This window comes from Lentisphaera araneosa HTCC2155, from assembly GCF_000170755.1.
GTDB lineage: Bacteria > Verrucomicrobiota > Lentisphaeria > Lentisphaerales > Lentisphaeraceae > Lentisphaera > Lentisphaera araneosa.
Map to the genome: position 1 here is coordinate 1 of NZ_ABCK01000007.1, position 230,686 is coordinate 230,686.

A 230,686-nucleotide genomic window follows, 5' to 3' on the forward strand; every position below is an offset into this window, starting at 1 on the left:
CTTACCCTTAGCATTCTACTTTTCAGCTTTGTCAGTACCGCTGCAGAGCCAGTGAAAATTTGGATTAGTTCAGTTCAAGACAAGCAGTACTATGAAGAGATGGTCAACCGCTATAAAAAGATTGATCCCAGCTTTAATGCCGAAATCTCTGCTTTTGGCTTCATGGAAATGCCCGATAAGCTCAGCGTCGCCATGAAAACGGGTATCGGCACGCCTGATATTGTTCAGTTAGACGAAGTTGTTTACAGCATGTTCTTGCGCGGACCAGCTCCCTTCCTCGATCTCGCTGATCGCGTCAAAAAAGCGGATATCGCAAAAGATTTTCATCCTCAGCGTCTTGCGCTCTTTAGTCAAGACAAAGCGATCTATGGCCTACCTCAGTCCATCAGTGCTTACTTAATTTTCTACCGCAAAGACCTCTTCGAAGAATTTGGTATTTCTGCAAGCGATATTCAAACTTGGGATGACTTCACTACTTTGGGCAAAGACCTCGCAGCTGAAGGTCAAAAATTTCTCCCCTTAGACCCCAGTTACTTCGAAGTTCTGCTTCGTCAGCGTGGTGGCCGCCTCTTCGATGAAAAAGGCAATGCTTTCCCTGACTTTGATCTCGCCGTTGATACACTGCAATTTCTTGCTGACATGCAAAAAAATAAAGTCGCCGTAATGCCCGACCGCGGCACAATTTTTGACCCTGTCTTTTTCTCTGGCGATGTAGAAAACAACGAAGTGCTTGCGATCATTGGTGCCGATTGGTATGGGCTCGATATGATTCAATCCTTTTGTCCCTCACTCGAAGGAAAATGGGGAATTGCGACGCTCCCTAAATGGACTGATAAGAAGACAAAGAAATCTTTCAAATCTGCTACTTTTGCCGGCCAAGGTCTAATGATCTACAAAGGCAGCAAGAACGTCGATAAATCTTGGGGTTTCATGCAATGGGTAATGACCGATAAAGAAGCCAACGTGGCTCGCTTCGTTAATCGCAATAGTTTCCCTGCTTACAAACCCGCATGGTCAGATGCGCGCCTCCTCGCAACTAACTCTTACTTCCCCCACGAATCACTTGGGGCAACAGTACTCAGCGTTTCTACTGATCTTCCCATGATCAACATGAATGCTAAACGTGGCATGTGCGTTTTCCTCATGCGCGAAAAATACTTTGCTTCAGTAATGATGGGTTACCAAACTGCTGAAGAAGCGCTCAAAGAACTCAAAACTATGCTCGACAAAGGCGCTTCAATGGGTGGTAAAGGTCCTGATGATAAGGACCCAAAAGATAAATAAGCTCTAAGCCGAATTGCACAAAGCTCACTCACCTTATAATAGCAGTACAGCCGTACTGCTATTTCCTTTTTTTCTATTCCTGGTTCTCTTTTGGTTGATCCCACTCTGTCAGGGTTTGATGATGAGCCTGACGTCGGATCCCGACATTATTAATCACGAAGCCAGCCCTGAGAAATTTATTGGCTTGAGTCATTACTTTGACCTCATCAAAGATCCCTCTTACCACAAAGCCATTAAAAACACCACCATCTATACCCTGGGTGCCATAGGGATTATCGTTCCCCTCTCCTTTTTTATTGCTCACTTATTGCTGGCCTGCCACAAGTTTTTACGCCCCATTTTCAGCTTCATCCTCATTGTCCCTGGCATCACGCCGCCAATTGTTCTCTCGATTCTTTTCCTGCTCTTTTTTCACGGTGAAAATGGCATTCTCAATCAATTTGTGGCGACGCCTTTTATTGCCCTACTCAAATCGATCAATTCGCCTTGGGCTGAGAGCCTACCCGATTACATCAATTGGCAAAAAGATCCGCGCTTCATCATGTTTGCCCTCATTTTTCAATCTGTGTGGCGTTGGACGGGTTTCATCACCCTCTTCTTCCTCTGCTCTCTGCAGGCCATCCCCAAAAATCTCGAAGAAGCGATTGAACTTGAAGGTGCTAACTTCTTCAAACGACTCATCCATTTACGCATCCCCGCCTGCTCCCACGTCATTCTTTTTGCCATCATTTATTTAATGGTTGATTCAATTGCGATGTTCGCAGGCTCCTATCGCTTACTCGGTGGATCGGGTGGCACTGATGACGCAGGCTTATTGCTGATTTCTTATGTCTATCAAACTGGTTTCACCTTTCAGCAATTCAATCGCGCTGCCGCCATCAGCATGTCGGTTGTACCCTTTTTGGCCTCATTAATTTGGGTGCTTTTTTGGCGCCAGAAAAAGGATGAAGTTCAATGAGTTGGAAGCGCCATAAACTCGCCAAAAGCAATTTGTCTGCCCTCATTTTGACTGGCATTGCTTTGGTCTTTATTTATCCCTTTATTTGGATGTTTTTCTCGAGCTTTAAAACCAATCCAGAAATCTATCAATCGACGCAATTACTGCCTCAGAGCCGAGAATTTATTGAGGCCCGACAGGAACAGATTCAAGATGATTCCAAAGTCAAAAATCGCGCCCAAGCTTTTCGCGAGAAACGCAAAATTAGATCAAAAATCAAAGAACTCGAAGCCCAAGAAGAGCTCACTCTTGAACAAGTCACTTCCCTGCAAGAACTCAAGAAGCAATTAGCTCAACTTGATCGCCCGAGCCCCACTACTGAAGCTCCCACAAAAGCTATTGAGGAGACCGAATCCATGTGGACCAGTCTCAGCAATCTCGATTTCCAATACTTTGATATCTTGCTCAATTCCAATCGCCGTCACCTCGATAAACTAGAAAGCGAAATCGCGCAGGAAAACGACCTCAAGCAAAAAGCTCAGTTACAGGCGGATTATGATCACTTGAAGAAGTATCAATATTTTGACTTTAAAAAAGTTTTCACTAACTCACTCATTATTGCCTTATTGCACTGCTTTGGTGCCGTGGCCCTCAGTGCCTCCGCAGGCTATGTTTTTGCAAAAATTGATTTCAAAGGCAAGAAATTTTTCTTTACTTTAGCCATCTTGGTGATTCTTATCCCGAAACAAGCCCTCATCCTGCCCCTCTTTGAGTGGATCAACTTTATTGGGCTGAGCAACTCCCATGCCGGCATCGTTTTACCTGGCGCACTCAATGCGATTGGACTGCTCTTTTTCACACAAATATGGAAACAAGTTCCCAATGATATGCTTGATATCTGTCGCTTAGAAGGCGCCAGTGAACTGCGCACCTTTATTCACGCCCTACCGCTAATCAGTTCCGCTCTGCTCAGTTTTGCTCTCTTAGATTTCATCATGTCCTGGAACGAACACCTGCTCCCCCTAATCGTACTGCAAAGTCCCGATAAACAGACCCTTCCTCTCGCTCTTAGTCAACTCATGGGGGCGAGCCTCGGCGAGCCTCTCGCAGTCATCATGGCCGGAGCGACTTTCACCATCTTGCCGACCCTCACCCTCTTTGCCCTACTCTACCGCCGCATCAAATCCTCACTCGCGGACCTGCATTTGCATTAGATAATTGGTCAGTTGGCAGGTGGCAGGTGGCAGGTGGCAGGTGGCAGGTGGCAGGTGGCAGTTGTCTTGTCCTGATATAGGTTGTCATCTAAAATAGGAAAAACCTATGAAAGATACAATAAGATATAGTGAATCATTTAAACAAAAAGTGGTAAACGAGATCTCCAAAGGTAAATTTATAAGCTGTGGAGAAGCGAGCCAAGCTTATGGGATATCAGGCTCTTGTACAGTAAGAGCCTGGGTCAAAAAGTATGGTAGAACAGACTTATTACCAAAGGTGATTAAAGTGGAAACAGAAAATGATATTGATGAGATTAAAGCTCTTAAAAAGCATATTGCTGAGTTAGAGAAAACAGTAACCGAACTAGCGATAAGTGATGTTATGAATAAAGCTTACTTTGATATAGCTTGTGATGAGTTCGGCGTATCTGATAAAGAAGCCTTCAAAAAAAAAGTCGGTGTGAAGCGGTCAAAAGAGTCAGATCAATGAATAGCCACTTTACTGTTAAACAACTTTGTAATCACCTCCATATGAGTCGGCAAAATTTCTATAAAAATAAATCTTTAAGCACCAAAAAAGAAGTAGATAGAAAACTTGTGATCGATCTTATTAAAGAACAACGTTGCATTCAATCTGAGCTCGGAATTCGAAAGCTGCAGAATATGTTAGTAGATAACTTCAAAGAGAATTCTATACAGATAGGACGAGATCGCTTATTCGATATAGCTCGCGAAGAACGCCTATTAATCAAAAGAAAGAGGAAGTACTGTCGAACTACTGACTCTAGGCATCGTTTTAAAGTCTACAAAAATCTAATAAAGGATAAGGTGTTAACCGCACCTAACCAGGTGTGGGTTTGTGATATAACCTACATCAGAGTTGCAAAAAGCTTTGTTTATCTAGCGTTAATCACAGATGCCTTCTCTAGAAAAATTATTGCTTATAATGTGGGAGAGAGTTTAGAAGCTGTAGGATGTATCAAAGCATTAAAGATGGCTTTAAAAAGTCTCCCAAAAGGGTCATACCCCATCCATCACTCTGACCGTGGGTCTCAGTACTGCTGTCACGATTACATTGAAATCTTGACGAATAGAAATCTTCCTGTCAGTATGACTGAAGAAAACCATTGCTATGAAAATTCAAAAGCTGAAAGAGTCAACGGAATACTGAAGTATGAATATCATTTACGCGAAACATTTAAGAACTTTAAAGATGCTAAAAAAGCAATTAAGCAGGCTATTTACTTATACAATAATTGTCGCCCTCATACAGCTTTGGAATATTCATTTCCAAGTGTTGTTCATGAAACACAATGTGCATAAATATTAGTCAATTAACATAAACAAAAGTGACAACTATTTTTCAGGACTTGACAGTTATGCTTTAAGTACCAAAGGTACGACATAACACAGCCTAGCTTGTGAGAGCTAGGAAATTTAATTGAAGCAAATATCTGAGTGCCGAAGGTACGGCATAGAGTCCGGCTCATTTTTAATGATAAAGTTTCACCACAGAGGACTCCGAGAACACAGAGTTAATCATATCTATTAATTCACACTTCATTTATTAAGCTATGAATAGAAACTCTTTTGAAATAGAAATAATTATTCTAAAGCAGGGCAAAGCCACTTAGTCGCCTGGTCAAGGATTGGCAAATCCTTGCTGGGAGAGCTCGAGAGGGTCAGCGTCCTTCTCTTATGGGTCGCATCATGCACTCTAATGGTTATTCATATTTATTAATTCACACTTCATTTATTAAGCTATGATTAGAAGCTCTTTTGAAATAGAAATAGTTATTCTATGAGAAAAAAATCCTTAATGGCTTTTTTGTATTCTTGACGCTCGGAGAGGTCGTTGTGACCCGCATTCTTAATAACTTCGACTTGGGGTTTTACTTTTGCGAAAGCCGCAATCAACTTTTGGGAATTTGCCATGGGGATGACTTCGTCATTATAAGCTAAGAGAATCAAGGTGGGAACAGGAAGTACAGGAACTCGATCAATTGACCTATACTTCTCTGTCAGTACCACTGACATGGGGTAAATTGGGAAACGTTTTTGCGCCACACTCTGTATGCTATCATAAGGCGTGATCAGAACCATTTTATCAACGGGTCGCTGACTTGCCAGGTAAACGGCGACTCCCGTACCCAAACTACGCCCCACGAGACTGATGTGATCATATCGAATTTTCAGTTCATCATAGAGCTTAAGAGCATCGGCAAAAATAGCTTTTTGTGATGGTTTTCCCGTACTCGAACCATAACCGCGATATTGCATGAGGTACAAACTGCGATCTTCGCAAAGCTCAGCTATTTGGGGAGCTGAATACACCACATTTTCGCCATTGCCCCCAAAGTAAATAACCGCTTGCGATTGCCCCTCCTCAATTTTTAAAACGGAGATCTTCTCTCCCTCACTTTCCAAAACTAAAACGGGGTACTGATGCTCAATATTTTTCACCGGATAATAAACCAAACTGGTCTGCACGGCATAAAGCACTAAGCCCAAAGCAAGATAGAGCCCCACATAGACTCCCAGCCTTATCTTTATCGCTTTTTTCATTTATCACCACATTTAAACTCAATATCCTGTAAATATAGGTCCTTAATTGACAATTTGGTCTTTTCCTATCAAATATCTTTGCTTATCTTATGTGACATTTGGATCATTTAGGGAGAGATAAAAAATGAAAAAGGAAAATAAAGAACTCATCATCTGTTTGCTGAGTGGAGTCATTTTAGGGGTCTTAGCTTTTTACTTCCAATTCACTCGCTTCATTTTCTCCTACCTTACCATACTCGTGCATGAACTTGGGCACTCAATTTTTGGTTGGCTCTACGGCTACCCCTCTATCCCTGCCTTCGACTTTACTTATGGCGGGGGCGTTGCCGTGCATATGCACAGAAAAATTGAAATAACTTATGTGACCTATGCCATTTTAATTTACGGGATTTTTTATCTGAGAAAAAACCTCATACCACTTATTTGTAACATCGGGTTTCTCATTGTCTTTGCTCTAACTAGTCGCAACGAATGGGCCGATATCATGCGCATCTACATGGGGCACGGTACCGAACTTGTCTTTGCAGCGATTTTCCTCTACCGTGGTTTAACGGGAAGCCAGTCCGTGAACAACATAGAAAGTAGTCTCTATATTGCCTGCGCCTTTTTTATCTTTTCCCAAAACTTGGATTTTGCCCATAGCCTGAGAAATGATGCGGCTTTCCTCGCTAATTATATGCAGGGAAAAGGTGACCTCACCCACGATTTTCACGTTCTCTGCCTCGATCACTTTAATAAAAGTCAAATTAAGGATGTGGCCTTTTTTCACTACTTTGCCACCGGCTTCACAGTATTAATTGGCATTGGTTTTGCAGCCCTACGCGCCTTCCTACTCCAAAGAGAATTTGACGAAGAAGAAGATTAATTTTCCTGCTCAGAGGAATTAACAGTTTCCAGCAGTTGAGCATTTGAGTATATGATTTATCTTGCTTGGTGTCATCTACTTAATGGAGTCAAAAATGAACAACCGTAGAACTTTTATCAAATCAGCTCTCGTCGCCTCAGGTACGGCCCTCTTGGCCTCTTGTGAATCTAGCGAAGAAGTTGAAGATTTATATCAAGACGAAGACCCTTTTTCCTATGCCGAAAGCTCAAGTTTCCTCACCAAACCTGAGAGGGGCTTTGATTACTACAAATTTAATGGTTCTGACTACGACGGACAAAAGCGTAGTGAATCTGCCATGGATAAGCACAAGCCCATCGTCAAAATCTCTGGCAACAAAAAAGAATTCATCGTCAGTTTTGGCAGCAATGGCAAAGAGCACCCCCACAAAAACGGCCATTATTGGACTTGGGTAGAAATTACTGACCGTCTCAATAATGTTCATACGGTCGCTTTCCCAGAGCCCGCGAAATACGACGAATTTTATGGTGACGAAGGAACGGAGTTCAGAGCTTATATTCAGACTCCCGAGCCTCTGCAAGTCGGTTGGATTCGTGTGCGAGCTTGCTGTAAACCCCACGGCGTTTTTGTCAATTACGCAGAAATTGAGGCTTAATGGATAAATTCCGCCCATTACTCTCGGAGAACTCCGATTTCCTATCGGAGGAACCGCTTGGGGAAAGCGTTTTAGAAAAAGATGCTCGCCCCATACGAGTTTGGCAACCCAAACATCCCGTAGTGGTTTTGGGACGTTCGCAAAAAGCTCACAAAGAAATTCATCTCGATAATACCAAGGCCGACGCCATCCCCGTTTTTAAACGCATGGGTGGCGGGGGTTGTGTGGTTCTCGACGAGGGTTGTGCCTGTGTGGCCATTCGCTATGAACGCGAAAAAGAACTCAATATTGACCGTTACCTACGCCATAGCTCCAAAGCGATTCAAGCTTTTCTCTACGAAACTTATGGCTTAGCCACAGAAATTCGCGAAAACTACGACCTCTCCTACCAAGGCAAAAAATTCCTCGGTGCCTCTCTTTATATGCCGCGTGAATGGAGTGTTTATTCCTGTGTTATTTTACTCAAAAATGACTCTATGGAAAAAATCCTTAAGTACCTTACTCCGCCTTCTAAGCAACCGGCTTATCGCGAAGATCGCAAACACGAAGATTTCTTATCTCCCCTCGAAAATCACATCAACTTTAAAATTGATGATTTCATCAATGATTTAGAGACTTTTCTCTACGAAAAAAAATGGTACCTTGGTCCTCAGGACGAAGATTAATTAGGAGCTCAAAATGAAACTTTTATCTTTACTCAGCTTAGTCATACTTTTCTGTTCCTGCCAAACGAACTCCAAGCGTTTACCTGCTGATGTCATTGATAAAAAGATTCCTACCATTGCCGTTTTAGAATTTGCTGATAAGAGTCATTTTCGCTACCGTTGGAACGTAGGCGAAGGCATTCGCGATTCACTCATTGATGAGCTGGTGCAATCCAAGCGCTACAAAGTTCTCACTCGAAAAAATATTGATGCCGTCATTGGCGAGCTCAACATTCAACAAGACAAACTCTTTCGTCCCGAGGGTAAAGTAGCCCGTGGCCGCCTAAAAAATGTGCAATACTTGCTCAAGGGTTCAGTCACCGATTTTGCTCACGTGGCAAAAACCGGCGCCTCGGCTTTCTTTAGTAACTGGGGTTTCTCGGGCAGCACCCACGTTGCCGTGGTTACGGTCACACTTTACATCATCGAGGTCGAGAGTGGCGAGATTATTGCCTCTAAGCAGGTCGAAGGTAAAGCCCATGCGACTTCACTCGACGTGGCAGGTCAATACAAAAACATGAGCTTTGGCAGTGGGTCTTTTTACCGCACACCCTTGGGAAAAGCCTGTAAAGAACTCATGCATCAAGCTCTGCTCGAAATTAATAAAACCATTGCCGATAAGAAGTGGTACCCTCGAGTCATTCGCAACGAAGGTGACACCGTCATTATTTCCGGAGGGGAAAATCGGGCTATTAAACTGGGCGCTGAATACTCCGCCTTTTTTCAAGGCTCTCCCCTCATTGACCCCGAAACAGGTGATATTTTGGGTTACTCCGATAGCCAGCTCATCGGCAGAGTCAGAATCAGCGAAGTCAAAGATAAATTTAGCTACGCAAAAATCATTAGTGGCAGCTTTAAACAAGGCCAAGTTTTACGAGAAGTTATCCCTGAACCGCTCCCCAAAAAGTAGCTAAATCCGCCCATAGGGAGCTTATCCTGTTAATTTTTTAAGAAAATCTCCATTATTATCCCCATAAACGACAATTAGCTCTACTTCACCAACAGCTTTTCGTGTAAAATTTTTGACAAAGAGTAAATTTTGTCAAAACAATAGGACATTATCATGTGTGGGATTGCGGGTTTCCTCAGTAAAGGAGGAATTAGCATTGAAGATCGAGATGCTCTGGGTGAAATGGTCACCCAGCTCGACCACCGTGGTCCCGATGCTAATGGCAAATGGTTTGGTAATCACATGGCTTTGGGCCATACACGACTTTCCATCATTGAATTAAGTCCCGCTGGTGCGCAACCTATGCACAGCGCCTGTGGTCGCTACGTTATTTCATTTAACGGCGAAATTTATAACTCAGAAGAAATTCGGAGTAAGATTACCACACCCTATCCCTATCAAGGCAACTCGGATACCGAGACCATACTCGCCGCCATAAGTTATTGGGGTGTCGAAGAAGCTCTCACACAATTCAATGGCATGTTTGTGGCTGCTGTATGGGATCGCGCTAATGAAGAGCTTAAATTATTTCGTGACCATCTGGGGAAGAAACCCTTATTTTACGCCTTTTCTCATCACCACTTCCTTTTTGCATCTGAGCTCAACAGCCTCAAGAAGGCGCCCAGCTTCAACGCAGAAGTCTCTCAAGATGCGCTTCATATGTATATGCAATTTGGCTATGTACCTGCACCTTATTCGATTTTCAAAAACTGCTACAAACTTCGTCCTGGTCACATTCTCTCTTTTTCACTGAGAAGTTTTACTGTGAAAAATATTAAAGCCTGGTGGGACCTCCACAAAATTGTCGTCAAGGAACCCACAAAATTGAGCTTTGCGGAAAATGTCGAAAAAACCGAAAGCTTGCTCGAAGATAGCATTCGCCTACGACTAAATGCCGATGTGCCAGTTGGAGCCTTTCTCTCTGGAGGAATAGATTCCTCACTCATTTGTGCGATGGCCGCAAAAATTCATCCCCAAGCACTCAAAACCTTCTCCATTGGCTTTGATGAAAGCCAATATAATGAGAGTGCTCAGGCAGAAATCACCGCAAAAGCCATTGGTGCTGACCACACGACCTTTATGGTACAGGCCCAAGATGCCCTCAAACTAATTCCCAAATTACCTCATATTTGTGATGAGCCCTTTGCGGATTCCTCGATTTTGCCCACCACACTCATTTCTCAATTGGCTCGCAAACAAGTCACGGTGGCGATTGGAGGCGATGGCGGTGATGAAATATTCTGCGGTTATGAGCGTTATTTATGGGGCGAAAAAATTCTCGAGATGCGTAAGAAATATCCTAATTTTATCAATAAAGCTATTTGTCATGGTGTTGACTTCCTAAGACCTGCCACACTCAATAAACTAGCTGCGATGGCTTATAAATTTAAGGGCAAAAAAGCACCACATCTCTTTGCCGATAAAGCTGCGAAATTCACGAAAGCACTACGCCAAACAAACTCGCGTAAGCTCTATCGCGAACTGCATTCTCTCTGGTCAAATCCGAATGAAGTTTTGTCCTACGGACAAGATGGTATTCACTTATTTTCAGACTCCGATGAATGGCCCGATTCTCTCAATCCCGTTCGCCAGTACATGTTTGCCGATTTAATGATGTACCTCAGTGATGATATTTTGCAAAAAGCTGACCGTGCTTCCATGTCCACAAGTTTAGAATTACGCTCACCACTAATCGATCATCGTTTAGTGGAACATTCTTGGACCATGAGTATGGATAGCCTCATTGGACCCGAGAAAAACATGAAAAAACGCGTCCTTAAGTCTCTTCTTGGAAGACATCTACCCGATTATAACTTAGAGGCCCCAAAGCAAGGTTTTGCAGTACCCATTGCCGAATGGTTGCGCGGCGACCTCAAAGATTGGGCTCAGGACCTCATTAACGATTCCCATACTTTTGACTTCTTCTATCATAAACAATTGCAAGAGACTTTTCAGCAACACCTCAGCAAACGTGCCAATCATCAGCACAAGCTTTGGGCCGCCCTCATGTTCATTCAATGGCACAAAGATTTAAAGCAGGGTTAAGCCTGTTTTTTAATTTTCTCGGAAATAAATTTGCCGATTAACAATCGGCGCTCCCAGCAAAAATCTGCAAGCGCAGCGGTCTTGCAGGGGAGCGATCTGACAACTCTAGAGTTATCTTCTATTCTCCGAGATTGATATAAGAAATGTATTCCACAATATCTTTAAAGTTTTGATCACTCAAGGGAGTGACAAGTGCGCGCATCGCCTGGCCTTCGATATCTTTTTCGTGATAACCACGGCGCCCTGATTTATAGTTGCGCAATTGAGTTAGCAGGTACCAATCTTCCAAGATCGCTAAGCTGCCCGTATTCGCCTCTTTGAGCCCTTGGGCGGAGTCGCCGTGACAAGCGAGACAATTCTTTTCATAAAGGTCTTTGCCCATTTTTGAATCGCCTTTCACCGTGCGTAAATAATTCCGAGGAGTTCGTCTCGCTAGCAAGGCCACCGCTTGAGTTACGTCTTGCTCATTTAAGTCTTTAATGGCCGTCGCCATCAACTCCCCCTGATAATCGTATCGGTGCGTTCCGCGCTGAGCTAATTTAAACTTCTGTATTTGCCCTAACATGTAAGCTTCGTCTAAACCATCGAGTATGGGGCCACGCTGCATTTCTTTGTTATCGTGACAGACGAGGCAGTGCTGAAGCATTTGCTGAGCTTCGGCACTTGCCAACGGCTTTTGAGCTTCTTGTTGACAAGAACTCAAAGCAAAGAGCAAAAGTATGAGCAATGAAGAGAATGATTTCATGAAAGTCGTTTTCCTTTAAACTCGCTCATGAAAAGCTTTTTAACAAAGAATTAACGCGAGTAACGGAAGGAAAGTCATTAAATAAAAAGCCGTGCTTTGCAAAATAGGGATGGCTTTCGACTTCTTCTTTAAAAGTAGATGCCCTCACTAAGCTACGGTCAATGCCGATGAGCAGCTGACAATTGGGCTTAGTATAGAGTTGGTCGAGGCGACGACGCAATGCCCCCGCATGCCAACGGTGAAAAAGCTCCATGTGCACCGTTTTTGCGTCCTTCGCAAAACTGAGGTCGGGGAAAATCAATTCTTGCTTGCCTTCCTCGCCCATTTCCACAAAGGGAGTGTCTCCGACGATTTGCCAATCTTTTGCTTTGTCCGCAAAAGTTTTATGAAAGAGACGAATTTCTTCGGGTACAAAAGCACTGAAATTTTTATAATGGCTCTTGAGCCCCGCTCGGTGTGTCAGCTTGAGCACCTTATTTTTAAAGCGCGGCAAATCGACTTTAGCTTCAAATTGCCAATTAGCACAATCCACAAAGGCGGGAATGAAATTAGCCAGCTGTAAACCGTATTTGCGAGTGTTTTCAAAAAGGCTTATGGGGCCATCGATGGTGATTTTTAAGGTCCCTTTTTGGGGGCTTTCAATACGTGCGAGTAAGCGAAAAAATTTGAGGTATTTAAAGATCTTGCGCAATTCAGCCGCTTCGACTTTTTTGAGCGTCAGAGCTAAATCTCCGGCAAATAACATGTGGTACTGCACTTGAGCTAAATTATAGCGATGCAAGAGGTCCACTGGACGCATAGCTTTAAACTTGAGCAGCAGGTCACTATGAGGTAAGTCCCCATAAAGATCTTCGTGAACGAGTTCCTGTAATTCATTGGCCACCTGACTTTCAATCTGATCACGAAAGCCTTCAAAATCGTATTTATCTGCTTCTTTTAAGAATTTCGCACTCAAATCAAAAACTTGTTCACGGGCCGAAGCGAAATCGACCTCTAAGCATTGAGTGAACTCGCAGCGATCCAGGCATAGGCGGTTGAGACCACGAGCCATGAGGGGTGTCGAAAAACCATTGATAATAATGGACGATTCTTCTTCGAGTTCCTGACGGTTTTTCCCTTCGCCAAATTGATAAATATTGAGCAGATCCTGCGCAAGATCCAGTAAGCCTTGCTGATCCGTTTTTATCGAATGAGGGTGAATGCGATCTTTGCGACGGGAAAATTTAACGAGATCCTTCGTAAGCACTATGCTGCCTCCTTCTTTCAGATACATTAAATTCACTGGTATTGCGGCTTATGAGTTCATAGAGTACGGCTTGTTTCCCTTGCGATTTTCGCAAAATTCGTCCCAAGCGCTGCACGTGTTCACGCGTACTGCCACTGCCCGAGACTACGATACCCACACTCGCTTCTGGTACATCGACGCCCTCGTTCAAAACTTTTGAAGTCGCTAAAATAGGGTGCTGGCCCGAGCGGAAGCGCTCAAGCATTTTTTTACGTTCTGCGGACTTGGTGTGGTGCGTCAAAACGGGGAGTAAAAAGCGACGACCAATTTCATAAGCCGTATCATTATCTGCGGTAAAAATCAAAATCCTTTCCCCCGCATGATCTTTAAACACTTGCCAGATCTGACGAAATTTAGCTCGCCCACAATTGGCAATTTTTTTCTGGGCATAAAAGGCTTTTAGTGCACGGCGACCCTCATCACTACGGGCGCAGGCCATGATAAAGCGGGCCCAGCCATCGCCATTGGAAAAACTAATGCCACAACGCTTGAGGAAATCTAAATAAATTTGCCGTTCTTCGTGATAGAGAAATTCTTCATCCTCATCTAAATCGAGCTCAACTCGACGGGTCTCATAAGGTGAGAGGATCTCCCCTTTGAGTTCACCAATTTCCATGCGAAAACAAAGTGGGCCAGTCAGGCCGCCATATTCACTGAGCCCCGTGTGAGAGCGTTCGGGTGTGGCAGTCAAACCAAGACGAAAAGGCGCCAAAGACATGATTGCAGCCTGGCGCATGCGGTCTCCTGGCAAATGGTGACATTCATCAAAAATCAACAGTCCAAAACGATCTCCGAGCCACTCCATCATCAACAAGGCTGAATCATAGGTACTAACGGTAATATTTTGCACATCTTTTTCACCTCCACCAAGCATTCCGATTTCGCAAGCAAAGCATTCACTCAAACCGCGTTGCCACTGATGCATGAGGTCAATGGTGGGAACAAGAATGAGGCTTGGGCGTTGGCAATACTGAATGCCCATATAGGCCAAGAAAGATTTACCTGCCCCCGTGGGTAAAACCACCATGCCGCGGCAATTCACCTTTCGCCATGCTTCAAAAGCCTGGCTCTGGTGAGCTCGCGGGCTCATGCCATTTTGCATGGCAAAATTCTGTTTTTGGTAATCTTTAGCTTCATCAAGAAAAGGGATTTTTGCCCGATGCAAAGTCATGACAATTTTTGCGTAGTTCATCGCTAAAGCACGATAAGTCCGCACGCGTTCATCATACGTTAGTAAGCCCTTGAGGAGCTCGCGGTGCTGATCACCGACTCGATCGACTAAAATTGTCCCCGCATCAAAGCTGAGGACAATGGGCTGTTCTTGACTCATTTATTAATCGTTGTCTTCATCCAAAGTAATACGACGACCAAGTCCTTTGACGCTTACTTTTTTTGCGTTGCTGAGGTAGAGTTTGCCACCCTTAATACCCTCTGCGGTCACGTAGGCTGTTACATAGACATTTTTTGAACCATATTCAATGCGCTCAAATTCACCTTGGGGACGATCGCGACGATTTTTGCTCATGGAATCTTTCTTAGATTTCTTACTCTCTGTTCTCCAAGTCTTCATTTTGTCATTGAGGTCACTCCAGTTCGCGAGGTCAACATTGTAGAGAGGAATCTGCATAATGATCTGATCGGAATCAAGCGTCAGCATATAATTACGGCTACTTCCTGTCCCCATGTTTTGTATGTAACCGTTAACTTTAAATTCCTTGCCTTTATACTTCTCAATCTGCGTACGGCTGTAGTTTCTCAGCTTTTGTTGCAAGACATAAGCCGGAACGCCTGCCGTGCCCCACTCAGGAAAAAGGGGTGGCGGAGCATCCGTTATTTTCACCGAATTACCCTCGACTTTATATTCGAGATTGAGGCTTTCGCACATATGTTCGAGAATGTCTCGTACTGATTTATTGGCCAAAGTATAAGTTTCTTTTTCAGGACGAGGTAAAACACTTTTATAAAAAACAGCGCCATTTGTCGCCTTCATTGGCCCTAGGTGAGAAAGGCGAATACCTTCATATTCAAAAGTCACTCCCAACCAATACATCGCGTGTATCATTTCGTTGAGCATGCTAATAGCTGAGACTTCTGAGTAAGCCACGGTCATTTTATGATTCTGCAAAAGCGATTTGAAATCATCTTCTTCAATACCGCCACCTTCGTCATCACTCCCAGAAATACGTCTCATTTCTTCGTCTTCTTTGCGTTGACGCTCGGCTTCAGCTGCTAACTGTGCTGCCTCAACTTCCACATCGTAGATTTCTGGTGATCCTGCAATTTTAAATAAGTGGGCTAAATTTAAATTAAATGCTGATGCACGAGCATCATCCATAATTAGGTGAGTTGACTCGTTAAGCTTGGTGTATTTCTCTGCCATTTGAGCGTAAATATAAAGAAACTCCCGCTTATCTTTATCACCCTCTAATTCAACAGCTCGGTCAGATAAGTTCTTTCCTAAGAACTGGCTCGTATCACGGCCTTTAACCGACTGGGGCTTCCCATATATTAAATTCGTTTTTATATTTTTTGCCACACCTAGGTCGGGGCGCATGAAATGAACAAAGGCGAGGAGGCTCTTTAAATCTGCTGCTTTTGGATCCGTGTTGGCTTTGTGATAAGCGAGTTGCACACTGTAGTGGTAAATTTTTTCTTCTAGTGGAGAACGAAACTTAATTGTCCCTGCACAAATGCTTTGGATAAAAAGCAAAGACATTAATAAGTAAAATATTTTTTTCATAGACTTCCCAGTATTAAATTAAGAGCACAAATATATATCGGGCAGGATAAAATTTCTGTCCCGATTGAATGAGGAGAGGTACAAAAATGTCTATTGACTGCCATGCATACCCTTTGGAACGATTTTTTGGGGCGTTTATTGTGGGACTTATCACTTTTCTTCCCTGGCATTCACTGCCCCTCATGGCTCAAAGCCTCATTCTGCTCAGTAGCCTACTTTTCCTATTTTATAAAAAGCTTTACTCACTAATTTTTTTTGTTTTACTCGGTGCTCTCTGGGCGATTTTGTTTCAAGAACGGGAACCTGAAAAATTTAAGGCAATGGGTGGCTCACTACTGGCTCGAGTCGATGATAGCCAAATCGTTCATGGCCAGACGAAGCGGAGGACCATTGAAATTTCTGTACAGTCATTCACCGGTCATGACCAAACTCAATTGACTGACTTTAAGGCCCTCTTTGAAAAGCCAAGAGAACTGGAAACTCACTTCCATGATCAGATAAGCTGCCAAGGTTCATTAGTCCCCGTAAGTAGTCAGCTCGCTTCCGACCAGGCTTACATCAAGCATTTACACCTCCGGGGTATTTTCTGGAAATTCATTCCTCTATCTGAACAAGATATCAAAATCGCCCCTCAAAAATCTCTGCAAAAAAGCATTCTCAATGGGCGAGATAATTTCTTGGGTCGCTTGGAACGGCAACTCGGCAATGAAAGGAATTATACCATTCTCACCGCCATGCTTTTTGGTCTCAAACAAGAACTCAGTAGTAGCCAAAAAGATACCCTCCGACGATCAGGACTGATGCATATCTTTGCCGTATCTGGTTTACATGTGGGTATCGTTGCCTTTATTCTTTTATGGCTTATGCGACTGCTATTAATTCCCGTATGGTGGAGATTCTCTTTGCTCCCCATCATTCTAATTCCCTACTTAATCATGACGGGTTTACCGGCTTCTGCACTGAGGGCTTGGGTTATGATTAGTATTTGGTCCATTGGACTTTGCTTGAGTAAGAGTAGCATCAGCCTCAATAGCCTTTATGCGGCTGGATTTGTCATCTTACTTTTTGATCCCAACCAAGTCCTACTCGCTGGCTTCCAATTTTCCTTCCTAGTGATTTTTGCTTTGCTCATGAGTCTCAAGCCCTTAGATGAACTCTGCAAAATTCTCGATGAAAAAATTAATTGGGGACAAAGTTTTTCTTATCATCGGCATCACTTAAAAAATAAGATTCTCAAAACTTTTGGCATCACTTTTGTGGCCTACATGAGTTCTTTAGGAATGAATATTTACCTCTCGGCAAATAGTAATCCCTTTTCCCTCTTGGTTAACTTAATTTGTATCTTTTTAGCTGCTCCGCTTATGGCTTGCGCCCTACTTTCGAGTGCCCTTCCCTTTTTAAGTCCTTTACTCAATAGCTTTACGGATTTTTTTGCGGGACTCGCAAATATGAGCTCACAATTTTCGCTTAAGCTAGGAGATTTACCCGGCTTTGTTTGTGCCTTGTATTCTCTCTCTTTTCTAATGATTTTGCGCTTACGCCCCACAGTTAAAACTCAAATGATTTTACTCTCGTCTCTGCTTTTCTCTTTGATCTTATTTTTGCAATGGAATCACGATGATGAGGGGATTATTATCTTTCGGGGCACTGGTCAAGAGCAAGTTTCCCTCGCTATTTTCGAAAAGGATCAAAGTCTCTTAATCAACTGCAGTGATTTTCAGGCGGCGAGTTTCTTTATAAACGAATGTGATAAACGGGGACTTTCGCGCATTGATTTACTCATTTGCGATAATCGCAAAAATTCTTCTTTAGGTTCACTCAGCTTGCTCAATAAGCAAAGGCTCCAAAGCCTCACATTTCTCAACCCACGCTCAACGCCAACTCAATTTCAGCAATACCTTCACCAACAGAGTTTTGAGATGAATTGCCCCCTCTATTTTTCACCACCTCTGCATAGCCCGATTAAAAAAATTGATACGCAAAGTTTTACTTGGGGTTCCTACCAGATTGAGCTCAAAAATTCACATTTAGGGAAAACTGAACTCAGTATTCACCATAAAGATAAGAGTATCAATCGTTCATTAGCCATGGCCAACTACCCTCAAATCGAAGTCATTCCACTGCAATAAAAAAGGCAGATACCTAAGTACCTGCCTTAATTCACTACTGAGTTTGTTGCGATAAAATTATCGCATCTGGCAATAGTTATTTGCGCTTTTCAGCGTAATGGAACATGGCGTCGATACAACGACGTGAACCATCAATATCCTCTTGAGTGAGGTGAATTTCATTATGAGCTTTTGGATTCTTTAGGCATTCCAAAACATTCTCTAGTGTGTTTGCTTTCATGTATTTACATACTGAGCAAGAACCCACAAAATTCTTTTCGGGCATCTCCACTTGAAGGCGAGCCGAGAGGCCACATTCCGTGAGCATGAGAAAATCATCTGCAGCAGATGTTTCCATAAACTTGAGAAGCTGAGCCGTTGAACCCACAAAATCGGAGTGATGTAAAACACCTGGGCTGCACTCGGGGTGGGCCAAAACTTTTACACCATCAAATTCACCACGGATATAATCGATCATATCGGGATCATATTCTTCGTGTACGTAGCAAACGCCATCCCAGAGTTTGATATCTTTTTCAACGCCACGACGCTTCATTTCGTCAATGATGTTGAGTCCCATTAATTTATCGGGAACAAAGAAAATCTTGTCCGTTGGGAGGTCTTCGATAATGTTATAAACATTGCCCGAGGTCACACATACGTCGCACTGAGCTTTCACATCCGCAGTGGTATTTATGTAGCAAACAAAAGTATAATCAGGGTTGTCTTGCTTCAATTTGCGCACGTTAGCACCCGTGATCGAGTCAGCTAAACTACAGCCATTAAGTGCTGCGGGTACATAGACATTTTTCTCGGGGTTGAGGATTTTTGCGGTTTCCGCCATGAATTTCACAGCGACAAAAAGTATGTTATCCGCTCCACTCTCGAGCGCATTGCGGCTGAGTTGGTAGGAATCACCCGTGTAATCGGACACACCATAGACAATCTCTGGATTGACGTAGGAGTGCGCGAGAATCACTGTGTTTGTTTCTTTTTTGAGACGGTTAATCTCATTAATCATTGGAGCGATCTTATCGCAGTACTCTTCTGTGTAGCTGCAGGTAGAACCTGCAACCGTCACATTTTTGAGTTTCTCATGCAGTTGATCTGATGTTATCATTTTACTCTCTTAATAGGGCTTTATATCCCATATTTCTTCTGCGTATTGTTTAATTGTTCGGTCGGATGAAAAGCCGCCCATATTTGCAATGTTGAGAATAGCACGTTTTGCCCAATCGTCTTCCTTAATGAAATCATTAGACACAAGTTCTTGAGCATCAGAATAACTTTCAAAATCCGCCGCCAATTTATAGTGATCACCACCTATGGTGAGTGAATCAACTAATGGACGGAACAGCTCGGGGTCTTCTGGGCAGAAAAAGCCAGAAGAAATCAAGTCGAGTGCATTCGCTAAATGAGAACCGTGTGGCATGTAGTCGTGAGGATTATAACCGTTTTGGTTAAGGTTTGTCACGCCATCAACATCGAGACCAAAAATATAAATATTATCGTCGCCAACAGCGTCTTTAATTTCCACGTTTGCACCATCCAAAGTACCGATAGTTAAAGCACCATTGAGGGCAAACTTCATATTGCCTGTTCCCGAAGCTTCTTTACCTGCAGTAGAGATTTGCTCGGAGAGGTCAGTGGCTGGAACGAGAACTTCTGCCATACTCACGCTGTAGTTGGGAAGGAAAAGGACTTTGAGAAACTTATTCACTTCTGGATCATTGTTGACGATTGCCGAAACTGAGTTCACCATCTTGATGATGAGCTTCGCCATGTAGTAACCCGGAGCCGCTTTACCGGCAACGATAATTGTACGTGGCGTGTAGTGCCCCTTGGGGTTCGCTTTAATCTTCTGATACAAATGAATCGCATGGAGAATATTGAGCAGCTGACGCTTGTATTCGTGAAGGCGTTTCACTTGTATATCAAAGATTGAATTGACATCAAGTTCGTCACCCGTGAGGTCCTTTACGTATTCAGCTAAGCGCGTTTTGTTATTCTTTTTGATTTTAGAAATTTCCTTGCGGAAAACTTTATCTTCTGCAAAAGGAATGAGTTTTTGTAACTCGTCGAGATCAGTGACCCATTTGTCGCCAATTTTGGAAGTGATGAGTTCAGAGAGTTCAGGATTACACTTCCTCAACCAGCGGCGAGGTGTAATACCATTGGTCTTGTTGTTGAATTTTTTTGGATAGAGATCGTAGAAATCTCTGACCAAATCATGCTTCAAAAGTTCTGTGTGCATCGCGGCCACACCATTAACTGAAAAACTACCGACAATCGCGAGGTAAGCCATGCGAACCATTTTCTCGCCACCCTCTTGGATGATCGACATATCGCACTGACGCTCATTATCACCTGGGTATTTTTGCGCCACTTCACGCAAGAAGTGATAGTTGATCTCATAGATGATCTGCATGTGACGTGGAAGTAAGTTTTCGATTAAACCCACGGGCCATTTCTCTAATGCTTCTGCAAGTAAAGTGTGATTTGTGTAGGCAAAAACTTGTCGAGTGATGTTCCAAGCTTCATCCCAAGTGAGGCCTTCGTCATCCATGAGAATACGCATCAGCTCTGGTACGGCAATTGCGGGGTGAGTGTCATTGAGTTGGCAGACGACTTTTTTTGGTAAGTCAGAAATTGGTAAGCCAAGATCTTTGAAGTCCTCAATCATATCGGCAAGTGTTGCCGCTGCAAGAAAGTACTGCTGCTTCAAGCGCAGTTCTTTACCTTCGTAATTATTATCGTTGGGATAAAGAACTTTTGTAATATTTTCTGTGAGCGATTTTTGGATGTTGGCGTTAATGAAGTCGCCTTGGTTGAAATCAGTGAGGTTAAAACCAAAGATCGAACGCGCTGACCAAAGGCGAAGTGTATTGACTGTGCCCATGGAGAATCCTGGAATTGGCGTATCGTAAGGCATCGCAAGAACATCTTCGGTATCCACCCAAGTGCACCATTGCTTACCGTCGTGATCTTTGTAACACTCCACATGTCCGTAAAACTTGATAACGCGCTTGCGTTCCGGGCGAACCACTTCCCAAGGATTACCAAAACGTAACCAGTTATCGGGCTCTTCAACTTGATGACCATGATCGATTTTTTGACGGAAGATCCCATAATCATAACGAATACCTGAACCGAAGCCTGGTAAATCTAAGCTTGCAATTGAGTCGAGGAAACAAGCGGCTAAACGACCCAAACCCCCATTGCCAAGTCCCGCATCCATCTCTTCATCGAGAAGGTCTTCGAGCTCAACACCTAATTCTTTGAGCGCTGTATCGGCCTGATCAAAAAAACCACAGTTAATCAAGCTATTACCTAGCGTACGACCCATGAGAAACTCTAGGGAGATGTAATACATTCTCTTGGGAGCGTCTTTGCTCGCCAATTTTTGATTCGTTGTTTTCCACGCTTCGACCTGAAGGTCACGCACTGTGTAGGCCAAAGCCATGTAAAGGTCGTGCTTATTGCATTCTGACAAATCTTTTGCCAAAGTCATATCCACACGCTTTTGAAAAGCTTCTTTGAACTTTTTGACGGCAGTTTTTGTTACTTTGCTAGCCATAATCAGGTATCCTCAATCTTTTGTGTAATTTTTACCGACTTAAAGATAGAAGACTCTGAAAATAAATTCAAAACTCAGAGGCTTTCCTGTGACACTGAAATGAGTTAATTTATGGTAAAGTTATGGTTGCGCTACACTTTTAATTCACTCTCAAGCTCACTGTAGATCTAGCCAACTTCACGCTGCCTATATACTTAACTTACCCCGATTCAACCTGCTTCACTCTACTCCAGGAAGCATGTCTTTGTAACAACGCATCTAAAACACTGCGATTAAGCTTGGCAAAACTACCAAACTCTCTGATTGCCTCACAGACGAGTTTTAATCGTTTTGAGTAAAGCGCAAAAACCTGAGCGTCACTCTTCGTTTCCATACCTCCATTAAATAGACGGATACAATGAATGATATTTTTTTTGATTCTCTTTCCCAATGAAACTTTTTTCAAAAGGTCTGACCAAGAGGTGAACTGATAATGTTGAGGTGAGCTAACCATTTGTGCTCGAACTGCATTCATCTCGACATACTGCATACATTGAATAAGTACCTTCGTGTCCTTTAATTGAATAGATCTGAAATTATGGTTAAAGAGTTGTCCTCTACGGGCATTATCACCCTGCCGATTATACCAACGAGTGAAACGTTTTTGCACGTTGCCAATGAAATCACTTAAATTATTTAAACGGTTTTTGAATTTGCGGATTTCGCAACTGCGCGCATCTAAAGCGTATTTTCTGCCTCGATATTTTTGCTCTCTTATGGCAACTTCTCTTAGGCTTAAATTAGCTAGAGCATTTTTCTCATGACAAATTATAAAATGAGCATGGGTACTCATTATTGTGTAGCAAAGACACTTGAGTTCATAAATATCTTCGAGCCAAAAAAACAGATCTTTCAATCGGCTCTTATGATTTTCGTCAAAGGCATATTCTTTATTCCCGTAAGTATTATCGGGAACTTTAATAATGATATGATAAAAACTGACTTCACTTTTAGTATCTAAATAACGTTTCATTTGAGGTCTCCTTTCTTCTACGTAAATAAATACTTAAAGCTTTTCAAGCACAAGTTATCTGCATAAAATAACCATATAAATAATTCTTAACCACTTCACTTAAAATATATTACAAAATTTTTATAGTTTTCTGGGAAAATTGAAGAAGTACTTTATAAAGAGGGGGTGTGCTAAAAGTATGGGCCGTTTGAGGCAAGTGAACTTTATAACAATGAAGTGCCTGGCGTTGATGGGCTGTACAGGGTGGATCGCAATACCATTCTTCACCAACGAAGTACTTTATAAAGAGACTTAGAAAGAAGTACTTTATAAAGAGACTTAGAGGTATTGACTCAAGCCGTGATTTTGTGCCAATTGCTTTAAATCTTCGGCTAAGGGTGAGCTAAAAGTATGGGCCGTTTGAGGCAAGTGAACTTTATAACAATGAAGTGCCTGGCGTTGATGGGCTGTACAGGGTGGATCGCAATACCATTCTTCACCTACAAGTGGATGACCTAAATGACTTAGGTGAATGCGGATTTGATGGGTCCGACCTGTAAAGATCTTGACTTTAATGAGACTAAAATCCTTAACACTTCCTATAACTTCAAAATGACTATGAGCAGTTTTGCCTTCGGCATGTATGCCTAAACTGCGAGCATCTACCTTTCCAATACGCCCATGCTCTTCGCATTGCTTCCAGCTGGGAACGCCGTGAACAATTGCCAAATATTGTTTATCCGCTTGCGCTTGCTCTAGCAGTTCTTTGTAATATTTAACGAGTTTCTTTTCCGTGACAAACAAGTTAATACCACTAGTATCCGCATCGAGTTGATGAACGGCCCAAACCATGGCTCCCTGACGCTGTATGAGCCAATATTGGAGACAATCATCATCGTCTAATTTTCTCCCTGTAGACGGGAGGTCATAGGGTTTATTAAGAACTAATAGACCATCTTTTTCATAGATAATACGCTTCTCTAGGTCAGCTATCATTGAAAGGCGCCCGCCCTATTCTTTATTCACCATCCAAGGAGAAAAACCGGCAATGAAGCCAATAAAGCTATCGAGGTGCTGTTCGGGAAAATTGTAATCTTGAGGATTCTTAAGAACTTTGAGAAAACACGCCAACCATACGTCACGGGAATTCATATCAATGGGAAAAGGAAAATGGCGGCGGCGTAACATAGGATTACCATAACGCTGATGATAGAGTGGCGGGCCACCACAAAGTCCCACAAAAAAGCAGGCGGATTTATCTGCGGCTTCCGCTAGCCCCTCTGGATCAGTTGGGAACATGTCTTTAATGGATGAATTCGCAAATTCATCGTAAACATCATGTAAGAGGCGAAACATATTTTCTTCGCCCATGAGTTGATAGATTTCTGGATTGGGAGGGTCGACTTGTGGAGGGCCATTCATAATTTCACCTAGATTTTTTCATTGATATTAATTGATCGAGAAAAAAAGACAAGTCAGCTTTTATGCTTCAAACTATGACGATTACTGGCACATCGTTTTGAACAGTATTTGACTTCTGACCAATTTTTCTCCCATTTTTTACGCCATGTGAAGGGGTGATTACAAACAAGACAAATTTTCTGAGGCAAATCAGCTTTCTTCATTTTTTTTAAACTCTTGAATTAATTTTAATGACTGATCAGGTGAGTTGATATGATTAAGCTGCCAAGATTGAGGCAAATATTGTAAGTACTGTTGTTGCTTAAAACGTGGGTCAATTAGTACTAAAATTCCCTTATCAGATTCAGTGCGAATTAGTCGTCCCGCAGTTTGGATGAGGCGAGTTATACCAGGGATTAAAAAATTATATAGAAATGCATCTAAACCATCATTGGACAGGCAACGATTCAATTGCTCCATTCTAAACGAGGGTTGGGGCATACCTGTACCAATAATCACACATGATTTAAGAGCTTCACCTTTAAAGTCAATACCCTCGGCAAAGACTCCACCTAAAATAGCTAAACCTAATACAGGATTTTTATCATTAAAAAAACCGTTCAAAAATTTTTCTCTTGATTCTTGGGATCTTTCTTGATAAATGCATGGAACCTGATTATACAAAACTTCTTTTGCCATTTCCAAGTATTGATACGAGGGAAAATAAACTATATGTTTTCCGGGATATGCTTTATAGATTTCTAAAATACTTCCACATAAAATTTCTAAACTTGAATGACGATTTAGCCAGCGGGTATCTATATAATCTAAGGCTAGGGTTAGCTGATTTTCTCGTGGAAAAACAGGAGGTAATTTATAAAATTTTGCTTGCTCTAATGCTAGGCACTGCTGAAAGTAGAATTCAGGGCTCAGGGTCGCAGAAAATAGACAGAGTGAATTAAGCTTTTTCCACTTGGAAACTAAATGACGATGAACCTGAGAACAGTAGAGGTGTAACTTCAATTTAGGATTGCGTGACAAGTGGTACTTATCTACATAAAAAATATCTTCTTGAGTACTAAAGTCATAAATTTTTAAGAAGCGATAGAGTTCCTTTAGCTCATTTTGAACTTCGTCTTTACTTTCAAGACCGGGAAGGCTTTGTTGATCATTTTCAAATTCTTGTGCACAAGATTCTAAAAAACTACGTATTAAATCAGGGACAAATTCAAAAGTAGACAAATGCTGCCCCATACTTAATTCATCGAATTTTTTTTGAATTGAAACGATTATTTTACGACATGCTGATTTAGCTTTTTTTGTCTTGAGTAATTTACGAATTTTCTCTAAATACGCCGTATCTAAGCTTACTGAATACATGCTTCTGGCCCTTTCCAAAAGGTTGTGGCCCTCGTCTAAGAGGAGATCAATCTTTGAATTTTCGAAATAATCAAAGCTTACCATAGGGTCAAAAAAATAATTAAAATCTGCAATAATGATTTTCTGCCATGGAATCATTTCGAGTGATAATTGAAAGGGGCACACGTGATATTGTTGAGCAATTTTATTGAGCTCATGCTGATCTAAAAAGCCAATTTCGAGGGCAGCTAAGCGAGCCCTAGGTAAGCGCTCAAAGTAGTCTTTTTTGATTTCTTCCTGAGAACTAGTTGAAACTTTTTCTCTAGCCGAAATTTGGAGACATGAAAAGCTATCTTTGGTAATTTGCTTAAGTGCATCTAAAGCACTTTGTTGAGCCGCGGTTTTTGCTGATAAATAAAGAATTTGTCGAGACTGCTTTTCCCCTAGTGCTTTACTGGCAGGGAATAAGGTACTCAAACTTTTTCCTGTTCCAGTGGGTGCTTCGAACATGAGCAGCTTACCATCGCGGATATTGCGATACACTTCCTTAGCAATACCCCTTTGAGAAGGTCGAAATTCCGCATGGGGAAAAGGTGCAGACTTTAATTCTTCCAAATACGCTTTTTCACACTTTTGATACTTTGAATAAAATTCTAAGTAAATTTTGAGATATTGATTAATATCATTCAAAAGCTCCGCTGAAGAAAAGCTATGAAAGCGTTTATTTTCTGAAGATTCTCCTAAGTGGTAATAATTAACGACTGCGGTAATTTCTTCACGATCTTGCCAAAGCATGTACGCATAAACTTTTGCCTGAGCCAAATCACAGGAGAATTTATGTTGAGGAATATCATGGGTATAAGTTGTTTTAATTTCTTCTAAAGTAAAATTTGCCTGATCAACTAAGTCAGCTCTACCATGAAGTGTGACTAAATAAGATTGGAATTGAAAATCATGCTTCAAAGTTAATTCTTTATCCCAATTTTCAGACCTTAAGGATTGCACGTATTGGTGCCCCTTTATGCCTTCCAAATGCGTAGGAGTTTTCTGATATGTTTGCACTAAGTCACCCTTTCGAGCTGCAAAATCAACCAATTCTCGAACTGAGAGTTTTAACTTACTTCCAGCGGACATTTGCCACTCTCGCTTTAATTTTTTTATCCTCAAAAAAATTTAACCACGTATTTTGATGTTTTTGTAAACGATCGCCAGGCGCTTTAATTTCGATTAACTCGACTCCACCTTGATGTGGAAAATGAATAAGATCTGGAAACCCTTTTTTCTTATTTCTTAGATCCTTAAGTAGCTCTATAAAAATACTTTTTATTTGGTATTGTTCAAAATTCTCGAGTGCTAAGCTAAGATAATCTTTGTTAATCGCACTCCAGTTAACAAAGGGATTGCTCAAACCAAATTTTGATTCGTATACTTTTTCTGCCTGAGCCCATGTAAAAGGCTTTCCCATAATTTCACTAATCATCACTTTGCGATTTTCGCAAAAGTCACTTTCATATAAATCATGAGGACGATGTTGAAAAGGGTGACTAAAGGCCCCAGGTACATTCGCAAATATTACTGGCCAAAAAAACAAGCCAAATAACGCGTTAGCCCATAAGTTTTCGGCATAATAACAATGACCAAATTGTGTGTAGTATTCACATGCGGCACGCTCTACTGATAGCTCAGTTTTATCGAGCTCCAAAAGCTCTGTAGGTGGAATATAATTTTCAACTTTCTGGTAGGTTTTTGACAGGAATTTTGAATTTTTAAATAAAAAAAATTGCGCGAACTCTTTTTCCTGATCGTTTTGCGGACTTCGTAATATTTGTAAACATTTAGATTCCATTTGATCATATTTTTTGAGGGCTGCAAGAACTCTTGCTTGACGTTCTCCTGAACGTATACTGAAGCGATAAATTTTGAGCGCTTGCTCAAAATGCTTATGTCTTTCCAATTGTCGCGCAAACGAAAAATGAAATTTATCCAAGCGTCTTTTCAATACTGTATTAGTGCTTTTTATAATTACATAATTATTGAAAAACTCTAGAGCGTGATCACGATCATAATCAGAAAGGGTGGCGTAAAAATTTAAAAACTCTTCAAGTTCCTGAATAGAATTAATAAAACCATGACTTAGATCATATTTTTCGTATTGGTAGATTCCAAGATCATTTAAAATAAACTCGCTCAAATCTTGATGGAAATTACCAAAATACAGTAAAGAAAACACTTTAAAATCTTTCTGAATTTTAAGAACTTTTTCAGGGATATCAGAAATGGTCAAAAGCAAGGCTTTCTCCAAGTCAACGCGGGCTAATTTAGAATCAAATTCTTCTGGAAAAAGTGTGCTGAGTTCAGTTTTTGAGAAAAGCTTAATTTTTTCTGTGACTGTAGCGTCCCAAGAAATGAAAGCGAAAAGCTCTAATTCCTTTAGGCAATCATTCAAATTTGGTATTTCAGAATAAGAGATTTTATTGGGTCGAAAGCAAGTCCCCTTACGCATTAAAAATCTGACATATAGGGCCTTTGAGTTAGGACTGAGTAATGAGAAGTTATTATAATCATCTAAGTCCTGAGGCCTTAAAATACTTTTATGATTATCGAAGACGTAAGTAATAAGCTGGGTAAAGTTATCCAGGTAATAAAAGTCAGGTAATTGTATACTTTGCATATTACACAATGGGCCAAAGCTAGAAAAAAAAAGTTCTAAACTTTAAAAATCTTTACTGATTTTTGGAATAACTAAATTTCCGAATAATCCCAAACAAACAGTAGCGTGAACAGAAGTGCTAGTTGTTATCAAAGTTTGCTTAATGAGTGTGGCTTATGATAATTATGATTTTTTAAAAAGGTCTCTAAGGTCATCGGCAATTTCGCGGAAGATCTCTGCTTTAGGTGAAGTTTTTCTCCAAAAGAGTGCAATCTCGCGTTTTGGGCTGGGGTCGGAAAATTTCATATACTTAATTTTTGCACTTTCGTCTTGGGCACATTTGGGGATAAGGGTAACACCTAAGCCAGCGGCAACCATGTGTCGCAAAGTCTCGAGGCTGCTAGCACGGAAGTCAAAGTTTTCTCGAGCTTGATTGACGCTACATAACTCAAGCGCCTGGTCGCGAAAGCAGTGGCCTTCATCCAAGAGCATCAGTTCACGCCCTTTTAATGACTGTAAAGAAAGTTCATTGGGGAAGTCTTCTGGATAATTTGCGGGAGTCGCAAAAAGGAATTCTTCTGAAAAAATAAACTCGGAATCCAGTGTGGAGTCTTCATGTGGTAAAGCAATAAAGGCCGCATCTACTTTCCCCTCTTTGAGCATTTTGAGAAGAGTCTCGGTTTTTTCCTCTTTAATGAAAAATTTCATCTCGGGGTAGGACTGATGAAGTTCGTCAATGATTTGTGGGAAGAGATAGGGAGCTAAAGTTGGAAAGGCTCCCAAAATCAATTGACCTTGGTAGGGATCTTTAAACTGACGAGCGCAAGTTTGGAAGTCTTCGACTTGGCGAAGTATTTTTTGCGCACGCTCGAGAAGAACCTCTCCTTCTGGACTCAAAACGACTTGGCGATTTGAACGTTCAAAAAGGCAGACACCGAGCTCTGCTTCCATTTTTTTAATTTGGATGGAGAGCGCGGGCTGACTCACTCCGGCCTGGACCGAGGCCTGGCCGAAGTGTTTTTCTTTTGCGAGGATCGCAAAATATTCTAAATCTTTGAAAGTCATTAAGCTTCATTAAGATTTTTTTGGAGATCTTGCAGAGCGGTTCTCAAGCCCTCTTCCACCACGGGGTGATAGAAAGGAAGTTCGAGAATTTGGTCCACAGTTAATTCCTGTTGAACCACCCAAGAAATGAGGTGTCCAAGGTGTTCTGCCGATGGACCGAAAATTTGCGCACCGCGCAAACGGCGATCACCTTTTTCGGCATAAAGGTGCATGAGACCTTTATTCTTACCCATAACTCGGGATCGCCCCTGCCCTTCAAAACTCACACGACCGATGACTAAATCTTTGAAAGAATTATAGCCCTGACCAATCGAGGCAATCTCTGGCTCAGAGAAAACAATGCCTAAATGCGTGCGACGATGACCGGGGTCAACCGTCGGATAAGTTCCCGCATTTTTGCCCGCAATCTTTCCTTCATCAGAAGCTTCGTGAAGAAGTGGGATATCATCATTTGCGTCACCCGCAATAAAGAAATGGGTGTCGCCACATTGCATGGTTCGCTCATTGTAAATCGGAGTCCCACGACCGTTAACTTGCACGCTAGTGTTTTCCAATTTTAGGCGATCGGTATTGCTCACACGACCCGAGGCTGTGAGAATGAAATCGAAGCTCTCTTCAATTTTGCCCTGCTCTTTATGCTCATAAGAGATTATTGCTTTACCATTTTCTTTGCGTACTGAATGAATTGTTGCCTTGGTATCGGTATAGAATTCTTCTGCGAAAGTCTTGGTGGCATATTCGCGGATCTCAGGATCTTGGATACCGCCTATCGAACCGCTGCGTCCAAAGAGTCGAACATCAGCGCCGAGGCGGCTGAGTGCCTGCCCCAGTTCTAAACCAATGACACCTGGGCCAAAGACCGCAACGCTTTTTGGAATGGATTCAATTTCGAAAATGTGATCACTACTCAAGATAAGATCTTCGGCACCATCGAGAATCGGTACATGACGTGGACGTGACCCCACGGCTAAAACAAATTTATCGGCCGTTAAAATTCGTCCCCCAGAGAGCTTCACGGTATGATCATCAATGAATTCAGCGTATTCACGAATGAGCTCGCCTTCGGGGACATTATCAATACCTTCCATGACAAAGCCAACGAAACGATCTCGTTCGAAACGCACCCGCTCAAGAACCGCTTTATCATTTACCACTGGCTCTTGAGTCTCGATACCGAACATGCGTGCTTTAGTGACGCCGTAGTTGGCATTTGCTGCAGAGATAAGCAATTTACTCGGCATACAGCCGACGCGTGCACAAGTTGTTCCTAAAGGCCCACCGTCAATCATGACGACTTTCTCTGCACCATTAGCTTTAGCAGCTCGACGTGCATTGAGACCCGCTGTTCCGGCTCCGATTATAATTACATCATAGTGACTCATTTTTTTCTCCTCTAAAAACTCCCTGCCTGAGCAGGGAGTCAATAATGTATGACTTATTGATTTAAGTATTTAATTAATTCATCTGCACCGCCAATAAGTTGGCCGTCGATGAAAACTTGTGGTGTTGTGGCATTGCCACTTACAGCTTTAAGCGTGGTGAGACTCATACCGCCCTGCCCTAGTTTGATTTCCTCGTATGGCATTGCTTGATCTTCAAGTACCTGACGAGCTCTTTGGCAGTGGCTGCAACCTGGCTTGGAGATCATGCTCACAAGCTTAGGAAGTTTCGCCTGAGGATTGATGTAATTGAGCATTGTATCTGCATCACTTACTTCGAAGGGATCACCTGGCTTATCTGGCTCGATGAACATTTTTTCGATTACACCATCTTTTACGAGCATGGAGTATCTCCAAGAACGTTTGCCGAAACCGAGGTCATCTTTATCCACGAGCAAACCCATGCCATCTGAGAACTCTCCATTGCCATCGGGAAGGAGCTTAATATTAGCTGAGTCTTGATCAGCTGCCCATGCGTTCATAACGAAAGAGTCGTTAACAGAGAGGCAGTAGATATCGTCGACACCATTGGCTTTCAAAACCGGTGCTAGCTGATTGTAGCGCGGAAGGTGAGTTGATGAACAGGTGGGAGTGAAAGCTCCTGGTAAAGCGAAAACTACCACTGTTTTATTTTTGAAGATTTCACCGGTGCTCAAATCTTTCCAATCATTATTAACACGAGTGCGGAAAGTGACTGAAGGTACGTTTTGTTTTTCTTTGTTGACTAACATCTTTTTTGTTCCTTATGTTTTGTTAAGATGCTTGAATATGCACGGCTTATTGAAAAATATAAAATTTATTAAAACAATCACTATAATAAGTTTTACTTATAATTAAAAACAAATAAAAAGGAGCCCTAAGAGCTCCTTTTTTAAAACTATTTCTTTTTCTTCTTTTTCTTACCCCCACCATCAGGTGCGCCGGGTCCCACTTCAATGGACTCATGGCGTCCTTCATTATATTTAGCGAGGTTAATCATGTAGGCTTGATTACCTGCTTTCGGATCAAAGTCAATACAATGAACGGCAATGGGCATATAGCGAGTGAGCATCATAACTCCCTCGGTAATGCCCTGCCAGTTTTTCACACTATCCCGGGCGGGAGCACCATCAGAGAGAAAATAAATGGAATCAATTCCTGGGAAGAGTAAACTTTGGCGAATCGCGCAAAAGCTACGTGTACCCAAGCTGAGGTCCCAAGCTTTGACTCGAGCTCCACCTTTTCGCAAGTCATCAGTTAGGCCTCTCGTTTCCATAATTTCTACGTCACCGCCAAAGTCCACAATATTGTACTTGGATTTATTAAGGAGTTGTTCCACGGACATAGCCATATTTTCATCTAATGATTCAATTCTTGGACCTCTCATTGAAGCGGAAGTATCGACTACATAACAAAAGCGATCACTATAAATCGGGAGGCTATAGAAGTAACCATTAGGCCCTTCGTTCATTACTTGAACCATGTATTTATTGCGAAAGTCGGCTGATGCTTGCTCGTCTACTTTGAAAGCTTTATTCGACTTGTACCAAGAAAGCCAGTCTTTGTAAGCAGCGCCATGTTGACCACCTGTGATAACACTAATGGCATAATTGAGGTTGATTCTCATGCGCCCTTTTTCTTTTGCCAAACGTTGGATCAAAGCCGGAAGCAATTTCGCATTTGGAACTTCTGCTGAGTAATAACATAAGTGAACGAGTACGGGCCATGGCGCTTTAGCTATTTTTGAATTCACTGTGGATAAACTTTGGGGTGATTTCATTTTCACAATGGCTTTAGCCGCATCAACTTGAACTTTGAGGTCTGGAGCGTTTAAGGCTTGATGTAAAACAGCTGACAGACTTTCATCCATGGTTTCCCCAATCGCTTGGCAAATAAATGACATCGCGGGAGCATCCAATGAAAAAGAAACTGCGCTGGCTGAATTACTCGATCGTTTTTTGAGTGCGACTTTCGCTAAAGTCATCAAGTCTTTCTGATTCAGCTGACCGTCGACACGGGCTTCATAAAATAAACGTGCGGCCTGAGACTCTAAGGATTTGAGTGTAAGTCCATTAATCGTTTCTTTGAGTGAAGAAATTTTGGCATAAGCCGCAGCTTGAATCGCTAAAAATTGGGCTCGAGTATTATTACTATTAAGGAACTTGAGGAGTACTTCTTCATCTATGGCTACTGCAGGTGAGGACTCCCCAGAACTTTTTCCACCTTTTTTACCTTTCTTGCCTCTTTTTTTCTTTTTAGATCCTTTGGCTTCGGGCACAGCTTCGACATTCTCACTAATATTTAAATTGTTTCTTTCAATCAAACTTTCGTGGTATGAAATGGCTGCACTCATGGCCATTGTCGCCACCGACAAAGCAGCTAAATTGGCATCTTGGCTATTGGCTAAGGATGAATTGAGTTCTGAGTTTTTCTTAAGGTGTAAAAGAAAGGCCGCGTTATAGAAGTTTTCTGATGACTTGATATATGAGCCTAATATTTTTTGAGCGGCATCTGTCGATACGGGTTCTTGATCTTTAGCACCTGCGGGATCAACTAAATAAGATACACCCCAAAAGGAAGATGCATCTGCCTTGCTCTTGGCCGCAATTGTCACATCACTTTTGATTTCCTTGGCGGAACTCAATAATTTTGCTGCCTCGATATTTGGACCACTAAGAAGAGCTAGAAATAAACTTGTCGAGAATAAAGATTTATAAAACATAGACGACCTCTGTTTGGATTTTTATTGATCTCACTTTATCACTCCAATAACAATTCTTTAAGTCAAATCTTTGTCGAGGATCATCATCCTGCCCGTATATGGAATGAAATTAATAAAGTTTTAAAGGGTTTAACTCAATTGTATACAAAGTTAAGACAATGAATTAGATTAGTTTTGGAAAAAAGCATTCATTACATAAGTCAATAATTTCATAAGACATTCATTATTGTAAGGGCGCAAATAGCTGACTCACTTTGGCTAAAAACCTGAGACCTTTATGAATATCTTCATAACCACTGATCTTTACTGAATGCTTGATGTCTTCTTCAAAAGTTTTCAGATTTTTTTCGGCAAATTCTTTTGAGTTCACCAAAATACTAATCTCGAAATTAATTCTAAAAGAACGGTTATCTAAGTTCGCCGTTCCGATACTCACTAATTTTTGATCGACAATTAAGACTTTCTTGTGGATCATTCCCTTCTCATAAAAATAAACATTAATACCCTTTCTCGCCAAATACCTGGCGTATTCATGTGCCGATAAGTCTACTAAGTAATTATTATCTGATCGTTTCGGAATAATGAGTCGCACTTGGACTCCTTGTAAATGCGCTGAAATCAGTGCCGATATAATCGCCGCATCTGGAGCAAAAAATGGGCTAACCAAGTCCAATGTACTATTTGCCTGATTGATGAGATTTAAATAATAAAGCAAGCAGGTTTCTTTTTCATCGGCCGGTCCACTTGCAATGGCTAAGGCATCATAGGTATCTGGGTTGTTCTCGTGTTTTGTGAAGTCAAGTTCAGGCAAAGGATCAGTTTTAGCTTTGGCCCACTGATAATCCAAGAGGTAAGTGAACTGCAAAGAAGGTCCCATGGGTCCCTGAATCCTAAGGTGAGCATCTCGCCATGAGTCTGTCTTATACGATTCTGCTATATTCATGCCACCGGTATAAATAATTTGGCTATCGATAATGACGAGTTTGCGATGATTGCGAAAGTTAATCTGCCCTCTTCGCCCAAATTTAGTCGTTCGAAAATAATGAGCCTTTACTCCGGCTTCACGAAGTTTATTCATAAAAGATTTTTTGATATTGAATGAGCCAATGTAATCACAAATTAGATAGACCTCTAAGCCCTGTTTGGCTTTCTTGATAAGCATTTCCTGGAGCTCTTGACCTACTTCATCATTTCTTATGATGTAATATTCTATAAATATACTTTGTGTAGCGGCGTTTAAATCGTCGAAAAGTTTTCTATACTTTTCCTGACCATTATTAATAAGTTCTATCTTATTTCCACTCGTAAAGAAGAATTTAGATATTTTTTCATAAAGACATAATTCATTAATTACCACTTTATGATTGGACATTTTGTCACATGCATTTCGCCATAACTTATCTAATGGCTCCCTGCCCTCTTTGTGCGCAATGACGTAACCACTAAATTTTCTGGAGCCAAATAGTAAATAGATAGGTACCGCTAAAATCGGCATGAGTATTAAACTTAATATCCATGCCGTTTTACCTTGACTGGTACGACCTTTGTATAGTACTTCTATAGCTAATATCGTACCTAGAAAATAGGTCGTTATAAATACGATAATGTGATTAAGGTTTTCGAGCATGTCGTCTTTACTTTTGTGGTGGCCCTACTTTTTTAGCCCATGCCGTTAGAGTAAAATCTAGATAATTAGTGCCATCACCTTTAACCATACCCGTAGGGTTAAATAAGCTCGCAAAAAAGTCATTTGTCGACTTACTCACACCGCCCAAGTTTATGGGACGCCCTTGATAAGCTGTTACTTTGGTATTTAAGGTTTGTACTTCAAACTTATCATATCCTCCACCAGGTTTCTTTACTCGAATCATTGGGACAAGTTCAACTTCTATTATCCCATTTCCGCGATATTTCGGCTTTATGTAAAGTTCAGTTCCTACATTAGTAGTTCCTCTTAAATGCTCGTTGAGTTGTACAGGTTGTCGTGTTCTGTGGTTGATCCATACATATTGACTCATTGATTTTGTATAGTACGCAGTTTCTACTGCCCATAGTTTCGCTGGGTACCCACTCATTGTAGTTAAAGTTATTTTTTGAGTTTCATCTGAGCTCTGTTTATGAACACCACCATCAATTCTAATATCTCTTGGTGTTTTGATATCACCATCTTTAATGATGATGGGGCCAGTATTAATAATAATACCCTTTCTTGCTAAACTCTTGGTATTTTTATAGTTTATTTCTACGTGGATGTTATAAGCTTCTTCCTGACTCTCATTAAGTATCTGAATAACTCGGTTATGCCCCTCTATTTGATCTATAACTAATATTGAATTCATTCGACTTATATAGGTCGCTTTCCCTTTTTGAGTCAAAGAAATATTGATGAGTTCAGAAAGTTCTGCATAATTTGACATTCCTAAGGAATAACGTTTAACTAGTGGTTCGGGTTTTAATTCAATTTTCTTCCCATTTATTTCTGCATACTTCTTAGTTGGGACTTCCATGAGTTCATACTTTAATTTGTATCCCTCAGTTTTATCCTGAGCAATTAAAGTTCCGATCATTAGAGCAAAACAAATAATAGATTTAAACATAATAGCAGCCTGCTTTTACTTTAATTTTTATAGCTATCTTTATTATAGCCTTTTTAGGGAAACGTAAACCATTGGAAATTACTAACTTACGTTTTTAACTATAACAAATCTCTGATTTCCTTTCTAAAGTATAACTTTTTTTTGATGATATGTAACTTTTTTCTGACTTTATTAGTTTAAATATAACTTTTTTTCACTTTCCCTAATTCGTTGATTTCTATGTATTTACGGATCTAGTCATTTGTATTGTGTTTATAGTCAATGTTTTGTAACTATCCAAGAAAAAACTACTATAACTTTTTTCTGACTTCTTTAGGGTAATTGGATCTTTTTGAGTTCAAAATCCATAAAAAGTATAGGATAACTTTTTTCGGATTGTTGCTCATTAAGTGTAGTTGCTTTTAACTATAACTAATATCGGAGTTTTGGGGCTATTCCTGTGTGAAAGCTCTTCAATCCTTGCTTAATATCCACCTTTCAAGAGTGTTTTCTTCTTCAAAGGAACCTACTTCCCGTGTAATGATGAGGAAATCCGCACTTGGTTATATTTTATTGCATGATGAAAATCAGTAAAAAGTTATATTTAAAGAGTATTTAATTAAGCAACTAAATAATTAATGTATTATTTAGTTATATATATAATATTTTCATTATAAATATTTACATATTATTAAATAATTAATGTAAGATTGAAAAAATCAGTAAAAAGTTATAGAAGGATCTTGTTTCTCTTATAAATGAGTATTAGCTTGAATCAATCTTATAAAAAAAGGAGATCGGCGATGATTATATCAGTATTAAATATTAAAGGTGGTGTCGGTAAGACGACTGTGGCAGTCAACTTGGCGTGTAGCATTCAGCAAGCAGGGCAAAAGGTTCTTATAATAGATACGGATAGCCAGGGCTCAGCTCTAGCTTGGCAAGGGCAACGCGAACAGAATGATGTTATGCTCATTAGTCTGCCCAATGCGGTAGTGCTCCGTAAGCAGGCTTTAAAGCTCTCAGAAGAGTACGATACAGTAATTATTGATGGCTCACCAAATGTTGATACTTTAGCAGCCGTTAGCATTGCTTTAAGTGATTTAATTTTATTGCCAGTGGGGCCTTCACCTCTTGACATTTGGGCCAGTAGTAAGATGGTGAGTAAAATCGAAGAGGCTCAAGCAATTAATCCTTCTATTAATGCTGCTTTCTTAGTTAATAAGTTTAATGGAAGAACCTTAATTTCTCAGGAAACTGAAATGGTTTTAAAAGAGTATCCATTAGAGATGATGGACACAAAACTAGGGAGTAGGGTGGCTTATGCTGATACCATGACTCAAGGCTTGAGTGTATTGGAATGGCATGATAAGAAGGCGAAAGAGGAATTGCAGTCACTTCATGAAGAAATAAATCGAAAATGGTTAAGTTTAAAAAAGGTGGTCTAAATGGCTGGATCAAAAAGAAAGCCGCTTTCATTAGCAGGCGTTAGAAGTGAGGAAGAAGTAGATAAAGTTTTGTCTAATCTGAGCAACTCTAAAAGTGAACTAGAAAATATTGTCAACTTGAGTGCCAAGAGCGAAAGTCATAAGAAAGAGCAGAGTAAAGAGCGAGTGACTTTTTATTTATCTTCAGACGTACTAGAAGAACTAGAAAATACTTACGATGAAATCAGGCGATCAATGCCATATAAGTTCAAGACTAAGATCAAGAAGTCCCACTTAGTGGAATTTGCTATGGAACGTTTATTAGAAGATCATAACAAGAATGGGCGTGATAGTTCATTAGGAAGAATGGTCGAGTCGGTTAAGCGCGGCGAGTAAGGGAGTTTAAAAAAACAGCCCCCAAGTAGAGATACTTGGGGGCTGTTTTGGTTTAATGAATAAGTAGTGCCTGACCGAAATGAACCTAAGTCTTTTAAGTATAATAATTTATAAGGAAAATAAGTTGTGAGTTTTTCTAGAAAACAGTATTAAAGCACCCTATAAAACTTTTGTTTAAATGTATAGTACTTCATCATAAACTACTTTTATCCAATAGGATACAGATAAAATAAAAGAACCCAAGGTGTCATATAGCATGCGTAATTTTACAAGTACACAAGCAGAATTAGGAGAAAACCCACTTCTCGGAGTCACGCCAATTGAACAAGTGAGACTCGACACATACTGCCGTGATGAAATAACCAAAACTCTTCGTGGTTTACAAGAAATTTATCGAAACAAAGTTTTACTCAAAGAAATCCAAGATGTTTTGTCTGAATTAGTTCCTAAAGGAACATCCTGGAATGATGGACGTAAAGGAATGGATCTCTGGGTTATTTTTGTTTTAGGCACTTTGCGTTTGAGCTGTAATTGGGATTATGACAAGCTCAAAAGTTGCTATGATTATCATCACAAAATTCGGGAGATCTGTGGAGTTGATCTTTTTTGTGATGTCGACATAGTTACAGGACGCCAAACAATACACGATAACGTTAGCCTTTTTACAAAAGAAATTGCCAATAAAATTAGTAAGCTCGTAGTTGCTTTCAGCCATGAATTACTTTTCCCAGAAGAACGAGAATTACATAGTCGTTGCGATTCTTTTGTTTTTGAAACGAATGTTCATTTCCCCACTGATTTGAATCTATTAAAAGATTCTGTACGCAAAGTATTGAGCATCGGAGGCAAATTGGCTTCATCTTTGAAAATCACTGGCTGGCGTGAAGTAAAAAGCCAGCAAAAGAAATTCCATAGCCTTTATAATAAACTGAGCAAGATGCGTCACTCTAACTCGAAGAAAGAAGAGCGAAAGGAAAAACGTCGCTTAGAAATAGAGGAGATAATTAAGGATTACCTTAGTGTGGCTCGAGCTCATTTACTCAAAGCAAGAACTCTCCAGAATTCTTTAGATGAAGAGTGTCCCAAGCTTCAGTTAAACATGGATTACACGGACTTATTCATTAAGCAAATAAGTCGTAGAGTTCTTAATGGAGAGACTATTTCACCCGATGAAAAGGTGTATTCGATTTTTGAACCTCACACAGAATGGATATGCAAAGGAAAAGCTGGGATTCGTCAGGAACTTGGCGTGAAGGTATGTGTAGTTGAAGATCAGTTTGGCTTTATTCTCGACCATAGGATCATGAAGGGCGAGCAGGATAAAGACGTGGCGGTTGAAATGGTTCGTAAAAGTAAGGAGCTGTACCCTGGGCTGACATCGATGAGTTTTGATAAGGGTTTTTATTCAAAGGTAGATAAGGATGGTCAAAATAATCACTCCCGCATTGAAGCATTAGAGGTAAGAGCTCACCTCCCTGTAAAAGGTCGCCGAAATAAAGCTGCTCAAGAGCGTGAACGTAAGGAGGCCTTTGTCGTCGCTCGCAAACAACACCCCGCAGTTGAATCAGCTATTAACGCTCTTGAAAGTCATGGTTTTGACCGATGCCCTGATAAGGGTACTCCTAATTTCGAACGTTATGCCGCTATGGCGATAAGTGCCAGTAATATCCATCATCTTGGTGCTATCATCATGGCCAGATAAATCAAAGTCCTACGTAGAAAAAGAAAAAGCGCTTAAAGCTCTTCATAATAATAAAAACGCCATTCACGGCGTACTTTCTCCTGCCTTGACTTAGTGAATAAATAGAAAAAAGCCTTTGTTCTGACGCCTAGGCCTTAAAAAAATGATAATACTATGACTGCACGACACGTATAGCCATATTTTGAATTTTTATATTAACTTAAAATCATCAACAAACTCATAAACACTGGGTTTTCGGTCACGCACTAAGTAAATAATTAATTAACAAAGTCAATAATTGTTAACCTAAGTCTTTGAAACGCTGGAGAAAATCTTGGTCAAAGGAACTTGGGTTGGAAACTATAAGGTCGGATTCCCTAAAATTGAGAGAAAAAACGAGGCGGTATATGTCGACTTTTTTTGATGGATTATAGCGAATGCGTACTTTGAGAAGACCTTCTTGAAGTGCTCGAGAAGTGGTGGTTTGTGACCAGCCATAAGAGTGGGCATTTGAAATGAGTTTTTCTTCAATCATATGCACTTGTCGTTTTTTACTATGATAATGATCTGGATCTTTTAGCTTCATAATTTTGTTTTGTTTGTTGAATAAATATAACAAGTCAAAAATTAAAAAGCAAAAAAACTCTTTAAGAACGCGATTTAAGGCTAAGCAGCGACTGTAGGGAAACTAATTGTTTTTTTCGTAACTCAGAGAGAATTTTTAAAAAAAGGCAGGCCGTTGAAGTGGCATCGCCAAGAGCATTATGAGCTTCAAAACTTGGTAGATTATAAAAGTCACAGAGTTCGTTGAGTTGGATGGAAGAGGGGCATGGTTGAAGTGTTTTAACTAGAAGCCGAGTATCTAAATGAGGGTACAAGAAGGGGAGGGGCATGACTGGATTTAAGAAGGATAAGTCAATATCAAAGAAGTGACCGACGGGGATACAGTTTTGACAAAAATCACTGAATTCTTTTAAGACTGCTATTTGATCGGAACCTGTTGAGATTTGTTCGTGATTCAAGCGGTGAATCAGAATCGTCTCATCTCGAAGCTTCTGTTTTTCTTGGAAGATAACACGGTAAAAACTTTCCTGGCTTTGAATGCGTCCTTGGCTAATTTTTACAGCTGCAATTGAAAGTAATTTATCTTGTTTGGGTTTGAGTCCAGTCATTTCGCAATCGATGACGACATAATCCAGTTTGCTCGCATCATGATCCAACATTTCTTCGGGAAAAGAAGCGGAAGCAGGTTTTGTAAAAATGTCTGTTAAAAAACTCACTGAGTCAAACCTGCATTAAAACGCAGTTTAATTTTTAATTGGATATCAGGTATAAGTTTGAATGCGGATTTTAACATATCGCGTTCCAGAGTCGAAAGTTCCTGCGGGTTGATGAAGTTATGGCTGTCTTCGTTTTGTTCTAATAGTTCAATTTGGTGCTGTAAACGGTGGTAGAGGTATAAGCTCCATGCACGCTGGAGGTTTTGGTTTTCCTCATTCGATAAAATCTCTTTTTGATTAAGCTCATCTAATCGACGGGCCGTTGAAGTGGCATCGAGAGAAGATTCGAGTGATAAGATGCGAGCGAATTCCACAATAAAATTCATGACGTATTTAATGTCGAGAGAATTTTTATGTTCGCCGCCTTTGGAGACGATAAAATTATTAAAAAAACCTAGGGGGGCAGATTGTTGGAGATAGTTATGGCTAAGGGCAGAAAAGAGTTTATGAGTACTGGGACATAGGTCAGCTAATAGGTGAGAGCGCAGCTTTTGAGAAAGTTGACCCTTGCCAAAGACGTGGCGAAAATCAAAGAATATTTGCGCATTCAAGAGATTTTCTTTGAAAGGTTTTTCGACCCATCTGCTAAAGTTACTTTTCCAAATTTTGAGAGGCTGGCACCACTGATCATTTTCTGCCATGATACGACCTTTGCAATAGATGTAGCCTGCACTATCGAGTTGACTACAAACAAGGCTCGCAAAATTTTGGAACCAAGAATGAACCTTGGGGTCATCACAATCTTCGTAGATGAGGGCGTTATCTTGATCCCCAGACAGAGTTTGTTCTAGGCGACCTTCGCTTCCTAAAACGAGGAAGTCAAAATCGACGGGAGCTTCACCTGTAGTCTTCAAGGTTTCCTTTATGGTGCACCGCATAATAGCGTCATTAACACGGGAGATGTATTGAACAGTATTGAGGGGAGAATAACCTTGGAGTAATAAATCATTAACGACTTGAGGGAGTTTGTTTTTGATTTCTCGAGTTTCGTTAACAGTTTTGCATTGGCGAATTTTATATATAAAATCAAGTGGAGAGCCACTTTGGACCTGAGGTAAATCAAGAGCAGACAAAACCGCACTCACTTCTCCATCTGAATTAATCCCAGGTAAGTGAGAAAGTCCATGACGCTCCATTTTTAAGAGAGCCTCGAGAACACTGTAATCATCTTGGATAGTTTTGACGTTTTTTGTCATGATATCGGAGGCAAAAGTAGAGGAGGGGGGCTGTCCCGCAGCGATGGAGCGACGAATATCACTATCACTGATGACACCTGTGAGCTTCTGCTCATTCATAACCATACAAAAACCAAAATCTGAATCAGACATAATTTTAGCAACTTCACTTAGGCTATGGTGTTCTTGGCAAAAATTTAAAGGTCGTTTACAAGCCGTCTTCATGCTTACCTGCATAAAGCCTTCTTGATTGCGGTTACCGCGATTTCGCATTTGTGAACAGGAACGGATAAAATTGGCTTCGTTTAGTGGATTGAAGAAGTAATCTTCAATATGACTATGAAGTTTGATTAAATCTACGAAATCACTCTTTGGGATGAAGTAGGCAAAGGTGTCCTCTTTGGATTTTACACTGCGAAGTGAAATCCCTCCGTTGCGCAAGATGCTGAGTGCGCCATAAACTTCATATTCATTGAGGATGTCATGTTCGATTTCTTCATTGCTTTCATAGCTGAGCTCGAAGCCCCCCTGCATAATAAAGTAGGCACCATCTAAAGGGCTGAGGGCTTGTTGAAAAATATGCGTGTTTTTGGGGAAGTAAACTATTTGGGCTTTCTTTGAAATCGCTTGTATATCATCTTCATGCATTCCCTGAAAAGTGGGAACTCGTGAGAAAAATTCAAAGATTTCTTTAAGTTGATTTGAGGGCATGAAGTTAAGCTATTTTAATTGTTAGTTATTAATGAAATTAAGTTTTCTCGAAGCTTTTACAAATGAGGAAGTCCCAAGATGGATTATTGTTGATGTGGTTTTTTATACGGCTGTTTTTGACACGATGAAAAGACAAAGTTCGCTTTCTCTTTCTGTAGTATATATATTGGATAGAATGTGAGACAAGGTTTTTAGATAATGATGTATAAAATATTTTTCTTTTTGGCAATCAGTTTGTCAGTGTTTTCTCAAGGGAACTTGGGTTTAAGCAATGAAGAAAAAGAATGGCTAAAGCAGCATCCCGTTTTGCGCGTAAGTAATGAACTGGATTGGGCTCCGTATGACTTTAATGTTAAGGGAAAGGCTCAAGGTTACAGCGTGGGTTATATTAAACTATTAGCTGAACGCTTGGGTGTGGAAGTTGAATTCATCAGTGGTTATTCCTGGAAACAATTATTGAGGATGAGTCGAGAGAAAAAGATCGACATTATACATCCTATTAGTTATTCAGAAGAAAGAGAAAAGTTTCTCCATTACACACAAGCCTACCTAGAAACAGTGAACACTTTGGCGATTCGTCAAAACGAGACAAAGATTAAAATATTAGGGGATATGAAAGGAAAAACTTTGGCCATGGTCGAAGATTATGTGACCGTTCAGCCTGTTAAAGAAAAATTCCCACAGATCAATTTTATCATGGTTAAAACTGCAAAAGATGGTCTCAGGGCCGTTGCTGCAGGTAAGGCGGATGCTTTTATGGAGGAAGTAAACACCATGGACTATTTAATGCATGCCTATGATATTAAAGGCTTAAAGCTCACAACTCAGTTAGGCTTTCCTGAACAACGTCAAGGGACTCATTATTTAGCCGTACGTAAAGATTGGAAAATTTTAAAAGATATTCTGCAAAAAGCGATGAATAGTATTAGCGAGGAAGATCGCTACTCTTTGCGGCAGCAATGGTTCTTCGGGAAGCGAAAGTCAGAAGAGCTAAAGTTTACCGAAAAAGAAAAAACATGGATAGCTAATACACCAGAAATTATGATAGGAATTGATGAGTCCTGGCATGAGTTCGAAGAAGGAGGAAAAGTATATAAAGGTTTGTCCAGCGATTATTTAGAACTCATTTCTAAAAAGTCAGGCTTACATTTTAGTTTTGTGAGAAACGACTCATGGGAAAAAACGGTTGGCTATTTAAAAGAGGAAAAATTACACGCTTTAGACACGGTAGTAAAAACACCTCAGCAACAACAGTATTTAAGTTTCACCAAACCCTATCTCTCTTTCCCCTTTGTTATTGTGACCGACAAAGAAACGACTTTAATTAGCACTCTTGAGCAAGTAAAAGGTCGTAAAATAACTGTGGTGGGAAATCGCCCTGCACATGAAATTTTGCGTTATAAGCATAGTGACTTAGAGCTAATTTTAGAAGATGATGTGACCACATCTTTAATAAAGGTATCAAGGGGAGAAGCTTTTGCTTTTGTAGGTAATTTGGCGGAAGTATCACGCTGTTTAAAAGATCAGAAATTCTCTGATTTAAAAATTTCGGGTGAAGCTCCTTTTCGTTGTGACTTATCTATTGGAGTGCATCACGACTACCCTGAGTTAGTGAATATTCTCAACAAATCTATCAGTATGATAAGTGATGCAGAACACAAATCTATCAAAGAGCGTTGGGGTCGTGATCATATGGGGCAATCTAGGGAGCATGGCTATTTCTGGAGAGTTTTTCTGGTAAGTGTTTTAGTACTATTTGTCGTGTTTATATGGCTTCGTCGACTGTACACACTTAACAAGCAATTATTAAGCTCTAATAAGCAGTCACAGGAACTTAAAGAAGAAGCTGAAGCGGCGAATACTGCAAAGTCCGAATTTTTGGCAAATATGAGTCATGAAATTCGCACCCCGATGAATGCGATCATTGGTTTAGCGCAGCTGGGCTTGAAGGATAAATCTGGTGAAAAGCACGAAGAGTACCTTTATAAAATTAAGCAGTCCAGTGAGAATCTACTGACTATCATCAATGATATTTTAGATTTTTCTAAGATTGAAGCAGGTAAAATGACCATGGAGAAAATCCCCTTTAAATTGAATGAAGTTTTAGAAAAAGTAGGAGGCACACTGAGAGGTCGCATGACGAATCGTAACGTTGATCTGATTTTTCCTGGCCCCCTTTCCTACAAGTTAGTAGGTGATCCCCTTCGTCTTGAACAGGTTTTGCTCAACTTGTTAGGCAATGCATTAAAGTATACCCGCAAGGGGCATGTGATCTTATCGGTTGATGAGAAAGAACTAAAAGAAGATTCAATTTGTCTTCAGTTTTCAGTGGAAGACACGGGGATTGGTTTAAGTGATACTCAAAGAAATAGACTCTTTCAGCCCTTTGCTCAAGGGGATACATCGACGACGAGAAAATATGGTGGAACGGGTTTAGGCCTGTCAATTTCCAAAAAAATTGTCAAATATATGGGTGGGGAAATCTGGCTCGATAGCATGCCGCATAAGGGCAGTGTTTTTTGTTTTACAGCCAATTTTGAAATCCCATTAGAGGACCGAACTAAAACTCGTGATTTTGGGAAAATGGCGGACAAAAAAGCCGTGTTAATTGAAAGCTCAAAACCTTTACGTGACTCTATTGAGAAGAGTTTGGAAGCGGCTTATATGTCAGTCGATTGCTTTGAATCACCTAGTGAATATTTTGAGGCGAAAAAAGATGAGAAACAATACCAGCTGATGATTTGCCCTTACCGCAACTGTGGCGATGTCTTCGAAAAAATAGGGATTCCGATCATTTATACAGCCCACCCACAGGAAACAATTCACCAATCTTTATCGAGTGATCAGAATATTCTCTTTAAACCGATTTATCCTCAGATCCTTTATTCTTCAATTAAAGAAATGTTAAGTAACAAAAAAATCGAAACCAATATTGTTCGCCACATGGATAAAAAGACTCAGGTCAAGTTCCAAGATATTGACTTACTTCTTGTCGATGATAACAAAATGAATCGCTTTGTCGCTTTAGAAATGTTGGAATGTTTGGACATAGTGACCGATAGCGCTGTGAATGGCCGAGATGCTGTTGAGATGTGTCAGAAGAAAACCTACGACATCATTTTAATGGATATTCAGATGCCAATTATGGATGGCCTAGAAGCCACTAAAAATATTCGAGTTGGGGGCCTTAATAAGGATACTCCCATCATTGCGGTGACCGCAAATGCCTTTGTTGATCAGGGTTACGAGTACTTACACGAAGGAATGAATGATCGTCTCATTAAACCTTTTTATAATGAAGACTTACTCTCGGTTTTGGTGAAATGGTTACCGAAAGAAAAGGTGATTAAGAATAGAGCTAGTGAAGGAGAGGACGAACATAAAAACTTTATAGAGAAGTTTAATTTCAAAAAGATTAATGTGGAAGAGGGGATTCATTACACCAATGATAGTGAAAAGCTTTATGATAAGCTCCTCCATGAATTTGTGAATGAATACAGTGATCTGTTGACGACTTTAAATGAGCTCTATCAAAAGCGCAATTTTGGAGACTTAAGTCGTTTAATTCATACCCTCAAGGGGATATCAGCCGTTATTGGAGCCAAAGACTTAGCTTTTAGTTGCCAAGTTTTGGAAGAGCATATCAAGGCTGATAAATTAGAAGAGTTCCCAAAAGCGCTGAGTCAGTTTACTAAACAATTTACTGATGTGATTGAGGACTTGAGCAATCACGGCTATTTGCCCTAAGCAAAAAAAAGCCCCTCGAAGTGAGGGGCTAAAATCAATCTAATCGAGTTTATTGCTTAATAGAAAGCTTAACTCGTTTTTTATCACCAGAAGTACGATTCTCATCGATTTCAGCAATGATTTCTTTGTCGTTTTTGAAGTAGTCGAGAGCTTTGAAGCAGTCGCCTTCAGTCATTGGTGGTAAGTAAGCATCCTCACCCCATTTCTTCACTTCACGTGAAGAGTTACGACATTCAATCTCTAAGCGAGAGAGCTTCTTCTTTGGTTCAGCTTTCGGAGCCGGCTTTTCAGTAGCTTCAGCTTTCGGCTCAGCTTCAGCTTTCGGCTCAGCTTCAGCTTTCGGAGCGTCTTGCTTAGGAGCAGGCTTTTCAGCTGCTTCAGCTTTTGGTTCAGCCTTAGGGGCGGGTTTCTCAGTAGTTTCAGCTTTTGGCTCAGCTTTAGCTTGAGGAGCACTCTGCTCTTTCTTTTCTTGAGGAGCGGGCTTTTCAGTAGCTTCGTCTTTAGACTCAGCTTTATCCTGAGGGCCGTCTTGCTCACCGTTTTCATTTTTATTATTGCGGCGGTTATTGTTGTTGCGCTTGTTATTGTTGTTGCGCTTATTACGAGGTCCGCGTTCGCGTTCGCCTCTGTCTTCTTCGCCTACACCTTTTACATCGATAACGACGTGAGGGTGCTCACCATCTTCACGTTTAAGAACGAGGTTCATGAGGTGTGTAATACTATTGAGGGCAATACCTCTACGTCCGATAAGGCGACCTGGGTCTTCGGAAGTTACGTTGAGGACAATGTTTTTACCTGTGTACTTGTGAGCAACTTCAGCCTTTTGGCCGAGGAGTGTAATAATAGTTTCAAATACGCGTTTAGATTTTTCGCATTCTTGTGTCTTAGTTTCCATGATTTCTCCTAATCATTTTGCGGCAGCAGCTGGAGCTGGAGTGCCGTCTGTAGTCCGGTTGTTGAGTTTGTATTGAATAAGTGTCATGAGCGACTGGAAGCACCAGTAGAGTGTGAGACCAGCAGGCATGCCGTAACAGAAGAACAGCATCATAATAGGCATAAACATCATGACTTTTTTCTGAGTTTCATCCGCAGAGGAAGGAGTCATTTTCTGCTGAACGAGCATTAATAGAGCCCAGATAATTACTAGGGGTCTAATTGGGACACCAGGAATAAAGCCTAGGGTATCGGGCTGCGATAAGTCCGTTATCCATAGGAATTCTACGTGGCGTAATTCAATGGCACTACGAAGTGCATTAAAAAGGGCGATAAAAATAGGCATTTGTAAGAGCATGGGAAGACAGCCACCAGCGGGGTTGACGCCTTCTTCACGATAGAGGGCCATAACCTTTTGGTTCATGACTTGTGGGTTGTCTTTGTTCTCTTCGCGAATTTCTTTGATGCGAGGGCCGAGTACAGCCATCTTTTTCATTGATTTGTTACTCTTGTTCGTTAAACGCCAGAAAAGCAGTTTAACACTGATAGTAAGTAAAATGATGGCGAGGCCAAAGCTATTGACGAAGCCATTGAAGAAGAAGAGTGCTTTGAGAATCATTTCTGATAAAAACCCCAACCAAGAAACCTTCATGTTCATGAACATGTTGAGCTGCATGATGCCTTTCTTGTCATTACCGAGATTTTCTAAAACGTGAATTTCCTGTGGCCCAGCATAGATATCGAGTACGATTTCTTTGGAAGCACCAGGTGCTAAATCAAAGTCAGAGATTTGACCTTCTGCAAAGAGCAAGTCGTATTTGTCTTGGCTACCGTCTTCATTTTTAGTAGGAGAAATGATCTCTTTCGTTTTGGTTCTTACCGTGGCAAATGAATCTGTGGTATCGGCGATAAAAGCAAAGTACTGATTCTTAACGGCGATCCAATCGTAGCTGTCGTTATCATCAGGATCTGGCGAGTAGACCATGAAAGGGTCTTTAAGAACGCGTCCTTGATCTTGAGCTTCTTCAACTTTATCTTGAATATCGCCATCAATGCTAGTTTTGATGTGAGTTTCAATTTTGCGTTCTTTCTTAAGAATCGTATCAATGGCTTGGTCATTACCAATGGCCTGTTGAGTAAAGAAGCCATGCTCGCCCATTTGAATGGGTTGGATGTAACCGCAGTTGAGGTAGAGGCCACTAACATTTAAAGTTTTATCGGAAGTATTGATAAGCTTGTGGTTTAAAGCGAAGTGATAATCTTCTTCAAGTTCCCAAGTACTTTGAACAGCAAAACTTTGACCTTCAAAAGTGTAGGCGGCTTCAGTAATGAGTTTGTCATTTGACTTTTCTTTGACGCGGAGATCAATGAGTTCCCATTTTTCCGCAACCCCAGAGAGGCTAAAGCTGGGCGTATTTTTGTCACCAATTTTAACGTTTTGATCTTTTGCACTCGTTGTAAAGTACTCATTGAGTTGAGCATCTTTCAGGCCTTGGCCAGGACGAATATTGAGTGTGAAATTTTCACCAACACTCAGCGTGTGTAGGGGAAGTTCAGTATTGAGCTCCTTAGGGAGTTCTTCTTTGATTTCAGTCTTGGCAATTTCTTGCTTGGGCTCAGCAATAGTTTTTTCGTTTGTCGTAGAAGTCGGTGAAACTACATCTGAACTTAGAGCAGTATCCGTATTTTCTTCTACGGGAGCTGCAGCTTGGGGCTCAATACCAAAAAACTTTTGATTGATTTTATCGTTCTCAGTATTGAGAATGAGGTAAAGCGAAAGACCTAGAATAATTAGCCAGGCTAATCCTTTCTTATCCATAAGAGTTATTTCTCTCTTTTTGTCACCTTTTTGTCAGGAACTGGATCATAGTTCGAGCCCTTATAGAAAGGGTGACATTTAAAAATTCTTTTTATCGTCAAGTAAAAGCCGCGTAAAAAACCATGAGTGCTTAATGCTTGACGGGAGTAGTTCGAACAATTGGGATGAAATCTGCAAACGGGAGGGAAAAGGGGAGAAAGGCATTTTTGATAAAGCCACACAATTATCATTGCGAAGCGCGCAGCCAAACTTATTTTCTTCACACTAATTTGCTTTTGTCGATAAGCTTTAAGAGTTCTTCCTGTACTTCGATGGAACTCTTACCCGATAAATGGGCCCGGGAAATGATGACAAACCAGCAATTCGGAAGTTTATCCTGAAGGTGACGATAGGCCTCTCGAATGATTCTCTTAGCTCGGTTTCTCTTTACAGCGTGTTTATGAAACCTTTTACTTACGACAATTCCTAGTCTTCGTTGATCGTCAGGCGCTGGTGCATAGCATAAGATAATGGACTTCCCGCGTATGCTTTCAGCATTTTCTCGCATGTAGCGAAATTCATGTCCTTTTACGAGCCTGTGCGATTTTGGAAAACTTAAGTCAGAACTGAGCGTAACTAAGCTTTTTTTGTGAGAATCTTGAGAGGGTTCAGTCACCTTTCAGGATGCCAAATTAGGCTTGCGTAAGCTTAGCGCGACCCTTGGATCTTCTTCTAGCGATAAGTTTGCGACCACTCTTTGTAGCCATACGAGCGCGGAAACCACACATTCTTTTTCTCTTCAACTTTGAAGGTTGATAAGTTCTTTTCATTTTATTTTCCTTGTTACATTATAATTAAAAGTGTCTAAACCTAACCGGATTTGAACAATAAAAACCATAGGGTCCAGTTAAGCGAGTGCTGAATCTAATGCGATATCGCTATTTCATCAAACTGACTAATTGATTTTTCAAAGTAAAAATTTCCCTGGTCATTTTCATGCGTTCTGTTTTTCTACCATTTTGATTGCCAAGTCTTTAAGTCCTTTGAGATCGACTTTTCCTGAGCCCAAAAGTGGAATTTCATCAATTTGGATGAAGTTTTGCGGACGTGGAATCCAAAGATTCGGCAGGCCGTGACTTCGCAAACTTTCAATGATTTCCGCAATGTCTTTGTCGAGTTCAGTGAACAAGACAATGAGCTTTTCCCCACGCGCTTCATCGGGAACACCCATAACGGCGAGTTGTGATGGATCAGTACTAGCTTCCTGATGAAGTACTTCTTCCACAGCTCCATGGGGAACCATTTCACCAGCGATTTTACTGAAGCGAGACAGACGTCCCTGAAGCTGAATCGAGCCATCGCGATGGATTGATGCAATATCACCCGTTATATACCAACCATTTTTGAGAACGGCATTCGTACGGTCGGGATCTTTGAGGTAGCCCCGCATGGTGCCTGGACTGCGCACTAGAAGTAAACCATCTTCACCATGGGCTAAATCTTCGAGTGTATCGGGGTTAACCGTTTTGATTTGAATACCAGGCAAGGGGCGGCCGACGGAATTATCGCGTAAGTGTTTTTTGCCCAATTCCCAAATTTTTACGGGAGCATTAAAACTCACACCAGGAGCAAGCTCGGTGGCGCCATAAGCCTCTGTGGGTAGGACACCAAATTTTTCAAAGAACTCTTTTGAGGTATTTGCATTAAGTTTTTCAGCACCCACAAGCACGAGGCGGAGTTTACTGAAATCTTCTTTTTTACAACGACGCGTATAATTAGCGAGGAAACTCGGTGTGGCAAAGAGAATTGAGCAAGCATATTTACCCATATTTTCACTAACGGCTTTAGCATCGAGCGGGTTCGCTTGCATAACCGCGGGAGTTCCTTGACTAATAGGTAAGTAGAAAGCGGATAGGTAACCAAAGGCATGGAAGAGGGGCATGTGACCTAAAACCACATCATTTTGATTTAAATCACAGACCATTCCCAAAGAGTCGAGATTAGAACTCACATTGAGGTGAGTCAGTTCAACACCCTTGGGAGTCCCCGTAGAACCACTTGAGAAAAGGATCGTTGCGGTATCATCAATTTTTGCTTTGCAGATTGATCTAGAAGGGCGAGCAATACTGAGTAGGGCTTTGATGACATCGACTTTAGTAATGCTTTTAGCAATATCTTCTAAGTAAACGGGTGTGCAGCTCTCCGGCAACTCAATTTTCATTTTCTTGATGGCGAGCTTGGAAGTGATCACGTGTTGGCAATCAGTTGTTTTTAAGGCATGGGCCAAGCCATCTTTTGAAACAGTTGAGTTGAGGAATACGGGAACGGAATCCTGATAATAAGCAGCAAGAGCAGAACTCACTGCAGCCACTGTATTGGGGAGTAAGATGGACGTGTATTCTTTTTTACCATGAACTTTTTTAATTTTTGCGGAAAGCGCTAAAATTTTAATCAGTAGAGGCAAATTCTTAATAGGGCCCTTGTCGGGGTCAATAAAAATGGAACCAAAGGGATTAAACTTGGCATGATGTAAAAATTTCACTGGGCCAGGGACATTTTCATCTGCGCGTATTTTGTGGTCGATAAACTCGAGTTCTTTGACTTTTTCCCAAAGTTCGAGGGCAGGAATATCGTGAGGAACGACTTCGCCTACGTGTACACTGATTTTAGGAGGGAGCGGACCGACGGTATTTGTGAGGCTGAGTCTTTCGCCACTGCGCAAGCTGAAGGTACTATCCCAAGTGCCTCCCATATAAACGGGAAGAACAGTGGCGTCCTCATTTCCTTTAAGTACGCGCTGGAAACCACTTTTAAATTCATTCATGAAACCAGAACGAGTGAGCACACCCTCGGGGAATAAGCACAAAGCTTTACCATCGGCCAAAGCTTGGCGCCCAGCTTCGAGGGACTGAAGAACTGACTTTCTACCGGTATTTACTGGGAGGAAATCAAACATCTCAAAAAAGGGCTTGAGCAAAGGTTTATAATAATAGGTGGAATCAATCATAAACACGATATTACGTGGAATCGCGGCAGAAAGTAAAAAACCATCAATCCAGGTTGAGTGATTCGGCAATAAGAGTAGGGGACCATCGTGCGGAACATTTTCTAAACCACGCCCTCTGATACGGTAGTTGAGTCGAATGGGACCCAAAACTAGGAGCCTAAGGAAGTTGTTGGAAAGAATAATTGCGGCCGGAATACAGGTTAAAGCGAGTGCTAAGGAGCAAGCCCAAATAACTGAATGAGATGTAAGGTCACCACTGCGCTTCCCAAATTCATAGGTTAACCATGTGGTAAAGAGCATACCGAGAAAAACGAGGATGTTTTCAGCTGCCATAATGCGCATGCGTTCTTTCTCAGGAGTTTCTTCTTGAAGATAAACTTTAATTGGCAAGACGAAAAGTCCACCAAAAAAACCGGCCAATAGAATCCATAGACTTGCGATAGTTGGATTTGAAGTTGAGATAAGTTGGCAGAGAGCAAAGGTCATGCCCATGAGACCCGGAACACAAAGCCCACGGTTCATAGTGGTGTGATTGAGGCGACCAGCCACAAAGCAACCGAGACCAATACCGAAAGTCAAAGGTAATAACATGAGTGAACGCTCGATGTCGCTGAGCATCAAGTCATACTTACCCATAGTGAGAATCGCGAAAACGAGGACAATGCCAATACTATAAAAAATAGTTTCACCAATGGCTGCTGCAAGAAGGCCTTTATCTTGGCGAATCGTTTTCATTGGGCCTGCGAGTTCTTTAATCGGGTTAAGGGAAAAAGGCAGGGTGGGGTTTGCGGCTTCAACAGCTTGAGTTTTGCGAATAAAAAACCAGCCGATAATAGCAAATATGGGGAGAACGAGGAGAGAAGCTTTGTAGGTAACGCAAACGCCGGCAAGAGCCGTACCTAAGATGATTCCGGCAAAGTTGAGAAGCTCGAGTTTACCATTGGCATCTTTGATTTCTTGTTCATTAAAAAGCTGAGGCATAATACTAGCGCGAGCGGGAACAAAAAAAGTTGATTGAACGGCCATGAGGAAAACACAGCTATAGAGTAAGCCACCAAGTAGAGGGCTTGGATTTGACGAATCATAGAGCATAACAGCTACAGAGCCTACGAGCATAATGGGGAGCTCGCAGGCTTTGGCAAAGCCCATGACTTTGTGGCGACAAAAACGATCGCCTGCCCAGCCAGCAAATACAGAGAAGAGGATAAAAGGGACTGTAAAAACAATGGAAATACGCGCGTTTAAAATCAGTTCTTCACTACTATCAGTTATAGACATGGCCATAATCAATATAGAAATGTTCTTAAAAGCATTATCATTGAGTGTGCCGAAGAAGTTAGCGAATGCAACAGGTATCAAGCGGCGTGTTTGGGGTGTCATTGGTTTTTTAGGCTCCGTAATTTTTAGCTGCCTTTAATATATGTATAAGAGTGTTTGCGCCCTAATCAATAATTGGGTCACCCGATATTGATTCTGTCAATACTTGGCTTTCGGGTTTAGGGCTTAGGTAAATTTCGATCCGGCGGTTTTGGGCACGTCCGTCTTTAGTCGTGTTATCTGCAACGGGATGAAACTCACCCATGGCCACAGCTTCGATATCTTTTGAGTTGAGTTGCTGAGTAATGAGTAGTTCTTTCACAACAGAGAGAGCGCGAGCTGCCGAGAGTTCCCAGTTATTTTTATAAAGCCCTTTACCGGATAAAGGAACATTATCGGTATGACCTTCCACTCGAATAATGTGATCTGTGGTTTCACTCAGGGCATCGCTAATTTTATTGAGAACTTCTGTTCCACGATCCCCAAGGTTTGCCGTACCTGATGGGAATAGAATTTTATTTTCCATGCTCAAGCTAATTCGGCCATTGAGTTCCTTGAGCTTGATCTCACGACTAGTGATTTCATTTTGTAGCTCTTCAACCAACTTGCTATGTAGAGTCGACATCTCTTCTTTCTCTTCTTCGACACTTCGTTTAAACTCGTCGAGTGTTTGTTGATGCGCTTCGATTAGGGCTTCTTGTTTTTTGATCTCTTGGTCAAGTGCCTGAGAGAGTTCAATTTGTTCTTTTTCCTTTGTACTAAGGTGATCCTCTAAACCAGACTTTTGTTCGAGCAGTTCAGTACGTTCACTTTCGAGTTGAGCTTTATTTTGTTTGAGCTGATCATTTTCCCAGAGTAACCACCCGGCCGTTCCCAAGAGAGAAACAGTGACAATACTCAAAATCCAGAGGGTTGCCTTCATCTTTTACCGTGTACGCTTTGCTCAATTTCTTGTAGAGCTGAAAAGTCACCACGGAAGCTGCGAGCACAATTGGGACAACGAAAATCAATGAGAGTTTCTTCATTCGTAAATTCTTCGTGAATGAGAGAATTGTTTTCACTACAAAGTGGGCAAGCGAAAATAATTTTCCTCATATTTTTAATATAAGAGAGAATTTTTATTTTTATGACATTCATGCGTTTTATCCCAAATTTCGTTGTAAGTAGCGTACTTTCAAAAAGATGACTAATAATAGACTGATTTTTCTAAATTTAAAGAGGCTTTTTTTGTTATAGAATTGTTAATCTTTTCCTTGCTTTTCACTCGCTCTCGTAGTTCTTTATTAGTGGGAAGTGGCTTCCAACAGGAAAAAGTTTCCCAAACGTAAACTCCAAAGAAGAGGAACCATATAATGGATATTATCGTATCAGGAAAAAACCTCCAGTTAACTGAAGCACTAAAAGACAGCGTAGAGAGTCACCTCTCCAATATGCGCGTTAGCTATCCGAAACTCAACAAGGCCGAAGTTGTCCTTTCCCATGGCCACGGGAAATTCAAAGTGGAAATAGTTCTCCATGGGAACAAAATTAATTTAGATGCCCATGCCGAAACCGATGACATGTATAAATCAATTGCCGATGCCGTCGATCGCCTCGATCGCCAGCTCGAGAAAAAACTCGAAACCTTTCACCACAACCATAAAGGTGAACACCTCGGCAATATTGAAAGACGTCATGAAGAAGAGATTCTAGAAGATATCGACGATTACTAAACTCTTCTAAAACCATGACAATAAGGCGATCCAATTTGGATCGCCTTTTTTATTTGTACGCTATGCAATAATTTCTAATATGATCTTACTCAAGAATGACGAAGTCGTAAATCAGCAGGTAGTGATATAAATAAATGACCGATTAAAGTATAAGATTGAGTAATACATGGATGGAACTGATGTTTAAAAATTTAGATGATTTATTGAAAAGCAAAAATAAGTATGTGCTTTATGAGGCAATTGCAGGTAGCCATGCTTATGGAACCAATCATGCAGGAAGTGACAAAGATATAAAAGGTATATTCATTTTTCCGGCGACGTATTATTTGTTGGAGGTTGATCCCATTAAGCAATTTTCAGATGATAAAAATGATATTGTTTATTACAGTTTAAAAAGATTCATAGAACTTGCATCCAAAGCTAACCCAAATATTATCGAAATGCTATGGATGCCAATGGATTGTGAATTATATAGAAGCCCAATTGTTGAAAAGCTTTTTGCTTCGCGCGAAATGTTTATTACAAAGCAAGCTTATGATTCTCATGTTAACTATGCACGGGCACAAATTAAAAAAGCCAAAGGGAAAAATAAGTGGGTCAATAACCCCCAACCCATAGACACCCCTAAACGGGAGGATTTTTGTTGGTTTATTCCTCTGGAAAGCAATAAACCCTTTCGACCGCAAAGTTTAAAGACCTGCAAGTTAAATCTAAATCACTTTCATGTCAGTGCAGTTGAGCACAGTCAATCACTCTACCGCTTGTATGAATATGGGAACAAAGCCAAAGGCGTTTTTAGAAATGGGGAGTTAGTTTGTGAGTCAATTCCTTTAGAAGATGAAGACCTCTTGTGTAAAGGCTTATTACTTTTTAATGAAGCAGCTTATGAATGTGCTCGCCGAGATCATAAAAATTATTGGGAATGGCGTAGTAAACGAAATGAAACTCGATGGATAGGTCAAGAAGAAGGACTAAGAGATTACGATGCTAAAAACATGCTTCATACGTTTCGTCTACTTTTATCCGGTAAGAATATTCTAGAGAAGGGAGAACCCACGGTCAGGTTTAAGGGTGAGGAATTACGACTCCTTTGTGATATCCGTGACGGTAAATTTCAGTATGACGAACTTATTCAGAAAGTAGAGATCATGCTAGATGAATTAAATAGTAGCTATTTGAACTCAAATCTACCTGAAGAAGTTGATGAATCTAAGCTTAAAGAATTATTACTAAATATTAATGAATTGTGGGAAGTTCGAAATAAATGAAAGAGCATATACAAAAAACTTTGAGTGATCTAGCAGAAAATGAACAAATTAAAATACTTTATGCCTGTGAAAGTGGAAGTCGAGCTTGGGGTTTTGCATCTCCAGATAGCGATTGGGACGTGAGGTTTATTTATGTGAATCAATTAAATTGGTACTTAAATTTAGAAAAGAAATCAGATACTATCGATTTAATGCTTCCCTTGGAATTGGATTTAGGCGGTTGGGATTTACAAAAGGCTCTACGACTTTTTGCCTCATGTAACTTGGCACTTTATGAATGGATAAATAGTCCAAAAACATACCTGATAAACTCTGAATTTCATGTAAAAATTCAATCACTAATTCCGGGTTACTTTAGTGCTATTAAAGGTATGCATCATTATTTAGCAATGGCGAACAAAAACTTTGAATCACATTTAGAAGGTACACAGATTAAAATAAAAAAACTATTTTATATTTTACGTCCTCTTTTAGCATGTGAGTGGATCTCAAACAAAAAAACTATGCCCCCAACAGAATATCAACTTCTCCTCTCTTCTTCAAAACGTTTGTCTAACGATCGCTTAGATGAAGTTTTAAACTTTATGAAAATGAAAGAAACTGCAGCAGAAGGTTTTTTAATAGATCTATCAGAAGAATTGATTCAATGGATCTCCAATGAAATTGACTATTATAAAAATATAGCAAGAGATCTTCCGTCAGCCAAAGAAAAAGACTGGAAGCCGTTAAATCAACTCTTTATAGATTGTGTTAAGTAGGGCACTTAATTATTAGAATCTGCCTTCGTCATAACTGAATACTGCTTCTCCTCTTTATAAAAGAGGGATTTGCAGTAAGTGAGTAAGAAGCAGATGCTCAAGATCGCGATCACTAGGTAAAATGCGAGTGGAAAGATTAAACTCAAAGCGGTAGAACAAATGAGTAATAAGCAAAGAGTTTTCTTTATAGAGCTATCTTGTGGCTTGATTCGCTTGGCCTTGAGCTTCCCCAATTTTAAACGCAAGCGCTTTTTACGCGGGTGACGTTTTTTCTTTTTTAGAAATCCCCAGTTGTGTTTATGTCTATTGACAAAGTAGGGCTTATACCTCATGATTTACCTCCTCGTAATCGGGGGTAAATATAGCTGTTTAAACTTTGAAAATCAAGGCTTTAAACGGCTGCGATCTTTACTAGGAAGCTATCGGGGATAGGAATAACGCGCGGCGGTTTTTGAAAAGTTCCATCATAGAGACAGCATGTGGCAGTATAGTTTCCCGTGAGAACTTTGTCCTCTGAGCCGTCTTTGTTAAGGCGAAACATATCGACTTGATAGACTATTGCGGCAGAGCGAATGCGTTTGATGCTGAGGTCGACACGAATTTCATCTCGAAACTTTACCGGTTGAACAAATTTTACATTCATTTCACTACGAGGCCAACCGCTACCTTCTAAACTTTCATCAAATTCACCTACAACTTCTTCACCTATATGATCAAATAGAGCATATTCAGTTTCTTCGATCCAGTGAAAGTAATTGCTGTGATGAACTATTCCACCGAGGTCAGTTTCATGAAGTCTTACGATATAAGTTTTTGAAAAGGAAGAAGTTTTCATAGAGTTCCTAATTGTGTCATTATTGCATTAATTATTTAAGATTTTTCGGTAGTGCTTTAAAATCAGACACTAAACCGACACATTTCATCATATAGAGAATGTAGTAGGTGACGTCGAGTTCGCGTTTGCGAAAGCCTTGACGAATTGTATTGGGGTAATGATGATGGTTATTATGCCAACCTTCACCCAAAGTAATTAGAGCTAACCAGAAGTTATTTCTACTTTGGTCACGAGTCTCATAGGTTCGAGAACCGTATTTGTGAGCCAATGAATTAATTGTGAAAGTTCCGTGGTATAGAATTAAAGTTGAAATAATAAAACCCCAAACAAAAGCATTGCCCGCAGTGAGACCTAATTCAGGGAAATACATCGAAGAGAGTTTACCGAAAGCAATGATAAGCAAAGCGTAAACAACCGGAGCAAACCAATCAAAGCGATTGAGGAAAACGAGTTCTTTAAATTTCATCCAATCTCGAACATATTTTTTATTGGTGGGGAAGTGTTTTTCCGTTAAGAACCAGCCCATATGACTGTACCAAAAAGATCGCTGTACGGGTGAATGTGCATCGTCTTTTTGGTCGGAAAAGCGATGATGTTGGCGGTGGTGAGATGCCCACCACAAAGGTCCTCGTTGTACTGATGCGCAGCCCAGGAAAGCAAAAATAAATTGGACTGGACGAGATGTTTTAAAAGTTTTATGAGAGAAATAGCGATGATAAAATGCGGTGATTGCAAACATTCTAATGACATAAGAAAAGGCAAGTAGGGCAACACAAGCCCAGCTAAAACTTACCAATAGAGCTGATAAGGCAGCAAAGTGAAGTAAGATGAAGGGAAGGATACGTTTAAAATCTGTTTGGTCGGATGGGTTTTCGACTTGATCCAAAGCATCACTATCTAGCATTGATATGAGTGTTTTTAAGTTCATTATTGCTCCAAGTAATTGGCTAGTTTAAGCCATTTTTCATCTGAGAAACGGCCTTTATCACGATAAATAATTTTACCGTCGTTATCTAATATAAAGATGTAAACAATTTCTTCATCATTTATTTCGAGATGTTTGTTAAATGATTCTTTATCGATATGAATCGTAATCACTTGAGAACGCATTTTTTCTGAGGTAATTCCACCTCTCATTCCACGATGTATCCACCATCGAACAGGGGCGGATAATTTAGAAATAGTGGGTATTTCATAGTAAGATAAGGTTTTTGGGTTTCCATTTACAACTTTTTCAATTTCAACATACCATTCATCTACCCATTCTTGTTGCCAACGCTGATAAGCAACCACGCAAATGGTTTGATCTTTCTCCAAACAATTGGGAAATGTTTGTTCATTTCCTTGGAGGTCTAAGCCACCAACTATTGGAAAATAATCTTTACTACTGGTTTTTACTTCGCTTGTTCCGACTGAGCAAGAAGAAATAAATAAAAGTAAGAGGGCGAATGAAATGAAGCTGGCGATAATTCGTTTTTTCATGAACTTAATTTCCTGTATGAATAAAATGACATGAGAGCTAATACTAATTCTAAAATAAGAAAACTAAGATGGTTACCTTGCAGCCCATGAATTCCAAGACCAATGATTCTGCCTCCTGCAAAGCCCAGTAGTGAAATTAAACATACAAATGCTGCAGCTTTGGCATCGCCTTTAGCGAGTCCGGCAAACACAGCTATGGCAATTGCCAATTCTAAGCCCCCATAAATTGCCATAATTTCAATTGTTGAACTAGCCGTGAGCTCCGTGTAGCCAAGAGATGGTGCAAATTTTTCAGGAGCTAAGAAAAACATGATACCAAAGATGCCATAGAGGATCCCTACAACGAATAAGCTGATTTTAGCTGATTTTTGATTTTTAAACATATAGATATTCCAAATTTTTTTAAAGATATACCACTTTCAAAAAAAAATGAACGTTTTGAACGTTTTTGTTTTGTTTTTTTTGGTTTAGGGCCATAATGTTACTAATGGATACACAACAAAATAGAAGAACACAACGTGAATAAACCCTTGATTAATAAAGTAATATGGATATGTGGAGCTAAGACTGGAATCGGTTTGGCGGTGGCAAAAGAATTAATCCAAAAAGGTGCACGTTTGTGTGTTTCATCTCGTGATGGTCAAGTAGTTAAAGAACTTGAAGGGCGAGTTAAAGCATTAAAATGCGACGTGAAATCGATGGATGATTGGCATCATTGTGCAAAGGAAATTACTGAAGAATTTGGAAAGCTCGATATTTTTATTTACAATGCAGGGGATTGCACATACGTCGATGATGTGGAGATAAAAGCAGAAGATTTTGAAACCATGATGGATATTAATTTTCATGGCATGGTCAGAGCGGCACAAGTTGTTCTTCCCTTACTCAAAAAAAGCCAATCAGCCCAATTTGTGGGTATGGCTAGTTCGGTGGCTTGGTTAGCTTTACCACGAGCCGAAGCCTATGGAGCTTCAAAAGCGGCAGCTCATTATTTTTTAAAAAGCTTAAGACTCGATCTCTCACAATATGGAATTGACGTGAGTATTATTTGCCCAGGATTTGTTAAAACACCCATGACCGACAAGAATGATTTCCCCATGCCTTTTTTGGTAAGTTCTGAAAGAGCCGGACGAGAAATTTGCCAAGGAATTATCAAGCGCAAGCCCGTGATTCACTTTCCCAAACGTTTCACTTATTTAGTTAAATTCATAGCAGCCTTACCTCACTTTTTGGAATTTCGTATTTGCAGGAGTTTTGCCAAATGAAAAAAATTGCCATAATTGGAACGGGAATTTCTGCTCTAACCACCGCCTATAAATTGCATGGTGATTATGAAGTCCATCTCTATGATAAAGCCGATTACATAGGCGGTCATACGAATACAATTCAAGTGCCTGAGGGCGATAAAACCTTGTCGATTGATACAGGATTCATTGTTTTCAATGATTGGACTTATCCAGAATTTATTAAACTCATGGATGAATTAGGTGTCGAATCTCAGTTTAGCGATATGAGTTTTTCAGTTAAATGTGAGGATTCAGGTCTCGAATATAATGGCACGAATACCAACAGTCTTTTTGCTCAAAGGCGCAATATCCTCAATCCCAAATTTTGGAAAATGATCAAGGATATCCTAGACTTTAATAAAGCTGCTTTGCAGTGGCTAGAAAGCGCAGATGAAAGCGATGCCACAAGCCTAGCTGAATTTATACAACCTTATGGAGCCATGTTTAAGGAAAAGTATTTATTTCCGATGACAGCAGCCATTTGGTCTGCTGGAAGAGAGTCAGTAGAAAAATTTCCCTTGCGTTTTTATTTAAATTTTTTCAAAAATCACGGTTTTTTATCTGTAGACGATCGACCCGTTTGGCGAGTCATTAAAGGTGGATCCAATTCATATGTTGAGCCCCTGAGCGCGAGTTTTAAAGAAAATATTCATTTGAATTGCGCAGTTCGCAAAGTTGAACGTTTTGAAGACCGAGTTGAACTCACAAGCGATCAAGGTAAGGAGCTTTTCGATGGTGTGGTTTTTGCTTGCCATAGTGATCAAGCCTTAAAGATTTTGGAGGGTGGCAACTCAAAAGAAGCTGAGATTCTGGGAGCCATTCCCTATGATAAAAATACGGCGATTCTTCATTGGGATGAAAAAGTCTTACCTAAGCGCAAGCTCGCTCATGCAGCGTGGAATTATCACCTAGAAAAAGCTGGGGTAGAGGACCAAGCCAAGCTCACATACAACATGAATATTTTACAATCATTGGATTGTGAAAAGATATATAATGTAAGTTTAAATTATGACAAAATTGAACCTGAAAAGATCATTAAAACTATTCAGTACAGTCACCCTGTTTTTACTTTGAAAGGAGTTGAGGCTCAAATGAGAAAGAAGGAAATTTGTGGTCACAATCGCAGTTTCTTCGCAGGCGCTTATTGGCGTTTTGGTTTTCATGAAGATGGTGTGATGTCCGGTTTAGATGCCGCAGAACGCGTTAGGGAGGTTTTGCCAAAATGACAAAGTTCACAAAATCTGCAATTTATACTGGTTGGGTGAGACATCGGCGTTTCCTACCTGCAAAGCATGAGTTCACTTATAAAGTTTATCTCACATGGATAAATTTAGATGAAGTAAATAAATTGTTTACTAAGGGCCCTTTGCTCTCTCGTAGTAAGTGGCCTTCAATGATTGCCTTTAGGAGAAAGAATTACCTGCGATCATCTAAAGAAGATCTCTTGCAAGCCTGTCGTGCAAAAGTGAGCGAAGATCTTTCCTTTGATTTTGATGGAGAAGTCTGCATTCTGACAAATTTGCAGTATTTCGGTCTCTGTTATAATCCTGTAAGTTTTTATTATTGTTATGGTAAGGATGAAAATCTTAAAGCCATAATTGCCGAAATCAATAATACGCCCTGGAATCAACGTCACTCATATTGCATTGATATGCGAGAAAAGAACTACAAAGATTTTGACAAAGATTTTCATATTTCCCCCTTCATGCCCATGGATATTAATTACCATTGGGCTTTTGGTCCAGCTAAGGAAAAACTAGCTGTCAAAATGCAGAATTTTCATAAAGAAAAACAAATGTTTGATGTGGATATGCAGCTCGAACGCCAAGAATGGTCAACAGCTCGAGTTCTTAAGTATAGTTTACTGTATCCACTCATTCCTCTGAAAGTTATTTGGGGGATTTATTATCAAGCACTGCGTTTGAAAATGAAAAAAGTTCCCTTTTACGATCACCCCAAATTAAGTGCCGATGAGCACAAGGAGCCTAGCCATGGATAATACAAAACTAGCAACGAATAAGAGCCTCTTGGGTAAGCGTTTATCATTACCCGATCAAGTCTGTAAAAATCTTTTCATCAAAGTGCTATCGCAAATCAAACGCGGCCGCTTAGTGATGCATCACGCCGGTGAAAGTCATGAGTTTGGCAAGGCAGGAAGCGACATTGATGCTGAAATTCACATTCATCAGAACTCGGTATTTAGCGATTTTGTCCTCGGTGGAAGTTTGGGTTGTGGAGAATCCTATATTCGAGGAGAATGGACAAGCAATAATTTAACCGAGTTTATTCGCTTATTTGCAGTAAACATGGATGTGGTCGACAAAATTGATGGCTTCCTGCCTCGCCTAATCAACCCTTTCCTTCGTGGTCTGCATTGGTTAAGTCGCAATACACGCAGCGGTTCTCGCAAAAATATCGAAGCTCATTATGATTTGGGGAATGATTTTTTTGAATTGTTCTTGGATGAAACGATGATGTACTCATCTGCGATTTATCCCAAGTCAGACTCAAGCCTCTTCGAAGCACAGCAACATAAACTTAAAGTGATATGCGATAAACTGCAGCTCTCGAATCAAGATCACCTTTTAGAAATTGGTACTGGTTGGGGGGCTTTAGCGATATACGCAGCGGAGCATTACGACTGCAAAGTGACGACAACGACGCTTTCTCAAGAGCAGTATAACAAAGCAGTCGAAAGGGTGAAAGAGAAAAAATTAGAAGATAAAATCACCGTGCTTATGCAGGACTACCGCGACTTAGATGGTCAGTTTGATAAGCTCGTTTCCATTGAAATGATTGAAGCCGTGGGGCATGAGTACTTACCAAATTACTTTGAATCCTGCTCGTCACTACTCAAAGAGGATGGCCTCTTCCTCATGCAAGTCATTACAATTCCAGATCAACGTTATGATTCAGCGCGCAAAGAAGTTGACTTCATCAAGCGTTACATCTTTCCTGGCTCCTGTATTCCCTCAGTTGAACGAGTCATGTCTTGTGTAAAAAGTGAAAGTGATATGCGTTTGTTGGATCATCGCGATTACACGGGTGATTATGAACGCACACTTAATGCTTGGGGCAAAAACCTCCAAGACCATCGATCTCAAATTAAAGATATGGCCGGAGAAGATTTCCTAAGAATGTGGGAAATGTATTTTGCCTATTGTGAAGGTGGATTCTCAGAAAGAGTGATTGGCGTCGCACAAATGGTCTTTGCTAAACCTCACAACAAATCGGAATTAAGATGAAATTATTAAAGTACATTTTCCTTCTTCGAATTTAGATAATTTCGAATTTGGATTATAAATTATAAACTTTAGAAAAAGAAGAAAATTATGAATCAACGACTATTTAGCCCAAAAGAAATTGCTCAATCCCTGGCGGTGAGTGAGGCGAGTATTAAGCGCTGGGTGGATAAAGGCTTGATGAAAGCCGAAAAAACCTCTGGTGGTCATAGAAAAATTTCCTTGCTTTCTCTACAGCAGTACCTCAAAGAAAATAATAAGGTTTTAGTTAACCCAGAAGTAGTGGATTCCGGCATTAGCGCTGTTCGCAAATCAGGGAAAATAGATGAAGCTAAGGATTTATTCTATAAAGCCTTAATTGATTGTGATGGTAAGGTTTTAAGAGCTGTACCATATGATCTATTTTTAGCAGGTATGAATTTAGAATCTATTTTTAAAGATGTCCTTCAAAAGGCACTTATTAAGTGGGAGAAAGCCTATGAGGATGGCAATATTGACGAATTTCAATTCAGAAGATCGGAGCAACGCTTACAAGGAGTTTTCTACTTCTTAGGCGGTCTTTTATCTCTGCCAGATGAATCGGGGAAATACGCATTGGTAGGAGCACTAGTTGGTAGTCAGATTAGTTTTGCTCATATGGAAGAACTTATCTTGCGTGAACAAGGCTGGAAAACTGAATTTCTAGGAGGAGATTTAAATGAAGAGGGCTATTTACGAGCTGTTAAACTCTTAAAACCCAATCATCTAAGTTTAGCTTTGCGTGATCCAAAAAAACAAACTCCTCAACTTATTGATCTTTGTCAAACTGAGCACATCGAAGTTAAGTTTATTTAGATATTATTATCTGGACCAATCTGAGCGACCTAGCCTAGATGAACACTCGAAATTTAGGCACCTATTTCTTAATTTTACTAAAAAATGATCAATACGATAAATTTCTCTTTAATTATGAGGCCTGTACCCTGTTATATCTAAACTGAATCGAAATTTTGGAGTAAGCAGGAGTTCCAAAATGGAATTGAGGGATTAATTTCAGAAAAATTAATAAGGGATTGAAGATGAAGTATTTATTTATATTATTTTTTGCGGCACTGAATTTATTTGCGGCACCAAAGCCAACTATTGAAGTGGGAGCACAAGGCCCCAGCTTTAATTTAAAAGGTCTTGATGGCAAAATGCATACGATTGAAGAATACAAAGATTCCAAGGTGCTTATGCTGGCCTTTACTTGTAACCATTGCCCTTCGGCTCAGGCCTACGAAGAACGCATGGTGAAATTAGCCAATGATTATAAAGATAAGAGTTTTCAGTTAGTCGCTATTTCTTCAGCAGCGCCAAAAGGAGTTCGTATTAATGAATTAGGTTACAGTGTGGAAGATGATAGCTACGAGGCTATGATTATTCGCGCTAAGAAAATGAAGTATAATTTCCCCTACCTCTATGACGGCGATAAACAGGAAGTCTCCAATGCCTATGGCCCTCGAGTTTCGCCCCATTTTTTCATTCTCGACGAAAACCGCAAAGTGCGTTACCAAGGACGTTTTGATAACGACAAGAGTGGTCAAGATATAAAAAGTCACGATGCCATCAATGCGATTGATGCCTTACTCGAAGGCAAAGAACCCCCTGTGGCGAATACGAAAGTGAATGGCTGCAGCACGAAGTGGCTTGAAAAAGAATCAGCTGTAAAAGCTTATAATGAAGCTTGGGAAAAGCAGGAAATTACTCTCGAAGAAATTGACGTGGCAGGAGTTAAAAAGCTCGTAGAAAATAAAACCGACAAGATTCGTATGATCAATGTCTGGGCAACTTGGTGTGGTCCGTGCATGGCGGAATTTCCTGACCTCGTTAAACTCAATCGTCGATTCGAATACCGCAATTTTGAACTTATCACTATCAGTATTGATGATTTAAAACGCAAAGACAAAGCCCTGAAATTTTTACAGAGCGAAAATGCGGGTGTCACTCGTCGCATTTCTAAAGGCCTCAAAAATGAAGGTCGTGCGAGTAACAATTATATTTTTGATGGCAAAGATGCTGATGGTTTAATCAAAGCCTTGGATGTGAAATGGGAAGGCCCGATTCCCTACACCATCATTATCAAACCAGGTGGAGAAGTCATCTATCGTCACCAGAGTGAGATTGATCCTGCGGAAGTACGCGAGCTCATTATCGATACCTTTGGCAAAGGTTTCTAAAGCTGAATACCCAATTTTCCTGAAGTAGGGGAAAGTATCGCCTGGCCGTGACAAACGGCCAGCGCTAAAGCATCGGTTGCATCATCATTAATTTGAGAAACATCCGCTTGCAGAATTCCCGCAATCATAAAAGCAACTTGTTCTTTGGAAGCGTCGCCTGAACCGGTGATTGCTTGCTTGGCACGTTTGGGAGAATATTCCCAAACGGGAAGATCCGTTCCCGCTAAGGCACTCAAAACTGAGCCACGAGCCATGCCGAGAATCATTGCGGTCTTCGCAAATTTAGAATAAAAAGTTCCTTCAATCGAGATGTGATCGGGTTTATAGAGTTCAATCAGTTGAGTGATGGCCACGTGCAGGCGTTTCAAGCAATCGAGCTGACTCAATTTGGCCTTGTTTTTTACAACGCCACAATCAATGGCATTCATACTGCCATTCTCAAAGAGGTCCACAATCCCGTAACCCGTGGAACGAAGCGAGGTATCGATACCTAGAATGCGAATTTTTTTACTCAGGGTGTTATCCTCGGGATGAAATTAAAATCAGCCTCAAATCGAACGTCGACTTGAGGCTGATTAAGCTAGCTTAGCTTTAAGGGTTTTGCAATGAAGATCATCCCGTAGTTGAAAGAATGCTTGAAGTAGATTATCTGCAGAGATTAAGCAAAAGTAGAGTACTTAATTGACTAGTCTCCGGAACCTTTGTTCTCCTCTTCACTTTGCTGTGTATTCTCTTCCTCCTTAAGCCAGACACTTAGACGGCGCCAAATATAGACGAAGTCCATAGGCAGTACAAGGAGGGCAATGAGAGTACACAGAATGGCGAGGGAAGCGAGAATGCCACAGAGGACGATAAACATTGGATCAAGACTGATATCCATTGTTCCTGCCGTATAGAGCCCAACTCCGAGCCCTAAAGCTAAAAACACAATAAAAATTTTATCAATTGTGGCATCGGATAATTTGCTGTAGTACTGCACTTCTTTCACCATAGAGAAGAGGCAAGGAACGAGGAAGACAGAGAGTTGAACTACTAGCATGCCGCCAAAAGAAGGAATGGCCATGGGAACCATGACGTCTGAGCCGCGACCAGTGGAATTCAGTACAGGCAGTAAGGCAAGTAGCGTGGTTGCGGTGGTCATTAAGCAGGGGCGAATACGACGCTGTGCCCCTTGAATAACATCACTTCGTAAAGAATGAATATTATCGTATTTTTCTTTGCCGAACTGATCTTTGAGATAGGTCCCCATGACCACGCCATCATCAGTCGCGATACCAAAGAGGGCCAGAAAGCCAACCCAGACAGCAACCGAGAGATTGATCGCTTTAATACTAAAGAGGTCGCGAAAATTGATTCCCCATAATTCCCCATCTAAAAACCAGCTTTGGCCATAGAGCCAGATAAGGATAAATCCTCCAGCCCAAGCGACAGCTACACCGCTAAAGACCATCATGGTATTGGGGATATTTTTAAAGTGCATAAAGAGTAAGATAAAAATAATAAACATGGCGAGAGGCAGTACCACACGTAGTTTCTTCTCGGCGCGGATCTGATTTTCATATGAACCCGCAAAGTGATATTTTACACCATCGGGTAGAATGAGTTCTCTTGACTTAATGAGACTATTGAGGTACGCCTCAGCACTCTCGACAACGTCGACTTCGGCATAGCCCTTGAGCTTGTCGAAGAGTACGTAACCAGTGAGGAAGGTATCCTCATTTTTGATCACTTGCGGACCGCGCACATAATTAATTTTAGCCAGTTGATTAAGAGGAATCTGCTGTCCATCAGTTCCTGCGACTAAAATATTATCAATTTCCTCTATGCTGTCGCGAAGTTCACGTTGGTAGCGAACCCTCACCGGATAACGTTCGCGGCCTTCTACAGTGCGTGTTAAAGGCTTACCACCAATGGCGACTTCAATCACCTGCTGAACAGAGCTGATATGTAGACCGTAACGTGCAATGGCATCACGATCAATTTTGATTTCCAGATAGGGCTTACCCACAATTCGATCGGCAATCACTGCTGCGGGATTGACCCCGGGCACATTTTTCATGTGCTTTTCCAGTTCGATGCCAAAAGCTTCGATGGTCTCCAGATCTGGCCCGTTAACTTTTATGCCCATGGGAGCACGCATACCGCTTTGAAGCATGACGATACGAGCGGCGATGGGTTGAAGTTTGGGGGCAGAGGTCGTACCGGGGATCTCTCCTGCTTTCACGATTTCATCCCAGATATCTTCGGGCGAGTTGATGCCACTCCAGGTTTCACGATCTTCGTTGTCATCAAGAGTAGGGTCGAGCGGCAAACGCCAGTGTCGGAAGGGCATGCCATCGTCATCAGGAATGAGTTTCCCCAGTTCATCCCGTATGAATTTCCCCTGAACAATATATTTTTTGCCGTCGGTCGCGGGAACTGTATTACCCTCGCTATCGCGCATGAAATCAATTTCAGAGGCATTAAACTTAAAGCGCAGTCTATGACCACCTTCATCGATAAGGTACTCTCCTTTGTAATTGATCACAGTTTCGAACATGGAGATGGGGGCAGGGTCAAGGGGCGTTTCCGCTCGACCTAATTTACCGACGACTTGGTCAATTTCGGGGATCGCTTTAAAGGCAATATCTTGTTTACTCATGGCATCCAGTGCTTCGCCAATAGAAGCGTGTACCATTGTTGTGGGCATGTAGAGGTAGGAGCCTTCATCAAGGGCGGGCATAAACTCTTTTTGCAGTCCTGGGACTTGATGTTTCAAATCGACGTAAAGTTCGGATTTTTTCCATTTTTCGGGCATCCATCCGAAAGTGGTCTCAAAGCCGAGCCAAGCGGAATAGCCACAAATTAGAATGATTCCGATCAGTATAAGGAAGAAGCTTTTGAAAGTCAGAACAAAGCGCAAAGTCCATTTATAGGCATACTGCCATAAGAGGAAAAAGCTGAGCAAAGCTGCAATGGGTAGTCCGACGGCGGCAAAGTTCTTCATTTCACCTGCGGCGGGCCCTAGGGGGAGCCAATGTTGTGAAAGAATCCAACAAATGCCAAGAGCAATTGTGAGGTTAAGGCCCCATGTACTGCATTTCCAAGCACGTCCAAGTAGGACATTTTTTATCTTCATAGGTGCTTTATAGAGTAGTTGAGCTAGAACGGGTGTGATGGTCAGGGCGACAATAACTGCGGCGATGAGTGCAAAAGTTTTTGTGTAGGCTAATGGTTTGAAGAGTTTCCCCTCTGCGCCCTCCATGGTAAATACTGGCAAAAAGCTGACTACAGTAGTCAAAACAGCAGTAAGTACAGCGCCTCCGACTTCACTCGTAGATTCAAAAACGATCTCATACATAGATCGCTTGCGTTCACCTTTTTCTAGGTTACTCAAAATGTTTTCACAAATAATCACCCCCATATCCACAATGGTACCGATAGCGATGGCAATGCCTGAGAGTGCGACGATGTTGGCATCAACACCGAAAACTTTCATGGCAATGAAACAGAGTACCACCGCGAATGGAAGGGTGATCGAGATAATGCCTGAACTACGTAGGTGCATCATCATTACCAAAATGACGATGATGGTGATCAGGATTTCTTCGGTGAGCGCAGTTTCAAGCGTTCCTAGAGTCTCATAAATTAGTCCGGAACGATCATAAAAAGGTACGATGCTAACTTGGCTGAGTTTGAGCCATTCTGGAGGATCTTGACCGCTAGTCAGAAAATTTTTCCAAGAATCTTGATTAAGTTTTCCATCTTCACCATAGGCGTCAAAACCATTTTCAAGTGCAAAGTTTTTAACGGTGTCACTATCGGTTTGAGTGAAGTCGATCACCGCCTTAGAAGGTAGCCCAGGTGAGATCTCTTTTACTTTTTCCTTAATCGCTTTGATCGCTGCCAGTGGATTGTCACCGTAGCGTACCACGGCCACACCGCCGACGGCTTCAGCTCCTTCTTTATCGAGTATGCCACGGCGTAAGGCAGGACCTAGGCTGACAGTTGCAACATCTTTAATCAGAAGAGGTATATTTTCATTGACTTTGACGACGGTTTTTTCGATATCGCTTAGGCTTTTGATAAAGCCCAGTCCTCGGATGACATACTCGACTTTATTGATTTCAATTGTACGAGCACCAACATCAATATTAGACATTTGTACAGATTTAAAAATTTGATCTAGAGTGACTCCATGTGCTCGTAAGGCGTCGGGATTAACATCAATTTGATACTCTTGAACATGACCGCCAACAGACGCGACTTCACTAATGCCCTCAGCACCTAGTAAACCGTAACGTACATACCAGTCTTGGATAGAGCGCAATTCATGTAGGTCCCAGCCACCAGTCGGATTCCCTTCTTTGTCCAGCCCTTCGAGTGTGTACCAGTAAACTTGCCCAAGCGCAGTGGCATCGGGTCCGAGCATGGGCTTGACGCCGTCGGGCAGCGTCCCAGCTGGAAGAGCATTGAGCTTTTCGAGCACACGTGTTCGCGACCAATAGAATTCGGCGTCTTCGTTAAAGATAACGTAGACCGAACTAAAGCCGAACATGGAAAAGCTACGTACAGTTTTGACTTCGGGAACGCCCAATAAAGCCGTGGTGAGTGGATAAGTCACTTGATCTTCCATATCCTGAGGGCTTCGACCTGGCCAACGAGTGAAGACAATCTGCTGATTCTCACCGATGTCGGGAATAGCATCTACAGGAACGGGATCGCGAGGCAGGGCCTCAATTTCCCAATCGAAGGGCGCCACCATGATACCCCAGATCAAACCGGCTGACACCAGTAGGAACACCAGCAGCTTATTGAGTAGGCAGAAACGAATCAATCGGTCAATAAGGCCTAATTTATCCGAATCACTCACTTTTTACTCTCCGAATAAACTTTTTTGATGCTACCGCAGCGGTACATCTGGGAACCCCAATAAGGGTTTTCAACGCGCTCGGCAGTTTGCAGCCAACTGGCGCCTTGATCATCAAAAGCCATGGAGCAGTAGGCTTTGCGCACAGTGGATTTGAAATGGCCTTTTTCAGCAAGCGGTATCATGATTTCAGATAAGATCTTAAAATCCGCACGGGCGCTTTTTAGATCTTTGTGGTGCATGTGGACCAAAGAATCTATTTTCTTGTTCTGTGGCAAGAGAACGCGCAGATTTTTTATTTGAACTTCAACATCATTGGCGGAAGGTAAGTGATCTTTACTCAGTGATTTCTGTATATTGAGGTAAGCCTGTAGCATTTCGGTAGTTGCCGCGTGAGTTTCAGACTTATGCTTTACAGCTTGTTCCACTTCCACTTGATGGGATTTATGCTCCATCTTGTCTTCACTGTTCTTAGGGGGAATATTCTTTTTAATGCTGCCGCAGCGGTACATCTGGGAACCCCAATAAGGGTTCTCAACGCGCTCGGCAGTTTGTAGCCAACTGGCGCCTTGATCATCAAAAGCCATGGAGCAGTAGGCTTTGCGCACAGTGGATTTGAAATGGCCTTTTTCAGCAAGCGGTATCATGATTTCAGATAAGATCTTAAAGTCCGCACGGGCGCCTTTTAGATCTTTGTGGTGCATGTGGGCCAAATAATCTATTTTCTTGTTCTGTGGCAAGAGAACACGCAGATTTTTTGTTTGAACTTCAACATCATTGGCGGAAGGTAACTGATCTTTACTCAGTGATTTCTGTATATTGAGGTAAGCCTGTAAAGCGCGATCTTCTGGAGTCATTAATTCAGAACTTATTTCCTCCTTAGGCGGAGTTTGTTTATGAGCTTCGTGGGCCCTTGTCATTTCAGTTTTTTCACTGTTTGAGTTGATTTGCGGATCATCATTTAAGGAGTTTGACTTATCATCTTCTCCTATGACCTGCTGAATCTCACCACAGCGGTACATACCACTCCCGAAGTAGGGGTTTTCGATTTTGTGAGCTAGCTGTAACCATTGAGCACCTTGATCGTTCAATGCCATGGAGCAAAAAGCGATTCGAATGGTTTGAGTACTGCCAAACTGCTTTGTTAAAAGAATCATCTGCTTTGATAAGGGTTCAAAACGTAAACGTGCAATTTTTAGGCTATCACTATTGCTAATATGATTCATTTTCAGCTTTAGCTGATCTAGGCGTTTGTTTAATAAAAGCGCTACATCCGGACTTAATTTTGATACTTGCAAAGCATTGATGGCTTGCGTTAACTCGGCACGATACTCTTTGATTTGGCTGAAATTATCTTGGCTCAGATCCCGACTAAGAGATAAATAAGCCTTTTGTACAGGATAAAGCTGTTCAAGAGTATCTTGTGGTAATTCAATGGTTTTTAATTCCTCCAACTCTTCTTCTTGACTCATCATGCTGGGCTTCGCCAAAATTTGTAAGGCAGAATCGATTTTAAAAGCTCCATTTGTGACAACTAATTCACCTTCATCTAAGCCTTGCTTAACGATGTAATCTTCCCCTGCTCGGGGTCCAAGGGTAATCACTCGACCTTGGTAGATACCGCGCTTAGTTTGGACATAAACGACGGCGCGTTTACCCGTGATTAACACGGAGGAGGCAGGAATAACAAGAGGGATTTTCCATTCTCTTTTTTGAGTGAAGCCCAGTTCTTCGGCGGGGACCAAATCCATTCCACAAACTGTGCAGGATCCAGGCTTGTCACTGATAACTTCTGGATGCATGGGGCTTATCCATTTCCCGGCTAATGAGCTATCCACCATTTGACCCTTTTGGCTGAGTTCTACACCTACGCTGGCATTGACAAACATGTCTGGCTTGAGCCGCCCGTCACTGTTGTCCACATTCAAACGTACTTTAACCGTACGTGTTTTTGGATTGAGTACAGGATGAATAAAGCTGATCTGTCCTTTGAATAATTCTCCAGGATAAGCTTGAGTTTCAAAGCTAACTGCCTGCGCAAAATGTAACCAGGGTAAATCGCTTTCATAGGCTTCTAGTTCAATCCAAAGCTTACTAAGGTCTGCGATCGAATACACCGGTACGCCCTCTTTAACATATGCCCCTTCCTTAAGATGCTTTTTAATGACCACACCTGCCATGGGTGAGTATTTACTCAAATGCTCAAAGGTGCGCCCGCTGGATTCAATTTCCTGAATTTGTGTAGCGGTCAGTCCCCATAGGCGCAGCTTGTCACGCGACGCTTGAATAGCCAAAGCGGAACTTTCCTGTACGATTGTGATATCCGACTTTTTCATTTCTTCAGCAGATTTGAGTGCCTGTATCAATTCTTCTTGAGCGGTCATCAGTTCTGGGGAATATATCTCAAATAAATGATCGCCTTTTTTAACTTGAACGCCGGTGTAATCAACGAAGAGGCGATCCAAACGTCCGCCAAAACGAGCACTTACTTGCTTAAGGCGAGTTTCATCGAAGCTTACTTTACCAAGCATTTTTACCGTCATAGAAACCCTACGTTTTTCCACAGGTCTAACAGTGATAGCAGCCAGTTTTTCTGCATAGGGACTCAAGCGCAACTCACGTTCCCCCAATTGCTCACCGCCCTTTTTTAGAGGAATAAGTTCCATGCCGCAAATGGGACAGGGGACTTTATCTTTGAGTTTAAATTGTGGGTGCATGGAGCATGTCCAAATAGTTTCTTCTTTTGGTGATGAAAGATCTTCGCTTGACTTGGAAAGTCCTTGTTCTGTACTTGTTTGAGTACTTCGGCCAACTAAAAATGAAATACCAGAGCTAAGCACTATGGCCCCTAAAAATACTCCCGTTAAAATTACTTTTCGTTTCATTGGGCTTCTCCATAAATATTTTCATTTGCGGCGAGTTCTCTTAGCCTTGCATATTGTTTGTAAATTCGTGTTTCAGCCTTTTTCTGCATATGCTCAAAATCCAATTGCTGACGTTGAATATCGATCAATTCTAAAAAGCTGGATTTTCCGTTGCGGTAGGACTGCAGGGTGATCTTTAATGACTGGCTGTTTTTAGGTATTAAAGTATTAGTGTAAAGGCGATAAGTTCGCGCACTATCTTGGAGCTCAAAAAGCGTTGTCGTCAGTGCGCGTTCGAGTTCTCTTCGCTTGCCTATTTTGGAATTTGCGAGGCTTTCGCGATGATTGATAGCTGATTGTTCCAGTGCACTATAGCGTTTTTGGTTGAGGGGTATAGTCATCCCTACAGTCAGCATAATCGGATCTTTTCCATCGTCAGGGTGTGTTGTATCACCACCACTGGTGCGGATATATTTCACACCTACAGAAAAATCAGGGTAATGATCTTTTTTGGCTAAGAGAATTTGGTCCGATGCTGAGTTCAGTTTAAATTCAAAGCTCTTGAGCTCTGGGTTATTCGCATAGATAGCATGAAGAAGTTCTTTTTTGGATTTTAGAGTACTTATCTTGTGAGGTTTTGCAGTAAAAGTGATAGCCGTTCCTGGCGCGAGATTCAGCAATTCATTCATGCGGGATTTAAGGGGCATATAACGCAATTTAAGGTGCGCTATACGATTTTCTATGTGCCCGAGTTCGACTTGTAGCTTAATCAAATCTTTAGAGCTTTGGCCAGTTTTTATAATGTTACGAGCAATGGGTTCAAAGGACAGTAAGAGGCCTTTGTTTTCGCGCGCAATGCGTGAGGCTTCCTGAAGATAATAAAAATCGTAATAGAGCTGTTCCAATTCTTTAAATACTTTTAAAGTTCTGCTTTGCAGATCAGCTTGTGCGGCGCGTGCTTTTTTAGATTGTGTGGAATGTTGTAGATCAAGTCTGCCAAACCAAGGTAGTTTTTGGATGAGATTTACAGCTTGTTTTTGTGGGCCTGTACGGGTTTCTACTTCTTCAAAATAATGTGTAAAACTGACAAAGGGATCGGGGAGGTCACCAGCGGTATTAACCTTCAAAAATTCTGCTTGCCAGTTATTATAAGCAGCTCGGATGGAGGGATTATTTGCTAAAGCTTCTTTTTTTAATTTTAATAGTTGCTCGTCATGCTCAAAACTTAACGGAGCTTGAGCTTCAAGGGAGTTTTTAACCTTCACCTTATCTTGTATTAAAGTGGAGTCAGTTTTTGGCTTTGTTTCAGCGATAAAAGTTGAAAGTAGTACAGTTGTAAATATTAATAACTTCATGATTTTTCTCGAGTTTTAATGAATCAAGATATTGCCTATGACAAAGGTATAGGCACAGAAAAAAACATGAAGGCTCAGTGCGTCTACGCGCAGCAAGCTTCATGCCGTCATGAAGTGAATTAACAGAGGTAAGCGTTGTGTAGAATAAAGAGGGCTTTATTCGAAGAGAGGGCAATAAAAGTATCCCTCGGAGGACTCTTATTATTACCAAGTTTATTTAGTAGATTTGTAGGTAATACGGGTTCATAGAAAGCCACATAAAGCTCTAAATTATCACCTTGAGCTAAGTTGATTTCTACATCACCGGCTGCTACAAAGGGCATGGTAAGTTGATGATCAATCGAGTTACAGCAAATTTCGCTGAGAATTTCACCTGGCTGATTTTCAGTTGTTTCTTCGGATCCGCAACAACTTTTCTTGACTTTAACTTCCAGTTTCTTAGCACAGCAGGATTTTAAAATGTGTAGTGAATTCTGCTTTGCACAGGCATAAAGGGGCACATCACCAAAAGCGAATACCATCGCTAATAGGCCGGTCATAAATACGCCGAGTGCTTTTTTCATTTTATATCCTGATTATTGATTACATAAATCTATTACTTAAAAGGATCTACATCAAGTCGTAGGACAAAGCATACAGATTTTATCACGAAAGTATATGCCGGAATTGCTTGAATAAAACTTGGGGAAGCGAAGTTAAATACAAAAATTAAACCCCCAAAACAAAAGGTCACAGAAAAATCTGTGACCTTTAAGTTTTGACTTGAGCGGTTTTACAATTACACGTAGCTTGGACTGCAGTGTTGATCGCAGTAATTTTGATAATTTTCTCCGAGATAAGTGAGCAGGCTTTTGGCGGGAGCCTTGGGCAAATCGACAACGATCAAGCCATCGAGTGTACCGCCGAAGTGTTCATCTACTGAGAAAGAACAAAATTTGCCTCCAAGTTTCATGTAATGCTTCACGAGGGGAGGGATATCCTTGTTGTCTGGTTCAATATTTTTGATCAGGGCTGATAATTGCTCGGGATTCGAGATATTGAGCATTTTGCAATAGCGGCGAATCTCGCGATTAAACTTGTGAAGTTTAGCTTTTTGTTTTGAACTCACAGACTGATTATCATTCAATAAGAGCTCAGCAATGAGTGCACGGGACACGGCGCTATAATCACTACTTACCGATACGGCACCAATGAGGTAACGGTATTGCGGGTTTCGCATCATGTAGGCGCCGATACCTCTCCACAAGAGAAGCAGAGAATACGGTTTTCTTTGGTAATCGGGACTAACAAAAGAGCGGCCCATTTCCAAACCTTGCTGATACTTATCGTAGAATTCAGGGGAAAAATTATAAAAATTCGAGGTATACATACCTTTGAGTCCGAGCTCATTGAGGCGACCAATGCGGTAGGCACCAACGATTTCATTTTCTTCGCGATTCCAAATGAAGAGTTGTTCATAAGCATCATCATATTTATCTAGGTCGAGTTCTTTGCCTGTCCCTTCATTGGCTCGACGGAAAGTAATTTCTCGTAAACGTCCAATTTCCCGCATCAACTGAGGGATTTTGTCTGATGTACTGCAGTACACATCAAATTCTTTGTAGCTATGGAGCTTTGCCAAGGGGGGTAGGTGACTGATTTCTCTCTTCAAAACTTCTTTGGAAATGGCGTCAATGATTGGAGCCTGATCCGTATCACTCATATCAAAATCTTTCTTTTTGAGCTCAGTATTGAGCAGCAAACTCTGGAGACGTAGAAAGGCAATGCCCTCAAGTTCATTATCAAATGATTTGATTTTAGGTGGATTAATAGCACTGCCAATTTTTACCTTAACTTTGCGATTTTCGCGACTCAATTCGCGGGGGAGTAGTGCGGTGCGCACTAAGGGATGGATCATGCCGAGAGCATTGAACAAGAGACTATTGCGGCCTTTGAAATGCACTGGGACGACATTGGCTTTTGCAATTTTGGCTAAACGGAAAATAGCTGGATTCCATTCATCATCGCTGACGCGGTGGTCTTCATGATGATAATGAGAAACGGCCCCAGCGGGAAAAACCGCGAGTAGGCCACCGTCTTTTAGGTGTTGCAAAGATTCGCGCATGGGGCGATGGTTTTTGTCATTATTTCTGTTAAAAGCATCCACATAAATGCAATCTTGGGAGACGGCATCAATCTGTGATAAAAAGTGATTGGCCATGATTTTGACATCGGGACGCACGTGCTTAATCAGGCGGAGTAAGATGAGACCATCGATGCCACCGAAGGGGTGATTAGCGACGACCAATACAGGGCCAGTTTTGGGGATATTGGCGAGTGATTGATGATCCAAATCAAGTTGAATATTTAGAATATCTAAAGCCTGGTCGATAAACTCTTCACTCGTTGGACTATCTTCGATTTGTTGGTAGACATCGTCTAACTTATTAAATTTCAGTACTTTATTGAGAAGAGGAGCTGAAAGTTCGAAGATCGCTTTATCTTCAAGAAGGTTTTCGATACAGATTTTTTTGCTTTTCATAATAACGCCCACTTTGGTTTTTTGACGCTATTAAGTTAAAGCAAGAAAATGATTCCATGAAATCAATTATATGTGGACTTACTATTGACAAAATCAATAGTAAGCTGAGTGAGCAAAGATGTATTTGGTTTTACTAGGCTAGGTATTCAACGATCTGTTGTAAAGTCCACTCAGGGGCGTCCTCGGGTAGGTCATGACCCGCTGTATCATGTGTTTCCATAGGAGCTTTTAAAGTTTTTGCCAAAATTTTACTGCATTGAGGGCTCACAAAGCGATCTTGAATTGAACTGAGGATAATGAGATCGTCTTGATTGACAATGAGCTCAGGTTTTGCGGCGGCCGCAGCCCGAAGTTGCTTGATAAAACTAAGGGGACGAACAGGTCGTTGCTTTCTGATCTTTTGCCATTTGTTGGCGGTAGCTTCATTTTTACCATTGAGGTTACAGACCACATCCAAAAGCTTCTTTTCTAAAGAGGGGATCAAAGGAAGACTAAGGATAAGCGGATAATATTTAAACTTCATTCGTTGCCAAAAGGGAGAAAGTCCCCCATGGCTCGTGTTAATCAAAAAGAATTTCTTGATCTCACTAGAGAATTGATTTCTATATTGTAGTCCCACCATGGCACCAAATGAGACGCCAATAAAATAACGATTATCCGAATGAGCTAAGTTTTGTATTAATTCATTAAGGTGTTCTGCGTAATCGTCTATTTTTACAGGACTTAAATGCTCATGAAAAATCCCGTTACCTGGAAGATCGAGGCAGTGAACTTCGTCTTCGGAAAAGTGTTTCTCTAAGTGATTCGGTAACACTCCCCAATGACCAGCATCTCGGCAGAGGCCACGGAGAAGAATAAATTGCTTTTTAGCTGTACCACTTACTTCGGGCGAGCTCGAGGATGGTGTGTCGTTCGGTATCATTTTGTGGGATCCATTTTTTAGAACTTATACAGGCTTCCATCAAAAAGCCAATGAGCATAATGTGTCGGCGCAATACTCTTTCGTAACGATGAGCCGACATGGAATTGAAATAGCCTGTCATTGAAAAAAGTTGACGGGGGTTCTTTTTGAGCCATAGCCAACTACCGAGCTCCAGGGTCAAGGGAAGAAAGATTCCTGAATTAGAGCTTTTTTCATGCTCTAATAAGAGGTAATCCCAGAGGTCACCATGGATGAGGTAATGGCGAATTTGTGGTTCAAATTTATAGGCGTGGTAGGGGAAACCTTCTCGCAGTAAGCGGCGCAGTTTGTAGATTTCTACTAGACAGGGAGGCTCGCTTGTCGTATGGGCAAAAGGAAACCAAATGCGGTCGCGGAGCCCAAAGCCCGAATGGAGATCAAGACTAATGGTACACTTACTTTCGAAAGTATGTTTTTTCACAAAGTTAATAAGAGCCTGAGATTCTTTTTCTAAACCATTATTCCCTCTAAACCAAGGGAGGCGAGGGCTATAACTTTGACCACCCCAGAGTTGGTGTTTTTTTAGATCGGGACTATTGAGTGGGGCATTGCGCATAAGGTCGACACGATTAGCGTTGTAACGAGATTTGAGTGCCATTCCTGCAGGGTTGACTATCGGGATGACGACGAAGCGCATTTTACGAAGTAGAGATTTACGTGATTTCGACCATGAACCGAGCGAGAGCCATGACTTGAGAAAGGAGAGCGCCACATGTGTGCCAATCCGTTCGAGACCATGAACTCCAGCAGTCATACAGAATACAGGTGCAGTGGGATCGGGATTGCCTGCCACTAAGCCGTAAATGGGGTACCTGTGATTTTTATGCTCAATTTCATCCAGCACTTCAAGTTTGAAATCAAAGTTTCTGTTTTCGATTAAACCAAGTAAGATGTCCATTTCAGGCAGGGCAATATCCCTGCTAAGCAAATGTTTCATTTTAAACTTTTAAGAAATCTTCAAAGAAGCTAGAACTTTTAGCCTTTTCTTCTGCAGGGGGTTCAAGGGAGCAATGATTTTTTGGGAATAGACATTTGGGTAGGGATGTCTCTGCAAAAAAATCAATTTCTTCCTCCTTAAAGTCCATGTCTTGATGCAAAAGCCTTTTATGAACGGCTTCTGAAGAACAGAGCAAGTTATCAAAAATCCCGTAAAAGGCCCTGAGGTAACGACGTACTTGAGAAAAATAGGGCGTCGGCTTAGATGGGTGGTCAATTCGGGCTAACCAGTCAGTTTGTATATGAAGAGAGACGGGAATTGAGAAGGCCTGTTGCAGGAATAATCCCGCTAGCCCCATGACTTCACCTGTACATATGACTTGATCAAAATCTCCCTCTTTAAAGCTAGTGTGCAACTCAAACCAATCGGGGATGGCAATCTTTTCTGGGACAAGTTCTTCCTGAAGGTCGAGAGTTGTGAGTGAATGAGTGTATTTAATCTTAGGGTCAGTTGGAATGCCTTGTGAACAGATCATGAATTCAATATTAATCGCGGCATTTTCACATCGACTTTTAAGGTCTGACCAAGCCTTGGTGTCCTTATAGTATTCATGTCCATCAATTAGCCAGAGGATTTTGTTATCTTTTTCATAACGACCTAAGTGATGAGCAAATTTGTTGAGGAAATCATGATTGCTATTGAGAGCGCGGGATGCCACCAACTTTGCGCTAGTGAGAATGAGAGAAAAGAGCGCGGGGAAACTGAGCTTATCAAGGGTTTTACCTAAGTTGAAACCTTGATCATTTTTGGTGAAATTCTTAAAGAGATGGCGCAGGTGAAGAGGAACTTCGAATTTCGGGCTCTTAAATTCGCGGCGCTTTTGGAAGTGGGTGATTTCACTTTGAACTCGATCACCGATGAGCTTACTCACTTTAGTGAACATGTTGGGAACAAGCTTGTGCAATTCGTTTTCAAATTTTTCGCGGTCATTACTTTTACTTGCCTGGGAAAGTGCCACAAGTGGGGTGATAAATTGTTTATACTCTTTTGGCGCGGCAAGGCCGAGAAGGAAGCTCGGTTTATGGCCTTGGAGGGCTTTGTGAAAAGTCTTGAGATACTTGGTTGTGTACTTGTGACGTTGGAGTTCTAGAAGTCCATTACCCAATATAAAGCAGGCGGCTTTGTCTTTTAGACTTCCTTTGTGGATAAGCAGGCGAACGAGCCCTGGGTCTTTCATGTTAAGAACAACTTGGCAGAGGTAGTCAAGAAAGGCAATAGTTAATTTTTCTTCATCGGCAATATTGCCATAGGGATGAAAGTTACCTCTCCAGATCGCTTCTAATGCGAGCTCAGATGGTTTGAGCATGCGAGTTCCCGTTATGATATCATCGACATAAAGCGTCGTGCCGCAAGAGCCCGCTAAAATGCCTAGGTGATCATCAGTTCCACCAGAAATACTCTTTTTGTAGGGGTTACGGCAATAGATGTCTGAAGAAATATTATGCTTTTTCTCTAGGGCTTCAATTTTTTCAGGCGTGAGGGATCGAATCCATTCAACTGTTAAGAGGTTTTGCCAAATGTCACGTTGGCCATTGAGCCCCTCGAAACGTTCAAAAATCAGCGCTAACTTTTCATAAGCTTCCATGGGGGGTTCTTTACCTTTGGAGTAAAAGTAGAGAGGATGAGGAAGAATAGTGGGGATTTCGTGTTTGCGGCAGTAAGCGGCGAAGGCAAAGATATTTTTTCTGAGTTCATTGAGTTTTTCTTCTTGAGCAGGAGAAAAACCGTAGGCGAGGACGTGTAAATACAGATTGTACTCTTCAAAAAAGCAGGTGAATTCAGCGCCGGGTAAGACATCGTGGCCTTTTTCGAGCATATCCCAACATGAACGAGCGTTGTTATGATTAGTTATTGTGGTCACGTCTGTCCGATTACGCTTCAAACAGTCAAAGAGTTCCTCGCTCGTAACCCAAGTTTCTCTGAGTTGTAGTAAACGTCCCCACAATTCATCGGGAACATCGCTATTGTAGTCGTGGCAGTGGAGGTCGATTTTGAGCTTGTGCTTGTGCTCTTGGTAGGGGCCGCGGAGGTCGATAAGAGCTTTTTGGTAGTCGAAGTGAAGATTCTTCTTGTACTGTGATTTCATATATGTTCCAAAAATAGGCTGTTTACCATATTTAGAAGGTCTTTATAAAGAACATTTTAATAATTTTTGAAAAATTGGTGAAGATTAAATTACTTATGTTAAGAAGTCCATGATTTTGCCTAAATTTTTGAGGCTTTTGCAATTGCCCAATTCTTTGTCTAGCCCTGTAGAAATACTAAAATGTTCTCCTATATTGCGGGTTCTTAAGATTTTAATAGATAAAAAGTTATATACAGGTTTAATATGCATACTTACAGAAGTCACTCCTGCAACGACTTGCGCAAAGATGACGCTGGGCAAGGAGCCCGCCTCTCTGGTTGGATTCACCGCGTGCGCGATATGGGTGGTATTGTTTTCATTGACTTACGCGATCACTACGGAATTACTCAGGTTGTCATCAACCCCCAAGAAGATTTTCACATGGATGTTCACCACTGGAAACTCGAATCCGTTATTACTGTTACGGGTGACGTTGTTCTCCGCGACGAAGAAACTTTCAATAGCAAAATTCCTACGGGTGAAGTTGAGCTCATTGCCAAAGAATTGAAAATGGAAAGCCTCGTTGAGCACATGCCTTTTAATGTGGCTCTCGAAATGGAAATGCCTGAAGCCATGCGCCTCGAGCACCGTTACCTCGATTTGCGTACTTCGCGTATGCACCATAACATCATCACACGTGCCAAAATTATTGCGAGCCTCCGTCAACGTATGACTGGCCTCGGCTTCAACGAATTCCAGACTCCAATCCTCACGGCAAGTTCGCCAGAGGGTGCACGTGACTTCCTCGTTCCTTCGCGTTTAAATCCGGGTAAATTCTACGCGCTACCTCAGGCGCCTCAGCAGTTCAAGCAATTGCTCATGGTTTCTGGCTTTGATAAGTATTTCCAGATTGCGCCTTGTTTCCGCGACGAAGACGCTCGTGCCGACCGTTCACCTGGTGAGTTCTATCAGTTGGATATGGAAATGTCTTTTGCAACACAAGATGACGTTTTCAAAGTCATCGAAGAAGTGATCATTGGTACTTTCCAAGAGTTCACTCCTTGGACCACAGACGAAAAAGAATTCGTTCGCATCCCTTACAAAGAATCTATGCTTAAATATGGTTCTGATAAACCTGACTTACGTAACCCGATTATTATCAGCGATATATCTCCTGCATTTGTCGATTCTGAGTTCACCGCTTTTGCTTCTGTAGTGAAAAAAGGTGGCGTCGTTCGCGCAATGAAAGTTTCGAATCACGCGGGTGCTTCTCGTAAGTTCCACGACAAAATGATTACTTTTGCTCAGTCGGTTGGCTCAAAAGGTCTCGGTTACCTCATTTTCGAAAATGGTGAGCTCCGTAGCCCCATTGCTAAATTCCTTTCAGAAGAAACAATCAATAGCATCAAAGAAGCTTGCGATGTACAAGATGGTGACGTGGTTTACTTCGTAGCTGACAAAGAAAAGAATGCTTGCCGCATTTGTGCTGCAGTTCGCGATGAATTGGGGCAACGCCTCAATCTCCTCGACGAAAAAGAATTCAAATTCTGCTGGATCGTGGATTATCCGATGTTCGAATACAATGACGAGACTAAGAAAGTTGAGTTCAGTCACAACCCATTCTCTATGCCTCAGGGCGAGATGGAAGCACTCGAAACAATGGATCCACTCGACGTTCTCGCTTGGCAATATGACCTCGTTTGTAATGGTATTGAGCTCTCCTCTGGAGCAGTTCGTAACCACCGTCCTGACATCATGCTCAAAGCTTTCGGAATTGCGGGTTACGCAGCTGAAGAAGTTGAATCGAGTTTCTCTGGTATGATCAATGCTTTCCGCCATGGTGCACCTCCTCACGCAGGTATTGCGCCGGGTGTTGACCGTATGGTTATGCTTATTCTTGGTGAGCCAAGCATTCGCGAAATCATTGCTTTCCCACTCAATGGTTCAGCTCAAGATTTGTTGATGAACGCTCCGTCACCAGTATCGCAAGATCAGCTTAAGGAACTTCACCTCAAGCTCAACTTGCCGAAGCCCAAGCCAAAGATGCAGGGCTAAAAAATGAAAATTGCTATGCTTCTTTCGGGAGGGGTGGATAGCTCCGTGGCTTTACGCCTTCTCAAAGAAGAAGGCGGTCACGAGATCACGGCCTTTTACCTCAAGATTTGGCTTGAAGATGAACTCGCTTTCCTCGGGGAGTGCCCTTGGGAAGAAGACATGCAATACGTGCGTGCAGTCTGTGAGGAACTCGATATTCCTCTGCAGGTTGTGCCACTTCAAAAAGAATACATGGATCGCGTTGTTTCCTACGTTTTGGCTGAGCTCAAACAAGGTAGAACCCCGAGTCCAGATATTCTCTGTAATGAGCGCATCAAATTCGGTGCCTTTTTCGATGCGATTGACGAAACTTACGATAAAGTGGCCACGGGTCACTACGCTCAAGTTCAAGAAAATGAAGAAGGCATTTTTGAATTGCTCCGCGCTCCCGATCCAGTTAAGGATCAAACCTATTTTTTATCTTCTCTAAGTCAGGCTCAGCTCTCACGTGCTTTGTTCCCCATTGGTTCATTGATGAAGAGTCGTGTGCGTGAACTCGCTGAAGAATACGATTTACCCAATAAAGTCCGCAAGGATTCACAGGGGATCTGCTTCCTCGGCAAAATTTCTTATCCCGACTTTGTTCGTTTTCACTTGGGTGAAAAGCAGGGCGATATCATCGAAATTGAAACGGATGAGAAAAAAGGCGAACACAAAGGCGTTTGGTTTCACACCATTGGTCAACGTTCAGGCCTCGGCCTCTCAGGTGGCCCTTGGTACGTGGTTAAAAAAGATTTGGCGACCAACATTGTATATATCTCCCACAAAAATGGTCTGGAAGATCAGCTTCGCGACGAAGTCACTGTCAATACAGTGCACTGGACTTCAGGAAAATTTCCTAAAAATACCAATCTCAAAGTAAAACTCCGTCATGGCCCTCAACTCGTTGAAGCCCGCATCATGGATCTCGGCGAAAGTCGCGTTTTCATTAAGCTCGCTGAAAAAGATAAGGGCATTGCCCCAGGTCAATCCTGCATCTTTTACGACGACCTCATCTGCCTCGGCCGCGGAGTTATAGAAAAATAGAGTGCTGAAAGCACGCCATGATTTAGCCTAGCTCGTGAGAGCTAGAGAATGTAAATAACTGATTATTAGTGAGTTCTGAAGGAACGGCATAGAGTTCGATAAATTAAATCAACATACTCAGGCAGAGCCGCTGTGGCGCGGGGTTTTGATATGTATACAAAACGGCACTTCTCACTACATGTTTAAAAGTAAAATAGTCACGAGCAGAGCTGGTTGAGATGCCGACTAAATAGAGTGCTGAAAGCACGCCATAACTTAGCCTAGTTCGTGAGAACTAGAGTCTGTATATGGCCTATAATTAGCGAGTTCCGAAGGAACGGCATAGAGTTCGATATATTAAATCAAAACACTCAGGCAGAGCCGCTGTGGCGCAGAGTTTGGATATGTATACGAAATGGCACTTTTCTATACATATCCTCATAAGGTGTATACAAAACGGCACTTTTCTATACATATCCTTGTTTATGAATGATAGAGAGTTATTTATTAGAACTCGAAAATATTGTATTATTTAAGCCTTAAGTGTTTAGACTGGGTGATGGTGATTTAGATAAGTGATTATCAATCATAACAACAGGCGATAGTGTCGTGAAATGCACTGAGCCTGATTCTAAATTTTCTATAGGACCTTCTGAAAAATGAAACAATGGCTCACACTCACTTTGATGCTAGCAAGTTTACCTAGCTTTGCCCAAAAACTCGAAAAAACTCTTTATTCTGATCATACGAAAACGCCTTGTCCAGCCGTCATTGCCGCTTCGCCTTATGGTGATGTCTTTGTTGGTGTGGATCAACAGGGTTCTTTAGGCAAAAAAATTAACATGGGGGTGATTAAACGCCTTCGCGATACGAATAATGACGGCGTTGCGGATCAAGTCACAGATTATGTGACGATTGATAACCCGCGTGGGATTGTTTCTATTGGAAACAAATTGATTGTCCTTCACTGTTCTCAAAAGGATGGCAAAGTTTATGGCCAAGATATTACTGTGTTTACGGATGCAGATAATGATGGTGTGGCTGATGGTCCCGGAAAAATTCTCGTCAAAGGCATTGGCAATCCCAAATTTGTCCAAAGTCGTGGTGCGGACCACTGCACAAATAATATTCGCTTAGGTGTTGATGGCTGGCTCTATATTTCTGTAGGGGATTTCGGCTTTGTTGATGCAGAGGGAGCCGATGGCAAGAAGCTCACTTTTTACGGTGGTGGAGTGGCGCGCGTTCGTCCCAATGGTCATGAATTAGAAATGTTTATTCATGGGACGCGAAATGTTTATGATGTGGCCATCGATCCCTTTATGAATGTCTTTGCGAGAGAAAATACCAACGATGGTGTGGGCTGGTGGGTTCGCTTCAGTCACTACATTCAATCGGGAGAATATGGTTATCCCTGCTTGTACAAAAAGTTTATCGAAGACATGGTCCCTGCCTTGGGCATGTATGGTGGCGGTTCTGGTACGGGTGCCCTTTTCCTTCAAGAGCCCTCATGGCCTAAGGAATACAATAATAAGCCTCTCATGGCGGATTGGGGGCGATCAATGATTTTTATTCATGATGTAAAAGCCGATGGACCTTCTTTTACAGATCAACCTAAAGATTTTCTCAAAGTGTCTCAAGTCGCTGACTTGGATGTGGATGCTTCGGGTAGAATGTATGTGGCTGCTTGGGCAGGTGCTGGCTATAAAGGCAATCCCCAAAAAGGTTATGTTGAACGCTATGTGCCCGAGGGCTGGGAATACAAAGCTTTCCCAAATTTAACAAAGGCCTCTAAAGCTGAACTTTTAGCTTTTATAGATTCTGAGAGTTTTACCGCACGTATTTATGCACAGCAAGAAATTTTAGCGCGAAAAGATCAGGCTTACCTCAGTGATTTAAAGCAATTGGCGAAGTCCGCAAAAACACTTGAAGCACGTGTGGCAGCTGTTTATACTTTGGCACAATTAGGCGAAAGTGCGGCTTTTAGTCATTTAGAAGAACTGAGTCAAGATAAAGATCTTCGTGAGCATGCGATTCGCCTCATGGGAGATAGAGAAACCTTTAATCAGAAAGCCGATGTAAAGTTAATCGCTCAGTACTTACAAGATGAGAATCCTCGTGTGCGAATTGCCGCAAGTGTGGCTTTAGGCAGAATCGGCAAGCAGCAAGTTGCCGATCAATTATTGACTTTAGCAAGGCCTCCTCAATCACAAATGAAGAAAGAGAAGAATTTCACTAATTACACGTCTCCCAAAGTGACTTATAAGAATTCTTCAGTGGATATTAAAGTGGATCTTAGTCAATACAGCGTTCTTAATCTCGTTGTTGATAGCCTTGGGAACAATGGTGGTGATCACGCGGCCTGGGTTGACCCAGTTATTGAGCTCAAGAACGGTGAAAAAGTTGATCTCACAAAAGTAAAATGGGAAAAAGCGAAAGGTGGCTGGGGCAAAACTTTAGTGAATAAGGATTGCCGAGGTCAAGAACTTAAAAATTTGAAAAAGGAGTCTATAAAAGGAATTGGGACTCACGCTCAATCGAGTATCGTATACAAGCTTCCTAAGGGAGCGAAGTACTTCACGGCTAAAGGAATGATCAGTTTAGGGGCTCACAAAGAAGCCTCAGTCAAGTTTATCGTGAGTTCAGAAGCGTCAAAAAATTCTAAAAGCTCAAAAAATACTCCGACAGTTTGTTCCACACCTAATCCCAGCATTATTATTCCTCATATGGCTCGCCAAGCCTTAGTGAATCTCCAAGCATATGAAGCCGTCATTAAGGGCTTAAATAGCGCGGACAAGAAGCAACAATCTGCAGCACTCAATACAATGAAGTTCATGCATGATAAACTTATTGTCGATGCCTTGATTGAACGTTTAAGCTCCGCAGATGAAGAACTGAAAATTCAGATCTACAGCGTGCTTATGCGTCTTCAGCAAAAGGATGTGGACTGGGATGGCAGCACTTGGTGGAGTACGCGACCAGATCCGCGCGGCCCCTATTTTGAGCCCACAAGCTGGGAACAATCGAAACGCATTGCAGAAGTGTTGAACAAGTATTTAGCGAGTCATTCGGGCCAAAAACGTCAGGTCATAGAAGCTGAGGTCACAAAAAATCGTTGCAATTTAGATGGCAAAGTACAAAGCACGCAAGATCAGAAGCCGAAAAAAGCTGGTGATGTGAAAGTGGGCAAATCGGCTATCGAAGATGTGGTGATTTACTTATCAAAACATAAAGGCAATAAGAAAAAGGGTAAGGAAATCATCAAAACCGTGGGCTGTATTGCCTGCCATAATATTGCACATGGACAAGTCATCAAAGGTCCTGACCTCACAAAATTAGGAAAAATGAGCAAAGAAGCCTTAGCTGAGTCCATTCTTAAGCCTGGTGCGAGTATCGCAAAGTCTTGGGTGACTATTCAGATGAATGATGGCTCAAGTCATTTGGGGACGCTGGTAAAAAAGGATTCCAAGCAAGTTGTTCTCCATAATATTGCGGGGATCGCAACGAAACTCGATGCAACGAAAATCAAAAAAACTGAACCTGGGCTCAACATGATGTCCTTGCATCTAGTCGATGGGCTAAGCTTACAGCAATTTGCCGATTTAATTGAGTACCTCAAGTCAATGGATTCTAAAAAGTAGCTTTTCTGTACATTTAAGTAGAGATGAGAAAATGAAAAGTTTTAACCACGGAAAATCACAAAAAGACACAGAAGGTTATGCGATCTAAATGGAAAATAAAAAAGTTCATTTATAATTTTAATCATCCCCTATTTTTGTGTTTTTCTGTGCTCTTTAGTGGTTCTTTATCCTGGCATGGTTATAATATTTGCTGAATTTAATTGAGTACCATTAAATCAATGGACTACTAAAAAGTAGATCTTCTGTACACTTAATATGGAGATGAGAAAATGAAAAGTTTTAACCACAGAAAATCACAAAAAGACACAGAAGGTTTTTGTCTCGAAATGGAAAGTGAAAAAGTTCATTTATAATTTTAATCATTCCCTATTTTTGTGTTTTTCTGTGCTCTTTAGTGGTTCCCTAACCTGGAATATTTATAATATTTGCTGAATTTAATTGAGTGCCTTAAGTCAATGGAGTACTAAAAAGTAGATCTTCTGCACACTTAATATGGAGATGAGAAAATGAAAAGTTTTAACCACAGGAAATCACAAAAAGACACAGAAGGTTTTTGTCTCGAAATGTAAGTTGCCTATAGTTTATTCACCGACTGCTTTTGTGTTTTTCTGTGCTCTTTAGTGGTTCCCTAACCTGGAATATTTATAATATTTGCTGAATTTAATTGAGCGCCATTAATTCAATGGACGTCAAGAAAATAGTTTTTCTGTACATTTAAGTAGAGATGAGAAAGTACAATAAATGAAAAGTTTTAACCCCAGAAAATCACAAAAAGACACAGAAGGTTTATGTCTCGAAATGTAAGTTACCTATAGTTTATTGACTGACTATTTCTGTGTTCTTTAGTGGTTCTTTATCCTGGCATGGTTATAATATTTGCTGAATTTAATTGAGTACCATTAAATCAATGGACTACTAAAAAGTAGATCTTCTGTACACTTAATATGGAGATGAGAAAATGAAAAGTTTTAACCACAGAAAATCACAAAAAGACACAGAAGGTTTTTGTCTCGAAATGGAAAGTGAAAAAGTTCATTTATAATTTTAATCATCTCCTATTTTTGTGTTTTTCTGTGCTCTTTAGTGGTTCCTTAATCTTAAATATTTGTTATGAGGGTTTTGATGTTTAATTATAAGGGGAAAGGAGTTTAGAGTATGGAAAAGAAAACATTTTTATTCAAAGAAGAATCGTACTTGATTCAGGGAGCCATTTTTGAGGTGTATAAAGAAATGGGGCCGGGTTTTTTAGAAGCGGTCTATCAAGAATGTCTAGAAAAAGAATTGATGCGTCAAAATATTCCCTATAGTTCACAAACTAGTTTAGAAATTAGATATAAAGACCAAATTTTAATGCAAAAATACAAACCAGATTTCATCTGTTTTGGTCAGATAATTTTAGAACTAAAAGCTGTTCAAGAAATAAATTCTATTCACATAGCTCAGGTGATAAATTATTTGAAAGCAACCGGCTTGGGCTTAGGTTTTATAATCAATTTTGGGCATTATCCCAAAGTGGAAATAAAGCGACTCGTTCTCTAGGTGAGTTTAATCATTTTCTTATAAAGTTGGCTCGAGGACTAAAATAAAAAAGGGCTGAACTCAGGAGTTCAGCCCTTAGAAATACTCTGAGTTTCTTTACTTCAGTTGAGCATTCACAAGTTGCTTGGTTCCGGGGCTGAGAGATTTCTTTTCCCAGAGGTCAGTTTTGCCGAGGCCGGCTTTTACTGTGTAAGTACCTTTAGCGTAAACGGGAGCCGAGAAACTCTTACCTTGAATACGACGCGTGTAGAGGATCTCACCTGTGGCATCTTTGATGACCTGAACAACGGGGTTTTCCACATCAAAATTGATCATGGGCAAGTGACCCGCTGGTTTGCGACCGTCGTTTTCTTCCATCTGGAAAGAAATTGGCCAGCCGGGGAATTGAACTGAGTCACCTTTGCGGACATCGCAAAAACGCGGCCAGCATTCGAAAGTCACTTTGTTATTGGACTTGTTGAAGCGAACGAGTCCGTATCCATCAGCACGTGATGTACGATTTTTCATGAGTTCCGCTTTTGTCGCATACTTGGGGTTAGCATAGGCGAGCATGGTCATTTTATTGCCAAGGCCGTCGAGGTAATCACCCGTCCAAGGAAGGGGGCCATCAATCTTTTCACCACCACCAGCTTGTTCATTTTCTGGCCACCACCAGCGACCATAGACAGTATTAACAAGCGCAGGGTTAGTGAAAGCGTAGGGGCCATCGCGGAAACCTTCGATACCATGTTTAACGGATACACCTAAATGCTGGTCACCACAGAGGTGAGTGGCGACGCCGCGACGGATTTCCGTTAAAGCTTTGTTACGGCCAGTTTGTGGCCATGCATTGGAGTCTAAATCGGCGAGCAGGCGGTTGTCGAGTTTACCATGCTTATGAACCGCCCCCGTAAAGGCTGTTGCAGAAAGCACGGATTTCATTTGAGCACCCGTCCAATCCTGACTCCAGTTATGGAGGAACTTGAGTTGGCGATTACCAAGAAGTTTGAGGCCAGGAAGGTCGACGGCTTTGCGGTCGTAGCTTGGGTCGTTGATGTGATCGGCGCGTGGACCCATTGGCGGGATCGTACCTTTGGGGCCAGTTTTAAATTTACGATCTTCAATAATGGCAAAATCAATACCACCTACATTGAGGTCAGTGTACCAAACGCCAATTCCCTGTTTGATGGGAGTGGGATCGTAGGCGTCGGGAAGATTAAAAGTTTGCTGACGTTCTACCATTTTCACATAGGAGCCTGGGAAGTAATAACCACCAGAATCACCACTCATGGCATCGGCAACTCCACCAGCTTCACCCCAGAAGTTGGCTTGACCAATGTCGTGATCGTCGGGGATCATGACTGTGGGGCGATCTTTCATGATATCGGCAAATTGTACACCAAACTGCAGGAAGGCATAAGTATGTTCTTTGTGATTGTAGCTTTGGTCACCGGCAAAAAAGAGTAAGTCAGGATCGTGAATACTTAAGTTTTTGATGTATTCCGCGCGTTGATAAGGAGTTTCATCATGAGGGGAGTTGCAGGACATGGAAGCCACGACAATCTCTTCTTTATTCTTAGGGTCTTTGCGGAAAGTCCCTTCAAAAGTCGAGAGATCACCGAGTTTGACGCGGTAGTCAACCGTTTTTGAGCTATCCCAGTTTTCGACGCGGAAGTGTGAGCTCCAGCCTGGATAAAGGACATCTTGAGTATCAAGCTTTTTCCACTGACCCTTTTCTTTAATTTCTAAAGTGACGGACGTAGGTTCGTCGGGGAGGAGAGGAAAGCATTGAACTGTGAGCTTAAGTACGCCGTGATCGTGTGCGTAGAAGGCAAAACCAATGGCTTTTGAACGTTCGCGTTCAGCAATAAACTTCTGATGCATATTATTAGCTTTTCTCTCCCACCATTTTCCCGTGGTGAGTCTTTCTAAAACTTTTTCACGTGGCCCATCTCCGAAGGGGAGTGGATCGTAATCAATTTGAGAGGCTTGGAGTGACAGAGTACTCATTAGGCCTAGGCTTAGTCCTAGAAAAGAAGATTTTAAATTCATAGATTTCCCTTGTGTTTACTGTTTTATCTATTAAACGCCGGCCAATTGATGACCTTTACAGAAGATTAAGTAATTAATGCATTCGAATTATAAGGGATGATCTTGTGCGGATAAAATTTTTGATATGGGATTTTTTAAAAAGAAGGAAATGCTTAAGGGAAATGACTGAGTTTTTATTTTTTCGTCAATGAATAATGATGGACGTGAGTTTGATTCAAACTGTAAATTTTCTGGTGAAGACTCTCAAGCTCACGGAGTATTTTTTGCTTATTTTTTTGAGTTATGAGAAAGTTTGCGGCCTTCATTTTATGGTACTTATAAGACTGGGTATGTATTCGACTTTCCACGTGTTTGTCTAAAAAAGCTTTCACAGCTTCTTGATCATTGAGATCAATTGAGTTGTTTTTGTAGAGTCCACTGGTGTAAAAAGTGAAGGCGGCATCTCTCAATTGCAGTTGAAGTTGTCTTCTTTTTTCGTTTAGGCGTGAAACTTCCAAAGCTTGCTGATATTGCGGTGTGTTTTCTTCTAGAGCGAGGTTAACCCCGTCAGCTAAGTCAGAGGCTGAAAATGATGAGATGCTTCTCCCGTCGATACTTAAATTATACTCACCAGGAGTTAAATTTTTGATGATGAGAACTTCTTGATTGAGTTCTTCGGTAAAGGGCACAAGAGCTAGGGCTTTTGCGAAAGCGGGTGTTTGAGGAAAGGGCAGAGATTGAGCTTTGAGACTAAATGAGATCTTCTTTTCACTCAAAGCGAGTTTGCTCAGCGTAGCATTGATGGTGTTAAGAGCTTTGGACTTGTTTATATCCAAAGTAACTTTCGAAACATATTGTGGCAGCTTTTGTGATTTTAGAAATTCATAAGCCATAATAAAGTGCCCAAGTTCTTGTGTGGGATGTACCCTATCTTTACCCACGATAGTGTCGGTGGGATTCTGGGCTTGTACCTGGGCATTGATTTGTAGCATGGACTTATAGAAATCTACATAAGATAAGCTCATGAGTTTTACTGAGCTAAGAATGAATTGACGGCAGTCTGCTAGGGCATCGTTAACACCTATATAGTTATGTGTTGCACCCTGCATGGTTTGATCGTAAATTGATGGCGTGATGAGAATGACTTCACTCCCTAAATCTTGTAGATTCCGTATGATTTTGGGCATTTGTTGACGGTAGCGATCGAGAGCTTTTTGCTTTAACTCCATGGCTTTCGGGTCAGTTTTATTTTTTTCACCATAAAAATGTCTGCCCACATCATTCATGCCGAGCATGATGGTGGTGACTGTCGGCTGTGTAGTGGCTATATCCGTCGAAAAACGATTAAGTGTCCCACGACTCTGACCTCCACTTAAGCCCTTATTGATAACACGAATTTCTCTTTCGGGAAAACGGGTTAGGTAATACAAATAAATATAGGAATGGTAGGAGCCCGCATGAGTAATGCTATCTCCCACAAAGCACACACGGTCCTTGTGCTGAAACTGTTTAACAGCACTAGCATTTAGACCAAAAACTAGAAAAATAACGAGGCAGGAAAAAAGGCTTTCATTTTATAAGATCCATTACAATCATCGGGTTCAATTATGGCAATACAAATTTTAGTATCAGCAATAAAAGCGAAGATGATTAGAGGATGTTACAGCTGCTCGTTATTTTGTTGAAAGCTTAATAGCTCTGCTTTTTAAAGCGCTTATTTTCGTAAGCTTCCCAAGAGTGACTGGCTTTAGATTTTCCTACGTACTCGTATTCGTCGAAAATATCTGGATTCGATCCCATGCGTGGGTCATGAGTTGCTTTGAGTTGCTCGCTCAGTTGTTTCCAAAGCTTTTCTTTGATGGCGGCGTATTCCGGATTTTTTGCCAAATCCTTAATGCAGTCCGAATCTTGGTCAATGCGATAGAGTTCTTCTTGGGAGCGCTTGGCCATGGTCAAGTTATAGTACTTGTCATTGCCTTGTTCATTGAGCGCGAGGATGTTGTCTTTAGTCGGTGAGCTATCGATATTTGTGTAGCCCGTTTCAGGATTGCCTGAGGGGTAACGATCGGGAGCAAAGTTACGAATGTAAAGAAACTTTTCTGTACGAATGGCGCGGACGGGGTAGCCTTTGTCGCCTTCGCGACCGAGGTCGTGGTTTTCGCGACCGACGCAAACGAAGTTGCGTTCGGGGTTAATGTAGCCACTCTTATTGGCATGGAAGATGTCGAGGAAACTTTTGCCACTCATTTCTGCGGGGATCGCAATGCCTGCAGCATCGAGAAAAGTGGGGCCTAAGTCAATATTGCTGACAAAATCTTTTACTACTGCGCCGCCCTTGTGAATTTTGCCCCAGCGAGCAATCATTGGCAGGTTGATATCGTCATCATAGAGTTGTCCCTTGATGCGAGGGAAGGGGGCACCATTATCTGAAAAAGCGACAATTATCGTGTTATCCAATTCACCGATTTCTTCGAGGTGTTGAACAATGAGGCCAAGGTGATGATCGTACCAATTAATTTCCAAGGCATAGTCCAAGAGGTCGTTACGAACGATAGCATTATCAGGGTAGTACTTTGGGACTTTTACTGATTCAGGCTTAAGACCAGATTCGATACCTGAATTTTTGGTATATTTGCGATGGGGCTCTTTCGCACCATACCAGAAACAAAAGGGCTGGCCATCTTTTTTGGCTTTGATGAAATCTTTGAAGTTAGCCGCGTAGTCGGTGTTAGACATGGCTTTGGTAGGAGATTGACTGGTGATTTTATCCCAGGCTTGACCAGCGGGGTTGTGTTCACGAACATTATTGTAGCGTCCTGGTCCCCAGCCCTTGCCAGTATAGCCCACGTGATAACCATTCTCTGCGAGGATATCGGTATAAATTTTTATTTTGGCCGGCCATTGACTCCAGTGAATGGCGGCTTCCTGCATTTGCCAGAAATGACGGCCGCCCAGTGTTGATGCTCGTGAGGGTCCGCATTTGGGGTTGCTCACAAAAGCATTTTCAAAGAGGATGCCTTCCTTGGCCAAGCGATCGAGGTTGGGAGTCTTGACCCAAGTATCGCCAAAGCAGCCCGCATGGGACATATCATCGGCAATGGCAAATAAGATATTGGGGCGTTCTTTTGCTGAGCTCGAAAAAATGAATAAAGCAGTGATTAAAATAAATTTGTACATGGGCCAGTTACCTTTATTAAATATTAGATCTGGGTATGAGATACGTTTATAACCGTTCGTTATTACTCATCCTATACACTCTCTGTACAAAGTTTTCGCAAAAAAGCTAAAATCTTGCGCTGTAGTTGCGAGGGATTTTTTCTCAATTAGAGCAATAAATTATTGCTTCACTTATCCAAAAGATAATAAACCCATGAGAAAAATCATGCACTCTAATGTGTGTATTTTTTAAATGAACACGAAGAATGAATTTTATGTTTTGCTACGAAGATTTTTTCTTTTTGAGGAGTCGAGCTTTATCTGCGCCTTGGAGGCTCCAAGGTGCGATGTAGTCTTCGATGACCTGCTGTTCAGTTTGTGGCAAGTGTTTCTTGAGCTCAAGTTTTTGATTTTTGTACTCTGGATTTTGGGCGAGGTTTTTCCATTCATTTGGGTCGGTTTTGTGAAAGTAGAGTTCTTCGGTGCCATCATGGTAACGAGTGTAGCGCCAATCATCGGAGCGAACGCTATAGTTGCCCCTGCCCCAAGAACTAATCGTGGGGTAAAGTATTTTTTCTTCGACATTTTGTAATTGTGGAATGAGGCTGACGCCATCGACATATTTTGGCGTCTTGATATTTGCGAAGTCCGCAATTGTTTTGTAAATATTGATGAGTGAAACGGCCTGAGTACAATTGGCACTCATTAAATTTGAATTGGGACGGAGATCCTTGATGATAAAAGGAACTCGAGTGGATTCTTCCCATAGAGTGAATTTGCGGAAAGTATTTTTTTCTCCCATGTGGTAGCCATGATCTGACCAGAGGACAATGATGGTGTTATTGGCATACTCACTGTCTTCAAGAGCTTTGATTAGGCGGCCCACATTATAATCTGCCCAAGAAATGCAGGCTAAGTAGGCGCGACGCACATCTTCCCAGGCTTTGTCCTTTTTGAATTGGCGGTCATCGCGAGTTTTTAGAAAATCTTTGGCTTCTTTAGGAACATCTTTGAGGTCGTCATTAAGGATTTCTGGAGCAATGATCACTTCTGGCAGCGCATCAAAAAATGTCTTTGGCGCATTAAAGGGGAGGTGGGGTTTGACGATGCCCACAGCCAAGAAAAAAGGTTTGTCGTGCTTTTGGGATAAAATGTCTATGCCGTAATCGACGAACTGATGATCAAGGTGTTGCTCATAGGGTGATATGGTGGGTCGGAAGGATGACTTATGAGATTTGCCGACTTGGTAGCCAGATCCTTTTGCATAGAGTCTTTTAAAGTTTTTTGGCTCATAATAATCCGTCCATTCTCTAGAATCGTCCTTGGGGCCATGATGAATTTTTCCAGAGCCATAGGTCTTGTAGGAGTTTTCTTTAAGCAAGCGCGGGAGACTGGTGTATTTCTGATGTAAATCTTGGTGTATTTCGTGTTCGTAAAAGGGGTATAATCCCGAGTTAAAGGGTTCAATACCGTACAAGAGCGCATTTCTACTTGGGGAACAGCCAGGGGCGGAACAATGGGCATTGGTAAAGTTGACACCTTCTTTAGCCAAGCTATCCATATTAGGTGTTTGTGCCTGAGGGTGACCACCTAAAAAACCAGTCCAATCATTCATGTCGTCTATGGCAATAAAAAGAATATTAGGTGCTGATTGTGCACTAAGTGAACTAAGAAAGAAAGTACTAAAAAAAATGAGTGTTCTAAATTTCATAAATCGACCTTGGTTTATTTGGCTTCGCTGATTAATAAATTTTTAGCCATGCGTAATGAATACATTTCTGCGGCAAGTTCGCGAGCGGCCTTAATCATTGATGGGTAGGGGGTATCAGTAATACTCAAGAAGCCAATACGGTAATTTTCTCCATCTTTTCTCCCCGTGAGGGCCTGGTCGTATAATTGAAAGTAATGAGCACCCACAAAACGTGGGTCTAATAATGCATGTTTGAGGTAGACTTTAAATTGCTTGGCAGCCTGCTCCAAATTGGGAGATGTGCATAAACCTCCACCCCAGACACCTCTTTCATTGAGTGTTCCAAAGTGAAATTCACCAATGATTATCGGCTTATCCAGGTGTTTTGGTGATTTGATGATGAGAGGAGTGAAGTCGTAACAATTTATACTGATGACATCGGCAAATTTCCCAGAACTTTCAATAGCTAAATGGTTCTCTTTACGATGAATTCTGCTACCTAAATAGAGTTTTTTCGGCGCATGAATTTTCATGAGTTCCGCACAAGTAGAAAAGTATTTTTCCAGGTACCGTCGTCCTAAGTTCAATAAATCTTTTTGGAGATTTTTATTCGGTTTTACTTTGTCGACTTCCAGCTGATCCCAGTTGGTATATTGGCTATTCCAACTTTTGTTTAAATGATCAATAGATTGATATTTTTTTTGCAGTTGAGAGATGGCATCTAGATAAGTTTTTGTAGCTTTATTCGCCCCTAAAACTTTTGAACCAGTACTCAATGATTTAGAACCAAAATCCAATTCATTATCGATAAAAAACCCTAGACACCAAGGGTCGTTAGCTTCCTCTTTAAGCGTGATTAATTTTTCGGAAAGACTTTCGGGAAAGCTCGAGTGAAAGACATCTGGCAAGGCTTTGGGATCTTGGGAAAGTTTTTGACAGCGGTAGTGGACGGCCACAGTATAGGGCGTCTTTTTTAGGCCATAATAATCTTTTGTTGACCAGTTTCCAAAGGTGTTGAGGCCCCATGATTTAAAGCGTTTGTGAAGAATATGGCCATAGTCTTGCTGCCAGTTTTGTCCATATTTTTTCTCGATATTTAATAATCTTGGATTCCACTGATTGCGTTTTAAGCCTTGTTGGCGGTTTAAGTTTTGGGCATTTTTAAAAATTTTATTGAGTTTGGGTTCTTCAGTCACGGAAGAATTGTTGACTCCGGTTATACCAAAGGACCAAAATATGTAGCCCTCTGGATCGATGAACCACCATTTACCTTCATGCTTTTTTACATAAAAATGCCCTCTTGCTTTAAACTGAGGACCACTTAATAAGCCACCAAAGCGACTTAGGTTTTTATTGCCTGTGTGGAGTTTTAAATCCTCAGTTTCAGCTTGTTTCTGAATGCTTAAATGACTTTCTTTTAAGATTTTTTCAGGCCATTGACTTAAGGTGCTTTGACCAAAAATATCTGTGTAAGGACGGTTTTTTACAGCTAGCTCAGAATTCTCTAAGGGCACAAGATCAGTAGCTCCTCGGAATCCAGAGATTTCTAAGTTATGTTGACCAGAATTTGAGTAGGAATAGAGTGTGAGTTTGTCTATTTTGGATGAATCAATTTCACGCCATTTTAAACTGATACTACCATTGGGCAATGATTTTACAGCGCCATATAGCTCAGTGTAATTCGCGGGCCTAGAATCTGATTGAGGCATAAAAATGGCTAAAGTTTGTTTTTGTTGTGGCTCAATGAGCACACCGCCTAAAACTTTTTTCCGCCCTGCGGAGATCTCTCCTCTTATGAGGACGGGATCTAAACCGTGATTGTGAATATCAATGCAAAACCAAAGTTTTTGAGCCAAATCCCAAGTCTGATTTTTAGCGGGAAAAAAGTTGATAGGTAGTTGTTTTTGAGCTGATTTTTTGATCTGCCATAAAGCTTGCTTGTTCCTTGAGATTAGCTCAGTTTCTCCAGAGTGGACAATAGTTTTGTCCTCAAGATAAAGAGGGTTTTTATCTGTAAAAGGGCTGAGAGGGTTAGCGAATAAAAGCCCTGGGATGAGCCAGACTAGGATGAGCATAGTTTTTTTCATATGGGCTTACTTTTTTTGAGTACTGCTTTTCTTTCGAGCAGCCTTTTTTTGCCAAGCCTCCGTATGCAGGAGTCCCAAGAAAATAGGGTCCATTAATTCACTGTCCCATTGTTTACGAACTTTCTCAAGTTCTTTGACTCTTTCAGGGTGCACTGCGGCGATGTTATTTTCTTCACCAATATCTTTTGATAAATTATAGAGCTGTGGTGGGGCATCTTTATAGGGAATGACGAGCTTGAAATCACCTTGGCGAACGACGTAACGAGATTGATCGAATTTGCGAATGAAAATTTGTGCGTGAGGAGCCTGAGTTTTTTCTCCCGTAATAAAGGGGATTAAGTTGACGCCATCTAAAGGTTTGTCCGCATGAGTAGGAGATTGAGCTAAACTTGCGATGGTCGCAAAAATATCTAACGAACTTACGGGGTGATCATAAACTTGTTTGGCTTGTATGGCGGCAGGGTATTGCATGGCAAATGGAACTCGGAAGCCACCTTCCCAAACATCAGATTTTTGTCCTTTTAGGGGGAAGTTATCGGACTTATTTTTGTGTGATGGGCCACCATTATCAGAAAGAAAGAAAACGATGGTATTATCTGCGATATTCGTCTCTTTTAGGCTTTGCATCACTTGACTTACGCCATCATCAACAGCACTCACCATGGCGGCGTAAGTCTTGCGTTTTGGATCCTTGATATGAGGGAATCTGGCGAGATACTTTTCAGTAGCCTGGAGGGGTAAGTGGGGGGCGTTATAAGAAAGAAAAAGAAAAAAGGGTTTTTGGTGATTTCTTTTGATAAAGCTCACGGCTTCATCACTAAATTCTTCGGTGAGGTATTTCGTCGTTTTCACTGGAGTATCATTACGCGTAATCCAGCTTCTGTAGGAATCTAATTCATTTTTCACTTCTTCAGTATGTTGAATAACTAAATCTTCTGGCATGAAGCGATGACCACCCCCTAGATGGCCAAAAAATTCATCAAAGCCACGCTTGTTAGGGCGTAAACTAGGCTCTGCTCCTAAATGCCATTTCCCAATAATGCCACAGTGATAACCTACTTGAGTGAGTGATTCAGCTATGGTCATTTCACTTTTTGGTAGAGCAGAATTTGGGTCTGTGAGATTCCATTGGGGGTTTCGTTCAAAGCCAAAGCGCTGTTGATATCGCCCAGTGATAAAACCGGCGCGGCTTGGGCCACATACGGAATAAGAGGTGTAGCCATTAGTAAACTTGACGCCATTTTGTGCTATGGAATCTATACCTGGAGTCGGTATTTCGGTGCAACCATTAAAGCCGACGTCATTGTAGCCTAAGTCATCGGCCATAATGACGATGAGGTTGGGACGGCTAGCGCAGATGGCGTTGAGTGATATGAGAATAAATATTATGTAGGTGGCTTTCATCTTGTCTCCGAATTGATTTTATAAAAAGAATTCGGCGTTTTGGAATTAATGACAAGAAATGCTGAAATTATTTAATGGAACTTTAAATTATGGCAAAGAGGTGGTTTTGTAGAAGATCATTTTATAATTATAACTAGGAGCGATACTTTTGAATCAAAGTTCAAGCAATAAGCAAGCATTGCCAGAAGCTTGTTTTGATTCAAGTGACCGGATTTTATCACTCTTGGATATGGAAGAAAGTGACGAAGCCATTAGTGAAGAATTATCTGATCAGCCATACATAATTAAAGAAAAAATCGCTTCTGGGGGGCTCAAAAATATCTACCGAGCCTTTAATCAGCAGAGTGCTCGTGACGTGGCCTATGCCGTTTTGCTTGAGGATAAAGAATCGACAGAAAACTTTAGACGATTTAAGCGAGAAGCCAAAATGAGTGCCTTATTGGAGCACGCGAACATCATACCCGTTTATGATGTGCGTGTCGGTGATAAGCCTTATTTTACCATGAAGCTGGTCTTAGGGAAAAATTTGAGTGAATTGATTTTCACGGATCAGGTCGAACTCAGTTTAAATGAATCGCTGCGAATTTTTATTAAGATATGTGATGCGGTTTCATACGCGCATTCTCGGGGAATCATTCATTTGGATTTAAAACCTGATAATATAAAGATCGATGCCCATAAAGAAGTTCTGCTCCATGATTGGGGCTTAGCGAAACGCGTATTTATTCCAGATGGTGACCACAATGATTTGGCCATAGATGAAGTGGATTCAACAGATCAAATTTTAGGTACGCCATCGTACATGGCTCCAGAACAGTTTCGTCCTCATGATAAGCTCACTGACGAAAGAACCGATATTTATTCACTAGGGGGTATTCTCTACAGTTTATTAAGTCGTAAAACCCCCTTCCCACGCAATGACATCAACTTTGAGCGCAGAGCTTCCGCACCCTCAGAAGTCAGTTCGACAAATGCCATTCCAGCTAGTCTAGATGCCGTTTGTTTGAAAGCGATGGAACACGACCCAGAAAAGCGTTATCAATCAGCTGCGGAACTGGCAGATGAAGTCCAACGTTACCTAGATGGTTTTGCGACTAACGCAGAAAACGCAGGATTGGGAACCTTAATAAAACTCATTTTTAGGCGCCATAAGAAAGCCTGTGTGGCGATATCTTTCACAGTTACTTTGGTCGTGCTCATAGTTGCGGGTTTTATTAATAAATTACAAGAATCAAAAGCGGCGACTCTAGTGGCTTTCCAGGAGGCGCAAAAATCTCAGAAAGAAGCTGTAGAGGCGCTTATAAAAGCCGAGCAAAATTTCAAACTCTATGAGACAGAACGAGAAGAGCGCTTAACAATTTCTGAGTTGGCATCGAAGAATATTATTAATACGCCACTGACTTTTGATAAATGGCAATCTAAACGCTACAAGGAAAAATTAGATTTTGCCTTAAAAGCCACTCCGATGAATTTGAATGTGCATAAAAAACTTTTGGTGCTGCACATTTATAACGAAGAATTATTCAAGGCAATCGAGATCTATGATAAGCATGTTTCGAATACCAACTTCATAAAAACTGCGGCACCAATTTTAAAAAAATACGCAAAAGTGAAGGCACCCAAATCAGCGCTGCCCATTGCGGAATTCACAAGTATGCTTCACGAATTAAATAAAGTAGGACACCGGTGGCTGGCAAACGGCATGATGAGAACGAGAATGAGCTATTCCAAGTCATCGGAAGGACGAATTTACTTAATTAATGACGTTTTGAAGTCTTGTAATCCGATGCAAACAAATTGGGACTTTCAGTATAAGACTAACGATGGGCAGATTTTCACTTCGATAGATTTAAGTGATCATCATAATGTGGGAGCATTAACAGCATTTTCGGGCTCATTTATCGGTGAATTAAATCTTAGTGGTACAGGTACTTTTCATGCAAGTACACTTGGTTCGACTTATGTTAAAGAACTTATTATTACCGGGAAGAAAATCCAAAATCCGAAAGAACTTCAAAAAGTTCCTGGCCTCGAAATCGTGATCTTAAGGCAAGGGCAAATAACGCCTGCAGTCATGGAGCAGATACCGAGAATTCAATTTAGTTTTGTCGATTAGGACTCTAAGAAAATTTCTTTTCTAATCGTTTAATTTCTTTTTTCAGTGTATTGAGCACGCGGCGCTTGTAGACCGACACAGTGTTTTTCGGTAAGTCTAAAGTTTCGGCAATTTGCGAGAGCGGGAGGCCCTCTAATGACATATTAAAAACCTCTTGCAGATTAGTATTTAAATCATCTTTAATATTATGCCAAGCAGTGTTGGATAGGTAGAGCTCCCACTCTTTGTCGGCTAGAGCTTCGATTTCTGGCTGAGTATAAGCCTCGAGATCAACTTCTTGTTTTGTGATTTTAAAGAGGTTTTGTTTTGTGGACTCACTTTTTTGTTTTTGGATAAAACGCAATGCGGTATTGCGAGCAATTGTAGCGAGCCATCTTCTAAATTGGCCATTGTAACCACCATGCTCAAACTTTTCGACATTTTTCCAGACCTTTAGAAAAGTCGTTTGCATAATGTCGTGGCAATCTTCTTCACTAAAGTTCATTCGCTTAATAATGACAAAAACATAGCCACGATATAAATTTATAAACTCATCCCATGAATCTTCGTTATAGTCGGTCTGTAATTTTTGAATGAGAGTAATTCTCGTCAGATCTTCTTTCATGGCAGCCTTGGGATTGTTAGATAATGATCACACTAACTCTCGTACTTTATTTTCCATAATTCAATTGACTGAGAAGATGAATTTTTCATTATATTTATATTGTGCCTAAACCCTTGAGCTAGCTTGAGATTTGATTCAATCCCTATCTATAATTTTGCAGAAAATTCATTAATTTTGTCACAAATAACTTTCTCCTTGATTTCTTGTGTAAGATCAGAACCCCTAGCCTGATGCACTCCGACATTCTACGCAGCAACTTGAAGTTCGATTTGAGATAATAACTGGTAGAGTCTCTCCAAGTTGAACCCTATAGTGCTTATGAGCGTTTCCTGTCGAACTCTCTTTAAGCCACAAACGGTAAACCTCTCAAGATTGTGATAGTTCTTCATCTTTGAAATCCCCGCTTCAGAGATTGAGCGGATGTTTCTCGCCAGCTGATAGTTTTCACTTTCATAAATTTCTTCTCCCAGAAGCTTCTTGCCCTTTGAACCGCTGATACTGACTAATTCCACTCCCTGTTCTATGGCGTAATCCAAATTCGTTGCAGAGCTATATCCATCATCAACACTGACCATCATAGCGGATTCTCCAGTCATTTTTTTATTTTCCACAAGGCAATCTGCAAAGACTTTACTGTCACTGGTATTTCCAGATTCCAAAATGAAAGAAGTCAGAAAACCATTGGCACTAAAAGCAAAGTTTGGACGATAACCAAAAACTGTTTCACGACCGCCTTTTTTGATAAAGGCAGCGTCGTCATCACTCATACTGTAAATTTTTCTTGCCGTCTTGGCATCGTAGTCCTCAGGAGCCATCTTAAAGCGGTGCTCAACCATCAAAACTTTATCAATAAAGCGAGAAAAATCTTCATCAAGCATCGAGGACTTTATACTGCTACAGTGCTGTTTGATTTTAGGTAGAACCTTTTTCAGGCGTGTTATAAATTTTCGACACCTCGGCAAAAGTTCTTGTGTATAAGACTTATACCTCATTTTCTTGGCTCCTTTCTTCCCTTTAAACATCGAAATCACAAAATCCAATTTACTCATATCATCACAGTAATTCTGTAGACGTTTGAGAGGGATTCCTCTACGTTCAAGGCAAGGGAGCTTATCATGTACTTTCTGAATATTTTTCATAACTTTACAACTAAGGTTCTTCAGTAATGCACTATCAACCGGCCAGGACGAATCGGCTTTGATGGCTGTGGAATCAATGATTACTGCTGAGAAATCATCTAAGTCACATGCTTTGACACAGTTCAAAATAGCTTGATGAAAAAGTGTAAGGGTATGTTCAGAAAGTGCAGAAATCTGTTCATGAATCGTATTGCGTGAAGGGAACTTCCCGATGCCTAGGCGCCCGATAAATTGATGTAATGAACTGTTCTCACATAACATGCTATAGCCGCGTTCCCCGTAACAATTATTATAAAAGTGACGGGCTATGAACAAGGCAACCACTAATTCCGCTGGTGGATGCTTTTTGGTATTGCCATTTTTAAATTCGCGATTTTTAGTAGCGGCCCTATCCATACTCAACTGGAATTGATCACTCTCAATCGCTTTTCGGATCCCTTCAAATTCAGGAAGAAGTATGATTTCCCCCGCAATCTTCAGCGGACCGCTTAAAATTCCTGCCGTTTGTTGTAGTTCCCCGATGAAATATTCGGAAAAAAGAGTATCGTTCATGATGAATTCCGCCTGCTATTTGTTTTTGTAAAGAACTACAATATAGCATTTTAGGCGGAATTTTTTACAAATAAATACATTTTAAAGCTATTATTTATGAGCCTCTTGAATGAACTGTCGGAGTGCATCTAGCCTTTAAATCTCAAAGCTTTTTACAGGAGCTTTTTACAGGATTTATCATTTTTCTGTAAGTCATGAAATTGCAAAGTTAAAGTTTTTGTCTTGCGAAAATTTAGTGATTAAGGACAAACTTTGATCAAATATATAAGGCTAATAAGCTAAAGAAATCATTAACAAAATGAGTCAAGAATTACGACCAGGAGAATGCAGTGAAAATTCCAATCTTACTATTAATAGTATTTACTTCAAACTTAATAAAAGCCGAAGAAACTTGGCGTTTTCTACTTCTTGCAGATTGGCATAACGCAGAAAAATATACTCAATCAGCTAAAAATCCGTCTTGGTTGAAGCAAGCTATAGAAGAGGATGTGGCCGATATAAAAATGTTGAAAGATAATTATGGTGGAGAACTAATTCTTATGCCGGGAGATAGCAATGGTGGTCATTGGGATACTCCCAAATTCATCAAATCATTTAATCCACAGCTCTCGCCTAGTGAAGCGATTCTAGCAGCGGGTAAACTATGTTATGATGGCATGATAAGCTCATTTAAAAAAGGTGGATATTCTAAGTTAATTATGGCAGTAGGCGATCATGAAATGGGCGATAACCCATGGCCGGAAAATTCAGTTCTTTCACATTGTCAGCCGCAGTTTAGAGAAGCTTTTGCAAAATCATTTAACTATAAAGCTAATGGTGGGGACTTTCTATATAATAAACCAATAGGCAAAGTGCCTTCTCAGCCTTTAGGAACGCCATTCGAGGACACAGCATACGCATATCAGCATAAAAATGTCCTGTTTATAACACTTGATGCCTTTTACCAAGAAAGCCCCGACAAGCGTATATCAGATGAAGGTAGCGTAACAGGAACGATCACGGGGAAACAGTTGGAATGGATGGAAAAAGTATTGATTGAGGCGCGCAATGATTCATCAATTAAGCATATTTTTGTACAATCTCATCTTCCCGTAATTTATCCTGTTCGCAAAGTAAATAGTAGTGGGATGATGATGGACGATGGAATGGAAAGCATATTTTGGAAATTGCTTCGTACGTATGAAGTGGATATATATTTTGCGGGAGAAGTCCATGCAAATACAGTAAGTAAAGATCCTCATTCAAATGTGATTCAAGTAGTAAGCCGGGGGAATTTTTTTAATAATTTTCAGACTGTAGACATAAGTGATGATCAAATTAAAATCATTTGCTACAAGCAAAATGGCCCATCAGTTTCAGATAATAATTTTGAACAATCAGGTATATTGATGATCGATAAGACATCTAAAAAGCCCCAATTTACTCATTCAGGAGAACTCGCTTTTTTAGAACTCGATAAGCCCGTCTTTAGCTTTTCTTTTGAGAAGGACTTTCTCTACTCAGAGCGGCCTATTACAGGTTTAGAATTCAAAAAAAACCAAAAGCAATCACAGCGGGTACGTGGGGTGTATTGTGATCGTATAATCCCAAATAATGGTTCCTTTGCCAATAGCTATGACGCACTACATCACAAAGTTGAATTAGTTCCTGGTAAACATGGAACAGCGGGAAAATTTACTAAGAATACTATCATGACTAGCTATGGTATGGGGCCACTTGATAATGGTAAGCCCATCTCATATTCTGTTTGGATAAAGACTAGTTCTGAAGAAAATCAGCTCATTATAAATACTGGATCAATTTGGTCTAAGGCGCTTAAAGGTTTCATGAACCTGCATATCAATAATGGACTTCCCGAAGTCGTGATTTCTAAAGATCATTATTTAATGGCGCTTACAGAAAAAATTAACGATGGGAATTGGCATCATTTAGCAATAACTATGCCTAAAGAATCGTGTAGGCTATCAGAAGTTTTGATCTATGTCGATGGTGAAAAAGCTGTCACAAGAATCAAGAAAGGTAGTGATGTCAATTTAAGTTTTACTAAGTCAATGCGCCTTTCAATTGGTGGTCTTGGCTATACCAACAAGGCTTTCAATAAATTAAATGTCAAAGCATTCAAAGGCCTAGTTGACGAGGTGACTATATGGACGCGCTCAATTAGTGTCGAGGAAATTTCTCAATTGGCGAATTAATTTTTTTTTAACAATTTTTGTCACTAATAAATTTAGCTTGAATTCTTTGGGTATAAACAATTTATTTAATTAATTATAAGGTAGGTCAGATGATGAAATATAAAAAGTTTTCACTAATCGAATTATTGGTGGTCATAGCCATTATTGGCATTCTCACCAGTATACTTTTACCGGTCTTATCCAAAGGGCGGCAGAAAGCTTTTCAAGTAAGCTGTGCGAATAATATTCGTCAAATTGGCACTGCTGCCTTTATGTATAGTGAAGATTGGGAAGGCTTATTCCCTTTTGACTACAGTGGGGATTCATCGATAAAAGCCTTAACGAAAAATGGTTTCATGGAACCGTCTCTAGGAAATTGGGTGCCAGCAGCGGCGCAGTGTCCAATGGGGCTAGATGTGAGTGCAGATGGTTGGAAAAGCAATGTGGCCATGAATTGGAAATTTGACCCAAAGTCATCATTTAACACTGGATCAGACTTTTTTTTAAGTTCAGGGACAGGCTCGTCTGAACGCATGGTCTATATGGATAGTTACAATGCTTGGGATAATATTTATAAAGGATATTTTACTACAGATAAAATATTTCATTCGGATAAAAAAACTCGTATCGCACGACACCAAAATAAGGCGAATGTGTACTTCCAAGATGGACATTTAGCAGCGCTAAGCGGCGTCACATTACTAACTTTTGCATCGACTTACGATCAGAAGTTTTGGCGCAATGATTGGTAATAAGTTTTTGATTAAAACTTAAGAAAGAAATACTCAATTTTAAATACAAATAAAAAGATAAAGATATGATTTTTAAAAAAGATTTCAGAAAATTGCTCTACTTTGCTACGCTTGCTTTTAGCCTAAGTATTCAAAGTGCCACGGATAAGCCTTACAACGTACTGTTCATTATTGCAGATGACCTTAACGATTATGTCAATGGACTTGGTGGTCACCCACAATCAAAAACTCCTAATCTCGATAAATTTGCGAAGACTGGGGTGAGTTTCACAAATGCTTTTGCCAATGCGGGCTGGTGTGCTCCAAGTCGTGCTAGCCTACATACGGGTATAGCGCCATGGCACTCAGGCCTAGCCATGAAACGTGTTAGCAAGCACAAAGGGTTGAAAAATAATTTTACCCTTTCGGATTACTTTAAGAAAAACAACTATTATTCCATCGGCACGGGGAAGACAGAACATGGAGTTGAACACAAAAACTGGACGAAACACTATTACGGCCCCTTGTATGGACCTTTTTGGAAAAATGAAGATGATTCAGTAGGTGCTCACCCCAATGTGAAATCTCCCTTTGCTGATCGTGGTCGAGTGGATGGTTCTTTTGGGATTCTAGAAGCAGCTCCTGAAAAAGGTCTAGGTGAAAAAGCTCATTGGGTATCAGGTCCTGCAGAGGGATCCAAAATGGGCACAGTCTGGAGTAAAAATATTAATGCCAAAACAGAGTATGACCCCAAGAGGGGTTACATGACTCCCGATAAAGTTAATGCTGATTTAGTAAAGGGGTGGCTTGAAGGAAAAGGCGATGAATTAAAAGCTCCATTTTATCTTAATTTGGGTTTTGTACGCCCACATACACCCATGCATGCTGAGCAAAAACACTTTGACCATTTCCCAATTGAAGATGTTCAGTTGACGGTGGGACAATTGGAAACCATCAAACATTTTAAGCCATTGGACGACTACTCTAAGTTGGAGAAGCCTTATAAAAAAGTGCATGAACTCTATGCGAGCTACGGCGACCTGACGACCGCATTTAAATTATATAATCAAGCCTATTTAGCCAGTGTTCATGCAGCCGATGAAAATATAGGTCGTGTATTGGATGCATTAGAAAAAAGTAAATATAAAGACAATACAATTGTCATCATTACTTCAGATCACGGGTGGCACAATGGGGAGCACTTTCAGATCGGTAAAAACTCAACTTGGGAAGAGTCCTGCCGCATTCCTTTGCTCATTCGAGTGCCTGATCTCGCGAAAGCAGGAGCCAAATGTGAGGTTCCCGTATCATTAATTGATATCTATCCGACCTTGGTCGATTTATGTAAGTTAAAAGGGAAAACAGCCAAAAAGGGCGGACCATCTTTGTCGGGCCATAGTTTGAAACCCTTGCTAGTAAATCCAGAAAAAGCTGAGTGGACTGGTGATGATATTGCTGTCACCGCAATTATGAAACAGTGGTTTAGCGATAAACAACAACAGACGATGAGTGTTGAAGATATTGTTGAAAAATCACTGAAATACTCCATGAGATCAAAGCAATACCGTTTTGTCTATGTATCTCCGGAAGAGATGTATTTATACGACCTAATTAAAGATCCAATTGAAAAATATGATTTGGCACAAAAGCCGGAATATCAAGAAGTGATATCAAAGTTTAAATCCAAGCTAAAGAAAATGAAGGGTGGTAAATCCAACTTTGTTTCTATTTAGTTTTTGATTTATAAATAAGAATTTTACCTGTAGGAGATTGAGATGAATAGAAGAGATTTTTTAAAGATAAATGTGGGTTCAGCGGCGGCCTGTTTAGTTTCTAGCCCAAAGTTGTACGCAGCAGCCACGAAAGAGAACCCAAACCTTCTCATTATTATGACGGACGAGCACAATTTTAGAACTTTGGGTTGTTACAGAAAACTGCTTTCCAAAGATCAGGCAATGATCTGGGGCGACGGAAATATTGTCGAGACTCCACATATTGATAAATTGGCAGAAGAAGGCGTTCTTTGTAATAACTTCTATGCATCTTCTCCAGTCTGCTCACCGGCGCGTGGTTCATTTATCAGTGGACAGTACCCACAAAACACCCCGGTTATAGATAATAATACTCACATGAGCGACGACGTGGTATCTTTTGGCTCAATCCTTCAGTCTCATGGCTACACGACGGGGTATTCAGGAAAGTGGCATTTAGATGGTGATGGTAAACCACAATGGGGGCCAGAGCGTCAATTTGGATTCGAAGATAATCGTTACATGTTTAATCGTGGGCATTGGAAAAAGATATTGGATACGGCATCGGGGCCTAAAATCGGAGCTGAAAAAAGAGGGACACCAACTTACGACGTAAATGGTGCTGACGAGAATACTTATACAACAGATTGGCTCACTAATAAAACAATTGATTTCATCACCCAACACAAAGCGAGTCCGTTTTGTTATATGGTCAGTTACCCAGATCCCCACGGGCCAGACACGGTGCGGGCTCCTTACGACACAATGTATACTCATATGAACTTTCAGAAGCCAAAGACAGCATCTAAAAAACAAGATGATCTACCTTCCTGGGCAACGACAAAAAGGGGAGCGGCCAATCAAAGTCAGTATTACGGCATGATTAAATGTATCGATGATAACATTGCTCGCATAATGACTTGTTTAGATGAACAAGGGATCTTAGAAAATACTATTGTGGTGTTCACTTCTGATCATGGGGATATGAGAGGTGAGCACGGTCGTCAAAATAAAGGGATTCCACTGGAAGCTTCAGCTAAGGTGCCCTTCATTGTGCGTTACCCGAAAAAGATCAGCTCAGGAAAAATAGTTAATGAAGCACTGAGTGGAGTCGATTTCTTACCGACAATTCTTGGGCTCATGGATAAAGAAACTGCGGGCAAAGAAGAGGGTCGCGACGGATCACAATTACTGCATGGTAAAGTACCTACTGGTTGGAGTGATGTAACTTTTATTCGTGGGACAAAAGAAAAATGGGTCGCAGCTATTACAGATCAGTATAAGTTGGTAATGGCGCCGTGGGACGAGCCATGGTTAATTGACAAAAAGAACAACCCTGATGAAACAATTAATTACATTAATGATCCACAATATCGATCTGTGATTCGAAGCCTAGCTAAAGAAATGCAACGTTATGGGACAAAATATAATGATCCTAGTTTCACCAAAGCAACGATGAAACAAGATATCGAATGGGCATTGAGCGACAGTCCTATTTATGTGAATCCAAGACCTAAAAAAATAGATCCTCCACTTAAGAAAAAAAAGAAGAAAGCCTAATTAGATGATATTAAATATAACACTTAGCAAAATTTGTCTCGCCATTTATTTATGCTTTAATTTTGCGATAATCGCAAATGAACGTCCCAATATTGTTTTGGTTTTAGCGGATGATTTAGGGCCGGGAGATATTTCATATTTTCATCAGCAAAGAACTTCGAATCAAGCCATTATTCAGACTCCAGCACTGGATAAATTACGAGCGGATGGGATGCATTTCACTAATGCGCATTCGCCGGCATCTCTTTGTGCTCCGACTCGATTTAGCATGTTAACCGGGAATTATTCATTCAGGAATTATTCGGCTTTTGGTGTATGGATGAGTCATCGAGATACGGGGATTGACCCGAAGTTTACGACTTCGGCTCGCATTGCAAAACAGGCATCGTATCGCACGGCATTCTTTGGAAAATGGGGACTTGGAGGTCAAATGTACCAAAAGGGTTCTGATAAAATACACACTGGATGGAAGACGGATGCAATTGATTACTCCCGCAGAGCCAAGGGACCTAATGACTACGGGTTTGATTATTCTTGTGAGTTACCTCAAGGGATTCAGGGTGAACCCTTTGCTTTTTATGAGAATCAAAAATGGATGCCTCTTCATAAGGATTCGATTCTAAAAAAGCTTTCATCCAAGCAACTCATGTATGATAAAGCTAGAAAACACAATGATTTGGAAGGTGTAGGAGATAGCTTTTGGGATCCACGTGAAGCAGGTGGAGTCCTCGTTAATAAAGCGATTAATTTCATCAAAGATCACAAAAAAAGTCATTCTGATCAAGCCTTCTTCATGTATTATTGTTCACAAGCCGTTCATATTCCCCATACGGCACCCGAAGAATTAAATGGAGTGAAAATTGCTGGTAGTACCCCAGGTAAACACGGGGATATGATTGTGGAACTTGATGTGCAGATTGCGATGTTGAGGAAGGCTTTAGAAAATAATGGCTTTGCTGAAAATACATTATTTATTTTTACTTCCGACAATGGTGGCCTCAAACCGGATCAAGCCATGAGTGATTTGGGGCATGATTCTTCAAATGGCTGGCGCGGGATCAAAAGTAGTGTTTTTGAAGGAGGACACCTCGTGCCATTCATTGCCGTTTGGCCTGGAAAAATCAAGAAGGCTAGCCAATCCAATGCATTTGTTGTGGCTCATGATGCGGTAGCAACTGTATCTGCAGTTGTTGGTGAAAAACTGGATAGATCAGTTGTTATGGATTCAAAAAATCTTTTGCCAATTTTTTTGAATAAAGAGGGAGCCTCTGGCCATAAATACTTGTTTCATCAAAGCCAATTAGCTAAAAAGAAAGCAGCCTATGCAATTCGAGAGGGAGATTGGAAATTGATTATGCATTCATCTAATCAAAAAAACTTAAACGATCTGAAAGCAAAATCATTATTTAATTTAGCCACCAACCCTCAAGAAGAAGATAAGAAAAATCTCATTACTAATCCTGAGTATTCACAGATTAAAAAGCAGCTATTAAAGAAATTTATAGAAGTCCGCAAATTAGGTCAATCGCTCCTCACTGATTAAGGATTAGCGAGGAACTCTTAAAGAAAAAAAGCCCGTGCTGTGAGCCACGGGCTTTTTGATGTGCGAGTTTTATTGTTCTTGGAAGTCGTAGACAATGACTTTAGCGAGGGCGGGTTTGAGTACGCTGGTGACGGCTTCGACGTGCTTAGGGTGATCGAGGTAGACTTTTAGATCATCGTTATTTTTAAAAGTGATGATGAATGAGATGTCGAAGCTATTGTCGGCGACGGGCTCGACGCTTTCTAACTTAGTGCCAACAGAAACACTTTGAACTTCATCAATCTGTTTCAGGTCTTTGACGGCTTGGATAAATTCAGCTTGGGAAGCATCGGGTTTTAACCAACACATGACGATATGTTGAACTTGGGGAGTGGAATTGTTGACAGAAGTACATGAGCTCATGATTAGGACCATTAATAGGATGATAAATTTATACATGGATAGATCTCCGATGAATTGTTGATGTGCTAATAGAGCTCAGAGTCGACCGTTTAAATAGGAAGATTTATCCAAAAAATGGGTAAAAAGCGCTCTATTTGATCCAAGTCTTCAACACAATTTGAGCCTCTTGGCATAATTTTTTGAAGTTTTATCGCCTTTCTTGTTATCAATTGAGTTTGAGAACCGTTTTATGAGTAGATACCGATTCTCTAGCTCTTTTCAATAAATCTCTGACACCACACATTTATTGATCAATGATAAAACCCCCCATCTGGCTAGAGAGTCGGTTTCTGTTTTATATTCCCAAAATAAATTAAGCATGATCAAGGGGGCCCAAGTTTTTATTGAGGAATTAAAAAATGAATTTCAAAAGCTGTCGGAATTTTGCTTAACTCATTGATCAATGCGGACAATAATTATACTTTTTTGCCCTTGTTTGAAACAATAAGTTAAAATTTATGTTAAATAATGTCACAAAACTATATCATGTGGAGTATTAATACTTAGCAAGACATATAGATTTATTGACTATTTAAAATAATTAGGAGAGCCCATGAAATTGAAAAACTTTATTTTTTCAGCCTTAGCGCTAGCAAGTATGACAACTTTCGCAAATGAAGATAAAAACGCTAAACTTAAACAGATCAATCAAGAGATCCAAACCTTACAAGCAAGTTCAAAGGATAAGAAAAAACTCCCCAAGTCGACCAAGCAGAAAATCAGTTTACTAAAAGCCAATAAAACGCTCATTGAAAAAGAAGCTGAGATAAAGAAAATGTTTTCGAGTTTTGACGTGGTAAAAGCAAAGTCTCCGCGCAAAGTTTTGGTCTACTCGAGAACAACGGGTTTCCGTCATGGTTCAATTGAAACGGGAGCAGTGATGATCAAAGCTATGGGTGAAGAAACAGGTGCGTTTACGGCCGTTCATACTGAAGATGAAGCTGTGTTCAATGATGCGGAACTCGCAAAATACGATGTAATCCTGATGTTGAGTACGACTAGAGATCCAATTTCTAAACCTGAGGCACGTGCGGCTTTTGAGAAATTTTTAGCGGAGAAAAAAGGCTTAGTGGGAATTCACGCCGCAACTGATTGCCATAAAAACTGGCCTAATTATCTCGAAGCGATGGGCGGCATTTTTGATGGTCACCCTTGGAATGCCCGTGATGAAGTAACAATTTATAATGAATGTCCTGATCATGCCTGTGCGAAAATGGTTCCTCAGGGTTTTAAGATCAAGGACGAGATCTATCAGTATAAAGATGATAAGCATTTCACACGCGATAAAATGCGAGTGCTTTTAAGCTTAGACCTCTCTGGACCTAATATGATGAAAAAGAATATGAAACGCAAAGATAATGATTACCCCGTTTCTTGGTTGCGTTCTTTCACGGGCTCAAGAGTTTTCTACACGAATCTTGGTCACAATGATGCCACTTTTATGAATCCAGTTGCCATGCAACATATCCTCACCGGGATTCAATATGCCGCGGGTGATGTTGAAGCTGATGCCACTCCCAGTGCTAAGATTGGAAAATTTCCAAAAGTTGTAAAATAAGCTCAGTTCACAAATGATTTTAAAAGCGCTTCTCAATTGGGAAGCGCTTTTTTTTGGATCCTCAAGGAATTGAGTGAAGCACTTTTTTAGTTTAAAGTCTTGGCTTTTTGGCCAATTTTGCGATGAAGTAGTGGGACTTTTATAGGGAGTGCTTTATCGTGACCAAAGTAAGCAGGTACATTCTTCTTATCCCAATTCAACCAAAGCCGATTCATTTTATTGGCAATGTCGGGGTGTTGATCGATAATATTGCGGGATTCGCTGATATCCTGTTTTAGATTAAAGAGCTCGCTAGGACCTCCCGCATTGGAGAGTTTCCAATCACCCATGCGCACAGCCATTTTACCGGCGCGTTTCCAGAACATAGCGGGGTGGGGAGTCTGGTTAGTTTTTCCTTGCATCAAAGGGAGAATGGTTTTGGCCTCAATGTCTTTGGGAACAGTGATTTGGGCAGCTTCTAAAGCGCTTGGAAAGATGTCCATAAGGAAAACTGGCTGATCGAGGGTTTTGCCTGCAGGGATTTGGCCCTTGGGCCAACGAACACAGGCGGGGACTCGAATGCCTCCCTCATAGAATTGAGTTTTTTGCCCTTTTAACGGGTGGTTAAGGCTGTAATTGTTATCGGGCTTTCCACCATTATCAGACCAAAAAACGATGAGCGTATTATCGAGGATACCTTGATGTTCGAGGGCGTCAAAAACGCGTCCAATATTATCGTCCATGGCACTGAGCATGGCTGCGAAAACACGACGATTAGGATCTGCGATATGCGCAAAACGCTGCATATATTTTTCACTGGCCTGCATGGGTGCGTGAACGGCTGTGAAAGGCAGGTAGAGAAAGAAAGGTTTGTCGCCTTTACGAGTGATAAAACTTACCGCCTCACGTCCAATAGCATCGGTAAAATATTCCCCTTCGTAATCAATAACGGTATCTTGGCGAATGTATTTGCGTTCGCGATTAACCGTGTCGTCGTAGAGTGAAGCCCCCTCTAAAATGCCAAAGAATTCATCAAAGCCACGGGAAGTGGGCATAAGGGTTTTATCGAAGAGGCGTTCACCACCGAGGTGCCATTTGCCGAACAAGCCAGTGGCATAACCCGCTTCTTGGAAGTACTGAGCTAAAGTTTTAACTTCTCGTGGCATGCCTACGACGACATGTTCGTTAAGTTTGCGACCGCCGCAAATACCTTCACAGCCAATGCGTTGTTGATAAACTCCACTCATGAGAGCGGCGCGCGTGGGGCCACAGATACTGCCATTGGAGTAACCAGCACTAAATTGTACACCCTCATTAGCAATGCGATCGATATTGGGAGTGGGAATTTCTTCGAGTCCATGGTAACCCACGTCGGCATAGCCGAGATCATCGGCTAAGATAATGAGGATGTTTGGTTTATCGGTGGCCCACAAGAGGGAGCAAGAAAAGAGGAGGGTGATAAATATTTTCATAATTGGATCCTTTTGTTACAAAATATACGGATGAGCCAAGCTTTATTTGACAAAAATCCGAGTGATTTTTTGTTTATTTTTTGTCAAAGCCTTAGTTTTCTAAACGTACTTAAAAGAAAAAGGATCTTATGAGAAAGTGCATCATTTTAATCATGTTTATAAATCTCGGGCTATTTGCTGAACTTCAGCGGGTTGTAGAATTCCCGGAGTCGCTCTCTTCTCAGACGACTTACCTCAACTCTAAATTTTTACTTCATCTTCCTGTGACAAAAAAGAGCAATCAAAAATGGCCTTTGATTGTTTTTTTACATGGGAGAGGTGAACGTGGTGACAATATTGAAAAGGTGAAATCCCACGGGCCACCCAAAGTAGTTGAAAAAGATAAAAATTTTCCCTTTATGGTTTTATCGCCTCAATGTTTAAAAGGGAAAGATGGTAAGGGTTGGTGGAAAACTAAAGACCTCGATTTATTGCTGGATTATGTCAAAAAAACTTATCCTGTGGATGAGCAACGTATTTATCTAACGGGTTTGAGTATGGGTGGCTTTGGCACTTGGGCTTGGGCGGCGGAGCGCCCCACTGAGTTCGCGGCGATTGCTCCAATTTGTGGTGGTGGAAATCCTTTAAATGCCAAGCGCCTTTCCAAGCTTCCTATTTGGGTTTTTCATGGTGATAAAGATAAAGTAGTTCCCATTACTTTATCTCAGCTCATGGTGACAGCGCTCAAAGCGGAGGGAGCCAAGGTTGACTTTACTATTTACCCCAACGTGGGTCATAATTCTTGGTCAAAGACCTATGCCAACCCCAAATTGTATGAATGGTTTATGGAGCATAAAAAGGAATGAAAAAAGTTATTTTATCGAGTTTATGTTTTGCGGCGAGTTTATGCGCAAATGATACGGGCTTAGCACCGGAAGTTATTGATCTTAACGCCAAAGATGCGAGTATTGAACTTGAGCGACGTACTCCCTATTTATCGAAAGCCTTTATAAGCCTTGCACCTCAAGACATGAACGATGGCCTCAAAGTAGGAGCTTTAAATAAGACCGGTATTGATGAAAGTAAAGTGCTTGGTTTTATCGATAGATTAGCCGAAGAAAACCCCAATAAGACCGATAGCCTACTCATTAGTCACAAAGGAAGTTTAATGACTGAATGTTACTTTCGAAGAGGGCGCCAGAACTTACCCCATTACCAGATGTCGATCACCAAGTCGTATACGGCTTTTGCCATTGGTCGTGCCATTCAGTTGGGGTATTTGACGATGGAGGATATGCATAAGCCGGTGATAGGTTTTCTCAAAGAGCTCGATAGATCGCGTTTAGCTCCAGGTGCCGAGAAAATAACTTTATATCAGGCGATGATCATGGGCTCGGGGATTCGTCTCAGTCATGAAAAAATTAATAGGCTACGGAAAAACCCGGAAGCTCTCAAGGGGCAGGGACAAATCCAAGCCTACCTGCAGCATAGTGACCCCATTGGCGATGCACCGCGTAAATTTAAATATCAGCCCGCAGATACAGCAATTACTATGCAGGTCTTAGAGTCAGTAGTTCCCGGCTCCGCTAAAGATTTTATTGCCAAAGAATTATTTGCCCCCATAGGTATCAGTGATTATGCCTGGCAAAAAGACCTTAGTGATTTACCTAAATCGGCAGCAGGGTCGAGTTTCTGTTCCCGAGATATGATGAAAGTGGGAGAACTCATTCTCAAGGAAGGAAAATGGAATGGTCAGCAACACTTACCGAAAGCGTTTATTAATACCGCAACTTCGGCTTTGGTACATAGTTACGCCACCAGTTATTACGGGTACTTTTGTTGGAATCAGACTTATGAAATTGAGGGGAAGAAATACCTTTGTAAACAACTTCGCGGAGCGGGTGGGCAGTTTATTTTTGTTTTGCCTGAGATAGAATTAGTGATTGTCATGACCTCTCACGCCAAGGGGATGGGAACCATGTTGCAGGACCTGGTGCCAAGCCTCGTTCCCTTATTTGAGAATAAATAACGGGCATTAGTTTATTAATCCTTGTGAGTTGCCTCATCGCTTAGCATATATTGTGGATTAGTGTGTTTTTTATTTAAATTCACAATCATCCCATAAACTTCTAAATTAGCTCATTTTACTTAATCTTTGAGTGTAATAATTCCTATTTTCTTAAAAGGGGTTTGACGGTTTTAGGTAAAATGAGCTCAATCAAACACATGCTGTCCCATAGAATGCCTTATCAAAGTTAGGTAAATACGCTTGATCTGGAACTGCTTTGATCTTTGGTGGATCACTGGCTGTCCCACAAGTTTTCAAAAGAGATGATAAATCGAAATAGCTCCACAAAACACCCCGAATTAGAGTCGTAATTCTTGAGAAGGAATGTGGCCATTGAGATCTGAAAGCTAAAAATCTTAGTAAAACATACGTAAGTAGAGCAGTCCAAACTTGCCATTGAATTGCATTTTTGTTATGCCCTAAAAAATCAGCTAACTTCAAGTTTTGTTTTAGTTGTTTAAAGAAGACTTCAATACCCCATCGAGATTGATAAATAGATGCGATAGAACTTGGTGCCCACTGTAAATTATTGGTCAGAAACATCAATACTTTCATTTTTCCATCAACCTCAATGTTAGCGGTAACCAAACGGAGGTTTTGGGAGTAATGCTTTTCTGTATTGATCCCATTCAGTTTAATGATTTGGTCGGAAATAATATTGCCTTTAGTGGGTCTCTCCTCAATTATATCATAAACCATATTGTCTTTAGAGCGAGTCACCCAGTTGACGCCTCGCGAATCAAGGTGATAGAGGTGCCTAAAATCAACATAAGCCTTATCGAAGACCACTATTTCACCATCCTTAATATTAGCGCACATTTCTTTCGCTTCAGTTGAATCATGGGTATTAGCTTCTTTTACAATTGCATATGAAGGCAAGAAGGTCTGAAGATTTAATTGCATATGACATTTAGCAGCAGCTTTACGTCGACGGTGTTTTGCCCAGTCCAAACAATGAGCGACTAATTGTATTGTCGTAGAATCAACTGCGTATACTGCTCTTTTAAAACGTTGAGGAAAGTTTGAGTTTTGTTTATCTAAACCAAAGCTAGGAAGTTGGGATTGAAGTGATTTTAAAACTTCCCAGAATAAGTCCTCTGCCATTGCGGCATTTCGTGTTCGATTGGCATTTGAGAAAGTATTTCTTTTTGGTGCTGTCGCACCTCTAATCTGAAATAATGAACTGGAGTGATAATGCAAGCCATCGCATACATCATTTAAACTCAAAGCATGAGAGAGTTGAGTATACAATAAACTTACGACATGGCTCCAGGAACTTAATTTACGTGTCTTTATTCCATGTTTCTTAGCAAGTTTATTGACTATGTGAGGTGGGATTAATTGGCAGATCTGTTTCAGGGTCGATAGATTACTCTTGTTTGGCTTCATTGTAGGTCCTTTATTTGTGGTAATCTAAAGTACTCAATGAAGCCAGACTTACTTTCAGTTAGTCCAGTTTATCATTTCTTATGGGATGACTGTGATTTAAATTAAAAAATATTTATTTTTTGTCAAAAATTGTGCAATGATCTGCGTACCATTATTGTAAGAATAAATCTGGGCTGAAAAATATGGATAAAAAACATTTTACACTTATTGAACTTCTCGTAGTTGTCGCAATTATTGCGGTGTTAGCTTCATTATTATTACCGACTTTGAGTAAAGCTAGGAGAACAGCGCGTATAGTAACTTGTGCATCTCAAATTGGTCAATTCACCAAAGCAACTTTGATGTTTGCGGATGATTATGATAATCAAACCCCACCGGGATATCGTCATAGTGGGACTTGGGCGAACCCTGATTCTAATGTAGAAAATTCCTTATTAGTGGACAATAACCCCATCGGTTATGTTGAAAATACAGCTCAATATCTTGGTGTGACTTTGGATTATTCAAGTAAGGCCGCTCTTGAAACAAGTGCCGCAGATGCCAGTACAATGAGACCTTTTATCTGCACTGAGGAAGATAATCCTCAGCCAAGTAAGACTGCGTTTTGGGATTCAGGTCTTGTCTATAATGCGACAAACTCTTATGGTTGTAATGGTGGACTATTCTCTCGTGAAGGAGCTACATCGGCTATTTTAAATAATATCTCAGCTATAAATGATACTAGCAGGACATATGTTTATAATGATGCGAAGGCAATGTGGGCGGGACGTTATATAAGTAATTATGGGAGATCCAACCTACTTGAATTCCTTAACTTGGGAGCAGGTAATGTGTGGTATGATATGCTGGCTAGTGAACGACATCAAACAAAAGTGCCCATTAGTTTTTTAGATGGTCATGTAAAAGTTTATGATTGGACTCGAAAGACATCTTGGTCAGAAATTTATGGAACTCAAGGTGTGCAGTAAGCGTGATATTTAATAAAACCCAAGCTAAGCAATCATTATGCGATGAAGTCCAGTAATTTAACCCTCAAATAACACGGCTGGATTTTATCGAATTAAGCTCGTGAACATGAGTTTAGGGGACTCAATTTATTGCGATTTCTTCGAAGCCAAAACCTTAATCGTTTAATTTGATGTGACGATAGACAGTTTGCGCAATTTGCGTCGCCCCAAGTTTGTTGGGGTGAACCCCGTCTGGAGAGAAGTATTTCTCATTCGCTAGAGGGCTAAAAGTATCAATCAATTCGCAGTCTTGCTCTTTGGCCAATTGCTTTAATAAAATGCGTGCCATAGATAAGTTACCTTCGTTGCAATCCCAAGGCCCAAGTAGTTGAGTAAAACTACTCACAGGTAAACAAAGATAAATTTTTGCCTTTGAATTGACTTTCCGATAATCTTTGATGAGTTTGCTATAATCAGCCAAGTAGGCGGTCTTATCCCAGTGAAAGGGTTTGGAGTCATTAGCGCCAAGCATAATGACTACAATATCTGCCGAAGCTTTCAGGCTAGCGTCGTAAACAGGGCGTTTTATATATCTTGTATTCTCTGGTGTACTCCTTATGCAGGTGGCGCCATTTGATCCGTAATTTCGAATATGATAGGATTCACCGAGCAAAAGCCCCAGTTGCTTGGGATAGCTATTTTCTGAACGGTTTTTAATCGTCATCCCCCAAGTGATACTATCACCAACACAGGCTACGATTGTCTGTATTTTTTCTGCAGAAATTGTGCTTAAAGTGAAAGAGCACAAGAAAATGAGTATTAACTTGTTCATATACATAGTTTAACTGTCCTTTGATTAAGGGAGGATTAGAGGCCATTGTGCAGAGGCCGTACTTAATTATGATTACTTAAGGATATTAATGCTCTTAATATTTAAGCTTATTGAATCGCTATTAATTTTACAGTTTTGATAGTACCAAGGCTTTTTCCAGAACACTAATTCTAATGACTTTATATTGTTTTCGTCGATGTGAATTCCTAAAAGATCGTCTGCCTCAATACGGTAGACGGAGCGATGTTTTTGGAGCTCTATATGTGTGTATCTAAGTTGATTATAACGATCGAGAATGAGTAAGCGCACCCAATCGGGGCCTTGTTCGCTAGACTTGATCATATCCATTTCTATTTCGAGAGCCTTAAGGTTACTCATATCGGTGGTGGGTATTTTTAGCTTAAAATGATGAGGTTCAGAATCCTCTTTACTTTCAAAGTTGAGCTGTATAGATTTATCCTTGTTTTTAGATGCGCTAAGGCAAGGACTATTCAAAGGTTTAGCTAAGTCAGGAATAATCTTTGTTGTCTGAGTCGAATGACTGATGGGCTTGATGCTTCGATCGACTTGTGCATCGCGCTGAGCCCAAAGCTTTAAGAATTCTTGATTTGGTTTGAGGTAAGGAGCAATTAACTTAAGTCCCTTCTGAACGAGTGGATCGGCATGATAAATTTTTCTGACGATACCATCCTGTAGATAATTGGAGAGAGCGAGAAAGAGCATGCCTTGATCGAGTGAGAGGTAGCGATGGTCCCATTGTTTGCTTTTCATGTCGTAGGCATCGCGAAAGCCCCACTGAACGTTTTCGAAACCTTGTGGCCCTTGCATTCCTCCTGTCTTGGCTAAGCCACGTAGAGCTTGTGTAACGTGTTTTGGATAGTATTCGATCATTAAGGCAAGAGCATGAGGAGTGACAACTTGTTCTGAGAGGTGCCCGCCTTCGGTATAGCCCTTGCCGGGCATGTAGCAGTTTGACCAGCCCCAAAAGGGGTAGCCTCGTTGCTTCGAGAATTGAATTTGCTGCCAAGCAAAGTTGCCAGAAGATTCACCCATTTCGGAACTGATTTCGGGTAGAAAAAGGCTATCCATGGCCATCATAAATAAGCCTCCCATGCCGTAGCCACGGAGGATTTTTCCGTAGGGAGTATAGAGAGGCGTACGGTCCATTTCTGCCCACATTTCTGCTGGTGCAGCGCCAGTGGCAATCATTAAAAAGGCGGCAGAGCGAGTATCTGCGGGTAACCATAGATGACCCTCACCTAAAGTGCGATCAGAATCAAAGTCATAACCCCAACTGACGTTTCCAGTTTCTTTGTGATAGAGTTTTTCCCATTCGACTGCCTGAGTAAAGTGGTCGATCCGCTCGCAAAGTTCGGGCCAAACTTGTTTGACCATAATGAGGCCCACAATTAGCTTGTTGAAATCGGAGATTGCCACATAGCCCGTAGCCGTTTTTGTTCTGAGTTGGACGTCTAAAATATGAGGGGTGAAACCATGCACGCGTTCAAAACTCTCGAGAGATGAGAGGATTTTTTCAGCTCGTTGAAAGCCATGCTGATGCGTGGTGAGACCTTTTTCAACGGCGACACAGAGTGAGGCAAGATAGAGACCAATATTTGTGGTATTGGTATGGCCACCCGGAAATTGTGTGTCCTGAGGGAAACCCGTTGTGGGGTCAATCATTGCGTCGAGGCAATTCCACGTATCGGCATGGACTTGACGTAAAAAATCTCTGTCAGTGCTGTTTTGTGCTTTGACTTGAAGGATTAAAAAAATACAGCTAAGCAAGAATAAAATATTTTTCATAAAGTACTTATAAATTGTTTTTGAATTACCTTTAGGTACGCTACTGCGGCTTAGTTTTTTGACAGCTTAATGACTGATTTGAGGTTTTTTTATTTAGTTGACAAAAGCCTTTACAAGACTTAAGCTTATAGAAATTAGCAAGGAAAATATGAGTCAAGAATCACTTCATACACGTCATACATTGCTCCAAAAAATTTGTAATCAACACGATGACAAAGCCTGGGAAGATTTTGTTTATTATTACGAGAAATATATCTATTTAATTTGCCGCAGGACTAATTTAGATCATCATGAAGCTCAAGAGCTTGTGCAGCAAGTCATGATCAAGCTATGGAAGAAACTTCCCGAGTTTAAGGTGAACAAAAACAAACGTTTTCGCAGCTGGTTGTGCACGGTGACGCGCAACACAATTATGGATTATTTTCGAGGAAAACAACGCCGTGATACGAGGCTTGAAAAAGCTTATGATAATGATGCCTGGGCTTATTATCGTGAAGATAGTTTACCTGAATTCGAGGCACTTACGGAAAGGGAATGGGAGAATTATTTGGTCAATATGGCTTTGCAGAACTTAAAGGGCAAAGTATCGGAAAAAATGTATAATGTTTTTTTAGAGCTCCAAAAGGGAAAACTGCACAAACAAATTAGTGAAGAAATGGAGATGCAGCTCAACTCAGTCTACGTTTACCAAAAGCGCATGACGGCCAAACTTAAAGAAGAAGTGAAACGCTTGAGTCAAGAGTTAAGTTAATGGCGACTTTAGCAAAAGTGATTAAAACTCTTACCGACTTTATTTGAATTCAATGGTTAAATGAGGGAATCCGGAAAAATTTAGATAGTTGTAAGCCCCTTTCGTAAGAGTGACTTTTTTCAATTTGGGCAGGTACAAGATTTCGTGAAACAAATCAATATTGGTGTTTTCTAAATTGAGTTCTCGGGCTCGTATATATTTAAATTCACTCGAATGCAGGATGTCAGTTCCTTTTAAGTTGAGCTGTTCAATTTCGAGGCCGTTTAAAGCGATGAGGTAGCGTGCTTTATTGGTTTTTGAGAGGTCGATATTGAGTTTTTTATCGTCATACTGAATAGAGATTTTACTGGCATCAATCAGTCTATTGGAGCGCTTGATAAGCGTTTTTAAAATAGTTTTTTTTATTTCATTTGAGTCTGAATTTTGAATGAAATAGAGACAGGCCATTTGCTCAAGCTGGATATAATTGAGATCCTCGATGAGCTTAAAAAGATTTTTTTCATCAAGAGATTGAATGCCTTTAAATTTTTCTAAAGTTTTGAGGAAATGACTAGTGTAAACTTCCAGCCTTTCAGCTTTTATGTAGTCATAGGCTTGAGCGTATTTTTGACTGATGAAATGAAGCTCAGCAATTAAGACTTTAGCGGGGGTATAATTCCGATCTCTTTTGAGGGTGAGTTGACTTTGTTCATAGGCTTTTTTAAAGGCCCCGAGTCGCATCGAATTGAGCGATTTTTCGTAAAGTGCTGGGGCAGCTTCAACACTCACTGCAGAGACGACTTTTTGCTCTTGTTTATAGAGCTCGAGTGCTTGAACGGCTTTGGCTTCATTTTGAATAGCCAGCAAAGCATTTGATTCAGCAAGTCCTTTTTGTTTAAGGGCATGGCGTTCACTCACTTTGATTTGGTAGACAAATAAGCACGAAGCGATAATGAAAATCATACAGGCTAGGCTTAAAATTTTATGGCGCTTGATCAGTAGATGAGCAAGTTGTACAAAGCTGGCGTCTTCTGCATCAGTGGCAAAGCCCTCACGCCATTTAATAATATCTGTACGCAGATCAGCGACCTTGTTATAGCGTTGGCCTTTTTCTTTACTCAGCGCTTTCATTGCAACAGCCGCCAAACTTGCAGGAATCTTGAATTGGGAATTGCGAACTTCGCCAAGGTCGCGTATCTGACCATTAAGGGTGAGTTGCAAACATTCATTTACATCATCGTGAGAGCAAGGTGGGCCAAAGGAAAGTAAAAAATAGAGGATGCCACCTAAGGCGTAAATATCGCTCTGATAGTCTTTATTACCAAACGCAGAATCAATTTGTTCGGGAGCTAAGTAACCAGGTGAGCCTTTAATGAAACCGTCTAAGGTAATATCGTTAATTATATTGGGATCCAGTAACAAATCGTCCTGTGTTTCATCTTCGTCATCATCTTCAGTTACAATTTTGGCGATGCCCCAATCACAGACCAAAACTTCACCATATTTTCCCATGCGGATATTGGCAGGTTTGAGGTCAAGATGGATGATGTTTTTGGAATGAGCGTACTCAATAGCATCACAGATCTTAAGAAAAATATCGATGGCTTGCTGCAGTGAAAAATCACCGGGGCAATTTTTAATCATTTGTTCGAGGTTTTCGCCTTCCACAAGTTTCATGGTGAAGTAAGCCTGACCATCATCATTAATACCAGCATCATATACGGGAATAATATTGGGGTGTTCTAATGAAGCGGTGAGAAAGACTTCACTAAAAAAGCGTTCTGAGCGTTCGGCTTCATCCTGATCAATGAGTTCAGCTAGAGCAATTTCACGCGAAGTCATGGCATCGTGAACTTTAATAATTTTTTTTGATCCGCCACGATCAATACTTTCTTGTTGGCTATAGCGTTCGGTACAATTTTGGATGCCATCTAAAATCGGATGTACTTGGTCGACACTTAACTTCTTATCGAGTAAGCCATCGACTTCGAGAAAGTCTTGATAAAATTCTTCGTTACTAATCTTTTTTGGCATGAAATAGAGCGGACTTAAAATTTAAATGAATGACGCTTGCTATTATTTTAAGTTCTTAAAGTCATCAAGAGAAGGGGTATACAACAAATACTGAGTCTTTTGATAATTTTAGAGTAAATCAACGATTTCGGTTAGAGGGACCACCCCACCACTTGTTATCGGGGAGTTTGCTATCCCATTGGTCGAATTTGGCTTGTAACTTTTGAGCGATTTCAGGATGTTTATGAATGAGGTTGTTTTTTTCATTGGGATCATCTTTTAAATTGAATAGCATGGGGGTACGAGGGCCATTGTAATCATTCCAGGTCAATTTCCAATCCTTGTCACGAATGGCGTAATCATCATCGCGTCGCCAGTACAAAGTTTTGTGAGGCCTGCTAGTTTTTTCTCCTGTAATATAGGGCATTAAGTTGACGCCGCTTAGCTCTTTTTTTGCAGGGGCTGCTTGGCTTATGTGAATCAGCGTGGGAACAATATCTAAGCCACTGACGGGGTGTTGATAAGTCGATTGTTTGGGAATGACTTGAGGCCAGCTCATGATATATGGCACTCGAATGCCTCCTTCGTAAGTGTCGCCTTTACGGCCTCTAAGGCTGCCGTTACTTGCTAAGTAATCACCGGCTCGTTCAGCTTCATGTAAATTATTGGGTGCACCATTATCGCTCATGAATATGACGAGAGTATTTTCGTAGATACCTTCATCTTTAAGAGTTTGGATAAGACGGCCCACGCCATCGTCCATAGAAATCAACATGGCGCTATAAATACGGCGCCATTTCTTTTTGATGTGATCTGAGCGCTGGAGATCTTTGGGCTGAGCTTCCCAAGGGCCATGGACAGAATTGTATGACATGTAGAGGAAGAAAGGCTTATCTTTGTTGCGTTTGATAAAATTAACGCCTTCGTCATTGAAGACCTCTGTGGTATAGCCAGAAAAGGGGACGGGCTCATTATTACGAAAAATTGGCCAGGTCATTGGAGCGCCTTTCATATCCATTTTAGCTTCACGGTAGGAGTGGGCACCATTGAGAAAACCATAATAATAATCGACCGAGCGTTGAGTCGGGCGTTGTTCGTGACTTAAGCCCATGTGCCATTTACCGATAACTCCGGTGGTGTAAGCAGCGGGTTTGAGTAAATCAAAAATCATTTGCTCGTCTAGGGGAATGCCTGCATCTGGAAAGCGTTTACTGAGTTCGCCGGTTTCGGGAGGGTTTTCACCCGAACCGAAAAGCTGTTGATAACGCCCCGTTAAAAGTCCGGCACGGGAGGGACCACAGACAGAAGCCGATTGATAGCCTTGGGTGAAATTCATTCCCGAGCGAGCCAAAGCATCTATGTGAGGTGTTTTTATATCCGGTGCACCCAAGAAGCCTAAGTCTTCATAACCTAAATCATCGGCGAGAATGAGAATGATATTTGGTTTTTGCGCAGCAAGAGCCAGAGTTGAGTAAGTAAAGAATATAAGTGAAAAAATAAGTTTCATAATGTCTTAAAATAGTGTGTGTTTAAAATTAATTAAGCTTAGATATTATCTTGTTTTTCAGATGCGCCCAAGTAATTAAGGAATTCGACGTGACCATCAACAAAAGAGAAGTTATAACTAAAACTATTATGGTGAAAGGCTTCGGCTCGTGTTCCATGCATTGTTAAGTTTCCAGGGACAGAATACGAAGGTGAACCCATAGCGTTTCCTGCAATGGGTTGCTCAGTTTTAAAAATCATATTTGCGGGCGAAGAAATGTCATTAATTCTTGAAGAGTCACCGTGTTCACTACCGACACCCCCCCAAAGAGCGTTACTGGTGTTCACCCACCAATTTGAGCCTGAATTGAGTGAGTAGCTTCTTGGAAGGGCATTATTCCATCTAGTAATATCATCATCGGGGCATTGGTAGATGGCAAAGTTATTGCCCGTAAGGTCCGCCTCTTCTAAGTAAGCTTTTGACATGAGGGGGGCGCTTAAATAACTCTCGTTGAGCTTGTCATCCCAAGTGACATTGGCCCCATTGTGAGCATAGGTGAAATAGCTATTGTTATCATCCGTATACATATACCCCATCACGCTGATTTGCTTAAGGTTATTCATACATACCGCTTTACGTGATGTTTTTCTAGCTTTACCAAGCACGGGTAAAAGTAAACTCGCGAGTATGCCAATAATCGCAATGACTACAAGAAGCTCGATAAGTGTGAAACGCTGCTTTTTCATAAAAGTCATCCTCAGTTAAGTTGCTAATTATGGAGGGTACGTCAGTGAGAAAACAATTTTTGACAAATGTCAGATAAAAAGTTTTCTCACGGGCCATATCTAGTTCAATTTCACAATTGAATTTTCACTGAGTAGACTTTTTCACTAGCTAAATCAATAGAAAAGCTCTTTCCAGAGGGCTTTTGTTTTTTGCCATTAATTTCAAGAGATTTAATATTTTTCGGCAAAACGACAGTGAGCTTCTGAGCGTGCTTAGTTTGTAAGTCGGCGCTGACAATTGTGCCATTTTTAGACCAGCTCATTTTCCGGATGTTAACCGCTCCGCGTCCTTGCATACCGAGGATTTCTCCCTCAGGCCATTCCCTTGGTAAGGCGGGGAGAAGTTTGAGAACTCCAGGGCGTGAAGTGAAAATCATTTCCTGAACTGCCGAGACCCAGCCCATGTTAGATTCGATTTGAAAAATAGGCGCCTGATTCATGGTGAAACCACTTTCTCGCCAGTCATTATGCGTTGTTAGCAAGTTTTCTAAGACTGAACTCGCGGCTAACCATTTGAGTGTTTGGTAAGCTTTTTGAGCTTCGCCACCTCGCGCTAAAATATTGGTATTGTGAAGTAATGACCAAGCCGATTGGAACTCAAGACCAGCATTTAAACGATTGTGAGATGTTTGCACAAAGGCATTAAAGAGTTTGGGGTCAGATTCTTCCATATTAATCTCATAGCCAGGCATAATAGGGTACATGTGAGTTAAGTGACGGTGGGCAGGGTTATCGTAAAAGCCATCGACTAACCATTCGCGGACACCACCCTCGGCATTAATTTCATAGGGACGTAATTTTGCAATAACTTCCTTCCAATCGGCAATTTTCGATTGATTGATAGCAAGGGTATTGGAAGCTTCAATTAAGTTGGTGAACATTTCGCGAATAGCCGCGTATTCCCATGTGGCATTTATGTGAGTATCGATGTGACGATTGGGTATGAGGCGATGACCTTCGGCGTTTAGCGGGGAGTTTTCTGGTGAGTTAGAAGGCGTGATATCGTAGAAGCCATCTTCGTTTTCGATGAGAAAGCCTTCGTAAAAAGTCGCGGCTTCTTCCATGAGTGGGACAGCGCGTTCAGCTAAGAATTTTTTGTCTAAAGTAAAGGTGTAGTAATCCCAGTAATGCTGAGCAACCCAAGCATTATTACCCATCATGTGGATGAGGTGCGGAGAAATGACTTTTAAGAGGCCATCTTCATTATTTCCCAATAGAGGATTGATGTAAATGCCATCAAGGCCGTAGAGTTTACGGGCATTCTCTCGTGAAGCGGGAAGTTGACGATCGAACATATCAAAGAAAGGCAGCATGAGTTCCGACAGGTTGCCATCCATGAGGTGCCAGTGAATCATTGGCATATTGATATTCATGAGGTGAATCGCCCAGGTAGGATTGTAATCACCATTCCAAAGGCCCGTCAAATGAACGGGGTGTCCACCTTTTCTTGAGCCCACAATCGACAAGTAGCGACCCATAGCCCAGAGACGTTCGACGAAGGCGTTTTCAAGATCGAGCTTTCTTGCTTTCGCAATGAGTTCTTCATTACTGAGGGCACGATCATCTTTTGAAGCTTTAAGATCAACGGAAGCAGCGTTGAAGAGTCCCTGATGGGCTTTTACATGTGGATTTAAGTAAGTCTGATAAGTGCCTTTTAACTTATACAATTCTCTCGTTATGCGATCAATGGCTTCATCGGCATCGGCAGAGTTAAAGGTTTTGACCGCAATTAAAATTTGGCTTGCGCCTTTAATTTTGACGTGATCGATTTCTTCCTTTAACTCGCCATCATGAGAAATGACGCGAGCCACTGCGCCAAAATCTTTGAGTGCCGATGTGGTATTAGGGTTAAGAGCTTTATACTGGATGTGGCCGGCAAAGTCGACATTTACCGATGGACGAAAGGCTTTTGGTCGACTACCGCGAGCTTTGTCGGGATTGTGTAAGCCAAGGTGCACGGAGATATCTAAGGCTTTTGCTTGCTTAGCATTTAGCTGAACAAATAAGACATCTTTACTATCACCAATGCGTGAGATGAAGGCCTTGCGTGTGTAGTCAACACCCTCATTTGACCAAGCCGTATGAGTTTCTGATTTTTTCAAATCGAGTGTGCGCTGATATTGGCTAATGTTTTTAGCGTTGGAGCGAATGACTAAATCGCCAATCGAGAGCGGTGAGCCGATGTTAGCCCGATAGTTTTTACCCTTGAATGCGTTACGATAGAGCACATTTGCATCGGCATATTTCCCCTGTTTCTGAAGGTCGCGGACTTGCTGTAGCAAACCAGATAGGTCGGGCATAGTGCTTGAGCTAGCATGGTTGAACCAATGGCGCGCATCCTGAAGCATGAATCGTGCTTCATTGACATCGCCATAAACCATCCCGCCTAAACGGCCACTACCAATGGGGTAGGCATCCCGCCAATGATCTTTTAATTCCTCTTTCTTAAAAGGGCCCCAAGTCCAGTTTGCCGGCTTTGAACTTCTTAAAATATAATCGGGACTGTGATTCGAAGAAATTGTTTCTCTTGACGTTTCAATAGGGAGATTAGCAATTTTTTTCACTTGGAGCGCACGAATATTCAAGGCTTGCCATTGATCCCTATGAGGATTCAAGGTGAGTGAATTGCGCCCCTTTTTGAGTGCGATCGTTGCAAATTTTTTATTTATATACTTGTCGTAGGAGCCCGTTCCTTTTACATCAACTTTAACTTTTTCATCGTTATAATTTAAAAAGAAACCTGAATGGGGCGCTGTCGAAGAAACTTCTGACCAAACTTCATAGAGTCCCGCTTCTGGAGCGACAAAAGTCCAGCTTGCCCAAGAATCTTCACTGGTCCAATAGGCGAGGTTGGGGTTGGTATCTTTACTACCAACACCTAAAGAACCTTTGCCAACATTGACGATTTGACTATCTTCGGGTTTGAGTTGGATGGCTTCACTGGCACTTATAGTGAAAAATGAGCTGAGGGCAATTCCGTGCACAAGACGGGGGAGGAGGCGATTTAGTTTCATTTAAATTCCTTAAAATTGTAATGTATTGAGTGAGGGAAGTTGTTGAGCTTGATCTAACGATCGAAAATGGGCCAGCCATTAATTTCGACATTTGTCCATTGATAATGGTTTGGTAAAGAATTTTGAGAAACAGTGTTTGTTCGAAAGCTAACTGAACCGTCTAGATAGAGAACGTTGTATCGGAAGTTTTTATGATTGTAAGGGCCACTCCAAGGAGGAGTGAAATGATCCGCAACGATACTTAAACCACCGTCGTCAGTGACACTTGGTGGGCCCGCGTTGTTACCTTTAGTAGGGTAATTATAGCCTCTTCTATAATAATAAGACATATCAATCCAGCCATTTTGCATATTAAATCCCCTAGTTGCATCTGCATTCAGTTCACTAGAATCTTCCGTTGGACAATAATAGATTTCTCCAGTTGAAATGTACGAATCCTCATAGAGACGACCTAAACCATACCAAGAAGCAGCTCCAGTCCAAATTGAACCATTACCTTGAGTGAAGCCCCCTGCACCTGGTTCAGAATTTTGAGGGAGTTCATTTTCTTGGTTATCAGCAAAGTTCATGATCGCAATGCCGGTCATTTTGAGGTTGTTGGTGCAGACCGATTCTTTGGCGCGTATTCTTGCTTTGGATAAAGAGGGCAAAAGTAAAGAGGCAAGAATGCCAATAATGGCAATCACAACGAGGAGCTCGATTAGTGTAAAACGCAGCTTTTTCATCTTAGTATTTCCTCATAATTAAAGTTTGTATCCGGAGGTACGCACTTAAATATATACTTTTTGACAAGCTAAGTATATTTTTTTTGATTTTCTGTTGAGTTTCACCTTTTTGCCTGTAGTAAGTTTCTTAAAATAGAAAAATAAGGAATGAATTTTGAAGTACGTACTATTATTAATTGTCTCATTTTTAGTGGGATGCTCAAGCATCTCGCAGCCCCCAAAAGTTCTCTATGTAACGACTGAACCAGGCAAGCATCATGATTACACGGCGCAACGCAAGATCTTTGAAGGTGTCGCCAAAGAAGCCGGCTGGAATTACACGGTGCATAGCAACGAACATTATGAGCAATTGAAGCAGCTGGTCGACTCAAATTTAACTGAGGGTTACGACGCTGTGGTGTATAATTTTTGTTTTGCTCATTCAAAAGATTTATTAGCTGCGGAAAATATGATCAATCAGACCCGTGTGAAAGGGACGCCAGCCATGGTGATTCATTGTTCAATGCATAGTTTTTGGCCGACTTTCAAAGACGGTGAAAGCGCTGAAGTTTTAGGCAGTACTTATCAAGGTTCTGCAACACCTGATCCAGCAGAAGTGAAGAAATGGCGTGCAAAATACCCGAATCGTCCCTTCCCTGTGTGGGGTGACTTTACGGGGATTGCTTCCACGAAGCACGGCCCAAAAATCCCTATGAAAGTGAGCAAATGCTGTGAGCACGATGCGACGAAATCTTTGTCTGACGAAGGGTACACAACGGTGAATGCAGAGCTCTATAATAATCACTATATGGTGGATGGCGTAAAGCCACTTTTGCGAGGAACGCAAAAGGGAGTTGGCTATAAAGGGAAAGGCAAAAATCGCAAAGAAGTTTTAGTCGATGATGAAGCGATCATCATGTGGCAAGTTCCCCAAGGTAAGTCAGAAGTCGTGGGTTTAACGACGGGGCATTCAACCGAAGAATGGCAGCAAAAAGAATTTCAATTACTCATTAAAGATGCGGTGGACTACCTCACGCGATAAATTATAGCCTCCTATCAATTGAGCCTCAGCATCTTCATGCGGGGGCTTTTTTATGTGGCAGCGTTCATTTGATGGTTATTTGTAGGGGAGAATTTGGAAACTTTTTCGTCCAGATTTTATACTGGTTTTTATTGAGTATAAGCTTTTCGAGATGAGGAAAGTGGTTCAGAGGATCGAGTGATTGAACTGAACTTTGGCTAATATCGAGGGTGTGAAAATTCAGGCCATGAATTTGAGTGAGATCTAGCTTGGAGCTTTGGATAAAAGTTAGTTTGTTTATCGGTAGAAGGCGCAGGATAGTCAGCGTTGAATGACGGTAGAGTATGGGAGATTTTAAATTTATCAGTTCCTTAGAAACAATACTTAAATGATGCTGTGCTTTGTTGTAGTTTAAACCCTTTTGGTCCCATTGCGGATTCCATAATTTTAGAATCGCTGAGATTACTGGAAGGAGATCGTAATTATTAGGGGAAGCCTGATAATAGGCGAGCATTTTTTCAGCTAAATTAAAACGTTCCTTAACGGTGAAATTACCTACTAATTCTGCAAAATCTGAGGGCTTTAATAAAGCGTTTTTTTCTAGTCTTGGCGCATATTTTTCACTGAGTCTCACAAGGTCTGAGACGAGTTCTGGACGATAATTTAAGGCCTTTATTTCATTAAACTTTTGGCATATAAAGAAATTGTATACCAGTTGAGTATTTATGTAAGCATCGTCGGGTTTTACTTTTTTAATTTCCTGGAGTTGGGAGAGAGCATATGCCATTGAGCTTTTTGGGTTTTTGTAAACAAAGTGATCTGAATAATTTCTAATGCTTTGCCAATAAAGTTTTCCAATTTGTTGAGAATTCTTTTTTAATTCACTTAAACGAGATTCAGCCAAGGCTTCGGCGCGGCGGGCCTGGTGAGCATTGTCGATAGCCTGATCTTTATTTTCTTCTGACAGGGAGTGAAGAGTTTTTATCTGGTCAATTTTTCCCTGCAGTCTGCCAATGAAAAACAAAGTTAGCGCAGTAACTAAAACAATGGCAATGGCAATAATGATTGAACTCGCTTTATTGCGTTTAATAAAGAGCTTGGTTTCCTGGATGAGGCCAGCATTTTCGGCCAAGGTAGCGTAGCCATTGATGTACTTTTTCAACTCATTTTGAAGTTCTATAACTGAGTCGTAGCGATCTTCAGGATTCAGAGCCATCGATTTGTTGATAACTGCTTTTAAAGGCAGCGGACATTTTTTGAGGGTAGGAATATTACCTTTTACAGTGATCTTGAGAATTTCATCAAGATCAAAGCCTTCAAGAGGAGCTTTCAAGGACATTATTGCATAGAGTAGGCAACCCAAGGAGTAGATGTCAGATTGAGGACTTTTAGGATGCTTGCTGTCGATTTGTTCCGGGGACATATAGCCCGGGGTACCTTTGATTTTGTTGTGCTGAGTTAGGTTATTGAGCAGGTCGGGATTAAACAGCGCTTCATCCAGGCTGTCGTAATCCGCTTCACCGACAATTTTACTTAAACCCCAGTCACAGATGAGGACTTCACCATAGTCACCTATCTGTATATTTTCCGGCTTGATATCTAGATGGATAACATTTTTTTGGTGTGCGTAGGCAATGGCATCGCACACCTTTATAAAAATGTTGATAAGCTCCGCAGTGTTGTAAGTTGCCCTATAATTTTGATCTTTATCAAGCAGTTTTGCGATGATATCTCCAAGTGAATCACCACTCTTTAAATCCATGGTGAAATAAGGCTGATCCTTTTCGTTCAATCCCAGGTCGTGAATGGGCATGATGTTGGGGTGATCCAGTCGGGCAGTGAGTTTGGCTTCCCTTAAAAAAACCTCGTAAAGGCTTTCATCGATATCTCTCTTGGGGGTGGCGTAGGCAATGGTGCGCTCACATTTTTTATCGAGAGCTCGATAAATATTTTTCATGCCACCTGAAGCAATAATTTCCTCGAGCTGATAGCGTTCTGATTCGGCAGAATAGTGTACTCCTGTTTCGCTTTTTTCACTTAGCTCTTCCTTGTAGAGCGCAGAAAATTCATGACCAAAGTCCAAATCGTCCATGTTCATATTAGAATAACTCGCGTTCAGATTTTAGGAGCTGAATTTCTTTGACTAGGCGGTTTTTTACACGATTTTTGAGCTGGATGACAGTGTTGGCTTTGAGATCAAAATTCTCAGCAATGACTTTAGTCTCGGTATTTTTCATGGCCATTTTGAAGACATCGATGGCCTTGCCGGAAAACATGGCACTGATATTCTCCAGTGCTAGGTTGACGATATGGGCTTCCCATTCTTTTTGAAAGACTTTTTCAACTTCCGGTTCAGTGAAAGAAGTTAATTCACTTGGATCATTTTTGATGAGGGCCTCTTTTTTGTCGGATTGGCATTTTTTCCGGTAAAAGTCCATGGTTCGGCGATAAATAATCTGGCTGAACCAGGTGCGAAATTTAGCGCGTTTTTCGTCGGGCTTAAAGTTTTTTAAGGATTTCCAAAGTGAGAGTAGGATTTCCTGTACAAGGTCCTCTTTATCGCTTTGGTTGAGTTTGAATTTAGAAAGGACGATGAGGATGAAGGAGTTGTAATAGGTTTGAAAGTCTTCCCAGGCTTTCTGGTCATTGTCGTTTTTTAAACGATCCAAAAGTGTGTAGCGGGTATTCCATTGGGAAGTCATGTTTTTGACCTATATTATAAAAAAAGTTCACAGCTTGTCATTATTGACAAATCTATACCGAGTATAAGAGAAATGATAGTTTACAAGGATTAAATAAATGAGTAAAAATAAATTTACTTTAATTGAGCTTTTGGTGGTCGTTGCCATAATCGGCATTTTGGCTTCTTTCTTATTACCCGTTTTGGGTAAAGCTCGTTCTCAAGCTAGGCAGGCGGTATGTAAAAGTAACTTAAAGCAGTACGGAACGACTATGTTTATTTCGATGGATGACTTTAATGGTCAAGTTCCTCCGGCTATGAGTAAACATGGCTTGTGGGCTACTAATATTGAAAACTCAATTAAGATCGATGGGGCCGCAATCTCCTACACACAAAATGCAGCGATTTATAATAGTCCAGGGAACTTTGATATCTCAAATTTTGCCAATTTTGAACCTCAAACCCAAGACGAAGATAAAATGCAGGCTTTTATTTGTCCCGGTGATGATGACCCAGCGACTGTTTTTCAAAACTTTAATAATGGCGGTCGCTCTGGTCGTCCTGTTACTTCTTATGGGTCAAACCGGGGCATATTTTTAATGATGCCAGAAAACTTTCTGCAATGGGAACCAGGGCATGTGAATGGTTTTCTCAATAGGCTTAGCAAACCATCAGAAACGGCGATGATCTTCGATTGCGATGCACAGTCTGATGGTAGTATTGGTTTGTGGCTAAAAGGCGGAACATCAGCGACAATGTGGGATTTTGCCAAGAATGGTTTTGGCGATAAATGGGATGACAGCGTAAAGCCTGATTGGCACTTAAAAAAAATCAACATAGTCAACGCCGACGGACATGTTGAGTCACATAATTACCTCAGTCAGAGTTTAGAATCCGTTCTATTAGGGAATCCGTAATTTGTTAAAAAAGTAGTCAGATCGCTTCGCTTGCAGATCGTTCGTAAGCGCACTGCAGATCGGCCTTCGGCCTGCAGTTTTTAAAAGGAATTCTATCCACAGATGTCCCAGATTTACACAGATTAAATAAGTATTTAACAATTTGAATATGTAGCTATTTTTCTGAATAATCCTGAGGGTTAAGAATTCTTAATTCTCCTCCAAAAGACTTAGCGATCTTTGTGGCTTGGCGAGAGTCTAAACCAAGTTAAAGCCTACAAAATAAAAACTCTGCGAGCACTGCGGCTCTGCGAGAAATAGTCATTCACCTCGGACCCATGGAGTTTTCAAAAGTATTTAGATCGCTTCGCTTTCAGATCGTTCGCAAGCTCAATGCAGATCGGCCTTCGGCCTGCTGCTCTTAAAAGGAACTCTATCCACAGATGTCCCAGATTTACACAGATTAAATAAGTATTTAACAGTTTGAATTTACAGCTATTTTTCTGAATAATCCTGAGTGTTAAGTTCTTAATTCTGCGCTAAAAAACTTAGCGAGATTAAACGTCACTCTCTAGTCCTCTTCAGTGCTAATCTGCGAAATCTGTGGATGATTTTTTATCTCTGCGTGAAAAAGCTTTGAGTAAGTACAGCATTTCCCCCTTTCTCAGAAGTTTTTTTTGTTAAAATTTCGTCAAATTTGACAATTTTGTCACAAAGCCATTTTCACTGGCGTATTACTCCAAGACCCTAACTATGCCTTGGAGATCGTATAATGAAAAGAAGAGATTTTTTAAAGTTAAGTGCCCTTGGAGCTGCGGCTCCGATGAATTCATTTGCCGCAAAAAAAGAAGATGAATTCCGCGTAAAATTAAAGAAAAACGTCGTCCTCGTGAATTTGGACTTGGGGCTTTATGCGCCGCACTTTCGCGATAATGGTGCGGACTGTAAATACATGACCGAGATCTTTTTTGAGTTTAAAGGTAAGATGACCTATTTAGATGGCATTTCTGAGCCAGGCATGGGTGGTGGACACGAATGTCAGCCGGCAAGTTTTACAGCTTTGCGCTATGACCATCGCGATCTTTATACAACACGAAAAATGATGTCCCTCGACCAGAAACTGGCAGATGGTTCAGTCCAGGAAACTCGCCACAAATTTTTGTATCATCAAGTCAATCGAGGTAGTAGCATGAGTTGGAATCGCTTCGAGCAACCGATTCCAGCCATCTCAGGGGCAAATGAACTTTATGAACAACTCTTTGCGAGAACTGACAAAGATTTGGATAAGGCACGAATTCGTCGTGAGCGTGATATTTTGGCTGCCTTATCTCGAAATATTCGTCGTCAATGGACGGGGACACCTCAAGAAACTGACATGAAAAATTCTTTGGATTACCAAGTGGATCTTTTGGATGAACGGGAAAAATGGCTCAAAGTTAAAAAACCTTACTTAAAGAAAACTTTTGGAGAGAATGAGGAACGTAATCCACTCCCTTCATGCTCAAATAATTTTGATTTAGTTCACGAAGCTTTAATGAAGCAACAGACAAAAATAGCTTTTGTTCAATTTGGAGGAGGTAGCTTACAAAGAGGTATGGGCTTTGAACTTGGTCATCATGCCAATGGTCACCATGCGGGGTATCCAGAAAGAATTTACGCCTGTGAGCAAATTGATACCGCGGTGCTGACTAATGTCAGAAGATTTTTACGTAAGCTGCAAGAGAGCAATATTTTCGATGATACCATTGTGCTTTTTCATTGTGGCATGGGCAATGCAGCCGCACATGATTCTCGCCGTACGGCATCCTTCCTTTTCGGCGGTGGCTTTGCCCATAAGAAATCTATTAAATGCCTCGAAGGCAAAAAAGAGCATATTTATTCGACCTGTAACCTATTCTCTAGTGTCTTGAAGCAGAGTGGTTTCAGAGACTATTCCTTTAATAGTAGCAAGGAAGTGATTCCTGAACTTTTTAAGGCCTAGGGAGAGCATATGTCAGAGCAAGAAAATTTACCCGCAATGACCGCGGAACAAAAAGAAAAACTGCGTTTGAAAATTGCAGAATTAGAGAGTCTTGAGCAAGAAATTGCCGAAGGAAAAATTCAGGGTGATGAAGCCGAAAAACTCCTCGATCAATCGATGTTGGAAATCGAAGCTGTCTTAGCAGAAGCCAAAGAACTTGAAGCGCAACTCCCGTCAAGTGTTGATTCAAATACTGAAACTTCAGTGGCGAGTGAAGAGTCCATAAATCCTGCGGGAAGCGCAAAAGAAACGCCTCTTGCAGAGAGCGCAAAAGAGCAGGCTTTAGAAGACCTTCCTGTTTTAAAAGCGAGCGGGGGTTCATTAGCCAAGCAAGTATTTGACGAGAAGCAAGCGGAACAAAAGAAAGCACCAAATCAACTCGATCAATCTTTGGATAAATTTGATGAGTCTTTAAAATCCGAGGTGAAGCAGCCAAACTTTGAGGATAAGCCGAAGCCTTTACAAACCAAGTCAGGGAAACGCAAAAAGGGAACGACTAAAAAGAAACTTAAAGCTCCGAGCAAACCCGTGATTCGCGAAAAGAAGAAAGCTTTCCCATGGGGTAAAGTCGTGGCCTTATTAGTGATTGCGGGGATCGCATTATCTTATAAAGATATCATGGCTTTTGTTAAACAGCAGCAGGCTGAGCTCGCGGAAAAGAATAAGCCTAAAGCCGTGAAGAAAAAAGAAGAGGTAACACCCAAGCCTAAACCCAAGCCCGTTGTTGTTGAAAAGCCTGTAGAAACAGAGCCCGAAGAGGAGCCTCAGAATTTCTTTCAGCCGCAAGAAAGCGATGTGTTTACGGGTGAACTCGTTCACTACAGTTTTAATCAGGTGCTGAAAGATAAATGTGTGACTTGCCATGGCGCGGAAGGAAAAGAAGTCGAAGGTGATTTTAATATTGCCTTACTGATTAAGTCGCGGGCTTCTAATTCTAAAGCTTGGGCAAAAGTTTATCGCAGTATTGATAAGGGAGAGATGCCTCCACCGAAAGAGGACTACGAAGATTCTGTAGAATTGAAAGGGGAAGAAAAAGAACTGTTGCTCGCTTCAATCAAAGATATGTTTGAAGAACTGAAAGAAGGTGTGGCGACTCGAGTCTTGACTCCCTACGAGTTAGAGAACACGATGAACGATCTTTTTGACATTGATGTGAGTATGTATAATCCTTTTAAGTCGATGCATCAGACCTATTCAAAAGAATCCTATTACACTCACCAGCGCAAGGTTTTGAGTCCTTATTACATAAGTCAGTATTACAATATCCTCTATGATGTCTTACAGAGCTTTATCGGTTTGCGCCCCCAAGTGGATAAGATGGATGTGAAAACGACTTTGCCTGGTTCAGTTTACGCTGCCAAAGCGTTTAAAAATGAAACTCATATTCGTTGGCCACAGAGCAAACCTAAGCTTCACACCGGCTTTAATTTTGAGGATAAAACCGAGCGCAAAGCGACCAAGCAAGACCGCTATTTAGATGGCAATGAAAATGAACTCGTCAATAGCGTACTCGCGAAACGGACTTTACCTCCAGGGACCTATAAACTGACTTTTAAAGCTAGTACTGAAAACATGTCAATGAGCAAGATTACAGAGAAGAAGTATGGTGAAGAAGTGGTGCGCATTTTTGATGAATACTTTGATCAAAATCCCAATCTCGCCATGCCGCTACATTTTCACTTAGAGCCACCAGATTTTGCGGATCCTTTTGCTCGAGGTAAATTTCTCGAGACCATTGAGGTTTCTTCTGAGGGTGAATACGGTATTGAATTCACTTTGCGTCGTCGCTCGGCCTTGGCCTGTAACACGACGGCAAAACTGCCTGCTCAACGTCAATTAGCCAATTTGATTTCTTATCACAAACATGGTGACAAGCACGAAAATAAAACCATGCAGATCGAGATGAAAAACCTTTCTCAAAAAAGGTATGATTTCCCCATGATCAAGATCTCGAATTTAAAGATTGAGGGGCCGTATAATGTTCAGTTAAACCCCCTCTCTTTCAAAGAAGAGCAAAGGCTCAATAGTGATACGGAAATACGTGAGAAATTCCGCTATCTACACGCTTTTAACGGCATGAAATTTAATGTAATCTACACCTACCTCTTTCGAGACTTCCAAAAAGATAAAATGAAGTACGAAGATGCTTACCGCAATGCCATGATCATGTTCTTTATGTCGCCAAAATTTTTGATTCTCAATAGCGAACCCAAAACAATTGAGCAGAAAGTGCGTTACCTCTCTTATGCAGCTCACAAGTCAGCGCCTTCGCATGAATTTCATAAATCATATTCAGATTTAAAGAAGCGCAAAGATGCCCTTGGACTTGGGAAATGGTTGATTGATCACGATCGCTTCCCGCGTTTTGTGCAAGCTTTTACTTATCAATGGCTCAAGTTGGGAATCATTGAGCAAAACCAACCCGATACGGGAAAATACAGAAACTACTACAAAGATAATTTAGCCGATGCACAGCGCCTTGAAGCTGAGTTTTATTTGATGAATATGTTTCGTGAAAATCGTCCCGTACGCGAGTTAGTGGATTCAGATTATTCCTTCTGGAATCAGGCTTTAGAAAATTTTTATACAGGTTCTTATCAGGGGCAAGAAAGTGATGATCTAGAAAACTTCGTGAAACGCTCTTCAAAAAATCAGCAACGCGGTGGTATCCTAACGATGGGGTCCTTTTTAACTGCCACGGGCAATGGCGTAGATCCACTGCCCCTTCGTCGTGCAGCCTGGATATCTGACAACCTATTGGATTCGCCTTTGCCTTCACCGCCCGATGTGGATGTGGTTGATTTTGAGAATGAACGCAGTGGAAAAACACTTCGTGAACGCCTCGCCGTGCACGCTGAGAATCCCGCCTGTCATTCCTGCCATAAACGTTTGGATTCGCTCGCGATTCTCATGGATAAATTTGATTCGATTGGCGGCTATAATAATCATTATAATCCCGAAGTCGTGAAAGTGAATGGAGAGAATATTAACGATATCGAGGGCTTGAAAAAGTACTTGGGTGAATATGATCAGCCCATGGCGCGAGCCTTCACTCGCAAACTGATTAGCTTCATGATGGGGCGCGAAGTTGGCGTCAAAGATGAAGCGGTACTCGACGCCATTCTCAAAGCGACGGAGGCCGATGGCTACCGCGTTGGCGACCTCTACTCCCAGATTGTTAAGTACTACTTATTTTAAAGCTGTAAGCCTTAGCCGCTTCAAGAATATAGAGGCGAGTTATTAGGTATAAAACTTTTCATAATTAGGTTGAATAGAGGTCATGATGCTTTGCATACGAGAAGGACGCTGTCCCTCTCGAGCTCTCCCTGCAAGGATTTGCCAATCCTTGACCAGGCGACTAGGGGACTTTGCCCCGCTTTTTGGGTAATTATAAAAAATTAAATCATTCATTTAATGAAGCCTTTCTTTGTCACAGAGTGAGAAAAGAAGGCTACCGACCTAGTACTATTTGGTAATCTGATATTTTTTAACTACTTGAGTTAAGATGTGAGTCATTAGTCTGTAGTTCTTTCAAAAAATATTCAAAAACGCTTACGATTAGTTGTTTATAATTCAACGCGTACACCTGTTTTTTAAAAAATGGAGAATTGATATGATTGACCGAAGATCGTTTTTAGCTTCAGCTATTGCTGGGGGACTCATTCCTGCAAATGGCATTTATGGGGCTTCCAAAAAAATTGAACCAAGAGTGAGTCTTAAGAAAAATATTGTTCTTTTGAGTTTAGATTTGGGACTCTATGCACCTAATTTCAGGGATAATGGCGCGCGCTGTAAATACATGACCGAGATTTTTTCTGAATTTAAGGGGCAGATGACCTACTTCGATAGTATTTCCGAGCCGCATATGGGCGGTGGGCACTCATGTCAGCCAGCGACTTTTACAACGATCTCTTATAAAAATCGGCAACATTACCCTGAACGCAAAATGATCAGTTTAGATCAGATTTTGGCCGATGGATCCATTCAAGAAACACGTCACAAGTATATTTATCATACCATAAATCCTGGCTCTACTATGTCGTGGAATCGCTTTGAGCAACCCTTGCCTGCAGTTGAGGGTGCCAATAATTTGTATGAAACGCTTTTTGCGCGCACTGATGCTCGGCTCGATAAAGCAAGAATTCGTCGTGAGCGAGATATTTTAGCGACACTAGCGCGAAATCTTCGGCGTTATTGGGTGGGCAACCCTCAGGAAGTGGATATGCGGGCTTCTCTGGATTATCAGCTTGCCATTTTGGATGAGCGTGAAAAGTGGCTCAAGGTCAAGCAACCCTACCTCAAAAAGAGCTTTGGAGAAAAAGAAGAACTTAAACCGATTCCCTCCTGCCACAATAATTTTGATCTCATTTATGATGCATTGGAGAAACAACAGACCAAAATTGCTTTAGTTGAGTTTGGTGCTGGTCGTCTCAACCAAGGCCTGTCAGGAGTTGAACTCGGTCACCATGGCAATACCCATCACGGGGGATATCCAGAAAGAATTTACGGTCTAGAAACTATCGATAGGGGCGTCTTGAATGGAGTTAAATATTTCTTACACAAGCTTCAAGAAGGTGGACTTTATGATGATACGATTGTTCTCTTTCACTGCGGCATGGGCTATGCGACTTACCATACAAATAAAAAGGCCCCAGCACTTTTATTTGGCGGTGGCTTTAATCACAAAGAATCAGTTCAGTGCCTCAAAGGGCCTAAGGAGCATCGTTATGGTACAGCCAATCTATTTTCATCAATTTTAAAGCACGCGGGCTTCAAAGACTGGACTTTCCAGACTCAAAATAAATTGATTGATGAACTTTTTGAGGCTTAATCGATGAGTACAGGAAACCTTTCGGGGGGGGATATTCCCGGCTTAACTCGCGAACAAAAAGATTTATTAAGTAAAAAATTAAGCTACCTTGAAGACTTAGAGCTCCTGTTGGCGGCAGGTGAAATGAAAGGTGATGAAGCCGATGCTGAATTAGCGAAGACTTTAGCGGAAGTTGAGGCTATCATGGAGGAGGGGCGCAAGCAGGCTGAGTTAGAAGATGAGCTTGTCAAACTCCAGAAACTCGAAGAAGAGTTAGCTGCTGGAGTAGGTGAACCCGCGGAACTCGAAAAGGCATTAAGTGCCCCAACTAGCGAAGTTTCGTCAGGTGATCAATTGGATTCAATAGCTACAGATCCCATTCAGCCTAAAACAAATTCTGACGCCAAAGAAATCATTGAACCAGACCTAGAAAGTTTGCCTCGCTTAAGTCATTCGAAAGTTCACCAAAGTAATACAAGTGCCGAAGCTAAGGCAACAAAAGTGAAAGAAGAAGCCTTGCAGAAAGTCAGTTCAAGAACGGTGGGTGAGCAGAGTGATAAATCCAATCCTGACCCCAAAAATGAGCTTAAAGAAGCGCAAAAAAATAATCCAACTAGGCTTAAAACTAAGTCGAATACTGATAAAGAAAGTGCAGCACGCAAAGTTAGCCGAGCTAAATCCAAAGGGAAGCCTAAGCTCAAAGTGCCCACAAAAATCCCAAGAGCTCGCCAGAAAAAGAGATTTCCTCTTGCTACAATTTTGTTTCTGATTCTTTTAGGGGCAGGGGGCTTTTATCATCAGCAAATTATGGATTTTGTTAAGACAATGCAGGAGGATGTGGCCTATAAGCCAGCGCCTGAAAAACCTCGTAAAAAGCCTGTTGTTCAAGTCAAGCCAGAACCCAAGCCAGAAGCTAAACCCGAGCCAGCGCCTGAGCCCATTAAGGAAAAGGAAGCAGAAGAAGCGCAGAATTTTTTTCAGCCAAACGAGGAAAATATCTTTACTGGCGAACTTAAGCATTATAGCTTTAATGAAGTTCTCGCGAACAAATGTGTGACTTGTCACGGTGCCGAAGGCAAGGAAGTGGGCGGTGATTTTAATATCCTTAGACTGATGAAATCTAGTGCGGTTAACGCAAAATCTTGGGCAAAAATTTATCGTGCGATTGATAAAGGCGAAATGCCACCGCGCATTAAGGATGAACCGGAGTCCGTGCCACTCGAAGTGGAAGAGAAGGAACTGGTGCTCGCCTCGATTAAGACGATGTACCAAGACTTGAAAGAAGGTATGACGACTCGCGTGCTCACGCCCTATGAAATCCAGAATACGCTAGGGGATTTATTTGAGATTGATTACGAGCAGTACAATCCATTGGCCAGTATGCATCAATCGTATTCAGAAAAGACTTTTTACACTCATCAACGCAAAATTTTGAGCCCACATTACTTGAGCAATTACTACAATCTTCTCTACGATATTTTACAGAGTTTTATTGGACTTAGGCCCCAGGTTGACCCCCTGGATTTGGAGACCAAATTTCGTCAAGTTGGAGCGGTTCACTACAGTTTTAAAGATGAGTCGCACCTGCGTTGGCACATAGCGAGTAAACTCGTCACTCTAAATTTTAAGGACCTTGGTGAAAAGAAAGAAACAAAGCAAGATCGCTATTTAGATGGTAACGATAATCAATTAGTCAATAGTATGCTTGCCGCAAAATCTATCCCCCCCGGAACTTATACATTGCGATTTAAGGCCAGTTGTGAAAATATGTCCATGAGTAAAATCACTGAAGAAAAGTACGGCAAAAAAATTGTTGGGCATTATGAAAAGTTTTTTGAAGAAAATCTCAACCCAGTTCTGCCAGTTAAGTTTTATCTCGAACCCCCTGGTGTTGCCGATCCTTTTGCTAAACGGAAATATCTAGAAACTGTTGAAATATCATCCGAAGGCGAATATGCGATTCAATTTGTCGTGACGCGGCGCTCAGGAGTCGCTTTGCATTTAGATGAGCCAGGGATTATGGGGCAGGGCCATTTAGCTAGAAATATAGGCTACCATAGGCACGGGGAGCAATTGGAACTGAAGCAAATTGAAGGCATCAGTGCAGAACTCGGTAAAAAAGAGTTCGATTTTCCCATGGTGAAGTTTAGCGACGTTAAACTGGAAGGCCCCTTTGAGGTGAAGTTAAACCCCTTGTCATTTGATGAAAGAACCAAAATTAATGATACCGAAGTTCGTGAGAAATTTAAGTACCTCCATAGTTTCAATGGCATGAAGTTGAGTGTGATTTACACCTACATGTTTAGAGATTTGAGAAAACAAAAAATGAAAATGGAAGATGCTTATCGCAATACCTTGATCACCTACTTTATGTCTTCTAAGTTTCTTATTTTGAATTCGGCGGCGAAGAGTCTCGATGACCAGATTCGCTTCTATTCTTATGCAGCCCATAAATCACCTCCCAATGAGGATTTTCAGAAGGTATACACCTCTGCTTTAAGGGGGAAGAATCATATGAGTTTGGGAAAATGGCTCATAGATCACGAACGCTTTCGCCGCTTCAATAATGCCTTTACTTATCAGTGGTTAAAGCTTGGAGAAATTAGTAATAACCTACCCGATGAAGGAAAGTTTAGAGATTACTACCGCAAGAACTATGCCGACCTTCAGCAGAAAGAAGCTGAGATGTTTATGATGAACATGTTTAGAAAGAATCGGCCGATCACAGACTTAGTGAATGCAGATTACACTTTTGTGGATAAAGATTTGAAGGATTTTTACGGAATTCATTCCGAGGCAAGCTTTGGTACAGGTGAGTTTGCTCTGTTGAAAACCGGCAGTTCAGGGCGTGGTGGAGTTCTTAGTATGGGAGCTTTTCTCACTGCCACGGGCAATGGTGTGGATCCCCTTCCCCTTCGTCGTGCGGCGTGGATCTCTGAAAATATTTTGGACTCGCCTCTGCCCTCTCCTCCCGATGTGGATGTCACAGAATTTGAGCAAACCATGAGTGGAAAAACACTTCGTGAGCGTCTGGATGTTCATGCGCTGAATCCCGCGTGTCATTCTTGTCACAAACGTCTGGATTCCCTGGCGATTCTCATGGATAAGTTTGATTCTATTGGAGCTTACAATAATCATTATAATTCAGAGAAGGTAAAAATAAACGATAAGAGTCTGAGTGATGTGGAAGATCTTAAAAAATATCTCGGAGAATACCAAAAGCCCATGGCGCGTGCCTTCACACGCAAACTGATTAGCTTCATGATGGGGCGTGAAGTTGGCGTCAAAGATGAGGCGGTACTCGACGCGATTTTAAAGGCAACTGAAGCCGATGGCTACCGCGTGGGGGATCTCTACTCCGAGGTGATTAAGAATTATCTTTTTTAATTTATCAATAATTGGGCTACAAGATAAGAGTTGAATAAGGCAGGGTTCATTCTGAATACCTTGCTTGTAGCTTGGCCTTATCACTATTAAACTGAGTTTAATTAAATTAATTCAGGATGATTTGTGATTAAGAATATTATTTTTGATTGGGATGGGGTGATTCTCGATTCTAATTCAGTCAAAGATCGTGCGTTTGAATACGTCTTGCGTGATCACGATGCGGATAAGGTTGCTGAGCTCGTCGCTTATCATCAGGCTAATGGCGGCATTTCGAGGTTTGTGAAGTTCCGCATGTTCTATGAGGAGATGCTTGGCGAAGCGATTACAGAGGATGAAGTTGCAGGCTTATCCCGAAAATTTTCAGAATTTGCCCTTAAGGAATTAGTCGACCCAGCCCTACAGATTGCTGAATCGATTCAGTGGGTCAGAGAAAATCACAAACAGTATAACTTTCACGTGGCTTCTGGGTCCGAAGAGAGCGAATTAAAACGCGTCGCCGAAGCTCAAGAACTCGCTTGCTATTTTAAAAGCTTTCATGGTTCGCCGACGCCAAAGCCGGAGCTCGTAAAGAATATTTTGGAGTCCAATAACTACCTAGCCAGTGAAACAATTCTCATTGGCGATTCCATCAATGATTTCCGTGCTGCTGATGCCAATGGCATCGCTTTTTGCGGCTATAATCGCCTTTCTTTGCAGGATTTAGGCCTGGCTTATCTTAGTGAGTTTACTGAGCTCAATAATTATTTAAAATAGTGCTCCACTTACACGAACAATGATTAAATTTTTTTGAAAAAATCAATTTCTTTGTCTAAGTCTTTTAGGTTGAACCGTCTTTGATAGCAAGAGTTGAATAAAATCATTGATTTAATTCTTCTTTTAGCCGAAAGAGAAATAAGATCTGCAGATTCAGTACAATAAGTATAGGGAACTTATTTACTTGGTACGAAGTCATTTTTAGTTCGAATGTGAGTATCTAGTTGGTAGTTCATATGAAAAATATAATAAAAAGTAATTTATTTTTGTGATGATTTGTAACTTTAGTGATTTTTTCTGGTTAAGGTTTATAAAGAATGTTATAAAATATGACAAATTTGTCAAATAATTACTTTAAATATACGTTTATAGGTAAGCATAGAATTATTTTTGGAGATTGTAAGATGATGAACCGTAGAGGCTTTTTAGCTTCAAGCGCCGCAGGATTAACGATTCCAGCGAGCCAGTTGTCGGCAGCGAGTAAGAAAGTTGAGCCAAGAGTTAACTTAAAGAAAAATGTTGTTTTAGTGAGTTTAGACCTCGGTCTTTATGCCCCCAATTTCCAAGAAAATGGTGCCAATTGTAAGTATATGACCGAAATTTTCTCGGAATTCAAAGGTCAAATGACTTATTTTGATGGCTTGTCAGAAAAGGGCATGTCGGGCAGCCACGAATGCCAACCTGCAACTTTTACCACTATCCCCTACGAAGATCGCGAACATTATCCGCAAAAGAAAATGATCAGTCTTGATCAGATTTTAGCGGATGGTTCCATACAAGAAACTCGCCATAAATTTCTTTACCATCGCATCAATCGTGGTTCGGCCATGTCTTGGAACAAGTTTGAGCAGCCCTTGCCAGCTATTGAAGGAGCTAATGAGCTCTACGAAACACTTTTTTCTCGTACTGATACTAAGTTGGAGAAAGCGAGAATCCGTCGAGAACGCGATATCCTTTCAACTCTAGCGCGAAACCTTCGTCGTTACTGGCGTGGAAATATTCAAGAAGAAGATATGAAGGCCTCACTGGACTATCAGTTGGCCGTTTTAGACGAACGAGAAAAGTGGCTCAAAGTCAGTAAGCCTTATTTGAAAAAAGCTTTTGGCGAAAGAGATGAGAGACAGCCCATTCCATCTTGTGATAATAACTTTCAATTGGTTTATGATGCTTTAGAGAAAAAGCAGACTAAAATTGCCTTAGTAGAATTTGGCGCAGGGGGCTTAAATGCAGGACTTTCTGGTGTTGAACTTGGTCACCACGGCAACACTCACCACGGCGGCTACGCTGAACGTATTTACGCTTTAGAAACAATTGATACAGGTGTATTAACAGGCGTTAAAAACTTCCTTCACAAGTTGAAAGAAGGTGGTTTGTATGATGATACGATTGTCCTCTTCCACAGTGGCTTTGCCGATGCTTCTAAGCATACCAATAAAAAAGCTCCAGCCTTTTTGTTTGGTGGCGGTTTTAATCACAAAGAATCCATTGCCTGCTTAAATGGGAAAGAACACATTTATTCTACAAGTGATCTATTCACAAGTATCCTCAAACAGAGCGGTTTTAATAATAAAACTTTTAGCAATAGTAAACAGGCCATCCCTGAGCTGTTTAAAGTTTAGGTTTTAAGATGAGTGATAATCAAGCTACGCCCGAAGAGGGTGGTTCTGTACCTATGATGAGTCCGGAGCTTAAACAAATGCTCCGCGATAAACTCGCCGAACTCGAGGCCTTAGAGACACTAATTGCCAAGGGTGAGGTTCCGAAAGAGAAGGCCGATCATTTGTTGAGTCAAGGCATGGCTGAAGTTGAAGCCATACTTGAAGTGGGACGTGAACTCGAACGCGAATTTAAAGCCAATCAAGAAGTTGCAGAACCAGCTCTAGCTGAGGTGCAAAGTCCTACTCCAGAGGCAGCTCAAGTGAGTACAGATTTAGAAGATCTACCAAAGTTGGGTGCCTCTCCACGAGAAGTACAGTCGACTCATGAACCCAAGTCTGTTTCTGCAGAAGAAAAATTTGCCGCAGCTAAAAATAAAGTCAAAGCTTCTGCAAGTAGTGAGAAAGCTCAGAAACCTAATTTCGATGCTAGAAAACAAACTTCGTCTGAAGCCTCTCCCCACAAAAAAAGCAAATCTAAACTTACTTCAAAGAAAAAGCTTAAAGTCCCGACAAAAGTTCCTCGTAGGACTAAGAAAAAATCTTTCCCAATTGGTACGGTACTCCTACTTTTGATTATCGGTGCGGGTGCATTTTTCTATAAAGATATCATTGGCTTTATTAAGCAACAACAAGATGAACTTGCGGAAAAGAATAAGCCCAAACCCGTTGTCAAAAAAGAAAAACCGAAGCCTAAGGCCAAGCCCAAACCGAAGCCCATAGTTGTAGAGAAACCTGTAGAAAAAGAGCCCGAAGCAGAACCACAGAATTTTTTCCAACCCAATGACGAGAATGTTTTTACGGGCGAGTTAACTCATTTGAGTTTCAATGAAGTCCTCAAAAATAAATGTGTGACTTGTCACGGAGCTGAAGGCAAAGAAGTTGAGGGTGATTTTAATATTGATCGTTTGATCGCATCCAAGTCATTGAATTCCAGAACTTGGGCCAAAGTTTACCGTAGCATTGACAAGGGGGAAATGCCTCCTCCTGTGGAAGACGAACCCGATTCAATACCTCTTGAAAACGAAGAGCAAGAATTACTTCTAACATCAATCAAAGTCATGTTTGAAGACCTCAAAGAAGGGGTGACGACACGCGTGATGACTCCCTACGAGATTCAGAACACCTTGGGAGACTTATTTGACATTGACTACTCGCAGTATAACCCTGTAGCTGATGTACATAACTCTTATTCAGAAAAGAGTTTTTATACGCATCAACGCAAGATTTTGAGTCCGCATTACCTCAGTCGTTATTACAATATCCTTTACGATATGTTGCAGAGTTTTATTGGCTTACGTCCGCAACTTGATCCTCTCAATCAATCCGTTAAATTTCCGAGCACGCCTTTTCATGTAAGGAACTTTGGAGCCGTAACTCATGTGCGCTGGCCACAGTATAATCCAGCGTGGTATTGCTCATTAAATTTCAAGGATCTCTCAGAGAAAAAAGAAACTAAGCAGGATCGCTATTTAGACAATAATAATAACGAAATTGTGAATAAAATGCTAGCTGCCCGCTCGCTACCACCAGGGAAGTATCGTCTCACTTTCACAGCGAGTTGCGAAAATATGTCTTCGAGTAAGATCACTAAAGAAAAGTATGGGGAAGCCATTGCCTCTCATTATGAGCAGTTGTTTGAAGAAAACCCCAACCCCACTATGCCGGTGCGTTTTTATTTAGAACCCCCGGGAACCGCCGATCCATTTGCTAGACTTAAGTATTTGGAAACGATAGAGATTTCTTCCGAAGGTGAGTATGGCATTGAATTTGAAATTAAACGTCGTTCGGGCGTCTCCTTTGCTCTTGACTGGAAAAATCTAATTGGCCGTAATCGTTTGGGCAATATGCTTGCGTATCATAGGCATGGAGAAGATGCCGGAGAAAAAGAACGTGAAGAAGCACGAGCTTTCATGGACAGAAAAGAATATGACTTTCCTATGATTAAAATCACTAATCAAAAAATCGAAGGCCCCTTTGATGTGAAGTTGAACCCCTTGTCATTTGATGAAAGAACTAAAATTAACGACATGGAAGTACGCGAGAAATTTAAGTATCTCCATTCCTTTAACGGAATGAAGCTAAGCGTCATTTACACTTATATGTTTGGCGATTTACGCAAACAAAAAATGAAGATGGAAGATGCTTATCGCAATACGATGATCACCTTCTTTATGTCTCCTCGTTTCCTTATTTTGGATTCGATGGCTAAAACGATCGAAGATAAAATCCGTTATACTTCTTATATGACTCACAAGTCACCACCATCTGCGGAGTTCGCAGCCATGTATAAGTCAGCCACAAAGAAAAAAGATTATAAGACTCTAGGGAATTGGCTGATTCAACATAAGAATTTTAGACGCTTTTCTAATGCTTTTACTTACCAATGGCTCAAACTAGGTGAGATTAACAATAATTTACCTGACGAGGGGAAATTCAGAAGCTATTATCAGAATGAAATGGAGCGACGTCAGCGTCAAGAAGCGGAGTTGTTCTTACTGAATATGTTCCGTGAAAATCGTCCCATCTTGGAATTGGTCCAAGCCGATTACAGTTTCATGGATAAGGGTTTGATGGATTTTTATGGTCTCTATACGGGCAATATGTCAGATGATGGCTTGTTCTCGAAGGTTGATGCCAAAAAGGCTGGTCGTGGGGGTGTTTTAAGTATGGCAGCCTTTTTAACAGCCACTGGCAATGGCGTGGACCCTCTCCCCATTAAACGTGCAGCTTGGATTTCTGAGAATATTCTCGATTCACCCTTGCCTTCACCTCCAGATGTGGATGTGAATGATTTTGAAGATACTTCAACGGGAAGAACTCTCCGTGAACGTTTAGACGTTCATGCTCAAAACCCCGCATGTCATTCCTGCCACAAGCGTTTGGATTCATTAGCTATCCTCATGGATAAATACGACTCCATTGGTGGACTCAATAATCATTACGTTGCAGATCCAGTCAAAATTAATGACCAAAAGGTCTCTGATGTGACTCAATTGAAGGCCTACCTCGAGAACTACTCAAAACCCATGGCTCGAGCTTTCTCCAAGAAACTCATTAGTTATATGAGCGGCCGTGAACCAGGTGTTCAAGATGAAGCTAAACTTGACATGATCTTAGCTGAGACTAAAGAAAATTCCTATCGAGTTGGTGAGCTCTACGCAGCTATATTGAAGTATTACGTCCTGTAGTAAGTTTTGAATTAGAGGGCTTTGGAATAAATCGACAGATCCGTCTTAGGGCTGTCGATTTTTCTTTTTTAACTTATCCTGACACGAATATTTTTTATCCAATCACGACAATCACTTATTTTTTATAGTCTACCTTGTTAGGTGTTCATCTTTTTCACGATCATATTTTTATTAATAGCAAAATTGATAAAATATAATTCTGGAGATTTGAGATGCTCAACCGTCGATCATTTTTAAGTTCTGTTGCAGCCGGAGGGCTTTTACAATCGGCCAATACTTTCGCCGCAAGTAAAAAACCTGAGTATAGAGTCAATCTTAAGAAGAATGTAGTTCTCATAAATCTTGATCTCGGACTCTACGGGCCCAATTTCCGTGAGGGCGGTGCGTCCAGTAAGTATATGACCGAACACTTTTCTGAGTTTAAAGGACAAATGACTTATTTTGATGGCATTTCTCAGCCGGGGATGGGAGGAGGACATGAATGCCAGCATGCGACTTTTACGGCCTTGAAATATGAGCATAGGGAGAACTACCCCGAAAAAGTGATGATGAGCTTGGATCAAGTTATTGCAGATGGATCAATTCAAGAAACTCGCCACAAGTTCCTCTATCACAAGTTAAATAAGAGCGGCAATCACATGTCGTGGAATCGTTTTGAGCAACCAATGATTTCCATTGATGGGGCCAATAGCCTATATGAAACACTCTTTTCTCGATCTGACACACGTTTAGATAAAGCCCGCATTAGAAGAGAGCGTGATATCTTATCGACTTTAGCACGTAATTTACGTCGTTTTTGGCGCGGTAACCCGCAAGAGGAGACGATGAAAGCTTCGCTTGATTATCAGTTGGCAGTTTTAGATGAACGTGAAAAATGGCTCAAGGTTTCGAAACCTTACCAAAAGAAAGCCTTTGCCGAAAATGAAGAGAACCAGCCAATCCCATCATGCGATAATAATTTTCAATTAATCTATGATGCTTTGGAAAGAGAGCAGACAAAAATTGCTATTGTACAGTTTGGCAATGGCAGGTTACAGGAAGGCTTAGCTGGCGTTGAATTGGGGCACCATGGCAATACACACCACGGGAATTATCCTGAGCGCATACGTGGCTTAGAGATCATTGACGCGGGCGTCTTAACGGGAGTTAAAAACTTTCTGCATAAACTTCAAGAGGGTGGTCTTTACGATGATACTATTGTGTTATTTCACTGTGGCATGGCCAATGCCTGTCATCACGATAATAAACGTGCACCGGCCTTCCTTTTCGGTGGTGGTTTCCAGCATAAAGAATCAATTGCCTGCTTAGATGGTAAAGAACATATATATACCACATCAAATATGTTTAATTCTGTCTTAAAACAACTTGGCTTTTCGAACCCCAGTTTTCAAAATGATTCAAAAATTGTTGAAGAACTTTTTTAGGCTTAAGATTAGATGAATATCGATGATAATAATGAGGGGACTAATGCTCCAGAAGGTGGACTCCGCTTAACTCGTGAGCAGAAGGATACACTCAAGGCCAAGCTCGACTACCTCGAACAACTCGAAGGCGATTTGGCTGCAGGAAAATTAGAGGGTGGCGAGACTGAAAAGCTTTTAGAGCAAACCTTATTTGAAATCGATGAGATCATGAAAGAGGGCGAGGCACAAACAGCGAATGCTCAGGACTTGTCAGTTGAAGCAGCGCCCATTCAAGAAATTCCACCAGCGCCAGTTACAGGCAGTAAAGAGTTTGTCGCCCAAAATCCTTTATCATCAAGTACGAATTCGAGCCGAAAATCAGATCTAAAAATCCAATTGAATGAAGATCTGGCTAGTATAGATCAAGACAATTCCTTAAATGCACAGAAAGAGAATGCTCAACAGCAAGCTTTACAAGAGGCTCGTGTTTTGTCTTCTCAATACGGGGATGATAAAGCTAGTGTCGAAAATTTAAATGGGGATGAACTCAATAATTTAAAGCGCGTAAAACCTCAAGCAAATGATGCGAAAGCTCAGCTTCTCGCTAAAGCTTCAGAAGTAAAAAGAACTCAAGAGAACGCGTTGGCAGAAGTAAATAAACAGAAAGCAGTCACAAAGACGAAGAAAAAAACGAACAAGGGAAAAATCAAAGCTAAGCAAAAAATGCGCGTTCCCACCAATCGTCCTAAAGTCAAAAAGAAGAAAAAATTTCCAATCGGCACTCTCCTGTGTTTGATCGTACTTGCGGCTCTAGGCGTCTATCATCAAGAGATTATTGATTATGTAAAACAACAGCAGGCCGAGCTCGCAGAGAAAAATAAGCCCAAGCCAGTAAAGAAAAAAGAAGTAAAACCCAAGCCTAAAGTCATTATCAAAAAAGTTGAGCCCGTAAAGAAAGCAGAACCTGAAATTGATGAGAAGAGCATCAATTTATTTCAACCTGAAGAAAGCGATGTATTTAAAGGCGAATTGAGCCATTTTAGTTTTAACGAAACACTCAAGAATAAGTGTGTGAACTGCCACGGTGCGGAAGGCAAAGAAGTTGAAGGGGATTTTAACATCGCTCGTTTGATGGCCTCTAAAGCGGTAAATTCAAAAGCTTGGGCAAAGGTCTATCGCAGTATCAATAAAGGCGAGATGCCACCGCCAGTAGAAGATGAACCCGATTCAATTCCCTTAGAGAAAGAAGAACAAGAACTCGTTTTAGCTTCCATTAAATTGATGTTTGATGACCTCAAAGAAGGCATGACCACACGAGTTTTAACCCCGTATGAAATTCAAAATACCATGGGCGATTTATTCGATATTGATTACGAGCAATACAACCCTTTGAAAACTTTGTATCAATCTTATTCGGACACCAAATATTATTCTCATCAGCGCAATATTTTGAGTCCGCATTACATCAGCCGTTATTACAATATTCTCTACGATGTCTTGCAGAGTTTCATTGGTTTGCGCCCGCAAGTTGATCCTCTCGATATGATTGTGAAATTCCCGTCTCAGGGTTTCAGTTGTGTCGAGTTTAAAAAATTAGGGGAAACTCATTTGCGATGGTCGCAATATAAGCCCCGCCTTTATAGTTCGATTTACTTCGAAGATATCACCGAGCGCAAGGAAACTAAGCAAGATCGCTACCTCGATGCGAATGAAAATGAACTCGTCAATAAAGAGCTAGCCGAACGTGTCTTGCCCCCAGGTACTTATACTCTAAGGTTTAAGGCGAGTAATGAAAATATGAATATGAGCAAAATTACCGAGAGTAAGTACGGCAAAGAATTGGTTTCGCTCTACGAAAAGTTTTTTGAAGAAAACGATACATTGGTTATGCCCGTACGTTTCTATCTCGAACCCCCCGGAGTATCCGACCCCTTTGCCAAGCTGAGGTATTTAGAGACAATCGAGATTTCCTCTGAAGGTGAATACGCTATTGAATTCACGATTAAACGTCAATCGGCCTTGGCCTATAGTCTCGATTGGAAGAGTCTCCCCAGTTTGAGAAGAATCGGCTACCTCAGTGCTTTGAATAAGCATGGAGATAAATTAGAACTCAAACATATCGAAGCAGAGACCCCGCTCTTCACAAAAGAAAAATATGATTTTCCCATGGTGAAGTTCAGCGAAATGAGTCTTGAGGGGCCTTACGATGTTGTGCTTAATCCCATGTCTTTTGACGAAAGGACGAAAATCAATGATATGGAAGTTCGAGAAAAGTTTAAGTACTTACATGCTTTTAATGGCATGAACTTTAATGTAATTTACACCTACATGTTCAGAGATTTGCGCAAGCAAAAGATGAAGATGGAAGATGCCTACCGCAATACGATGATCAGCTTCTTTTTGTCGCCGCGTTTTTTGATTATTGATTCCGCCGCCAAAACCCTTCAAGACAAATTGCGCTATGCTTCTTATGTGACTCATAAATCTGCTCCCAATGCGGAGTTCGCAGAAAACTATACGGCAGCCATAAAGAAAAAAGATCACAAAAGCTTTGGGGATTGGTTGATCAAGAATGATCGTTTCCGTCGTTTCTCCAATGCCTTTACCTATCAGTGGTTAACTCTAGGCCAAATAGACAATAATCTGCCAGATGAAGGTAAGTTCAAAAATTACTATAGGGATAACATGCAATCCTATCAGCAGCAAGAAGTGGAAATGTTTATGATGAACATGTTTCGCAATAATCGCCCCGTCACTGATTTGGTGAACTCAGATTATGCCTTCTTGAACAAAGAGCTGATGAAATTTTATCGATTGAATACTAAAAATGCGCCTGATTCTGGTGTGTTTATGCAAGTCGATACCTCAAAATCTGAGCGTGGTGGCATACTGACTTCTGGTGCCTTTCTAACTGCGACGAGCAATGGTGTCGATCCTCTTCCCATCCGTCGCGCGGCATGGATATCGGAAAATATACTCGACTCGCCCTTGCCCTCGCCACCAGATGTGGATGTCAATGACTTTGAAAATGAAGTGGGTGGAAAAACCTTGCGGGAACGTCTTGAAGTACACGCCAAAAATCCTGCCTGTCATTCCTGCCACAAACGTTTGGATTCTTTTGCGATTCTTATGGATAAATATGATTCAATTGGCCATTACAATGACAAGTTCTCCCCGGCGCCAGTGCAAATTAACGATAAAAAAATCACCGATATCAGCGCGCTCAAGGAGTATTTAAGTACTCATTCAAAACCCATGGCACGAGCCTTTACCAAAAAGCTGCTGAGCTTTATGCTGGGTCGTGAACCGGGTGTCCAAGATGAAGCCAAGTTAGATATTATCTTATCTGAATGTGAACCAGAAGATTATCGCGTTGGCGACATCTACACCGCGATTTTAAAACAGTATTTTTTATAAATTTTCCAAATAGCTTCGTCTTTTTTAATTGACTTACGTCTTATAGTTAAACAATGAATTATAAGGTGTAAAAATGACGGCAATCAAATTAGATTTGGTTTGGAACGATTATCGCATGGGGATAAAAAACTTTCTTCATTCGAAAGTCTCCAATCCTGCAGATGTGGACGATTTACTGCAGGAGATTATGCTCAAAACTCATAAGAGTTTAGACTCTTTGCGATCAGCGCAAAGTATCAAAGCGTGGCTCTTTCAGTTGGCTCAAAGGAGCATTATTGACTTTTATCGTAAAAAGGGAAAAAACCAGAGCCTAGAATTTCAAGATTTACTCAGCGAAGGTGAATCTGAACACAATCTCGCGGAAAGTGAATTGGCAAATTGTGTCCTGCCCTTTATTCAAAATCTAGCAGATGAATACAGCGATTTATTGATTGCGATAGACATCGAAGGTCAGTCACAAAAAGACTATGCGAAAGAGCAGGGCTTGGCTTATTCTACTTTAAAATCTCGCGTTAAAAAAGCACGAACTGAGTTGCGTAAAAGCTTTGAATCCTGTTGTGAATTCGCCTTTGATGCCCATGGCAAAATTATTGACTACACGACAAAAGAAAATTCAGGTAAAACCTGTTAAGACATTTTTAAAAAGGACTCCAATTATGGCACAGTCAGATTACCTCAAGCAAGAAACATTTCATCTCATCAATGACACACTCAAAATTAAACATTCACCACGCATCCTCATTTTATACGGTTCACTACGCGAGCGCTCTTATTCAAAACTCTTGGCCGAAGAAGCTGCACGAATTTTAGAATACATGGGTGCGGAAGTGAAGTTATTCGATCCCACCGGTCTACCCGTTTATGATTCAGAGAATCAAGTCGAGCATCCCAAAGTACAAGAACTGCGCGAACTGAGTTTGTGGTCCGAAGGGCAAGTGTGGTCTTCACCTGAATTACACGGCAATATGTCCGGACTCATGAAAACGCAAATTGATTGGGTTCCCCTCAGCATCGGCGCTGTGCGACCTACGCAAGGCAAGACCTTAGCCCTCATGCAAGTCAGTGGTGGTTCCCAGAGCTTCAATACGCTCAATAATATGCGTGTCTTGGGGCGTTGGATGAGAATGTTCACAATTTCCAATCAATCCTCTGTGGCCAAGGCTTACCAAGAATTCGAGGAAGATGGCAGCATGAAGGACTCATCCTATCGCGATCGCGTCGTCGATGTTATGGAAGAACTGATGCGTTTGACTTACCTCTTGCGCGAGAACTCAGAATTCCTCGTCGATCGCTATAGCGAACGCAAAGAACAGATAAAACTGGACTCATCGATAAGTTAATCGACTAAGTCTTGCCAAAATGCAAGGGCACAGATCATTCTTTGCGAGGTTCGCAAAAGTCGCGAGCTTAGGTAATTATTTGTGTGATGTAAATTTACTGGCCTGAGAAACCGAAACTTGAACTACAACTTTCTTGGGTCGATTCATAGGGTCTCAACCATTGGGCATTATTATTTAAAGCCGTGAAGGGTAAGACAGAGACATGCCCATCGGTAAAACTATGGACGAGTTTATAATTATCTCCATGACGTACAGAGATCGACCATTCCCAGCCAAAATTGAAAAGTCCCCATGCCTGCCCTGAGACAGTTTGTATGGTTTCTGAGGTTTTATGAATAGAGGTGATGGAATAACCTTCATCGGTAAAGTTCATGGGGTTATTCAGTTGATTATCTCTAGTGAGATGAGCATTAAAGCCATAGTTATGTTTCATGGCATTGGTGCTGTCGTATACGCTTGATTCTGGGCATTGAAACGAATCCTCAGAAAATCCATACTGACTCGCTAAAAGAGCGTTCAAATTTGCGTGTGCTTGAGAAGTCGCATTATTAGCTGTACCAGAATCAAAGTAGGTGCGGTTAATTAATTGTGTGATGGCAGGATACTTTTGATCATTATCATCAAGAAAAAATAAAGTTCCTTTATTAATGCTCGATTGATTGTTGACACAGATACTTGTGCGGGCTTTGGATCTCGCTTTTCCTAAAGTGGGGAGGATGAGTGAGGCCAGTATGCCGATAATGGCGATCACCACCAGCAGTTCAATAAGAGTAAATTTAAGATTTTGTTTCATAAAGTCATTTCCGTTACATTTACTATCGTACGTGTGAGACCCTAGCAAAAGTGACAAGATGAAAAAAAATCTTAAATTTATTATTTTGATGTAACCTTTTTCTTTTTTCGTGAGTACCTGCAGTACCAACAAAAAAGGAGATAGATATGAAAAAATTACTGAGTACTTTATTATTATTAGCTGGTGGGCTTCAAGCCGAAGAAATTCACCGTTCTTTTAGCCCCGAAACAAAGCTCATCTTGAAAGCCGATATGGAATCTGTGAGAGCTGTACCCGAATTAAATAAACTCGTCAATAATCGCCACGCCGAAAAATTTAGGGGGATGATTTCCAATTTTATTGGTGTCGAGCTCCAAAAAACTCAAATCTTATGGATTGGCGCTTTGGAAAAAGACCAAGCCGTCATTGTTTTGGAGGGTGATTACGATGTGAAACAAATTCAAAAGGCTTGTGAAACACACGGTTTTTTTGAAAAAGTTGATCAGGCAGATGCAATTTTTACTGTGAATATTCCCGATAAGAAAAAGCCTGGCAAGATCAATCAATTAGCCGTTATTGATGATCATATGTTGGTCTTTGGACCACCCGAATATATTCAGTCTTACCTTAAAGCCTATTTTGAAGATCAAGACCTCATGACTGAAACTAAGTTGAAAAAAACAGATAGCCTCGCGTACGATTCGGGCTTAATGCATGCCGTAGTACTCGAACACGATAAGAAATGCGAGAATAACCCTTTACTTAAGCAACTCATCGCTATGGAATTTAAAGTGGCTTATGAGCAAGATTTTAAATTATCGATGATGATGAAAAGTGATAATAAAGAATTATTGACGCCCTTAAAGCAAATGATAGAAGGTTTAATCGGTCTCGGCCAGCAAATGACTTTGCCTAAAGTTCCGCCCATGATGAAAGATGAACTTCTCGGCCAAGCCAAAGTATCAGTAAATGATGATCAAATAAATATTAATACTCAATTGAGCGCCCAAATCATTCAGAATTTGTTGAATGTCCTTGTATACTAAGAGTCTATGAATGAACAAAGCGACAGTCAGCTGATCAAAGCAGCCCTTAAGGGTTCTCAGGAATCCTTTAGGCGGATCGTTTTGTCTTATCAGCAAATTGTCTATGCGGCATGTTATGGCATCACTAAAAATAGCACTGATGCCCAAGATGCAGCGCAGGAAACTTTTATTCGCTTTCACAAAAATATGCAGCAGTTCGACACGTCCCGCCCGCTCAAACCTTGGTTGCTCACGATTGCCATGAACTGTAGTCGTAGTTTAGTGAAAAAAGCATTGATTAATAACAAACTAAGAGAAAGTGCCGAGCTAGAAGAAGCCTGTGCCAAAGAAATGCCCGGGAAGGAATTGAGCCGTCAGGAAAAGCATCAGGCAATACGGGAAATGGTGACTCAGCTCCCAGATTCTTTAAGAGAAATTTGTTCGCTCTTCTATTTGGCGCAATGCACCTGTAAAGAAATTGCGGGAATCTTGAATACCAGTGAAAATAGTGTAAAGGTTGGCTTGCACCGCGCACGTAAAAAACTTTTGGAAAATGGCATAGGCCAATGGAGGTCTGTATGAAAGAGAAATATCACAAAGACTTGATCTATGAATATGATTCAGTCGATGAGCAGGTCCTCGATGAACTTATCAAAGAAGAAGCGAATGCCGAACAATGGCAGGATTTGCAGGAGATGGAAAATCTCCTCAAGACTTGTGCTCCAGAATTGAGCGAGGATTTTGCGGCAGGGATTATGGATCAGATTGAAGTCTCCGAAAAGCCCAAATCCAACAAGGCTTTTTACGTATTGGCTAGCCTCATTTTATTACAGGCCATTTTTCTCATTTTTCACGTCGAGATCATGAGTTTTGATTGGGATATTAGTGCTGTGACAGAGCGATTCGATAGCGTCTCACTGCCTTCTTTACTCAGTGATGAGCATTCTGCATGGGGCTATATTTTCAGTGAATCATTATCTTATGGGTTCGAGATTTTAATTATTTTTATTTGTATGGCCGCACTAGCCTACAAAACTTTAAGTGAGGAAAAACATGTTTGATTTATCAAGGCCATTATTGCTTAACATAACGAAAGCAGAAAAAAGCTTTTATGAGGTCGGCGCGCTAGGTATTTTCATTTTTTGTTGCTTGATGTTGATCATTGCCCTAAGTGCTTGCTTTGGAGTGTACACAGTTCTAAGAACCCAAAGTGTCTTGCGGGGGAGCCGCGACCTCAATCAATTAACAGGGCGTTTGTTTCTCCAGGGGATCATGACTTATGTGGTTTTTATATTGGCCATTTTTATGAGCAAAAAACTGCCCATGGATAAGTGTTTGCTGTGCTTGCCAATCCTTATTTTTTATATTTACCTTTTGCTTCATGGCTTCACTAGTCTTTGTCATTGCATAGGAGAAAAAATCCTCAGCAATATCAATAGCCCGCGACTGGGCTCGGCATTTTACGCAGTCATCTATGCGAGTGTAGCACTTTTGCTTATTGGCTGCATCCCCTTTTTAGGTTGGGGGCTCATGGCGGTGATGACCATCCCAGCTTTGGGCGTTTCTGTTCAGAAACTCTTTATTAAAGCTGATTGAACCTAAAAAGACGGGCGTTTTTGAACGCTTAGTGCGTTAATTCTCACTGGACTCGAAGCGCTGTTGCGCAGACGAAGTTTGAGCACAGGAGTCTCAGAACTAGAGATTTTTGCGAAGGCCGCATATTTTTTGTCAGCTTGTAAGACGTCGCGGTAGTCGTGATTATTGATGACTTGCCACTTGCCGTCTTTATAGCTTTCGAGAAGTAATTGACTCGCGCTTTTGTCACTGATGAAATTATAGCTGAGTTCTACTTCGCTATAATCACTTAAATCAGTGATCAAATCAAGGCTTTCACCAGCTTTGAGTACTTGTCTTGCTGGGGCTGAGATGGACTCCCAATTCACATCTGCGGCGAGGCGCATGCCGTCTAAGTAGAGAATCCCTGAGTTTGAAGACTTTATACTGATGGCAAATTTTGTGGCTTTGGAGAAGCCAGCGTTTGGTGCAGGGAATTGCAGCTTTTGTTCATTGAGGAATTTATTGAGATTGCCCTTAGTAAAGCTATGCCATTGCGTGCCATCATGGTATTCAATACTGACAGAGCCCTGCGGCATGGGGTTTTGTTTTCTTCTTTCATTGCGAGCTGCGAGCTTATCTTTAGTATTCTTTTTCCCTTTCGCCTTTTTCGCTTTGGGTGCTTGCGGTGGTGTGAGGGTAAAGGCGAATTCAATACTTTTGAAGGTCGTGGCATCGAAGCTTTGTTTAGTTTCAAAGCGCAGAGACTGACCTTCTTGTCCACTAAACTTAATGGCTCCAGGACCGAGTTCTTTACTACCCCCAGTCTTGCTAAGAGAAAGGCCAGGCGCGGAGCTATTCCATATGCCGCTCTCTCCTTCAAAGAGGGTGTTATCCAAAACGAGTTTGCCATCGAGGGGATCATAATGAGCTCGGCGCGCGTAGTTGGGATCGGACATGCGAGAGGCCTTGGAAGCATCGATTGCTTTGACAGTTTCGGTACGGGCTTCAGCCGACTCGGGGTTTCTAAGTGCCGCTAGAGCAATATCATCACCACTGATGGAGGCTTCTTGAATCATGGTTTTGCGAATCTCGCTAAGCTTGTCTTTGTAAGCAGGATCATTGACGAGGTTTTTGAAGCAAGATGGATCGTTTTTGATATCGTAGAGCTCATGGGGAGTACGGAATTCTAACTTGTTGATCCACGCCGTCGCTAAGGGGTCGTTTTCAGGGCTTTGTTGGGCAGCTTTAAAGAGGCTCCATGAAAGAGTTCCAGTTGAGACAGAACCAAATTTCGTTTCGCCATCATGCCAAGCATTGATGATGTAGAGGAAGCCATCCTTCGTTTGAATTGCACGAGCCTTATTGCGGTCATTTTGCTGAATGTAAACAAAGGGGCGCCAGCTGGGGATCTGCTGACCAAGAATCATGGGCAGAAAACTTCGGCCATCGAGTTCAGCGGGTATAGGTAAATTGAGCATATCGTAAAATGTGGGGAGTAAGTCGATGGAGCCAATGACTTCGGAATCGTGAATCGAGCCGGCTTTTGTGACTCCGGGCCAAGAGACAAAGAGCGGGGAATGAGTGCCTTCATTATAGAGTGTGGTTTTGCCTCCAGGCAGTTCGGCACCGTGGTCAGAGATCAAAACAAAAACAGTCTTATCAGTAATTCCGGCTTCATCAAAGGCACGCAACATTTGCCCAATGGAATCGTCGGCACGTTTCACGGTATTGTAGTAAGCGGTGACTTCTTCCATGAGGTGAATATCTTTGGTGCCCCGTTTAGTTCTGCCCGTTTTTGCATTCTCCGCAAGTGGTGGAAACCAAGAGGGATAGGGGATCTCGTCGGGAGTAAAAATGCGACTGGGGTGATTTTCAGTTTCTTTATGTGTACCACTAATACGAGACCAGCCGTACCAACCCACATGAGGGTCATAGATATTGAGGTTAAAAAAGAGCGGCTGTTTTAGTTTTGCGGAGTTCGCAATCGCTGCCTTTGTTTTCTCGTAGACTTTATCTGGGTATTTCGTTGAGCCATAGCCCTCGTATTCCATATCAAAGCCTGTGTAGGGGTCGAAGGGATTGTGATGAGAGTTTTTTCCCATGATACCCGTGTGATAACCCGCATCGCGAAAGGCAGTGGGAATGGTGTTGCGAATGACTTGATTGCCGGCCCCCGCTTTACCGAGGGAGAAAATTTTATTGTGCTGTTGGTAAAGCCCAGTCATCATCAGCGCGCGAGAAGGGATGCAGTTACTCGCCTGGACGTGGAAGCCCTCGAAGCGCATGCCACTTTTGGCAATGCGATCCATGTGCGGGGAGATTTCTGGAACTTTACAGCCATTCACGCCTAAGCTCTCGTAACTGAGATCATCGAGGGTGATGAACACCACATTGAGTTTTGTTTTGTCGAGGGTGTCGCCGTAAACTAGGCAAGCTGAAAATATTAGGGCTAAGCGTAAGTAAGTCATGAGGTTTTCCATATAAATTTACTAATTATAACAATCACTACGTTACTACATTAGCTGATCTAACAAAAAAGCTCCGAAATCTTTTTCGGAGCTTTTGTAGATGTTCTAAGACTATTTATTAAAAGGGGATGTTTATCCAGCCAGTATCGGGATCGTTGCCGAAGGCGTCGAGGCCAACAAAAACTTCGTAGGAATGCGTGCAGTAGCGTCCACGGTAAGGGCTTTGCAGGTGTTCAGGGAGCTGAAGTTCAGTGGTCCATTCGTACTCTTGGCCATCTTCTAATTCTTGTGCACCGGAGATGACTTGCTCCATCTCAAAAGTTTCGTGCTGCTTGCGAACTGTTTCATGTGTGCGTTCTTTATCGCCATCACCATCGCGATCTTGGTAGTCCACATCGTCGACAGTGATTTCTTCGACGCCTCGCAGTTTTAAATACAATTTCTCAATCTTGAGATCTGACTTGGCTAGGGCACGTACGTGCAAGTTGATTGGCTCACCAAATTTGACTTCTCCAAACGAAACATTGACTTCGGCGGCTCCGCCAGTGACGACATTGACTGCCGATTTGATTTTATCGAAAAACCCCATGTTTTCCTCCATGTTAATTTTTATATGTAATTGAGCTTAAAGCTCGAGTTTTAAATTATTCTCATGGCTGAAATCAGGCAAGGGCGGAGAGTTTTATTGATAAATGATTTCACAAAAAACTAACACTTATTAAATGATTTCAGAGGCGAGTGCTTTACTTGGGGTCAGAATTATCTTGTTCTTTGGCTTCATCGAGGCGGTCGCGGTACTTATCTTTGGCAAGGGCCTGCATATCTTCAACGGTGTCGCGTTCATCGAGGATCTCAATGCCAAGCAGAGTTTCGATGGCGTCCTCCAGACTGACCACCCCAGCGGTTTGGCCAAATTCATCCTCGACTAAAAAGAGATGTGATTTTCGCTTGGTAAACATGTCGAGTAATTTATGGACGGAGAGTTTTTCGGAAACGCGAAAAATGGGTTTGGCGAATTTGGTAATTGGCAAGTCACCTTGGCCTTTGCGTTCGGCTTCAAAGAGATCGGCGCGGATGATTTTTCCCGTGACATTATCTGAGCTATCAGTGTAAAGCGGAATACGGCTAAAGTTAGCCGTTTGTGGATCGTTGAGGGCCTCGCTTACTGTACGGGATTCTTCGAGCATGTGCACCACTGTGCGAGGCGTGAGGATTTGTTCTGTAGTTTTGTCTCGCAAACTAAGCAGGTTGGAGATGTAGGCGTTTTCTTGAGAAAAGAGAGCTCCGCCTTTGTGGCTGAGGGAAGCGAGGGCAATAATTTCTTCGCGGGTGATTTCATGCTTCTTTTTTCCGCTAAAGAGCTTGGTGATGCAGGTAGAAACCCAAACTAAAGGGTAGACGATTTTGACCAAGTTAGAAATCATAAAAGCGGATGGCACAGCAAGCTGTCTCCAAAAAGTGGCGCCCAAAGTTTTTGGGATGATTTCAGAGAGATAGAGGATTGCCAAGGTTAAGAGAACGGCAATGAGGCTCTCCCATTTCTTGCCGAAGATTTGCACCGCTTGGGAGCCGACACCCGCAGCCCCAATGGTGTGGGCAAAAGTATTGAGAATGAGGATACTCGAGAGCGAGGCATCCATTTTTTCTTTGACTTTCACCAGCTGTTTAGCAGCATTTGGACGTTCGGATTGAAGTTTCTCCACATAGCTAGGAGTCACAGAGAGTAAGACAGCTTCAAGGATTGAGCAAAGGAAAGACACACCAATGGCGACAGTCAAGTAAATAAATAATAAGGTCATGAGTTACTTTGGATAAGTTTTTAATATTCCCATAAAATAGCGGAGTCTTAAAAATCTTCACCGCTAGTCCCTCAGAGATCAGCTAAATAGTCTAGAATAACTATCCATTAGACGCACCTGCCACTCTCGTACCTCGAGTACAGGTGATCTAGGACCTTAGGATACAAATTAAACTTTTACGTGTCAATTGAAAAAACATACGTACGACTGTATATTAAAGAACATAGACATTAAGCTAACGGGTTATAATCATGAATAAAAAATTAACTTTATCTCTTGACGATCAAGTCATTCGAAAAGCAAAAGCATATGCAAAAATAAATAACGTATCTATTTCTCAACTAGTAGAAACATATTTAGGTGAAGTCATCAATGATGATGAACCTAAACTAACAGGTGTAGTAGCTGAATTAGCAGGCATTATACCAGACCAAGAGTATGATAAAATGGAATATTTACAGAATAAATTCTCATGATTCACGCATTTATAGATTGTGATGTAATCATTGATTTATTAACTCGTAGAGAACCACACTTCAAAGAATCAGCTCTATTATTCCAATCAGCTTTAGATAAACAAATCAAACTATTCACCAGTCCCTTAGCAATCGCTAACGTACATTATATGGTTAAAAAAAGTAAAGATGAACAACAAACACGTAATGCGATTAGTAAGCTATTGACAATAATTGAAATAGCTGACATGACAAAAAGTACTGTTATTAAAGCTTTGAATTCAGATATGAAAGATTTCGAAGATGCGCTACAAAGTTATACTGCAGAACCTCTAGCATGTGATTATATTATCACGAGAAACACAAAAGATTACAAAAAAGCTCTATTAGAAGCTAAAACACCAACTGAAATCAATCAAATAATTCAATAGATCAGAATCCTAATAAGTAGATAGATATATGACGAAAGAAGCTTGGGATGAGCTCATGGGAGCGTTTGGGATTGGCGAAGCTGATCAGATGTATGAGCAGTTTATTCGAGCCTATTCTGAAGAGCATCGGTTTTATCATACTTTGGAGCATATTGAGTTTATGCTCAAAGTGCTTCATAGAAATCGCCATTCGGCACTTTATCCCAAAGAAGTTGAGTTAGCGATCATTTTTCATGACATAATTTATGATGTGAATTCAAAGACAAATGAGCTTCAAAGTGCGGAACTCGCAAAAGAATTTCTCTCCAGCAAAGATGTCGATGAAGAAGTTGTGAGTAGAGTTTTTGAATTGATTGTATCGACTCAACACGATTCACATCTGCTTGATAAAGATCAACAATTACTGAGTGATAGTGATTTAGCGATATTAGGGGAGAGCCCTGAGAAATTTGATCAATATGAAGCTGCCATTAGGCAAGAGTATAGTCATGTACCTGATGATCAGTATAGGGTGGGAAGGCTGAAAGTCTTAAATAGTTTTTTGCGCAAGCCGCAGATTTATCATCATCAGTATTTTAGGGAAGTATACGAAGAAAAGGCGCGAGAAAATCTACGCAGATCTATTGAGGGTTTAGATAAGATATAGGTACGGGCTCTATTCCATACCTTCGGCATTCCTAAAACTGGACTCTCTCTTTTCCCAAGGCTGCCGCCGTTGGGCTAGTTTATGGCATGCCTTCGGCATTCAGTATAAAAAGTTCGATATCGGGATTAATACTATAAATAATTTTGCGAGAAGTATTAAGTGCCAAAGGTACGGTATATAACAGCCTAGTACGTAAGTGCTAGTTGTGATTAGATCAAAATAAATCGAGTGCCAAAAGTACGGTATAAGGCTCTATGCCATACCTTCGGCATTCCTAAAACTGGATCCCTTCTTTTCCCAAGGCTGCCGCCGTTGGGCTAGTATATGGCATGCCTTCGGCATTCAATACAAAAAGATCGTTATCGGGATTAATACTATAAATAATATTGCGAGAAGTATTAAGTGGCAAAGGCACGGTATATAACAGCCTAGTACGTAAGAGACTGTGTGAAAAAGGTTTGCCTTTGTATCAAACTAAAATAATTAGCGAGTTTACCTGATTCTTTTGTCTGATGAGCATTTTTATTGCCTTTGTGTTGATGTAAGAGCTCATTAATAGGTGGTTTTGAACATGTTTTTGCCAAAAGCTCTTCCTACCTTTGAGAAATGACATGATCTCAGAGAAATTCACAATATTAAGAACCCTATTCAAATTATAAGTGAGTTGTGCCAAGGAAGTTTCTGCCTGTGCCGACTCTATTCCAATCATATTGTATCCACCAGTAAGAATGTGTCTTTTAATCGTTCCAAAAGGATGTTCTACAATGGCAGACCTTCGCTTCATGATATTTGGTTTGGCTTTCATTCTTTCCCGAACATTCTCCAAAACGTGTTCGTGTTCCCAGCGTTGAATACTTCTGCTTTTAGAGTTTGTGCATTTGTCTTTCCGAGAGCAATTTACACAAGCTTCTGGACTTTTATATATCCAATAAGTTTTACAATCTTTTTTCTTGTTTTGATATTTTTGGAGGATTTGTCCCGCAGGACATGTGTAGGTGTTATTATATTCGTTGTAAATAAACTCAGGTTTCCCATAGAAACCTTTACCTTCCATGGGACATCCTTTTTCAGGTATATAGCTTTGGTAACCATCATCTTCACAAGCTTTTATATCTTCATTACTGAAATAACCTTTATCTGCGAGAAGATTGGCACCTTTTACTTCCTTAATAACATCACTAGCTGCCTTTATTGTTGGATAAAGCGAGCCTAGATCGCAAGATTCTGATGTAACTTCAGCTGCAATAATCAAATAATTTTTATCATCTACTGCGTGTTGAACATTATAGCCTACCGTACTTTTTCTCCCTTTTTTAAGAGGGCGGCTTTCTGGATCGTTGTAACAAATACTGTTTTTATCAGTAGTGTCCAACTTTTGTTTTAGTTTCTTTAATTCTTGTGATTTTTCTTGATTTTTCACTAGTGAGCTTTTTAGCTTGTTTTGTTTTTCTTCTCTATTTGGAGAAGGAGCTTCATCTAGTTCCTCTAATTGTCCTAGGTACTTTTCTACCTCTTTTTCATACTTCTTAAGTGCTGAGTTTAATTTATTTTTAGTCCAGCTTTTACTAATATTGTTAACGGCTTTAATACTCGTGCCATCAACAGCTATAAAATCCCCCGAAATCAACTTAAGCTTGTTACACAACAGGGTGAATTGAGCGCTAGCCTTTTTAAACGCATTGCGGTTTATTCTCCTAAAGTCACAGATAGTTTTAAAATCTGGTTTTAATTTACCCATGAGCCAAATCACTTCGAGGTTCACTTTACAAGCTCTTTCTAGTTTGCGGCCACTACGAATTCCATAAGAATAACCATAGATGAACAACTTCAATAAATCGGCCGGATCATAAGCAGGTCGACCCCGCCCATCTAACCTTTCTTTGGGGTAAGTAAAACCGCATTCGCTCAAGTCTAAACCATTAACAAATTCATCTATAAAGCGCACTTTATTATTTTCATCGACATAATCATCAAGACAATCTGGCAGTAATAAAACCTGATCGCGTGATACTCTTTTTATAAAGCTCATAAACTTCCCACATGAATTATCAACAATATCTTATATACTATAATATATAAGCTTATTTAAATATGTATATTTGGATATTGTTTTTCACACAGCCTCGTAAGTGCTAGTTGTGATTAGATCAAAATAAATCGAGTGCCAAAAGTACGGTATAAGGCTCTATGCCATACCTTCGGCATTCCTAAAACTGGAAATCCTCTTTTCCCAAGGCTACCGCCGTTGGGCTAGTATATGGCATGCCTTCGGTATTCAATCTGTTGCCAAAATACTGCCGTCTTGGGCTAGTATATGGCATGCCTTTGGTATTCAAGTGGTGAATAGAAACATAAAAAAAGGCTAAAGTCGATTATGACTTTAGCCTTTTTTGTTGAAGTGATTTTAGCTTATTTCTTTTTTGCTTTCTCTGGATTTTGGGGAGGAACGATGTGAACTTCGCCAAGGACTTCGTTCACGGTGTAGTAGGGCTTGCTATGAAGCAGGCTTTTGCCATCGGCGGATTTGAGAGCGGAGAAATCGAAGTTGTGATTGTGGCCTTTATAGATCTTATCAAGTGTGATATGAGCCGACATGCCATCAGTGGCGACTTTAACGTCAGTGATTTTTAAATCGACTTGGTCGACTTCGGGACTCCCATAGCCACTTTGGTAGATCCATGCGTTGGCATCGGCCTTGATTGTTTCTGGACTTAAAGATGAGGGGTCAATTTTCTGAGTGAATTTAAGATTAAAGCCAGTTTTTGTGATGTTCATGCTATGGATCTCAAAGGGTACTTTACCAGTCCAATTAACGCGTTCAAGAGCGCCGGGTTTTTTACCTTTACTATTCCATCCGCGATTTGTGCCACCGATAAAAAGTGAGCCATCTGCTGACATTACAGCAGGCACATTACCGGATCCAAAACCTTTGCGGAAGAGGATAGACATGCCTTGATAAACGCCATTTACTTCTTCGAGAGCGAGTCGAGAGATGAGTGATGAGTGCTGGTCATTGGCAAAAAGTTGATTAGGGAAGGGTCCAAATTTGCCCTTGGTATTATCGAGGGCAATGCCACTCGTGGAGTTGCCCAATTTACCATGAGGTAAATTAGCTGCGGGGGGAACAAATTCTTTGATTTTTTCTCTTTCTAAGACAATACGTGAGCCAGATTTTGGTTCCGTAACTTTGGGGCCGATAGCATCGGTCAAAGCATAGTATTTATTACCGGTGGGGTTTCCTTGGAAAGAGCCGATTTTGAGGTGTTTAACACAGCTTGTCCCAGTCCAAAGACCTTGGTTATCGGAATAGAAAACATCACCTTTGTGATTGATACCCATGCCACCCGGCGAACGAATGCCCGAAGTTGTGGGGATCATTTTACCATCTTCCGTGATGCGCACGCACCAGCCACGGTAGTCTGAGCTCGCACCACCAGAACCCGTTAAGCAAAGGACTACCCAGATGTTGCCATCTTTGTCATGTTTAGTGCCAAAGGCATATTCGTGATAGTTACCATCAATGCCCCAGTCATCGCTGATGCATTCATAGATGTCGGCAAAGCCATCACCATCAGTATCTTTCATACGCGTCACTTCGGGACGCTGAGTGCACCAGAGCCAGCCTTTGTAGTAAGAGAGCCCGAGGGGCTCGTGAATGCCCGTGGCAAAGAGAGTCCATTTATCGTTCTTGGGGTCATTATCATAGGCATTGTCGACTATGTAGATGTCGCCACGGCGTGAGCCCACAGCAATTTTATTGTCGGGGAGAACATCGATACAGCTGACTTCAAAACCTTCTGGAACGGGAATATCGGTTATGGTGTAGTAATCGCTTTCGCTTTCTGCGAAGAGCGCAAAAGGAAGAAAAAAGAAAAGTAATTTTTTAAGCATTTGGGATCTCCTTAGAAAGAATATTGGATTTGGATTTGAGCTTCACCGCTAGAAAGTTTAACGGGGACCATGAGTTCCTGGACATTGCCAAAGGGGCGAAGCTCAGCGTTTTCGATTGTCATGGTGCAATTAGCTAGCGTGTAGCTATCGTCTTTTTTACTGATTTCATCCGTGGCGGCTCTAAAGTAGAGTTTGTCGGATTGACCTTTGATTTTGATTGTTCTCTTGATGCCGGCTTGCTCGGGAAGTGGGTCAAAGCGATCTTCAAATGCGATGTCACCGAGTGTATACATGAAGGTTGGGTAACGGTTTTTATCGAGTTTATAACCTCTAAAACGCAGGGAGTGAGTTCGTGTTTGATTTGAATTTCGGTTGAGCTCAATAGGCCATTTGGCCTCTGGGTTTGCGAGTTCAGCAAACTGAAGATCGAGTGGGAGTGGAACTATGTCGGAACTAATTGGAGCAATATCACGAACGCCTCGGCCATGCCACATGGGTGCGACATCGACAAAGTCACCTGACCAAAATGAGGCGAGTGCCATATTGGAGGCATCGAAAATGAGGTTCATATTTCCAGGGAACGAGACGCCAATGGAGCGAGCATTGCCCTTGTTAATAAAGTTACGGAAGACAAGTGCTTTATCGTCTTTCGAACCTAAAATAATGGGCTTTAGATTGGGGCCTTTTTGTTTGCCACCGACAACTTCAGCAGAGATGGCGCGTTTCTTGAAGTTGTTTTGGCGACTCCAAGTAAGGCTAAGCTTAGTTTGCCCTGCGAGGTCGAAGTAATCGACAATGAGCTTAGTTTTTCCTGCGGGCAGCTCAAGCCATGCGCTATTTTTTTCATTGGCGGCATGAATACCGTCATTATCGACGATCGCTTTACTGCGGTCATTTAAATAGAGTTTAGCACCATCATCGGAAGCCAAATGGAATTGATACTTGCCTTTGGCCGGAACATTGAGTTCGCCTTCGAAGACCATGCCATAAGCATTTTTTTGTTCGGCGACTCGAATGTCGAGAAGTCCATTGGCAATCGAACCGTCTTTAATGGGCTTTAGTTTTGAGAAGTCAGGAAGTTTTTTCCATTCGCCTTTGTAGACCTTATATTTGAGGTTTTGCAGGGGAGTGGGACTCGTGTCGAGTGTGGAAATATAGGCGACGAGATCCTGAAGGTCTTGGTCTTTTAATGGTTTGAGGACTGCCATCATTTGCTGAGAACCCGCACTACCGTCGTTTCTCACACCAGCTTTGAAGTTCTTGAGCTGTAGATAGAGGTAGGCATTGGATTGTCCCGTTAGGCGTGGAGCAGGAAGTCCGGCGTTTTGGTAACCCATACCAGTGGTGCCGTGGCAGTGTATGCACTGATTGTAGATTTTTTTACCGCGTTTAGCATTGCCCATTTCCTCGTGAGGTGATGGCGCTGCAGGAAGTTTGAGTACGTAATTGAGTGCCGCGTCCATTTCAGTACGTTTGATTTTCATCGCATTGAGCAGTCCTGCCATCGTCTGGCTACCTGTTCCACCGCGTTTGCCATCCATGATCGCATGCATTTGTTGCTGGGCATATTTTTTCTTGAGAATCGTGAGGTTTGGACCACCTGCTGCACCAGGAATACCACCACCATTGGGAGCGTGGCAGGCTGCGCATGACTTTGTGTAGATCTCTTTGCCTTTATTAGGGGCCGCTACAAGGGGGAGAGAAAGTAGAAAACCGAAGGCAAGTGCCGTCCGTTTAGTAAATGGTTTAAATAGCATAGGTACTCCTTGATTGTTGCAGTTAAAATAACGCCATAACTTCAACTGTGTTAGAAATTGTGTTATATTATACTACGCCAGTGAATGGCTAAGTATTGCATCAAAACGACAAAAATACGTAATTTATTGACCTTATTTGCTCAAAAACATCAACTGATGCAGTTCAGTATCCATATATAAGTTACTGAACTGTATGTGCTTTGGTCGGAGCTTAAAGACAGATAGGATCGGCGCCTAAAGTCCCCATGTATTTATTAATTTGATCTTTTTTCTTGGGCTTAACTTCGAGTGCTTTTAGTCGAGCTTCAACGCTTAAACGAATATCTTCGCGCACGTTTGGTTTTTGCAATTTCTTTTTGAGGTAAGCAATGCTTTGAAGACGAGTTTTTTCGTCTTTCGCGACTTTGGCTTCGATGCGAGCCTGGTACCAATCACTTGCAATAACTTTTTCGCGAGAGAAGAGCTCGCGGAATTCTGTGTCGCTAACTTTCATACCTTCATATTCGCCAAAAGCCATGATATGAACGAGGGCTTTCAGTGGAGGGATTGCGGTTTCCGCAGAACCTTCGTTTATGAAGCGCTTGGCAATGAGGGTTTGGTTTTCGACAATATTATTGATGCCATCGACAAAGTCCTCAGCAGATTGGAGCTCGGGGCGTAACATATCGGCTGGGAAAATTGTGTGGGGATTATCGAAAATTTTGCCCATGAATCGCGTGGTAAATTCCTTGGTAATTCTGTAACCGAGACGGCTCGCTTGAACGAGTTCACCTTTGTGCTCGAAATCATCAATTTTTTCCAAGTAGGAATTTTTGATGAGGTATTCGGCGCTACGCTCCTTGGGAGTGAGGCGTGACCAGATTTCTGGGACAATGAGGCTGATATCGTGATCGAGTTTATAGCGCGTTCCTATATAACCTGCCGCAGAAGAAAAGCCTTGGTAGCCCGTGAGGATATAGGAGAGTAAGGCATTATTGAGGTCAGCGGTAGCAGGCAAGCAGTTGAAAGGACCTTTGGTTAGAGCACCTTCTGAACCCGCACCCGTAGTGGATGGAGATTTACCCGTTAAGCTACAGATGAAGTCCATAAAGAGCTCAGGGAGTTCCTGGTAATGAAGTGGGCTATAAACGGCGAGGGGGCGAATGCCCGGCTCTGCTGGGTTATTACGACGGCCAGGAAGTACGGCATTGACTGGATTGTATAAGGCTTGCTCGGGTTTGAGTTGGCGGGCAATACGAGCGGCCACTTCGGCGAGGTAATGAGGCTCCTGACAATAAAGATCACCACGAGTTTGTAAGTAGCGAGGATTCTTCGAGGGAGCGCCATTGACGATGCGTGGTGCATCGGAAGCAACAAAGTAATTGTCACCTTCGGCAGCTTCACGAATATTGTTCTTCATTTCATCAGTATACTCGGAGAGGTGGATGCTGTGCTCGAGCATTTCTTTTGCGGTTTCCGCAGCAAGTGGCTCAAAGTTACAGACAAATAAGTTGTCACTGGCGAGGTCTGCTTCGGCTTCGTGATCAAAGCCGCGAATGATCGCGTCATCAGGCCGTTGGAAAAAGCGGTACTCGCAGTTTTCGGCAATTTTAATACTTGGATTGTTGTAGTCAGGGTTGAGTCCTTCGAGGGCATCGCTGGGAATAATGGCTGAGGCTGAGATATCGTCTTCCCATTGGATTTTATAACTTGGGAGGAAGTCTTGGCGAAGTTTAAAGGTACGCCAGCTACCATCATTATTTTGCGCGACACGCAAATAGATTCCCGTAAGTTTGCGATTGTCGCATTTAAGTTCGTGGCCATTTTCTCCATTGACTTGGTCGACAGAGTAATGCGGTTGCCAGTCTTGCCCCCATTCTTCGCGATAAAAGCGTTTCACCATAAAGACAATGGCTTTGATGTAGCCGGGGACGGAACGCAACCAGGTATTGTAGGATTCACTATACTTTGAGAGGGGCGTAAGCAGTTTGATAACGGAACCGAGGCTACGTTCAGGACTGAGGATGGGGCGACTCATGGGGTCGCTTGGTCCTGAGTCCTTAAAGCGACCACGATAATTACGCTCAATGATTTCATTGACGAGTTTCATGTCTTCATCGAAGTCATTGACGAAAACGGGACCTGCGAAAGTCGCATTGGAGAGAGACTTGGAAATTTCTGATTTACCCCCGCCTGAAACCGTACAGGGCTTATGGCAAAGCGTGCCTTCTGCTTCGGTTCCAACTAAGCGCCAAGAATCGGTGTAGGGGTGTTGCTCCAAGGAAACTTTGTAACCATTGGGTAAGACATAGTGAGCATTTTCGGCAATAGGAATGCTTAATTGATCACCCCAAGTCACAGTTTGTGAGGAGAGGTCAAAATAAGCATCGTTAGGCAAATAATGAATGTTAGGGAAGTTTTTATCGATGGCATAGCCAAGCTTTTTATGCTCAGCGTTGTCGCCGAGGGCTTCCATCATTTTCTCAAAAGTTGCCTCGGGATCTTTATTTAAAACACTAGCCGAAATTTGACTCGCTAGGTGATAGCGCGGTAAAGAAAGGGCGCCACCAGCATGCTCTTCTTCGGCTAAGCCAAAGAGGTTAGCGGAATAAGAGATTTGAGTTTTAACTTCTTTTTTACAGTAGCCGAAGTAGTTATCCGTAATAATAGTGATGACTTGGCCTTCTTTATTGCGCGAACAAATTTTGAAGGGTTGGCCATCGTTGTAGAGTTCATCTTCTTTTTCCCAGCACATCCCATCGCGTTTCTGGCGCTCAGTGGCGTCGGCAGCTTTTGGGAGTCCGAGTTCTTTTTTAGTGAGAGTGAGTAATTGCGGTGCTAAAATCACGCAGCCTGTGTGACCCGTCCAAGTGTCGGGATCAAGGGCGGCGTCATTTTCTGCTTGGTAGGGGTCGCCACCATTGCCGAAAATAGATTCCACAAAGTCGAGACTAGAGACGAGACCAGCAGGTGCAAAGAAACGGATTTCGAGTGATTTTGCCGAAGTAAAGCCCGGAACGTCGGGGACGACTAAGGGGCGCAGGAGAAGTGAAGTGAAGGCATGAGCCGGTTTTTCGAGATCACTGGTGAAAGGGATGCGCATGAGCTCATTGGGAACATCATTGAATGAGTGATAGAGCATTTTTTCGAAAATAGGAAGCGGGACTTCTTTTTTATCAAAGGGTACGGGGATGTCGCCTTCGACAATATGGAAAACACCCTTGGTCGTACGGCGGTCATTTTTTGGATTGTGCAAAACGCCTTGTTTAATGCGAACGGAGTTCACATAAGGGGTTTTGTAGTCTTTGGCATCAGGAGGGAGCGAGAGTTCACGAGCCATGCCATAGATATCTAATGAATAAGTCGCGGCAGGTAGGGAGACTTTGTCTGCGCCGACGAGCGCGTTGATGTAGTTTTGGATACGCGTATCGACAGGTGAGAGTTCTGTTTTTGAGAAACGTTTGCGCGCTTGAATGTTATTGATAATATTGTGGGCAATGCCCATGTCTTCACGATCTAAAGTGGTGGGTTCCCCAAGCAGTGATAAGCGTAAGTTGAGGTATTTTACGAGTTGATCGCGGTCACGAAACGTCGGGCGTGTTCCCGTTTGTAAGCGGGCCTGGTCGAGGTCTTTCATAATGGTCTCCAAAAATTGACTGTCGGGTAAAATATGCCTCTAGTCAGAGGAAACCAAAGTTGCTTCAGTTAATATGACGTAAAATTTTTCTTAAGAAAATTTCTGTCTATTTTAGCCGTAAGCCTTTATGATTTTATCGATCATCAAAGTGGTAGAAAATCCCGCCTTGAATTTAAGGATCTGAATTTCAATATCACGAGCTTCCAGAGCACGGCGTTCATTTTGATTGATAGTATCAATCGTGTAATCGCCACCTTTCACGTAGATGTGAGGCTGGATTTCCAAAAGTGTATTGAGGGCTTCGAGGTCTTCGAAAATGAAAACTTTACTAACACAATCAAGCGAGGCGAGCATGTAAGCGCGGTCATCTTCGTTGATAATGGGACGTCGGGGATCTTTAAGTGCTTTAACCGAGGCGTCGCTATTGAGGGCAATGACGAGGGCATCACCAAGTTCAGAGGCTTCTTCTAAGTATTCCATGTGACCAGGGTGAAGAAGGTCAAAAACGCCATTAGTTGCAACGATTTTTCCAGTGAATTCAGCTTTCCATTGAGTCAATTCGCTGAGACTTATAATTTTATCTGTATTAGCCATAATATAAAGATCCTTGAATTTGTGCAAAAAAAAAGCGCCGAACGAATCGGCGCCTGAAAATCAATCTCGGTGGTTTATTTTACCACAAGACCAGTACGGATACACGCTGTGCAAGCATTTACAGTGCAAGCAGTGCCGTTGATTTTGGCCTTAACTTTCTGGATGTTTGGCTTAAATACACGCTTGTTAGTTTTAACAAGCTTTAAACCGATACCACCAGCTTTCTTCGAAATACCACGGTGAACAATTGTTCCACCAACATGTGGTTTTTTTCCGCAAAAGTGACATTCTTTAGCCATCGTTATTCTCTCAATCTAATCATTATAAAACAAGAGGAAAATGAGTTGTCTGGGGCTCGAACCCAGGACCCACGCCTTAAAAGGGCGTTGCTCTACCAACTGAGCTAACAACTCGAGTTCCTGAAAAATTGTGTGCTAACAATACGCAAAAGTCAGATATATGCAAATCGTATTTTTTAGAAAAAGTAAAAAAAAGCAAATAAGCTATCCAAGGCTTTTGATCTATGCATGTTTAAGGCGTATAAAGTATAAAAATTTGGAATTCCTATGAGTGTATTATTAGACCGTTTAAATGATGAACAGCGTCAAGCAGTTACGACGACTGAGAAGCCTTTGTTGATCTTGGCGGGAGCGGGCACGGGCAAGACAATGGTGGTAACGAGTCGCATTGCTTTTATTGTTCAGAGTGGGCGAGCTGAGCCAGGAGAGATCCTTGCAGTTACATTTACCAATAAGGCGGCGAACGAAATGAAAGAGCGTGCCGGTAGGTTAATTGGCCAGAAGGCAGTGAAGGACCTTTGGGTTAGTACCTTTCACTCATTTGGTATGAAGATCCTAAGGAAATACGCTTATCAGGCAGGTTATGCCCCCGATTTTACTTTAGCTGAATACGGTGATCAGGTGGGCTTGATCAAGCAGGGGCTCAATGAATTAGGTTTGGTAGAGGATGGTATGAGCCAAGATCCTAAAGCGATTCTCTCTCTTATAAGTATGGCCAAGGCTAAAAACCAGGTTCCAGAGGATCTAGAAGAATCTAGTGATCCATGGGAGCAGCGCATTGGGGGCATCTATCGTTATTACCAAGAGTATTTGCATGCTTTAAATATTCTGGACTTTGATGATCTGCTTATGCTAACGGTGAGACTCTTACAAAAAGATGAAAAAGTCAGGCAGCTGCTTCAAGATAAATTCAAATATGTTATGGTCGACGAGTTTCAGGATACTAATCACATTCAAATGGAGCTACTTCACGCTTTGTTACCGAAACATGAGCCGAATATTTGTGTGGTGGGTGACGATGATCAGTCAATCTATAGTTGGCGTGGTGCGGAAGTCGCAAATATTCTTGCCTTTCCACAAATTTTCCCTGGAGGGAAACTGATTAAACTGGAGCAGAATTACCGTTCTAATAATGTGATTCTCAATGCAGCGAATAAAGTCATTAGTATTAATTCACAACGTCACGTCAAAAATTTATGGTCAGCCCAAGAAGGTGGCGAAAAATTAAAAGTGGTCGCTTGCGGCAGTGAAGAGCGCGAAGCCAAAGCCATTGCCGATACAATTTTGAACAAGGTTAATGGACGTCAGAACACTTATGGTGATTGCGCAATTCTTTATCGCTCCAATCATCAGAGTCGTGCCCTTGAAGATGCCATGAGACGAGGGCGGATTCCTTATAAAATCATTGGTGACACCTCATTTTATGAGCGTAAAGAAGTTCGCGATGCCCTCGCCTTCTTGAAAATCATCCACAATCCTCGTGACGACTTTTCTTTTTTACGGGTCTTGGATGTGCCGCCTCGTGGTATCGGGCCGCGAACAATAAAAACTTTGCGTGAGAAAGCCGTAGAGAATAAAACTTCGGTGTACGACCTTTTGCGCAATCCGCAATTTATGGAGAACTTTGGACGTTCGAGTGATGCCCTCATGAAGTTTAATAATCGCGTCGAAGAATTTCGTCAAAAGTTCCAAGAGAAAGTACCACTTGCGGGCTTAGTGGAGCAATACTTTGAGGGTGTTGGCTATATTGAGGGATTAGGTCGCATGTATAAACCACGCGAAGATGCTGAAAAGCGTTATCAGAATGTTCTCGAAATTATTCATACAATTGAAGGACGAGAGAAAGAGGATAAACGCTGTATTCCTTTACAAGAGTATTTAGAGTCGGTCAGTTTGATGGAAGAGTATCGTCGCCGTCAAGAAAAAGATGAAGATCCCAATGCGGTGATGTTGCTCACGGTTCATGCTTCTAAGGGTTTGGAATTTCCTAGTGTATTTGTGACTGGTATGGAGAAAAATTTATTCCCGCACGAAAAATCAGCAGGGCTCAAAGCCTTGGCAGAAGAACGTCGCCTCTTTTATGTAGCATTGACACGGGCCAAGAGTGATCTGATCCTTACTTGGTCGAAGATGCGTAAAGCTGGTCGTCGAATGAGTCAGCGTATGCCATCGCAATTTTTAGGAGAATTGCCCAAGGACTTAGTGGATCATTGCCTACCTCAAGACCTACTGAAAAAATTGTCACGAGAAGAGTTTTTGGAGCAGATGAAAAACTGGAAAATCGACAACTAAAATATCTGATTTTGAAAAAAAGATTAAAGAACTTATATTTATCATGCAATATTTCCTTAGTTCTCTACGTATATAGAATTAAGAAAATGAAATCTTTAGGAAAATTATGCTAAGTGATAATCAGTTAATTAAGAAATACTTAAAGGGTGATGATCGAGCTTTTGATGAGCTCTATGGTCGTTATCGTTTACAATTATATTCTTATTTAAATCGTTTAGCCCCCGGCAAGAGTCAGCTCGTCGATGATCTTTTTCAAAAGACGTGGATGAAAGTTGTGGCCAACTTAAGCCGCTACCAAGATCGCCAAACATTTTTGGCTTGGAGTATGCGAATTGCGCATAATCTCTTAATTGATCATTACCGCAAAGAAAATCGCCGTTATATGGATGAGCTACCCGACGAAATTTCTTGTTCGGGAAGTGTTCCTGGTGAAAGTTTAGTCTTCGGCGAATTATCAGCAGCTTTAAAAAGAGCGATTTCTACTTTGCCTAGTGAGCAGCGTGACGTGGTGAATTTACGTCAAGAGAATGTTTCCTTTAAAGAGATTGCGACGATTCAGGGGGTGAGTTTAAATACCGCTCTAGGGCGTATGCATTACGCTGTGAAACGACTGCGCAGTTTATTAAAATCTTGGGAAGCTTAGAACGATGGACAATCAACCCCCATTGGAAACAGACCGTTTGATCAAAGCTTATGCTCGTGAGCATCGACCCAAGAAACTATGGAAGAAAATTTTGCCTTGGTTTTGTGCTTTTCTTATCGCTTGTGGAGCAATCTACGCACTGTAATATTTGACCTTGTAGTCAAAGCCTTTGATCTCGGCTTCTTCCACAAAACTCACTCCATCCTTACTCGCAATTTGATTGCAAACATTATGTGAAATCAAGATTTCATTGGGCCCAGCTTTTGCACAGAGTCGTGCCGCCATATTAGTTACTGGTCCAATGGCTGCATAATCGAGGCGACCTTCAAAACCAATCGTGCCCGTGGTGGCTTCTCCAGTGGCAATGCCCATGGACATGTCTAAAGGCAGAAGATCGCCATTTTCCGACTTTTCTGTTTCATAGACGTCACGAATTTCTCTCGCCATATCCAATGCCACGGTGGAGTGATCGGGAATGTCGTTGGGAGCTCCAATGATACACATGAGGCCATCGCCCGTGAAGCGTTCAATTGTCGCTTGGTGTTTAAAGATGACGGGGCCAATAGTTTTGTGGAAATGTTGCAGGCCAGTCATGAGACTATCAGGAGAAGCTGAATTGGCGTAGGCAGTGAAGCCACGTAGATCAAGGAAAAGCACCGTGAGTTTGCGACGTTCGCTAATGCTCAGCAAATCTTTTGATTCAGTCATGAAAGAATCGATGACTTGGGGTGCCATGAAACGTTTGAAGCGGTTGGATTTTTCAATCTCTTCAACTTGGGATTTTACCGTGCCTTCTAAATCGCGGTTAATACTATCGAGTTGATCATTGACGTCTCTTAGCTGCGCGTAAGTATCGCGAAGTTTTAGGGTAGCTTGCATACGAGCGAGCATTTCTAGATGGTGGTAAGGCTTTTTGATAAAATCATCAGCGCCCAACATAAAGCCGTTGATCAGCGCATCGCTCGAACTTGTAGCCGTTAAAATAATGATCCCTGTATTAATGAGGCTGGGCTCTTGGCGGATTTCTTGGAGGACTTCGACGCCATTAATATCAGGAAGTGAAAGGTCGAGTAAAACTAGGTCGGGCTTATGCTCAAAACAGAGCTCTAAAGCCATTCTGCCAGTGTATGCACCAAGGACCTTATAATTTTGCGAAACTAATAAAGATTTGAGGATGAATACATTGTCTTCCAAATCGTCCACAATTAAAACGGTATGTTGGCCGTTGTCTTTTAAAGAGTCTTTTAGTTGCATTTAAATATGACTTTATCCTTAATATTACAAAAATGTAGTGTTTTTTGATAGACACGAGTGTAATGTAACCTTATTTTTGTAGGCCACCAAGCTTAATTAAATTAATATATGGAGAAATAGCTCATGAATAGGAGAGGCGCTAGAGAAGAAGAAGGGCGTATGAGTCCTGATGCGGCTCGCTTAATGATGGCCATGGGCTTTTTACAGATGTTCAACCCCAAAGATGGAGTGGACGAAGTCATGGAGAGGGCATTGAGTGTCTACATGGAAATGACGGGTCTCGAACGCGGCTTTGCTTTCATCAATGCAGGGGCAAACGGTGAAGAAGATTTGCGAGAATGTGCACGTGTTCAGTTAACGCCTGGAGATTCCTCCTATAGCTTAAGTCGAAGTTTCATTAAGAAGGCTATAGAGAACAAAAAAATTATTATAGAGGACGCACTGGATCAGTCGGTGAATAAAACTCAAACAGTTGTAGATTTCAAGATCTGTTCGGCAGTCGTGGTTCCCGTGTTTATAGAAGAGGAGTTAAAAGCAGTTTTCTACATGGATAAACAGCTTGCTTCTAAAAAGCTTCCGACACATTTAAGTTATTCCACTCGCCTACTTAGAGATTTGATTGCTCGTGCATTACAGCGTGAACTCAGTGGCGGTGGCAAAGTTGACCTAGATCAATACAGTGACTTTCTACGTCAGGTACTTGGTGAAATGGAAATAGTCGTAGATAACTTAGGTGTTATTGCCGAGGGCTTCACTGAATATGAATTGAGCGATATCAAAGAAGGTATCGATAGTCAAGTAGAAAAACTTGACGAAGTGCTACAAGCACTCGCCCAAGTTTAAGATTTCCGAAAGCCTTATCTGTAAGCTTTTTTAACGGCTTTGGCCACATTTCGTGCCACATCTTTATTAAAGACACCGGGAATAATGTAATCTGCACAGATCTCATTTTCTTTCACTGTTTCCGCGATTGCGTAGGCGGCAGCTAATTTCATTTTTTCAGTAATAGATTGAGCACGACATTTGAGTGCACCTTTAAAAATCCCTGGGAAGCAAAGTACGTTATTGAGTTGGTTGGGGTAATCACTTCGACCTGTTGCCATGACCGCAACATGGGGCAATGCTACTTCTGGCATGATCTCTGGAGTTGGGTTCGACATGGCAAAGACAATAGGGTCTTTGGCCATGGTTTTGAGTTGCTCGAGCGAGAGTACGCCTGGCCCCGATAAACCCACAAATAAATCGGCGTCTTTAATAGCTTCATCCATGCCGCCTTTTATCTTGTGCGGATTGGTGATTTCGGCATAGGCCACTTTTGAATCATTCATTTTGTCGCGACCACTATAAAGGGTACCTGTGCGGTCGAGGCCGATAATGTTCTTGATTCCTAAGTCGAGCATCATTTTTGTGCAGGCAGTTCCCGCGGCCCCCACACCCGCAACGACAGCTTTTATATCTTTGGCGTCTTTATTGACGACTTTGAGGGCGTTGATCAAGCCAGCAATCATGACAATCGCGGTGCCGTGTTGGTCATCGTGGAAAATGGGGATATTGAGTTCTTCTTGCAGGCGACGTTCGATTTCGAAGCAGCGTGGTGCGGCAATATCTTCTAAGTTGACGCCACCAAAACCGGGAGCAATTGCTTTGACAGTGCGGATAATTTCTTCAGTATCCCTTGTGTCGAGGCAAATGGGGAAGGCATCGACGCCACCAAATTCTTTGAAGAGCATTGCTTTGCCTTCCATGACGGGCATGGCTGCTTCGGGACCGATATCGCCGAGGCCGAGGACCGCCGTGCCATCTGAAACGATTGCCACCGTATTTTTCTTGATGGTCAAGTTGTGGGCGAGTTGAGGATCTTTATGGATTGCTTCGCAAATGCGTGCTACGCCGGGTGTGTAGGCCATGGAGAGTTCATCGCGTGATTGGAGTGGGAAACGGCTATTGACTTCAATTTTCCCGCCCAAGTGCATGAGGAAAACGCGATCGGAAATATGAAGGATTTTCATACCATCAATTTGGTTGAGTTCTTCAGTAATTTGTTCTTTGTGTTCATCGCTACTGGTGTCGACTGTGACGTCGCGAGTGATTTTGCCTTTGGTAATTTTAACAATATCAATGGCTCCGATATTCCCACCTAAGCGGCCAATGATTTCTGCGGCTTTCGCAAATAGACCTGGCTGATGGTCCATTTGTAAACGAATGGTGATAGAATGACTGGCGCCTGTATTTGGCATGATGAACTCCCGTAGCGTTGATGAACTAATTGATAATTGATGAAAAACTTAAGATGACTTGCACTATCCTGAGTGAATTAAACGATGTTTTCTGCACATAATTCCATGGAGCCCTCTTTTTTAGGTAAGGCGGTGAGGGATTCGATGGCAAAGCCAGCGCCGGCAGAAATATAAAAGTTAAAAATATAATCGACACCATTTTCTTTGAGAGTGGCTTCGTCCTCTTTGTATTTAACAGTGGCAAAAACTTTACCTTCAAATTTATTGGCGCGTAATTGTTGAGCAGCAAAGAGGTTGTTTGAAGTTTCGGGCATACTGAGCAAGACCATTTGAATAGAAGGATGATTGACACAAAAACGGTGCCAAAAATCGGGGTCTACAGAGTTGGCGAGTATGGAGTGGCGGCCTTCATTTAAATGGCGTTTCACGACCGAGGGGTCGTTATCAAAACCTACAATCTTATCGACATCTTGATGAAGGAATTCATCGTAAGCACCCGTTCCCAAGCGACCCATGCCGATAATGATGATATTGACATCGCCGGGATCAATATTGATTTCTTCTGGGAGACGGTGTTTTGACTCAAAACGTTTGGCTTTATCAATAAAAAACTCAATCAATTTTTGCGTGTTAGCAGAGAGGGGCGAAGCATAAAGGAAACTGATGGCGAGAGCGAGGGCAATAATCGTGAGCCACTTGGGGCTCAGTACTTGAGTATCGACCCCCACCTTAGCAACAATCAAACCAAACTCAGAATAATTGAAAAGGATGGCGGAGGAGAGAATAGCGGTGCGACTCGTGACTCGAAACTTCGTGAGAAAAAGGAAGAAAAGTAGAGCTTTGAGCGGGAGGATTAAGGAGATAAGAATGGCGGTCAAAATAATGTCGGAATCGGGGAGACCACTTAAGCCAATGCTGAGAAAAAAACCAACGAGGAAGAGATCCTTGAAGTTGAATAATTCTTTTGCGAGGTTGGTAGCATACTTATGTTTGGAAAGCATAATACCCAAAAGCAGTGCTCCGAGATCTCCTTTTATACCAAAAGATTCAAAGAGGATGGCACCGCCCAGAGCAATAAAGAGGCCGAACAATAACAGTAATTCACCCTTATGAATGAAATTGAGAAACTTCTTCATGAGACGATGAAGAGGGTAGAGTCCAATGAGCAGTGCGAGAGCCCAAGGGGAAGGGATTTTACCTGTTGATGCAGCCAGGTAGATAACGGCAGCAATATCTTGTATGATCAAAATCCCAATGGCGAGAGTTCCGTAAAATGAGTTCATGGCCGCTTTTTCTTCGAGAACTTTGACCACAAAAACTGTACTAGAAAAACTTAAGGCAAAACCGATGAGTGCAATCGCTTTGAAGTCGAGACCACTAAAAGGGCCCCAGCCAGTCGATGAAAGAAGAAAGAGTAGTCCAGACATGGCAATCGTAATGATTGCCATATGGCCAAAGCCAGTGCCCCAAATGGGTACGCGGAGTAAGTTTTTGACTTTGAGTTTTAGGCCAATAGTGAACAGTAATAGCGTGACACCCAGATCAGCGAATTGATTGAGAGCTTCGCGATCATCAATGCCATTAGTTGATAAGTCGAGTTCTGTTGTTAGCTGACCAATTGTGGGGAGTAAAAATCCGGCTGATAAATAGCCAATGAGTGGGGGCAGTCGAATGAGTTTGGCAATGGTGCCAAATAAAAAGGCAATTCCAATCCAAATGATTGCGCTCATTACTGATGCGCCTTGGGGTGTAACTCATTGTCTTTAGCGGAGCTCACAATCCCCGCTACAATAACAACTAGATAGATTTGTCCTATAAGTGCCTCGGTTATACAAAGCATCCTACTTAGGTTGCTACGAGGCTGGATGTCACCATATCCCAAGGTCGAAAGTGTAACAAAGCTATGGTACAAAAGGTCGAACATGTTTGGAAGGCCTTGTTCACGATTGACAGGTAGTGATGAGATTGTTTCTGGAAATAGAAAGGAATTCGGGTTTTTGAGCTCAATCAAAGTGTAGAGGTATGTGAATGTAATTCCAATCATTAAATAATTACATAAACTTGCAGCAAGTTTGTTATAAATTGAGCTTTCAAATTTAAATATTTCACGAGTTATTATAAAAATATAAAAGGTATAAAATAGAGATCCAGATATAAGAAGAATTTCAGGAGAATAATAAACATGGTTAGAGTGTGCCCAATAAGATATGACTGCTGGGAAACTGAGGACAAGCGAAATCAGTAAGTAGTGTTTGTCTTTTCTACAAGTATAAATGGCAGTGCCAAGAATACATGAGAAAGCTACACTAGATAAAAATTCACATCCAGGTATATCCGCCGCTTTAAATGGGGTCAATAAGAGGAAGATGGCTAAACTCGATAATAACCAAATATATTTGTTTTCTGTGTATATTTTTTTATCCATGATTCGAATTTATCTTTGTATTGTTAAGCCTCAAGCACGACGCTGTAAAATTTTGAAGAAACTTAGTAATTAATTTCGAGAGGAAAAAAGGCTCAAAGGGCATAGATTCGTGAGATTGGTTAATTGAAGGATAATAAATGAGCACTGATGAAAACTCGTGGAGCTTTACTGAAGATGGTACTCTCTATTCTAAAAAGTTTGAAGATACCTATTTCATGGAGGGTTGTGGTTTAGAGGAAAGTCGCGAGATCTTCGTACAAGGCAATCGCATTGCGGGACGTCTCGAGCAAGAAAATCAGCTCGTAATTGGCGAGACGGGCTTTGGTACAGGACTCAATTTCTTGGCGGCTTGGGATACGTGGAGAAAATCTTCGCAGACTTGCCGACTCATTTTTTTTACTTGTGAACTTTATCCTCTCGAGCAAGAACTTCAGCGTCAGGCCTTGGGGCCTTATGATGAACTTGCTGAGCTCGCCAAAACTCTTTTAGAACGCTTGCCAAAAGCCAAGCAAGGATTTCATCTCATTGACTTTGAAGAAGGGCAAGTTCAGCTCTTACTCATGTTTGGTGATGTGAAAGAAACTTTCTCTGAGTGCTCTCTCCGAGCGGATGCTTGGTTCTTAGATGGTTTTGCCCCTTCGGGCAATCCCGAAATGTGGAACGATGATGTCTTTCGACTCTTGGCAAATCATTCTCGAGAGGGAACCACACTGGCGACTTTTACGGCGGCGGGTTTTGTGCGCCGAGGACTCATGCAAGCAGGTTTTGCCATGGAGAAAGTCCCTGGTTTCGCTGGTAAGCGTCATCGTTTGAACGGGAAGTTTGAGCCCGGAACGCGACGCTTCGCCAAATTGGAGCTGCCTTGGTATGTACTTAAGCAGCAGGTACCCCAACTGGAACCCTTGATTATTGGTGCGGGAATTGCGGGTACAAGCTTAGCGAGAGAGTTTTCAAAAAAGGGGATTGCCAGTCAAATTCTCGATCTTTCTAGCCAAGTGGCTCAGGGGGCTTCGGGGAATCGTCGAGGCATGATTATGCCACTTTTTACTCAGCATGGCAATCATCAGGAAATGCTCACGGTATGTGGCGCGGAATATAGCTTAAGGCTTTTACAAGATCTTGGAATTGAATCAGAGCCTCACGTTTACGAATTGGATGACAAGTGCGAAAATAGCCAGCTTTACGAGAATGCCGAAAAGCGTCATGGAAGTGCTTATGTACATGGAGAGGAAAAATTTCCCTTTGCCAAGCAAGCCCTTTATATGCAGCAGTCAGCGGTCATCAATCCAGTAGAAGTTTGTGAGGCTTTTTTGCGTGATTCGCAAGCACAGCTTATTCAAGCAGATGTGGTCGATATACAAAGAGAAGGTGAAGTTTGGCAAGTTGAGCTCGCCGATGGGCAGAACTTATCCACCGATACGCTCATTATTGCTGCAGGTACAAAGACGAGAGCTTTAATAGAAAAAATTTATGGCGAATCAATCCTCAATCTTTCCAGCCTTCGAGGCCAAGTCGCCCATATTAAGGGGGAGGAATTATCGGCTTTTACGGATCTACCCAATATGTATGGAGAGAAATATTTGCTCAGAGATGGTGAGGACTTTCTCTTGGGGGCGACTTATCAAGAAGATGATGAAGACCCGAATTTACGTGCAAATGATTTTGCGGAACTCGCAAAAGCACTCAAAGATTTACTTCCCGATTTAGAGGGGGAGCTCGAACTCACAGAAGGAAGGACGGCGTTTCGTTGTAAATCCAAAGATTATTTACCGGTCGTAGGGCCGATGCCGGACTTAGAATATTTTCGAGAGACTTATGGCGGTAATAAGCGTACGCATGCCGCATCACGTTTGCCAGAAGCGGAGTATATGCCAGGGCTCTTTGTAGCGAGTGGCTTTGGCTCCCGAGGTTTCACTACGGCGCCGCTCTGCGCTAGAATGTTAGTGGAAGAAATTATTCATGGGCACAGCTTTTTTCCAAATGATTTTCGACGTCACCTCCATCCCGCCAAGTTCACTATTCGTGAACTTAGACGAAGTTAAAAGGTGCTAGGTCTAAAGTCTAAGGATTTATTGATCGCTCAGGAAACTTGTGTTGTAAACTTTATGAAGATCTGTTGGGATTGCTTTGAGTACACCGCATTCATGTAATTGCTTGGCAAGGGTATTCCAACGTTCGGGAGTCATTTGACCAAAGGGGTCCGCACTCATCATTCCGGGAAGTAATTCGGCACTGCGCTGAAGTGTCGTGCCCAGTTCTGGATTTTTTTCGATGATAACTTTATTAGCTGAGCTAGGGTTCTTGAGGTAGGCGATCCAAGCTTTTTGCGTGGCTTGGACCATGGCCTTCACCAATTCCGGGTTCGTATTAATAAGTTCTTCACGACAGATGAGTACGGAGGCGTAGGGGTTGTAGCCTAAGTCAGCTAATGAAAGCGTTTTAATGTCAAAGCCTTTGTCGCGGATGATGAGCGGTTCGCTATTGATGTAACCCTGCATAATACTTTGAAAGTCGCCGAGGAAGAGTGCTTGGCTATAAGCGACTGTTTGATTTTTTTTAATTTCTGGATGTTTATGTACGAGGTATTTATAAAAAGGTTTAGTATCGTTGACGATAAGGCGGTTGGCTTTTGCGATGTCCGCAAAGGTTTCGAGGGGCTCATTCTGATGAGCAATAAGGCAGCGAGGTGAAGTTTGATAGGGAGCGAGTAAGCCGACAACTTTCAAACCATTTTCTCTGACAGCTAAAATTTTATCGGCATTGGCAATGCCGAACTCAAACCGTCCGATGGCCACTTCAGTTTCTACGGGATTCCCAGGGCCACCACTGACAATTTCTACATCGAGTCCAGCTTGTTTATAAATTCCCGATTGCACGCCGTGAAAGTAGCCGCCGTGCTCGGCTTCGGGAAACCAGTTGAGTTTAAGTTTGATTTTTGCTTGACCAGTTTCAGCGGGCTTTTCTTCTTGGCAAGAGAAGAGCAGTAATGAAGCGAGGATGAATACGAGTTTTTTCATGTGGATTTCCTATCGAAATGAGCGCGTTTAAGAATAAAGTTTCCGAGGCTAGAGACAGCAATAAAAATTAACCAGCCTAAAAAAGCGGCACAAAAACTGCTAGCGAAGAGGTAGGGGTAGTTGGCGTTTTGTTGATTGCTTTGGATCAAATAAGCTAAGCCACGAGATTCGCCACTGAGCCCAGTGAAGTATTCACCGACAATGGAACCGACCACGGCTAAGCCTGCCGAAGTCTTGGCACCCGTCACTAAATTAGGAATGGCAGAAGGGATACGGATTTTTATCATGATATCCCATTTGCGGGCTTTGTAGAATTTCATCAAAGAAAGAAGTTGAGTATCAATACGAGTTAAGCCAGTCGTCACGGTGGTGATAATTGGAAAAAGTGAGACAATGAAAGCAATCAGGATCATCGATTGGGTGCCAGCACCAAACCACAGGATGAAAATCGGGGCAATCGCCACGATGGGGACAGATTGCAGAAAAATGGCGTAGGGGTAAAGACTATTTTCGATAAGTTTTGACTGAGACATGCAAAAAGAAATGAGTGAACCCCCAATTAGCGAAAGTAAAAAACCGCAAATGGCGATCAAGCCGCTATTGAGGCTTGCTTTGAGGAGTTCGCTTTTATACTCAATACAGGTTTTTACGATGGTAATTGGAAAGGGTAAGATGAAGGGATTGATACTGAAAAGGTGAATCACTGCTTCCCAAGTTAGAAGCAAGAGAATGAAAAAACTTAAGGGAGCGAATTTCTTCATGATTCACAACCTTGCAGAGCCGAACGGAGCTCATTGAGCTTTTGATGAAATTCAGCTTCTTGGAAAAAATCACTGGTCCTCGGGTGGCTTTTCTCAATGCTAATTTCTTTGGAGATCTGCCCCTTTTGATTCATAACTAAGACTTTATCGCTCATAAATACTGCTTCATTTAAATTGTGAGTGACGAGGATGATGGTGGAAGGACTTTTGTGGTGGATCTCTTGAATCTCTAAATTGAGGCTTTCGCGCGTCATTTCATCCAAAGCACCAAAGGGTTCATCGAGAAAGATGAGCTGAGGTTGAGTGATGAGGGCTCTTGCAAGCGAGGCGCGCATGCGCATGCCTCCTGAGAGTTCATGAGGGAATTTTTTGCGATGTTCGCTAAGTTTTGTGAGCTTGAGGACATTGGCGAGGCGTTCTTCTTGGTTATGACTTGCCAAGGGAGTGATCTCGAGAGGTAAAAGAATGTTATCTTCCAGGCGTCGCCAATCGAGCAGTAGGGGGTCTTGAAACACGAAGCTACGTGATGCACCAAGGTTATCGTCGATATCAACGGAACCAGAATCCAGCGTCTCTAAATCAGCCAACAAACGCAAGAGGGTGGATTTGCCACAGCCCGAGGGGCCAATGATCGCCACGATTTGCTCGCTAGCAATCTCGAAATTCACATCATTGATAATCGCCATATCCCCAAAAGCCTTGGAGACATTTTTTACCTTTACACTCATAAGTTACTCAAAATTGTTTGCTAAACTTAACTCTTAGGGTTCGGCATGCAACATCAATTAACAATTAGACGAGATGAAAAATACCTTTAATTGTGAAGGAATGGTCGAAGAATAGCATGAGACCTTAGGGTCTTATTATAGGCTATGTTGCTCAGCGAGCATATTAGGCAAATGTTTGTATTTTTCCGTCAAGTTTTTGATAAAATATGAACTTATCATCATAGGAATTTTAAACTTTGTCTTAAAGTTTTCAGAAGTGCTTGAAATTTATGGGCTAAACGCAATATATAAGCGTGTAAAAAACTTTAACATAAATTATAACACGGGAATCATTTGAAATGAGCCAAGAAAAATTGCAAGAGCTTTCTGATCACATCGCTGTACTAAGTGCAGAAGGTGTACAAGCTGCTAATTCCGGTCACCCGGGTATGCCAATGGGATGTTCTGACATCGGTAGCATACTTTGGAGCAAACACTTAAAACACAATCCTGCAGATTCAAACTGGTTCAATCGCGACCGTTTCGTTTTGTCAGCAGGTCACGGTTCAATGTTCATCTACTCACTTCTGCACCTCTTCGGTTACGATGTAAGTACTGATGATCTCAAAAATTTCCGTCAGCTCGGCGCAAAAACTCCTGGTCACCCAGAGTTTGGTCATACAGATGGAGTAGAGACAACTACTGGCCCACTCGGTGCTGGTATCTCTAACGCAGTGGGTATGGCTCTTGCAGCGAAAATCCAAGGCGAAAAATTCAATACAGCAGAACACACAGTGGTTGACTCAAATATTTACACTGTATGTGGTGATGGTTGCTTAATGGAAGGTGTGGCGTCTGAAGCTGCATCAACTGCGGGTCACCTTGGTCTCGATAATCTCGTTCTTATTTACGATTCAAACAGCATCACGATTGAAGGATCTACTGATCTTGCTTTCACTGAAGATGTGGGCATGCGTTTCCGTGCTTATGGTTGGGAAGTGATCGAATGTAATGGTAACGATCTTGATGCCGTTGATTCTGCATTAACTCTCGCGAAAAAATCTGACAAGCCAGTTATCATCATTGCGACAACGATCATTGGTAAAGGTTCACCTACTAAAGCGGGTACTCACAAAGTACACGGCGCTCCACTCGGTGCAGAAGAAGTAACGGCTTTCCGTGAAACTCTTCTCGGCGGCGAAGCTTTTGATGTCAGCGATTCAGTCAAAGCTTTCTGCGCAGAAACTGCTGCAGCAGGTGCTGAAGCTCAAAAAGCTTGGGAAGCTGAGTTTGCAGCTTGGTCACAAGCGAATCCTGAACTCCGTAAAGAGTGGGACGTTTACCAAAACCACGAACTCCCTGCAGAATTCTCTTTCCCTGAGTTCCCTGTTGGCGAAAAAGTAGCTTCACGTAAATCTTCACACGCAGTCCTCAACTCTCTTGCAGAGCAAGTGCCTTTCCTCCTCGGTGGATCAGCTGACCTCGACTGCTCAAACTTAACTCGCCTCGATGCTGAGGGTGACATCAACACTGGTAAGTTTGATGGCCGCAACCTTCACTTCGGTGTTCGTGAGCATGGTATGGGTGGTATTGTTAACGGTATGATCAACTTCGGTGGCATGCGCGTTTACTGCTCAACTTTCCTCGTATTCTCTGACTACATGCGTCCGACTATCCGTCTTGCTGCATTGATGAAGACTCCTGCGATCTACGTATTCACACACGATTCTTTCTTCGTTGGTGAAGATGGTCCAACTCACCAGCCTGTTGAGCACAAAGCCGCTCTCGAATGTATTCCTGGTCTTACGGTTCTCCGTCCTGCTGATGCCAACGAAGTTAAAGCAGCTTGGGAAGTGGCAATCAGAAAGACTGATGGTCCTACGGCACTTCTTATGTCTCGTCAAAACCTCACGACACTCGCTGAGACAGTTGACAACGACGTGGCTAAAGGCGCTTACGTGGCTAAAGCTGAAAGTGGTGATTCTATTGATCTCATCCTCATGGCTTCTGGTTCAGAAGTTGAACTTGCCGTTGCTGCAGCTAAGAACCTCGAAGCTGAAGGTAAATCAGTTCGCGTTGTCTCTATGCCTTCTTCTACTCTTTTCGAAGAGCAGAGTGCAGAGTACAAAGAAAGCGTACTTCCAGGCGCAGTAAGCAGTCGTTTTGCGATTGATTACGGTTCTTCTATCAGCTGGTACCGCTACATCGGTCTTCAAGGTGCAAGTCACTGCCTTGATCGCTTTGGTGAATGTGGTCCTGGTGGAACAGTTGCAGAGCACTTCGGCTACACGACAGATGCTCTAACGGCAGAAGTTCGCGACTACCTCGCATAAGAATTTCTACCACACTTTAAAAAGTGTTAAAAAGGTCGGCTTTTCAGCCGGCCTTTTTCTATTTTTAGAGCTTCCGATGTGGAATAAATGGCGACATCAGCTTTATTATCAAAAAATTATTAAAGTCTAACAGGAACTCTATATATATGAGCTATCACGCTGATACCGTTCACGGTGAATCCATTCGCATTACGGGCCATATTCCCGAAGATAAACCTTGCTTTGTTATTTCGTGTAACCGAGGTGAAATTGCCGCAGATACGCTGCGCGCAGCCAAAGAAATCATGAACCCCCACGTGCTTACGGCAACGCTTCACACTGCGGGTGATGGGCAGTATCCTTACGTTGAGCAATCTGAGTACCACATTTGCATTGGTCCAGATACCTTCTCTCCAGAACAAGTGGCTGCGGGTCGCGCAAAAACTCCTTACATGGATATTCCTACACTGCTCACGGCTTGTGGTATTGTTCGCAAAATTGGTGAAGATCTTTTCGGTAAAGATGGTTTCAAAATTGGTATCCACCCAGGTTATGGTATGCTCTCGGAAGAGCCTGAGTTCGCTAAAGCTGTCGTCGACGAGGGTTACATCTTCATTGGTCCTGGTGAATTCACCATGTCGATGATGGGCCCAAAAGATAATGCACGTGATTTAGCGATGAAATCCGGTCTCCAGGTTGTTCCAGGCGCTGGTGATATTCACACTATTGAAGATGCTCAAAAAGCTCACCAACAAATTATTGCTGATAATCCTGAACTCGCCGATCGTCGTTTCCGTCTTAAAGCCGTTGCAGGCGGTGGTGGCCGTGGTCAGATCGTTTTCCAAGGTGCAGATGATTTGCCAGCAAAATTTGAAGAAGTACAGAATGTTTCTTACGCACTCGGTTGGCCTTCACACTTTGTGATGGAACTCAATATTGAAGTTTCTCGTCACTACGAAATTCAACTTTTCAAAGACCTCACTTTTTATGGTCGCGAATGTACTCTGATGCGTTCTTCGCAAAAAGAAATCGAAGAATTCCTTGCACCAGAAAGTCTAATGGATACGGATCCTGTCGCGGCAAAAGAGTTAGAGAAAATGATCCAAGCAGCACCTAAACTCTCTGAGCTTTGTGGCCTCGATTCAGTTTCTACTCTTGAATGTATCTACGACGAAGAGTCTCAAAACCTTTACTTCCTTGAGATGAATACACGTATTCAGGTGGAGCACCCCGTATCAAATCTTGCCACTGGTGTTGATTTGCTAAGATCGCAAATTCTCTACGCATTTGGTGCACCCATTACTCTCAAGCAGGAAGACATCGAATTCCGCGGTCATTCAATTGAGGCACGTATCACAAATCTTGATCCCTATAGTGAATCTTATGGTCCCATGGGCGGTAAAACGATTGAACGTTACTTACCTCCAAAACGTACGGATCGCATGCGTCACTATGGCTACGTTAATAGCGGCAATACTCTTACGAGTTTTGACCCGATGTTTGCTAAATTAGTGGGTCGTGGTCACGATCGTCAAGAAGCCATTGAAGCACTCTTCCGTGCCTTATCTGAGTTCATTGTCGATGGGCCAGCTTTCCGTCACAATATTCCACATCAGCTTTTTGTTATTTGTCACCCGAAGTTTTTAGCACGTGAATACAATTCTGAGACAATGACAGAAATCCGTCAGCTCTTCCTCGAGAAGTTTGTTCCATTCTTTGATGATAAGTTTGGCAAAGAAAATCGCTATAATTCGCCGATTGTTGCGGATGCAGTGAACCTTTTCTACGGACAGCACTTTCACTAAGACGTGGCAGCTGCTCAACGTCAAATAGGTCCCTATAAAATCGTCGGACGCCCTTTGGGCTCCGGTGGTATGGCCACTGTCTATCGAGTTGAAGATAGCAATGGCCAACACGCTGCACTTAAAGTCCTCCATGCTCATCTTAATCGTGAGCGCAAAATTGTTGAGCGCTTTAAACAAGAATTTGCCATTGGTAAGAAAATGGCGAGATTCAATAATTTCGTCAATATGCATTCACTGGAGAAAGTGGATAACTCTTGGTGTATCCTCATGCAACTCGTTGAGGGCAAGACCTTAGAGCACCGCCTGCTCGAAGTCCCTCAAGCCATTGCGGTGGTCGCAAGTTTAGCCAATGCTTTGAATAGTTTTCACAGCAAGGGGCTTATTCACCGCGATTTAAAACCCGAAAATATTATTTTGAGTCAGTCTGGTGATCTTAAAATTATGGATTACGGCATTACGCGTGAACTCTCTAATAACATGACTCGTACGGGAACGGCGATGGGAACTTTGCTCTACATGGCGCCCGAACAACTCGAAGCGAAGAAGAATTTAGATCACCGTGCCGATATCTTTTCTCTTGGAGTTATCTTTTATCGCCTGCTCACCAAGCGCGATCCTCATGGCTTGGGAAACAAGGCGGAATACGTCCATGTGATGGAGAGCCGTCTCAAGAAAAAAGTCCGCAAAGTGCCAGGGCTTGATGACGATCAGTTAACTTCCTTACTCAACAGTATGCTTGCTGTTGATCCAGATGAGCGCCCCAAAGATTGTCAGGCTCTGCTCAGAGAACTCAAAAAATTACCTCAAGCTCCCAGCAATATCAAAAAGATTTTATCTTCCTTAACTAAGGATAAGGCTAAGGCGCCGACAAAAAAGAGTAAAGTTGCAGAGAAAGTGGATAAAACGATTCAGCGTCCAGTGACTAAGAACGAGCGTAAAAAAGTCCCTGCGGGCTTTATCATGATGATCTTTGTTTTATTTGTCCTCACCTTTGCCGGGCTTTATTTTTTTGGCCCTCCGCAATTTCGCGATGAGCTACAAAAAATAGTTTCAGGATAAAGCGATTTTCCTCGATCTTTTTCGAAGCACTGAATTGATTAAATAAGTCTCGAAAGTTACAATGAAGCAGACCTAAACTATTAGTGAGAAAGCTTCCCCAATGCCATCCCCGAAAACGCCTGTGATTTGTGCCCTCGATTTGGGCTCCATGAATATACGCGTCATTTTGGCCGAAGTGATTGATGGGGAACCACGTTTACTCGCGTGTGCGAGGCGGCCCTCACTCAAAATTAAAAATGGTGATATCCAGGTTGTACAAGTTGTGGGCGAGCAATTGCTCTTGGCCCTGCAGCACGCCGAAGAACTCGCTCATGGTGCGACTGCCGATCACGTTTATGTAAGTATTTCTGGTAGTGGTCTACATACGGATTTAGCGAATGCCAATGTTTATATTTCCGATGCGGAAGGCGTGGTGACCGCCGAAGCAATGCGCGAACTTCAGCATCTCTTAAGCGATCATAAAATCCCGGTCAATCGCGAATTACTCTGCGTTGATGTCTGTAAATATTTTATTGATAATCAAAAAGAAGTTCTCAATCCAACCGATCAGGTTGCCGTCGCCCTTTCGTGTGATGGAGTGCTCGTGAGTGCCGACCAAAATTATGTGGGTGGTGTGCGTCGTTTGATTAAGGAAAATCTTGGTCGCGAAATTATGCGTCTCTTACCAAGCAGTCGTGTCTTGCCCCATGCGTTTCAAAATACTCTTGATCCCGATCGCGGCACACTCTGCCTAAACTTGGGTTACGGAACTTTAGATTACTCGGTGTACAAAGGCAATGAGCAGTATCTCAATACTCTGCCGATTGGTTTAGATCATATCTGCATGGATTTGGGGGAATGCTTTGATTTACATTCCAAAGAATCTGAAAAACTTCTCAAGGCTTATATAGAAGTCTATGGCTCTTTACCCGAAGGTGAAGATGGTATGATTGAACTTAAAGGCCTGCCAGGAACGGAACCCCGTCGCGTTTCTCTGCAATCCGTAGAAACTGTGGTCATTGCTCGACTTCGCGAGATGCTCGAACTCGTTTGGCACGATATCTGTCATGCAAAGAAGAATAGTGCGGTGAGCGCCGTCTTGATGACGGGTGGCGGAGCTCGTCTCAAAGTTATCGAACGTTTGGTTCCAGAGGTGATGAGTTTACATCTAAGTAAGCCACATTATGAGCCTCAGCATATCTTGCCTGATATGAGAGATGAAATCGACTTGTGGTCCAATTGCCTCGGCACACTTATTCTCGGTGCACGAGATTATCAAGTGAGCCTCGAGGGTGGCCGCATGCCCATTACGAGTCAGTTCACCGCTGAATTTCGCCGTATCGGTGGCTTAGTCAAAGACGTTTTTTCCCATATTAAGTGGTAGGAAAAAATTCTCAGCTTTCAGCTCTCGCTAAGGCACTGAGCAGCTAAGTTTTTTGTCTGAGTTAATCTTGCGAATCTGTGTATGGATTAGTGCGTTCAGTGTGGATTCCACAAGCATTTTCTCAAAAAATTTAAGCCTCATGCAAAATACTATATTATTATCTATCACTTGGCGTCTTTCCGTCTTGGCGAGAAATATTATTTACCATAAACCACATTTTTTTAAAATATATCCCAATGATTTCTGAGTACTCTTGGTCCATGTAAATTAAAAATTTGCTCTCGCTAGATGCACTCCGACATTCTACGCAGCAACTTGAAGTTCGATTTGAGATAATAACTGGTAGAGTCTCTCCAAGTTGAACCCTATAGTGCTTATGAGCGTTTCCTGTCGAACTCTCTTTAAGCCACAAACGGTAAACCTCTCAAGATTGTGATAGTTCTTCATCTTTGAAATCCCCGCTTCAGAGATTGAGCGGATGTTTCTCGCCAGCTGATAGTTTTCACTTTCATAAATTTCTTCTCCCAGAAGCTTCTTGCCCTTTGAACCGCTGATACTGACTAATTCCACTCCCTGTTCTATGGCGTAATCCAAATTCGTTGCAGAGCTATATCCATCATCAACACTGACCATCATAGCGGATTCTCCAGTCATTTTTTTATTTTCCACAAGGCAATCTGCAAAGACTTTACTGTCACTGGTATTTCCAGATTCCAAAATGAAAGAAGTCAGAAAACCATTGGCACTAAAAGCAAAGTTTGGACGATAACCAAAAACTGTTTCACGACCGCCTTTTTTGATAAAGGCAGCGTCGTCATCACTCATACTGTAAATTTTTCTTGCCGTCTTGGCATCGTAGTCCTCAGGAGCCATCTTAAAGCGGTGCTCAACCATCAAAACTTTATCAATAAAGCGAGAAAAATCTTCATCAAGCATCGAGGACTTTATACTGCTACAGTGCTGTTTGATTTTAGGTAGAACCTTTTCCAGGCGTGTTATAAATTTTCGACACCTCGGCAAAAGTTCTTGTGTATAAGACTTATACCTCATTTTCTTGGCTCCTTTCTTCCCTTTAAACATCGAAATCACAAAATCCAATTTACTCATATCATCACAGTAATTCTGTAGACGTTTGAGAGGGATTCCTCTACGTTCAAGGCAAGGGAGCTTATCATGTACTTTCTGAATATTTTTCATAACTTTACAACTAAGGTTCTTCAGTAATGCACTATCAACCGGCCAGGACGAATCGGCTTTGATGGCTGTGGAATCAATGATTACTGCTGAGAAATCATCTAAGTCACATGCTTTGACACAGTTCAAAATAGCTTGATGAAAAAGTGTAAGGGTATGTTCAGAAAGTGCAGAAATCTGTTCATGAATCGTATTGCGTGAAGGGAACTTCCCGATGCCTAGGCGCCCGATAAATTGATGTAATGAACTGTTCTCACATAACATGCTATAGCCGCGTTCCCCGTAACAATTATTATAAAAGTGACGGGCTATGAACAAGGCAACCACTAATTCCGCTGGTGGATGCTTTTTGGTATTGCCATTTTTAAATTCGCGATTTTTAGTAGCGGCCCTATCCATACTCAACTGGAATTGATCACTCTCAATCGCTTTTCGGATCCCTTCAAATTCAGGAAGAAGTATGATTTCCCCCGCAATCTTCAGCGGACCGCTTAAAATTCCTGCCGTTTGTTGTAGTTCCCCGATGAAATATTCGGAAAAAAGAGTATCGTTCATGATGAATTCCGCCTGCTATTTGTTTTTGTAAAAAACTACAATATAGCATTTTAGGCGGAATTTTTTACAAATAAATACATTTTAAAGCTATTATTTATGAGCCTCTTGAATGAACTGTCGGAGTGCATCTCGCTAAGGCGCCAAGAAGCTAAGTTTTTTATCTGAGTTAATCTTGTGAACCTGTGGATAACTTTTTTATTCACACGATAAATCGTGACTACGAACCTTAAGTGCTGCAGCGAATGAAATGAAAGATCTGCTAACTGCCACATGAAACTTATCGTCTTACTTCAATATAGAAAGAGAGTTTTTTATTAAAATAGATCTTGCTGATTGAGGACGGCGGCTTTCCACGAAAAATCATAATGCTGAGAGAGTGTTTTGACAATGGGGCTAATTTGCTTGTCGATGTAGTGCTGATAGTCAATGGTTGAAGTGATCTGTGATTGCGGTTGAGGACCTTCCTGCGTCATGAGATAGAAGACAATACGCGGGCTAGTTTTCAGTAAACGTGCGGCTTTTACATGGGGCGGGGTAGTGCGTGTGTAGGACTCAAGTGGCTTTGTTAACCTCTTTCTATAAGTCAGTAAATGGTCGAGAGACCCTTGATTCAAATCATTTATCAGTTCTTGGATAAATGTTTCGATTGAGTCGGCACTTTCTTGATTAAAAATCTTCTCGAGTAAATCACTTTGTAGCTGACGAGCGAGTTCTGTCCAATCCCTGCGCACGGCTTCGAGTCCCACAATTTCTAATTCATTTCCTTTCGGGGTGGATTTGAGTGCGGCATAACTTTTTGCTCGTCCTTTGCTATCGTCTCCTCTCATGGAGGGCTGAAAAAAAGTCGGGTAAAACTTCTCAAATTCTAAGTCGAGACAAGACTCGATGCCAAAATCATTTTTGAGGTGCTGAGCAAGTTTTTGGTTGATTTGATGATGCAAGTCACTGCCAATTTTTTGAGCTTCATCGAAACTGAGTTCTTGGCTTATGCCTAAATCAACAAAGAGTGAATCCGTATCGCCGTAGAGCACCTTATGATTCATGTCTTCGAGTAAACTCCGAACCCAACGCAATAAGTAGTGACTCGTCTGAGAAACAGATGAAACAACGGGCCCTTGAGCAAAGCGGCACCCTGAAGTTCCCAAGACCCCAAAGAAGGAGTTCATGAGGATCTTACAAACAAAAGATGCCAGTTCGTCGCCATCATCTTTAGCTGCTTGGCGACTCGCAAAAAAGCGCTCTAGAGTTTGAGGCAAAATGGAGTGTTGACGTTGAAAGCTGACTCCGTTGGGTAAGCGGATCAGGCAATCGGATGGACCTTCATTTTTTAGGATTTTTTGTGCTTGAGCATAAGCTAAAGGGTCGATATTAAAGCTACGAATAATCGAGGGGTAGAGACTCTTGAAATCAAAGACAAAAATATTTTTATGAATTCCCGCATGGGGTTTCATCACTAAGCCACCAGGGTGGGAATCACGTAGTGAGCGATCCACTCCCAGCGTGGGGGCGAGGTAATTTTTTTTATGGAGTTCCATGATATAGAGGTACTCGAAACTCGCAATACTTCCCCAACAGCGCTCAAGGCTGAGTCCAGTGAGTAAGCTTCGTCTTAAACTCAAGTCGACGAGATTTTTCGTCTTTACTAATTGGGCTAAAAGATGTGCTCGTTGAGCACTATGGTAGGCTTGCGGTGAAGGAAAGTCTTCATTTAAAACTTCCGGAATGATGCACTCGGGAGTGGGCTCTTCGTAACGTTCCCAAGTATGGTTCATGAGTTCCTTGATATCGAGTAACTGACGTCCTTGAATGACGCTGAGTTCACGTCCACGGTACTGACGATCGAGAAACCATTGACCCTTGCGACTCCGCCCTAAATCAAAACTTATGCCATGGAATTTAAAGCGCTCTTGAAGTGGTAGAAAGACTTTTTCTTGAACCTCCCAGGCACAGATAACATCGGGATCTATCTGTAGCAGTGATGCTTTGAAATTTATGAGTAGAGTATATTCATCTTCACTTGCATCATGTCGTTTTTCATCGGACTGATCTAGATGAGATAATGAATACGCTGTAAGGATTTTGTCATTAAAGATAAGGTCAAGAATAACAGTGCTAAGAGTTAGCTTGGCGTCTGAGGGATTGAGTTGAGGGTTTGTATAAATGCGGTCAACACCATGACCTTTAGTCCAAGTTCCTGAGATCTGGCAGCTACTGCGAACCCCTTGTTCCATGAGGTACTGAAGATCAACTTTGATATCGGCCTCATACGTACGAATCTTTTGCTTTTTGAGTTTGTGTGCCAGCTCGTCTAATCGGCGTTTGTCAGGCGATGCAATGCGCCAACTGGCTTCATCATCCATGCAACGGCGTGAAGATTCTTTTAAATGAAATTGAGTCCCAGAGATGAGTGGCCGCACTTTTTCTAAGTCACTCGAACGAATGTGAAAAAAAGGTGAGAAGCGCGAATCAATGAGGCCAAAACTTTCACCATTTTGCAATTTTCCAATCAAGTAGATCATACAACGCCCTTTGTGGAAGCGAGAGAAGCTGTGGATGATGTAGGCAGGGCTGGACATATGGACTCATTGAGGGTTAATCAAGAAGCTTACTCTTCACTCGCACTTTGGTCAATACAGAAAAGAGAGCAGATCCTATTTGCTGAAGAAATCTGACAAAGTGTTAGCTAGCAAGGTATTTATTCAGCTGTGAGGGAGCTGCAATAAAGTTTTATATTTGTAAACTATAGTTAATAAGACTATAGTTTTAATGATCAGCTAATGGTATTGGAGATTTGTTGTGAGGGTAATTTTAACTAAATCAGTAAAAAAGTGGCTTGATAAAGAAAAGAATGTAAGGAATGCAAACATAATCGCGGCAGCGGAAGAAGTGGTCTTAGGAAGTTTTGAAGCAAATCTTGGTGGAAACCTTTATAAAAAGAGAATCTCGAATAGTACAAATAAAGGGAAGTCGAGTGGATCTCGGTTGATCGTAGCCTTCAAGCATGGAGATCGTTTCTTTGTGTTGCATGTCTTCAACAAGAATGAAAGCGAAAATATAAGTAGTAAAGAAAAAGCAATTTTGATACAAAGAGCCAAACAATATTTTCAGTTAGATGAAGAACAGTTGAGCAAGGCGATGAAGGCCAAAGTTTTATTTGAAATTAAAAAGGATAATTAAAAATGAGTCGGATAGCAAAAGAAGCTATGGTAGAAACGCAAGCTCTATATGATTTAGGTCTTGTGCCTCAAAGTGATTATGAGAAAATGATGAAACTCACTGCACGCGATGTGAAAATCCCAGAGCCTGTAAAATTCACCCCAAGCAAAATCATTCAGCTTAGGAAAAGTCTTCGTGTTTCACAACAAGTATTTGCCAATGTAGTGGGCGTTACATCTGGTACAGTGAGCAAATGGGAACGGGGGGAGAGTCAGCCAGAAAAAGTAGCTTGTCGTTTTCTTAAGGTTTTAGAAAAAGAAGGTATGGAAGCTATTAAGTAGTCATTTTACTTCTTGAAGCTTTTCGCCGTAGAGGGATTTCAGTCGATCAATGGCTTCTTGGGGGTTCTTCTCGACTAATTTTAAACAGGGTTGGCAGCAGACGTAAATTCTCTGACCCTTGTATTCCACAAATTTAAAAGGATCAATGGGCGTGCCTTTGTAGGGGCAGGTTTCTTGGGGTTTGAGTTGCTCGGGCAGTATGACTTTAACTTCAGATTTTTGGGCTACTGGTTTAGTTCTGGCACAGGAAATGAATAGTGAAATAAAGAAGGTGGCGAGCAGTGATTTTTTCATGTTAACGACTGATGGGGAGCGCAATTCGTATTTGAGTACCTTGGTTCTCACCATTGGAGTGTATGGAGATTTGACCATGATGATAGGTGATAATTTCACGCACGATGGCGAGACCGAGGCCTGAGCTTTTACGCCCATTATTGGGGCGTGGTAGAGAGTAGAAGCGATCAAAAATTTTATCTATCGCATAATCGGGGATGCCTTGTCCCGAGTCGGTTATAGTGAGTTCGAATTGGTGGGCATTTTTGGTGGCGCTGATCTCGATGATACTTTGTTCGGGAGAAAATTCGACCGCATTTTTGATAAGGTTATTGAGGGCGACTTGCAGTAAAAATTCATTAGCGGCAACAGGTGCTTTAGAAATGGTGTTGCGGTAGCGAAATTGATGCTGAGGATAACGCTCTCGACTTTCCCTAAGGATATGTTGAGCTAAAGCACAAAGGTCCAAATTATTCATTTCCATGTTTTGAGCATGATTTTCGAGACGGCTCAAAAAGAGTATGTTCTCTATCATTTTATTCATGCGAGTCGTTTCTTTACGCAGGTTTGTACAGAGTTGAGCCGCTTGTTCGGGCGTGGCCTCGTCAAGAAGTTCGAGGGCACCATGCATGGCGGCAAGAGGACTCTTGAGCTCATGGCTGAGCGTTTGCATATAGCTTTCCACATAGGCGGTACCATCGAGTTTTTTGAGCATTTCTTCCATGGTGTTGGCAAGGATTTTAATTTCACCATAGGGAGTGGAAGGTAGGAGGGGACGTTGGCCATTGCCGATTTCTTCGGCGTAATCAGTGAGGCTCTCAATGGGGCTAACAATGCGTCGGGTAAAGTAAAAGCATAAGAGGATTAAAAGAGCAAGAGTGAGAAAGGCGGTGCGGACAATTTTTTTGCGAGCCAGATTGAGGTAGAGGCTCAGGCGTTTGACGGGTTTAACGTAGGTGATCGTGCCAGCAATTGTTTGATTTTCATCATAGACAGGAAGACTGACGTGAAGCACTGAAGTGGAGGGGTCGTCTTTGTCTGAGCGCGTCGAGCGGGCGCCATAATCTCCAGCAAGAGCTAAAGTGACATTGCGCCAGTGATTATAGGATACGCCTTTTTCCTTGGGTGAGCCACTATGGTAAAGAATCATCCCGTCCTTATCAGTGAGGTAGATCTGGGTATCGCTCCCCCATTTTTCGATGGCATAGATTTGAGCCTTGGGGGTATGATTTGGAGTGAGAGAATGTTGCTCAAATACTTGAGAGATTTTTTGTATGGCCATGGGGTCATCTTCATTGCGTGACACATAAATGAGTGCGCGCAGGGTAAAAACCTGATCATACATGAGCTCCTCGCTTGCTTCTAAATAATGACGTCGAGAATCACTATTCAGAGAGTCGGTGAAGAGGTAGATAGCTAGGGCAGAAATGACGCCAAAAGTAAGAATGATTCGTTGCTTTATGGTGAGGCGAGTCATTCAGGATCCTCAAGCGAGTAACCGAAGCCACGGTGGGTGATGATGAGGTCTTTGCCAATGGTTTTTTTGAGTTTGGCACGCAGGCTTTTGACGTGGGCATCGACAGTGCGTTCCATGGCGGAGTTGGGGTCTTGCCAAGCACGTTCTAATAATTGACGACGGCTGAAAACACGACCAGGCTGAGATGCAAGAGCTTCGATTAAATGAAATTCGTGAGCGGATAAAGTGAGCTTTTTGGTCTTCGTAAGAAGCTGAGAAAGTATTTGAATCAACCTTTAATTTTCCTTCGGCTTGCTTGGGGCTCTCGATTTCGAATGAATTTTGCGTTCTGCGCAAAACACTCTTGATTCGAGCGGAGAGTTCACGAGGACTAAAGGGCTTGGTGACATAATCATCGGCACCGATCTCGAGACCGACAATGCGGTCGACTTCGTCAGAACGAGCAGTGAGCATGATGACGGGGATATTTTGCGATGCGCGCAATTTACGACAAAAATCAAAGCCATTTCCATCTGGTAGGCCAATGTCGAGAATGATGAGGTTAATCGTATTTTCGGCTAAGTACTCATCAGCTTGAGCGAGTGTGGAGGCCCAACGGTGTTGAAAGCCTTCGAGGTCGAGTGCCATGCGAATATTATCGGCAATGGATGGTTCATCTTCAACAATGAGAATTTTTGGCATAATGGGGGGCCTCCTAGTTTAGAAAAAATACTGGTTTAAAAAAAATTACCAAGTTCAAGTTACTTGAACTTAATGAGTGCTTTGCATATTTTTATTCCGAAATCTCCCGTCCGCCTGGTCAAGGATTGGCAAATCCTTGCTAGGGGAGCTCGAGGGGAAGGATTCCTCTCGTGAACTTGCATGACTCCCCCACCTTTATTCCCCCTCCTTATTTTTTTGGATTTTCGTGATCGAGAGCCAGGGCCCACGGGTTTGTTTGAATAAGGCTTTCCAATACCAAGAGGAAGCATCGCTAATTGTTTTATGATCTTGGTCAATAATGATTTCAGATACGAGCAAGTGTTTGCCCTTCCACTCCGCATTAAATTGTGACCAAAGTCGAGAGCGAGAATCTTTGAAAAGGGGAAGGAAGCTGATTTTTGCGCCATTAGATTTGAGGCAGACCGAGGCAGAATGAAACTTCCGGCTGGGGCGAGTGACTTGACGTAGGATGTATTCATTTTCTCCATCGTGAAAGCGCGCGACTTTCCCAGGGAAATGTTTGAGAAAGACTTTTTCCTGCTCGCCCATGGCTAAGGGCTGCAGTTTTTTTCCTTCGAGTTCTTGGGGCCAAGTGACATTTTCTACCGAGATTGCGGGTGCAGGCTTATGCAATACACTGAGCAGTGCAATAAAGATCGTCGCACTAAGATAGAGCTTTTGCATTTGAGATCCTTTTTTGAATGAGTAATAAGCTGAAAGCAAAGAGGGCAAAAACGAACAAACCCACCGCATTATGAGTAAATTCGGGCAATTGCAAAGGAGTGTTTTCCAAATAAAACAGGGTGGTATTACGAATAACATTGGCGAGAAATATGACGCCGAAACCCATGGTAAAAAACTTAAAGAACTGCAGCGTGCTGAGTTTTTCGTAAAGGGCAATGATACTGATCAACAATAAGCCCGCCCATAACATATTGATTCCACTACAGGGGGCATCGACCACGGTTTGACGACCTTGCCATTCCAAAACAGTGCCGTGTGCATAGACATTAATACCACCAACTTTCAGTAAGATTGCAGAGGCTTGTGTGGCCAATAAGCGCAGGGGGTAACCAAAGAAGAACTGTAAACTCGACATGATGGGCAGGCTTAAAACTAAAAGAGAAAAGGATGGCCAAAACCAAGCTTTTTGAAAGCTCAAAGAAATGAATAAGTTAAGGTTGATGATGAGAATGAAAGCTAAGGCAATTGGTGGTAAGCCAGAGAACAGGGTGATGAGAGCGAGAAAGTTTAAAATCAGACTCCATTTGACTTGGTGAGCGGTAACTATCTCTAGTTTTTTTTCTTTTGAGATGAAAAGGATTAAGATGGCTAAGGCAAAGAGGCAGTGACCATCGCTTTCTTTGAAACGATAGAATAACCACGCTAAACTCGGCCAATTGGCGAGCAGGCAAAGGCCGATGGCGTGTGAGTACTTCATGCGCGAGAGGGCTCCAATTTTTGCTTGTTCTTAAAGTGATAATAGAGGAGAAGTAGGCTGAGGATAATAATGAGCGCCCAAGTTTCGGGTTCAGGCACAGTGGGGACAGTACTTGGATCCACCGCCTCGAGGCCTGCAGCATCGTATTGCGCTTGAGTTTCTAATACAACGGCGCCAGAAAGAGGGGTGACGAGTTGGTAGAGGGCGGCTTTATTCGCCATTTCATCATGGTCACTGCGATCTGAAAAATAGGACTGATTAACTTCATCTGAAACCATGAGTCGGCAGAGGTGAGAGTTCGCTTGGGGCGCTGTTTTTGGGTAAGACTCGGCATCGATAAATTGGCGCTCAAACACAGGCCATTCACTCGGGTTGAGCATTAATTCAAAGAGGGCAATGAGTTCAGCGCGATTACTCGCCGCTAAATTAGAGTAATGCGGTGAGCTTTTGATTTCTTGAATCACTTTATTGGCGCCTTCATTGAATTGGAAATTGCGAATGGGCACAAGGCCCCGACGTTTTTGGTATTGATTCAGTTTGCTACTTGAGCTGAGTTCATAGGGTTGCGGCCCGTGGAGCCAGATAATGGAGCTTTCCTGATCGGTGAGTTCGATAAGCTGATTGAGCGCATGCAAATTATCGTAGCCTCCCTCGAAACTATAATCGTCGAAATCTGAGTAGCGATTGACTTTAATGAGTTCATCTGAGGCAATATAGATTTGGAAATTGGGGTTCGTAATAAGTTTTTTAAGCGTGGGTGCCAGAGCTTGTTTTTCTTTGGCTAAGCTGGTCGAGCCATCAATGAGCACGAAGAATTTTTGACGTTTAAAAGGTGAGCCATAGCGAATTTTTGAGGTGATTAATTTTTGCTCATCATGGAGGTCTCGGCCCCAGAACTCATTGAGATCGGTGCGAGGCAATTCAGCACGAAAGCTTTGAGTCATATCTTGATGAAGCAGCGATCCACGTAGTGAATGACTTGTCGCGGACAGCTCAATTTTTAAGCTTTTGAGTGCGGGTTTCGCAAATTTTTGTTTAGATTCAAGCCAAATATCATGTTTTAAACTAGGACTTCGGTAGTAGTTGGAAGCGAGGATTTGTGGAGGATAAAAGTAAGCCTTGCTTTTGTCTTGACTCAAAGGCATGGGGCTGCTTATACCAATACGAATTTTCATACGTTTTTGTGGAAGTACTGGGAAGCATTGAACGAAGATACGGTTTTTTGCACTCCAAGTCACGAGCACGGGGTCACGATTTTGACGAACAATATTCTTGTAAGCACTTTTAACTTTGGAAGTTTTGGCAAAGGCGGCTTCGCGCTCTTCGCCATTCACCCAAAGGGTGAGGCGACTGACGACAGCTTGGTCGGGAAGGAGGATTTTCATGCGAGCTTCGCGATTTTGAAATTGATGACTGTTTTCAAATTGCATGACCCATTCGCTATAGGCAATAGCTGGATCGGCATCGAGTTTACTATCGAATTGTGAACTGACAAGTAGGAGGTCTTCCTGCTTATCTCCAATTTCTTGGTCACCGATATCGGAGTCCCACGTCCAACGACGACGCGAGTTACGGTTAAGTTCTGAGTCAAAGATGGAATGAGTAGTGATTTTATGGGGAATTTTCCCCGTGACTCGAAAATAGAGTTGGTTGAGTTTTTTATGAGGAACGTGATTATTGATAGGGAGATCTCCGACCGCAGCCGTACCAGAACCAAAGCCACGTTGAGATTTTTTGAGAATGTGTTGGCTCGAACCCCAAGAACGAATGAATGAAGCAGCCACGGCCTTTGATCTCGGATCACTGCCTTTTAGGTATTGACTAATTCCGTACTCAGTCAGAGCACTTGGCATTTTATTGAGAATTAATAATGAGAAAAGGATAATGACGGCCGTAAATGAATGCTTGAAACGAGATGCTTTGATTTCATGGGCCAGGTAATAACGTTTGCGCAAACAGAAGACACCCGAGAAGCCAAAGAGCGGGGAAAGGCTGAGGAAACCAGCGCCCATAAGCAGAATGCCGAGTGCACTCAGGGGTGAGAGTGGAGCAAAATAAAGGCAGTAATAAAATGAGGCGGCAATAGCGGCGTTTTGGAGAAGAAGTATTTTTGGATTGTAGACTTTATTACGCTTTAGTTGGAAATAGGTGATTAAATTACTGAATGGTGGAAAGGCGCATAAAATGAGGTGAAGAAAGTCGGGAAGGGGATCAAAAAAACTTTGGGTAAATGGACGGTAGAGCAATTCTATGATGATGGCTGCAAAGGGAAGTAAAATGGTAAAGAACATGTAGTAAAAAGTCGTGCCAGAACTGAAGTCATTTGAACCGACCGTGTTTAATGCAGCTTTTTGTTCCGCGTACTTGAGCTCACCGGATTTGATGTCTAAGCTTAGGGCTTTGGGACGCTGAACTTTCTCTAACGCGATTTCCAAATTGTTGAGTGTGATCTCAGATTCCCAACCCACAAGTAAATCATAGATAATGTTGCGCAATTCATCTTTGCGCTCTTGGTTGCGGCAGAGTTCGTGGGACTCAATAAATTGCTCGAGTCTTTCCTGGGCTTCAGGACTTAATGTTTGTGAATTTTTCATGCTTCGACCTCCACAGCTTTATAGGAATTGAGATCCCTTGTGAAGTACATGACAATGCCGAGGGTAATAATTAGGCCTAGACTTCCCATGAGCAGTGCATAATCTTCCAGTTGAATCGTCCCAAAGAGATAGGCATAGAGTCCTCCAGTCGTGAGCGTGATACTGAGAGCATTTTTCCAGCTTTTGAGCAAGCTTAAGGAGTAGAGACTAATCATTAAGGTGGAAATGAGTGAGGCAATTAAATAAGCCAGATTAAAACCGAGGTGCTCTGAAACGGAGAGTAAAAGTAAGTAGAACATCATCGAGGCAAAACCCACGAGGATATATTGCAAAGGATGAATATTGATTTGGCCGAGACGTTCGCAAATGAAGATGGCGGCAAAAGTAAAGCATAAGAAGAGTAGGGTATATTTGACTAGGCGGTGAACCTGACTATAACTCCCATTAAATTGAATGAGTCGCACACTGCAAAGTTCTGAACTCGGACTTTGTTCTTGGTCAAACCAAGAGCTGACAAAAGTGCGTTGAAGATCGTGGACTTCCCATTGAGCATTAAAACCTGTATCATTGATTTGGTAAGTGTCAGGAAGGTACTTGCCTTCAAAACCGGGGTGGGGCCATGATGATTGGAGTTGCACGAGTGTTTTGCGGCCACTTGGACTCAAGCTGATTTCTTGGCTCCCATTAAATTGCAGCTTAGTTGACATGCTTAATAAGACTTGCTCGGAATCCATTTGAATGGGGAAATGAAAACCCGAAGACAAGCCATTACTGATGGGGATGCCTTGAAGAGCGTTTATTTTTTCTTTGCCGACCTCGAGTGTGATGCTTCGGCTCAGCCCCTTGAGGTCACTGATGCCAAAACTGAGAATCGCTTTTTCATAATCTAAGTTCTTGCTTGTGGGCAAGTCTTTTAAAGATCGCAAATCAAAAGAAAAATCGTAATTCATTTCTCCTTTGTAGACAATAGTTTTGAAGATAGACTTTTTGCGTTCTTCTGGCTTGAGTTGTCCCTGAATATTGAGTTCTTCGGGATGAAGGTGAATGAGTTTAGGGCCCGTATCTGAATTGAAAGGAATCGATAAGATGGGACCATAGATGTTTTGTGACCCGCCCCATTTCTGGTGGATCTGGTTGAGGACTTCTGCACTGCGTTGTTCACGCTCAGCAATGAGCTCCAAAATAAGTGATTTGGGAATGGTGAGCAGTGAAATAATGATTGCGATCATCGCAATTTTTAGCATTAATGAATCTTTTAAGAAATTTAAGATTTTGGGGATAGGACTTGTGTACTTGTATTCATCACTCATGGCTTTCTCTCTCATTGTTGTTAGCTTAGGATTACTAAAAGGGAGAAATATGAAATTGATGTGAATCGTATGTGAAGTCTGTGAAAACTCGAGGAAATTTCATAGTTCTATAAGAGGAGAGGATTACCACAGAATGCACCGAGAACACAGAGTTAAGCTTAGAAAGCTGAATTATAAATCTGTAAGTAGGACTTAGGGCTGGGATGAATATCAGTTCTTAATCGACCTTACAGAGTCCTCACTAATTCTCCGTGAACTCAGTGTTCTCAGTAGTGTAAATATAATTCTTCTACTATCTTAAAATCAAAATCATTGCTTAATAAGCTATCTACAATTAAATGAGAGAGAATTATGTGTCCCTGCGGATCGAAGAAAGAGTATATGAATTGTTGTGGGGTTTATCACGGCGGAGTTTTTCCGGAAACGGCGGAACAATTGATGCGTTCACGTTACTGTGCCTTTGTAAAACAAAATGTGGATTACCTCTTGCGAACTCAGCATCAGAATTTATCTGGCCCCAATGATCGTCAGGAGATACTGGAAACTTTTCAGGCTTGCCAATGGTTAGAACTCAAAGTTCTTTCTAAAAACAAAGGCGAAAAGCAGGATTCTGAGGGCGAAGTTGAATTCCTTGCGACTTACGCAAATGAAGGCCAAATTTTTGAACATCGCGAAAAATCACATTTCAAAAAAATGGGCCCTCAATGGCTCTACCACTCGATAATCGAGTGAACTAGATCGTTTGCGATCATCGCAAAGGATTTAAAATGAAGCATTTGCAATCTCAGATGTTTTGTGTTATTATTTATGTAATAACATGAGAGGTTTATAAATGACGACAAGTTTGAAATTAAGAAAAGTAGGGAACTCTACAGGTATGGTCTTCCCTAAAGAAGTTTTGCAGCGCCTTCGTGTAGAAAATGGTGATGAACTCTTTTTGATTGAAACGCAAAACGGAATCGAGCTCAGTCCCTATGACCCAGACTTTGGACAAGAAATGGATTTGGCAGACAAAATTATGAAAAAGCGTCGTAACGTCCTTAAGAAGCTTGGTGAATGATTGAGCCAAAGTGGTTAAGTGAACGCTTAGTTTTATACATTCATCAAGAACAATTGCTTGAGCATGGTGGTTTACCTGGAATTCGTGATAAAGGGATGTTTCTATCAGCGTTAAATAAGGCTAAAAACCTTTTTTTGTACGAGACTCCCACTATCCCGCAATTAGCAGCCGTTTATGCAATTGGTTTTTGTAAAAACCATCCATTTGTTGATGGGAATAAACGCGTTGCTTTAGTTCTCTGCGAATATTTTTTAGAGTCCAATAATTTTTACTTAAGCGCTAGTGATGAAGATGTCTATACGGTGTTTATGGAATTAGCCTCTAGCAAGATTTCAGACGACGTTTTTTCAGCATGGCTTAGCGAGAATACTCAAGAAATAAACTGACGATCAAGAATTATGATTCTACCACTACAATTGTAGAATGAGCTTATTTAGTTGAAGATCAGCGACTCAAATAGGATGGTTGAGTTAATTTTAGGGTTTTGCTTTATGCCTCTTCGCAGCATTTTCAGAGATTAGTATTTCTCGCCGAGACGCCAAGACGCGGAGTTTATCATCCTTTTTTGATCAAATGGTTCCAAGATGTTAAGTTGTCTAGAATTAGGGAAAAATTTCTGCCTATCAGGTGATTTTAGAGTGGAAAGTATTAATCAATTGTGTATGTCTTAATATTATTTACCTAGTGAGTCGTCGGTTTTAGCTTCGAGTTTTTCCTCACGACGTTCTTCTTTATTTTCGAGCCAGCGTTCACGACGTTCTTCCTTAGTGAGGCGATCTCGGCCGTCTTTGTCTTTTATACCTGTTTGAGCAGTGGCCATTTTTTCTTGGCCAGTCATGTTTTTAGCTTCTTTAACAATTGTTTGCTTATCGGTTTTTTCGCAATTCTTTTCTTTCGTAGCTTTTTCGTTTGTCGTTTTTTCAGAGGACTTCTCTTTAGTAGTTTTTTCTTTGCTCGATTTTTCTTTCGAAGAAGATTTTTTGCTATTGGTCGATTTAGTGCTTACGCTCGATTTTTTACTGCTGCCACCCTTTTTGCCGCCGCCTTTTTTCCCGGCACTGAGGTTAAAAGTGAGTCCAAAAATAATCAGTAAGATAATAAATTTTTTCATGTGTGAATCCCGTATTTTGTTTAATCTTACAAACTAAATCGCAGCAAAGAAAGGCTTTCTTTCACGATACGGGAAAAAAAGTTCTCAGATGTCTCCTCTAATCGTTACGAGTTTATCCCAAGTCATCGATAAAAATTCTTAATTGAATAACAATGAATCACATAAGCCTTGCTTCTGTGAAGATTGTGAGAAAAAGAAGTGAAAAGCAATGATCAGCTTTTGCACATTGCCTTATTGAGTATGAGATTGAAATATTCAAACAAATTGCAGGAGAGCTGAGGATGAGTCCGGAAGAGCAATGGAAAAATTATTTTCGCAAACTACGTCGCCAAGTTAATCTTGGGTGGTTTTTACAAAGTTTTGAGCCCTTATTTTTAGGGTGCCTCATAGTGCTTACGGCAATAAATGTTTTCGTGAGAACCTATCGTGCAGACTTGCTGAGTGAATCACCTTTTTTAATTGAAGGAGCCTTACTGGGACTGTTGATTTTTTCATTGCTGTATAGTTATCAAAAAGCCCATAAAAAGTTTTTTCGAGAAGAAGAAATTATTGTTCGTTATGATGAGAAGTATCATTATAATTGTCGCCTTCTTAAAGCCTATCAAGGAGATCAATCTTGGCCTGAACTTCCCGATCGTTTACCGGGAAATTTCATTCTTGAATGGAAGCGTAATAGTTCTTTTTTCTTGTTTGGGCTTCTACTAGTAGTGGCCTTGTATTGGGTGCCATTAAAAGCGGAAGCTCTTCCCGTAAAAGTACAAAAGCCGATTGCGTGGACTGAGCTAGAACAGCGCTTGGAAGAAATGAGTGAAGATGACAGTCTGGACAAAAAGCAAGTAGATGAGTTTAAAAAGAAACTCGAAGAACTTCAAAAACAAGATAAAAAAGACTGGTTTTCGCAAAGTAACCTCGAGGCCTCCAATTCTCTATTAGACACACTAAATGCGGCACATGATGAACATGGCGATAAGATGGATGAAGCGGCTCAAATGCTTCAAGAGATGGAGGCACTCAAAGACTTAATGACGGAAATGGATGCTGGAAATTTGGAGCTGAGTGATGAAATGCGACAGAAATTACAGGATAAATTGAAAGAAATAGATGCTGATTGGCAGAAAAACATGAGTCAGATGGCGGCCCAGTTACTGAAGATGAGACCTGAGCTCATGGAAAAATTAAAAAAGCTTAAGCCGGGTGATTATGCAAGAAGCAATGGAGCCCTAGATGAGAAAGACCTAGAAGAGTGTTTAAAGCGTTTGGAGAAGCAGGGTAAGTGTAAAAAGTGTGGTGGCAAAGGATGTGAAAAGGGAGAAGGTGAGGGAGAAGGTCAATGTGAAAACGGTGGATGTAGTGCAGGCCTTGCTCTTCTTAACGGCGGAGCTGGAGTCAGTCGTGGAGGAGGTCCCGGAGGAGAAATTTTTCGAGATAGAGAGTCTGATAAGCACAATACTGAAATTGAGCTTGTTCAAGGAGAGCAAAGTGCAATGGAAGGTTCAACTCTACTAGGAACAAGTAAAGCTGAGCACGAACTAGATAAAAATAAGTATAAATCTGGCCAGCTAAGTGATGGCACAAAGCATACGGGCCAAGGTGGTGAAGCCGTGTGGAAAGAACATTTATTACCAGAGGAACAAAAACTGTTGAGGAGTATCAAACCATGAGTGAATTTTTAAAGAGTGAAGAAGCTGCATATGTTGCGGAGACCGCAAATAAATTAAAGACTTGTTTGAATCAGGTTTTATTTGGTCAAGAAGAGTTGGTGGACTTGGTGTGTACGGGGCTCTTTGCAAGAGGCCACCTATTATTAGAGGGCTTGCCGGGCTTGGGTAAAACGGAACTCATTAAAGGTTTGTCGAAGGCCTTGGGCTTAGATTTTAAACGTATTCAGTTTACTCCGGACTTATTGCCTGGGGACATTAGTGGGAACCCACTGATTCAGGAAAGAGATGGGGAAAAAGAATTTGTCTTTCAAGCAGGACCTATTTTCGGAAATTTGATTCTTGCGGATGAGATTAACCGAGCGTCACCTAAAACGCAATCAGCGATGTTGGAGGCTATGCAAGAAAAGAGTGTCACTGTAGCGGGGCAGAGTCATGAGCTGCCCGATCCCTTTTTTGTTTTGGCGACTCAGAATCCAATTGAACTTGAAGGGACTTACGCTTTGCCAGAGGCTCAGCTTGACCGGTTTTTGTTTAAATTGGATGTCCATCATGCACCGGCGGATGTTCTAGAACGCATTGTCTTATCTCGTGAGCTTGGAGAAAGCCCCAAAGTTGAGCAAGTATTAAGTCGTGATGAACTACAAAAGATGATTTCCTTGGTGAAAAAAGTTCATATTCCTCAACAGGTGGCGCAAATGATTGCCCAGTTGGTTAATTCGACTCAAGCAGGACAGTCGGAGCTCAGTGAACACATTAAGTTTGGCGCCGGACCAAGAGCGGCGATAGCCCTCGCAGCGGCGTGTAAAGCAAGGGCCTTGATTCAGGGACGGGTTCATACTGGTTTCGAAGATGTACGCGATTTAGCTTTGCCGGTCTTGAGGCATAGAATTATCCTGGATTATCGGGCTAGAATTGCGGGTCAGACTTCAGATTCAATTGTCAAAGGGCTTTTGGCGGAGCTCAAAATTATAGATAAGCCAGTACCGGCAACAGTGAAGGAAGAAAGTTAATGCGTTTTTTAGTCCTTTTCTTTTGTCTAAGCTCTTATGTCTTTGGTCAGGGCTTTCAGACCTATAGCACTGAAATAGGATCGGGAATACAAATTTCTTATCGAACACTTTTTCAATCCGCCTCATTAGATCGTCCTGGGGCGCGTGTCCCGATGCAAGTTAAGATCAGTAATAAGACGGATGAAACACTTAGTTGGGGTTTTAAAGCTTATGATGGGTGGGGGAATATTGCGGACTCTGAGTTCAATACGAGTTTTACTGTAGAGTCTAATGCCGTACGAACTTTCACTTTAAATCTCCCTTATAATAACATGGATGACTACCATACATTTTACTCGCCATCCTTTAAAATTAGTGGTCCGGGGGTTGATGTTTTTTCTAATATTCGACCTTTTGGTGAGCAAATGACGTCGGGTAAAATGTGTACTCAGAAGGCCTATAAAAAAATTCAATTATATTCAGAAAAAGAACGCAAAGGAAAAAAGAGCCAGTCATCTGGATCAAGAGCTTATATGCTCGATTACGAGTATACGTATTTTGAGATTCAGAATTTGAGCGTTAATTGGCAATCTTACTCAGGTATAAGTGAAATTATGATGACTGCCGCAGAATTTCAGTCGCTGCAGGAAGAAATAAAATCAGCTTTGCGGGATTGGGTAGTGAGTGGTGGTTTTTTGATTTTGGTTGACCCGGCCAACGACTTAGCTCGTATCAAATCTCAGAGCTATTTTCATAAGCAAGAAACTCCAGGCTTAGGAGCGGTACGCTTTTTGGATAAGGGGAAAAGACCGGACTCCTTGAAAAGTGGGAAGCGTCGATTGGCAGAGAATTTTTTTAATTTAGAAAAAAAGAATTTTGTCAAAGAGATTTCAGAGCCGAAGGCAAGTTTTATTTTTTTCACCATCCTACTTATTGTGTTTCTCGTTTTACTTATTCCGGTCAATTTCCTTGTCTTTACCAAGAAGAATCGTTTAAAGCTTTTGGTGACGACCCCCTTGATTTCTCTGGGAGCGAGTATTGTCTTTTTCATTGTTATCATATTGAGCGATGGATTTGGAGGCACGGGTGTAAAAAGTACTTTGTTATACTTATGTCCAGAGTTGAAGCGATGCAGTATTTATCAGTCACAGGTTTCTAGAACGGGTATTATGACTAGCAAAAATTTTGATATTCAGAACGATTTACTTATCGATGCTTATTCACTGACTCGTGAACGCTGGGATGATAGTAGTTACCCAATGAAAGCAAAAATAGTTTTTAATGACACAAGTGTTGGCGGAGATCTTTTCAATAGCCGAACGAGACGCTTTGTAGATATACGGCATGTCAAATCTACACAGGCCGCAGTGGAACTCATAGCTGGTGATAAGATCCAATTACGTTCTTCGTTTCAGTCAACCATCAAAAAAATCTACGTCAAAAATGCGGATAATAAAATCTGGATGGCTGAGAATCTAGTCCCTGGAGAAGCGGTGACGGCTAAAGAAATCAGTGTCATTGATGATAGTGAAGTTATAGAGAAATTACAGAGTTTGATGAAAAATGAGTCCTTCGGCTTTCTTGCCGTCCTTAGTGAAGCAGGCGAATTTGATATACCGACGCATAATTCAATTGATTGGCAGGAACACAGGGTCTATGCCGCTGGGATCCTAAAGGAGGTGACGCAATGAGTCAAGTGATGATTTCTGTGCGAGGTCTCAAGCGAAGCTTTGGGAAATTGGAAGCAGTCAAAGATGTATCGTTCGATATTCAGCGCGGACAAGTCGTGGGGTTTATTGGTGCGAATGGTGCAGGGAAGACGACGACCATGCGTATGATTGCCACCCTTGAGACTCCTGATGCTGGAGAGGTACATATATGCGGGGAAGATGCCATAGATGATCCCAATGCCGTTCGATCTAAGATTGGTTGGGTGCCTGATGAATTTGGGCGCTATCAAAATATGACAATTTATGAGTACCTAGATTTTTTTGCTAGAGCTTTTGATTATCGGGATCAAGAAAGGCTTAACCGCATTCAGGAAGTGATGGATTTTACTGGAGTGACGGATCTGAAAGATCGTTTTATTGATAAGCTCTCCAAAGGGCAGGGGCAGCGAGTATGCCTAGGGCGAGCCTTATTGCATGACCCAGAAGTCTTACTCATGGATGAGCCTGCTGCGGGTTTGGATCCTAAAGCCCGAATGGAGCTTAAGAGCCTTATCCGAATTTTAGCGGAAGAGGGGAAAACGATTTTCATTTCTTCACATATTTTATCGGAGCTCTCCGAGATATGCGATACAATGATTTTTTTGGAGCAAGGTCAGGTCTTGCATCATGGGGGAGCCGAAGAACTGAAGCGAGGAGCCAAGGAGGGAGTTTGCATCAAAGTGAAGGTTTTAAATGATTCTAAGGTACTGGAGGAATGGGTTGAAATGAACCCGGGTGTCCGCCTCTTAGATTTAAATAACAAGGGGGGGCGGCTCATTTTTGATGAAGGTTCAGATGAACTTGTTGCTGAGACATTAAAACGAATGATCAATGAAGGACTTCAGGTCATAGAATTTAACCGAGAGGAAAAAACACTTGAATCAGCCTTTGTGGACTTGCTGAATCAAGCTGAAGATAAGGAGCTGTTGACACCATGATAAGAGAGATGATCAAAAACCCTAATCCCATCTTGTATAAGGAACTAGTCCAAGGCATGAGGGCAAAAGCCTTTATTGGTATTTTTATTATCACACAAATTGTTATGGTTGTAGCAACGATGGCAATTGTAGGCTCCGAAGGAGGTTCTTCTAATCGCAGTGAAGAGTTTACGGCTATTTTCTGGGGAGCCATTGCGATTCCCTTTGTTATTTTTCAACCCCTACTGGCGATCGAAAGTATTAACTCAGAAGTTAAGCTAAAAACCCTTGAGATGCTTTACCTAAGCCGTTTGTCCGCAAGGCGGATTATTTTGGGCAAGTTCTATTCCCACATGTTACAGACCTTAATGATTGCGTGTACTATTTTACCCTATGTTGTTCTGCGTTATTTTGCCGGTGGTGTCAACCTCTTGATTGAGTGTAGTACTTTTGTATCCATCGTTTTAATTTCGGCCTTGGGAACTGCTTTGAGTGTAAGTACCAGTGCTTTCTCCGTTCGAAATCCTCGGTCTCATCGAGCTCGTATTTTAATACTGTTTATTGTCTTTGTCTTTGGTTCTACTACTGGCTTGGGAGGCTTTACCGCTTTCATGCGTTTTGGAGGAGGAGGGGGAGTCAATTGGATGGATTTTGCGACATTTATTCTAATGATGCCCTTTGTAATTTATCAGGTGCTTTCTCTTGGTATGAGCCAAGTGGCACCAAACTCCGAGAATAATTTATTTTTAAAGAGGATGAACTGTTTTGCGGTTTTATTGATTTATCTTATCTGCAGATACTTTTGTGATAGCGTATTACCACTGTTTCCCGTAATGTTTTGCTTTTTAATGTCGGCTCTTGAGGGCGTGTTTAGCGGCGATGCCAATTTTCGTAGTAGCTATGTACCTGTTAAAAAATATTCTCGTATAGGACTTTTGGTGGCACCCAATCGTTATGCCTACTTTAATTGGTTTAATTTTGCGGTGTTGATTTCAGTTTTATTGATGATTCTTGAAATTGCTAATGATGATCTTGGCGGCAGAGAGAAAGGCATGCTCATTGTTGTGCCTTTGATAGTGACCTTGTGTTATCTTGTGCAGCTACAGCTCGCGCAAAAAGAAGTTTGTTCTAGAGTCAACAATTTTTTTGTCATTGGTTTCGTACCTTTCTTACTCTTTTTGGGGATAGCTTTCAATGATTCCTTGGATAATGTTTTACACAATGATGCCTATGAAATTTTTACCATTTGCTATATTTTTTATGCCAATATTATGATCTCCTATGGTTTAGCGATACAAATTTCTCGCTGGAAAAAAGAGAAGCTCAATACAATACATGTCGTGATGGCTACCGCAGGCTTAGTTATAGTAGGAACTATAACGATGATTTTAAAATCGGTGCTTATCCGTCGTTGGGAAGATTTTCCTGCGCTCTTTCCAATTGAACTCTTCCCGGTCATGTTGGATAATAAGGGCGTGGAAGGTATGGCACTGGCTTCGATAATACATTTACAGTTATTCTTAAGTCTTTTGGCTTTGCATTTTATGTCTTCTGAATCAGCCCAGAAATTCTTTCAATTGAGTGCTAAAAAGAAAGAATCGAATCAAGAGAACGATCAAGTCCTTGTCGAAGAAGCTTAATGATTTACCCAATGAAAGAGAATCTCGCTGCCATAGCTGAGGCGGCGCATGTTTTAAGCGAACGCTTTAGTTTGCCTTTTAAAAAGCGGAATTGGAGTGGGCAAGGTGGCAATATGCGGGGGAAGTCAGCAGGTAACTCGATAGACTTTCGCGAACACCGCGAATATCAATTTGGGGATGATCCGAGGCATATTAACTGGCAGGCTTATGCACGAAGTGGTGATTATATCATTAAGCTGTATGAAGAGGAAGTTAGCCCTGTAGTGGATATACTGATAGATCTTTCTAATTCAATGATTCTTAGCGCGGATAAATTATTTCTAAGTCAATTGTTATTGGGTTTTGCGATGAAAAGCTGTGAGAAACATGGTGCATCGTATAAAGTGTGGGGCTTGCAGGGTGATCAAACTAGAATGTATAGCAGGGAGGAATGTGAATCCGGAATGCTTCCATTTGAGGGGCAGAGCCCCAACTTAAGTGATTCCTTGGAGAAAGTAGAATTGCGCCGCGGTTCCCTCACGCTCCTCATTTCTGATCTTCTTTATCCCCAGGATCCCATAGAAGTGTTCAAGTCACTCCAACGAGGTGGCAACCGTCTCTTGATTTATGCTCCCGGAGATCTAGAAGAATTTGCTCCGGATTGGAATGGGGATATTGACTTTATTGATGTAGAGCAAGGTGGCCTAAAACCCGCATTTATCGATGAAGAATGCCTCCAAGATTATCATAGAGCTTATGAGCAGCATTTTCAGCTTTGGCGTGAAATGAGCCGAAAAAATGCAGCCGGAATGGAGTGCTTTTTGAGCAACACGAGTTTAAGTCGGCAATTCGAAGGTCAGCCTTTGGCTAATGCATCTGTGGAGCTTTGTGTATGAATTGGCTCAATCCCCTAGGTTTATTAGCTTTGTTAAGTATTCCCATTATCATTTATATTCACATGCTGCAACGGAAGTCAAAAAAACGACGTGTAAGTACGCTATTTTTGCTTAATAGTGAAAAAATAGAAAAGAAAGCTGGAAGTCGTTTAGAGAAGCTCCGCAACTCAAAACTCCTGTGGTTGAACTTGTTAGTGGCCGTACTCATGACACTGCTGCTTTTGCAGTTACGAAAAGTACAAGAACAAAAGGTTTTGAAAGTCGTAGTTGTCGTAGATGCTAGCGCTTCGATGTCAGCTTTTTGGGAGAAAGGTTCAAAAGACTTAGCAAATGAGCTGACAAAATTAGCGGGAAAAACTAAATATATTGATATAAAAATCATCAGCTCATCAATTGATGAGGCAAGTATTTATTCGGGTGCTCTTGTGGGAGAGGCTTCAGCAGCTTTGGCGTCATTTTCTCCTTCTAGGAGTGGTCATGATTTAGGGCCCGCCCTAAGACGGGCCAGTTCTTTACTCGATGATAAAGGCATGCTGATTCTTTGCTCAGATAGGCCACATGACTTATCAGAGGACGTGATGCAATACCTGATTGGCGAAGCTATTCCAAATATAGGCTTTACTGGTTTTCAGGCACAAGCAAATGGCAAATGGCAAGCCGTTATTAAGAATCATGGACGACAAGCGGCACAAGTGAAATGGGCTGTGGGCATTCCGGGGAATGAAAAACTTGTCGAGCAAAGCGTGTCACTCCAGGCAGGAGAGTTACGCCAGTTGAGAGGGGAGTTTCCGCCTACAAATGACAAAATGATCCTGTCTTTACCTGAGGATCGTTTCGCTCCTGATAATCGTCTGTATGCAGCACGCCCCTTAAGCAAAAAAATGAATCTCGAGATTAAGGGCTTTGATGATAAAAATGAATTACAGCTCTTGGGGATTTTAAATCGTTTTGACAGAGTCTCCTTTAAAGATACCCCAGCTAATTTTGCCATCGCACAATTAAGTAAGCTTGATGACCTGGGAACGCAAGCTGGCTTTTACTTTCTACCTGGGCCTTATGAATGGGGAGAAGAAAATTTGACGGCTTTTAATTCTCCTATGATTGAAGGACTCAATTGGCAGGGGATTCCCTTCGCTCTTGCACCCAAGAGTGCCATTCCACAGGGCTTCTATCCACTGATAAAATCGGGTAAAAATGATTTACTGCTCATGAGAGAGACGGCTTTAGGGCCACAGTTCATTTGTTGTTTTAACCTTAATGATCCAGCTGTCATCAAATCCCCTGCAATGATTGTTCTCATGTATCGGGCCATTCAAAAAGCTCGCGAATTTCACTTGGCTTATAATCGTAAAAATTTTGAGAGTGATAATGAGTTTTATGACTATTCTTTAGCGAGGAAAAAGTTGAAAGTCAGTGGTGTGACAAAGCCAGGAGTGGGTCTATTTAGAACGGCGGAGAAAAGTGGTTTTTTCTCTATACTTATTGAGGATGGAGAAAAGCAGAAGCTAATGATGGAAGGGGGTGTTTTTTATGCCGATGCCGCAGAGGGTGATTTTCTTATGTCGGAAAGTCGAAATGATATAGATCTGGAGAAAGCGGAAATTGTCACCATATGGCAGGAGCGAAGTTTTTTACAGAGTTTTTGGATCTTGCTTCTTATTCTAATACTTATCTATGGGTGGTACGTTTTTGATAAGCGGCAGGGTATGATTCAAAAGGCAGGAAAAAGATGATTTTGTTGAGTCCTCAATGGTTGGTCCTTATTCCAGCGATCCTTGTGTTCAGCTGGTTTTTCTTGAGACCCCTTATATTTAAATTTTTACGCCTCTGTATTTTATTACTCCTCTTGTTTTGTCTTTCGGAACCTCATTTTAATCAGACCGAAAAAGGAATGGATTTGTATGTCTTAGTGGATCGATCCGATTCTGCTGAGTCATATCTAGAGAAAAAAATCGGTGAATGGGAAGAGTTGATTAAGTCAGAAAAGGGTAGGCATGACCGGATTTTTTACCTAGATTATGGTCGCGACATTTTGCCTCGTATGAAGCAAAATGAACGTGAGCTTATCAATGGTTCAGAGACCTTGACTGGCCAAGCTATTTTTAAGGCCCTTAGTTTAACTCAAACGGACCGTCACTCGAAGCTATTGGTTTTGAGTGATGGTTTTGGGACAGATTCTCTAGATGGCTTGGTAAATAAATTGCAAAAGCAGGGCATTTCTCTGGATTACCGCTTAATTCATTACTCACGAGATAAAGATATTCAAGTGCAATCTCTAAGCCTCCCTGAAAGAGTTATGCCAGGTGAAAAGTTTGTCATTGAGGCTCGCTTTGTAGGAGTCTCCGATCAGAAATTTAATTACACCTTATTGAGGGATGATCAAGAAGTAGATCGCGGTACATTAGATTTAATTAGAGGCAGGGCTTCCCTAAGAAAAAGTGATGTACTTCGAAGTGGGGGCTTTCACAAATATGAACTTAGAATTTCCTCGCCGGATGATCAATTTGCCGGGAATAATCGTGCCGAAACACTGATTGAAGTGAAAGGAGGCCCTCGAGTTATTCTTTTGAGTACGTATAAAAATGATCCATTTGTTGAGGTCCTGCGTCGGCAGGGCTTTGATGTGAAGATTTTTAATGAATTTCGCAAACTCAATGAGGCAACTTTAGCGGGCGCAAAACTTTTGATTTTTAATAATGTTCCCGCATGGGAATTGCCGGATGGCTTTTTAGAAGATGTTCGCTTCTTTACCAAGGAGCAAGGCGGTGGCCTGATAATGGCGGGAGGACAATTCTCTTTTGGCATGGGAGGGTACTTCAAATCCCCGATAGATGAAGTTTTACCAGTCTCAATGGAACTTAAAAATGAACATCGAAAGTTACGCAGCAATCTATCTATTGTAATGGATAGGTCAGGCAGTATGGGGATGACAGTTAAAGGCGGGAAAACTAAGATGGAGTTGGCTAATGAGGGTGCAGCTCAAACTATCGAGCTTTTAGGTGCAATGGACTCGGTTTCAGTGATTGCTGTAGATACAGAGGCGCATGCCATCGTTCCTCAGACGGTTTTAAAAGATGCCCCCGAAATTGCTTCTCAAGCCCGACGTGTTAAAAGTCAGGGCGGAGGTATTTATGTTTATACTGGCTTGGAAGAATCTTGGCGCCAACTAGAAGGACGAGAAGGACAAAAGCATGTCATTTTATTTTCAGATTCTAATGACTCGGAGGAGCCGGGACGTTATAAAGAGCTCTTGGCTGATATGAAAGATGAAGGCATGACTGTGAGTGTCATTGCCTTAGGGGAGAGAACAGATGTGGATTCACCATTTTTGATTGACATAGCTAATCGCGGACGCGGACGGATATTTTTTACTGATGACCCCTTGAGTCTCCCCTCAATATTTGCGCAAGAGACTGTAACTGTGGCGCGTTCAGCTTTCCTTAAGGAGGTCACTGCCACAAAATCAAATCGGGAATGGTCCAAAATTGCTTCTGGTAACTGGCAGTGGCCGGGACAGGTTGATGCCTACAATTTGAGTTACCTTAAAGAAGGAGCGTCAAAGACTTTGCAAACAGAGGATTATTATAAGGCACCTCTCGTGAGTTGGTGGAAGGTGGGGGCAGGCCGTAGTGTGGCCTTGAGTTTCCCAACGGCGGGGCAGTACTCAGATTTATTGCGAAAGTGGCCTCAGTATGGTGACTTCTTACAAACCTTGACGCGTTGGACCGCTAAACCGGACGTTCCTTCGGGTTTAAGCCTCAGATATAAAAAACAAGGTAGCTCAGTGGATATACAATTTCATTACAGTCATAAGTGGGCAGATAGATTCAGTAGAGAAATGCCAAGTCTCCATATTAAATCAAGTCTTGAAAGTGAAATGCGAGAATTGACTTGGAGACGTCTACTTCCGGGAGTTTTCAGTACACGTTTAGATCTAAGTTCAGGCGAGCAAGTGAGTGGAGTTATTCGAGCAGGGGAACACGCCATCCCCTTTGGTCCTTTGCGTTCTGATCGCGATGCTGAGTGGCGCTTCGATCCCAGCGGACCAGATCAGTTACGCATGCTGAGTGAAATGAGTGGTGGCCGTGAAGTCGCTCAATTGACTGAAGTGTGGAACAGTAAACCTACGCGTCGCTTGAGAGATATTACACCGTACTTTTTAACTTTGGCACTCATACTTTTTCTCTATGAACTTTATCAATCTAGAACGGGATTTCGTTTTAGAAAAAGTCGAGTCAGTGAAGCTTCTATCTCAGTTCTTGTGGACGACTTGGATTTTGCTACCAGTAAAGACGAAAGCGTAGCGGAAGTTAAGTCGGAAGAAGCTATAGATAAGGAAGAAGCTGATGAGAAAAATACGGCTGAACAAAGAAGGTCGCGCTTTGATCGTGCCAAGCTTTAGTATGCCAACTTATCTAGCTAGGTTCCATAGATAAATGAGTCTTCATTTATAAACCGGTTTGGCGGTTACGAGAAAATCTTTTCCGCAGGGGGTGATTTGCATGTTTTCGAGTTCAATGGCTTCATCGAGGCCAAGGGGATTGAGGCCACTGACGGAAGAACGGCTATCTTCGCCACCTAAGATTTTGGGGGCAATGAAGAATTGGATTTCATCGACGATTTGAGCTTTGAGGGCTGCGGAGGCTAGAAAGCCACCACCCTCTAGAAGTAGGGAAGTGATTTCTTCTCCACCCAGCTGACTTAAAAAGTATTGCCATTCATTTTTGCTTTGGGCACGGCAATATGTGGCGCCGCCCTCTTGCGTGAAGGCTTTGAAGTTTTGGTCAAGATCGGAGCGTGACCAAATGTAGCGCTTGGGATGACGAGGGTTTTCGATTTCACGTACATTGAGTGATGGATTGTCTTGGCGTAGGGTTTCACTACCCACCATAATGGCGTCGCAACCCTGGCGAAGTTTTTGCACTTCATGGCGGGCTTCGGCACCAGTGATCCACTGTGATTGCCCACTTTCAGTAGCGATTTTACCATCGAGGGTTTGAGCCATTTTGAGAATGACATAAGGTTTTTGTTCATCGATCCACTTAAAGAAAAAACGATTGATAGCAAGGCATTCTTCTTCGAGAATGGGGCCTTCGATTTCGACCCCAGCTTGAAGCAAGTAGTTGAAACCGCGACCCGCGTGCTCAGGGTTGCTATCAGTGCATCCATAAACAACTTTTGCGATGCCCGCATCCATAATCCATTCAGTACAGGGTTCAGTGCGACCGTAAGTGCAGCAAGGTTCGAGGGTGACGTAAATTGTCGAGCCATAGAGATCGTCTTCACGGCCAGCTTCTTTGGCATTCGTTATCGCGTCTTTTTCCGCATGATGAGTTCCCGCTTTCTTGTGCCAACCATCGGCAATGACTTCCCCATCTTTGACAATGACGGCCCCCACATGGGGGTTCGGAGAAGTATGGCCCCAAGCTTTCAGGGCATTATCAATTGCGCGTTGCATCCACTTTTCGTGCATGGGAATTCCTTTGTGATCTGAGTTTGGCCTTGCGTGGCAATGAACTACGCATAAGTTAAAGGGATTTTAAAACTTAGAAAGTGGAAAAATGATGATTTACCTCGATAACAATGCCACCACACCTTTGGATCCGCGTGTAAAAGCCCGCATGCAGCCTTTTTTGGAGGAGGAATTTGGTAATGCGGCAAGTAATCATGCCTTTGGTTGGAAAGCCAAAGATGCAGTGACCTGGGCGCGAGGTAAACTTTCTTCTTTACTCAATGTGAAAATTGATGAAATTACTTTTACTTCTGGAGCGACGGAAAGTAATCACATGGTGATTCAGGGCGTGGTCTTGCATTGCTTGCTGCGTGGTGAAATTGATCAATGCCATCTCATTACTTCCAATGTTGAGCATAAATGTGTCTTGGGTGCATTTGAGCGCGCGCGTCAACTAGGCGCCGAAATTACGATTTTAGCAGCGGATAAAGATGGACGAATTAGCCCCGAACAAATCTCTGAAGCCTTGCGTCCCGAAACCCGTTTAGTGAGTTTAATGTATGCCAATAATGAGCTGGGGACGCTGAATCCAATTGCTGAAATCGCTAGCTTATGTCGCGAGAATTCGGTTCTCTTTCATACGGATGCGGCCCAAGCAGTGGGTAAAATTGATATGGAATTAGAGAATGTGGATTTCCTTTCTTTATCAGCACATAAATTTTATGGGCCTAAGGGCGTGGGAGCACTTTATTGTTGCCCAAGAGCTTTATCCAAGTTAGAGGTCCTTTGCCCGGGTGGGGGTCAAGAAAATGGCCTGCGTTCGGGGACACTCAATATTTCCGGAATTGTGGGTATGGGCGCAGCTGCGGAGATCGCAAAAAATAAATCTCACCGCAAAGAAATTGAGGAATTAACGACTTATCTGCTTAGCGGTATTCGCAAAGTCTATCCAAAAGTGCAAGTCAATGGCTCAGAGGAACATCGTTTGCCGGGTAATTTGAACCTCACTTTTCCAGATGTGGATACCGACGATTTAGAAATGGCGCTTGATATGGTGGCTTACTCAAATAGTTCAGCTTGTAGTGCAGGGCAAAAGAAGGGGAGCTATGTTCTCGAAGCTATTGGTCTCAGTGAAGCTGACCGCAAACGTAGCCTGCGTTTTGGCCTTGGATTATTTAGCACAAAAGAAGAAATCGATAAAGTGATTCGAGCTCTTGAAGATTTAAGTGAGTAAATTTAATCACGCTTAATTATTGATTTTCCTGTCCGACTTTTTGAATCCTCGAAGTAATGAGCTTTTAAAAAGGAAAAATTATGAAAGCCTTACTCTCAACCTTGATTCTCTTTATGAGTTTGAATAGCTTTGCCGAAATGAGTTCCACTGACCTAGTGAAATTGCAGCGTAAAATTTATAAAATGAATTGGGCTGAAACGGAATTGATGGCGAATGCAGACATCCGACAAATGAAGAATAAAGTTCAATATAGTCGTAAACAACTTCTACAGGAAGTAATTCAAGACGACCGTGAACTGGAGTCGATGTACGAAGACTGTGCTCAAGCCTATAAAGCTCTCCAAAATGATTCGTCCAATGGGAAAAAGCAGGAGCTTTACTTGACGAAATGCTTAGAAATTAATGCCTACATGATACTCAAAACAAAAGCTGAAAAACAGCACGAGAAAGTCTATGGGAAGTGGAGTGACTTGGCGACTGAACTTGAATTCGCGCAGTATGAATTACACAAAGTTCTTGAGGCAAAAAAGGCTGCTCAGTTCAAAGCTTTGATAACACAACTCCAAGAACAGAGAGAATAAAAAAAAATTGTAAATTTTAGTAATCTGTGTGTCAACTACTCTTCTTTAGAGGACCTTTACTTAATATATTCATTTAAAAAATTAGGTCCTAAAATGAAGAAATTCACTCTTATAGAATTGTTAGTTGTCGTAGCTATTATTGGCATCTTGGCAAGTTTACTTATGCCCGCTTTAGGTAAAGCTAGAAAAAATGCCAAAATGCTTTCCTGTAAAAATTCCATACGATCAGTGAATACCGCCATGATTATGTTTTCCGGAGACAATGATCAGGTTATTTCACATAGCTATGGTTCACCTAGTTCCAGTAATTGGTGGGTCTTAGATTATGCTTTAGGGATCGATACTTACTTAGGGGGCGGAGTTGACCCCGATACACATAATGCTTGGCAGTTTAATAATGGAAATCCATCTGATGCTTGGTTTGGCTGTCCAACAACGACAGATGAAACAAATAAAACTGCCTATGATGTGGATTATGGCATGCCTTCAAAAAATGGGCCTCATGTAACGACCTACAATGGTTACAAAAGAACGGCCCTAGAAAAACCTTCGTCTTCAATGATTTTAGCAGATTCTATATGGAATATGACAACTGGAGGTAGAGGTCGCTCCGTTTTTTACCAGGAAGGCAGTTACGATAAAACAAGTGGCTTAGAGAATGCTAATTTCAAACATGGCGATACTAAAGCCAATTATGCTTTTTTTGATGGTCATGTGGAGAGTTTTCGCTGGTTGCCGCAACAGATTTTTGTAGATAACTATCAGCACGATTTGTTTCAGCTTCAAACCAACTCGGACTTTCATCCCACTGCTGTTACTTATGACCCATAAACAAAGTTCATGAAATTTTAACAAAGCTGTCATCTAGCTGATTTACGCGGACATTCTCACTTTAAAGTAAATGAATTTTAAGGTTTGAATGATGAAAAAGTTTTCTTTAATTGAGTTATTAGTTGTCGTGGCGATCATTGGGATATTGGGTAGCTTGTTATTGCCTACTTTGGGTAAAGCACGCAAAAAATCGAAGCAGGCCGTCTGTCTCTCCAATATGAAGCAAATTGGGAGTGCCGAATTTATGTATCAGGACGATAATGATCAGTACCATTTAGTGAGAGATAATGAGGTTTACACTCAGTACAATGGTTGGCAGTTCCTCTTAGCGCCCTATGTCAATAATGATGGGACTACAGCACAAGAAGTGCAATCCTCTGGCGTCTTTGCATGTCCTTCGAGTCAGCTTAACTTTAACAACGAATGGCAGAATGGTGGGATAGGGTACAATACCAATATGGGCTCAATTCAAAAATCAATTCAGATAGCGGTTAATGCGGTGGAAGTCCCCGTGGAGACTATCTTAACTGCAGATGGAGATGAAGCAGGTGGAGCAGTTCATTTAGATAATCAAATCTTTCAGCCTGGAAGTCCCCATGGTGAGCCAGGAGCGCGTCATAATGGAGGAGTTAATACTCTTTTGGCTGACGGACATGCCCAGTGGTATAGTAAAGTGCAGTTAATGGCCGGTAAAAATGGCAATCAAGATTACTACTACATGCCCACTAAGTAGTGCAGTTAAGTATTAATTACTTAAGGTTTAGTAAAAAATAATTTCGCAATTGAGCCCAAGGTTTTTTATATACTTGGGGCTATAGAGTAGGTCTTTGAGATAGAGCTTGGTTAAATTTTCACAGCTTTGAAGAGGCTTGAGGTCAGTCCAATGTTTATTGAGGTAAAGCGTTTCAATAGAGCTATTTTTTAAGAAGGTCACATTTGAGACTTGGGTGTTTCTCACATCGACTTCTTGGATAGTCTTTGTATTGATTTTTAAGATCTCCACGACTCGAGATCCATTTAATATCAGCCTTTTAAGGGGAGTGTTTTCTACAGGTGAGATATCGACACAGGGTGTATTACTTAAATCAAGACTCACTAATGGCAAGTTATGCAAAGGCTTGATATGACCAAAAGTTTTATTGTTGGCTAGGGAGAGGTGGTATTCACCATCAATTAATTGCAGATCAAAATGGGAGTGGTTTAAGGATTCGTCATGGAGCATTTTTTTAGCTAATTCAAATCGATCTTCTAAGGGATAGCTTTGAGTGATGGAATACAATAAGTTATTGTTGAGGTTTTTTCGTAAGTGATTTGGAGTACGGCTCAGTTGTTGGATTAAACGATGAAGCTCAGCAATGGGGGCTTGTTGTACTGAGTACTTTTGGCTGAACTCGATAAGCCATTGGTATTTTTCTTGGTTTTTGAGTTTGGAAAAGAGAGTGTTTGCCTTTGAAAAATCAAGAGCTCCAAAAGACGTGTAGGCTGCTAGGAGGATGATACTATTGTCCTTCGGGTCGAGATTATAGAGCAGCTGAGAAAGAATTCGAGCTTGCTTAAAATCATCTTTGCTCTGAAAACGACTAATCATTATTCGCAGTTGGGGGAAGGTCGCTTGTTGTAAGGCGAGTCGCTCATTTTTTTCTTCTTGCAAATCGAAGAGCAGTTGGCGGGCTTCTGCTTCTGAACTTTGTAATTGCTTATGAGCTGTTTTTAGTCGGGCTTCAGATTCGGTTGATAGAACAAGAGCTTCATTGGTTAAAACTTGCTCATGCTTGAGTCTGACCAGAAAAAACAAAATGGTAGCGATAAAGCTCACAAAAATGATTGAGCCTAAGATAAATTGTTTTTTGTATCTCTTGAGCATGAGAGAAATTAAAGTTCCAAAGCCCGCCTCTTGTGCGCGAGTCGCAAAACCTTGTTGGTAGTTGCGAATATCTTCGGCCAGTTTTTCCGCACTCGCATAGCGATCTATAGCTTCGAGTGCCATGGCTTTCATTACGACGGCATTGAGCCCTGGAGGTACGGGGTGAGTCAAGTTTAATTCAAGTGGTGATGGGAAAAGGCCCGCAAGAGTATTGTTGATAACTTGATCAAGTGAAGCCCCTGTGAGGGGTTTTCGTAGAGTCAAG

The 230,686-nt window shown here is 41.7% G+C and carries 179 protein-coding genes, 1 tRNA gene and 1 pseudogene (1 of these 181 cut by a window edge); 85 read left to right on the top strand and 96 right to left on the bottom strand.

Annotation, left to right across the window (positions count from 1 at the left end; genetic code table 11):
* The 5 genes from LNTAR_RS08410 to LNTAR_RS08430 all read left to right on the top strand — a co-directional run.
* The coding region (locus LNTAR_RS08410; RefSeq protein WP_007278253.1) for an ABC transporter substrate-binding protein at nt 1–1,284 on the top strand (1,284 nt) is incomplete at its 5' end.
* Between the two features lie 118 nt (nt 1,285–1,402).
* Entirely contained in the window at nt 1,403–2,242 is an 840-nt protein-coding gene (locus tag LNTAR_RS08415) for a carbohydrate ABC transporter permease (protein WP_157473413.1), read from the top strand.
* The gene (locus LNTAR_RS25420; RefSeq protein ID WP_007278255.1) at nt 2,239–3,435 is read left to right on the top strand and encodes an ABC transporter permease subunit; all 1,197 of its coding nucleotides are present in this window, start codon (nt 2,239–2,241) and stop codon (nt 3,433–3,435) included. The genes LNTAR_RS08415 and LNTAR_RS25420 overlap by 4 nt, the downstream gene beginning before the upstream one ends.
* Nucleotides 3,436–3,541: 106 nt before the next feature.
* On the top strand, nt 3,542–3,925 hold the full coding sequence (locus LNTAR_RS08425; RefSeq protein ID WP_007277235.1) for a transposase: 384 nt from the start codon (nt 3,542–3,544) through the stop codon (nt 3,923–3,925).
* A complete protein-coding gene (locus LNTAR_RS08430) occupies nt 3,922–4,758 on the top strand; it encodes an IS3 family transposase (RefSeq protein ID WP_007277234.1) in 837 nt (278 codons plus the stop codon). The genes LNTAR_RS08425 and LNTAR_RS08430 overlap by 4 nt, the downstream gene beginning before the upstream one ends.
* 471 nt (nt 4,759–5,229) lie before the next feature.
* Here the strand turns inward: LNTAR_RS08430 and LNTAR_RS08435 are convergent, their stop codons facing one another.
* Nucleotides 5,230–6,000: an alpha/beta hydrolase gene (locus tag LNTAR_RS08435; RefSeq protein ID WP_007278256.1), complete on the bottom strand. Its 771-nt coding sequence runs from the start codon at nt 5,998–6,000 to the stop codon at nt 5,230–5,232.
* A 124-nt stretch (nt 6,001–6,124) separates the two neighbouring features.
* Here LNTAR_RS08435 and LNTAR_RS08440 point away from each other — a divergent pair, with 124 nt between their 5' ends.
* The 5 genes from LNTAR_RS08440 (at nt 6,125) to asnB (ending at nt 11,198) form a co-directional block, all read left to right on the top strand.
* Entirely contained in the window at nt 6,125–6,865 is a 741-nt protein-coding gene (locus tag LNTAR_RS08440) for a hypothetical protein (protein ID WP_007278257.1), read from the top strand.
* A gap of 94 nt (nt 6,866–6,959) precedes the next feature.
* A complete protein-coding gene (locus tag LNTAR_RS08445) occupies nt 6,960–7,499 on the top strand; it encodes a twin-arginine translocation signal domain-containing protein (protein WP_007278258.1) in 540 nt (179 codons plus the stop codon).
* Nucleotides 7,499–8,164 carry a lipoate--protein ligase family protein gene (locus LNTAR_RS08450; protein ID WP_007278259.1) on the top strand — a complete coding sequence of 222 codons (666 nt, stop codon included), beginning with the start codon at nt 7,499–7,501 and terminating at the stop codon, nt 8,162–8,164. The genes LNTAR_RS08445 and LNTAR_RS08450 overlap by 1 nt, the downstream gene beginning before the upstream one ends.
* A 13-nt stretch (nt 8,165–8,177) precedes the next feature.
* Nucleotides 8,178–9,113, top strand: coding sequence for a CsgG/HfaB family protein (locus LNTAR_RS08455; RefSeq protein ID WP_007278260.1), 936 nt, complete (start codon nt 8,178–8,180; stop codon nt 9,111–9,113).
* A gap of 153 nt (nt 9,114–9,266) precedes the next feature.
* The gene (gene asnB / locus LNTAR_RS08460) at nt 9,267–11,198 is read left to right on the top strand and encodes an asparagine synthase (glutamine-hydrolyzing) (RefSeq protein ID WP_007278261.1); all 1,932 of its coding nucleotides are present in this window, start codon (nt 9,267–9,269) and stop codon (nt 11,196–11,198) included.
* A gap of 118 nt (nt 11,199–11,316) precedes the next feature.
* Here the strand turns inward: asnB and LNTAR_RS25425 are convergent, their stop codons facing one another.
* The 4 genes from LNTAR_RS25425 to LNTAR_RS08480 are packed head-to-tail and all read right to left on the bottom strand — an operon-like array spanning nt 11,317 to nt 15,968.
* Complete coding sequence (locus LNTAR_RS25425) at nt 11,317–11,943, bottom strand: c-type cytochrome (protein WP_007278262.1); 627 nt, start codon at nt 11,941–11,943, stop codon at nt 11,317–11,319.
* Nucleotides 11,944–11,968: 25 nt separating this feature from the next.
* Complete coding sequence (locus tag LNTAR_RS08470; protein ID WP_007278263.1) at nt 11,969–13,189, bottom strand: DUF790 family protein; 1,221 nt, start codon at nt 13,187–13,189, stop codon at nt 11,969–11,971.
* Nucleotides 13,167–14,558 (bottom strand): DEAD/DEAH box helicase family protein, encoded by a 1,392-nt coding sequence (locus LNTAR_RS08475; protein WP_007278264.1) that lies wholly within the window; start codon nt 14,556–14,558, stop codon nt 13,167–13,169. Before LNTAR_RS08475 ends, LNTAR_RS08470 begins: the two co-directional genes overlap by 23 nt.
* 3 nt (nt 14,559–14,561) lie before the next feature.
* The gene (locus tag LNTAR_RS08480; protein ID WP_007278265.1) at nt 14,562–15,968 is read right to left on the bottom strand and encodes a hypothetical protein; all 1,407 of its coding nucleotides are present in this window, start codon (nt 15,966–15,968) and stop codon (nt 14,562–14,564) included.
* An 86-nt stretch (nt 15,969–16,054) separates the two neighbouring features.
* Here LNTAR_RS08480 and LNTAR_RS08485 point away from each other — a divergent pair, with 86 nt between their 5' ends.
* Nucleotides 16,055–18,097 (top strand): ComEC/Rec2 family competence protein, encoded by a 2,043-nt coding sequence (locus LNTAR_RS08485; RefSeq protein ID WP_007278266.1) that lies wholly within the window; start codon nt 16,055–16,057, stop codon nt 18,095–18,097.
* Between the two features lie 76 nt (nt 18,098–18,173).
* Here LNTAR_RS08485 and nadA read toward each other — a convergent pair whose 3' ends face one another.
* The 14 genes from nadA to LNTAR_RS08555 form a co-directional block, all read right to left on the bottom strand.
* A complete protein-coding gene (nadA, locus tag LNTAR_RS08490) occupies nt 18,174–19,196 on the bottom strand; it encodes a quinolinate synthase NadA (RefSeq protein WP_007278267.1) in 1,023 nt (340 codons plus the stop codon).
* Between the two features lie 9 nt (nt 19,197–19,205).
* On the bottom strand, nt 19,206–21,653 hold the full coding sequence (locus LNTAR_RS08495) for a glycogen/starch/alpha-glucan phosphorylase (RefSeq protein WP_007278268.1): 2,448 nt from the start codon (nt 21,651–21,653) through the stop codon (nt 19,206–19,208).
* A gap of 199 nt (nt 21,654–21,852) precedes the next feature.
* Nucleotides 21,853–22,665: a transposase gene (locus tag LNTAR_RS08500; RefSeq protein WP_007278269.1), complete on the bottom strand. Its 813-nt coding sequence runs from the start codon at nt 22,663–22,665 to the stop codon at nt 21,853–21,855.
* Between the two features lie 318 nt (nt 22,666–22,983).
* Nucleotides 22,984–23,640, bottom strand: a complete 657-nt coding sequence (locus LNTAR_RS08505; RefSeq protein ID WP_007278270.1) for an RluA family pseudouridine synthase — start codon at nt 23,638–23,640, stop codon at nt 22,984–22,986.
* Between the two features lie 15 nt (nt 23,641–23,655).
* Nucleotides 23,656–24,066: a globin domain-containing protein gene (locus LNTAR_RS08510; protein ID WP_007278271.1), complete on the bottom strand. Its 411-nt coding sequence runs from the start codon at nt 24,064–24,066 to the stop codon at nt 23,656–23,658.
* A 53-nt stretch (nt 24,067–24,119) separates the two neighbouring features.
* Nucleotides 24,120–24,269: a DUF2256 domain-containing protein gene (locus LNTAR_RS28425; RefSeq protein ID WP_007278272.1), complete on the bottom strand. Its 150-nt coding sequence runs from the start codon at nt 24,267–24,269 to the stop codon at nt 24,120–24,122.
* Nucleotides 24,256–26,538 (bottom strand): ATP-dependent DNA helicase, encoded by a 2,283-nt coding sequence (locus LNTAR_RS08520; protein ID WP_007278273.1) that lies wholly within the window; start codon nt 26,536–26,538, stop codon nt 24,256–24,258. The genes LNTAR_RS28425 and LNTAR_RS08520 overlap by 14 nt, the downstream gene beginning before the upstream one ends.
* Complete coding sequence (locus LNTAR_RS08525) at nt 26,522–28,075, bottom strand: VRR-NUC domain-containing protein (protein WP_007278274.1); 1,554 nt, start codon at nt 28,073–28,075, stop codon at nt 26,522–26,524. Before LNTAR_RS08525 ends, LNTAR_RS08520 begins: the two co-directional genes overlap by 17 nt.
* Nucleotides 28,076–28,237: 162 nt before the next feature.
* Nucleotides 28,238–29,119 carry a hydrogen peroxide-inducible genes activator gene (locus tag LNTAR_RS08530; protein WP_007278275.1) on the bottom strand — a complete coding sequence of 294 codons (882 nt, stop codon included), beginning with the start codon at nt 29,117–29,119 and terminating at the stop codon, nt 28,238–28,240.
* Nucleotides 29,119–30,501: a dihydrolipoyl dehydrogenase gene (locus LNTAR_RS08535; protein ID WP_007278276.1), complete on the bottom strand. Its 1,383-nt coding sequence runs from the start codon at nt 30,499–30,501 to the stop codon at nt 29,119–29,121. The genes LNTAR_RS08530 and LNTAR_RS08535 overlap by 1 nt, the downstream gene beginning before the upstream one ends.
* A gap of 53 nt (nt 30,502–30,554) precedes the next feature.
* The gene (locus tag LNTAR_RS08540; protein WP_007278277.1) at nt 30,555–31,289 is read right to left on the bottom strand and encodes a glutathione peroxidase; all 735 of its coding nucleotides are present in this window, start codon (nt 31,287–31,289) and stop codon (nt 30,555–30,557) included.
* A 146-nt stretch (nt 31,290–31,435) separates the two neighbouring features.
* Nucleotides 31,436–33,259 (bottom strand): vWA domain-containing protein, encoded by a 1,824-nt coding sequence (locus LNTAR_RS08545; protein WP_007278278.1) that lies wholly within the window; start codon nt 33,257–33,259, stop codon nt 31,436–31,438.
* A 223-nt stretch (nt 33,260–33,482) separates the two neighbouring features.
* Nucleotides 33,483–34,886, bottom strand: a complete 1,404-nt coding sequence (gene cls, locus LNTAR_RS08550; RefSeq protein ID WP_007278279.1) for a cardiolipin synthase — start codon at nt 34,884–34,886, stop codon at nt 33,483–33,485.
* A 7-nt stretch (nt 34,887–34,893) separates the two neighbouring features.
* A complete protein-coding gene (locus LNTAR_RS08555; RefSeq protein WP_007278280.1) occupies nt 34,894–35,856 on the bottom strand; it encodes a hypothetical protein in 963 nt (320 codons plus the stop codon).
* Between the two features lie 782 nt (nt 35,857–36,638).
* On the opposite strand from LNTAR_RS08555, the gene parA reads away from it, so the two are divergent.
* The 3 genes from parA to LNTAR_RS25430 all read left to right on the top strand — a co-directional run bounded on the left by parA (nt 36,639) and on the right by LNTAR_RS25430 (nt 39,360).
* Nucleotides 36,639–37,283, top strand: coding sequence for a ParA family partition ATPase (gene parA / locus LNTAR_RS08560; RefSeq protein ID WP_007278281.1), 645 nt, complete (start codon nt 36,639–36,641; stop codon nt 37,281–37,283).
* Nucleotides 37,284–37,658 carry a hypothetical protein gene (locus tag LNTAR_RS08565; RefSeq protein ID WP_007278282.1) on the top strand — a complete coding sequence of 125 codons (375 nt, stop codon included), beginning with the start codon at nt 37,284–37,286 and terminating at the stop codon, nt 37,656–37,658. It begins immediately after the preceding gene.
* 256 nt (nt 37,659–37,914) lie between these two features.
* The gene (locus tag LNTAR_RS25430) at nt 37,915–39,360 is read left to right on the top strand and encodes an ISNCY-like element ISLar7 family transposase (protein ID WP_007278283.1); all 1,446 of its coding nucleotides are present in this window, start codon (nt 37,915–37,917) and stop codon (nt 39,358–39,360) included.
* A gap of 280 nt (nt 39,361–39,640) precedes the next feature.
* On the opposite strand, the gene LNTAR_RS08575 is transcribed toward LNTAR_RS25430, so the two are convergent.
* From LNTAR_RS08575 to LNTAR_RS08585, 3 genes are all read right to left on the bottom strand, one after another.
* Nucleotides 39,641–39,925, bottom strand: a complete 285-nt coding sequence (locus LNTAR_RS08575; protein WP_157473419.1) for a hypothetical protein — start codon at nt 39,923–39,925, stop codon at nt 39,641–39,643.
* 61 nt (nt 39,926–39,986) lie between these two features.
* Nucleotides 39,987–40,619: a 3'-5' exonuclease gene (locus tag LNTAR_RS08580; RefSeq protein WP_007278285.1), complete on the bottom strand. Its 633-nt coding sequence runs from the start codon at nt 40,617–40,619 to the stop codon at nt 39,987–39,989.
* Nucleotides 40,616–42,505: a DUF294 nucleotidyltransferase-like domain-containing protein gene (locus LNTAR_RS08585; protein ID WP_007278286.1), complete on the bottom strand. Its 1,890-nt coding sequence runs from the start codon at nt 42,503–42,505 to the stop codon at nt 40,616–40,618. Before LNTAR_RS08585 ends, LNTAR_RS08580 begins: the two co-directional genes overlap by 4 nt.
* Before the next feature lie 198 nt (nt 42,506–42,703).
* On the opposite strand from LNTAR_RS08585, the gene LNTAR_RS08590 reads away from it, so the two are divergent.
* Complete coding sequence (locus tag LNTAR_RS08590) at nt 42,704–46,252, top strand: transporter substrate-binding domain-containing protein (RefSeq protein ID WP_007278287.1); 3,549 nt, start codon at nt 42,704–42,706, stop codon at nt 46,250–46,252.
* Between the two features lie 49 nt (nt 46,253–46,301).
* Here the strand turns inward: LNTAR_RS08590 and LNTAR_RS25435 are convergent, their stop codons facing one another.
* The 8 genes from LNTAR_RS25435 to LNTAR_RS08625 all read right to left on the bottom strand — a co-directional run bounded on the left by LNTAR_RS25435 (nt 46,302) and on the right by LNTAR_RS08625 (nt 54,444).
* Nucleotides 46,302–47,147 carry a KH domain-containing protein gene (locus LNTAR_RS25435; protein WP_007278288.1) on the bottom strand — a complete coding sequence of 282 codons (846 nt, stop codon included), beginning with the start codon at nt 47,145–47,147 and terminating at the stop codon, nt 46,302–46,304.
* Between the two features lie 12 nt (nt 47,148–47,159).
* Nucleotides 47,160–49,004: a YidC/Oxa1 family insertase periplasmic-domain containing protein gene (locus tag LNTAR_RS25440; protein ID WP_007278289.1), complete on the bottom strand. Its 1,845-nt coding sequence runs from the start codon at nt 49,002–49,004 to the stop codon at nt 47,160–47,162.
* Nucleotides 49,005–49,009: 5 nt separating this feature from the next.
* The gene (yidD, locus tag LNTAR_RS26580; RefSeq protein WP_238527749.1) at nt 49,010–49,234 is read right to left on the bottom strand and encodes a membrane protein insertion efficiency factor YidD; all 225 of its coding nucleotides are present in this window, start codon (nt 49,232–49,234) and stop codon (nt 49,010–49,012) included.
* A 29-nt stretch (nt 49,235–49,263) separates the two neighbouring features.
* A complete protein-coding gene (rnpA, locus tag LNTAR_RS08605) occupies nt 49,264–49,659 on the bottom strand; it encodes a ribonuclease P protein component (RefSeq protein ID WP_007278290.1) in 396 nt (131 codons plus the stop codon).
* Nucleotides 49,660–49,675: 16 nt separating this feature from the next.
* A complete protein-coding gene (rpmH, locus tag LNTAR_RS08610; RefSeq protein WP_007278291.1) occupies nt 49,676–49,813 on the bottom strand; it encodes a 50S ribosomal protein L34 in 138 nt (45 codons plus the stop codon).
* Nucleotides 49,814–49,977: 164 nt separating this feature from the next.
* Nucleotides 49,978–53,370, bottom strand: coding sequence for an MFS transporter (locus tag LNTAR_RS08615; RefSeq protein WP_007278292.1), 3,393 nt, complete (start codon nt 53,368–53,370; stop codon nt 49,978–49,980).
* A gap of 61 nt (nt 53,371–53,431) precedes the next feature.
* Nucleotides 53,432–54,229: an OmpA family protein gene (locus LNTAR_RS08620; RefSeq protein WP_007278293.1), complete on the bottom strand. Its 798-nt coding sequence runs from the start codon at nt 54,227–54,229 to the stop codon at nt 53,432–53,434.
* Nucleotides 54,226–54,444, bottom strand: a complete 219-nt coding sequence (locus LNTAR_RS08625; protein WP_007278294.1) for a hypothetical protein — start codon at nt 54,442–54,444, stop codon at nt 54,226–54,228. The genes LNTAR_RS08620 and LNTAR_RS08625 overlap by 4 nt, the downstream gene beginning before the upstream one ends.
* Before the next feature lie 215 nt (nt 54,445–54,659).
* Here LNTAR_RS08625 and hpf point away from each other — a divergent pair, with 215 nt between their 5' ends.
* The 3 genes from hpf (at nt 54,660) to LNTAR_RS08640 (ending at nt 57,045) form a co-directional block, all read left to right on the top strand.
* A complete protein-coding gene (hpf, locus tag LNTAR_RS08630) occupies nt 54,660–55,019 on the top strand; it encodes a ribosome hibernation-promoting factor, HPF/YfiA family (protein ID WP_007278295.1) in 360 nt (119 codons plus the stop codon).
* A 179-nt stretch (nt 55,020–55,198) separates the two neighbouring features.
* Nucleotides 55,199–56,287 carry a DNA polymerase beta superfamily protein gene (locus LNTAR_RS08635; protein WP_007278296.1) on the top strand — a complete coding sequence of 363 codons (1,089 nt, stop codon included), beginning with the start codon at nt 55,199–55,201 and terminating at the stop codon, nt 56,285–56,287.
* The gene (locus LNTAR_RS08640) at nt 56,284–57,045 is read left to right on the top strand and encodes a nucleotidyltransferase domain-containing protein (protein ID WP_007278297.1); all 762 of its coding nucleotides are present in this window, start codon (nt 56,284–56,286) and stop codon (nt 57,043–57,045) included. Before LNTAR_RS08635 ends, LNTAR_RS08640 begins: the two co-directional genes overlap by 4 nt.
* 5 nt (nt 57,046–57,050) lie before the next feature.
* On the opposite strand, the gene LNTAR_RS08645 is transcribed toward LNTAR_RS08640, so the two are convergent.
* The 5 genes from LNTAR_RS08645 to LNTAR_RS08665 are packed head-to-tail and all read right to left on the bottom strand — an operon-like array spanning nt 57,051 to nt 59,745.
* Nucleotides 57,051–57,377, bottom strand: a complete 327-nt coding sequence (locus LNTAR_RS08645; RefSeq protein WP_007278298.1) for a hypothetical protein — start codon at nt 57,375–57,377, stop codon at nt 57,051–57,053.
* Between the two features lie 59 nt (nt 57,378–57,436).
* Nucleotides 57,437–57,880, bottom strand: coding sequence for an acyl-CoA thioesterase (locus LNTAR_RS08650; protein ID WP_007278299.1), 444 nt, complete (start codon nt 57,878–57,880; stop codon nt 57,437–57,439).
* A gap of 31 nt (nt 57,881–57,911) precedes the next feature.
* Nucleotides 57,912–58,808 carry an acyl-CoA desaturase gene (locus LNTAR_RS08655; protein WP_007278300.1) on the bottom strand — a complete coding sequence of 299 codons (897 nt, stop codon included), beginning with the start codon at nt 58,806–58,808 and terminating at the stop codon, nt 57,912–57,914.
* On the bottom strand, nt 58,808–59,362 hold the full coding sequence (locus LNTAR_RS08660) for a hypothetical protein (RefSeq protein ID WP_007278301.1): 555 nt from the start codon (nt 59,360–59,362) through the stop codon (nt 58,808–58,810). The genes LNTAR_RS08655 and LNTAR_RS08660 overlap by 1 nt, the downstream gene beginning before the upstream one ends.
* The gene (locus LNTAR_RS08665; protein ID WP_007278302.1) at nt 59,359–59,745 is read right to left on the bottom strand and encodes a DUF4345 family protein; all 387 of its coding nucleotides are present in this window, start codon (nt 59,743–59,745) and stop codon (nt 59,359–59,361) included. The genes LNTAR_RS08660 and LNTAR_RS08665 overlap by 4 nt, the downstream gene beginning before the upstream one ends.
* Nucleotides 59,746–59,880: 135 nt before the next feature.
* Here LNTAR_RS08665 and LNTAR_RS08670 point away from each other — a divergent pair, with 135 nt between their 5' ends.
* The 6 genes from LNTAR_RS08670 (at nt 59,881) to LNTAR_RS08695 (ending at nt 66,088) form a co-directional block, all read left to right on the top strand.
* A complete protein-coding gene (locus tag LNTAR_RS08670; RefSeq protein WP_007278303.1) occupies nt 59,881–60,627 on the top strand; it encodes an SDR family NAD(P)-dependent oxidoreductase in 747 nt (248 codons plus the stop codon).
* Nucleotides 60,624–61,874, top strand: coding sequence for an NAD(P)/FAD-dependent oxidoreductase (locus LNTAR_RS08675; protein WP_007278304.1), 1,251 nt, complete (start codon nt 60,624–60,626; stop codon nt 61,872–61,874). Before LNTAR_RS08670 ends, LNTAR_RS08675 begins: the two co-directional genes overlap by 4 nt.
* Nucleotides 61,871–62,647, top strand: a complete 777-nt coding sequence (locus LNTAR_RS08680; RefSeq protein ID WP_007278305.1) for a DUF1365 domain-containing protein — start codon at nt 61,871–61,873, stop codon at nt 62,645–62,647. Before LNTAR_RS08675 ends, LNTAR_RS08680 begins: the two co-directional genes overlap by 4 nt.
* The gene (locus LNTAR_RS08685) at nt 62,640–63,893 is read left to right on the top strand and encodes an SAM-dependent methyltransferase (RefSeq protein ID WP_007278306.1); all 1,254 of its coding nucleotides are present in this window, start codon (nt 62,640–62,642) and stop codon (nt 63,891–63,893) included. Before LNTAR_RS08680 ends, LNTAR_RS08685 begins: the two co-directional genes overlap by 8 nt.
* Before the next feature lie 87 nt (nt 63,894–63,980).
* The gene (locus LNTAR_RS08690) at nt 63,981–64,724 is read left to right on the top strand and encodes an excisionase family DNA-binding protein (RefSeq protein ID WP_007278307.1); all 744 of its coding nucleotides are present in this window, start codon (nt 63,981–63,983) and stop codon (nt 64,722–64,724) included.
* Between the two features lie 224 nt (nt 64,725–64,948).
* Nucleotides 64,949–66,088 (top strand): redoxin domain-containing protein, encoded by a 1,140-nt coding sequence (locus LNTAR_RS08695; RefSeq protein WP_007278308.1) that lies wholly within the window; start codon nt 64,949–64,951, stop codon nt 66,086–66,088.
* On the opposite strand, the gene ruvC is transcribed toward LNTAR_RS08695, so the two are convergent.
* The 9 genes from ruvC to LNTAR_RS08740 form a co-directional block, all read right to left on the bottom strand.
* Nucleotides 66,085–66,603: a crossover junction endodeoxyribonuclease RuvC gene (gene ruvC, locus LNTAR_RS08700; RefSeq protein ID WP_083800000.1), complete on the bottom strand. Its 519-nt coding sequence runs from the start codon at nt 66,601–66,603 to the stop codon at nt 66,085–66,087. The genes LNTAR_RS08695 and ruvC overlap by 4 nt on opposite strands.
* Nucleotides 66,604–66,773: 170 nt before the next feature.
* Entirely contained in the window at nt 66,774–70,940 is a 4,167-nt protein-coding gene (locus LNTAR_RS08705) for an efflux RND transporter permease subunit (RefSeq protein WP_007278310.1), read from the bottom strand.
* Nucleotides 70,937–73,822: a heavy metal-binding domain-containing protein gene (locus LNTAR_RS25445; protein WP_007278311.1), complete on the bottom strand. Its 2,886-nt coding sequence runs from the start codon at nt 73,820–73,822 to the stop codon at nt 70,937–70,939. Before LNTAR_RS25445 ends, LNTAR_RS08705 begins: the two co-directional genes overlap by 4 nt.
* A complete protein-coding gene (locus LNTAR_RS08715; protein WP_007278312.1) occupies nt 73,819–75,156 on the bottom strand; it encodes a TolC family protein in 1,338 nt (445 codons plus the stop codon). The genes LNTAR_RS25445 and LNTAR_RS08715 overlap by 4 nt, the downstream gene beginning before the upstream one ends.
* A 119-nt stretch (nt 75,157–75,275) precedes the next feature.
* Nucleotides 75,276–75,719, bottom strand: a complete 444-nt coding sequence (locus LNTAR_RS08720) for a hypothetical protein (RefSeq protein WP_007278314.1) — start codon at nt 75,717–75,719, stop codon at nt 75,276–75,278.
* 215 nt (nt 75,720–75,934) lie between these two features.
* Nucleotides 75,935–77,677: a lysophospholipid acyltransferase family protein gene (locus LNTAR_RS08725; RefSeq protein WP_007278315.1), complete on the bottom strand. Its 1,743-nt coding sequence runs from the start codon at nt 77,675–77,677 to the stop codon at nt 75,935–75,937.
* 133 nt (nt 77,678–77,810) lie between these two features.
* A complete protein-coding gene (locus LNTAR_RS08730; protein WP_007278316.1) occupies nt 77,811–78,599 on the bottom strand; it encodes an alpha/beta fold hydrolase in 789 nt (262 codons plus the stop codon).
* Nucleotides 78,544–79,575, bottom strand: coding sequence for a M14 family metallopeptidase (locus tag LNTAR_RS08735; RefSeq protein ID WP_007278317.1), 1,032 nt, complete (start codon nt 79,573–79,575; stop codon nt 78,544–78,546). The genes LNTAR_RS08730 and LNTAR_RS08735 overlap by 56 nt, the downstream gene beginning before the upstream one ends.
* 1 nt (nt 79,576) lies before the next feature.
* On the bottom strand, nt 79,577–81,721 hold the full coding sequence (locus tag LNTAR_RS08740) for a PHP domain-containing protein (RefSeq protein WP_007278318.1): 2,145 nt from the start codon (nt 81,719–81,721) through the stop codon (nt 79,577–79,579).
* A gap of 243 nt (nt 81,722–81,964) precedes the next feature.
* Here LNTAR_RS08740 and aspS point away from each other — a divergent pair, with 243 nt between their 5' ends.
* The 4 genes from aspS (at nt 81,965) to LNTAR_RS08760 (ending at nt 89,976) form a co-directional block, all read left to right on the top strand.
* Complete coding sequence (gene aspS / locus LNTAR_RS08745; RefSeq protein WP_007278320.1) at nt 81,965–83,755, top strand: aspartate--tRNA ligase; 1,791 nt, start codon at nt 81,965–81,967, stop codon at nt 83,753–83,755.
* A 3-nt stretch (nt 83,756–83,758) separates the two neighbouring features.
* Nucleotides 83,759–84,820: a tRNA 2-thiouridine(34) synthase MnmA gene (mnmA, locus tag LNTAR_RS08750; RefSeq protein WP_007278321.1), complete on the top strand. Its 1,062-nt coding sequence runs from the start codon at nt 83,759–83,761 to the stop codon at nt 84,818–84,820.
* Nucleotides 84,821–85,458: 638 nt separating this feature from the next.
* Complete coding sequence (locus LNTAR_RS25450) at nt 85,459–88,437, top strand: DUF7133 domain-containing protein (RefSeq protein ID WP_007278322.1); 2,979 nt, start codon at nt 85,459–85,461, stop codon at nt 88,435–88,437.
* A 1,155-nt stretch (nt 88,438–89,592) separates the two neighbouring features.
* Nucleotides 89,593–89,976, top strand: coding sequence for a GxxExxY protein (locus tag LNTAR_RS08760; RefSeq protein WP_007278324.1), 384 nt, complete (start codon nt 89,593–89,595; stop codon nt 89,974–89,976).
* 96 nt (nt 89,977–90,072) lie between these two features.
* Here LNTAR_RS08760 and LNTAR_RS08765 read toward each other — a convergent pair whose 3' ends face one another.
* The 6 genes from LNTAR_RS08765 to LNTAR_RS08790 all read right to left on the bottom strand — a co-directional run bounded on the left by LNTAR_RS08765 (nt 90,073) and on the right by LNTAR_RS08790 (nt 100,323).
* Nucleotides 90,073–92,007 (bottom strand): hypothetical protein, encoded by a 1,935-nt coding sequence (locus LNTAR_RS08765; RefSeq protein WP_007278325.1) that lies wholly within the window; start codon nt 92,005–92,007, stop codon nt 90,073–90,075.
* A 173-nt stretch (nt 92,008–92,180) separates the two neighbouring features.
* A complete protein-coding gene (locus LNTAR_RS08770; RefSeq protein ID WP_007278326.1) occupies nt 92,181–93,464 on the bottom strand; it encodes an SGNH/GDSL hydrolase family protein in 1,284 nt (427 codons plus the stop codon).
* Nucleotides 93,465–93,675: 211 nt separating this feature from the next.
* On the bottom strand, nt 93,676–95,163 hold the full coding sequence (locus LNTAR_RS08775) for a sulfatase family protein (RefSeq protein ID WP_007278327.1): 1,488 nt from the start codon (nt 95,161–95,163) through the stop codon (nt 93,676–93,678).
* A 262-nt stretch (nt 95,164–95,425) separates the two neighbouring features.
* Nucleotides 95,426–96,853 (bottom strand): sulfatase, encoded by a 1,428-nt coding sequence (locus LNTAR_RS08780; RefSeq protein ID WP_007278328.1) that lies wholly within the window; start codon nt 96,851–96,853, stop codon nt 95,426–95,428.
* Between the two features lie 14 nt (nt 96,854–96,867).
* Nucleotides 96,868–98,919: a thioredoxin domain-containing protein gene (locus LNTAR_RS08785; RefSeq protein ID WP_007278329.1), complete on the bottom strand. Its 2,052-nt coding sequence runs from the start codon at nt 98,917–98,919 to the stop codon at nt 96,868–96,870.
* A gap of 6 nt (nt 98,920–98,925) precedes the next feature.
* Complete coding sequence (locus LNTAR_RS08790) at nt 98,926–100,323, bottom strand: sulfatase-like hydrolase/transferase (protein ID WP_007278330.1); 1,398 nt, start codon at nt 100,321–100,323, stop codon at nt 98,926–98,928.
* 148 nt (nt 100,324–100,471) lie between these two features.
* On the opposite strand from LNTAR_RS08790, the gene LNTAR_RS08795 reads away from it, so the two are divergent.
* Entirely contained in the window at nt 100,472–102,439 is a 1,968-nt protein-coding gene (locus LNTAR_RS08795) for a serine/threonine protein kinase (RefSeq protein WP_007278331.1), read from the top strand.
* A gap of 4 nt (nt 102,440–102,443) precedes the next feature.
* On the opposite strand, the gene LNTAR_RS08800 is transcribed toward LNTAR_RS08795, so the two are convergent.
* A complete protein-coding gene (locus LNTAR_RS08800) occupies nt 102,444–103,043 on the bottom strand; it encodes an RNA polymerase sigma factor (RefSeq protein ID WP_007278332.1) in 600 nt (199 codons plus the stop codon).
* A gap of 245 nt (nt 103,044–103,288) precedes the next feature.
* Nucleotides 103,289–104,734: an ISNCY-like element ISLar6 family transposase gene (locus LNTAR_RS08805; RefSeq protein ID WP_007278333.1), complete on the bottom strand. Its 1,446-nt coding sequence runs from the start codon at nt 104,732–104,734 to the stop codon at nt 103,289–103,291.
* 329 nt (nt 104,735–105,063) lie between these two features.
* Between LNTAR_RS08805 and LNTAR_RS08810 the strand changes: the two genes are divergently transcribed.
* From LNTAR_RS08810 to LNTAR_RS08830, 5 genes are all read left to right on the top strand, one after another.
* Nucleotides 105,064–106,929, top strand: coding sequence for a LamG-like jellyroll fold domain-containing protein (locus LNTAR_RS08810; protein WP_007278334.1), 1,866 nt, complete (start codon nt 105,064–105,066; stop codon nt 106,927–106,929).
* An 89-nt stretch (nt 106,930–107,018) separates the two neighbouring features.
* Nucleotides 107,019–107,660, top strand: a complete 642-nt coding sequence (locus LNTAR_RS25455; RefSeq protein WP_007278335.1) for a type II secretion system protein — start codon at nt 107,019–107,021, stop codon at nt 107,658–107,660.
* Between the two features lie 65 nt (nt 107,661–107,725).
* Nucleotides 107,726–109,372 carry a sulfatase gene (locus LNTAR_RS08820; protein WP_007278336.1) on the top strand — a complete coding sequence of 549 codons (1,647 nt, stop codon included), beginning with the start codon at nt 107,726–107,728 and terminating at the stop codon, nt 109,370–109,372.
* Between the two features lie 42 nt (nt 109,373–109,414).
* Complete coding sequence (locus tag LNTAR_RS08825; RefSeq protein WP_007278337.1) at nt 109,415–110,950, top strand: sulfatase family protein; 1,536 nt, start codon at nt 109,415–109,417, stop codon at nt 110,948–110,950.
* A 4-nt stretch (nt 110,951–110,954) separates the two neighbouring features.
* On the top strand, nt 110,955–112,493 hold the full coding sequence (locus LNTAR_RS08830; RefSeq protein WP_007278338.1) for a sulfatase family protein: 1,539 nt from the start codon (nt 110,955–110,957) through the stop codon (nt 112,491–112,493).
* 69 nt (nt 112,494–112,562) lie between these two features.
* Here the strand turns inward: LNTAR_RS08830 and LNTAR_RS08835 are convergent, their stop codons facing one another.
* Nucleotides 112,563–112,931 (bottom strand): Dabb family protein, encoded by a 369-nt coding sequence (locus LNTAR_RS08835; RefSeq protein ID WP_007278339.1) that lies wholly within the window; start codon nt 112,929–112,931, stop codon nt 112,563–112,565.
* A gap of 556 nt (nt 112,932–113,487) precedes the next feature.
* Between LNTAR_RS08835 and LNTAR_RS08840 the strand changes: the two genes are divergently transcribed.
* On the top strand, nt 113,488–114,492 hold the full coding sequence (locus LNTAR_RS08840) for a ThuA domain-containing protein (protein ID WP_007278340.1): 1,005 nt from the start codon (nt 113,488–113,490) through the stop codon (nt 114,490–114,492).
* Nucleotides 114,493–114,578: 86 nt separating this feature from the next.
* On the opposite strand, the gene LNTAR_RS08845 is transcribed toward LNTAR_RS08840, so the two are convergent.
* Nucleotides 114,579–115,943 (bottom strand): sulfatase family protein, encoded by a 1,365-nt coding sequence (locus LNTAR_RS08845; protein ID WP_007278341.1) that lies wholly within the window; start codon nt 115,941–115,943, stop codon nt 114,579–114,581.
* A gap of 128 nt (nt 115,944–116,071) precedes the next feature.
* Between LNTAR_RS08845 and LNTAR_RS08850 the strand changes: the two genes are divergently transcribed.
* Together LNTAR_RS08850 and LNTAR_RS08855 are read left to right on the top strand one after the other, a co-directional pair.
* Complete coding sequence (locus LNTAR_RS08850) at nt 116,072–116,788, top strand: carboxylesterase family protein (RefSeq protein WP_202944940.1); 717 nt, start codon at nt 116,072–116,074, stop codon at nt 116,786–116,788.
* Nucleotides 116,785–117,951, top strand: coding sequence for a serine hydrolase domain-containing protein (locus LNTAR_RS08855; RefSeq protein WP_007278343.1), 1,167 nt, complete (start codon nt 116,785–116,787; stop codon nt 117,949–117,951). The genes LNTAR_RS08850 and LNTAR_RS08855 overlap by 4 nt, the downstream gene beginning before the upstream one ends.
* Before the next feature lie 189 nt (nt 117,952–118,140).
* On the opposite strand, the gene LNTAR_RS08860 is transcribed toward LNTAR_RS08855, so the two are convergent.
* The gene (locus tag LNTAR_RS08860) at nt 118,141–119,379 is read right to left on the bottom strand and encodes an IS4 family transposase (RefSeq protein ID WP_007278344.1); all 1,239 of its coding nucleotides are present in this window, start codon (nt 119,377–119,379) and stop codon (nt 118,141–118,143) included.
* Between the two features lie 182 nt (nt 119,380–119,561).
* On the opposite strand from LNTAR_RS08860, the gene LNTAR_RS27940 reads away from it, so the two are divergent.
* Nucleotides 119,562–120,347, top strand: coding sequence for a type II secretion system protein (locus tag LNTAR_RS27940; protein WP_007278345.1), 786 nt, complete (start codon nt 119,562–119,564; stop codon nt 120,345–120,347).
* A gap of 154 nt (nt 120,348–120,501) precedes the next feature.
* On the opposite strand, the gene LNTAR_RS08870 is transcribed toward LNTAR_RS27940, so the two are convergent.
* Nucleotides 120,502–121,158: a GDSL-type esterase/lipase family protein gene (locus LNTAR_RS08870; RefSeq protein ID WP_162026373.1), complete on the bottom strand. Its 657-nt coding sequence runs from the start codon at nt 121,156–121,158 to the stop codon at nt 120,502–120,504.
* A 72-nt stretch (nt 121,159–121,230) separates the two neighbouring features.
* Nucleotides 121,231–122,964 (bottom strand): glucoamylase family protein, encoded by a 1,734-nt coding sequence (locus LNTAR_RS08875; RefSeq protein WP_007278347.1) that lies wholly within the window; start codon nt 122,962–122,964, stop codon nt 121,231–121,233.
* Nucleotides 122,965–123,112: 148 nt separating this feature from the next.
* Between LNTAR_RS08875 and LNTAR_RS08880 the strand changes: the two genes are divergently transcribed.
* Complete coding sequence (locus tag LNTAR_RS08880) at nt 123,113–123,715, top strand: RNA polymerase sigma factor (protein WP_007278348.1); 603 nt, start codon at nt 123,113–123,115, stop codon at nt 123,713–123,715.
* A gap of 39 nt (nt 123,716–123,754) precedes the next feature.
* Here the strand turns inward: LNTAR_RS08880 and LNTAR_RS08885 are convergent, their stop codons facing one another.
* The 5 genes from LNTAR_RS08885 to LNTAR_RS26590 form a co-directional block, all read right to left on the bottom strand.
* The gene (locus tag LNTAR_RS08885; RefSeq protein WP_007278349.1) at nt 123,755–125,728 is read right to left on the bottom strand and encodes a serine/threonine-protein kinase; all 1,974 of its coding nucleotides are present in this window, start codon (nt 125,726–125,728) and stop codon (nt 123,755–123,757) included.
* 118 nt (nt 125,729–125,846) lie between these two features.
* Nucleotides 125,847–127,214, bottom strand: a complete 1,368-nt coding sequence (locus tag LNTAR_RS08890; RefSeq protein ID WP_007278350.1) for a sulfatase family protein — start codon at nt 127,212–127,214, stop codon at nt 125,847–125,849.
* Nucleotides 127,215–127,252: 38 nt separating this feature from the next.
* Nucleotides 127,253–127,939, bottom strand: coding sequence for a type II secretion system protein (locus tag LNTAR_RS08895; protein WP_007278351.1), 687 nt, complete (start codon nt 127,937–127,939; stop codon nt 127,253–127,255).
* 110 nt (nt 127,940–128,049) lie between these two features.
* The gene (locus tag LNTAR_RS08900) at nt 128,050–130,992 is read right to left on the bottom strand and encodes a glycosyl hydrolase family 95 catalytic domain-containing protein (protein ID WP_007278352.1); all 2,943 of its coding nucleotides are present in this window, start codon (nt 130,990–130,992) and stop codon (nt 128,050–128,052) included.
* Between the two features lie 53 nt (nt 130,993–131,045).
* Nucleotides 131,046–131,717, bottom strand: coding sequence for a prepilin-type N-terminal cleavage/methylation domain-containing protein (locus LNTAR_RS26590; RefSeq protein WP_007278353.1), 672 nt, complete (start codon nt 131,715–131,717; stop codon nt 131,046–131,048).
* Between the two features lie 154 nt (nt 131,718–131,871).
* Here LNTAR_RS26590 and LNTAR_RS08910 point away from each other — a divergent pair, with 154 nt between their 5' ends.
* On the top strand, nt 131,872–132,738 hold the full coding sequence (locus LNTAR_RS08910; protein ID WP_007278354.1) for a ThuA domain-containing protein: 867 nt from the start codon (nt 131,872–131,874) through the stop codon (nt 132,736–132,738).
* Between the two features lie 64 nt (nt 132,739–132,802).
* On the opposite strand, the gene LNTAR_RS08915 is transcribed toward LNTAR_RS08910, so the two are convergent.
* Both LNTAR_RS08915 and LNTAR_RS08920 read right to left on the bottom strand, forming a co-directional pair.
* Entirely contained in the window at nt 132,803–134,815 is a 2,013-nt protein-coding gene (locus LNTAR_RS08915) for a serine/threonine-protein kinase (protein ID WP_007278355.1), read from the bottom strand.
* Nucleotide 134,816: 1 nt separating this feature from the next.
* Nucleotides 134,817–135,419 carry an RNA polymerase sigma factor gene (locus LNTAR_RS08920; protein WP_007278356.1) on the bottom strand — a complete coding sequence of 201 codons (603 nt, stop codon included), beginning with the start codon at nt 135,417–135,419 and terminating at the stop codon, nt 134,817–134,819.
* Between the two features lie 97 nt (nt 135,420–135,516).
* Here LNTAR_RS08920 and LNTAR_RS25465 point away from each other — a divergent pair, with 97 nt between their 5' ends.
* The 3 genes from LNTAR_RS25465 to LNTAR_RS08935 all read left to right on the top strand — a co-directional run bounded on the left by LNTAR_RS25465 (nt 135,517) and on the right by LNTAR_RS08935 (nt 141,511).
* A complete protein-coding gene (locus LNTAR_RS25465) occupies nt 135,517–136,314 on the top strand; it encodes a type II secretion system protein (RefSeq protein ID WP_007278357.1) in 798 nt (265 codons plus the stop codon).
* A gap of 751 nt (nt 136,315–137,065) precedes the next feature.
* Entirely contained in the window at nt 137,066–138,274 is a 1,209-nt protein-coding gene (locus LNTAR_RS08930; protein WP_007278358.1) for a DUF1552 domain-containing protein, read from the top strand.
* Between the two features lie 9 nt (nt 138,275–138,283).
* Entirely contained in the window at nt 138,284–141,511 is a 3,228-nt protein-coding gene (locus LNTAR_RS08935) for a DUF1588 domain-containing protein (protein ID WP_007278359.1), read from the top strand.
* A 42-nt stretch (nt 141,512–141,553) separates the two neighbouring features.
* On the opposite strand, the gene LNTAR_RS27140 is transcribed toward LNTAR_RS08935, so the two are convergent.
* Nucleotides 141,554–141,724: a hypothetical protein gene (locus LNTAR_RS27140; RefSeq protein ID WP_007278360.1), complete on the bottom strand. Its 171-nt coding sequence runs from the start codon at nt 141,722–141,724 to the stop codon at nt 141,554–141,556.
* 202 nt (nt 141,725–141,926) lie between these two features.
* Between LNTAR_RS27140 and LNTAR_RS08940 the strand changes: the two genes are divergently transcribed.
* The 9 genes from LNTAR_RS08940 (at nt 141,927) to arsH (ending at nt 158,269) form a co-directional block, all read left to right on the top strand.
* Entirely contained in the window at nt 141,927–143,144 is a 1,218-nt protein-coding gene (locus LNTAR_RS08940) for a DUF1552 domain-containing protein (RefSeq protein ID WP_007278361.1), read from the top strand.
* A gap of 3 nt (nt 143,145–143,147) precedes the next feature.
* The gene (locus LNTAR_RS08945; protein WP_007278362.1) at nt 143,148–146,510 is read left to right on the top strand and encodes a DUF1588 domain-containing protein; all 3,363 of its coding nucleotides are present in this window, start codon (nt 143,148–143,150) and stop codon (nt 146,508–146,510) included.
* A gap of 123 nt (nt 146,511–146,633) precedes the next feature.
* Entirely contained in the window at nt 146,634–147,263 is a 630-nt protein-coding gene (locus LNTAR_RS08950; RefSeq protein ID WP_007278363.1) for an HAD family hydrolase, read from the top strand.
* A gap of 404 nt (nt 147,264–147,667) precedes the next feature.
* Nucleotides 147,668–148,882, top strand: coding sequence for a DUF1552 domain-containing protein (locus tag LNTAR_RS08955; RefSeq protein WP_007278364.1), 1,215 nt, complete (start codon nt 147,668–147,670; stop codon nt 148,880–148,882).
* A gap of 8 nt (nt 148,883–148,890) precedes the next feature.
* Entirely contained in the window at nt 148,891–152,109 is a 3,219-nt protein-coding gene (locus LNTAR_RS08960; protein ID WP_007278365.1) for a DUF1588 domain-containing protein, read from the top strand.
* 212 nt (nt 152,110–152,321) lie between these two features.
* A complete protein-coding gene (locus LNTAR_RS08965) occupies nt 152,322–153,533 on the top strand; it encodes a DUF1552 domain-containing protein (protein ID WP_007278366.1) in 1,212 nt (403 codons plus the stop codon).
* 12 nt (nt 153,534–153,545) lie between these two features.
* Nucleotides 153,546–156,929, top strand: coding sequence for a DUF1588 domain-containing protein (locus tag LNTAR_RS08970; protein ID WP_007278367.1), 3,384 nt, complete (start codon nt 153,546–153,548; stop codon nt 156,927–156,929).
* A 73-nt stretch (nt 156,930–157,002) separates the two neighbouring features.
* Nucleotides 157,003–157,560, top strand: a complete 558-nt coding sequence (gene sigZ, locus LNTAR_RS08975; RefSeq protein WP_007278368.1) for an RNA polymerase sigma factor SigZ — start codon at nt 157,003–157,005, stop codon at nt 157,558–157,560.
* 25 nt (nt 157,561–157,585) lie between these two features.
* Nucleotides 157,586–158,269, top strand: a complete 684-nt coding sequence (arsH, locus tag LNTAR_RS08980; protein ID WP_007278369.1) for an arsenical resistance protein ArsH — start codon at nt 157,586–157,588, stop codon at nt 158,267–158,269.
* Between the two features lie 94 nt (nt 158,270–158,363).
* Here the strand turns inward: arsH and LNTAR_RS27945 are convergent, their stop codons facing one another.
* Nucleotides 158,364–159,062, bottom strand: coding sequence for a type II secretion system protein (locus LNTAR_RS27945; protein ID WP_007278370.1), 699 nt, complete (start codon nt 159,060–159,062; stop codon nt 158,364–158,366).
* 146 nt (nt 159,063–159,208) lie between these two features.
* On the opposite strand from LNTAR_RS27945, the gene LNTAR_RS08990 reads away from it, so the two are divergent.
* From LNTAR_RS08990 to LNTAR_RS09005, 4 genes are read left to right on the top strand one after another with little or no spacing between them, the layout of a single operon-like run.
* Nucleotides 159,209–160,087: a hypothetical protein gene (locus tag LNTAR_RS08990; protein WP_007278371.1), complete on the top strand. Its 879-nt coding sequence runs from the start codon at nt 159,209–159,211 to the stop codon at nt 160,085–160,087.
* A gap of 6 nt (nt 160,088–160,093) precedes the next feature.
* Complete coding sequence (locus LNTAR_RS08995; RefSeq protein WP_007278372.1) at nt 160,094–160,648, top strand: RNA polymerase sigma factor; 555 nt, start codon at nt 160,094–160,096, stop codon at nt 160,646–160,648.
* Entirely contained in the window at nt 160,645–161,127 is a 483-nt protein-coding gene (locus LNTAR_RS09000) for a hypothetical protein (RefSeq protein ID WP_007278373.1), read from the top strand. Before LNTAR_RS08995 ends, LNTAR_RS09000 begins: the two co-directional genes overlap by 4 nt.
* A complete protein-coding gene (locus LNTAR_RS09005) occupies nt 161,120–161,662 on the top strand; it encodes a hypothetical protein (protein ID WP_040914566.1) in 543 nt (180 codons plus the stop codon). Before LNTAR_RS09000 ends, LNTAR_RS09005 begins: the two co-directional genes overlap by 8 nt.
* 2 nt (nt 161,663–161,664) lie before the next feature.
* On the opposite strand, the gene LNTAR_RS09010 is transcribed toward LNTAR_RS09005, so the two are convergent.
* The 3 genes from LNTAR_RS09010 to LNTAR_RS09020 all read right to left on the bottom strand — a co-directional run bounded on the left by LNTAR_RS09010 (nt 161,665) and on the right by LNTAR_RS09020 (nt 165,890).
* The gene (locus LNTAR_RS09010; RefSeq protein WP_040914567.1) at nt 161,665–164,091 is read right to left on the bottom strand and encodes a sulfatase-like hydrolase/transferase; all 2,427 of its coding nucleotides are present in this window, start codon (nt 164,089–164,091) and stop codon (nt 161,665–161,667) included.
* Nucleotides 164,092–164,209: 118 nt separating this feature from the next.
* A complete protein-coding gene (locus LNTAR_RS09015; RefSeq protein WP_007278375.1) occupies nt 164,210–164,680 on the bottom strand; it encodes a vacuolar protein sorting-associated family 26 protein in 471 nt (156 codons plus the stop codon).
* Between the two features lie 154 nt (nt 164,681–164,834).
* Nucleotides 164,835–165,890, bottom strand: a complete 1,056-nt coding sequence (locus LNTAR_RS09020; protein WP_007278376.1) for a CNNM domain-containing protein — start codon at nt 165,888–165,890, stop codon at nt 164,835–164,837.
* Between the two features lie 251 nt (nt 165,891–166,141).
* Between LNTAR_RS09020 and LNTAR_RS09025 the strand changes: the two genes are divergently transcribed.
* From LNTAR_RS09025 to LNTAR_RS09035, 3 genes are read left to right on the top strand one after another with little or no spacing between them, the layout of a single operon-like run.
* Entirely contained in the window at nt 166,142–166,366 is a 225-nt protein-coding gene (locus LNTAR_RS09025; protein ID WP_007278377.1) for a DUF6364 family protein, read from the top strand.
* Nucleotides 166,363–166,776: a type II toxin-antitoxin system VapC family toxin gene (locus LNTAR_RS09030; RefSeq protein WP_007278378.1), complete on the top strand. Its 414-nt coding sequence runs from the start codon at nt 166,363–166,365 to the stop codon at nt 166,774–166,776. Before LNTAR_RS09025 ends, LNTAR_RS09030 begins: the two co-directional genes overlap by 4 nt.
* A gap of 28 nt (nt 166,777–166,804) precedes the next feature.
* On the top strand, nt 166,805–167,422 hold the full coding sequence (locus LNTAR_RS09035; RefSeq protein WP_007278379.1) for an HD domain-containing protein: 618 nt from the start codon (nt 166,805–166,807) through the stop codon (nt 167,420–167,422).
* Between the two features lie 469 nt (nt 167,423–167,891).
* Here the strand turns inward: LNTAR_RS09035 and LNTAR_RS09040 are convergent, their stop codons facing one another.
* The 7 genes from LNTAR_RS09040 to LNTAR_RS09070 form a co-directional block, all read right to left on the bottom strand.
* A complete protein-coding gene (locus LNTAR_RS09040; protein ID WP_007278380.1) occupies nt 167,892–169,451 on the bottom strand; it encodes an IS1182 family transposase in 1,560 nt (519 codons plus the stop codon).
* Between the two features lie 380 nt (nt 169,452–169,831).
* Nucleotides 169,832–171,313, bottom strand: coding sequence for a DUF7133 domain-containing protein (locus LNTAR_RS09045; protein ID WP_007278381.1), 1,482 nt, complete (start codon nt 171,311–171,313; stop codon nt 169,832–169,834).
* Nucleotides 171,314–171,324: 11 nt separating this feature from the next.
* Nucleotides 171,325–173,070, bottom strand: coding sequence for a c-type cytochrome (locus LNTAR_RS09050; RefSeq protein ID WP_007278382.1), 1,746 nt, complete (start codon nt 173,068–173,070; stop codon nt 171,325–171,327).
* Between the two features lie 211 nt (nt 173,071–173,281).
* Nucleotides 173,282–176,686, bottom strand: coding sequence for a PPi-type phosphoenolpyruvate carboxykinase family protein (locus LNTAR_RS09055; protein ID WP_007278383.1), 3,405 nt, complete (start codon nt 176,684–176,686; stop codon nt 173,282–173,284).
* Nucleotides 176,687–176,797: 111 nt separating this feature from the next.
* Entirely contained in the window at nt 176,798–177,280 is a 483-nt protein-coding gene (locus LNTAR_RS09060; protein WP_007278384.1) for an adenylyltransferase/cytidyltransferase family protein, read from the bottom strand.
* A 74-nt stretch (nt 177,281–177,354) separates the two neighbouring features.
* Entirely contained in the window at nt 177,355–177,579 is a 225-nt protein-coding gene (gene rpmB / locus LNTAR_RS09065) for a 50S ribosomal protein L28 (protein ID WP_007278385.1), read from the bottom strand.
* A gap of 41 nt (nt 177,580–177,620) precedes the next feature.
* A tRNA-Lys gene (locus LNTAR_RS09070) sits at nt 177,621–177,693 on the bottom strand.
* A gap of 153 nt (nt 177,694–177,846) precedes the next feature.
* On the opposite strand from LNTAR_RS09070, the gene LNTAR_RS09075 reads away from it, so the two are divergent.
* The 3 genes from LNTAR_RS09075 (at nt 177,847) to LNTAR_RS27145 (ending at nt 180,659) form a co-directional block, all read left to right on the top strand.
* Nucleotides 177,847–179,871 carry an ATP-dependent helicase gene (locus tag LNTAR_RS09075; protein WP_007278386.1) on the top strand — a complete coding sequence of 675 codons (2,025 nt, stop codon included), beginning with the start codon at nt 177,847–177,849 and terminating at the stop codon, nt 179,869–179,871.
* A 106-nt stretch (nt 179,872–179,977) separates the two neighbouring features.
* Nucleotides 179,978–180,514 carry a sigma-70 family RNA polymerase sigma factor gene (locus LNTAR_RS09080; protein WP_007278387.1) on the top strand — a complete coding sequence of 179 codons (537 nt, stop codon included), beginning with the start codon at nt 179,978–179,980 and terminating at the stop codon, nt 180,512–180,514.
* A 4-nt stretch (nt 180,515–180,518) separates the two neighbouring features.
* Nucleotides 180,519–180,659, top strand: coding sequence for a hypothetical protein (locus tag LNTAR_RS27145; RefSeq protein ID WP_157473422.1), 141 nt, complete (start codon nt 180,519–180,521; stop codon nt 180,657–180,659).
* Here LNTAR_RS27145 and LNTAR_RS09085 read toward each other — a convergent pair.
* Nucleotides 180,647–181,768, bottom strand: coding sequence for a response regulator (locus tag LNTAR_RS09085; protein ID WP_007278388.1), 1,122 nt, complete (start codon nt 181,766–181,768; stop codon nt 180,647–180,649). The two genes, LNTAR_RS27145 and LNTAR_RS09085, sit on opposite strands and share 13 nt — an antisense overlap.
* A gap of 123 nt (nt 181,769–181,891) precedes the next feature.
* Between LNTAR_RS09085 and LNTAR_RS09090 the strand changes: the two genes are divergently transcribed.
* Complete coding sequence (locus LNTAR_RS09090; protein WP_007278389.1) at nt 181,892–182,611, top strand: GAF domain-containing protein; 720 nt, start codon at nt 181,892–181,894, stop codon at nt 182,609–182,611.
* A gap of 14 nt (nt 182,612–182,625) precedes the next feature.
* Here the strand turns inward: LNTAR_RS09090 and LNTAR_RS09095 are convergent, their stop codons facing one another.
* The 3 genes from LNTAR_RS09095 to LNTAR_RS25470 all read right to left on the bottom strand — a co-directional run bounded on the left by LNTAR_RS09095 (nt 182,626) and on the right by LNTAR_RS25470 (nt 186,430).
* Nucleotides 182,626–184,005 carry an NAD-dependent malic enzyme gene (locus LNTAR_RS09095; protein WP_007278390.1) on the bottom strand — a complete coding sequence of 460 codons (1,380 nt, stop codon included), beginning with the start codon at nt 184,003–184,005 and terminating at the stop codon, nt 182,626–182,628.
* Nucleotides 184,006–184,082: 77 nt separating this feature from the next.
* Nucleotides 184,083–185,735, bottom strand: a complete 1,653-nt coding sequence (locus LNTAR_RS09100) for a cation:proton antiporter family protein (protein WP_007278391.1) — start codon at nt 185,733–185,735, stop codon at nt 184,083–184,085.
* A complete protein-coding gene (locus tag LNTAR_RS25470) occupies nt 185,735–186,430 on the bottom strand; it encodes a potassium channel family protein (RefSeq protein ID WP_007278392.1) in 696 nt (231 codons plus the stop codon). The genes LNTAR_RS09100 and LNTAR_RS25470 overlap by 1 nt, the downstream gene beginning before the upstream one ends.
* Before the next feature lie 137 nt (nt 186,431–186,567).
* On the opposite strand from LNTAR_RS25470, the gene mnmC1 reads away from it, so the two are divergent.
* Nucleotides 186,568–188,472: an FAD-dependent 5-carboxymethylaminomethyl-2-thiouridine(34) oxidoreductase MnmC1 gene (mnmC1, locus tag LNTAR_RS09110; RefSeq protein WP_007278393.1), complete on the top strand. Its 1,905-nt coding sequence runs from the start codon at nt 186,568–186,570 to the stop codon at nt 188,470–188,472.
* Nucleotides 188,473–188,499: 27 nt separating this feature from the next.
* On the opposite strand, the gene LNTAR_RS09115 is transcribed toward mnmC1, so the two are convergent.
* The 3 genes from LNTAR_RS09115 to LNTAR_RS09125 are packed head-to-tail and all read right to left on the bottom strand — an operon-like array spanning nt 188,500 to nt 190,936.
* On the bottom strand, nt 188,500–189,447 hold the full coding sequence (locus tag LNTAR_RS09115; RefSeq protein WP_007278394.1) for an ABC transporter substrate-binding protein: 948 nt from the start codon (nt 189,445–189,447) through the stop codon (nt 188,500–188,502).
* The gene (locus tag LNTAR_RS09120; RefSeq protein ID WP_007278395.1) at nt 189,444–190,208 is read right to left on the bottom strand and encodes an ABC transporter permease; all 765 of its coding nucleotides are present in this window, start codon (nt 190,206–190,208) and stop codon (nt 189,444–189,446) included. The genes LNTAR_RS09115 and LNTAR_RS09120 overlap by 4 nt, the downstream gene beginning before the upstream one ends.
* Nucleotides 190,205–190,936, bottom strand: a complete 732-nt coding sequence (locus tag LNTAR_RS09125; RefSeq protein ID WP_007278396.1) for an ABC transporter ATP-binding protein — start codon at nt 190,934–190,936, stop codon at nt 190,205–190,207. The genes LNTAR_RS09120 and LNTAR_RS09125 overlap by 4 nt, the downstream gene beginning before the upstream one ends.
* 338 nt (nt 190,937–191,274) lie before the next feature.
* On the opposite strand from LNTAR_RS09125, the gene tkt reads away from it, so the two are divergent.
* The 4 genes from tkt (at nt 191,275) to LNTAR_RS09145 (ending at nt 197,454) form a co-directional block, all read left to right on the top strand.
* A complete protein-coding gene (gene tkt, locus LNTAR_RS09130; protein ID WP_007278397.1) occupies nt 191,275–193,248 on the top strand; it encodes a transketolase in 1,974 nt (657 codons plus the stop codon).
* Between the two features lie 146 nt (nt 193,249–193,394).
* Nucleotides 193,395–195,032: an ATP-binding protein gene (locus LNTAR_RS09135; RefSeq protein WP_007278398.1), complete on the top strand. Its 1,638-nt coding sequence runs from the start codon at nt 193,395–193,397 to the stop codon at nt 195,030–195,032.
* 3 nt (nt 195,033–195,035) lie between these two features.
* A complete protein-coding gene (locus LNTAR_RS09140) occupies nt 195,036–196,091 on the top strand; it encodes a serine/threonine protein kinase (RefSeq protein WP_007278399.1) in 1,056 nt (351 codons plus the stop codon).
* Nucleotides 196,092–196,191: 100 nt separating this feature from the next.
* Nucleotides 196,192–197,454, top strand: a complete 1,263-nt coding sequence (locus tag LNTAR_RS09145) for a cell division FtsA domain-containing protein (RefSeq protein WP_007278400.1) — start codon at nt 196,192–196,194, stop codon at nt 197,452–197,454.
* 303 nt (nt 197,455–197,757) lie between these two features.
* Here LNTAR_RS09145 and LNTAR_RS09150 read toward each other — a convergent pair whose 3' ends face one another.
* A complete protein-coding gene (locus LNTAR_RS09150) occupies nt 197,758–199,203 on the bottom strand; it encodes an ISNCY-like element ISLar6 family transposase (RefSeq protein ID WP_007278401.1) in 1,446 nt (481 codons plus the stop codon).
* 314 nt (nt 199,204–199,517) lie between these two features.
* Nucleotides 199,518–201,779, bottom strand: a complete 2,262-nt coding sequence (locus LNTAR_RS09155) for a DNA polymerase domain-containing protein (RefSeq protein WP_007278402.1) — start codon at nt 201,777–201,779, stop codon at nt 199,518–199,520.
* A 220-nt stretch (nt 201,780–201,999) separates the two neighbouring features.
* On the opposite strand from LNTAR_RS09155, the gene LNTAR_RS09160 reads away from it, so the two are divergent.
* Both LNTAR_RS09160 and LNTAR_RS25475 read left to right on the top strand, forming a co-directional pair.
* Nucleotides 202,000–202,380 (top strand): type II toxin-antitoxin system RelE/ParE family toxin, encoded by a 381-nt coding sequence (locus LNTAR_RS09160; protein WP_007278404.1) that lies wholly within the window; start codon nt 202,000–202,002, stop codon nt 202,378–202,380.
* A 2-nt stretch (nt 202,381–202,382) separates the two neighbouring features.
* Nucleotides 202,383–202,700: a helix-turn-helix domain-containing protein gene (locus LNTAR_RS25475; protein WP_007278405.1), complete on the top strand. Its 318-nt coding sequence runs from the start codon at nt 202,383–202,385 to the stop codon at nt 202,698–202,700.
* On the opposite strand, the gene LNTAR_RS09170 is transcribed toward LNTAR_RS25475, so the two are convergent.
* The 8 genes and pseudogenes from LNTAR_RS09170 to creD form a co-directional block, all read right to left on the bottom strand.
* Nucleotides 202,701–202,994 carry a hypothetical protein gene (locus LNTAR_RS09170; protein ID WP_007278406.1) on the bottom strand — a complete coding sequence of 98 codons (294 nt, stop codon included), beginning with the start codon at nt 202,992–202,994 and terminating at the stop codon, nt 202,701–202,703.
* Nucleotide 202,995: 1 nt separating this feature from the next.
* A complete protein-coding gene (gene creC, locus LNTAR_RS09175; RefSeq protein WP_007278407.1) occupies nt 202,996–204,450 on the bottom strand; it encodes a two-component system sensor histidine kinase CreC in 1,455 nt (484 codons plus the stop codon).
* The gene (locus LNTAR_RS28430) at nt 204,447–204,722 is read right to left on the bottom strand and encodes a winged helix-turn-helix domain-containing protein (RefSeq protein WP_202944942.1); all 276 of its coding nucleotides are present in this window, start codon (nt 204,720–204,722) and stop codon (nt 204,447–204,449) included. The genes creC and LNTAR_RS28430 overlap by 4 nt, the downstream gene beginning before the upstream one ends.
* Before the next feature lie 130 nt (nt 204,723–204,852).
* A pseudogene (locus LNTAR_RS28435) lies at nt 204,853–205,131 on the bottom strand (response regulator); the annotation flags it as partial.
* 195 nt (nt 205,132–205,326) lie between these two features.
* On the bottom strand, nt 205,327–205,836 hold the full coding sequence (locus LNTAR_RS09185) for a hypothetical protein (protein WP_007278410.1): 510 nt from the start codon (nt 205,834–205,836) through the stop codon (nt 205,327–205,329).
* On the bottom strand, nt 205,817–206,593 hold the full coding sequence (locus LNTAR_RS25480; protein WP_007278411.1) for an archaeosortase/exosortase family protein: 777 nt from the start codon (nt 206,591–206,593) through the stop codon (nt 205,817–205,819). Before LNTAR_RS25480 ends, LNTAR_RS09185 begins: the two co-directional genes overlap by 20 nt.
* A complete protein-coding gene (locus tag LNTAR_RS09195) occupies nt 206,590–209,187 on the bottom strand; it encodes a VIT domain-containing protein (protein ID WP_007278412.1) in 2,598 nt (865 codons plus the stop codon). The genes LNTAR_RS25480 and LNTAR_RS09195 overlap by 4 nt, the downstream gene beginning before the upstream one ends.
* Nucleotides 209,184–210,497, bottom strand: coding sequence for a cell envelope integrity protein CreD (gene creD / locus LNTAR_RS09200; RefSeq protein ID WP_157473425.1), 1,314 nt, complete (start codon nt 210,495–210,497; stop codon nt 209,184–209,186). Before creD ends, LNTAR_RS09195 begins: the two co-directional genes overlap by 4 nt.
* 381 nt (nt 210,498–210,878) lie before the next feature.
* On the opposite strand from creD, the gene LNTAR_RS09205 reads away from it, so the two are divergent.
* The 3 genes from LNTAR_RS09205 to LNTAR_RS09215 all read left to right on the top strand — a co-directional run bounded on the left by LNTAR_RS09205 (nt 210,879) and on the right by LNTAR_RS09215 (nt 211,943).
* Nucleotides 210,879–211,229, top strand: coding sequence for a YchJ family protein (locus LNTAR_RS09205; RefSeq protein WP_007278414.1), 351 nt, complete (start codon nt 210,879–210,881; stop codon nt 211,227–211,229).
* A 100-nt stretch (nt 211,230–211,329) separates the two neighbouring features.
* Nucleotides 211,330–211,557, top strand: a complete 228-nt coding sequence (locus LNTAR_RS09210) for an AbrB/MazE/SpoVT family DNA-binding domain-containing protein (protein WP_040914571.1) — start codon at nt 211,330–211,332, stop codon at nt 211,555–211,557.
* On the top strand, nt 211,554–211,943 hold the full coding sequence (locus LNTAR_RS09215) for a type II toxin-antitoxin system death-on-curing family toxin (protein ID WP_007278416.1): 390 nt from the start codon (nt 211,554–211,556) through the stop codon (nt 211,941–211,943). The genes LNTAR_RS09210 and LNTAR_RS09215 overlap by 4 nt, the downstream gene beginning before the upstream one ends.
* A gap of 287 nt (nt 211,944–212,230) precedes the next feature.
* Here the strand turns inward: LNTAR_RS09215 and LNTAR_RS09220 are convergent, their stop codons facing one another.
* The gene (locus LNTAR_RS09220) at nt 212,231–212,668 is read right to left on the bottom strand and encodes a hypothetical protein (RefSeq protein ID WP_007278417.1); all 438 of its coding nucleotides are present in this window, start codon (nt 212,666–212,668) and stop codon (nt 212,231–212,233) included.
* A 281-nt stretch (nt 212,669–212,949) separates the two neighbouring features.
* Between LNTAR_RS09220 and LNTAR_RS09225 the strand changes: the two genes are divergently transcribed.
* The 8 genes from LNTAR_RS09225 to LNTAR_RS09260 all read left to right on the top strand — a co-directional run bounded on the left by LNTAR_RS09225 (nt 212,950) and on the right by LNTAR_RS09260 (nt 224,861).
* Nucleotides 212,950–214,329 carry a hypothetical protein gene (locus LNTAR_RS09225; RefSeq protein WP_007278418.1) on the top strand — a complete coding sequence of 460 codons (1,380 nt, stop codon included), beginning with the start codon at nt 212,950–212,952 and terminating at the stop codon, nt 214,327–214,329.
* A complete protein-coding gene (locus LNTAR_RS09230) occupies nt 214,326–215,339 on the top strand; it encodes an AAA family ATPase (protein ID WP_007278419.1) in 1,014 nt (337 codons plus the stop codon). The genes LNTAR_RS09225 and LNTAR_RS09230 overlap by 4 nt, the downstream gene beginning before the upstream one ends.
* Entirely contained in the window at nt 215,339–217,009 is a 1,671-nt protein-coding gene (locus tag LNTAR_RS09235; RefSeq protein ID WP_007278420.1) for a hypothetical protein, read from the top strand. The genes LNTAR_RS09230 and LNTAR_RS09235 overlap by 1 nt, the downstream gene beginning before the upstream one ends.
* Complete coding sequence (locus tag LNTAR_RS09240) at nt 217,006–217,965, top strand: ABC transporter ATP-binding protein (protein WP_007278421.1); 960 nt, start codon at nt 217,006–217,008, stop codon at nt 217,963–217,965. The genes LNTAR_RS09235 and LNTAR_RS09240 overlap by 4 nt, the downstream gene beginning before the upstream one ends.
* Complete coding sequence (locus LNTAR_RS09245; RefSeq protein ID WP_007278422.1) at nt 217,962–219,584, top strand: ABC transporter permease; 1,623 nt, start codon at nt 217,962–217,964, stop codon at nt 219,582–219,584. Before LNTAR_RS09240 ends, LNTAR_RS09245 begins: the two co-directional genes overlap by 4 nt.
* Nucleotides 219,585–219,595: 11 nt before the next feature.
* Entirely contained in the window at nt 219,596–220,459 is an 864-nt protein-coding gene (locus LNTAR_RS09250) for a DUF58 domain-containing protein (protein WP_157473428.1), read from the top strand.
* Nucleotides 220,456–222,192 (top strand): BatA domain-containing protein, encoded by a 1,737-nt coding sequence (locus LNTAR_RS09255; protein WP_007278424.1) that lies wholly within the window; start codon nt 220,456–220,458, stop codon nt 222,190–222,192. The genes LNTAR_RS09250 and LNTAR_RS09255 overlap by 4 nt, the downstream gene beginning before the upstream one ends.
* Before the next feature lie 158 nt (nt 222,193–222,350).
* On the top strand, nt 222,351–224,861 hold the full coding sequence (locus tag LNTAR_RS09260; protein WP_157473432.1) for a VWA domain-containing protein: 2,511 nt from the start codon (nt 222,351–222,353) through the stop codon (nt 224,859–224,861).
* A gap of 42 nt (nt 224,862–224,903) precedes the next feature.
* Here LNTAR_RS09260 and ribD read toward each other — a convergent pair whose 3' ends face one another.
* On the bottom strand, nt 224,904–225,932 hold the full coding sequence (gene ribD / locus LNTAR_RS09265) for a bifunctional diaminohydroxyphosphoribosylaminopyrimidine deaminase/5-amino-6-(5-phosphoribosylamino)uracil reductase RibD (protein ID WP_007278426.1): 1,029 nt from the start codon (nt 225,930–225,932) through the stop codon (nt 224,904–224,906).
* 88 nt (nt 225,933–226,020) lie between these two features.
* Between ribD and LNTAR_RS09270 the strand changes: the two genes are divergently transcribed.
* The 4 genes from LNTAR_RS09270 (at nt 226,021) to LNTAR_RS27155 (ending at nt 229,290) form a co-directional block, all read left to right on the top strand.
* Complete coding sequence (locus LNTAR_RS09270) at nt 226,021–227,145, top strand: cysteine desulfurase family protein (protein ID WP_007278427.1); 1,125 nt, start codon at nt 226,021–226,023, stop codon at nt 227,143–227,145.
* 80 nt (nt 227,146–227,225) lie between these two features.
* A complete protein-coding gene (locus LNTAR_RS09275; protein ID WP_007278428.1) occupies nt 227,226–227,726 on the top strand; it encodes a hypothetical protein in 501 nt (166 codons plus the stop codon).
* 93 nt (nt 227,727–227,819) lie between these two features.
* Nucleotides 227,820–228,557, top strand: coding sequence for a type II secretion system protein (locus LNTAR_RS27150; protein ID WP_007278429.1), 738 nt, complete (start codon nt 227,820–227,822; stop codon nt 228,555–228,557).
* A 91-nt stretch (nt 228,558–228,648) separates the two neighbouring features.
* Nucleotides 228,649–229,290 (top strand): type II secretion system protein, encoded by a 642-nt coding sequence (locus LNTAR_RS27155; protein ID WP_007278430.1) that lies wholly within the window; start codon nt 228,649–228,651, stop codon nt 229,288–229,290.
* Nucleotides 229,291–229,317: 27 nt separating this feature from the next.
* Here the strand turns inward: LNTAR_RS27155 and LNTAR_RS09290 are convergent, their stop codons facing one another.
* Nucleotides 229,318–230,686, bottom strand: partial view of a serine/threonine protein kinase gene (locus tag LNTAR_RS09290; protein ID WP_007278431.1) — the 3' portion only. It continues 800 nt past the right edge of the window; the window shows 1,369 of its 2,169 coding nt (coding positions 801–2,169); its start codon lies beyond the right edge, outside the window; it ends in the stop codon at nt 229,318–229,320.

What these genes read in the sequence shown, in the direction of transcription:
- LNTAR_RS08415 (WP_157473413.1), top strand. Translation starts at nt 1,403, where the DNA reads ATGATGAGCCTGACGTCGGATCCCGACATTATTAATCACGAAGCCAGC.
- LNTAR_RS25420 (WP_007278255.1), top strand. Translation starts at nt 2,239, where the DNA reads ATGAGTTGGAAGCGCCATAAACTCGCCAAAAGCAATTTGTCTGCCCTC.
- LNTAR_RS08425 (WP_007277235.1), top strand. Translation starts at nt 3,542, where the DNA reads ATGAAAGATACAATAAGATATAGTGAATCATTTAAACAAAAAGTGGTA.
- LNTAR_RS08430 (WP_007277234.1), top strand. Translation starts at nt 3,922, where the DNA reads ATGAATAGCCACTTTACTGTTAAACAACTTTGTAATCACCTCCATATG.
- LNTAR_RS08435 (WP_007278256.1), bottom strand. Translation starts at nt 6,000, where the DNA reads ATGAAAAAAGCGATAAAGATAAGGCTGGGAGTCTATGTGGGGCTCTAT.
- LNTAR_RS08440 (WP_007278257.1), top strand. Translation starts at nt 6,125, where the DNA reads ATGAAAAAGGAAAATAAAGAACTCATCATCTGTTTGCTGAGTGGAGTC.
- LNTAR_RS08445 (WP_007278258.1), top strand. Translation starts at nt 6,960, where the DNA reads ATGAACAACCGTAGAACTTTTATCAAATCAGCTCTCGTCGCCTCAGGT.
- LNTAR_RS08450 (WP_007278259.1), top strand. Translation starts at nt 7,499, where the DNA reads ATGGATAAATTCCGCCCATTACTCTCGGAGAACTCCGATTTCCTATCG.
- LNTAR_RS08455 (WP_007278260.1), top strand. Translation starts at nt 8,178, where the DNA reads ATGAAACTTTTATCTTTACTCAGCTTAGTCATACTTTTCTGTTCCTGC.
- asnB (WP_007278261.1), top strand. Translation starts at nt 9,267, where the DNA reads ATGTGTGGGATTGCGGGTTTCCTCAGTAAAGGAGGAATTAGCATTGAA.
- LNTAR_RS25425 (WP_007278262.1), bottom strand. Translation starts at nt 11,943, where the DNA reads ATGAAATCATTCTCTTCATTGCTCATACTTTTGCTCTTTGCTTTGAGT.
- LNTAR_RS08475 (WP_007278264.1), bottom strand. Translation starts at nt 14,558, where the DNA reads ATGAGTCAAGAACAGCCCATTGTCCTCAGCTTTGATGCGGGGACAATT.
- LNTAR_RS08480 (WP_007278265.1), bottom strand. Translation starts at nt 15,968, where the DNA reads ATGAAAAAAATATTTTACTTATTAATGTCTTTGCTTTTTATCCAAAGC.
- LNTAR_RS08485 (WP_007278266.1), top strand. Translation starts at nt 16,055, where the DNA reads ATGTCTATTGACTGCCATGCATACCCTTTGGAACGATTTTTTGGGGCG.
- nadA (WP_007278267.1), bottom strand. Translation starts at nt 19,196, where the DNA reads ATGATAACATCAGATCAACTGCATGAGAAACTCAAAAATGTGACGGTT.
- LNTAR_RS08495 (WP_007278268.1), bottom strand. Translation starts at nt 21,653, where the DNA reads ATGGCTAGCAAAGTAACAAAAACTGCCGTCAAAAAGTTCAAAGAAGCT.
- LNTAR_RS08500 (WP_007278269.1), bottom strand. Translation starts at nt 22,665, where the DNA reads ATGAAACGTTATTTAGATACTAAAAGTGAAGTCAGTTTTTATCATATC.
- LNTAR_RS08505 (WP_007278270.1), bottom strand. Translation starts at nt 23,640, where the DNA reads ATGATAGCTGACCTAGAGAAGCGTATTATCTATGAAAAAGATGGTCTA.
- LNTAR_RS08510 (WP_007278271.1), bottom strand. Translation starts at nt 24,066, where the DNA reads ATGAATGGCCCTCCACAAGTCGACCCTCCCAATCCAGAAATCTATCAA.
- LNTAR_RS28425 (WP_007278272.1), bottom strand. Translation starts at nt 24,269, where the DNA reads ATGAAGAAAGCTGATTTGCCTCAGAAAATTTGTCTTGTTTGTAATCAC.
- LNTAR_RS08520 (WP_007278273.1), bottom strand. Translation starts at nt 26,538, where the DNA reads ATGTCCGCTGGAAGTAAGTTAAAACTCTCAGTTCGAGAATTGGTTGAT.
- LNTAR_RS08525 (WP_007278274.1), bottom strand. Translation starts at nt 28,075, where the DNA reads ATGCAAAGTATACAATTACCTGACTTTTATTACCTGGATAACTTTACC.
- LNTAR_RS08530 (WP_007278275.1), bottom strand. Translation starts at nt 29,119, where the DNA reads ATGACTTTCAAAGATTTAGAATATTTTGCGATCCTCGCAAAAGAAAAA.
- LNTAR_RS08535 (WP_007278276.1), bottom strand. Translation starts at nt 30,501, where the DNA reads ATGAGTCACTATGATGTAATTATAATCGGAGCCGGAACAGCGGGTCTC.
- LNTAR_RS08540 (WP_007278277.1), bottom strand. Translation starts at nt 31,289, where the DNA reads ATGTTAGTCAACAAAGAAAAACAAAACGTACCTTCAGTCACTTTCCGC.
- LNTAR_RS08545 (WP_007278278.1), bottom strand. Translation starts at nt 33,259, where the DNA reads ATGTTTTATAAATCTTTATTCTCGACAAGTTTATTTCTAGCTCTTCTT.
- cls (WP_007278279.1), bottom strand. Translation starts at nt 34,886, where the DNA reads ATGCTCGAAAACCTTAATCACATTATCGTATTTATAACGACCTATTTT.
- LNTAR_RS08555 (WP_007278280.1), bottom strand. Translation starts at nt 35,856, where the DNA reads ATGTTTAAATCTATTATTTGTTTTGCTCTAATGATCGGAACTTTAATT.
- parA (WP_007278281.1), top strand. Translation starts at nt 36,639, where the DNA reads ATGATTATATCAGTATTAAATATTAAAGGTGGTGTCGGTAAGACGACT.
- LNTAR_RS08565 (WP_007278282.1), top strand. Translation starts at nt 37,284, where the DNA reads ATGGCTGGATCAAAAAGAAAGCCGCTTTCATTAGCAGGCGTTAGAAGT.
- LNTAR_RS25430 (WP_007278283.1), top strand. Translation starts at nt 37,915, where the DNA reads ATGCGTAATTTTACAAGTACACAAGCAGAATTAGGAGAAAACCCACTT.
- LNTAR_RS08575 (WP_157473419.1), bottom strand. Translation starts at nt 39,925, where the DNA reads ATGAAGCTAAAAGATCCAGATCATTATCATAGTAAAAAACGACAAGTG.
- LNTAR_RS08585 (WP_007278286.1), bottom strand. Translation starts at nt 42,505, where the DNA reads ATGCCCTCAAATCAACTTAAAGAAATCTTTGAATTTTTCTCACGAGTT.
- LNTAR_RS08590 (WP_007278287.1), top strand. Translation starts at nt 42,704, where the DNA reads ATGATGTATAAAATATTTTTCTTTTTGGCAATCAGTTTGTCAGTGTTT.
- LNTAR_RS25435 (WP_007278288.1), bottom strand. Translation starts at nt 47,147, where the DNA reads ATGGAAACTAAGACACAAGAATGCGAAAAATCTAAACGCGTATTTGAA.
- LNTAR_RS25440 (WP_007278289.1), bottom strand. Translation starts at nt 49,004, where the DNA reads ATGGATAAGAAAGGATTAGCCTGGCTAATTATTCTAGGTCTTTCGCTT.
- yidD (WP_238527749.1), bottom strand. Translation starts at nt 49,234, where the DNA reads ATGATAATTGTGTGGCTTTATCAAAAATGCCTTTCTCCCCTTTTCCCT.
- rpmH (WP_007278291.1), bottom strand. Translation starts at nt 49,813, where the DNA reads ATGAAAAGAACTTATCAACCTTCAAAGTTGAAGAGAAAAAGAATGTGT.
- LNTAR_RS08615 (WP_007278292.1), bottom strand. Translation starts at nt 53,370, where the DNA reads ATGACACCCCAAACACGCCGCTTGATACCTGTTGCATTCGCTAACTTC.
- LNTAR_RS08620 (WP_007278293.1), bottom strand. Translation starts at nt 54,229, where the DNA reads ATGAAGGCAACCCTCTGGATTTTGAGTATTGTCACTGTTTCTCTCTTG.
- LNTAR_RS08625 (WP_007278294.1), bottom strand. Translation starts at nt 54,444, where the DNA reads ATGAATGTCATAAAAATAAAAATTCTCTCTTATATTAAAAATATGAGG.
- hpf (WP_007278295.1), top strand. Translation starts at nt 54,660, where the DNA reads ATGGATATTATCGTATCAGGAAAAAACCTCCAGTTAACTGAAGCACTA.
- LNTAR_RS08635 (WP_007278296.1), top strand. Translation starts at nt 55,199, where the DNA reads ATGTTTAAAAATTTAGATGATTTATTGAAAAGCAAAAATAAGTATGTG.
- LNTAR_RS08640 (WP_007278297.1), top strand. Translation starts at nt 56,284, where the DNA reads ATGAAAGAGCATATACAAAAAACTTTGAGTGATCTAGCAGAAAATGAA.
- LNTAR_RS08645 (WP_007278298.1), bottom strand. Translation starts at nt 57,377, where the DNA reads ATGAGGTATAAGCCCTACTTTGTCAATAGACATAAACACAACTGGGGA.
- LNTAR_RS08650 (WP_007278299.1), bottom strand. Translation starts at nt 57,880, where the DNA reads ATGAAAACTTCTTCCTTTTCAAAAACTTATATCGTAAGACTTCATGAA.
- LNTAR_RS08655 (WP_007278300.1), bottom strand. Translation starts at nt 58,808, where the DNA reads ATGAACTTAAAAACACTCATATCAATGCTAGATAGTGATGCTTTGGAT.
- LNTAR_RS08660 (WP_007278301.1), bottom strand. Translation starts at nt 59,362, where the DNA reads ATGAAAAAACGAATTATCGCCAGCTTCATTTCATTCGCCCTCTTACTT.
- LNTAR_RS08665 (WP_007278302.1), bottom strand. Translation starts at nt 59,745, where the DNA reads ATGTTTAAAAATCAAAAATCAGCTAAAATCAGCTTATTCGTTGTAGGG.
- LNTAR_RS08675 (WP_007278304.1), top strand. Translation starts at nt 60,624, where the DNA reads ATGAAAAAAATTGCCATAATTGGAACGGGAATTTCTGCTCTAACCACC.
- LNTAR_RS08680 (WP_007278305.1), top strand. Translation starts at nt 61,871, where the DNA reads ATGACAAAGTTCACAAAATCTGCAATTTATACTGGTTGGGTGAGACAT.
- LNTAR_RS08685 (WP_007278306.1), top strand. Translation starts at nt 62,640, where the DNA reads ATGGATAATACAAAACTAGCAACGAATAAGAGCCTCTTGGGTAAGCGT.
- LNTAR_RS08690 (WP_007278307.1), top strand. Translation starts at nt 63,981, where the DNA reads ATGAATCAACGACTATTTAGCCCAAAAGAAATTGCTCAATCCCTGGCG.
- LNTAR_RS08695 (WP_007278308.1), top strand. Translation starts at nt 64,949, where the DNA reads ATGAAGTATTTATTTATATTATTTTTTGCGGCACTGAATTTATTTGCG.
- LNTAR_RS25445 (WP_007278311.1), bottom strand. Translation starts at nt 73,822, where the DNA reads ATGAAACGAAAAGTAATTTTAACGGGAGTATTTTTAGGGGCCATAGTG.
- LNTAR_RS08715 (WP_007278312.1), bottom strand. Translation starts at nt 75,156, where the DNA reads ATGAAGTTATTAATATTTACAACTGTACTACTTTCAACTTTTATCGCT.
- LNTAR_RS08720 (WP_007278314.1), bottom strand. Translation starts at nt 75,719, where the DNA reads ATGAAAAAAGCACTCGGCGTATTTATGACCGGCCTATTAGCGATGGTA.
- LNTAR_RS08725 (WP_007278315.1), bottom strand. Translation starts at nt 77,677, where the DNA reads ATGAAAAGCAAAAAAATCTGTATCGAAAACCTTCTTGAAGATAAAGCG.
- LNTAR_RS08730 (WP_007278316.1), bottom strand. Translation starts at nt 78,599, where the DNA reads ATGATACCGAACGACACACCATCCTCGAGCTCGCCCGAAGTAAGTGGT.
- LNTAR_RS08735 (WP_007278317.1), bottom strand. Translation starts at nt 79,575, where the DNA reads ATGAAACATTTGCTTAGCAGGGATATTGCCCTGCCTGAAATGGACATC.
- LNTAR_RS08740 (WP_007278318.1), bottom strand. Translation starts at nt 81,721, where the DNA reads ATGAAATCACAGTACAAGAAGAATCTTCACTTCGACTACCAAAAAGCT.
- aspS (WP_007278320.1), top strand. Translation starts at nt 81,965, where the DNA reads ATGCATACTTACAGAAGTCACTCCTGCAACGACTTGCGCAAAGATGAC.
- mnmA (WP_007278321.1), top strand. Translation starts at nt 83,759, where the DNA reads ATGAAAATTGCTATGCTTCTTTCGGGAGGGGTGGATAGCTCCGTGGCT.
- LNTAR_RS25450 (WP_007278322.1), top strand. Translation starts at nt 85,459, where the DNA reads ATGAAACAATGGCTCACACTCACTTTGATGCTAGCAAGTTTACCTAGC.
- LNTAR_RS08760 (WP_007278324.1), top strand. Translation starts at nt 89,593, where the DNA reads ATGGAAAAGAAAACATTTTTATTCAAAGAAGAATCGTACTTGATTCAG.
- LNTAR_RS08765 (WP_007278325.1), bottom strand. Translation starts at nt 92,007, where the DNA reads ATGAATTTAAAATCTTCTTTTCTAGGACTAAGCCTAGGCCTAATGAGT.
- LNTAR_RS08775 (WP_007278327.1), bottom strand. Translation starts at nt 95,163, where the DNA reads ATGTACAAATTTATTTTAATCACTGCTTTATTCATTTTTTCGAGCTCA.
- LNTAR_RS08780 (WP_007278328.1), bottom strand. Translation starts at nt 96,853, where the DNA reads ATGAAATTTAGAACACTCATTTTTTTTAGTACTTTCTTTCTTAGTTCA.
- LNTAR_RS08785 (WP_007278329.1), bottom strand. Translation starts at nt 98,919, where the DNA reads ATGAAAAAAACTATGCTCATCCTAGTCTGGCTCATCCCAGGGCTTTTA.
- LNTAR_RS08790 (WP_007278330.1), bottom strand. Translation starts at nt 100,323, where the DNA reads ATGAAAGCCACCTACATAATATTTATTCTCATATCACTCAACGCCATC.
- LNTAR_RS08800 (WP_007278332.1), bottom strand. Translation starts at nt 103,043, where the DNA reads ATGAAAGAAGATCTGACGAGAATTACTCTCATTCAAAAATTACAGACC.
- LNTAR_RS08805 (WP_007278333.1), bottom strand. Translation starts at nt 104,734, where the DNA reads ATGAACGATACTCTTTTTTCCGAATATTTCATCGGGGAACTACAACAA.
- LNTAR_RS25455 (WP_007278335.1), top strand. Translation starts at nt 107,019, where the DNA reads ATGATGAAATATAAAAAGTTTTCACTAATCGAATTATTGGTGGTCATA.
- LNTAR_RS08820 (WP_007278336.1), top strand. Translation starts at nt 107,726, where the DNA reads ATGATTTTTAAAAAAGATTTCAGAAAATTGCTCTACTTTGCTACGCTT.
- LNTAR_RS08825 (WP_007278337.1), top strand. Translation starts at nt 109,415, where the DNA reads ATGAATAGAAGAGATTTTTTAAAGATAAATGTGGGTTCAGCGGCGGCC.
- LNTAR_RS08830 (WP_007278338.1), top strand. Translation starts at nt 110,955, where the DNA reads ATGATATTAAATATAACACTTAGCAAAATTTGTCTCGCCATTTATTTA.
- LNTAR_RS08835 (WP_007278339.1), bottom strand. Translation starts at nt 112,931, where the DNA reads ATGTATAAATTTATCATCCTATTAATGGTCCTAATCATGAGCTCATGT.
- LNTAR_RS08840 (WP_007278340.1), top strand. Translation starts at nt 113,488, where the DNA reads ATGAAATTGAAAAACTTTATTTTTTCAGCCTTAGCGCTAGCAAGTATG.
- LNTAR_RS08845 (WP_007278341.1), bottom strand. Translation starts at nt 115,943, where the DNA reads ATGAAAATATTTATCACCCTCCTCTTTTCTTGCTCCCTCTTGTGGGCC.
- LNTAR_RS08850 (WP_202944940.1), top strand. Translation starts at nt 116,072, where the DNA reads ATGAGAAAGTGCATCATTTTAATCATGTTTATAAATCTCGGGCTATTT.
- LNTAR_RS08855 (WP_007278343.1), top strand. Translation starts at nt 116,785, where the DNA reads ATGAAAAAAGTTATTTTATCGAGTTTATGTTTTGCGGCGAGTTTATGC.
- LNTAR_RS08860 (WP_007278344.1), bottom strand. Translation starts at nt 119,379, where the DNA reads ATGAAGCCAAACAAGAGTAATCTATCGACCCTGAAACAGATCTGCCAA.
- LNTAR_RS27940 (WP_007278345.1), top strand. Translation starts at nt 119,562, where the DNA reads ATGGATAAAAAACATTTTACACTTATTGAACTTCTCGTAGTTGTCGCA.
- LNTAR_RS08870 (WP_162026373.1), bottom strand. Translation starts at nt 121,158, where the DNA reads ATGAACAAGTTAATACTCATTTTCTTGTGCTCTTTCACTTTAAGCACA.
- LNTAR_RS08875 (WP_007278347.1), bottom strand. Translation starts at nt 122,964, where the DNA reads ATGAAAAATATTTTATTCTTGCTTAGCTGTATTTTTTTAATCCTTCAA.
- LNTAR_RS08880 (WP_007278348.1), top strand. Translation starts at nt 123,113, where the DNA reads ATGAGTCAAGAATCACTTCATACACGTCATACATTGCTCCAAAAAATT.
- LNTAR_RS08885 (WP_007278349.1), bottom strand. Translation starts at nt 125,728, where the DNA reads ATGCCAAAAAAGATTAGTAACGAAGAATTTTATCAAGACTTTCTCGAA.
- LNTAR_RS08890 (WP_007278350.1), bottom strand. Translation starts at nt 127,214, where the DNA reads ATGAAACTTATTTTTTCACTTATATTCTTTACTTACTCAACTCTGGCT.
- LNTAR_RS08895 (WP_007278351.1), bottom strand. Translation starts at nt 127,939, where the DNA reads ATGAAAAAGCAGCGTTTCACACTTATCGAGCTTCTTGTAGTCATTGCG.
- LNTAR_RS08900 (WP_007278352.1), bottom strand. Translation starts at nt 130,992, where the DNA reads ATGAAACTAAATCGCCTCCTCCCCCGTCTTGTGCACGGAATTGCCCTC.
- LNTAR_RS26590 (WP_007278353.1), bottom strand. Translation starts at nt 131,717, where the DNA reads ATGAAAAAGCTGCGTTTTACACTAATCGAGCTCCTCGTTGTGATTGCC.
- LNTAR_RS08915 (WP_007278355.1), bottom strand. Translation starts at nt 134,815, where the DNA reads ATGAACATGGACGATTTGGACTTTGGTCATGAATTTTCTGCGCTCTAC.
- LNTAR_RS08920 (WP_007278356.1), bottom strand. Translation starts at nt 135,419, where the DNA reads ATGACTTCCCAATGGAATACCCGCTACACACTTTTGGATCGTTTAAAA.
- LNTAR_RS25465 (WP_007278357.1), top strand. Translation starts at nt 135,517, where the DNA reads ATGAGTAAAAATAAATTTACTTTAATTGAGCTTTTGGTGGTCGTTGCC.
- LNTAR_RS08930 (WP_007278358.1), top strand. Translation starts at nt 137,066, where the DNA reads ATGAAAAGAAGAGATTTTTTAAAGTTAAGTGCCCTTGGAGCTGCGGCT.
- LNTAR_RS08935 (WP_007278359.1), top strand. Translation starts at nt 138,284, where the DNA reads ATGTCAGAGCAAGAAAATTTACCCGCAATGACCGCGGAACAAAAAGAA.
- LNTAR_RS27140 (WP_007278360.1), bottom strand. Translation starts at nt 141,724, where the DNA reads ATGAATGATTTAATTTTTTATAATTACCCAAAAAGCGGGGCAAAGTCC.
- LNTAR_RS08940 (WP_007278361.1), top strand. Translation starts at nt 141,927, where the DNA reads ATGATTGACCGAAGATCGTTTTTAGCTTCAGCTATTGCTGGGGGACTC.
- LNTAR_RS08945 (WP_007278362.1), top strand. Translation starts at nt 143,148, where the DNA reads ATGAGTACAGGAAACCTTTCGGGGGGGGATATTCCCGGCTTAACTCGC.
- LNTAR_RS08955 (WP_007278364.1), top strand. Translation starts at nt 147,668, where the DNA reads ATGATGAACCGTAGAGGCTTTTTAGCTTCAAGCGCCGCAGGATTAACG.
- LNTAR_RS08960 (WP_007278365.1), top strand. Translation starts at nt 148,891, where the DNA reads ATGAGTGATAATCAAGCTACGCCCGAAGAGGGTGGTTCTGTACCTATG.
- LNTAR_RS08965 (WP_007278366.1), top strand. Translation starts at nt 152,322, where the DNA reads ATGCTCAACCGTCGATCATTTTTAAGTTCTGTTGCAGCCGGAGGGCTT.
- LNTAR_RS08970 (WP_007278367.1), top strand. Translation starts at nt 153,546, where the DNA reads ATGAATATCGATGATAATAATGAGGGGACTAATGCTCCAGAAGGTGGA.
- sigZ (WP_007278368.1), top strand. Translation starts at nt 157,003, where the DNA reads ATGACGGCAATCAAATTAGATTTGGTTTGGAACGATTATCGCATGGGG.
- arsH (WP_007278369.1), top strand. Translation starts at nt 157,586, where the DNA reads ATGGCACAGTCAGATTACCTCAAGCAAGAAACATTTCATCTCATCAAT.
- LNTAR_RS27945 (WP_007278370.1), bottom strand. Translation starts at nt 159,062, where the DNA reads ATGAAACAAAATCTTAAATTTACTCTTATTGAACTGCTGGTGGTGATC.
- LNTAR_RS08990 (WP_007278371.1), top strand. Translation starts at nt 159,209, where the DNA reads ATGAAAAAATTACTGAGTACTTTATTATTATTAGCTGGTGGGCTTCAA.
- LNTAR_RS08995 (WP_007278372.1), top strand. Translation starts at nt 160,094, where the DNA reads ATGAATGAACAAAGCGACAGTCAGCTGATCAAAGCAGCCCTTAAGGGT.
- LNTAR_RS09000 (WP_007278373.1), top strand. Translation starts at nt 160,645, where the DNA reads ATGAAAGAGAAATATCACAAAGACTTGATCTATGAATATGATTCAGTC.
- LNTAR_RS09005 (WP_040914566.1), top strand. Translation starts at nt 161,120, where the DNA reads ATGTTTGATTTATCAAGGCCATTATTGCTTAACATAACGAAAGCAGAA.
- LNTAR_RS09010 (WP_040914567.1), bottom strand. Translation starts at nt 164,091, where the DNA reads ATGACTTACTTACGCTTAGCCCTAATATTTTCAGCTTGCCTAGTTTAC.
- LNTAR_RS09015 (WP_007278375.1), bottom strand. Translation starts at nt 164,680, where the DNA reads ATGGGGTTTTTCGATAAAATCAAATCGGCAGTCAATGTCGTCACTGGC.
- LNTAR_RS09020 (WP_007278376.1), bottom strand. Translation starts at nt 165,890, where the DNA reads ATGACCTTATTATTTATTTACTTGACTGTCGCCATTGGTGTGTCTTTC.
- LNTAR_RS09025 (WP_007278377.1), top strand. Translation starts at nt 166,142, where the DNA reads ATGAATAAAAAATTAACTTTATCTCTTGACGATCAAGTCATTCGAAAA.
- LNTAR_RS09030 (WP_007278378.1), top strand. Translation starts at nt 166,363, where the DNA reads ATGATTCACGCATTTATAGATTGTGATGTAATCATTGATTTATTAACT.
- LNTAR_RS09035 (WP_007278379.1), top strand. Translation starts at nt 166,805, where the DNA reads ATGACGAAAGAAGCTTGGGATGAGCTCATGGGAGCGTTTGGGATTGGC.
- LNTAR_RS09040 (WP_007278380.1), bottom strand. Translation starts at nt 169,451, where the DNA reads ATGAGCTTTATAAAAAGAGTATCACGCGATCAGGTTTTATTACTGCCA.
- LNTAR_RS09045 (WP_007278381.1), bottom strand. Translation starts at nt 171,313, where the DNA reads ATGCTTAAAAAATTACTTTTCTTTTTTCTTCCTTTTGCGCTCTTCGCA.
- LNTAR_RS09050 (WP_007278382.1), bottom strand. Translation starts at nt 173,070, where the DNA reads ATGCTATTTAAACCATTTACTAAACGGACGGCACTTGCCTTCGGTTTT.
- LNTAR_RS09055 (WP_007278383.1), bottom strand. Translation starts at nt 176,686, where the DNA reads ATGAAAGACCTCGACCAGGCCCGCTTACAAACGGGAACACGCCCGACG.
- LNTAR_RS09060 (WP_007278384.1), bottom strand. Translation starts at nt 177,280, where the DNA reads ATGGCTAATACAGATAAAATTATAAGTCTCAGCGAATTGACTCAATGG.
- rpmB (WP_007278385.1), bottom strand. Translation starts at nt 177,579, where the DNA reads ATGGCTAAAGAATGTCACTTTTGCGGAAAAAAACCACATGTTGGTGGA.
- LNTAR_RS09075 (WP_007278386.1), top strand. Translation starts at nt 177,847, where the DNA reads ATGAGTGTATTATTAGACCGTTTAAATGATGAACAGCGTCAAGCAGTT.
- LNTAR_RS09080 (WP_007278387.1), top strand. Translation starts at nt 179,978, where the DNA reads ATGCTAAGTGATAATCAGTTAATTAAGAAATACTTAAAGGGTGATGAT.
- LNTAR_RS27145 (WP_157473422.1), top strand. Translation starts at nt 180,519, where the DNA reads ATGGACAATCAACCCCCATTGGAAACAGACCGTTTGATCAAAGCTTAT.
- LNTAR_RS09085 (WP_007278388.1), bottom strand. Translation starts at nt 181,768, where the DNA reads ATGCAACTAAAAGACTCTTTAAAAGACAACGGCCAACATACCGTTTTA.
- LNTAR_RS09090 (WP_007278389.1), top strand. Translation starts at nt 181,892, where the DNA reads ATGAATAGGAGAGGCGCTAGAGAAGAAGAAGGGCGTATGAGTCCTGAT.
- LNTAR_RS09095 (WP_007278390.1), bottom strand. Translation starts at nt 184,005, where the DNA reads ATGCCAAATACAGGCGCCAGTCATTCTATCACCATTCGTTTACAAATG.
- LNTAR_RS09100 (WP_007278391.1), bottom strand. Translation starts at nt 185,735, where the DNA reads ATGAGCGCAATCATTTGGATTGGAATTGCCTTTTTATTTGGCACCATT.
- LNTAR_RS25470 (WP_007278392.1), bottom strand. Translation starts at nt 186,430, where the DNA reads ATGGATAAAAAAATATACACAGAAAACAAATATATTTGGTTATTATCG.
- mnmC1 (WP_007278393.1), top strand. Translation starts at nt 186,568, where the DNA reads ATGAGCACTGATGAAAACTCGTGGAGCTTTACTGAAGATGGTACTCTC.
- LNTAR_RS09115 (WP_007278394.1), bottom strand. Translation starts at nt 189,447, where the DNA reads ATGAAAAAACTCGTATTCATCCTCGCTTCATTACTGCTCTTCTCTTGC.
- LNTAR_RS09120 (WP_007278395.1), bottom strand. Translation starts at nt 190,208, where the DNA reads ATGAAGAAATTCGCTCCCTTAAGTTTTTTCATTCTCTTGCTTCTAACT.
- LNTAR_RS09125 (WP_007278396.1), bottom strand. Translation starts at nt 190,936, where the DNA reads ATGAGTGTAAAGGTAAAAAATGTCTCCAAGGCTTTTGGGGATATGGCG.
- tkt (WP_007278397.1), top strand. Translation starts at nt 191,275, where the DNA reads ATGAGCCAAGAAAAATTGCAAGAGCTTTCTGATCACATCGCTGTACTA.
- LNTAR_RS09135 (WP_007278398.1), top strand. Translation starts at nt 193,395, where the DNA reads ATGAGCTATCACGCTGATACCGTTCACGGTGAATCCATTCGCATTACG.
- LNTAR_RS09145 (WP_007278400.1), top strand. Translation starts at nt 196,192, where the DNA reads ATGCCATCCCCGAAAACGCCTGTGATTTGTGCCCTCGATTTGGGCTCC.
- LNTAR_RS09150 (WP_007278401.1), bottom strand. Translation starts at nt 199,203, where the DNA reads ATGAACGATACTCTTTTTTCCGAATATTTCATCGGGGAACTACAACAA.
- LNTAR_RS09155 (WP_007278402.1), bottom strand. Translation starts at nt 201,779, where the DNA reads ATGTCCAGCCCTGCCTACATCATCCACAGCTTCTCTCGCTTCCACAAA.
- LNTAR_RS25475 (WP_007278405.1), top strand. Translation starts at nt 202,383, where the DNA reads ATGAGTCGGATAGCAAAAGAAGCTATGGTAGAAACGCAAGCTCTATAT.
- LNTAR_RS09170 (WP_007278406.1), bottom strand. Translation starts at nt 202,994, where the DNA reads ATGAAAAAATCACTGCTCGCCACCTTCTTTATTTCACTATTCATTTCC.
- creC (WP_007278407.1), bottom strand. Translation starts at nt 204,450, where the DNA reads ATGACTCGCCTCACCATAAAGCAACGAATCATTCTTACTTTTGGCGTC.
- LNTAR_RS09185 (WP_007278410.1), bottom strand. Translation starts at nt 205,836, where the DNA reads ATGCAAAAGCTCTATCTTAGTGCGACGATCTTTATTGCACTGCTCAGT.
- LNTAR_RS25480 (WP_007278411.1), bottom strand. Translation starts at nt 206,593, where the DNA reads ATGAAGTACTCACACGCCATCGGCCTTTGCCTGCTCGCCAATTGGCCG.
- LNTAR_RS09195 (WP_007278412.1), bottom strand. Translation starts at nt 209,187, where the DNA reads ATGAAAAATTCACAAACATTAAGTCCTGAAGCCCAGGAAAGACTCGAG.
- creD (WP_157473425.1), bottom strand. Translation starts at nt 210,497, where the DNA reads ATGAGTGATGAATACAAGTACACAAGTCCTATCCCCAAAATCTTAAAT.
- LNTAR_RS09205 (WP_007278414.1), top strand. Translation starts at nt 210,879, where the DNA reads ATGAATTGTTGTGGGGTTTATCACGGCGGAGTTTTTCCGGAAACGGCG.
- LNTAR_RS09210 (WP_040914571.1), top strand. Translation starts at nt 211,330, where the DNA reads ATGACGACAAGTTTGAAATTAAGAAAAGTAGGGAACTCTACAGGTATG.
- LNTAR_RS09215 (WP_007278416.1), top strand. Translation starts at nt 211,554, where the DNA reads ATGATTGAGCCAAAGTGGTTAAGTGAACGCTTAGTTTTATACATTCAT.
- LNTAR_RS09220 (WP_007278417.1), bottom strand. Translation starts at nt 212,668, where the DNA reads ATGAAAAAATTTATTATCTTACTGATTATTTTTGGACTCACTTTTAAC.
- LNTAR_RS09225 (WP_007278418.1), top strand. Translation starts at nt 212,950, where the DNA reads ATGAGTCCGGAAGAGCAATGGAAAAATTATTTTCGCAAACTACGTCGC.
- LNTAR_RS09230 (WP_007278419.1), top strand. Translation starts at nt 214,326, where the DNA reads ATGAGTGAATTTTTAAAGAGTGAAGAAGCTGCATATGTTGCGGAGACC.
- LNTAR_RS09235 (WP_007278420.1), top strand. Translation starts at nt 215,339, where the DNA reads ATGCGTTTTTTAGTCCTTTTCTTTTGTCTAAGCTCTTATGTCTTTGGT.
- LNTAR_RS09240 (WP_007278421.1), top strand. Translation starts at nt 217,006, where the DNA reads ATGAGTCAAGTGATGATTTCTGTGCGAGGTCTCAAGCGAAGCTTTGGG.
- LNTAR_RS09245 (WP_007278422.1), top strand. Translation starts at nt 217,962, where the DNA reads ATGATAAGAGAGATGATCAAAAACCCTAATCCCATCTTGTATAAGGAA.
- LNTAR_RS09250 (WP_157473428.1), top strand. Translation starts at nt 219,596, where the DNA reads ATGAAAGAGAATCTCGCTGCCATAGCTGAGGCGGCGCATGTTTTAAGC.
- LNTAR_RS09255 (WP_007278424.1), top strand. Translation starts at nt 220,456, where the DNA reads ATGAATTGGCTCAATCCCCTAGGTTTATTAGCTTTGTTAAGTATTCCC.
- LNTAR_RS09260 (WP_157473432.1), top strand. Translation starts at nt 222,351, where the DNA reads ATGGATTTGTATGTCTTAGTGGATCGATCCGATTCTGCTGAGTCATAT.
- ribD (WP_007278426.1), bottom strand. Translation starts at nt 225,932, where the DNA reads ATGCACGAAAAGTGGATGCAACGCGCAATTGATAATGCCCTGAAAGCT.
- LNTAR_RS09270 (WP_007278427.1), top strand. Translation starts at nt 226,021, where the DNA reads ATGATGATTTACCTCGATAACAATGCCACCACACCTTTGGATCCGCGT.
- LNTAR_RS09275 (WP_007278428.1), top strand. Translation starts at nt 227,226, where the DNA reads ATGAAAGCCTTACTCTCAACCTTGATTCTCTTTATGAGTTTGAATAGC.
- LNTAR_RS27150 (WP_007278429.1), top strand. Translation starts at nt 227,820, where the DNA reads ATGAAGAAATTCACTCTTATAGAATTGTTAGTTGTCGTAGCTATTATT.
- LNTAR_RS27155 (WP_007278430.1), top strand. Translation starts at nt 228,649, where the DNA reads ATGAAAAAGTTTTCTTTAATTGAGTTATTAGTTGTCGTGGCGATCATT.